This is a genomic window from Gordonia sp. SL306 (assembly GCF_026625785.1).
Lineage (GTDB): Bacteria > Actinomycetota > Actinomycetes > Mycobacteriales > Mycobacteriaceae > Gordonia.
In genome coordinates, this window is sequence record NZ_CP113063.1 from 742,908 (window position 1) to 973,593 (window position 230,686).

A 230,686-nucleotide genomic window follows, 5' to 3' on the forward strand; every position below is an offset into this window, starting at 1 on the left:
GCCGGTGGCCGCATTGGATGCCGTGCACATGGATCCCCCGGGCCCGATGCCCAGCATCGAACGTGGCAGCGCATTACGGGAACTCCCGGCCGAGGCCGTCGATGCGGTCCTCGAAGTGGCGGGACCAACGGTCGCGAGTCCACTCGCCATCGTCGAACTCCGCCTGCTGGGTGGGAAACTGACTGCACCACAGGGTGTTCCCAATTCCGTCACCGCGCGGTCGGCGGCTTACAGCATCCTCGCCATCGCGGTCCCGGCAGGCCCTGCCGCGGAACTGGCCGGCCCGCATGTCGGCGCGGTGAACGATGCGGTCGCACCGTGGGCCGACGGAGCGCTCCCCAACTTCGCCGGCCGGACACCGGTCGCGGACTTGCCCGCACTGTGGTCACCGGACGATCGTGACCGTCTGTCGGCCATCCGCGAGCGCCACGATCCGAACGGGATGTTCCGCCGGGCCGTGTGACCCCCGAATGTCTGCTCCACAAATCTGGGATGGACATCTGACCTGCGACGACGGAAACTGATGACCATGGCCACAGCAGCCTTGACCGCCGAGCGCGTACGCCGCGACATCGACGTGCTGGCCCATGCGGGTCTCGGGGTGAGCGACTTCATCGGCGAGGCCATCGAGTCGCTCACCCGTGCGGTCCCGCACGCCGCGGCGTGCGCGGCCACCGTCGACCCGAACTCGTTGATCCTGACGAGCGTTCGCAAGTACGGATCGTTGGTCGGTCGCAACACCCACGACGACGAGTTCGGGCTGATGGAGTACGGCCAGGCCGAGGACTCGTCGTTCCGCGAGCTTGCACTCGCCCATGTCGACGCGGTCGGTGTGGACGAACTCACCGGCGGTGACAACCGACGTTCGCCCCGGATGGCCGAATTCATGACGCCGCACTTCGACTTCCGGGATGAGGCGCGGCTGATCCTGCGCGACGGCGCGCAGGTCTGGGGCGCCATCGCATTCTTCCGGGAGGCCGGCGAGTCGCCGTTCGACACCGGCGAGATCGACTATCTCGACACCTTGTCGCAGACCATGGCACGCGGCGTCCGGACCGGGCTGCTCACCACGATCGTCGCCGAACCCCAGGTCACCTCGACCGGACCGTGTGTCCTCATCGTCGACAGCACCAACCAGATGATCCAGATGAGTGCGGGTGCCGAAGAGCGCCTCGACGACCTGCTGACCGGAAAGAACAGCGGCGCAGCGAGTTCGGTGATCACCTCGCTGGTGGGCGCGGCCCGGCGTTACGGTCGCGGCGAGACCGACGTCCCGCCCCGATTACGCGTCCGGGCGGCTTCCGGCATGTGGCTGGTGGTGCACGCGTCGCCGCTCTCGAACGCCGAGGGACGAGTCGGCGAGGTGGTGGTGACGATCGAGGAGGCGCGGCCCCCGGAGATCGTGCCGATGGTGGTCGCCGCCTTCGGGCTGACCGCCCGTGAACGCGACGTCACCCAGATGGTGCTCCAGGGCGTGGCGACCAAGGACATCGCGACCACGCTGCACGTGTCCGCCTACACGGTCCAGGACCACCTCAAGTCGATCTTCGACAAGGCCGGTGTCCGGAGTCGGCGCGAACTCATCGCACGTGTCTACTTCGACCAATATGCCCCGCGGATGAACGACCCGTTACTGCCGTCGGGGTCGTTCGACGTCGCCGGCGGGTAGCGTCTACCTGACCATCCGTACCGCAAGGTCGCCGTAGGCGTGGCCCAGGGCCTCGGGGTCACGATGCGTCCGCGATGGAAACCAGCGACAGACATCGACGCACAGGGAGGACAGAGCCAACACCGCATCGTCGGCCGCGGCGACGGTGAACTCCCCCGACGCCACGCCCCTGCTCACGATGGCGCCGATCACGTCGGACGTGTCACGACGGATCGCGGTGATCTCGCGATAGTGCTCGTGGGTCAATCCGTGCAATTCGTACTGCACGACTTTCGCGAGCTGATGGTGCTCCGCCTGCCACCGCGCGAATTCCCGCACGACCGCACGTAACCGCTGGTCGTCTGGCGCCGACTCGTCGTCGACGGCGCGCAGTGCCGCCAGCACGCCGCGGTGGCCCTGGACCGCGATCGCGTAGAGCAATTCCTCTTTCGATCGATAGTGCGGATACATCGCCGCGGCGCTCATGTTCAACCGCTTCGCGATCTGCCGCGTGGAGGTCCCGCCGTATCCGACCTCGGCGAAGGACGCGATCGCCGCCTGGCGGATCCGTTCCGCAGCCACCGAGTCGCCGGCACGCGTCACGGCCATCTCCCACCTCGCTCCCGACCACAGCCTTGTTGACCAGATCGCACTGTACGGTGCATCATAAGCGAGCGCTTAGAAATGAGCGAGCGCTTAGTTGCCGAAGGAGTCCCATGGCCGCCCCGATCTCCCGTCGCGATCTCGAGTTCCTGCTCTACGAGTGGCTCGACGTCGAGAAGCTGACCAGCCGCGATCACTTCCGGGAACACTCCCGGGAGACCTTCGACGCGGTACTCGAACTCAGCGAGGACCTGGCGACCAAGCGTTTCGCCCCGGCCAACAAGCTCGGCGACCAGAACGAGCCGTACGTCGGCGACGACGGCAAGGTCGTGTTGCCCGACGAGATCTCCTCGGGCATCGCCGAGTTCGTCAAGGCCGGCCTGATGGCGAGTTCGTACGACGAATCGCTGGGCGGCATGCAGCTCCCCACCGTGATCAGTCGGGCCTCGAGCGCATGGTTCCAGGCCGCCAACGCGGCGATGTCGTCGTACACATTCCTCACCGTCGGCAACGCGAATCTGCTCGCCGAGTACGGCACCCCCGAGCAGCTCGACACCTGGGTCCGCCCCATGGTCGAGGGCCGGTTCTTCGGCACGATGTGCCTCTCGGAACCGCAGGCAGGTTCGTCGCTGGCCGACATCACCACCAAGGCCGAGCCGATGTCCGACGGCACGTACCGGATCACCGGCACCAAGATGTGGATCTCGGCCGGCGACCACGAACTCTCCGAGAACATCGTGCACCTCGTGCTCGCGAAGGCACCAGGAGGCGGGCCCGGCGTCAAGGGCATCTCCTTGTTCATCGTGCCCAAATACCTGGCGGACGGCACCCGCAACGACGTTGCCCTCGTCGGCCTCAACCACAAGATGGGCAACCGGGCTACCACCAACACCCTGCTGAACTTCGGTGACGGCACGCACTCGCCGACGTCGGAGACAGGTGCTGTCGGCTACCTCGTCGGCGAGGAACACCGTGGCCTGAGCTACATGTTCCACATGATGAACGAGGCACGGATCGGGGTCGGATTCCTGGCCACGTCATTGGGATACGCGGGGTATCTCGCATCGCTCGAGTACGCGAAGGTCCGCACGCAGGGCCGTCTGGTCGACCAGAAGGACCTGTCGAGCAAACCCGTGCCGATCATCGAACACGCCGACGTCAAGCGGATGCTGCTTGCCCAGAAGTCCTATGTGGAGGGCGCTCTCGCGCTCGGCCTGTACTGCAGCAAACTGGTCGACGAGCAGTCCACCAGCAGTGGCGACGAGCAGGCTCGGGCGGGTCTGCTCCTCGACGTGCTCACCCCGATCGCGAAGAGCTGGCCGTCGCAGTGGTGCCTGGAGGCCAACAGCCTGGCCATCCAGGTGCACGGCGGCTACGGCTACACAAAGGAATTCGACGTCGAGCAGTACTACCGCGACAACCGGTTGAACCCGATTCACGAGGGCACCCACGGCATTCACGGGCTCGACCTGCTCGGCCGGAAGGTGGTCATGCAGGGCGGCGCGGGCCTCACCCTGCTCGCCGAGACGATCGGCGCGACCATCGATCGCGCAGCCTCCGGCGAAGCCACCGCGGAGTACGCCACCGACCTCCGGAAAGCTGTCGACCAGCTGGTCACCACCACGGCACAGGCGTGGTCGGCCGGCGATCCGGCGCTGTCGCTCGCCAATGCCACCGCGTATCTGGAGGCGGCCGGACACATCGTCGTGGCCTGGGTGTGGCTCGAGCAGCTCCTCGCGGCCGCTGACCGGACGGGCGACTTCTACGACGGCAAACGTGCTGCCGCCCAGTACTTCTTCCGTTACGAGCTGCCGAAGACGGCTGCGCAGCTGTCGCTGGTCGCCGCGCTCGACCGCACCACCCTGGACACCGACCCGGTCTGGTTCTGACCGGCCGCCGCACCGACCCTAGGAGTCACCAGATGTCACTGTTGGACATGTTCGACCTGACCGACAAGGTCGTCGTCGTCACGGGCGCGTCGTCGGGTCTCGGGGTGTCGTTCGCCACCGGGTTCGCCGAGGCAGGAGCCGACATCGTGCTCGCCGCCCGGCGGGCCGAGCGCCTCGCCGACACCGCCGCCAAAGTGGAGGCCCTGGGCCGCAGAGCGCTGTGCGTGCCAGCCGACGTCGCCGATCCCGACCAGTGCCAGGCCGTCATCGATGCGGCGATGGAAACCTTCGGCCGGGTGGACGTCCTGATCAACAACGCCGGTGTGGGTACCGCCGTCCCGGCAACCCGCGAGACCCCCGATCAGTTCCGCTCTGTTGTCGATGTCAACCTCAACGGTTCGTACTGGATGGCCCAGGCATGCGGTCGGGTCATGCAACCCGGCAGCGCGGTCGTCAACATCTCCAGTGTCCTGGGCATCACCACCGCCGGACTGCCGCAGGCCGCATACGCGGCCAGCAAGGCAGGCGTCATCGGACTCACGCGCGATCTGGCCCAGCAATGGGCGTCGCGCAAGGGAATCCGGGTCAACGCGATCGCGCCGGGATTCTTCGAGAGCGAGATGACCGACACCTACCACGACGGCTATCTGGAGTCCCAGTTGCCGCGCGTTCTCCTCGGCCGGATGGGACGGGGCGAGGAACTCGCGGCCACGGCCGTGTGGCTGGCCTCGCCTGCTTCGGGTTACGTGACCGGGCAGACCATCGCGGTCGACGGTGGCGTCACCATCACCTAGAGACCGGAATATACGGGGGCACAATGCGTTACGTTGCTGTCGGGGACAGTTTCACCGAAGGCGTCGGCGACGAGCCGGACGGCGTCCATCCTCGTGGGTGGGCCGACCTGGTCGCGGAAGGCCTCGCGGCCGAGCACGGCGGAGTCGAGTACGCCAACCTCGCGATCCGTGGACGCCTCCTGGGACCCATCGCCACCGAGCAGATCGATGCGGCACTCGCATTGGATCCGCTGCCCACGCTGCTCACCTTCAACGGCGGCGGCAACGACATGCTGCGCCCCGGCAGCGATCTCGCCGGGCTGATCGAACTCACGCGCGCAGCAGTGCGCCGGTGCACCGCGGCCGGAATCGAGGTCGTCTTGCTCGCCGGTGCGGATCCGTCGTCGGGACTGCCGTTCGGGGAGAAGATCCGTGGCCGCGGCGAATACCTGACCACCGAGATCGCCACCCTGGCGACCGACGAGGATCTGACCTTCGTCGACATGTTCCACGACAGCGAGATCCGGCGTCCGGCCTATTGGTCCGACGATCGACTCCACCTCAATCCGATCGGACACCAGCGGGTTGCGGCACACGTCCTGCGTGCCCTCGGCGTACACACCATTGCGACACCCGACCGGCCGAACGCACCGATCAGCGGCTACCGATGGACCGAGGATCTGCGTTTCACGCGTAGCCATCTGGCCCCGTGGGTCATCCGGCGACTCCGGGGCCGGTCGTCGGGCGACGATCGGGAGGCGAAGCACCCGATGTGGACGTCCGTCGAACCACGAGGCGCATCGCGGTAGTCGCGGCAACTCCGACGCCGACGTCGTCACTGTCACCGGGGGGCGGAAACGATCTGCAGTACATCGGTTTCATGCTCGCCGCCGCGTGGCGAGAGCATGCGCCGGCATCACCGATCGCGACCTTGGTCGCCGGAATGGTCAGCGACCCCGTTCCGGCTCCGACGAGCGCAGACGTCGAGCGCACCGCCGATGGCCTCGTCCTGGTGGTCGACGAGGTGCGCACACGCGCCCCACGAGCACGGATCGTTCTCGTCGACTATCTGACCGCCATCAGTGACCGCACCGTCGCGGGACGCGACGTCCCTTTTCCCGCAGCGGATCTGACACAGGCCCGGCGCATTCAGGCAGCCTTGCGCGAAGCGCACCTGGTAGCCGCAGACCGATCTGGCGCCGAACTGCTTTCCGCGTCTTCGTTGAGCGAAACCCATGCGCTCGGCGACCCTGCGCCCTGGGTCTTCGGGTTCTTCACCGATCTCGACCGGATCGGCGCTTCCTTCCATCCCAACGCCGAGGGAATGGCGGCGGTCGCGGAGGGCCTGCGCGAGTTGCTCGGCTGATCCCTCGAGCCCGGCCGATATTGTCGGTGCGCCGCGATATCGTGGAGGGTTTGCGTGAGGCCAGAATCAACGAGTTTCTTTGCGGCACTGAAGAATCCCTTGACTCGAACACATGTTCGAGTCATACTGGATTACATGGGGGACATCAGCTCGGCCATCCAGTTCACGCGTGAGGTCACCGTCGCCGATGCGGTGACGGGGCGGCAGGTGTTCGACGCCACGAAGGCGTTGATGGAACTGCGCAATATCGTCGATCACCTGTTGGCGGTGCATGCCGCTGCGTTGGATCGATTGGGGGTGGCACGGCAGTCCGGCGGCAAGACGCGGACTCTGTTGATCGAGATGGGTGCCGCGCCCGGGGTCGCCGCGCGCTGGATGCGGATCGGAGCCGCGCTGGAGTCGTTGCAGCGCCTACCCGGCTACGCCGCGGATGGCGTGTTCTCTGGTGAGCATGTCGATGCGATCGTGCAGGGTCTTGTCCACATCGCCAGTCGGGCGGCCGACGGGCTCTGCGATGAAGAGCGCCTCGAGCATGAACGCGCATTGATTGCCCAAGCCCTCTCCGGAGCCACGCCGAAAGAAATCGAGAAGATCGCACGTGGGCTCGGTAACCAGGTCGCCGCCGAAACCGGCGGACTCCCCGCGGGCGAGGATCGACGGATCAACGAGTTCGCAGTTGTCCCCACCTCCGACGGGCGAGTCGCCGTGAAGGGCGATCTCGATGTCGTGATCGGTGAGAAGTTGACCGCCGCCATCGACTCACTCACCCAGGCGCGCCCCGAACCCGACGGCTCCCCCGACGCCCGCAGTCCGGGCGCGCAACGCGCCGATGCGCTCGAACAGATCCTCGACGCCGCCACGTCGGCGAACACCCCGTTCATGACCGCACCGAAGACACACATCAACCTGACCATCCCGGTCGGCACCCCCGACCTGGCGTCGCTGCCATGGCTCGGCCCGGTATCGCAGGCGACGGCAAAGATGTTGGCGTGCGATGCCGGCATCACCGAGATCATCATCGACGGCAACCGCGCACCCCTGGACATGGGCTACGAACAACGCCTGTTCACATCCCACCAACGCAAAGCCATCATCGCCCGCGACCAATGCTGCATCAAATGCGGGGCACCAGCCTCCTGGGCACACGTGCACCACATGGTCCATTGGCAGGACGGCGGCCCCACCGACCTCGACAACGGCTGCCTGCTCTGCCCGTCCTGCCACGCCCAGGTTCACGCCCACGGCTGGGACATCACCCTCGGCATCGACCGCCACCCCTGGCTCATCCCACCGAGCACCATTGACCCACACCGAAAACCATTGCCCGCCCACAACCGACGCACCATGCACCTCGACAACATCGCCGCCTGAGGACGCGAAACGCTTCCTCACCTCGTCCGTCGGCCACTCGACCAACGGACCGGGACAGATACGCACTCCAGCGCAGCACATTTCAGGTAAGCACCTTCACCGCGCACCCGACCACCCGACGGGACCGCGCACGACCATTGACAACTCCATAGCGTGGGGGGCCTCGCCCCGGCGGCCGCAGCCAGGGTCGTATCGAGATCGTCGCACCGACTGTCGAATAGACTCGGCCGAGATGGAACCGACACCGCCGTTGCTGCTTCGCGAACCCGTCCACCAGGTGGATCCACGCGCTGTCACCATGTGGCGGATGACGCCACTGCTGACGGGTATCCCGGTCCTTGCCGCGGCCGTCGTCGTCGCAGCACTCGCCGATCCGGCGCGCTGGGCAGCACTGGCCGTCGCGGTGGTCGCCGTGGTGGTCACGGCGTTCTTCGTGATGGTGGTGCCGGGATGGCGGTATCGCTTTCACCGGTGGGAGATCAGCGACGACGCCGTCTACACCCAGTCCGGCTGGTTCGTGCGCAGCCGCGTGATCATCCCGATCGCTCGCATCCAGGTTGTCGACACCGCGGCCGGGCCCATCGAACAATTGCTGAACCTGGCGACTCTCACGGTCACCACCGCGTCGTCGGCAGGAACGATCCGGATCGTCGGGCTCGATGCCTCCGCCGCGCGGAACGCCGCCGCAGATCTCACCGCTCGCACCCAGGCCCACACCGATGACGCGACCTGACAATCCACCCGCCGAGATCTTCCGCGACGACGGCCCGGCGGTCTGGCATCGACTGTCCCCGTGGATGATCGCGGTCAGGCCGATCGAGCAGCTGCCGCAGCTCATCCCGCTGGTCATAGCGATCATCTTCGCCGGCCGCGGCGCGCTGGACATCAGCATCATCCTCACCCTGATCGCGGTCCCGCTGATCACGATCGTGCCCTGGCTGATGACCCGCTACCAGGTGACCGACGAGCATGTGCGGGTTCGGAGCGGCCTGATCACGCGCAAGGTCGCGACTGCGCGACGAGATCGCATACGCAGCGTCGACCTCACCGCGTCGGTACCGCATCGGGTGCTGGGCCTCAAGAAGGTCCGGATCGGCACGGGGGGCGACAAGGAGTCGTCGGTGGTGGAACTCAACGCCATCCCTGCCACGGAGGCCGACACGTTGTACCGCCACCTGATGGCGACCGTGGCGCGGACCGCACGCCCGTCGGGTCTCACCGAAGACGGACCGTCACAACGGTCCGTGCCACCGGAACAACTGTCCCGACTCCAACTCTCGTGGTTGCGTTTCGCGCCGTTCTCGTTGACGGGTTTCGCCGCGGCCGCCGCCGCGGGTGGTCTGGCGGCACAGTTCGCCAACGAAGCGGGCCTGTTCGAGCAAGGTGCCACCGCCGCCGAAGACGCCATCAACCGCATCCGTGACATCCCCGTCCCTCTCGTGGTGACCGTGTCGGTGATCGTCGTGATCGCTGTGGGGGCGCTGCTGTCCTTCGGCGGCTACGTACTCGCGTACTGGAACTTCTCGCTGGTCCGAAACCACCGGGACGGGACACTCCTCATCCGCCGTGGCCTCCTCACCACCAATGCAAGCAGCCTCGACGAGAACCGTGTACGCGGCGTGCACCTGCACGAGCCGGTACTCATGCGCGCGGTCCGCGGTGCCCGGCTCAACGCGATCGCCACCGGGTCGTCCAAGAACCCATTGCTTCTGCCACCTGCGCCGTTCGACGAGGCCGTCCGGGTGGGTCAGCTCGTCGCACACGACGGCGACGAGCTCACCTCGCCCTTGAACCGGCATGGGCGCGGCGCGCTGACCCGGCGCCTGACCCGCGGATTCTGGGGTGGCCTGCTGTTCGCAATCGTCGTGGTGGTCGCGGTGATCGGACCGCTGACCTGGCCATGGCTGATTCTTGCCGCGGTCGTTGCCGTGGCGTCGTCGGCGCTCGGCGTCCTTCGGTACCGAAATCTTGGCGTCCGCGTCACCCCGACTGCGGTCGTGATCGCCCCGCCGCGTGTCGCACGGCACCGCTACGTCGTCAGCCGCGAGGGAGTTGTCGGGTGGGCGTCCTCGGCATCGTTCTTCCAGCGACGTCGAGGCGTGGAAACAACGGTCGTCGCCACCGCTGCCGGGGCCGAAGCCTATGCCGCTGTGGATCTCGACCCTGCCGCCGCAGCCGAGCTGATGACGACGGTCTCACCACACCTGTTGGCGCCCTTCGTCGTGTCCCGATGACGAACCACGTCGGGTGATCACCCGGGTCGACGTCGTCGCATAGTGAGACGATTGACCAACTTTTCTGAGACTTTTCGTCGAATCAGTCCCAACCCCGGGCAAAAGAGTGGTAAACCTCACAATCAGTCAGTGCTGACTGATTTGAAGGGACGGGGACATGGACGACGACCACTACGACTGCTCCCGACGGTCGGTGCTGAAGGGCGCGGCCGCCGCGGCCGTGCTGGCCGGGACCGCCGTCGCGCTTCCGAACGTGAAAGTACCTTCGGCGCAGTCAGTTCCACGAACCGCGACCAGACGGCCGCGCGAGGTCGCGATCTTCGGCGGCGGAATGTCTGGGCTGGCCACCGCCCACGAACTCGTCGAACGAGGCTTTCGGGTCACCGTCTACGAGCCCGCCTTCCTCGGCGGCAAGGCGCGCAGCCACGACGTCCCGGGCACCGCTCGCGGCGGTCGCCTCCCACTCCCGGGAGAGCATGGCTTCCGGTTCTTCCCGGGGTGCTACCAACACGTCACCGAGTCGATGGAGCGCATCCCGCTCGCCGGCGGCGGCAACGTCAAGGACCGGCACCTCATCAACGTCGAGACCGCGGTCATCGCGTTCGACGAAGCCGGGTACGCACCCACCACCGCTCCGGCCTCGATCATGGGCTTCGTCGACCACGCATCCTCGATCGTCGAACTGGACAACCTCCGCAACGCGCTGACCACCGGCCTGAAGTTCGTCGTCGACGTGCCGCCGCAGGAACTCGCCTACTTCGTCACACGCGAGCTCATCATCGCGACGAGTTGCCAGGAACGACGACTCGGTCAGTGGGAGAAGCAATCCTGGATTCAGTTCGTCAAGGCGAAGGGGAAATCGCCCGCCTACCAACGCTATCTGGCCGGGGCCCTCACCCGTGCCCTCGTGGCGGCCAAATCGCAGACCGCGTCGGCGCGGACGATCGGGCAGATCGGCCTGGCGCTGGCCACCTCCGCGACCGGCCTGCTCAGCCAGTACGACGCCGGCCTCGTCCATGGGGGCGTTGATCGAATCCTCAACGCCCCCACCACCCATGCGTGGATCGACCCCTGGGTCGCGCACCTCCGACGACTCGGGGTGAATTTCGTGATGGGCGAGGGCGTTTCCGACTTCCAGATCTCCCGTAGGCACATCACGGGTGCGCGCCTGCGGTCCGGTGCCTCGGTCTCCGCCGACTGGTACGTCGCCGCGATGCCGCTCGACCGCCTCCGGACGCTGCTCACGCCGGCGCTGCTGAATGCCGACCCCTCCCTCGCCGGAGTCCCCCACCTCGAGGACGACTGGATGGTCGGCATACAGTACTTTCTCTCCCGGCGCTCGGACCTGCCGCCCAGCCACATCGCCGCGCTCGGCACCCCATGGGCCCTGACCGGGCTGTTCCAGGCACGCCCCTGGGGGGTCGACTTCGCCAAGACCTACGGGGACGGGCGGATCCGCGACTGTCTCTCCATCGACATCTCCGACTGGGAGAAGCCGGGAATCGTGTACGGCAAACCCGCCAAGCAGTGCACGAAACGCGAGATCGCCCGCGAGGTGTGGGCGCAGATGAGCCGGGCGATGAACTCCGGCGGCAGACGAATCCTCCGCGGCGAGGAGATCGTCACCTGGTCGCTCGATCCCGGTGTCACGTGGTCGCCCCAGATCGCCAACGCGACACCCTTGATGGTCAACACCGCCGGGTCCTATCAACACCGGCCCAACGCGTACACGACGATCCCGAACCTCTTCATCGGTGGCGATCATGTCCGCACCAACATCGACCTCGCCACGATGGAAGGCGCCAACGAGTCGGGCCGCCGGGCCGCCAACGCCATCCTGGCAGCGGCGAACAGTCCGGCTCGGCCCGCGCCGGTCCTCCCCCTGTGGGAGCTGCCGATGCTCGACCCGATCAAGGCCGAGGACCGCAAACGGTATCGAGCTGGCCTACCCCACTTCCTCGACGTCTGATCAGTCTCCTGCAGGGCGGATAGGATCAGCGAGTGGACCGATCGGAGTTCGACGCGACACCGCAGGGTGCGGGACCAGCGACACCGGGAACGGGCACACAGCAGCGCGGCGACCGCACGCGCACCCGCATTCTCGATGCCGCGATCCGAGTTCTCGTCGACCGCGGATACGCCGGGGCGAGCACGCTGGCGATCCAGGCGGAGGCCGGAGTGAGCCGCGGCCGCCTCCTTCATCACTACCCGTCGCGTGACAAACTGCTGATGGCTGCGGTCGACCATCTGGCCCGAACACGCATCGAGGCGATGCCCGCGCAGGTCGACTGGCCGCAGGATCCGGTCCAGCGGATCGGTCCGGCGATCGACCTGGGTTGGACCACATTTCACCAGCCGTACTTCGTCGCCTCGATGGAACTGTGGACCGCGGCCCGCACCAACGTGGTGCTGCGCGATGCGCTGTTGCCCACCGAACGCCGGCTCGGCCCCACCGTCCGGCAGGCCGTCGCAGGGTTTCTCGGACCCGAATTGACCTCGCGCCCACGATATCCCGAGTTGTACCCACTCTTGCTCTCCAGCATGCGTGGGGTTGCCGCGACTTACCTGATCGATCGGCGCGATCCGACCACCGATCCACACCTGGACCTGTGGAAGGCGATGACAGCCACTTACCTGCTGTGAGTCCTGCTGTGAGTCCTGCCGTCGGTCAGGCGCCCCGCACCTCGAGATGGTCCCGCAGTCGGTCGACGAACTCGGCTTGGGCCGGATTGAGCTTGCTCCGGGCGGTGTCGGGGGTGACCCACTCGGCGCGGTCGATCTCCGGGAAACTCTGGATATGCCCCGACCGCGGCGGCCACTGCATCTCGAAGGTGTTGCTCACGACCGTGGTCGTGTCCAGGTCACCCTCGACGGCGAACCCGGTCACCACCTTCCCGCTCGCCAGCGTGACGTCTCCGAGGTCGAGGACCGGTCCGTCGGGTGCCGGTGTGCCGATCTCCTCGGCGAACTCGCGTCGTGCCGCGTCGAGAGGTGACTCGTCCGGTTCGTAGAGTCCCTTCGGAAGTGACCAGGCGCCGTTGTCCTTCTTCGCCCACAGAGGACCACCCGGATGGGCGATCAGCACCTCGAGCGAGGGCCCGGCTCCCCGATACAGCAGCAATCCCGCACTCCGTCGTCTCGACTCCTTCGCCATGACCCCATTGTGTCGTCTGTGGTCACTGTTCCGGACCGGCGAGGCCGACGGCCGGTTCTCGACGCGTGGGACCTGACGTCATACGAGCTGTTCACTCACCCTTTCGCCCAGTTGCTGGCGCCGTAGAAGTCGACGATGACAGCAGGTTCGTCACCGACCACCCAGGCGTCGTGTCCGGACGGCAGCGAGGTGAGCTGGCCGGCCGTCGCGTCGAACTCGGTGCCGTCGGCCATCACGATGTGGAGGGTGCCCGACACGTGATATTGGAAGTGCGGTGCCTCGCAGAGGTCGGTCCCGGCAATCGGTTTGACGTCGTTCGACCAGCGCCAGCCGGGCTGCAGCGTCATTCGGCCGATGTCGTCTCCACCGACCGTGAGCACTTCCATGGCTCCGTGCTCGAATGTGCGGACCTCGTCGGCGTCGGCGAAGTCCCGGTGTTCGGTCTTCTGATGTGTCGTGGTCATGATTCCTCCGGTGTGGTCACGCCGTCGTCGGCTCAGACCGACATGGTGGGCTCCCGCAGGTGTGGGAACGTATTCGACGCTAGGTCTGCGACCTTGCGGTTTCCTTGCGACGAGCGAAGGATCAGTTCATGACCGGCGGCGAGTCTGCCGAGGTGGCTGTCGAGTTCCGGCTCTTCGGTCGTTTCGTGGCGCTCACCCACGGCCGCGAGGTGCCACCGGCGGATTTCGGTGGCCGTAAGGTGCGTCAACTCGTCCGCATCCTGCTGACCCGTCGCGGGGGCCATGTCAGCACCGATGCGCTCGCCGAGATGCTCTGGCCTGCACGTATGCCCCGTGACCCGGCGGCCAACCTGGCTGTTCTGGTGACCCGCGCCCGGCGGGCGGTCGGTGCGCGTGACCTCATCGTTTCGGGTGACGCCGGATATCGGAGCGGCCTGACCGAACAGCGTTGCCGGGTCGACACCCACGACTTCGTGTCGTTGGTGACGGCTTCACGGACGGCCGACAACGCCCCCGCACTCGGCGCCTGTCGCAGTGCGCTGGCCCTCTGGACCGGCGACCCGCTGTGCGAGGACCAATGCGCCATGTGGGCGATCGAGTATCGAGACCTGTTGTCGCAGTATCGTATCGAGGCCCTGGAGCGCGGCATCGGACTGTGTCTCGAACGGTTCGACACCACGCAGGCGATCGAGTGGGCATCGTCGGCGATGAGCGTCGCGCCACTGCGGGAACGGTCGGTGGTCCTTGCGATGAGATCGTTCGCCGCTCACGGCGACCGCTGCCGGGCGCTCGACCTCTACGACCATTTCCGGCATGAACTCTCCGCAGAACTGGGCGTCGACCCCTCACCCTCGGCCGTCGAGACCTTCGATGGGCTGCTGAGATCGGCGGGGCCCGAGGAACCGCAGTGGGGCTACTTGCGGCGGCCACAGGACACCACGCGGGCACCGTTCTCACGCAGCACGCCGTGAAGTCCGCCTTGTCGGCTTATCGTGGATGTATGTCCGACAGCCCACGTCACGACCACGACCCGGCCGACGCCCTGACCGACGACGATCCCGACATGCCGCACGAATACGAGCACGACTCGGCCTTCGCATTCGGCGACGCGACACCGATCGGTGAGACCGACCGGATCGCACGGGAGAAAGCCATCTACGAGGCGGCGCGGCACGGCAACGACCTCAATCGCGGACATGCCCTCGGCGGCTCCGACGGGACCACCGAGGGCCAGTAGACGTGGAGGTTCTCAGCAGCCGGGTCCTGCTGCGCACGCCGGACCCGCAACGATTGCAGCACTTCTACCGGCACCGCCTGAAGCTCGCCGTCGCGCGCGAGTACCCGGGTGGTGTGGTGTTCCACGCCGGCAATGGACTCATCGAGGTGCCCGGACACATGAGTGATGACGTCGGCGACGGCGGTGGGGCCGATGCCGCACTGTGGCTGCAGGTCCGCGATGTCGAGGCGGCCGAGCGCGAATTACGCGCCGCGGATGTGACCATCGTCCGGGAAGCACGTACCGAGCCGTGGGGCCTGATCGAGATGCACATCGCCGATCCCGACGAGCGGACCATCATCGTCGTCGAGATCCCGGAGGACCACCCTCTGCGGCGTGATACCCGGTGACCGGCCGACGCCCCGCCGCTCGAGGGCCCGCGACGTGCGGCCGCGGCCGTCATCGGTCATGACAAACTGGAGCGCATGAGTATCTGGAGCGCACCCGTCGTGACCTCGCCGGTGGTCGCAACCGTCGAGTTGCCCGGCTCCAAGTCGATCACCAATCGGGCCTTCGTCCTTGCGGCGTTGGCCGACGGCCCGTCGACCGTTCGCGGCGCGCTGCGTAGTCGGGACACCAACCTGATGCTGAACGGACTCAGCGGGCTCGGGGTCGGGGTGCAGGTCGACCACGACGACGAGACCACGGTCGCCATCGAGCCCCGGCCCATGCACGGCGCCGACGTCTACTGCGGTCTCGCCGGGACCGTGATGCGGTTCCTGCCACCGGTCGCGGCGTTCGCCGACGGCGTCGTCTCCTTCGACGGAGACGAGCAGGCACGCACTCGTCCACTCGCCACGATCCTCGACGGGCTACGCGGTCTCGGTGTCGAGATCGTCGGCGACCGCCTGCCGTTCACGGTCACCGCCGGAGGTGCGGCACGCGGAGGCGAGATCACCATCGACGCATCCGCGTCGTCGCAGTTCGTGTCGGGTCTCCTGTTGTCGGCGGCGCGTTTCGACGACGGCGTCACGATCCGGCACGTCGGTCCGCCGGTGCCGTCGATGCCGCACATCGACATGACCCTCGAGATGCTGAGCACGGCCGGCGTCGGCGTCGAACGCCCCGGCCCAGACGAATGGCGGGTGGCACCGGGGTCCATCCGCGCGGTCGACTGGGAGATCGAGCCGGACCTCTCGAACGCGGCGGCGTTCCTGGCCGCAGCAGCCGTCACCCATGGCGCCGTCACCGTGCCGAGATGGCCCGCGACCACCACGCAGCCGGGTGTGCAGATCGTCGATATCCTGGCCGAGATGGGTTGTGCCATCGAATGTTCCGAGGGATCACTCACCGTCCGGGGCCCGGAGAAGCTCACCGGGGTCAGCATCGACCTGCGCGACGTCGGCGAACTGACGCCCACGGTCGCCGCTCTGTGCGCCCTGGCCGATGGAGAGTCGGTGCTGTCGGGGATCGGCCACTTGCGCGGCCACGAAACCGACCGCCTCGCCGCGTTGTCGACCGAGATCAATCGGCTCGGCGGTGACTGCACCGAGACCGACGACGGTCTGCGGATCAGTCCGACGACGATGCACGGCGCGGTCTGGAAGTCCTATGCCGACCACCGCATGGCCACCGCCGGTGCGCTCATCGGGCTCGTGGTGCAGGGGGTCACCGTCGACGACGTGGAGACCACCGCCAAGACCTTGCCCGACTTTCCGGGTATGTGGCAGAACATGATCGGGCACGTGTGACGTGACGCGCCGCGCCTCGAGCTACGACGAATCCGACGTCCGGATTCGTCCTGGCAAGGGCACCCGGCCCCGCACCAAGACGCGGCCGAGTCACGATGACGCCGAAGACGCGATGGTGGTGTCGGTGGACCGGGGCCGGTGGGGTTGCGTGATCGGCGGTGATCCGGACCGCCACGTGGTGGCGATGCGGGCACGCGAGCTCGGTCGCACACCCGTCGTCGTCGGCGATCAGGTGGCGATCGTCGGTGACCTCACCGGACGCGCGGATACGTTGGCGCGCATCGTGAAGGTCGCCGAGCGGAGCACTGTGCTGCGGCGGACCGCCGACGACACCGACCCCTATGAGCGCATCGTCGTGGCGAACGCGGATCAACTTCTGATCGTGACCGCACTGGCCGATCCGCCACCGCGCACCGGGTTCGTCGAGCGCGCGCTCGCCGCGGCATTCGTCGGCGGACTGATGCCGATCCTGTGTCTGACCAAATCCGATCTCGCCGACCCCGCCGAGTTCACCCGCGCATTCGCCGATCTCGACCTTCCCATCGTCCTCGCCGGGCAGGCCGATCCACTCGATGCGGTGTCGGACATCCTCGCCGGACGCATCACCGCACTCATCGGACACTCCGGGGTTGGCAAGTCGACTTTGGTCAATCGGCTTGTACCCCATGCAGATCGGGCAACCGGAGTGGTCTCCGGTGTCGGCAAGGGCCGGCACACGTCCACCCAGTCGGTGGCGCTGCCGCTGCCCGCCCGGACCGACCCGCAGGGTTGGGTGGTCGACACCCCGGGTATCCGGTCGTTCGGGCTCGCCCACGTGACCCCCGACGACATCGTCGCTGCCTTCGACGACCTGCGCGACGCGATCGAAGACTGCCCGCGGGGCTGCACGCACCTCGGCCCGCCGGCCGATCCGGAATGCGCGCTCGACCAATTGGAGGGCAACTCCCATCGGCGCGCGATGGCGGTGCGAGCACTACTCGTCGCGGTCACCGACGCCCCCGCACCCGACGCCGTTCGGATGCACGACCCATCCTGACCTCCCGATCCCGTCGATCGTGCGCAGAATTTCATCGATCGTGCACGTCCGCGCACGATCGGCGAAGGGAAGCGCACGATCGACGCAGAACAGGGCACGATCGGCGCGAAAGTGTGCCCGATCGGCAGGTGGGTCAGCGGTCGACGACGGTGGTCTCGAAGAAATAGCGATCAGCGCGGTAGGCGTGGCGCCCGACCTCGACGACCCGCCCGGCATCGTCGAATGCCGTGCGCTGCATGGTCAGCAACGGCGCACCGACCTCGTCGCCGAGGAGAGCGGCCTCGTCCGCATCGGCCGCCTTGGCCCCGATCCGCTGCCGGGCGAGGCGGATGTGCACGCCACGTCCGCGCAGCCCCTTGTAGAGGCCGCTTTTCTCGAGCTCACCGGCAGGCGGGCAGATGTCGGCCGGCAGGTGATTGGTCATCAGCGCCAACGGGTCTCCCCCGGCACTGCGCAACCTCTTGACCGTGACCGCCTCCGCGCCAACCGCCATCCCGAGTTCGGTACGCAGGTCGTCGTCGGGCACCCCGATCCGGTACTCAAGCAGTTGTGTCGTGGGATGCATTCCCGCCGTGGTCAGGTCGTCGTACAGACTGGTCAACTCCACCGACCGGTGGACCGGGTTCTGCACCACCTGGGTTCCGACACCACGCTTGCGGACGACCACGCCCTTGTCGACCAATTCCTGGATCGCCTGCCGGATCGTGGGGCGGGACAATTTGAGTCGACTCGCCATGTCGAGTTCGTTCTCCAGCCGATCACCGGGCGTGAGGTCACCTCCCACGATCGCGGCCTCGATGGCCTGCGCGAGCTGATGGTAGAGCGGAACCGGGGTCGACCGATCGAGTTCCACCGGGATGGGCGTGATCACCTCGACACATTAACACCAGTGACATGGACATTAATATGTCTTGACAAGAATCGGTCGGTGAAGGTCAGTCGGGCAGATTGTGCGGGGTGATGACCTGGATACCGGACACCCGCGGCGGTTGATCGCCGGGCAGTGCACCGTGGAACCGCATCACCGACTGCGCCACCTGGCGCATATCCGCGCGTAGGTCGTGGTGCAAGACCGCGGTCAGATGCCCGCTGCGCAGCAATGCCCGATTGGCGTCACCGAGGTCGTGTCCGATGAACGCCTCGCAGGTCCGGTCGGCAGCACCGAACGCCGCGACGATGCCCCGGTTGCCGCCGCCGATCGAGTAGACCGCTCCTATGTCCGGGAAGTCGCGCAGGGTGCGGGCGGTGAGCGTCCCGCAGGTCGCGTCGAGACCGTCGGAATCCGACACCTCGACGACCCGACGCCCGGGATCATAGGCACGCATGGCCGACCGGAATCCCATCTCGCGTTCCTCCTCCCCGCGGAACATCGCACTGCTGGTGATCACCAGCACGTCTGCGTGGACATGACGCAGCCATTGACACATCAGATATCCCGCAGTGGCACCGGCGGCGCGGTTGTCCATCCCGACATAGGCGATCCGCGTGCTCATGGGCACATCGGTCACCAGCGTGATCACCGGTACACGGGCGGCGGTGAGCCTACCGATCGCCGCCGCGACCTCGGGGGTGTCCGGCGCCTTCAGCACCACCGCATGACTACCCTGCCGGCCGATCGCGTCGAGCTGAGCGATGAGGTCGTCGGTCGCCCAGGTCTCCCGGAGGTGATAGCGCGCCCGCATCACCGCCGGCCGCAGACCCGGGAACTCCTGTTCCATCGCCTCCCGGACCAATCCGGAGAACTGGCGCGGGGTCTCCATCACGAGGTCGATCAGGAACCTGCGTCCGGACAGTCGCAGCTGGGTGCGCTGACGATCGAGGTCGGTGATGGCCTGCTCCACCTGCAGCACCGTTCCCTCACGCACGCCGGACCGCCCGTGCAGGACGCGGTCGACGGTGGCCTCGCTGACCCCCGCCTGCCTGGCGATCTCCCGGATCGGATAACGATGTGGCACGGAACACTCCTGAGGGATTCTTGATGGAAATCTGCCCTTGTCCGGACAATAAGATCTTGCCATTCTGGTCAAGTGATCACGGCGGAATCGCCGAGGGCCCGATCTCGCACCACCGACCTTCATCCCGAGAGGAGCGCACGCACATGACACTGCGCAGCGCCGACCCCATCACTGCGGTACCCCGCGCCGACCGCATCACCGAATCCGGATGCAACCTCGACGACTTCGTCGCGCTCACCCGACGCACCACCACTCTCGCCGACTATCCGCATGCCACCAGCACCGAACGCGGCGTGCTGTTCTACGACTCGGCAACGGTGACCGCGGCCACCGGTGAAGCCCGCGAGGTACTCGCCGACGAACTGGCCGACGCACTGCTCAACGGCCCCGGCATCGTGGTGTTCGCCGGCGCCTTCGACGACCGGCACGGTCTGGCCGAGACCACCGCACTCTTTCAGGACATCATCGCCGACCAGAACGACGCCGGAGTGTCCAACGGCGACCACTTCGCCAAACCCGGCGCCAACGATCGCGTCTGGAATGCCCTACAGAAATTCGCCGAGCGCGACCCCGAACTGTTCACCCGCTACTACAGCAACAGTGTCCTCGCCCTGATCAGCGAGGCCTGGCTGGGCCCGTGGTATCAGGTGACCTCCTCGGTCAACGTGGTCAACCCAGGTGGCGCGGCGCAGAACCCGCACCGCGACTATCACCTGGGTTTCATGTCGACCGACACTGCCGCCAGCTTCCGCGCGCACGTCCATCGGCTGTCCCCAGCCCTCACACTGCAGGGCGCTATCGCGCATGTCGACATGCCGATCGAATCGGGGCCGACGATGTACCTCCCGTACTCGCAGACCTACGCGGCCGGCTATCTCGCGTTCAACCTGCCCGAGTTCCGCGAGTACTTCGCCAACAACTACGTCCAGCTGCCGTTGTCCGCCGGTGATGCGGTGTTCTTCAACCCGGCATTGTTCCACGCCGCCGGGCACAACACCTCGGCCGACATCAAGCGCATGGCCAACTTGCTGCAGGTGTCCTCGGCGTTCGGTCGGGCAATGGATGCCGTCGACCGCTCGGCGATGCTCCGGTGGATCTATCCCGCGCTGCAGCAGCGCGCCGCCGCCGGTGACGCCCGCGGCGTGGCGAACGCAATCGCGGCCAGCGCCGAGGGTTACGCATTCCCCAGCAACCTCGACCTCGACCAGCCACTCACCGGACTGACCGGAGAATCGCAGGCGCAGTTGGTCGCTCGCGCTCTCGCCGACGGTTTCGACGCCGCTCGATTCGACCAGGAACTGTCCGCGCTCGACGCGCGGCACATTCCGTGACCCGCACCCGCCACGAGAAGGAACCCATCGATGACCGAACATGAACCGCTCGCCGACAGAGTGCTGTTGGTCAGCGGCGGAACACAGGGCATCGGCGCGGCGATCGTCCGTGCTGCCGCCGAGGCGGGCGCCCGGGTCGCGTTCAGCGGGCGCAACGCGGAGAAGGGCAAACAACTGGCTGCCGAATTCGACGGACGCCCGGTCGTCTTCGTCCAGGCCGACCTGTCCGATCCAGCGGCGGCGACCGAGAGCGTGGCCGCGACGATCGCCGAGTTCGGCCGCATCGACTGCCTGGTGAACGCGGCGGGTACCACCACCCGGGGCAGTCTGCTCGACACCACCCCGGAGCTGTTCGACAGCCACATCGCCACCAACATGCGCGCTCCGTTCTTCACCATGCAGGCCGCGGTGAAGGACATGATCAGTCGTGGTGCACGGGGCAGCATCGTCAACATCATCACCATGTCGTCGTACGGTGGGCAGGCGTACCTCGCCCCGTATTCGGCGTCCAAGGCGGGCCTGGTCGGATTGACCAAGAACGCCGCGCACGCACACCGCTGGGATCGCATCCGGATCAACGGCCTCAACATCGGGTGGAGCGAGACCGAGGGTGAGACCGATGTCCAGAAGCGATTCCACGGCGCCGACGACACCTGGATCGACCAGGCCAACGCCTCGGTGCCGATGGGCAGACTCGGCCAGCCCGACGAGATCGCCGACTTCGTCGTGTTCCTGCTGTCCGACCGGAGCGGGGTGGTGACCGGCTCGGTCATCGACTGGGACCAGATAGTGATGGGTGGATTGGACTGATGGGACTGACAATCGGGGTCATCGGCCTCGGGCGGATCGGCGGATTCCATGCCGACACGCTCGCCGCCCTACCCACCGTCGACCACCTCGTCGTCACCGACGCCCACCCGGCCGCCATCGACGCGACCACTGCCCGGCTGAGCACGGCCCGAGCGGTTTCCGACGCCGACGCGCTGTTGAGCGCCGGAGTCGACGCGGTGGTCATCGCCAGCGCCACGCCGACGCACGCCGAGCTGATCGAGAAGGCCGTCACCGCCGGGGTTCCGACGCTGTGCGAGAAACCGATCGCATTGTCGGTCACGGATTCTGCCGAAGTGGTCCGCCGGGTCGCCGACTCCGGGGTACCGGTGCACATCGGGTACAACCGACGGTTCGATCCGGCAATGGCCGCGGCACGTGCGGCGGTGGCCGCCGGCGACCTCGGGTTCATCACCACCGTGCGATCGACCACCCTCGACCCGGCGCCACCGCCACGCGACTACATCGAGGCCTCGGGCGGCATCTTCCGGGACTGCGCAGTGCACGATTTCGACACGCTGCGTTGGCTTCTCGACGACGAGGTGGTCGAGGTGTACGCCGCGGGCGCCAACCAGGGCGACCCGCATTTCGCGGAGGTCGGCGACGTCGACTCCGCGTCGGTCCTGCTGACCTTCGCATCCGGCACCATCGGTGTGGTGTCGGTGACCCGCTACAACGGCCGCGGTTACGACTGCCGGCTCGAGGTGCACGGCAGCACCGATTCCGTCGTCGCAGGCTGGGATGACGGCACCCCCGTCCGGAACCTGCAGCCGGGCTGCGACTTTCCCGGCGGTACCCCGCACGCGTTCTTCATGGACCGATTCGCCGCCGCGTACCGCGCCGAGCTGACCGCATTCTGTGACACCGTCACCGGTGACGGATCGCCCGCGCTCTGCACTGCCCACGACGCTCTCGAGGTCGCGGTGATCGCCGAGGCGGCCACGCGATCGGCCGCCACCCACCGACCCGTCCGCACCGATGAGCTACGGGCGCAACACGTTACCGCACAACGACAGTGAGGACCCCCGACATGACCAGCGCCGACACGACCACCGGCAGACTGCGTATCGCCGCCGCGCCCATCTCCTGGGGAGTCTGCGAGGTCCCCGGATGGGGATACCAGCTCAGCCCGGAGCGGGTTCTCGGCGAGATGCGCGAACTCGGTGTCACCGCCGCCGAGACCGGCCCCGAGGGGTTCCTACCCACATCGCCCGCGGAGTTGCGCGACACCCTGGCCTCCTACGACCTCCGCTGCGTCGGATCGTTCGTGCCGGTCGTCCTGCACAAGTCCGACCACGATCCGGCCCCGGCGGTGAACGAGGTCCTCGACCGGCTCGAGACCTCTGGCGGCGACGTCCTCGTCCTCGCCGCGGCGACCGGCGTCGACGGCTACGACGACCGGCCGGATCTGACCGAGGAGGACTGGACGACGTTGCTCGCCAACCTCGATCGCCTCGGCGACCTGGCGACGGAGCGCGGTGTCACCGCCGCGCTGCATCCGCACGTGGGCACGATGATCGAGAAGCGCGACGAGGTCTACCGCGTGCTCGAGAACTCGACGATCGGCCTGTGCCTCGACACCGGCCATCTGTTGATCGGGGGTACCGACCCTCTCGAGGTCACCCAGGCGTTCACTGACCGCATCACGCACGCACACCTCAAGGATGTCAAGGTCGAGCTCGCCGAACAGGTGCAGCGCGGTGAGATCACCTACACCGACGCGGTGGCCCAGGGTATGTACGTGCCACTCGGCGCCGGTGAAGCCCATATCGCACGTGTTGTCGGAACCCTCGTCGATGCCGGCTTCAACGGATGGTACGTCCTCGAGCAGGACACGATTCTCGCCGACGAGTCCGACGGCGACGCCGCCGCAGGCAACGTCGCGGTGTCGATGTCGTTCCTGCGCAAAGCTGCTCAGCGGCCGGTGCGGGTGTGACCGCCGCATCGGCCCGCCCGCTGCGCATCGGGGTGCTCGGCGCGTCCCGTATCGCCGAGTCGGCGATCGTCGGCCCGGCGCAGGCGTTGGGCCACCGCCTGGTCGCGGTGGCCGCGCGTGACCGCGGCAGGGCCGAGGCGTTCGCGGGCAAGTACGGCGTGGAGCGAGTCCTCGACACGTACCAGGATGTGATCGACGACCCCGAGGTCGACGTCGTCTACAACCCGCTGGCAAACGCTTTGCACGGACCGTGGAACCTCGCCGCGGTGCGTGCAGGCAAGCCCGTTCTCAGCGAGAAGCCGTTCGCACGCAACGAGTCCGAGGCGCGGCAGGTCGCCGCGGCCGCCCAGGCCGCAGGCGTTCCGATCCTCGAGGGATTCCACTACCTCTTCCATCCGCTCATGGCGCGAACCTTCGAGCTGCTCGACAGCGGGTCGATCGGCGCGGTGCGTCACGTGGAGGTGGTGATGGCGATGCCCTCCCCCGGCGACGAGGATCCGCGGTGGTCCTACGATCTCGCGGGCGGCGCGCTGATGGACCTCGGCTGCTACTCACTGCACGTCTCGCGAGTCTTGGGCCCCTGGTGCGGTGGCGCGCCGGAGATCGCGGGCGGACGAGCCGTGCTCCGCGGACCGCAGATCGACCAATCCGCGGTTCTCGACATCCGATATCCCAACGGCGCGACCGGAACCCATGCGATCTCCATGGTCGCAGGCGAGTACGTATTCAGCCTCCGGATCGTCGGCGACGACGGGAGTCTGTACCTCCACGACTACCTCGCTCCCAGCCGCGACGACCGCCTGACCGTGGTGTCGTCGTCGGGTGGGGCGGTCGCCGTCGAACATCTCGGCACCCGATCGACCTACACCTACCAGCTCGAGGCGTTGGCGATCGCGATCACGCACGGCACCGCGCTACTCATCGGTCTCGACGACGCCGTCGAGAACATGCGGTACCTCGACGACGCCTATCGCGCGATCGGTCTCGATCCGCGGTGACGTCGAGGCCGAAGCGCTAGTCGACGGACAAACCCCGCACCAGCTTGCCGGCCTCCCGCGCCTTGATCGTCCAAACCTCCTGAGCCTCGGCGGGTAGCGCGATGTAGATCGCATCGACCTCCGGGTCGTCGATGAGGTCTTCGTAGAGTCCGTAGCTGACCAGGATGCCCAGCCGGTCGGCGATCTCCCATGCGACCGCGGTGGATGCGCTCGCGACCACCTCGATCGGACCCGAGACCACCCCGGGTGTACCCAGCTCACGAACCAGTGTGTCGTCGCAGGTGTCCGCCAACAGCCCCCAACGGACGCGTTCGCGGCCGGCATCGACGAGATCGGGATCCGTTCCGGCGGGCGGTGCCGTGGTCCCGCGCACCATCAACTCCGGCTCCAGCGCGATCGCCCCGTAGAAGCCGAGTCCGCCCGTGTTCGGGGGGCGCTCGGAATCTCCGACGAGCGACGCGACCGCGTCCAAGGCGGCGTTGCCCAGGCCCGCCACGTCCTGGCGGATCGTCGTGAGGTTCACATGTCCGAGTACCATGTGCGGGCCGTCGTCGTAGCCGACCACGGACAGGTCGTCGGGGACACGAATACCGTTGTGTCGCATGACTTCGATGAATCCGACGGCCATCCGGTCGTTGGCCAGGAAGACCGCGGTCGGCAGGTTCCCCTCGGCGAGCAGCCGCTCCGCCGCCAGTGCTCCCGCCTCCTCGGTGTAGTCGCCGACCAGGGTCCGGCATTCGTCGCGGAACCCGGCCGCGGTCATCGCGCCGAGGTATCCGCGCAGGCGCTCGGCAGCGCAGGGATGATCGCCGCCCTCGATGTGGGCAATCGCGGTGTGCCCGAGATCGATCAGATGCTGAACCGCCATCTGCGCGCCGCGCCATTCGTCGGTTCCGACGGTCACGGCGACGAGATCCGGGATCCGCTCACCGACCACGACGATCGGCACGTCGCACACGAATCGATCGCCGTGCTCGGCGCCCACGACGATGATCGCCGCACACCCCTGATCCGCGAGATCCGCCACCGCACGTACCCGCGTCCGTTTCGCGCCGTGCAGTGCGAGCGACAACCGGTAGCCGACCAGGTCTGCCGCCGCATACAGTTCGGCGACCAGATCCGCCTCGAACGGGCTCGACGCACCGAACACCACCCCGACCAGACGTCCGCCCGACTTGTCCCCCTGAACCATGACCGGTCCTTTCTCCTGCCTCACAACGTATCCCGCCCGTTCACCGGAATGTGGTGGAAACGCGATCCCGCCCGGTCCACGGATGGGCCGGGCGGGATCACATCGGACTCGGTTTCAGCGACGCAGTTCGTGACTCAACGTGTCGAGTTCGTCGCCGCCTGCCATCTGCTGGGTGAGCTCGTCGAGGGTGATCTCGTCGTAGGTGCAGTCCAGCTTCTGGCGCCCGCGGTTGAGCAGCACGAAGTGGTCGCCGACCATGTGCGCGTGGTGCGGATTGTGCGTGATGAAGACGACGCCGAAACCCTGATCGCGCGCTGCCGAGATGTACCGCAGCACCGTGCCCGACTGCTTGACGCCCAGGGCGGCGGTCGGCTCGTCGAGGATGAGCACGCGGGCGCCGAAGTAGATCGCTCGCGAGATCGCCACGCACTGACGCTGACCGCCCGAGAGTGAACCGATCGGTGCGTCCACGTCGGGCAGGTCGATGCCCATCTTGAACAGCTCTTCCTTGGTGGTCGCCCGCATCGACTGGATGTCGAGCATCCGGAACGGCCCCTTGCGCAGCTCCTGACCGAGGAAGAAATTGCGCCACACCGGCATCAGGCCGACGACCGCGAGGTCCTGGTACACAGTGGCGATGCCGGTCTCGAGGGCGTGCTTGGGAGATTCGAGCCTCGTCTCCTCGCCGTCGATGAGCAGTTCACCCTCGGTCTGCTGATGCAGGCCGGCCATGATCTTGATCAGGGTGGACTTGCCTGCGCCGTTGTCGCCGAGCACGCAGGTCACCTCGCCCGCGTTGACCCGCAGACTGATGTCCTTGAGCGCGATGATCGCGCCGTAGGACTTGCCGACGTTGCGGAGCTCGATCAGTGGCACCTTGCCCCCGCTGGATTCCGATTCGGGTCGCGTCTCGATTGCTGAACTCATTGTCGTGTCACCTCTTGGCCGCGTAGTTGCGGAAACTGTTGTTGGCGATCACCGCGAAGAGCAGCATCGCGCCCATGAAGAACTTGAACCAGTCGGGATTCCACCCGGCGTAGACGATGCCCTGGTTCACCATGCCGAAGATGAAGGCACCGATCGCCGCGCCGACCGCGGTTCCGTACCCGCCGGTGAGCAGGCACCCGCCCACCACCGCGGCGATGATGTAGAAGAACTCGTTGCCCACACCCTGCCCGGACTGCACGGTGTCGAAGGCGAACAGCAGGTGCATACCGACGAACCAGGCGCAGAACCCGACGAACATGAACATGCCGATCTTCACCTTGGTGACCGGCACACCGACCGCACGTGCCGACTCCTGGCCGCCGCCGACGGCGAAGATCCAGTTGCCGACGCGGGTTCGCATCAGCACCCAGGTGGCCACCAGCGTGAACAGAATCCACCAGACGACGGTGATGCGCACCGACACCCCGAAGAGATCGAACGAGGAGGCGAACACCTTCTGCGCGGAATCGTAGCCCTGCATGTCCGAGATGGACGGCGTCGCGACCTGCCCCGTGACCAGCTTGGTCACCGCCAGGTTGATACCCGTCAACATCAGGAACGTCGACAAAGTGATCAGGAACGACGGGATCTTCGTCTTCATCACCAGATAGCCGTTGAAGAATCCGACGGCGAGCGCCAGCACGAGGGCGAGGACTGCTCCGAGCCAGACGTTGAGGTGCAGGTTGTAGGCGAGCATCGAGGCCGCAAGAGACGAGAACGTCACGGCGACACCGGTCGAGAGGTCAAACTCTCCACCGATCATCAGGACCGCGACACCGCAGGCCATGATGCCGATCGTCGAGCTCGCGTACAGGATGGTGGCCAACGCCTCCGGGGTCCGGAACGGCGCGGCGACGATGCAGAAGAAGATGAAGATCGCGATCGCGCCGAACAGGGCGCCGATCTCCGGCCTAACCAGCAAACGCTGCCACGGCTTCTGCCGCTTCACCCGTTCATCGGTGACGACCTTGTGCGTGGACAGGTCGAGATCAGTGTGTGTACTCATCGGATTCCTCGTGGTTCCTGTGGCGGGACCCGCGTCAGCGAGTGCCGCCCTTGGCGTACTCGGCGACCTTGTCGATGTTCGACTTGTCGATGAAGGCAGGACCGGTGAGCACAGCTTCACCGCCGCCGATGGTGTTCCCGTTGGTCAGATAGAGCCACAGGGAGTCGACCGCTTCGTAGCCCTGCAGATACGGCTGCTGGTCGACGGCCCACTGCACGTCACCGTTCTGGATGAGCGGTACCAGGGCGGCATTGGTGTCGAAGGTGACGATCTGGGCGTCGGAGCCGGCGTTGCCCTTGGACTGGACGGCCGTCTGCGCGATCGGCGCGCCGAGGGTCACGACCGTGTCGATGGACGGATCCTGCTGCAACTTCGCGGTCATGGTCGCCTCGACGGACGGCATGTCCTTGCTGTTGACGTTGAGGATCTCGAAGCCGCCGCCGGTGAAGCCCTGCTTGACACCCGCACAGCGGGATTCGAGGGCCACCTGCCCCTGCTCCTGGATGACGCACAGGACCTTCTTGCGCCCCTCCTTCGCGAGGCGCTCGCCCGCCGTCTTGCCTGCGAGGGTCTCGTCCTGGCCGAAGTACTGCTGGACGCCCATCGCCTTCCAGTCGTCGTAGCCGGAGTTGAACGCGACCACCGGGATGCCTGCGTCGATTGCCTTCTTCACGGCCGGGGCCATCGCGTCCGGCTTGGCCAGCGTCAGAGCGATGCCGTCGACCTTGCTGTCGATCGCCGTCTGCACCAGGTTCGCCTGGTTCGGCGCCTCGGGATCAGCGGAGTACTGGAGATTGATGTTGTCCTTCTTGGCGGCCATCTCGGCGCCCTTGCGGATCAGATCCCAGAACGAGTCACCCGGGACCTCATGGGTGATCATCGCGATGGTCTTGGTCGGCGTGCCGGCGTTGCCCGCGCCGCCGCCCCCGTCGTCGTTGTCGTCCGGGGCACCGCCGGTGCTGGAACAACCCGCGACAATCAGCACCGCGGACGACAGGGCGGCGGCGATTCCGATCAGCCGACGCGGCCGGCCTGTCCGGCGACCTTCCGTGGAATCCATCGTTGTCTCTTCCCTTCGCTATACAGAGTGTTCGAAGGAGCACTCTCCTGGTCATGATGTAATACCCGTCACATGGCTGCTGTCAAGACTTTGTAAGGACATTCTGATCTGAAGAGAAGAATTCATCGCGGCCCGACGGCCCGTGCGCCCGCCCCGGAGGGCAGCCGCAGGACGCCGAGCACGCACACCACCATCACGATGGCGAGCAACAGGAAGGCGGCCGAGTACGCGCCCGCCGGGAGCCCCTCGACGACCGCGAACGCGGACACCGCAACGGCCCCGAGAGCGACCCCGAACGCGGCGCCCAACTCCTGGACCGCCGCGTGCACGGCGTTGGCGTCACTGAGCTCACCCGCGTCGACGTCGGCGAAGGCCAGAGTGTTGTACGCCGAGAAGCCGACCGAGCGCAGCGCACCCGAAACCACCAGCACCGCCGCGATCAGCACCGCTGACGTCGCCTCCCCCAGCACCGCGAGACCGACGAACGCGACGACCGACATCAGCAGGTCGATCAACAGGACCCGCCGGATGCCCCACCGCCGCATGATCGGTGTCGTGAGCGGTTTGATGACGACATTCCCGGCGAACAGGGCTGTCACCATGGCTCCCGCGGCGACCGGCGTCCACCCGAACTGCAGCTGGAACATCAGCGGCAACAGGAAGGGAACGGCGCTGATCGCCACCCGGTAAACGGTTCCGAAGCCCACCACGAACGCGAACGACGACACATGCAGCACCCGGAGATCGAGCAGCGGATGGGGCGAGGTCCGCATCCGCCGCACCGCGGCCGTGCCGAGGATCGCGGCACCGCCGACACCCGCCGCCACCACCGTCCACCGCGGAGAGTCGGCCGAGACCTCTTGTGCGGCCAGCATCGCGGCGCCGACCGCGAGCGTCGTCAATGCGACCCCGAGCAGATCGAGAGGTCGACGACCGACGTCGGTCTCCGACGGCCGGCACCAGACGGCCGCGGCCACCAGTCCGGCCGCGCCGATCGGGATGTTGATGGCAAAGATGAGCCGCCAGTCCGCGTGCGTCACGATCAACCCACCGATCAGTGGCGCCACCACCGGCGCGATCAGGGCCGGCCACGTCAGGTAGGCGATGGCCCGGACCAGCTGGGCGCGCTCGACGGTGCGCAGCACGGCGAGCCTGCCGACCGGCACCATCATGGCGCCACCAGCCGCTTGCAGGACGCGCATCGCGACCAGGCTCGAGAGATCGGGCGCGAGCGCGCATCCCGCGGATGCGAGGGTGAACACCGCACCCGCGACGAGGAACACCCGACGTACGCCGAACCGGTCGGCGACCCACCCCGACAACGGGATCAGCACGGCCAGGGTGATCAGGTAGGCGGTCACCACGATGCTCGCGTCGAGCGGCCGGACCCCGAGATCCGCGGCGATCGCCGGGAGCGCGGTGGCGACGATCGTCGCGTCGAGAATCTCCATGAAGAGCGCGCCGGCGCCCAACAAGGCGAGCGCGTAGGGGAAGGCCACGGGTGGAGACGCCCGTGGCCGGCGACCGGACCGGTCGATCACCCGTGCGTATCGGGCGAGACCCAGGTGCCCTCACGGACCGATGTCGTCATCGCGTCGAGCACCTGGGCGCTGCGGACCGCGTCGTCGATGGTCGCGCCGTGACTTGTCTTGTCGCGTACCGAGGCACAGAAGCGGGCCGCTTCGATGACCTTGAGGTCGTCGTAGCTCATCGGATTGGCGGCGCCGGGCTGGAACGCGGCGTAGTCACCCGCACCCGGACCCACGAACCTCGTGGCCACCGCAAGGTCCTGATAATCGTGACCGTTGCCGACCTCGAGTTCACCCATGCGTCGATAGTCCCACCGCACGACGCCCTCGGTGCCGTGGATCTCGAAGCCGTAGGAGTTCTGCGCCCCCACCGACACTCGACTCGCCTCCAGCACGCACCGCGCACCCGAGGCCAGCCGCATCTGCGCGGAGACGTAGTCCTCGTTCTCCACCGGGCCGCGTTCACCGCCGGACGCGAGTTGGTGGCCCGACGTCGAACCGGTCGGCCGTGGTCGTTCGGAGACGAAGATCGCGGTGTCGGCCACCACCGATTCGATGTCGCCCAGCAGGAACCACACCAGGTCCGCACCATGCGACGCCAGGTCGCCGAGGACTCCGTTGCCACCGCGTGCACGCTGGAAACGCCAGCTCAGCGCACCGTCGGGATGGGCGGCGTAATCGCTGAACAACCGGAAACGGGCATGGGTCACCTCGCCGATCCCGCCGGCCGCGATCATCTCGCGTGCCGCCGCGACGGCAGGCACGTTGCGGTAGTTGAAACCGACCGCGGTCTGTACTCCGGCGGCCCGCGCCGCGGTGGCCACGGCTCGCGCGTCGTCGGCGGACAGACCCACCGGCTTCTCGATCCAGAGGTGTTTGCCCGCGCCGACCACGGCACAGCCGATCTCCCGGTGTAAGAAGTTGGGGGCGGTGACGCTGACGGCACCGATCGCCGGGTCGTCGACCACGTCGTGCCAGTCCGCGACGGTGGACGGCACGTCGAATTGAGCAGCGGCCTCGTCGGCCCGCTCGGCGACCTCGTCGGCGATCACCATCAGCTTCGGCACCGGCGTCAGCTGCGGATAATGGTGACGAACCCGTGCGTAGGCCTGCGCATGGGCGCGACCCATCCAGCCGAAGCCGACGATGCCGACAGGCAGGATCACGCCTGCGTCCCCGCGTTCGGTGGCGGTGGCGTCGGTAGCGGTGTCCACTGTCATCTCCAGTTCCCTTCGACAAAGCCCGATCGGGCCGTGTGATCTCGGACACCACTATGCCAGGTAAGAATGTCAGGACAAAGTCTTGACTTTGCCTTGTGAACTGACGCACAGTGGATGGCAATGGACGTCCCGGCCCGCATGTCCCATCGAGGGCCCTCACCCGACCGACCACGAGCAGGGAGCAGTACGTGACCGCACAGCAACAATCCCGTCTGGGCGAGACAACTCATTTCGATGTGCTGGCCATCGGCCGCAGTGGTGTCGACATCTACCCCCAGCAGATCGGGGTCGGCCTCGAAGAGGTCACCAGCTTCGGCAAGTTCCTCGGTGGCAGTGCGGCGAACGTGACCGTCGCCGCAGCGCGACTCGGCGAGCGCAGCGCACTCATCTCGGGTGTCGGCGACGACCCGTTCGGGCGGTTCGTGCGCTCGGAGCTGGTTCGCTTGGGGGTCGACAATCGGTTCGTCGGGATCGACGACGAGTACGCCACCCCCGTCACCTTCTGCGAGATCTTCCCGCCGGACGACTTCCCGCTGTACTTCTATCGCAAGCCGACCGCCCCGGATCTGCAGGTCGCGGTCGGAGATATCGACATCTCCGCGGTCCACGACGCGCGTCTGTACTGGTCGACGGTCACCGGCCTGTCCGAAGAGCCGTCACGCAGCGCTCACTTCGCCGCGTGGGAAGCGCGCGGGCGCCAGTCGCTCACGGTTCTGGATCTCGACTACCGGCCGATGTTCTGGTCCACGCCACAGGCGGCCACCGAGCAGGTCCGTCGCGCACTGTCACATGTCACGGTCGCCGTCGGGAATCGCGAGGAGTGTGAGATCGCGGTCGGCGAGACCGATCCCCACGCCGCGGCCGATGCGTTGCTCGACCTCGGTGTCGAGCTGGCGATCGTCAAGCAGGGCCCCAAGGGAGTGCTGGGCAAGACCCGCACGGAGACCGTCGAGGTCGCACCCATGCCGGTCGACGTCGTGAACGGACTCGGCGCGGGCGACAGCTTCGGCGGCAGCCTCTGTCACGGATTGCTCGAGGGCTGGCCATTGGAGAAGATCTTGCGCCACGCCAATGCGGCCGGCGCCATCGTGGCCGGCCGACTCGAGTGTTCGACCGCCATGCCCACCGCCGACGAGGTCGCCGAGCTCGCCACCACCACTGAGGAGAAGATCAATGTCTGAGGTCGCGACGCCCGCAGGCCCACCCGGAGCCGTGGTCGACCGCAATGGCGTCGCGGCCGCGCCGTGCTCGACCTATGCCGAGGTGACCGCCGTCCGGGCGACCCACCCGCAGGCCATCGCCGAGGCATGGGCCCGGCGGCGCCGCCGCGCGACGGTGACCGGTGCCGACCGCCTCATGATCGTCGCGGCCGATCACCCGGCTCGCGGCGCACTCGCCGTCGGGTCGAATCCGACCGCGATGAACAGCCGTTCCGATCTGCTCGACCGCCTGCGCACCGCCCTGGCGAACCCCGGCGTCGACGGCGTGCTGGCCACCTCCGACATCCTGGAGGACCTGCTGCTGCTCGGCGCGCTCGAGGACAAGGTCGTGTTCTCCTCGATGAACCGCGGTGGCCTCGCGGGTGCGTCTTTCGAGCTCGACGATCGCATGACCTCGGCGACCGCGGCCTGGACCATCGACGCAGGTCTCAACGGCGCGAAGATGCTGTGCCGGGTGGACCTGGCCGACGAGGGCACGCTGAACATGATGACCGCGTGCGCCGCTGCCGTCGACGAGCTCGCCGCCGGTGGATCGATCGCCATGCTCGAGCCGTTCTTGTCGTCACGCATCGACGGCAAGGTGCGCAACGACCTGACCGCCGACGCGGTGATCAAGTCGATGCACATCGTGCAGGGCCTCGGCTCGACGTCGGCCTACACCTGGCTCAAGTTGCCGGTGGTCGACGAGATGGAACGCGTGATGGACGCCACGACGCTGCCGACCCTGCTGCTCGGCGGCGACCCGCAGACCGCACCGGACGAGACATTCGCGAGTTGGGAACGCGCCCTGCGTATCCCATCGGTGCGCGGTCTGATCGTGGGCCGCACGCTGCTCTACCCGAGCGACGACGACGTGGCCACCGCGGTCGACACCGCGGTCAACCTGGTGAGGTGAGTCGATGAACAGCAAGTACTACATCCCGACGCGGTCTGCCACCGCACCGCTGACGGTCGACGTGACACCGGAATCGGCGGGCTGGACAGAATCCTCGCTGTTCGTCGTCGAACTCGGTGCCGGCGAGACGATCACGCGGCGGTCCGGTGAAGACGAGATCATCGTCGTGCCGCTGTCCGGCTCGGCAACCGTGACCTCCGGCGACCGCTCCTTCGAGTTGGCCGGGCGCGCAAGCGTGTTCGATGGTCCGAGCGACTTCGTCTACGTCGGTCGGGATTCCGAGTTCACCGTGACGAGCGAGGCGGGCGGGCGCTTCGCCCTCTGCGGCGCCAGGGCCGCGACGTCACTGCCGTTCCGGTACGTGCCGGCCGCCGACGTCCCGGTGGAACTGCGCGGTGCAGGCAATTGCAGCAGGCAGGTGCACAACTTCGGTACCGCAGACGCATTCGAGGCCGACTCGATCATCGCCTGCGAGGTCATCACCCCCGGCGGCAACTGGTCGAGTTACCCGGCTCACAAGCATGACGAGAACAGCGAGAACGAGTCCCAACTCGAAGAGATCTACTACTTCGAGATCGCCAACGGTCCCGACGGTTCGCCGGGGTTCGGCTATCACCGCGTTTACGGCACGCCGCAACGCCCGATCGAGGTGCTCGAAGAGGTACGCAGCGGCGACGTGGTCCTGGTCCCGCACGGCTACCACGGGCCGTCCATCGCCGCGCCCGGCTACCACATGTACTACCTGAACGTGATGGCCGGATCGGGCGAACGCACCTGGAAGATCTGCGACGACCCCGACCACACCTGGTTGCGCGAGAGTTGGGAACACCAGGACATCGATCCGCGACTCCCGCTGCACGAGAAACCATCCCGCTGATGATCTCGATCACCCACCATCCACACCGACGAGAAAGAAGCAATCGTGGCACCGATCAATCAGGGACGAGACGGCGGCGTGACCGGCGTGCGGACTCCTCACGGTGAACCGACCGTCCGGCTGACCGTCGCCCAGGCGACGGTGCGATTCCTCGCCAATCAGTACGTGGAGCGCGACGGCGAGCGGACCAAGTTCTTCGCCGGCTGTTTCGGCATCTTCGGTCACGGCAACGTCGCCGGTCTCGGTCAGGCATTGCTGCAGAACGAGATCGACGATGTGGACAATGGTCGTGACCTGTCACTCAAATATGTGCTCGGACGCAACGAGCAGGCGATGGTCCACTCCGCGGTCGGCTACGCCCGGATGAAGGACCGCCTGCAGGCATGGGCCGTCACCGCCTCGGTCGGCCCCGGCGCGACCAACATGCTCACCGGTGCGGCATTGGCCACCATCAACCGCATACCCGTCCTTCTCCTGCCTGCGGACACCTTCGCCACCCGGGCCACCTCTCCGGTACTGCAGGAGCTCGAACTCCCGTCGTCGGGCGACGTCACGGTGAACGACGCATTCAAACCCGTCTCCCGCTACTTCGACCGCGTGTGGCGACCCGAGCAGCTGCCCGGCGCACTCCTCGGCGCGATGCGGGTGTTGACCGACCCGGTGGAGACCGGCGCCGCCACCGTCGCCATCCCGCAGGACGTCCAGGCCGAGGCCTTCGACTGGCCGGAATCGCTGTTCGCCGAACGCACCTGGCATGTCGCCCGGCCATTGCCCGAACGCCATGTGATCGCCGAGGCCGCCGAGATCATCCGATCGGCCAAGCGTCCGCTCATCGTCGCCGGCGGCGGCGTCATCTACAGCGGCGCCACCGAGTCGCTCGCGGCGTTCTGCGCACGCACCGGCATCCCGGTCGGACAGAGTCAGGCCGGCAAGGGATCACTCCCCTACGATCACCCGCAATCGGTCGGCGCCATCGGCTCGACGGGCACCACCGCGGCCAACACCCTGGCGGCGGAGTCGGATGTGGTGATCGGCATCGGCACCCGCTACAGCGACTTCACCACCGCCTCCCGCACCGCTTTCACCGGCGACGGTGTGCGATTCGTGAACATCAATGTGGCATCGCTGGATTCGGTCAAGCACAGCGGGTACAGCGTGGTCGCCGACGCCCGCGAATCACTGGACGCGCTCGACGAACTGCTCGCCGACCACACCGTCGACGACGCCTACCGCGAACAGGTCGCGGCGCTCGCGGCCGAGTGGGACGCCATCGTCGAGGAGGCATACTCCCCGACCGCGGTCGGCACCAACATCGCCACCGGAGAGGAGGCACTGACCCAGGGAGCGGTGATCGGACTGGTCAACGAGACCTCGGACCCGCGCGACGTGGTGGTCTGCGCGGCCGGCTCCATGCCCGGCGATCTCCACAAGCTCTGGCGCACGCGCGATTCCAAGGGATACCACGTCGAGTACGGCTACTCGTGCATGGGCTACGAGGTCGCGGGCGGACTCGGCGTGAAGATGGCCTGCCCGGACCGCGACGTCTTCGTCATGGTCGGCGACGGTTCCTACCTGATGATGGCCACCGAACTGGTCACCGCCGTCCAGGAGAATCTCAAGGTGATCGTCGTCCTGGTGCAGAACCACGGTTTCGCGTCGATCGGCTCGCTGTCGGAATCGCTGGGCTCCCAACGCTTCGGCACCAACTACCGCTACCGCGGCGACAACGGCCGGCTCGAGGGTTCGACACTGCCGATCGACCTGGCCGCCAATGCCGCCTCGCTCGGTGCCGACGTCATCCGCGCGACCACGGCAGCCGAGTTCACCGACGCGGTCAAGGCGGCCAAGGCCGCCGAGCGCACCACCGTGATCCACGTCGAGACCGATCCCCTGATCGGCGCCCCGGACAGCGAATCATGGTGGGACGTACCAGTGTCGGAGACCTCGACCCTCGAATCCACACAACAGGCCCACGACGTCTACACGAAGTGGAAATCCGTCCAACGTCCATATCTGAACCCAACAAACGGAGAGTAGAAATGACCGACCCTTCGAGACGCTCGCAAGCTCACTCCTCAGGGCGAGGCTTGCGCATCGCCGTCCTCGGCGTCGGCATGATGGGTGCCGACCACGTCGCCCGCATCACCGAGCGCACCAAGGGTGCCACCGTCACCGTGCTCAACGACTACTTCCCGGAGAAGGCCGAGGATCTGGCAGCGAGCATCCCGGGTTGTCGGGTGATCAACGACCCCCTCGACGCGATCGCCGATCCCGAGGTCGATGCGGTCATCCTGGCCACCCCCGGACCGACGCACGAGAAGCAACTGTTGGCATGTCTGGAGAACGGCAAGCCGGTCATGTGCGAGAAGCCACTGACCACTGATGTCGCCACTTCGCTGGAGATCGTCAAGCGGGAGGCGGAATTGGGCCGCAAGCTGATCCAGGTCGGTTTCATGCGGCGGTTCGACCACGAGTACGAACAGCTCAAGGGCCTGATCGACGACGGTACATTCGGCCAGGTGCTGCTCGCCCACTGCGTGCACCGCAATCCGGCCGTCCCACCCAGCTTCGACAGCTCGATGATCGTCAAGGACTCGCTCGTCCACGAGGTCGACGTGACGCGATTCCTGTTCGACGAGGAGATCACCTCGGTCCAGATCATCGCCCCGGGCGCGAACCCCAATGCTCCCGAGGGACTGAAGGATCCGCAGATCGCGATCTTCACCACCGAGTCGGGTCGCCACGTGGATGTCGAATGCTTCGTCACCACTGGCGTCGCCTACGAGGTGCGCACCGAACTGGTCGGCGAACTCGGTTCGGCGTTCATCGGTCTCGATCAGGGCCTGATCCGCAAGCAGCGCAACCCGGTCCAGTCCGACACGGGCGACGGTCGCAAGATCGCCGGTCTCGTCGGCGGAGACATCACACCGTCCTTCGTCGAGCGATTCGGTCAGGCCTACGACAACGAGATCCAGCGGTGGGTCAACGCGGTGCGGGCCGGGACCAATGTCGACGGTCCGGGCGCGTGGGACGGGTACGCCGCCGCGGCCGTGTGTGCCGCAGGTGTCAAGGCGCTGGAGACCGGCGAGCGTCAGGCGGTCGATATGGTTTCCCGCGCTTCGATTCCGGGAGCCTGAGCTCGACAGCCGATCGAGTGGTCTGCGATACGCACGCTCGTTCCGCGCGCGCCACTGCGCCCCGCCGATCGAGTGGCCACCGAGCGCCCGGCGCGCGGCGGCGTATCGAGATCACGCACCCCGCCCACGACCACTCTCACCACCACAGGAGAACACCATGTCCGTGAACACCATCGGCCACTGGGTCAACAACAAGGCCTATCCCGGCACGAGCAGCAACACCGCACCGGTCACCAATCCGGCCACCGGCGAGGTCACCGGAGAGGTCGCGCTGGCCAACACCGAGGACGCCCGTGCGGTGATCGACGCCGCCGCCGCGGCCTTCCCTGCCTGGCGCGACACGTCGTTGGCCAAGCGCACCGCGGTCCTGTTCAAATTCCGCGAATTGCTCGAGGCGCGCAAGCCCGAGTTGGCCGAGATCATCACCGCCGAACACGGCAAGGTCCTCTCCGACGCCCTCGGCGAGATCAGCCGCGGCCAGGAGGTCGCCGAGTTCGCCTGCGGCATACCACATCTGCTCAAGGGCGGATTTACCGAGAACGCCTCCACCAAGGTCGACGTCTTCTCCATCCGCCAGCCGCTGGGCCCGATCGGCATCATCAGCCCGTTCAACTTCCCCGCCATGGTGCCGATGTGGTTCTTCCCCATCGCCATCGCCGCCGGCAACACCGTCGTGCTCAAGCCGTCGGAGAAGGACCCGTCGGCATCGCTGTGGCTGGCCGAGCTCTGGAAAGAAGCCGGACTGCCCGAGGGCGTGTTCAACGTCCTGCAGGGCGACAAACTCGCCGTCGACGAGCTGCTCACCAACAAAGCCATCAAGTCGATCAGCTTCGTCGGGTCCACGCCGATCGCCCAGTACGTCTACGCCACCGGCACTGCCGCGGGCAAACGCGTCCAGGCATTGGGCGGCGCCAAGAACCACGCCATCGTGCTGCCCGACGCCGACCTCGACCTGGCCGCCGACGCCATGGTCAACGCCGGCTTCGGCTCCGCAGGCGAACGCTGCATGGCCATCTCCGCCTGCGTCGCGGTCGGACCGATCGCCGACGACCTCGTCGCCAAGATCACCGAACGCGCCACCACCATCACAACCGGTGACGGCACCAAGAACTCCGACATGGGACCACTGGTCACCAAAGCCCACCGCGACAAGGTCAAGTCCTACGTCGACGCCGGCGAAAAAGACGGTGCCACCATCGTTCTCGACGGTCGCGATGTCGACGCCGACGGCGGAGCCAATGGCTTCTGGCTCGGCCCGACACTCATCGACAACGTCACCACCGACATGAGCATCTACACCGATGAGATCTTCGGCCCCGTCCTGTCCGTCGTACGCGTCGACACCTACGACGAAGCCCTCGAACTGATCAACTCCAACGAATACGGCAACGGCACTGCCATCTTCACCAACGACGGTGGCGCAGCGCGCCGTTTCCAGAACGAGGTCGAGGTCGGCATGGTCGGCATCAACGTACCCATCCCGGTCCCCATGGCCTACTACAGCTTCGGCGGCTGGAAGAACTCGCTGTTCGGCGACACCCACGCCCACGGCATGGAAGGCGTCAACTTCTTCACCCGCGGCAAAGCCATCACCAGCCGCTGGCTCGACCCCAGCCACGGCGGCCTCAACCTCGGCTTCCCGCAGAACGCCTGAGACACAGCATCGACCACAGGAGTTGCCGTTTGGCTCGCCCACCGAGCCAAACGGCAACTCCTTGTCTGAAACACCCTTGACAGATTGTAAGGACATTACGACAGTGTCGGTAGGTCGAGCGTGACCAGGGTCACGAGCACGACGACGATGTAACGCACCAACCAAGGGAGTCTCCATGTCGACAGCCGAGAAGTCGGGACTGGTCCGAGAACGCATCGCCATCGCGTTCATCTACACCCAGGCACCCGAAACCCGCGGCCGCACGCTCGAAGAGGTCGAGGACGATGTCACCACAGGTGCGATCTCCACACACCACCTCCGAGAGGAGGCTGAGGCCTGACCCTTCGAGACGCTTCGCTCCTCAGGGGTCGGGTTGCGACGCTTCGCCAGCGCAGAATCACGAAGGGCCGGGTCCTCGCAGGACAGGGTGAACAGAGGCGGTCGTGCCGCGCACCACGAGATATGGTCGACGGATGATCGCCGGTGTCGCACCGCCGCCGATCATCGCGAGCGCTCCGGACACCGCGTCGGACGCCAGTTCACGGGCGTCCTGGGAGATCGTCGTCAACGGCACCTGGGCGCTGGACGCGAGTCGCGCATCGTCGTACCCGACAACCGAGACATCCTCGGGCACACGCAGACCCGATCGGATGATGGTGTCGATGACCCCCGTTGCACAGTCGTCGTTGAAGGCGACCACCGCCGTCGGCCGGGTGCCGTGATCCAGTACGTCGCGCATGGCGCGGGCGCCGTCGATCTGCCCGAGGCCGCCCTGCACGATGCGCGGCACCCCGATACGACCGCCACTGGTCATCGCGTCGCGGAAGCCGGCGCGCCGCTCTGCCGCACCGGGTGCGTCACCCCCGTCGACATGCAGAATCTCGCGATGTCCCAGATCGACGAGATGATTCACCGCTAAACCGATTCCGGCCGTATCGTCGCTGCGAACCACGCCCACCGAGTCCACCCCGGTGCCGCGCGCGACGACGATCACCGGCAGCCGCGCGGAGAATGCGGCGAGCGCGGTGTCGTCGAGCCGGGACCCCAGCATGATCACCGCCTCGCACCGTTCGCGGACCACGGTGTCGAGCGCAGTCTTCTCCGACCGACTCGGCGCGACCGCACTGATCACGACGTCGTACCCGGCCTCGGCCGCCTCGCGATAGATCTCCTCGACGAGGTCACCGTGAAAAGGTTCGCGCAGCTCGAAGGTGACCCCGAGCAGTCGCGACGACGACTGACGGAGCTTCCGGGCCCGCTGATCCGGTACGTAGCCCATCTCGTCGGCGATCCTCAGCACCCGCTCGCGGGTTTCGTCGCTGGCACCCGGCACACCACGCATCACTATCGAGACAAGAGCCTTCGACACACCCGCCGCTTGTGCGACGTCGACGAGCGTCAGTCTTCTACCGGGCCTCTCGACCATCCATCCCTCTCTTGACCAGATGTGAATGCCGGCACTACTCTAACCTAGAACGTTCTACTAGAACGATCTAGTCACTCCTTTTCGACCATCTCTCGTCCGGAGACCCACATGACGACCATCACCTCACCTGCCTCGATCCCGGCGCCGTCGCATGGCGCGACGGACCCCATCCGCATTGCGACCATCGGCGCCGGCCGCATCGGCAGCAGCCATACCGAACTGATCGCCCGACACGTGCCGGGTGCCGTTGTCGCAGCCGTGGCCGACCCGGTCGACGGTGCGGCCGAGCGGCTCGCGGGGGCGGTCGGCGCCGGGTTCGCCACAACCGACATCGACGTGGTGCTCGCATCACCCGACGTCGATGCCGTGCTGATCACCGCACCGGCGCGCAGTCACAGCGAATTGATCTGTCGCGCAGCGGCGGCCGGCAAGCACATCTTCTGCGAGAAGCCGATGGCGGTGACCCTCGACGAGGCCGATCGGGCGATCGCCGCGGCATCGGTCGCCGATGTGGTGCTGCAGATCGGTTTCAACCGGCGATTCGCATCCGGTTTCGCGGCCGCCCGCCAGGCGGTCGACGACGGGCGGGTCGGCACCCCGCAGCTGCTGCGCTCGTTGACCCGCGATCCCGGCCCGTGGGAAGTGAATCCGGCTCGGGTTCCGCAGTGGACGATCTTCCTGGAGACGCTGATCCACGATTTCGACACGCTGTGCTTCCTCAACCCGGGTGCCCGCCCGGTGTCCGTGCACGCGTTCGCCGATGCCCTGATCCGGCCTGATGCGGCACAGTCCGGACATCTCGACACCGCGGTCGTGACCATCACCTTCGACAACGGCGCGATCGCGACCGCCGAGGCCAGCTTCTCGGCGCTGTACGGATATGACGTGCGTGGTGAGGTCTTCGGTTCGGCGGGTATGGCGACCGCCGGTGACGGACGCACCAGCGACATGACGTTCTACGGAGCCGCCGGGATCGCGATCGACACCGCCCGGCGCGACACCGTGCTCCTGCACAGTGCCTACGTCGGCGAGCTCACGGCGTTCGTCGAGGCGGTGCGCAGCGGATCGCCCGCCGTGGTCGGCGGGGCGGACGCACGGACTGCACTGCAGATCGCATTGGCCGCGATCCGCAGCGTCGAGACCGGTGGCACCGTCTCGATCGACGAGGCCAGCTGATGACCTACCGACTGGCTGCCAGCGCCGAGATGCTCTATCTCGACCGGCCTTTCGTGGACCGGGTCCGCACCATCCACGACCGAGGCCTCCTGGTAGAGATCTGGGACTGGTCCACCAAGGACATCGATGCCCTGGTCGCCACCGGCGCCGAATTCGCCTCGATGACCGGGTACCTGACCGGCAATCTCACCGATCCCGGCGGCATCTCCGCCTTCCTCCAATCGGCCGAGGAATCGATCACGGTGGCTGCTCGTCTCGACTGCCCGAGCCTCAACGTGCACGGCACCGGCCTGGGCCCAGATGGCCTGCCGGTGGTTCCGGTCGATGTGGTGACGCCCGAGATGTGGCTCACCGCGGCCGACACCCTGCGTCGACTCGCGGACATCGGCGAACGCCACGACCGGGTCTTCACCCTCGAGAACCTCAATCTCGCCGTCGACCACCCGGGGACCCCGTTTGCCACCGCGTCGGACACCATGACGCTCGTGAGGGCCGTCGACTCCCCGCACCTGCGGATGAACCTCGATCTCTATCACGCCCAGATCGGCGAGGGCAACCTCATCGAATTGGTCCGGGCGGCAATGCCTCTCGTCGGCGAGATCCAAGTTGCCGACGTTCCTGGCCGGTGTGAGCCGGGCACCGGGGAGATCAACTACCCCGCCATCGCCAGCGCGCTGAAAGAGATCGGCTTCGCCGGCGTCGTCGGCCTCGAGGGCTGGGCGAGGTCCGACCCGGACGGCGCCCTTGACGCATTCATGACAGCGTTCGGCTGACCCGTACCGGCCGGGCCAGCTCGAGCACGATGTCGAGGACGGCCCGGGCCGCGCGGGATGGCGTGCGGGTGGACGAGTGCGCGATCGCGATGTCCCACATCAGCGGGGTGTCCGAACACGGCACGACGGCCGCGCCTGCTTGCATGTGCGCCACGCCCAGGGGGACAAGTGTCACCCCGAACCCCTTGACCGCCAAGCTCATCCCGAAGAACTGATCGGCCACCTCGATCACCGTCCGCCTGTTCGGGATGTCGCGGTCGACGACCGCGCGCGTCCCCCAACCCGGCGGATAGTCGATGACGCGCTCCTCGGCCAGGTCGGCGGTCGCGAAGGAACCGGCCTGCGCCAGTCGGTGATCGGGCGAACACACCAGTACCAGCGGTTCCTGCGCGAGCCGATGAACCGCGATGCCGGGGATCAGTTCCGGATACGCACCCAGGAAAGCGAGGTCGAGGGTGCCTGCGCGCACTCCGACGATGTTGCCCGAGCTGCCGCGCGGATTCTGGCGCATGGCGATCGTGATCCCGGGATGGCGCCGATGGATCTCGGCAAATGCCTCGGCCAGGTCGATGGAGACGACGTTGACGAGCGCACCGACGGCGACCTCTCCGCGGATGTCGCCGCGAACTCCGTCGACCGCGTCGAAGACGTCCGCACGCGCACGCAGGGCCGCGCGCGCCGGACCGACGATAGCGCGACCGGTGTCGGTCAGCACGAGCACTGTGGGTGTGCGATCGAAGACGCGCTCCCCCAGTTCGCGCTCCATCTTGGCCACACCCGTGGACACCGCCGACTGCACGACGTTGAGCGACCGCGCGGCAGCAGTGAACGTGCCCTGATCGCAGCAGGCAAGAAAATACTCCAGGTGACGCAACTCCATCTCGGCCTCCATCGCGATCGGAGATGTCTATATCGAAATCTATCGCTTTTCCTGAAGACTAGGCGGCCCGACAATGTATGCATGGCCACCACCCTCTCTGTCCCCGTCCGAGCACAGACCCGCCTCAGTCGCGTCGTGGTCTTCTTGTTCGCGGTGACGGCGGGCTCGTCGGCCGGCTGCCTCTACTACCTGCAGCCGCTCTTGCACGAGATCAGCGTCGACTTCTCGATCTCGACCGCGACGGCCGGTGTGCTGATCGCGGTGACCCAGATCGGCTATCTGCTCGGCCTTGCCTTCGTCGTCCCGCTCGGCGACTTCGTCAACCGCCGCCGACTGGTGACCGGCCTCCTCGCCGTCTCGTGCGTCGCCCTGGTGGCCGCCGGCCTGATGCCCGCGTACGGCGGGCTGCTGACGATGGTGTTCGCGGTCGGGGTCTCGGCGTCGGCCGCACAGGTCGTGGTCCCGTGGGCGGCCGCGATCGCCGCACCGAACGAGCGCGGCACGGTGGTCGGCAATGTGATGAGCGGACTGCTCATCGGCATCCTGTTCTCCCGAGTCCTCAGTGGACTGGTCGCCGAGGTCGGTGGCTGGCGGGCGATCCTGTTCGTCGCCGCGGGACTGCAGGTGGCGATGGCCGTGGCGGTCTGGTTCCGCGCTCCCGAAGCGCCGCCCGAGGCAGCCGGATCGGGTCAGAGCTACCCGCAGGTCCTACGGTCGATCCTGACCCTCGTGCGCACCCACGACGTGTTGCGGCACCGCATGTTCCTCGGTGGGCTCAGCATGGCGGCCTTCAGTTGCATGTGGACCGCGATCGCCTTCCTGCTGGCCGGCGCCGGTGACTCGACCTACTCGTACTCGGAAGCGGAGATCGGCCTGTTCGGACTTGCCGGAGTGGCGGGTGCGCTGGTCGCGCCCGTTGTCGGCAAGCTGGCCGACCGGGGCTACCTGCGCCACACCCAGTACGGCGTGTGGGGCGCGCAGATCCTCGGGTGGCTCCTGCTGTGGGCCGGTGCACATCAGGTCGTGGTGCTGGTGATCGCCCTCCTCGTCTTCGACTTCGGCGTCCAGGGCGTCCAGCTGGCCAACCAGACCGGCGTGTATTCGCTTGACGGCCAAGCTCGTTCACGGCTGACGACGGCGTACATGGTGGCCTACTTCGCCGGGGGCGTGATCGGCTCGACGGTGGGCGGCTGGGCGTACCAGGCGGGCGGCTGGCCCCTCGTGTGCACGATCGGGACGGGCTCGGCGATCGTCGGGCTCACGACCTGGGCGGTCTTCTCGTGGACCGAACGCGGGCATCCGGTGCAGGGCCGGGCGGCGCATGCCGAGTTGCGAGCGGCGGCTCGGGGCTGAGGGTTCGCGAGGCGGCGGGTTTCGATACGCCGACTCGCTGCCGCTCGCCGGCTACTCAACCAGCAGAGGGCTCGCCGGTACTCAACCAGCAGGGGGCGCATCGGTACTCGATCAGCAGGGGGGCGCCCAGCCGATCGGCAGCGAAATCACCTACGCGACAACTTCTTTCGCCGAAGATCGGCAATGGCGGTCTTGAGCCCGCGGGTCCTCGGCACGCCGGCGAAGCGTCGCTCCGACGCGGTCTCCGGCGCGTCGTCGGCGGTGTCGCGCAGGAACCGATCGGGCAAGGCGAGTTTGTTGATGGTGCGCAGGGTCTGCATGTACTGCACGAAGAGTGAGCCGGTGGTGTACGGCAGGTCGTACTTCTCGCAGAGCTCGCGGATGCGCACGGACATGTCGGCGTAGCGATTGCTGGGCAGATCCGGATAGAGGTGATGCTCGATCTGATAGCAGAGATTGCCACTCAGGAAGGCCGTCGCCGGGCCCGCGTCGAAATTGGCGGTACCGAGCATCTGGCGAAGATACCACTGTCCGGGAGTCTCGTCGGTGAGTGACTCGACGGTGAACTTCTCTGCGCCATCCGGGAAATGCCCACAGAAGATCACCACGTATGCCCAGAGGTTGCGGATCAGATTCGCACTGAGATTCGCGGTCAAGGTATGCACATAGTTCGGACCGGTCAATGCCGGGAACAGCACGTAATCCTTACCGACCTGCTTGCCGATCTTACGCAGGAACACCTTGATCTGAGGTACCGCAACATCTTTCGGCTTCGTGCCGTTGATGACCTCCTTGAGTTCGAGGTCGTGCAGTCCGATTCCCCACTCGAAGGTGGCCGCGAGGACGAGGTTGAAGAACGGCTGGAGAATGCGCCGCGGCTCCCACGGCTCGTCGCGGGTCACGCGCAGGATCTTGTAACCGACGTCGTGATCCATCCCGACCACGTTGGTGTATTTGTGGTGGATGTAGTTGTGCGAGTGCTTCCAATGCGGCGACGCGCACACCATGTCCCACTCCCACGTCGTGGAGTGGACCTCGGGATCGTTCATCCAATCCCATTGCCCGTGCATCACATTGTGCCCGAGCTCCATGTTCTCGATGATCTTGGAGAGCGCGAGCGCACCGGTCCCCAGCAACCACAGCGAACGCTTGTGGCTGCCGAACAGCGCAAGCCGTCCGGCCACCTCGAGCGCCCGGTGGGCGAAGATCGTCCGACGCAGGTAGCGGACATCACGAACACCCCGATCGGCTTCGATCTCACGTCGAAGTGCGTCGAGTTCTGCGCCCAATGCCTCGACGTCCGCATCGCTCAGATGGGCGTAGGCATTGATGTCGGTTATGGCCATCGGCACCCATTATGCCCGCCCCGCGGACGGACGGTCCACGGACCTCGGCCGCCACACATCACCGAGGGTCAGGCCGCCGGACGCTGCTGGACGGGCACCTCGGTTCGTGCGGCGGACACGTCTGCGCGCCGTCCACGACGACGCAAGGTCCGGATGGCCGAACGCAGACCACGTCGGCGACCGGTCTCGGGATCGACCGAGGCCATCAGCCGCGCGCCCTCGGGGAGTCCCTGCTTGAACCGGCGCTCGGAGGCGGTCTCCGGCGCATCGTCGACGGTCGCCTTGAGGTATTTGTTCGGCAGCGACAGCTTCGCGATGGTGCGCCACGATTTCGCGTACTGCACCGGGAACGAGCCCGTGGTGTACGGGAGATCGTACTTCTCGCACAATGCCCGCACCCGCACCGAGATCTCGGCGAGCCGGTTGCTGGGCAGGTCGGGAAAGATGTGGTGCTCGATCTGGTAGGACAGATTTCCGCTCATGAACGCCAGCACCGGGCCGCTGCGGAAGTTCGCGCTGCCCAGCATCTGCCGCAGATACCACTCGCCCCGCGTCTCACTGTCGACGTCCTGCTTGGTGAACTTCTCGGCGCCGTCGGGGAAATGGCCGCAGAAGATGACCGCGTTGGTCCACACGTTGCGGATGAAGTTGCCCATCAGGTTCGCCGTCAGAGCCTTCCGGAAGGCGTGTCCGACGCCGACGCTCCGGCCGGTCGCCCCGGCCACCAGTGCCGGGTAGACCGCGTAGTCCTTGACGACCTGCTTGCCGACCTTCTTGCCGACGTCGGCGAGATCTTGGCGGAACTGCTCCTTGGCCTCGGGCGTCTTGCGCTTCTTGCCCAGCTCGAGATGCTGTGCGGCGACACCGTATTCGAAGCCGGCGGCCAGGACCGTGTTGAAGAAGAGGTTGCCGAGATAGAACGGCCGCCAGCGCTGGTCGCGCGTGACACGCAGCAGGCCGTAGCCCACGTCGTCGTCCATCCCGAGGACGTTCGTGTACTTGTGATGGATGTAGTTGTGGGTGTGCTTCCAGTGCGCCGACGGGCCGGTGTTGTCCCACTCCCAGGTCGTCGAATGCACCTCGGGATCGTTCATCCAATCCCACTGCCCGTGCATCACGTTGTGCCCGAGTTCCATGTTCTCGACGATCTTGGCGATGCCGAGCGCTCCCGCACCCGTCCACCACATCGATCGCTTCGACGATCCGAAGATCAGCGCCCGGCCGGCCAGCTCCAGACCGCGCTGGAAGCGGATGGTGTTGCGGAGATAACGCGCGTCGCGTTCACCGCGATCGGCCTCGATGTCGGCACGGATCGCGTCGAGCTCCACGCCGAGCGCCTCGATCTCCACCTCGGTGAGGTGCGCGTACTCTGGGATGTCGGTAATCGCCATGGTGCTCCCGTTCGTATCGACCTACCAAACCGTAACTTACGCAAGCGTAGGTTGGCTGCCCCGTCATGTCCACCCCTCTGCGCGAGATCACCAGAGGAATGTGACCCAACCCACCCTCGGGGTCAGTCGCGGAGCAGTTCGAACCCGATGAGGTCCTCGAAGACGCCTGCCGAACTCGCCGCGAGTTGCTGTGTGCCGAACTCGCGGAATCCGGCCGATTGCGCCAACGACTTCGAGCCCGTGTTGCTCACCGCGGCGAACATCGTCAACCGGCGCAGGCCCATCACGCCGAATGCGTGATCCACCACGGCCGGGAACGCCTCGGCCAGGACACCGCTGCCCCGTGCATCCGGGTGTGTGTAGAAACCCGCCTCGGCACCGGTCACCTCGTCGATGTCGAGCAGGGTGATGTCGCCGAGATAGGTGTCGGTCGCGAGATCGGCGACCACCCACGTACACGTCTCACCACGCGCCGCCGTCCACCATTTGCGCAGGCGTTCGGCAGCGGCGTGCTCGAGGGTGAGCGGAACCGGACGCTCGAAGAGGTACTTCCGGGACACCGGGTCGTCGAGGGTATCCCGTATCCGCTCGTCGTCCTTCTCGGCAAGCGGCCGGAGGCGGAATCGTTCGGTCTCGAAAGTCGATGCGTGCCAAGTGGTTTTCGGGTCAGGCGAATCACCCGCACGCAGGGTCCCCACCCATACGTCACAGATCGCGTCACCGATCTCGAGCCCGTCGCGGACGACGGCGTCGAGAGTGAACCCGCATGTGTGGGCGACGCGGAGACTCGGGAGATTGCCGACCGCCGCCTGCCACCGCACCGCTCGCTTGCCCACACCGAATGCGTGATCGACCGCCAACCGGACCGAACGCTGCATCACGCCGAGCCCCCGGGCATCGGGATGGAGCGCGAAACCGATGTCGACGATCGCACCCGCGCCGCGGATGTCGACATTGCCGACGTACCGACCGCCATGCTCGATGGCCCAGCCCATCCCGGTTCCCTCGTCCCATCCGCGCGGGATGTCGTCGAACGCGAACTGCTCGGCATCGCCCCGTCCGTACGGGGTGGGCACCCGGGTCCAGCGGATCATCTCGGGGTCGGTCGCCATCTCGACGATCCGGCCGAGGTCGGAGGATCGATGACCACGCAGCGTCACGACTCCGTCGGTCAGGACCGGGACGTCGGGCGACCACGTCAGTTCAGCGGGCACCCGACTCACTCCGCACAGCAGTGTTCACGCGGTCAGCCTAATCGCTCAGACCGGTCACACGCCGAGTGTGCAGTCCCCTGCCGCTGCGCTGATGCACGTCTGGATCCGCTCACCCTCGACGTGCTCGGCCCCCGACCGCAGATCGCGCACACACCCTTTGTCCAGCATCACGACGCAGCTCTGACAGATCCCCATCCGACAGCCGAACGGCATCATCACGCCGGCGGATTCGCCCGCCTCGAGCAGTGTTGTCGCGCCGTCGATCTCGGCGGTCCGTCCCGACCAGCCGAAGGTGACGGTCCCGCCCTCGGCACCGACCGCTCCTCGTTCGAGGGCGAACCGCTCGATGTGCAGGTGGTCGTCGGCCCCGGCATCGGCATACATCCGGTGCACGGCGTCGAGGAACGAACTCGGTCCGCACGCCCATGTCTCGCGCTCGAGCCAGTCCGGCACCAGATCCGCGAGTCGGTCGGGCGTCACCTTGCCGTCGGTGCGCGTGTATTGGATGTGCAGATCCACCACACCGTCGGCGGCCATCGTCGCCAGTTCGTCCCCGAACAGCAGGTCGGCGGCGGTCGGCGTGGAGTGGATCACCCGGATGTCGGCGCGCTGCCCGCGGTGGCGGACCATCCGCAGCATCGACATGATGGGCGTGATGCCGCTCCCGGCGGTCACGAACAGGGTCTTCGACGGCAACGGCTCCGGCAGCACGAACTCGCCGGCCGGCGCTGCCAAACGGACCACGGTGCCCGGTTGCAGGCCGCTCACGAGGTGCGACGACAGGAAACCCTCGGGCATCGCCTTCACCGTGATCGTGATCGTCTTGCCGTCGACGCCGTCGCCCGAACCGACCGGCGCGGAGGTCAGCGAGTACGACCGCCAGGTCCATCGCCCCTCCATCAGGACGCCGATCCCGACGTACTGGCCGGGCCGGTAGTCGAGCGAGAATCCCCAGCCCGGACGGATGCGGATGGTCGCCGAGTCCTCGGTCTCCGGCGTCACCGAGACGACCTTTCCGCGCAGTTCGCGGGCCGACCAGAGCGGATTGGCGAGATGCAGGTAGTCGTCGGGCAACAGCGGCGTGGTGATCCGGGCGAATGCCGCCCGCGCCCACTGCGCACCACGGCTGCGAGCCGCGACACCGGCCACCGGTTCCTCGAATCGTTCGAGCCAACCCACCTGAGCACCACCTCACTCGCGTGCCCAGGGGCCGCGCGTCGACAACCTACGCTTCCGTAGGTTACGCGACCGAGGCCGCGCTCGCGCAGATGGCCAGAGCGACGCGAGCAGGATCAGAGCAACTCGAGCAGGAACGGGAGTTCCTGCGTGGCATACCAGGCGAGGTCGAAGTCCTCCACGTCGCCGACGGCCAGCTCCGCGTCCTGATCACCGAGGTCGGCGGCGTCGATCACCACCACGGCGGCCCGGACCTTGTCCTGCGCCTCGGCGACGTCGACGTGGACGGACGCGATGTCGCGCAGCGGCACCGGCCCACTGATCTTGACCACCGCGTCGTCGAGGTCCGGACGCAGATCCACATCGTCGACGTCCGCGGCGACCACCGCGCGGCGGGGCGGGAGTCTGGGGGTGTCTCCGGGTTTCGCGGTGCGCTCATCCTCGGCGAGGTCCGCGTCGCCGTCGACGTCACCGGGTTCGGACGTCTCACCGGCGAGCAGGCGCAGCGATGCTCGCGCCGCCTCGCGCATCGCCACCTCGGCCAGCTCTTCGTCGTCGCCGGCGAGGAACGATTCACGCAACGCCGGGGTGAGGGCGAAGCCCGTTCCACCGATGGCCCGGAACTCCCCGCTCTCACTGAGCTCCATCAGCATGGTCAGTGTCGCCGGCAGATAGACCCGCATCGCAACCGTCCCCTCACCCGTTCACCACAACTCGTTCGCACAACTGCGCCAACCCTATCCGCCGAGGCCGGCGTCCGGCGTCCGTGCCGGTCACCGACCCGCGCCGACGCCGGCGTCCATCACTTGGCCGCCTCGAGTTCCTCATAGGCCTCGGTCACGTAATCGGTCATCGCCGGCAGATCGCTCAGCACTCCTCGATCCGCGATGAAGGCGAACTGGAGGCTGTTGCGATAGTCGACGACACTGATCGCGAGGGCCCGTTGGGCCATGAGTGCCGGGATCGCGTACACCTGCACCACCGGGCATCCGGCGACATAGCGCGCGGCGACCGGCAGGGTCCCCATCCCCACCGGCACGTTGTAGTTACGCCGGTTCAGACTGCGGAACGCCCGTGAGCTGAACTCGGGGAAAGGCACCACACCGAGCTCGGGAAGCAGCGGCCGCGGACCCAGCGAGAGGCGCCGCGACGACTGCGAATACCGATTTGCCAGGCCGGCGACCTGGGCGAGCCGAACTGCCGGATTATCTTCTCCCACAGGCAGATCCGTGACAAAACTCGCCTTGCCGACGGTGATCCACCGCCCATCGGCATCGACCCGACGCTCCACCGCCGGGTCGCGCGCCGACAGGGGCAGGACGACGCGCACGGTGTCGCCCGCCTCCACCGACTCGTCGTAGGAGAGCATCCACCTGCGCATCGCGCCAGAGATGATGGCGAGCTCGACGTCGTTGACGGTGCAGTCGTAGCGGTCGGCGATCTTGGCACACCCACGCCGGGGTACCGAGGCCACCGCGAAGGTCCGGGTGGACGTGGTCGAGCTGTTCAACCGGCTCGCAGGAGCCGAGTCGGTCATCTGCTGGACCACACTCCCCACCCGGCGGAGAGCGCCTTCGGCCGTCGATCGGAGGTCCCCGACGATGGAGTTGTTGTGCACCAGCGAATCGACCAGATCACCGGGCCGCGACAGCGCCTCGGCGATGGCACCGAGCGCGAGACTGGTGCTGCCCGGGGGCGAGCCGGGCATCCAGAGATCTTCGAGCAACGGCTCGACCGTACGGGTGTCGTCGCAGATCACCTCGCTGATCTCCAGGGCGTCATGGGCGTCGACCATGCACCGGTGGGTTTTCGTGAGGATCGCGAGCTTGCCGTCGGGCAGACCTTCGATGAGGTACATCTCCCAGAGCGGCCGCGTGCGATCAAGAGGACGCGACATGACCCTGGCGATGAGGTCCTGCAACTGGACCGTGTCGCCCGGTCGAGGGAGACCGGAGCGGCGGATGTGGAAGTTGATGTCGAAGTCGCGGTCGTCGACCCACACCGGCCTGGCCAGGCCGAGCGTGACCTCGCGGATGATCTGGCGGTAGCGCGGGACCAGCTGAAGACGATTCTCCACCAGGGCGACCAGGCGTGAGTAGTCCAGTACCGGGGCAGGCGGCTTGCCTGCCGGCCCCGGTACACCCTCAGCGCCCGGGCTGGTCGTCGGCGCCTTCCTGGTTCGGGAAGCACCTGTGCCGGCACGTTTGTCCGTGTGGCTCGGGTCGATCACCAGGAGAGCTCCCAGATGCGTCGTGGAACCCGACTCGTCGAGGAAGTAGAACATCGCGTCATGCGCGGAGAGCCGGTTCACCACGAGGACGATCCTAGTGGCCTCGGCGCGTCTCGCCCGTCGGATGCCGCGTCCGCGTGCGATCGCATGCAGCCCTCGACCCGGCCGCGGCCCCCGAGGTCGGCTCGGCATGGTCGGTATCGCCGTCGGGCGCCGGTGTTCGACGGCCGACCTCCTGCGCCACGCAGCGGCGATCAGACGAGGGTGAAATCAACCAGTTGCCAACGATATTCGACGTTGCGCGGCAGCCCTGGACGGTAGTGTCCCGGGGCACCACGGACCCGGCACGGCAACTGTTCGATGCGCGCCGCAAACGCGCGGACCCGCTCGCCACGACGACAGCTGCCGAACACCTCGGCGGTGCCCGGACCACGCATCTGTACGTGGACCCGGCGCAGGGTCGCCGCGTTCTCCACGACCTGCGGCAGTGCACCCGAGGACGGCCGCACCGGGCCGTGGACACGGGCGAGAGCCGTCAGCTCCGCGAGCAACTGCTGCGTGACAACGCCGTCGAGCTGATTGACACCGCGCCGACGATCGAGCACCTCGAGGACCAGCGTGACGGTGCCGACCGCGAATCTTCTCGCCTCGACTGCCTGCGCCGACGACCGGTCAGGTGCATTCCGCCTGCGCGCACCGGCCGGGGACGGGGTCGGCCGATCGGGGGACCCGTCGACCTCCACGGACCGGATCGGCGGTTCGTACGGCGGAGCCGGGCGGATCAGGACTCGAGGCGTCTCCATGAGTATCGGACGCACCGGAGCGCCGACCGGTTCCCCTCACGTCGGACAGATCCGACGACGTCGTGTCAGCGACGCTTCTTCTTGGACTTCGGCGGCTTGGCGCGGCTGGCGCCCTTCGAGTTCTCACGTGCAGCGGCCCGACGTTCACGACGGCTCGCCGACACCAGCGCCGGGTCCTCGTGTTCCTCTTCCTCGGAATGGGTCTCGGTCCCGCCACCCTCTGATGGGCCCGAATACGTCATCGGGACCTCGGGCTGCTCGACGCCCACCGCACGCAGCGCGGCGGGAGCCTCCTGCTCACCACCGACGGGTGCGGGCGCAGCACCGTTTCCGGCACCCGCGAATGCGGGCGCCACGGGCGCGGCGGCCGGTGCCGGAGTCGGCACGGCGGCCGGCGCCGCCTGTTCGGTCTGCACCTGGACGTTGTAGAGGAACTGCAGCGTCTCCTCCTTGAGCCCCTCGAGCATTCCGCTGAACATGTCGAAGCCCTCGCGCTGGTACTCCACGACCGGATCGCGCTGCGCCATCGACCGGAGGTGGATGCCCTCACGGAGGTAGTCCATCTCGTAGAGGTGGTCCTGCCATTTGCGGTCGAGGACCGTCAGCAGGATGGTGCGCTCGAGCTGGCGCATGGCACCGTCGCCCGCGATCTCCTCGATCTCGGTCTCGCGCGCCTCGTAGGCCTTGTGCGCATCGGCCACCAGGACCTCTTTGAGCTCATCGGCGTCGACGTCGTCGCGCTCGCCGAACTCGTTCTCACCGACGACCTTCTTGGGATCGAGGTCGATCGGATAGAGCGTGCTCAGGGCCTTCCAGAGCTCGTCGAGGTCCCAGTCCTCGGCATAGCCCTCGGCGGTGGCACCCTCCACGTAGGCGCCGACCACATCGTCGATCATGGTCTGCACCTCGGCCCGGTGATCCTCACCCTCGAGGATGGTGCGGCGCTCGCCGTAGATGACCTTGCGCTGCTCGTTCATCACCTCGTCGTACTTGAGGACGTTCTTGCGGACCTCGAAGTTCTGCTGCTCGACCTGGGTCTGCGCGCTCCGGATGGCCTTGGTGACCATCTTCGCCTCGATCGGCACGTCGTCGGGCAGGTTCACGCGGTTCATGATCGACTCGAGCGCCGCACCGTTGAACCGCCGCATGAGCTCGTCACCGAGCGAGAGGTAGAACCGGGATTCGCCCGGGTCGCCCTGGCGACCCGAACGTCCACGCAACTGGTTGTCGATACGGCGCGATTCGTGACGCTCGGTCCCCAGTACGTAGAGACCGCCGGCTGCCTTGACCTCCTCGGCCTCTTCGGCTGCGGCAGCACGGGCGACCTCGATCGCCTCCGGCCACGCCGCCTCGTACTGGTCCGGGGTGTTGACCGGGTCGAGTCCCGCCTTGCGCAGCCGGGCATCGGCGATGATGTCGGGGTTGCCGCCGAGCACGACGTCGGTACCACGACCGGCCATGTTGGTGGCCACTGTCACCGCACCGGTACGGCCGGCCTCGGCGATGATCTGGGCCTCTTGCTCGTGGAACTTCGCGTTCAGGACGTTGTGCGGGATGCCACGCTTGGTGAGCTGGCGCGACAGGTATTCCGACCGCTCGACGCTGGTGGTACCGATGAGGACCGGCTGGCCCTTCTCGTGACTCTCGGTGATGTCGTCGACGACGGCGTCGAACTTCGCCTCTTCGGTCTTGTAGATGAGGTCGACCTGGTCCTTGCGGACCATCGGCTTGTTCGTCGGGATCGGCAGCACACCCAGCTTGTAGATCTGGTCGAACTCCGCGGCCTCGGTCTCGGCCGTACCCGTCATGCCGGCGAGCTTGTCGTACATGCGGAAGTAGTTCTGGAGCGTGATCGTGGCCAGGGTCTGGTTTTCGGCCTTGATCTCGACGTGTTCTTTCGCCTCGATCGCCTGGTGCAGACCCTCGTTGAACCGACGTCCGTCCAGCACGCGACCGGTGAACTCGTCGACGATGAGGACTTCGCCGTTGCGGACGATGTAGTCCTTGTCCTTGTAGAAGAGTTCCTTGACCTTGATCGAGTTGTTGAGGTAGCTCACCAGCGGCGAATTGGCGGCCTCGTACAGGTTGTCGATACCGAGTTGGTCCTCGACGAACTCGACGCCTGCCTCGTGCACACCGATCGTCTTCTTCTTGATGTCGACCTCGTAGTGCACGTCCTTCTCGAGCAGCGGCGCGATCCTGGCGAACTCGGTGTACCACTTGCTCGACCCCTCGGCGGGCCCCGAGATGATCAGCGGCGTGCGCGCCTCGTCGATGAGGATCGAGTCGACCTCGTCCACGATTGCGTAGTTGTGGCCGCGCTGGACCAGGTCGGGCAACGAATGCGCCATGTTGTCGCGCAGGTAGTCGAAGCCGAACTCGTTGTTGGTGCCGTAGGTGATGTCGGCGCCATAGGCCTCGCGACGCTGGTCGGAGGTCATCCCGGTGAGGATCACCGCGGTGTCGAGTCCGAGGAAGCGGTGCACGCGACCCATCCACTCGGAGTCACGTTTGGCCAGGTAGTCGTTGACGGTGACGACGTGGACGCCGTCGCCCGAGAGCGCGTTGAGATAGGCAGGCAGCACACAGGTCAGAGTCTTGCCCTCACCGGTCTTCATCTCGGCGATGTTGCCGTAATGCAGCGCCGCGCCACCCATGATCTGCACATGGAAGTGCTTCTGCTCGAGCACCCGCCAGGCCGCCTCGCGGGCGACCGCGAAGGCCTCGGGGAGCAGTTCGTCCAGGGACGCGCCGTCGGCGTGCCGCTCCTTGAACTCGTCGGTCTTGGCGCGCAGCTCGGCGTCCGTCAGTGCCTCGACCTCGTCGGACAGGCTCTCGACATGCGATGCGATCGCACCGAGTCGCTTGACCATCCGGCCTTCGCCGACGCGTAGCAGCTTGTTCAGCACCGTGGATCGAGTCCCTAACTCTTGTCGACTACACACGAAATCCGGCCCGCAACCTGCACAGGCCGGATTCCATGGTACTCAGCTTGTCTTAGTGCAACCTGATCGGTGCCCCGATCACCTGCACGTCGTCATCTTCCCGAGGGGCCCATGCCCTCGGGTGTCGGGCTCAGGCCAGACGGATCAATCCGTAGTCGAAGGCGTGGCGCCGATAGACCACCGACGGCTTGTCGCTCTCCTTGTCGTGGAACAGGAAGAAATCGTGACCGACGAGTTCCATCTCGTAGAGGGCGTCGTCGACCGACATCGGGATCGCCTCGTGTTCCTTGACGCGCACCACCTGGCCCGGGTCGTGATACTCCACGCCGTCGTCCCAGGAGTCCGCAGCGTCGCCGGATTCGGCGTCGGGTTGCACACTGAGCTGGTTGTCGCGCAGCAGCGGCGCACCGACCTCGGTGGCCTCGGCGACCGAGAGCGGTCGCCGGTTGCCATAGGAGACACGACGACGGTCCTTCACCCGCCGCAGGCGCGACTCGAGCTTGTCGAGTGCGCCCTCGAGCGCGGCGTAGAAGTTCTCGCCGCACGCCTGCGCGCGGGCCTTGGGGCCCTTTCCGATAGCCGTGATCTCGACTTGTTGACACACCTTGGACTGCCTGCGGTTGCGTTCGTGATTCAACTCGACGTCGAAACGGAAGATGGAGGGGTCGAACCGCTCGAGTCGGGCGAGTTTGTCGCCGACATAGACACGGTAATGATCGGGGATGTCGACGTTGCGGCCGCTGATGGCGACCTTGGCATTGGGTTCGGCAGGTTCGTCGGCATCGACGGTGCCGGGTGGTCGGACGAAGGCGAAACTGGGATCGAATGCCTGGTCGTCGAGGGATGAGGAATCGGGCGAGGCGTCGTTTTCGGAGTCGTTCTCGGGCGGCCGGGCGTCACCGATCTTCGATTCGCGATGGCCTTTGCGGTGGATGACTGTTGACATATACAACTTCCTCCTCTTGATGGTTCCCGGCCGACCACGCGGAAGCTCATCGACGCCAACCCGATCTCGACCACCCGTGGTAGTGGCGGCAAGGTGCCGCTGGTGGGACCGTCACGCCCGTCGACCGCCAGTTCTCGAGCGTGCCTGCGGGATGGCCGCGGCGTCCCGGGGCGCAAGAACTGTCTGGGCCGACAGCGCGCACGTCGAATCTGTTGTCGCGCTGAGACTTTGTAGTCGGATAGGAATCGTGGCCATGCCAGCCGACGGCTGGCACTCAGGAGCAGGGGCCTCACCTCCTCGCGAAAAGCGGCGGCTACCTTTTGTGCCTTCGACCGTAGCCCGAAGTTCGCCTACTGGCCACGTTTCGACGCAACATGAGCGATGTCCGTCGAGGTCGGGCCGGAAGTCCCCCTCGGCGTGTGCGGCATGTCGGTGGCCCCGGAACCATTGTGCACAGACGCGGGGGTGTCCACAGGAGGCCAGACCAGGCCGCCGGTGGCGCGTTCGACGGCCATGTCCGTGGCACCCTCGAGCGGTGTCCGTTCGCCGCCGCAGCCCAACCGCGGTGACCGTCGCCGAGATCGTCAGGTCCGGCTCCGATCTCGTCGTCCCCGTGGAATGCGGAGGCTGCTCGGCTCCCGGTGTCCGATGGTGTTCCGACTGTGCCACCGCACTCACCGACGACCCGATCGCGCTGAGCCCGCGCGTGGACGTTGGCGTGGACACGTGGGCGCTGGGTCGCTACCGCGGCCCCTATCGTGCGGCGCTGATCGCGATGAAGGAACAGGGCAGGCGTGATCTCACGGTGCCGGTGGGCACCGCGTTGGCACGCGGTATCGCGACTCTCGCGCGCTGGGGCGAGTTCCCGGATGCCCGCGACCTCACCCTGGTCCCGGCGCCCACACGGCGTTCCTCGGCACGACGTCGCGGTGGCGACCCGGTCACGGCGTTGGCACGTGTGGCGGCGACACGGCTCGGCGCCCGTGTACGCGTCTCGGAGCTTCTCGTCACCACGGCGCGGGCACGCGATTCGGCCGGGCTCGACGCCCGCCGCCGAGTCCGCAACCTGTCCGGTTCGATCACGCTGCGGAGGACGCGGACCGCACCGCGCGGCACGATCCTGCTCGTCGACGATGTTCTCACCACGGGTGCGACGGCATCGGAATCGGTACGCGTCCTGGCACGCCACGGTTGGGCATTGCACGCGGTGATCGTCGTGGCAGGCGCCTGACGCACTCGGCGGCCACGCCACACCACCACGCCCGGCCCGATCGGCGCCGCGATCAGGGCAGGACCGGGATGACGTCGCGCGCCATGGCCGGCTCGACCTCCGTCCAGTACTGGTCGGGCTGACCGTTCGCGCTGCCGAACCGCAGCACCCCGCGGGTGTCGCCGGCGTAGACCGTCGATTGATCGGCAACGACCGCTCGCACCGGAGGCGAGAGATTGCCGCTGAGCAGGCCGACCGCGGGCGTGCCGTTGATCGAGAGCTGCACGACCGGCGACTCCACCGCATCGCGGGCGACCATCAGTGTCGTCGGCGACGCCCAGTCCAGCGAGACCGCGCGATTTCCGACGTTGTAGGCCGCGATCCGCGGACTGGTCAGTGAGACCGCCCCCTCGGCGTTTGTCGAGACCACCGCGAACACGACCTGCCCGCCGACGAGCAGCGCCGCACGAACACCGTCGGGCGACACCTGCAGTTCGGTGATCGGCCCGCGCGCGACCGTGGCGATCGATGTCGCGTCCACGGTGGTCAGCCGGTCGCTGTCGCCGGACTCCTCACGCACCCACTGGACCGGACGACCGTCGATCACCGCCCAGATCGTGTTCTCGTCTGGTCCGAAGGACGGACGGGTGATCGAGTTCCCGGACACCACCGTGCCCATCGCCCCGCCGTACGGACCGATGGCCAAGTCGAGCTGTGGACCTGCGCCGCTGTGGGCCAGCGCGGCGGCGACCCGCTGCCCGTCCGCCGAGATGGTCGCCGATCGGACCGCCTGCCCGGTCCCCAACGGACCTCCCACCGGAACGGTGCCGGTGTCGGTGACCTTGAGCAGGGCGCCGGAGCGGATGATGTTGAGTCCGACGTCGGTGGACGGCACCGCGGTCGGATCAAAGGCCTGCACGTCGGCGGTCTGCCATCCCGAGGCACGCTCCGGGATCAGCGGGCCGCCGTCGGCGTTGATCACGTACGGGCCACCGATGTCGGCGCCGTCGAGCGTCCAGATGATCTGGGCGGCAAGGACTGTCCGATCGCGAACGGATGCCGAACCGATGCCGGTGAGCTCGACGCGAACCCCGCCACCGGACAACGGTGAGACCGGCCCGCGCAACGCGGAACCGTTCGGGAACCCGCTGTCGACGGAGCCGTCGAGGTCGGCGGCCTGCCCCGCGATGAGGTGATTGATCAGTTCGGTCGGCTCCGACGCCTTGCCGCCGTAGAGCCAGCGCGGGTCCGCCACCAGCCTCCCGAGGCTCCGATCGGTGAAGTAGAGGCTCACCGAGCGGTAGGTGGCATCGAACTGACTGCGATCGATCATCGTGCCGTTCGGCAGCGGGCCGTCGATCCGCCACTGATCGCCGGATCGTACGAGCGTCAGTGCGGTCTCCACCCGGCCGGTCGCGGGCAGCAGCTGGCCGTTGGACTTGAGCGTCCCGACGTTGTCGCCGATCAGACGAAGTCGTACCGCGTCCTCGTTGCGCTGGTCGACGAAGACGTTGACCTCGTCGACGACCAGCATGTCGCCCCGGTCGTCCCACTGCTCGGAGGCGGCCGGGGTCAAGAACTTCCGGGCAGCGCGATGACCTTCTTCGGGATCGGCGGTCGCCTTGAGGTACGCGCGTACCAGTGATTCCGGATCCATGTCCGCCTGCGGGACCGGGACCGCATTGGTCGGCCCCTCGCGCTGGAACGCGGTGATCGGTTGCGGCGACGAACTGTTCGGGATCGAGCCGCAGGCGCTCAGGATGCACGTCGTCAGCAGTGCGACCACCAGCGGCCACCGTCGACAACGCCGCGACCTTCGTAAGACGGAGTTCAGATCAGGACGTGGCACCGCCACCTCCCCCGGAATCGTGCTCGGCGGGCGGCGACGACGGGTTGTCGTACTCCACTTCGGCTTCGTTGCGGACCGCAGTGCTCTTCGGTGCGCTTCGGGTGAGCGCCGCCGACCTGCCCGCGCCTCCGACCGGTTTGAGCGGCAACGGACTGCCGAGCAGCTTGTGCCCACGCACCAGCGGAAGGGTCAGGCGGAAGCTGGCGCCGTTGCCGGGCTCACCCCAGGCCTCGAGGCGTCCCTGGTGCAACCGGGCGTCCTCGATGCTGATCGCCAGTCCCAGACCGGTGCCGCCCGAGCGTCGGAAGCGCGACGGATCGGATCGCCAGAATCGGTTGAACACGAGCTTCTCTTCACCCGGGCGGAGGCCGATCCCGTGATCGCGCACGGTGACCGCGACCGCGTCGCCGTCCGACCGCATGGTCAGCGTGACCGGGTTGCGCTCGCCGTGGTCGATCGCGTTCGCCAGCAGGTTGCGCAAGATCCTCTCCACGCGCCGCGGGTCGATCTCGGCGATCACCGGCTCGGCAGGCAGATCGAGGACGAGCTCGGTGCCGGTCTCCTCGGCGAGATGGCTGACGGTGGCGAGGGCACCGTCGATCGGAATCGCCATGTCCATCCGTTCGGCAGCCAGCTCGGCCATGCCTGCATCGTGTCGGGAGATCTCCAGGAGCTCGTTCAGCAACGTCTCGAAGCGATCGAGCTCTTTGTCGAGCAGTTCGACCGAGCGTTTGCGCACCGGGTCCAGTTCGTCGCGACCCTCGTACAGCACGTCCGAGGCCATCCGGACCGTCGTGAGCGGCGTCCGCAGCTCGTGACTCACGTCGGAGGTGAACTGCCGCTGCAGTCCGCCGAACTCCTCGAGATGCGTGATCTGTTTGGACAGACTCTCGGCCATGTCGTTGAACGACATGGCGAGTCGTGCCATGTCGTCCTCACCCCGCACCGGCATTCGTTCCTTGAGCCGGCCGTCGGCGAAGCGCACCGCGATCCGCGACGCGGACCGCACGGGCTGCACCACCTGCCGCGAGACCAGCCAGGCGATGGCGGCCAGCAGCCCGAGCAGGACCACGCCGCCGGTCAGCAGCGTGCCGCGGACGAGGTCCACCGTGTTCTGCTCGCTGGTGAGCGGGAACACGAGGTACAGCTCCAGGCCGGGTACGGACGCATTGGTCGGCGTGCCCACGACGAGGGCGGGCTCGGTGCCGCCCGACGACGTCGGGATCGAGGTGTACTGATAGGCGACCTGGCCGCCCTGGACCATGTCACGCAGGTTGTCCGGGATCTCCGTGGCCGGTCCGACCCCGCTGTCGCCGCCGTCGTCGTCGGTGCCGGGCACCAGCAGCACGGTGTCGAAAGTACCGACGCTGCCGGAGCTGTCGGTGGCGTCCACATCGCGGTCGGTGAGCAGGGACCTGGTCTGCCGGAGCCGGTTCTGGACCGAGGTGTTGCCGTTGCTGCCGCCGAGGTCCCGTTCGACCGAGACGCGCGCCCGTTCCACCTCCTCGGTGGCCGCGGTCAGCTTGACGTCCAGCAGGCGATCGGTGATCTGGCTGATCAACACGAAGACGAGGATCAGGATCACGACAAAAGACAGCACCAACGTCGACACCACCACGCGGAGCTGCAGTGATCGTCGCCAGATTCTGCCGAAGGCTCGACCGGCACTGCTCGCGATGCGGGTGATGCGCCCGAAGGTGCTGTTGACGCGGCGGCGGGGCCTCCCGATCACGGCGGGCCGGCCTTGTAGCCGACCCCCCTCACCGTCAGGACCACTTCGGGATTCTCCGGGTCGGTCTCGACCTTCGCTCGCAGACGCTGGACATGCACGTTGACGAGTCTAGTGTCCGCCGGGTGGCGATAACCCCACACCTGTTCCAGCAGCACGTCACGGGTGAAGACCTGCCGTGGCTTGCGGGCCAGGGCGACCAGCAGATCGAACTCCAGCGGGGTCAACGAGATGGGCACCCCGTCGCGGGTGACCTTGTGCGCGGGCACGTCGATCTCCACCGGACCGATCGACAGCAGCTCGGCGGGCTCCTCGTCGGTGCGACGCAGGCGTGCCCGGACCCGGGCGACGAGCTCCTTCGGCTTGAACGGCTTGACCATGTAGTCGTCGGCGCCCGACTCCAGGCCGAGGACCACATCGACGGTGTCGGATTTCGCCGTGAGCATCACGATGGGCACCCCGGAATCGGCGCGCAGCACGCGGCACACGTCGATGCCGTTCATGCCAGGGAGCATGAGGTCGAGGAGGACGAGGTCCGGCCGGATCTCACGCACCGCGGTCAGCGCCTGCGTCCCGTCGCCGACCACGAACGGTTCGAAACCTTCACCCCGAAGCACGATGGTCAGCATCTCGGCGAGAGCGGCGTCGTCGTCGACGACGAGGATGCGAGGCTTCATGTTCACAATGGTGACACTTTCGTGACCCAACCGCGGAGATGACGCGCCGAACCCGCCGCGACGTCCTGGCGGGAGACCGCGGCGCCCGGTCGATACCATCGCCATCGTGGGCCAACTGATTGCGGTCGAGGGACTCGACGGCGCGGGCAAGAACACACTGGTGACCGCGCTGGTCGACCGGTGGCGCGACAACGGATTGCGCGTCGCGACGTTGACGTTTCCCCGATACGGTGCGTCCGTCACCGCCGATCTGGCCGCCGAGGCCTTGCACGGACGCCACGGTGATCTACGCGACAGCGTCTATGCCATGGCCCTGATGTTCGCGCTCGACCGCGCGGGCGCCGCCGACGAGATCCGGAGGGCCGTCGGCGAGCACGACATCGTGGTGCTCGACCGGTACGTGGCATCGAACGCCGCCTACAACGCGGCTCGACTCGATCAGGACGCCGACGGGGAGATGGTCGGCTGGGTGACCGATCTCGAGTTCGGTCGTTTCGGGCTCCCGGTACCCGATCGCCATGTACTGCTCGGGGTGCCGCCCGAGGTCGCGATGGATCGCGCGGCCCATCGGGCGGCCACCGATTCCACTCGGCCGCAAGATCTCTACGAACGCGACCGCGACCTGCAGGTCCGCGTCGATTCGGTGTACCGGCAACTGGCGCATGCGCAATGGATGTCACCCTGGGTGGCGACGACCGACGGTGACGTCGAGGAGCTCGCCCGCCGTCTGTCGGCCGAATGAGGATCCGTGCCGATCACCGGGGTTTTCGCTAGCCTGAAATGACCCCGCCCGTATGGAGGACGCCGTATTAAGGACGCCGCATGACCCACCAGCCAGCGCAAGGCGGAGGGGCTCACCAAGGTCCCGACCCGGGGGCGAACCGTCCACCGTGGCCCGAGGTCGGCGCGGCTGAGCAGAACGGTTCGGCCACCGGCGATCCCCATGCACCCAGGCACGGACAGCCTCCGCCCGGTACGTTGCAACCGGGCCCGTACATGCCACCCCCGCAGCCGCCGTCAGGGATGCCCACCGGCGGCCACCCGATGCACGCGGCCGTTCCCGGTCCCCCGGCGGGAGTGCCCCTTCCACCGCCATCCGGCCCGTCCGGATATCCACAGTTCACCCCTGGCGGCTTTCCGCTCGGCGGATATCCACCGGGCCCTTATGCACCCGGACCGATGCCGGGGATGCCGCTCCCACCACGACGTCGACAGCACACCGGCGCGATCATCGCGACGGCCGTCGTGGGCATGCTCGTGGTGGTCGCCGCGGCCGCGTTGTTCGTCACCGCCGCAGTCCGTTCCGTCGACTCGAACGACAGCGACGTCGCCGTCAACACACCACCGACAGCGACCGACGGCCAGCCGAGAACGGGCTCGCCGGGCTCCGGCGGGACCGCCGCGAACCAGGCCGAGATCACCGCCATCCGGTCGGCGATGCAGAACTTTGTCGACGCGGTCAACTCACGCGACGTCGGACGGATTCAGGCGTCGGTGTGCAGCGTGGTCCGCCCGCAGGTCACGCGCCCCCTCGACCTCACCGGCAACGTCGTCCTCGACGAGTTGTCCGCAGTCACCGTGACCGGCGACTCCGCCGAGTCGACGGTGAGCACCCATCTCGAACTCGGTAACCAGCGGTCGACACCCAAGCAGAATGCCGAGAGCTTCACCCGCGAGAACGGCACCTGGTTCGTGTGCCCGGGCGCCGAACCCGACATCGGGACGTAGCCTCCTCCGCCGAGAGCAACCGATTTCGCGCCGACGGCAACATGTTTCGCGCCGAGGGCAACGCGTTTCGCGCCGAGGGCAACCGCAGATACGCCGACAGCACCCGGGTTCCGAAGGGAACCTGGGTGCTGTCGGGTGTGTGTGCTGTCAGTAGCGGTAGTGCTCAGGCTTGTACGGCCCCTCGACATCGACGTTGATGTACTCGGCCTGTTCCTTCGTCAACTTGGTGAGAGTGCCACCGAGCGCCTCGACATGGATGCGCGCGACCTTCTCGTCCAGATGCTTGGGCAGCCGGTAGACCTCGTTGTCGTACTCGTCCTTCTTCGTCCACAGTTCGATCTGGGCGATCACCTGATTCGAGAAGCTGTTGCTCATCACGAACGACGGATGCCCGGTTGCGTTGCCCAGGTTCAGCAGTCGCCCCTCGGACAGCACGATGATCGACTTGCCGTTCTCGAAGATCCACTGATCGACCTGCGGCTTGACGATGATCCGCTTGGCTCCGGAGCCTTCCAGCCCGGCCATGTCGATCTCGTTGTCGAAGTGGCCGATGTTGCCGAGGATCGCCTGGTTCTTCATCGCCCGCATGTGCTCGAGAGTGATGATGCCGAGGTTGCCGGTGGACGTGATGACGATGTCCGCGTTGCCGATCGCCTCCTCGACGGTGACCACGTCGAATCCGTCCATCAGCGCCTGCAGCGCGTTGATCGGGTCGATCTCGGTGACCTGGACCCGGGCACCCTGTCCGGCCAGCGACTCCGCGCAGCCCTTGCCGACGTCGCCGTATCCACAGATGAGGACCTTCTTGCCACCGATGAGAACGTCGGTGCCGCGGTTGATCCCGTCGATCAGGGAGTGCCGGGTGCCGTACTTGTTGTCGAACTTCGACTTGGTGACCGAATCGTTGACGTTGATGGCCGGGAAGGTGAGCTCACCGGCCGCCGCGAACTGGTACAGCCGCAGGACACCGGTGGTGGTCTCCTCGGTGACGCCCTGGACCGAATCGGCGATGGTCGACCACTTGGTCTTGTCGGCCTCGAAGCTCGCGCGCAGCAGCTCCAGGAAGACCTTGTACTCGGCCGAATGATCGTCATCGGCGGGCGGCACGAGGCCGGCCTTCTCGAACTCAGCGCCGCGCAGCACGAGCATGGTGGCGTCGCCGCCGTCGTCGAGGATCATGTTCGCCGGCTGATCGGGCCAGGTGAGCATCTGCTCGGCTGCCCACCAGTACTCCTCGAGGGTCTCGCCCTTCCACGCGAAGACCGGCACGCCCTTCGGCTCGTCCGGTGTGCCGTGGGGCCCGACGACGATCGCGGCCGCCGCGTGATCCTGCGTCGAGAAGATGTTGCAGGACGCCCAGCGCACCTCTGCGCCGAGGGCGACCAGTGTCTCGATGAGCACGGCGGTCTGGACCGTCATGTGCAGCGAGCCCGAGATGCGGGCGCCCTTGAGCGGCAGCACGTCTGCATTCTCACGTCGCAGCGACATCAGGCCCGGCATCTCGTGTTCGGCGAGCTCGATCTCCTTGCGGCCGAAGTCCGCGAGGGACAGGTCGGCCACCTTGAAGTCGATCCCGTTGCGGCTGTCGGCGTGCAATGCCTGCGCAGTCGTCATGTGATCCCCTTGTCGTTCGCTGTCGGGCACTGCTCGTGCAGTGCGGAAGGCGTTCGACTCAGGCTATCGGACCCGGTCCGGCGGGCTGCCACCCTACCGCCGTGACCGGTCGGACGAGGAGTGTCGGGGGTCGCTATCGCCCTTCTTCCGATCCCACCGGATCGGCGATCTCACCGCGCTCCCGTTTGCCGACCATCGAATGGCGCTGGCCGTAGAGGAAGTAGACGGCCACACCGATCACCATCCAGACGACGAACCGGATCCAGGTGAGGGCCGAGAGGTTCAGCATCAGCCACAGACACGCGAGGATCGCCAGTACGGGGATCACCGGACCGCCCGGCACGGTGAAGCCCCGGTCGAGGTCTGGCCGGGTCCGGCGCAGCACCATCACGCCGCCGGCCACCACGATGAAGGCGAACAGAGTACCGACGTTCACCATCTCCTCGAGCTTGTCGATCGGGAAGAACCCAGCGACTACGGCGACCACGACACCGATGAGGATCGTCAGGCGGGCGGGTGTCCCGAACCGAGGATGGGTCTTGGACATCGCACGCGGCAGCAGGCCGTCGCGGCACATCGCGAACAGAATGCGCGACTGACCGAGCATCAGCACCATCACGACCGTCGTCAGGCCCGCGAGCGCTCCGATGGCGATGACCTTCTCCGCCCAGGTCACCCCGTTCAGCGCAAAGGCGTCCGCAAGATTCGCCGCGTCACCGTCCTCGGTGGTGGCGAGCTGCTTGTAGCTGACCATGCCGGTCACCACGATCGTGACGAGAACGTAGAGCACCGTCACGATGGCCAGCGAGCCGAGGATGCCGCGCGGGACATCCTTTCTCGGGTTCTTGGTCTCCTCCGCGGTGGTCGCGACGACGTCGAAACCGATGAATGCGAAGAACACGATCGACGCGGCGGCCAGCACGCCGTACCAGCCGTAGGAACTGTCGCCGCCACCGGTGAGGAGCGAGAACAGGGTGGAGTCCACGGACTTCTCGGTGCCGGCGCCGTGCTCTGCCGGGGGCACGAACGGCGTGTAGTTGTCGGCCTTGACGTAGAAGAAGCCCACGATGATCACCATCAGGACGACGGCTACCTTGATCGCGGTGATGATCGCCGACACCTGCGACGACAACCGGGTCCCGAGGACCAACAACGTCGTCACGATGGCGATGATGGCCATCGCGCCCCAGTCGACGTCGTGTCCCCCGATGTCGACGGTGCCGCCGGCGAACCCGAACACGCTGCCGAGGTAGCTGGACCACCCCTTGGCCACCACCGCGGCGCCGACCGCGAATTCGAGGATGAGATCCCACCCGAGGATCCACGCCAAGAACTCGCCGAACGTCGCGTAGCCGAAGGTGTAGGCCGAACCGGCGACCGGGACCGTCGAGGCGAACTCGGCGTAGCAGAGCGCGGCGAGCGCGCAGGCGATCGCCGCCATCACGAACGACACCGAGATGGCCGGACCGGCTTTGTCGCCGGCGATCGAGGCGGTGATGGTGAAGATGCCTGCACCAATCACCACCGACACACCGAAGACGACCAGGTTCCAGGCGGAGAGATCCTTCCGGAGCCTGTGCTCCGGTTCATCCGTGTCGGCCATCGACTGCTCGATGGACTTCCTGCGGGTGAGCGGATTGGCCATCCGATGGACCTCCCGTTACCCGAGCCGGGACAGGGTCGCTGCCCGACTCGATCGTCGCGAACGTCTGGTGAAGCGATTGCCTACGCTAGCCCACAGTCATGGGACGCGCGGCACGAATGCCGGTTCGCGTGTCACGTGCGGGGGTGGCCGTAGTTCTCAGTTTCCGGCGCCGCGGTCGATGTCAGGTTCGAGATAGATGACCCGCGCCTGCGGCACCGCCGAACGCACCCGGACCTCCGCCGCATCGATCGTGTGCGCGACCGTGACGGCGTCGGCGCCCGCCGGAATGGCGATCTTCGCGGCGACGAGAAGTTCCTCGGGCCCGAGGTATTGGGTCTTCATGTGGATGACTCGGTCGACGCCGTCGGCGGCCAGTGCCGTCAGCAATGCCTGTTCCTCGTCCTCGGTCGCCCCTTCGCCGATCAGCAGGCTTTTCATCTCCACGATCAGGATGATGGCGATGACACCGAGGAGAACACCGATGCCCAGGGTGCCGACGCCGTCCCACACCGCGTCTCCGGTCAGCATCGTGAGTCCGACACCGGCTAGCGCGAGCACCAGGCCGATCAGTGCGCCGGAGTCTTCGAGCAGCACCACCGGCAACTCGGGAGAACGTGAATTCCGAATGAAGCGCCACCAGCTCGCCTTGCCCTTCAACGGCTTTGATTCACGGTAGGCGGTGGTGAAACTGTATCCCTCGAGGCAGATCGCCAACAGCAGGATGATGACCGCCACGAGTGGCGATTCGAGGTCGTGGTCGTGGGCGTGCTGGATCTTGTGGATGCCCTCGTAGATCGCGAACAGCGACCCCAGGCTGAACAACACCAGGGCGACGACGAAGGAGTAGAAGTAGCGGCTGCGCCCATACCCGAAGGGGTGCAGCCGGTCTGCCTTCTTCGCGGCGCGCTGCTGGCCCAGCAGGAGGAGCCCCTGGTTCGACGTGTCCGCGACCGAGTGCACCGCCTCCGCGAGCATCGACGACGACCCGGTGATCAGGAATCCGACGAACTTCGCCAAGGCGATACCGGCATTGGCCAGCAGCGCGGCGATGATCGCCCGCTTGGAGCCCTCGACTGACACGTTGTTCTCCTTGGTCCGCGCGGCCGACCACCCAACTGTCGACGCTCAGACGGCCCGGACGGACTCTACCGACTTGTCGGGCTCGGCGAGAACTGAACCCAGCGAGAAATGAACCCTTCGAGAATGACCAAGGGGCCACCGAGCGCCGGTGGCCCCTTGTACGTGATCCGCCGGTCAGAAGGTGCCCTTGAAGGTGTTGCCGATCGACCTGTCGGTCTCGCCCATGCGCTCCGAGGCGTTCTGCACACCTCGGCCCAGTCCGCTGAGCTGCTCGCGCGCCTGACCGAACAGGGTGTCCCACCGGGCCTGGGCGTCCTGGTAGTGAGCGGCGGCGTCGGGTGATGTCCAGTTGCCCTGCAGCTGGTGGACCTGTCGCTTGAGCTGGCCGGCGAGCTGCTCGAGGGCATTGAACTGCTGGTGGATGTTGCCCGACAGATCACCGAGATTGCCGTGGTCGTAACTGATCGCGCCTGTCATGATGTCTCCTTGAGAATGGTTTGGATGGGTGGCCGACGGTGTGCGCTGCCCGGATCAGATCCGCAGGCCACCGTCGATGCTCGCGGTGATCGCCTGTCCCACACTGTGATCGAGATCCTCGTAGCCGCTGAAGCCGCTGGTCAGATTGTTCTCGATCTCCTGGAGGATGGCCTGCAGTTTGGTCGCCGATCCCTGCCAGTCACTGCTGGTGTTGCCGAATGCGACCTGCGCGGTGCCCTTCCATCCGACCTGGCCGTTCTCGGTGTGGCCCTGGATCGATCGCAGGATTCCCTGCATCTCGTTCACGATCTGGCTGATCGCCTTCGCGGATGCGTGCGCGTCGCCGAGATCGACTTTGACCACACCGTGGCCGCCTGCTTCGGTCATGTTGTGTCTCCTTCTGTGTTACGGCACCGCACGGCGATGCCCCGTTGGTATCCGAATAGAGCGGCCCGCTCGCGGTGCTCCCGGCGCCGGTGACACAGATACCCTGACAATTCCCCCGCCCGGTTCATGGCATCCACCGTCCCTCGGGCAAGGTCTCGATCAGCAGGCCGACGGCCTGACCGATGCGATGCCCACTGCCCGGGGAGAGGGTGGTCCACACCCGCCCGTCCGGAGACTTGCTGGGACTGGCGACGATCCGACCCCGATCGGTGTCGAAAATCGCCAGTGCACCAGAAGATTGAGCGCCGGCACCCCCGGACCAGGAGACCGCGACGATCTCCGATCGGGCGTGACAGCTCATGAGCGCCGATGCCATCGCAATGGCATCGGAACTCGGAGCGCCGAGCGCGTGCAGCGCGTCGGCGGTGTCATTCGAGTTCCGACAGTCGACGAGGCGCGCCGCCAGTTCGTCTGCGGGAGCGCTGAATCCGGCGATGCCGACGCCGTCCGCCTCGCCGAACTCCCGAGCCACGACGGCCCCCAGCTCGGATTCGTGGGACACCGCCAGCTGCCTGAGCTCGATGCGTGATCCCTCACGACGAGCGAGTACATGGTCGTGCCCGTTGCGCGCCACGCACATCCGCCGAATCCCGTCGGCCTGCCCCGGCCTGCCCGTCATGGTCCGGATCTCGAGCTGACGCTCGGGCGCCGACAGCGCTCGCAGTGCGGCGGCGAGCCAACCCGTCGGTTCACCGCCGTCGAGGAGCCCGAGTTCACCTATCGTCCGGTCGGCACCCACGGTGGCGGCCGCATGATCGTCGGAATCCGAGTGGGCAGCCCACAGGTCCAAGATGACGGGCCAGGTCTGTACACCCGCACGTTCGCCGAGTCGCCTGAGGACGTCCACGTCGAGCGCGACCCGCTCCTGGGATGTCACACCGTGCATGTCAGCCTCCCCGATGCTGGTCGAGGGAGAGGGTCTCGGTGAGATATCGCGGGTCGAGTGGTCTCAGTCCGGTATCCGAGACATGGTGCGCAACAGGTTGTTCGGCGACCGCGAGCTCTGCCCATGTGGACGACGACCGCTCGTCGGCCGCCGACGCCGACGGACCATGCGTCTCGTCGGTCTGCTCCGGGCCCATCCGGCCGCGCGCGACGGCACGTTCCGTCGCGGCCGGTGCCGTGTGCGGGGCCATCGGCCCCATCGGGGTGTTCGACGCCGGCGCCGCGGACGGTGAGTTCGTCGCCGGAACGGGCGTGCCAGCACCGGCTCCACCGGCGAGGATCGTCGGCGCATAGCCGGTCTTCTCCGGCGGCGGCGGCGCGACGCCGCCCATCGGTATGCCGCCCATCGAGACAGGCGCCGACACCGTCGGTGGCGCCGGGTGAGCGGCCGCTCGCGCCGCCGCCTGCCGCGCGGCGCGCTCAGCCCCCAGCGGACCCGCGGACACGAGATCAGGAGCAGGCCGGGAGTCGGTCCACGGGCGCGCCACAGATTCGGTGGCGGCCTCGTAGGTCTCCATCACGCGCGCGGCCCGCAATTTCTGGTCGTGCAGCGCACGCTCGGCGTGTGCAGCAGCACCCAGGAGGGCCGGTGCGAGCGCACTGACGACCGTGGCCGCGTGCATCGCCTTCTCGGCGACGTCGACCTCGACGATGTTCGGCATGGTCAGGCGGGCCACCGTCACTGCCGCCGCCTGACCTTCCGCACGCCCGGCATTCCGACCGGCCGCGGCGGCCGTCTCGGCGAACCAGGGTGCGAGTCGCGTCAGCTTCTCGAATGCCGCACTGGTGTGCGGTGATCGCCAGTTCAGCCCGAGCGCGGCCAGGATCGAGCCGTACTCCGTGGCCGCGGACGCCAACTCGGCGGACACCGTGGCCCAGGCGAGGCCGGCATCCGTCAGGGGCCCGGGGCCGGGGCCGTCGCCGAGGTCGAAGGCGAGCTTCTCGGTGGGACGTGCGTCCCAGATGACTCCGGTGAAGCCGGTCAACTCACTCTCCTCTCGTCGATCGGCGGATCGGATGGCCAGATCTGCATCGGCCCTGGCGTCAGGCGTTCGCGCTCCGGATCGCGGATGCGGCGTCGTCGTCGCCCGCCCGGTACCCGGTCGCCTGAGCGCGCAGCACCGCAGCGATCTTGCGGAGTTCCTCGACCCCGCGGGCGGAGTCCGTGGCGAAGGTCTCGGCCACCGCGTTGAAGCTCCTGGCCGAGGTCTCGGACACCTCGTCCCGGCCGGCGGCGTGCACGGTCAGCGCAGGCGCGGACGCTCCCAGTGACTGCTCGAGCCGGTCGGCGAGCCCGTCGAGACGCCCGGCCGCCGAGATGAGTTCTGCCGGGTCCACATCGAGCTGCGCGTCAGTCATCTCGCCGGTCATGTCTCCTCGTTCCGGTCGGTGTGCTGGTCAATGGTCGGGTTGTGGTGCCCGGGACTCACGTCCCGGTGGTCGGACCGCCCGGCGGCGGTCCGAGCCGGAGCTCGATGTCGGGCGACGGCGGGCTCTCCGGCTCCTCCTCGTGCCCGAGGACGGCGGGAACCACGTCGGGTACCTCGCCGACCACCTGTTGTCCGTTGTCCTCGGTCACCAGGTAGTCGGGCACCTGGTGTTGTTCATTGGACGCACCGGCGCCGCGAGCGGTTCCCGCCGCCCCCATCGGCGCCATGGACGCAGGCATCGCGTTGGTCGATGTCACGGTCCCGCGGGTGGCCTGCTGCGGGCTGTAGCCGGCCGGTTCGGTCATCCCGAGGCCGGGGCTGGTGAACGGACGCGGCGCCAGAGGTGCCGCTGCGGCACCGACAGCGCCGATTCCGCCACCGCCGCCTGCATGCCCCTCGCCACCGCCGCCACCGGCGCCCCCACCGCCGGGACCGCCGCCCTTGCCCGCGGCCGGCTCCCCCTTCGCGGACGTGAGCGGGTCGACCTTGGCGCTCGACAACATGCTGCTCACCGGTGACGCGATCATCGACGGCAGCTCGGACGCCGACGACACGGCCGGGGATGCGCCGTCGAGGACCGCGCTGGCGACTGCGAACGGCGACTGCGCCGAGCTCGCGGGTGCGGGTGCGTTGGTGATCGGCACCGGTGCGCCGTTCGTCGTCATCTTCGCGGTGGGTCCCAACAGCTGCGCACGGGTGAGGGCGACTTGCGCAGTCGCCTCGGCGAGCCCCTCGGTGGCGAATCCGACCGCTGCCCCCTGCCCGAACGGCGTCATGATCAGCGGAATGGTCGCGGAGATCTTGCCGATCGTCGCCGCGATGATCGCCTGCACCGCAGCGAGACCCGCCCCGACGATCCCCGCCGCGGCCTGGATGTCGAACGACATCCCGGTGCCCTGCGTCGTCACGTTTGCGGTGTCACCGGTCGCGATCGCCGATTTGCCGACGGCTGCGGTCGACGCGGTCCCGGTCCAGAGTTTGTCGAGCGCCTTGACCGCCCCGGAAGTCATGGACATCGTCGTCTCGAGCACTTTCGACAGGCTCTGGAAGATCGCCGACGGATCGAAATCCCCGGCCCCGAGGTCGCCGGTGCCGAATCCGCCGAGCAGATCGGTCAACGGTTTGATGAGGATGTCGAGGTTGATCGGCGGCAACGACGGCAGTCCCGGGAGCGGAGCCGACGGTGGCGGCATCGCCGGCAACGTGGGCAGGCCGTGACCGGCCAGGACGTCGGCGACCGACTTGTCCAGGATCGGCCCCAGCGGCGACGCGTTGATCATCTCCTGCACCGTCATGTGCGACATGGCAGGTACGTCGGGAATCCCGGCCGGCAACGGGCCGGGAAATGGCGTGCCCGTCACAGGACCGATCGGATCGCGGAACCGGCTGCCGCATCCTCGGATTGGAACTCGGCGAGACCAGCGAAGCTCGCTGCGGCGGTTCCGGCATGGACGGCTGCGAGGTTGCCGACCGACATCAGGTGATTGGCCTGCGCCACGATGAACGACGCCAGGAATTCCTGGCCGATGAGTCCGAACACCGGGACCATCACGGCGGTGTTCGCCGCGGCGTTGATCGACCCGGCGGCGCCGACCGCGGTGGCCATGGCAGCACTCGTGGCACCGAAGGCCTCGACCACCTCCGGCACAACCGTCACATCGCTCATCGCTGTTCCCTCCCGTTCACGTCCATGGACGTTCCGATCATCTCGTTGCTTCCTCGATCAGACGCATCCGCGACCGATCTGGTTCCCCACCACGTGCCATCGGCACGGGTCATCCGCTCCCCGGTCGGGAGTCGAGCAGTTCCGCGAACGATTCGTTGAACTCCTCGGTGATCAGCGCGCGCTTCGCGAAAGCGCGCTGTGCCGCAAGTGCGGCGGTCCCGACGATCAGTTCACCCAGGCGCGCCCCGCCGACCTCGTTGGCTCCCGGCGCCAGCCACAGACCGGTCAGGGCGCCGACGCCGTCGACCTCGACGGTCACCAGATCGTCGGCCGACGTCTCCCGCACGCTGATCGCCGCGAACTTCTCGTTCAGCTCGTACATGCTGTTCAACTGCGCGTTGGCCCGGGCCTCGAGCTCGTCCATCGCCCAACTCATGTCGCTCCCCTCAGACCGATCGCAGCCAAGAGGCCGGCGCATCGTGGTCACGGTCGTCGAGCTGTTCGGCTCGAGCGAGGTCGTCGGGCCTGGGCAGTTTCATCGCGTCCACGACGTCACGGGCGACCCCGGAGGCGACGAGCTGCTCGCGCAGGCGGATGCCGGCGGCCATCGCCGATTGCTGACAGAGCCGGAGAATCTCGCCGGCGAGGACCGCAGGCTCCTTCGACAGGGCCGAGTTGTCGATCCGCACCGACACCGGCAGTCCCTGCGGCGTGGTGACCACCGAGACAGTGCCGGAGCGCGAGCGTGCCGACGACAGCGCGTGCGCCGCATCGACATCGTTCCCGTCCGCCGATCGTCCCGTCATGGACGCCCCCGCGTGAGCGGACCCGGCGCCGCCATCAAAAGATCTCATGGCGATGTACCCCCCTTCATGACACTTGGACGCGACCCGGCCTCGATCGGTTCCCCGAGCCGACGAACTTTTCCGGATCCCCCGATCGACCGCGCACACGCCATGTGGGTGTCTGCACCACGACGACCGGAGCGCACAGATGTGTTCCGGTCGTCGTCGGACGATCCTGCCATAGCAGTCGCCGACCATCCACACAACATCCGGGTTTCCCTCTGTTCGAACGACCGTGGGGCGCCGGGTTTTGCCAGGCGCGCCATCCGACGGGGATCAACCGTCCCCCGCACGCCCTCCTCGCATCGCGATCGGCGATGCTGTCAGGGTGACGAACACCGACGTTCCTCCCCTGGGTGCACTCGACGGTCTCCGCGTCCTCGAACTGGGCACTCTCATCGCGGGCCCGTTTGCCGGACGCCTCCTCGGCGACATGGGCGCCGAGGTGATCAAGATCGAGGCCCCGGGCTCCCCCGATCCGATCCGGACCTGGGGACAGGCCGAGCAGGACGGCGAGCGGGTCTATTGGACGGTCCACGCGCGCAACAAGAAAGTCATCACCCTCGACCTCAGGGCGGCAGCGGGCCGCGAGGTCTTCCTCGACCTCATCGACCATGCCGACATCGTGGTGGAGAACTTCCGCCCCGGCACCCTCGAGCGATGGGACCTCGGCTACGACGTGCTCTCAGACCGCAACCCCGGGATCATCCTGGTCCGGGTGTCCGGGTACGGACAGACCGGACCGGCGGCGAGCCGAGCCGGGTACGCATCGGTCGCGGAGGCCGAGAGCGGTCTGCGCTACCTGAACGGTTACCCGGGCGAGGCCCCGCCACGGCTGGCCTTGTCGCTCGGCGACACGCTCGCAGGCATGTTCGCCGCGCAGGGTGCGCTGGCCGCCGTCTACCGGCGGACGGTGACCGGCAGAGGGCAGGTCGTGGACACCGCTCTCACCGAGGCCTGTCTCGCCGTGCAGGAGTCGACGATCGCCGACTACGACCTCGCAGGCGTCGTTCGAGGCCCGTCCGGGACTCGTCTCGACGGCATCGCACCGTCCAACCTCTATCAGGCCGCCGACGGGCTGCGCGTCGTGATCGCGGCGAATCAGGACACCGTCTTCCGCAGGCTCTGCGACGCCATGGGCCGGACCGACCTCGCGACGGATCCGCGATTCGCCGACCACCGGGCTCGCGGAGTCAACCAGGACGAACTCGACGCGATCATCGCCGACTGGGCCGGCGCGCACACCAGCGCCGAGCTGATCGAGATCCTCGGAACGGCGGGTGTCGTCGTCGGCCCCGTGAACACGATCGCCGAGGTGGTGCGTGACCCACAGATGCTGGCCCGCGACATGCTGGTGCCGCATCACGACGAGCGTCTGGGACGTGACGTGCTGGGCCCCGGCATCGTGCCGAGACTCTCCGAGAGTCCCGGTCGAGTGCGTTCTGCCGGTCCGCCGAGGCCGGGCGCGCACAACGACGAGATCTATCGCGGACTCCTCGGTCTCGATGACGACGCGATGTCCGAACTCACCGAGCACGGAGTCATCTGAACGGTTGCGTCTGAGCGGTTGTGATCGCAACGCACCGACGAATGTGGCTGGTCAGGGCCCCGTCACGGGTCCCCGGGAGTTCGGTGGCGAATTCGATCTTCGGTAGACTCCTGCAACGATGGCGTGCACTCCATCAAACGATCTACAGGGGGACCATTCCGCATGACGTACGACGACTCCGGGAGTGTGGACAATTCCGGCGTGCCGGCGCCCCCGCCGTGGCTCCAGTTCGCCGAACCCGAGCCACCCGCGGCGCCCGGACCCGCACCTCACGAACAGTCGGCGTATCCGTCTCCGGCGGAGCCGATCCGCCGGGAAGTGCCCGCAGGCCCGACACAAGCGGATCATCGGGATCCGCGGTCCGGTCATCAGGCGGCCGCCGATCCCGGTGTCGGACAACCGGAGCAGTCCACCGGGCGCGCGACCCTCGAGGGCGGCTCACCACAAGCCGACGGTGCCGGACAGCAGCGACCGGCCGGTGGGATGCCGACACCCGGGCTGCCACCCCGGGGCGTGCCGCCGCAGCAGGCCGCGCAGTACCCGCCGCCGGCACCCCCTCAGCAGAACCATCCACCGCAGATGCCCCCGGGCGGGCCCGGCCCCGTGCCCGCACCCCCGTTCGGACCGGGCGCGCCGTACGGCGGCCCGTTCGGCGGTCCGCCGATGGGTGCTCCCGGATACGGCGACCCGCAGGCCGGCCCCGGACTCGACGAGGTCGCCCTGATCCGCAAGGCCCGCCGGGCGCCGAGCCGCGGGTGGCGCCGTGCCGTGCACACGATGTCGGCAGGCGCGATCAACCCCGGCGAGTCACCTGCGGACATCGAATACAAACACCTTCTCGACCGGGTCAATCGGCCCGTTCGCGGTGACTATCGGATCGCCGTGCTGTCGCTCAAGGGAGGCGTCGGCAAGACCACCACCACGGTGGGATTGGGTTCGACGTTCGCGTCGTTGCGTGGCGACCGTGTCATCGCCGTCGACGCCAACCCCGACCTCGGGACGCTGGCCCAGCGGATCCCGCAGCAGACCCGCTCCACGGTCCGCGATCTGCTCGCAGACCCCAACGTCTACCGGTACTCCGACGTCCGCGCACACACGTCCCAGTCGCCGAGTCGCCTGGAAGTCCTTGCTTCCGAACGTGATCCGGCGATGGCGGAAGCGTTCAGCGATGAGGAGTATCGCGGCGTCATGCGAATCCTCCAGCGCTTCTACAACATCATCATCACCGATTGCGGCACCGGCCTGAGCCATTCGGCGATGAACGGTGTGCTGGACATGGCCAACTCGATCATCCTGGTCAGTTCACCGGCGATGGACGGCGCGCGCAGCGCGGGCGCCACCCTCGACTGGCTCGAGGCGCACGGCTACGGCCACCTGGCCTCACGCGCCGTCGTGGTGCTGAGTTCGTCGCGCCCGGGCGCATCCACGATCGACACCGACCAACTGGGTCAGCACTTCCTGACCCGGTGCCGCGCTGTGCATCAGGTCCCGTTCGACGACCATCTGTCCGAGGGCGCCGACGTGGACCTCGATCTGGTGAGCAAACAGACGCGACGCGCCTTCGCAGAACTGGCGGCCACCATCGCCGACGACTTCGCATCGGTGTCGTCGGAGCGCGACGAGCCCTTCTACCCGTAGGACCCCCGAGCCTCAGGTCGGCGGGTCCTCACCGACCGCACCTCGGGACCGATGCCAGCGGCGACCGAGGTGGATCGCGGTGGGGATCACCACGGTCAGCACCGAGGCGATGATGAACAGCTCGATGTTGTCCCGGATGATCGCCACCTGTCCGAGGAAGTAGCCGAGGAGGATGATCCCGGCCGCCCACACGACGCTGCCGAGGACGCTGAAAACGGTGAAGATCCGATAGGGCATCCCGGTGAAGCCCGCGACCACCGGCGTGAGGGTGCGGATGATCCCGACGAAGCGCGCGAAGAACACCGTCAGAGCTCCGAACCGGTCGAAGTAGCGATGGGTTCGCTCCAGCGGCTCCGGACCGATCCAGCGCATCAGGCGGCCCTCGACGACACCCGAGCCGAGACGCCGACCGATCAGGTAACCGAGTTGGTCGCCGAGGATCGCCGCCAGCGGCACGGCGACGCACAGCAACCACAGCGGCGCGAACGGATCGGGTTGCGCCGCAAACACCCCCGCCGTGAACAGCACCGAGTCGCCCGGAAACACGAATCCGATCAGCAGGCCGGTCTCGACGAAGATCAGGATGCACAGACCGATCAGTCCGCCGGTCGCGAGGAAGGTGTCGATGTCGAACGGGTTCATCGCCTTCAGCCTACGGAGAACCGCCGCCCCGCCGCGCGATCCGGGCCGTCGGATCCGGTGTTCGACGGCCCGAGGTTAACTCGATGCAACATCCCGCGCAGATTGTGCCAACGTGGGGTTTACTCATGGGTAACGACGCCCGGCGGTCGTTGTCGATTCACTCCCACCGCCGGACGGAACAAGCGATCACACCGATGTGAAGACGAGGAGGCCCCGTGTCCGGTTCCACGCACCAGCCCGCCACGGGCTCGCGGACCCGCACCCGCACCAACACCGGAAAAGGGCCCGCGCTCCGGCCGGTGAGTGACACCCAGATCCGCGTCGAGTACCACACGATTCACGGATATCGCCGCGCCTACCGCATCGCAGGCAGTGGACCGGCGCTGTTGCTGATCCACGGCATCGGCGACAACTCGTCGACCTGGGACGACGTGATACCGACCCTGGCGCAGCACTACACGGTGATCGCGCCCGACCTCCTCGGACACGGCAAGTCGGAGAAGCCGCGCGCCGACTACTCGGTGCCTGCCTTCGCCAACGGGATGCGCGACCTGCTCGTGGTCCTCGGCCACCCCAAGGTCACCGTCGTGGGCCACTCCCTCGGCGGCGGCGTGGCCATGCAGTTCTGCTACCAGTTCCCGCGTTTCGTCGAGCGACTGGTGCTGGTGGCCGCCGGCGGCGTGACGCGTGACGTCAATCCCGCGCTACGCCTCGTCTCGATGCCCGTGGCACACGAGATCCTCACCGTGCTCCGGGTACCCGGCGTGCTCCCCACGCTACGCACGGCGGCACGGACCCTCGCTGCCGCGCCCGCGGTGCCGGGCGTCCCGTCGATGTCGTTGCGGCGGCTCCTCAACGACCATGAGGATCTGGTGCGGGTACTGGGCGACCTCGCCGATCCGACGGCGTCGGCGGCGTTCCTCCGTACCCTGCGCGCAGTGGTGGACTGGCGTGGCCAGGTGGTCACGATGATGGACCGGAGCTATCTCACCGAACGTCTTCCGGTGCTGCTCATCTGGGGCGACGAGGACCCGGTCATCCCCTACCACCACGCACAGCTCGCGCACTCGGCTATTCCGCACTCCGAGCTCGAGACCTTTTCCGGCTGCGGGCATTTCCCGTTCCACACCGATCCGGAACGGTTCACCAAGGTCGTCATCGATTTCATCGAGCAGAACGAGGCGGTGGTGTTCGATCCCGCCAACTGGCGTCAACTGCTCTCCGAGGGACAACAACGGGGCGCGTTCGCCGGCGACGACGAGACGGTCGAGGCCGTACTCGAAGCGATCGAGGACGAGCGCAGCGCCACCTGACGACCGGTCACACGAATGATTCACGGGTCGCGGTCCTCATGCGATGATGTGCCGATGACCTACCCGGGACAACCCCCGAACGATCCCCGTCGCGACCAGGACCGCTGGTCGCACGCCGCCTACGGCCGTCCGTATGACCCCTATTCCCAGGGAACCCCGCATCCCGGCGATCCGTACCCGCAGGGGAACCCGTACGCCTCCCTACCGGGCGCGCAACCCTATGGCGCCTACGGCGCCGGGTACCCGGGCATGGATCCATGGGCGCCCTACGGGCGTGATCCCGTCACCGGACTGCCGTTCTCGGACAAGTCCAAGGTGGTCGCGGGACTGTTGCAGATCTTTCTCGGCAGCTTCGGCGTGGGGCGGTTCTATCTCGGCGACAATCAGACCGGTGGAATCCAGCTCGGGCTCACTGTCATCGGTTGGATCACCGCGATCTTCTTCATCGGGTTCCTCGTTCTCCTGGGCGTTGGCATCTGGGCCCTGGTCGACGGGATCATGATGCTCACCGGGAGCGTGCGCGACAAGAACGGTCTGCCGCTACGACCCTGATCCGGACGCCGCCACCGTGGGATCGATGGCTCGGCGGTGCAGCTCGGCGGCGACCCGGGCCGGCGAGTTCACCTCACCGTATCCGCGGTAACCGCTGCGGCGGCAGACGATCTCGAAGAACAGGTCCTCGCCGATCGTCGGCGTGAAGAAATGAAAGAACTCGCCGCCGTCGCCATCGGCGTCGTAGAGGACATCGAAGGTACGCATCTGTTCGATCATCGCGTCGGACAAGTCGAATCGCGCGATCAGATCGTCATAGTAGTTGTCGGGGATGGGTAATGCGCGTAGCCCGCGGGCGCGACATCGTCGCGCAGTGTCGAAGATGTCGTCGCAGGCGAACGCAGCATGCGTGAGACCGCCGGGACGACGCAGGGGGCCGTGGCCATCGAGCTGGGTTGGCACCATCGACGCGACGATGCGGACCGCCGAGCCCGTCGAGGTGGGCAGCGTCAATGCCTGACTCCGCATGGTGCCCACGGCATCCGGGATGTCGAGACCGTCATCCACTCGCATGCCGAACACCGAACGCAGCAGCAGCATCGCCCCTTCCCAGTCGGCGGTGGGGATCCCCAGTCCGACATGGTCGACCCCGGTGAAGAGTTTCGAGGGCGGCTCGGCACGACGCGGCACGAGGTCGAACCGCTCCTGCCATTCCGAGGCGGAGGCGACGGCACGCAAGTCGATGGCCAGGGTCTCCGTCACATCGAGTCGCACCACCTCGTCGCCGGACACCGGGGTCACCGTGCCCGGTGCGGGAACCGGCGCGACGGCGACATCGAAATCGGCGGCACGTTGCTCCCACGCGGCCGGATTGTCACTGCGAAGGCCGATCTGCGCGATCGTCGGCATGTCGGCGGGCACCCCCGGAGCCGTCCACACGGTGCCGGCGGTCGCATCGACGACGACCGCGATGTCGGCGTCACGATACAGCCGTAGTCCGGTGACGCTGTCGACGCCCTGAAGATCGAATCCGATGTGCGACAAGCACTCCGCGATCCGCGACGCCAGCACAGGACCGGCTGCCACCCGAACCGAGACGATGTCGCCGGCTGCGGCGGGGCCGAGCGGCGGCTCGCCGACGACTCCGACGGCTGGTACGGCATCGACACCTGCCCCGGCAATCGGGCCCGCACCTGTCTCGTCAGCGATCTCCGCCAGATACCGCAACGAACGATGGGCGTCGCGCGCGGTTCGGCCGGCATCCGCGTGCCGGAAGAGATCGCTGAACACCTCCAGCGACCACGGCCCGCGATAACCGCTCGACTGCACGGCCCGGATGAAGGCGGCGAGGTCGAAGTTGCCCTGACCGGGCAGGCATCGGTGATGGCGGCTCCACTGCAGAAGGTCCATCCGCATCGCCGGGGCATCCGCGAGCTGTAAGAAGAAGATCGAATCCGCGTCCATCTCCGCGATCCCGGCGGGATCGTCGCCCCGGGACAGGATGTGGAAGCTGTCGAGACAGTTCCCGAGAACCGGGTCGTCCACCGCGGCGACCAACCGTGCGGCGTGGCGGTAGTCGTTCACATGGGTCCCCCAGGCCAGCGCTTCGTACGCCAGCCGCTTGCCCCGACGTCGGGCGACCTCGGCGGCCGTGCCGAGTTGCGCAACGAGTCGGGCGTCGTCGGCGACGGCCCCCGGCAACGGCGAGGAACAGACCAGCAGCAGATCGCATCCCAACTCGTCCATCAGGTCGAACTTTCGCTCGAGCCGGATCAGATTTCGCGCGAATCGTCCGTCGTCGGCGCTGTCGAGGTCGCGGAACGGCTGGTAGAGGTCGATGGAGAGCCCGCGGTCGGCGGCGGCGGAGGCGATCCGGCGCGGCGACAGGGGCGACGCGACGAGGTCGGGCTCGAAGATCTCCACGCCGTCGAACCCGGCGGCCGCCGCGGCGTCGAGCTTCTCGTCGAGGGTGCCCGACAAGCACACCGTGGCAATGGACGTGCGCGGCAGCAGATCCCCCCGATCGGGAACTGCCTGCTGGGTCGGCCTGGTGGCTGTGGTCATCGTCAACCTCCGTGAGTGACGTGGGACACTACGCATCTGAATGTACCAAACAGTTCATTAGACCGTCCATCGGCAATCATCTTCCTCAGATGATCTAGCGTCTTCACCTGTGCAAATGGAGTTTTTATGAACTATCTGGTTAGTTGTCTTGACGTCGTCGAACTAGCTTTGTAGTCTCAGTCACACGCCGCCTGCGTGGTGGCGCCCACCACACCTGGAGGACCGATGACCACCACCCATCACGACCTGCCGGCGCCCGCGCCGCGTAAGGCCGCGCTGGCCAGCTTCATGGGCAGCCTGGTCGAGTACTACGACTTCTTCATCTTCGGCACCGCATCAGCATTGGTGTTCAACAAGATCTTCTTCCCCGAGTTCAGCTCCGGCGCAGGAACCCTCGCAGCCTTCGCCACCTTCGGTGTCGCCTACGTCGCCCGTCCTGTCGGCGCGGTGATCCTCGGCCACTTCGGTGACCGGATCGGCCGGCAGCGGGTCTTGGTGTTCACCCTTCTGCTGATGGGCTCGGCCACATTCCTGATCGGCTGCCTTCCCGACTACGACACCATCGGCATGGCCGCCCCGATCGCCCTCGTCACCCTCCGCCTCCTTCAGGGCCTATCGGCCGCAGGCGAGCAGTCCGGCGCGAGTTCGCTGACCGTGGAGCACTCCGACTCGGGCAAGCGCGCGTTCTACGCGAGCTGGACGCTGAACGGCACGCAGGCCGGGCTCCTGGTCGGCACCCTCGCATTCATCCCGGTGGCCGCCCTGCCCGAAGACGCCCTCCTGAGCTGGGGCTGGCGCATTCCCTTCCTGTTCAGCGCAGTCGTGATGATCGTCGCCTACCTGATCCGTCGCACGATGCCCGAGACCCCCGTGTTCGAGGCCCTCGAGGATGCCGACGGCGTCTCCCAGATCCCGCTGTTCAACCTGCTGCACAACCACTGGCGTCCACTGCTCCGCGTCATCGCCTGTGCGCTGATCTCGACCATGAGCACACTGTTCTCGACGTTCGCCCTCAAGTACGCCACCGACGACTTCGAGGTCTCCAAGAGCTCGATGCTGATCGTCAGCGTCGTCGCGAACCTGACGATGCTGTTCACGCAGCCCCTGTGGGGGCTGGCCTCCGACCGCATCGGCCGCAAGCCGATCTTCATCGGCGGCTCGGTCGGCTGCGCGCTCCTGGCCTTCCCGTATCTGTTCCTGCTCACCACCGGTTCGTTCTGGGTGATCCTGTTTTCCACCCTCGTCATCCAGTCCCTGGTCTACGCCGCCGCCAACGCGATCTGGCCGTCCTTCTACGCGGAGATGTTCCCCGCACAGGTCCGCTACTCCGGCGTCGCGATCGGCACTCAGATCGGGTTCATGAGCAGCGGCTTCCTCCCGTTGATCGCCGCCGCCATCCTCGGCGACGGACGTATGGGCTGGGTACCGGTCGCGATCGTCGTGGCCGCCTGCGCCCTGATCGCCGCTGCGGCGGCATCGACGGCGGTGGAGACGCACAAGACCGACACGATGAAGCTCGGCGAGAAGGTCTCCCGTCCGGGGGCATCGACCGACGAGCGCCGCGTCCTCAACGGCGCCTCGGCCTGAGCAGCCACCCGGAACGAGTGGCCCCGAACGTCGCGACACCACCCACCCGCCGATCGAGTAGCCCGGAGCGTAGCGAGGGGCGTATCGAGATCCCCACCCGACCACGAGAGAGACCCATGTTCCAGTCTGAATTCGACACCGCCGCAAGGCGAATCAATGATGGGGCGATGGTCTGCGCTCTGGTCGGGCAGGGGATCTCGCGGTCACTGACCCCGCCGATGCACGAACGTGAGGCGGCCATGGCCGGCCTGGATTACACCTATCTCGTGCTCGACGTCCCGACCTCGGAGTCGGCGACGACGGACCTCGGTCGGCTGCTGGACCGGGCCCAGGAGGTGGGACTGCGGGGACTCAACGTCACCCACCCGTTCAAGCAGCGTGTCCTTGCACATCTCGATGCGCTGTCCCCGGGCGCCGAGCGACTGGGTGCGGTGAACACGGTGGTGTTCGACGACGGCCGACGCATTGGGCACAACACGGATTGGTCGGGATTCGCGCGGAACTTCGACCTCGGCTTCGGCGACGACAGCGAGGCCCCGGTGCCGCGATCGACCGTCGTGCAACTCGGTGCAGGCGGCGCCGGTGCGGCGGTGGCCTACGCGATGCTGACGCGTTCGGTGCGGCGATTCCACCTCGTCGACGCCGATCCGCAGCGCGCGCGGTCCCTCGCCGCCTCGCTGCAGCCATTGTTCCCGGCCACCGACCTCACCGCGGGCGGCACCGAGGACGCCGAGGTCTGGATCGCCGCGGCCGATGGGCTGGTGCATGCCACACCGATCGGCATGGCGGATCACCCCGGCACAGCGGTTCCCGCCGGGCTGCTCCGTCCCGACCTCTGGGTCGCCGAAGTGGTGTACCGCCCGGTGGTCACCGAGCTGATCGCGAACGCTCGGGCCGCCGGTGCCCGCACGCTGACAGGCGACGGCATGGCCGTCCATCAGGCGGTCGATGCCCTGCGTCTGTTCACCGGACTCGAGCCCGACGCAGGCCGGATGACCCGGCACATCGGCGATCTCATCGCCGCGGAGAGCGCCGCGGTCCTGCGGAGTGCGTGATCACAGACGTCGCGAGCAATGAACGAACGATAGAGTTCATGAGGTGACCACCGAGACCGTACGCCGCCGCGACAGCGAACGCACGAGGGCGAACATCGTCGCCGTGGCCACCAAGGAGTTCGCCAACAAGGGTTACGCGGGTGCACGTGTGGACGAGATCGCCGCCAAGACCCACACCACCAAGCGGATGATCTACTACTACTACGGCGACAAGGATGGCCTCTATGAGGCCGTCCTCGAGACGTCGTACGGGAAGATCCGTCGACTCGAACAACGCGTCACGCACATCGAGGACGATCCGGTCACCGCCATCCGGCAGCTCGCGGAGATCACCTTCGACCACCACGACCGCAATCCGGACTTCATCCGCATCGTCGCCGGCGAGAACATCCTCAAGGGTGCGCACATCAAGAACTCCGCGGCGGTGCAGGAACTCGGCAGTCCCGCCGTCGACATCCTCGGACGCATCCTCGAGGTCGGCCGGGATCGTGGGATCTTCCGGACCGACGTCGACGCACTCGACGTGCACCTCGCGATCAGCAGCTTCTGCTTCTTCCGGGTTGCCAACCGCTACACCTTCAAGACGCTCTTCGACCGCGACCTCACCGCCCCCGACCAACGTACGACTCAGCGAAAGATGCTGGGCGACATGATCGTCGCTTATCTCACGGATACCGGGATCATCGTCGACGCCGTCATCGAGGCCACCCCTCCCCCGTCGACAGCAACCTGAAACCCGCCGACGGCAACCTGTATCGCGTCGAGAGCAACGCAAGCCCGGCAACCGCGGCCCGACATCGGGTTCTCTCGGCGAGATTCCGGTTGCTGTCGGCGACATTCCGGTTGCTGTCGGCGAGATGGGCGGGATGGGCGGGAGGTCAGCCCCCGCAGCACCCTCCCGACGCCGAGTCCCGGACATCACGGGTGATCACATTGCGGGCGGCGAGCTCGTCGTCGCCCGGGTAGTCGACGCCGACCAGGCACAGGCCACGCGCGTCGGCCACCGGTATCCGGCTGTTGCGCGACGTCTCCGAGAGGAGTCCGCGGCACCACTCCAGGTCGCGCCGACCGTCGCCGACGCTCGCAACAGCCCCGACCAGTGAGCGGACCATGGACCAGCAGAAGGCGTCGGCGCTGACCCGGCCCACGAGCACACCGTCGGCGTCGGCCGCCCAGTCGAAGCGCTGGAGATCGCGGATTGTCGTCGCGCCCTCCCGACGACGACAGAACGCCGCGAAGTCGTTGAGTCCCAGCAACGAGCGCGACGCGACGTTCATCGCGTCGATGTCGAGCGACCGGGACCAGGCCGCGGTGGTCCGCGCCGCGACCGGTTCCGCACCCCACCGCGCATCGGTGAGCCGGTAGACGTAGTGCCGGCGCAAGGCCGAGAACCGCGCATCGAAGTCTTTGCTGACCGGTCCGATCGCGCGCACGCGGACGTCGTCGGGCAGCATCTTCGCCAGCCGGCCGACCAGGCGCGACGGGTCACCACCGATCGACCTGGTCTCCAGCGCGGACTGCGGGATGTCGGCGTGTGCGACCTGTCCAGTGGCGTGTACCCCCGCGTCGGTGCGCCCGGCGACGGTCAGCCGTACCGGCACCCGCAGGACGGTGGCCAGGGTGTCCTCGAGCAGTCCGCAGACGGTGCGCTGGCCGATCTGCCGTGCCCACCCGGCGAAGTCGGTGCCGTCGTAGGAGACGTCGAGACGCAGTCGCACGGACAGGCTCGGCACAGGACGAGAGAACCCGCCGTCACCAGATGCGGTGACGGCGGGTTCTGACAACTGCTCTGGACTCAGTCGTCCGACTTCTTCTCGTCGGCTGCGGCGTCATCTGCCGTGGCCGCACTCGACTGGTCGTCGACGGCCTCGGCGACAGCGTCGGCGTTCTCGACCTCGGCGTCGGTGGCGTCGGCCTCGACGGCCTCCACCACGTTGTCGGCGTCGGCTGCGTCATTCTCGGCGACGACCTCTTCGGTCGCCTCGAGCTTGTCCTCGGCCGCCTTCTTGGAGGCCGCGACGCGGGTCGCACGGCTGGCCTCGCTGCTCGCGGTGGACTCGCGCACCAGCTCGATCACGGCCATGGGGGCGTTGTCGCCCTTGCGCGGCAGCGTCTTGATGATGCGGGTGTAACCACCGGGACGGTCCGCGAAGAACGGGCCGATCTCGGCGAACAGGGTGTGCACGACATCCTTGTCCCGGATGTCCTTCATGACCTCGCGACGGTGGGCAAGCGACCCGGCCTTCGCGTGGGTGATCAGCTTCTCGGCGTAGGGGCGCAGCCGCTTCGCCTTCGCTTCGGTGGTGGTGATGCGGCCGTGCTCGAAGAGCGAGGTGGCGAGGTTCGCCAGCATCGCTTTCTGGTGGCTGGCCGACCCGCCGAGGCGGGCACCCTTGGTGGGCTTGGGCATTGTCTTCTCCTAGAAGAAACTCACGATCTCACGACCGGAAGTCAGGGTTTGGCGACAGCCTTACAGCTGCTCGGTTTCAGCGAAATCCTCACCGGAGTCGGCGTCGAACGACGCGTCATCCGACCACGTTCCGGTAGCCGGGTCGTAACCGGCGACCTGCGACGGGTCGAAGCTGGCCGGGCTGTCCTTGAGGGACAGTCCGAGTGCGTGCAGCTTGACCTTGACCTCATCGATCGACTTCTGGCCGAAGTTGCGGATGTCCAGCAGATCCGACTCGGTCCGCGCCACCAGCTCGCCGACGGTGTGCACACCCTCGCGCTTGAGGCAGTTGTAGGACCGGACGGTCAGCTCGAGATCCTCGATCGGGAGGCTGAACGACGCGATGTGGTCGGCCTCGGCCGGCGATGGTCCGATCTCGATGCCCTCGGCCTCGACGTTGAGCTCCCGGGCGAGCCCGAACAGCTCCACCAGGGTCTTGCCCGCCGAAGCGAGCGCGTCCCGAGCGGTGATCGAGTTCTTGGTCTCCACATCGAGCACGAGCCGATCGAAGTCGGTGCGCTGCTCGACACGGGTGGCCTCGACCTTGTAGGTCACCTTGAGCACCGGCGAGTAGATGGAGTCGACCGGGATCCGGCCGATCTCCGCACCCGATGCCTTGTTCTGCACGGCCGGGACGTATCCGCGGCCCCGCTCGACGACGAGCTCGATCTCGAGCTTGCCCTTGTCGTTCAGGGTGGCGATGTGCAGATCGGGATTGTGCACGGTGACACCGGCAGGCGGCACGATGTCGGCGCCGGTGACGGTTCCCGGACCCTGCTTACGGACGTACATGGTGACCGGCTCGTCCTCTTCGGAGCTGACCACGAGGCCCTTGAGGTTCAGGATGACGTCGGTGACGTCTTCCTTCACCCCGGGGACGGTGGTGAACTCGTGCAGGACACCGTCGATACGGATGCTGGTGATCGCAGCGCCCGGGATCGACGAGAGCAGGGTACGACGCAGCGAGTTTCCGAGGGTGTAGCCGAATCCCGGCTCGAGGGGCTCGATGACGAACTTCGAGCGGTCCTCGGCGATGATCTCCTCGGTCAGAGTGGGTCGCTGTGAGATGAGCATTTCGTTGATTCTCCTTGTGGCCGACCGCTATTTGACGGCCTAGAAGGTGGACCGAACAGCTGTTGCTGTCTGGCGTGTCTGTCGTTGTGTAGTCGCGGTGACGATTACTTCGAGTAGAACTCGACGATGAGCTGTTCCGTGAGCGGCACGTCGATCTGGGCGCGCTCGGGCACCTGGTGCACGAGGATGCGCAGCGTCGACGGGACCACCTGCAGCCAACCCGGGACCGTACGGTCGCCCTGGATCTCCTTGGCGATCTGGAACGGCACGGTCTGCAGCGACTTCGGACGGACGTCGATGATGTCGTACTGGCTTACCCGGTAGCTGGGCACGTCGACATTCACACCGTTGACGGTGAGATGTCCGTGGGTGACCATCTGACGGGCCTGACGACGGGTACGGGCCAGGCCGGCCCGGTAGACGACGTTGTCGAGGCGGGTCTCGAGGATCTTCAGCAGCTCGTCGCCGGTCTTGCCGTTGCGACGGTTGGCCTCTTCGTAGTAGCGACGGAACTGCTTCTCCATCACTCCGTAGGTGAAGCGGGCCTTCTGCTTCTCCTGCAGCTGCTGCAGGTATTCGCTCTCCTTGATCCGCGAGCGGCCGTGCTGGCCGGGCGGGTAGGGGCGACGCTCGAACGCCTGATCGCCGCCGATCAGATCGACGCGAAGACGACGGGACTTCTTTGTTGCGGGGCCGGTATAACGAGCCATGGTTTTCTAGTCCTCCCTTTCCCGCTAGACCCGGCGCCGCTTGGGCGGACGGCAGCCGTTGTGCGGCTGCGGGGTGACATCGGAGATGGTGCCGACCTCGAGGCCGGCGGCCTGCAGCGACCGGATGGCGGTCTCGCGACCCGAGCCCGGTCCCTTGACGAACACGTCGACCTTCTTGACGCCGTGTTCCTGGGCCTTGCGCGCAGCGTTCTCCGCAGCGAGCTGTGCCGCGAACGGGGTGCTCTTGCGCGAGCCCTTGAAACCGACGTGTCCCGAGGACGCCCAGCTGATGACGTTTCCGCTGGGGTCGCTGATCGACACGATGGTGTTGTTGAACGTCGACTTGATGTGTGCGCTGCCGTGCGGGACGTTCTTCTTATCGCGACGGCGGGTGCCCTTCTTGGGGCCTGCGCTACGTGACTTAGGAGGCATTACTTCTTCTTCCCGGCGATGGTCTTCTTCGGGCCCTTGCGAGTGCGGGCATTCGTCTTGGTGCGCTGGCCATGGACGGGCAGGCCACGACGGTGGCGCAGACCCTGGTAGCAGCCGATCTCGATCTTGCGACGGATATCGGCCTGCACCTCGCGACGCAGGTCACCCTCGACCTTCACCGAGGCCTCGATGTACTCACGCAGCTTCGCGACGTCTGCGTCGGTGAGATCCTTTGCACGAAGGTCGGGGCTGAGCCCGGTGCCCTCGAGGATCTCCTGGGAGGTGGTACGCCCAACTCCGTAGATGTAGGTCAGTGCGATCTCCAGCCGCTTCTCGCGGGGGAGATCCACACCAGCAACACGTGCCATGTGGCGGATTTCCTTTTCTTGTCAGAGGTCTGCTCCCAGTCCGTCCCGAATCTGTTGCCGGACCGTTGTGTCCGGCCATTCGGGCTCCGGCCTCTGAACCGGAGGTGGGCGTCGACCCGTTTGTCGACACTGGTGTTGGGAGTGCTTCGTCGATATTCAGTTGTCCTTCAAGCGACCCGGAGGGTTGCCGTGATCAGCCCTGACGCTGCTTGTGACGCAGGTTCTCGCAGATCACCATGACCCGACCGTTACGACGGATCACCTTGCACTTCTCGCAGATCGGCTTGACGCTCGGCTGAACCTTCACGTCCGCTTCTCCTTGAATGGTCGGGTACGGCAGTGCCGCGCCCGTCGGTGTTTTCCTTCAGCGGCGACTGCGCCGCCGCTGTGGTTCTTACCCGTGTTCCGGGGAAGTCTTACTTGTACCGATAAACGATGCGCCCACGACCGAGGTCGTACGGCGAGAGTTCCACGACGACCCGGTCCTCGGGCAGGATGCGGATGTAGTGCTGCCGCATCTTGCCGCTGATGTGGGCGAGAACCTTGTGACCGTTCTCCAGCTCAATACGAAACATCGCATTGGGCAGGGGTTCGATGACTCGTCCCTCGACCTCGATGGCCCCGTCTTTTTTCGCCATGTCCTCCGCGATCCTGGCTGCTCACCCGGGGCTTCCTCGATCAGACCCGTAGGTCGGAAGCCCGGTTGAAACCGTGTTTATCCGTTAGTGTGATGACACCGAATCGGGTGACCGGTCTCATCGGCGGTGAAGCGCGTCGGACCCTCGACGTCACTCGGCGAACTGCCGGATGACACGCAAGGACCGGCGTGCGATGCACACCGACGTTCTATGTTACGCGAACTGGCGGAACAGTCCAAACCGCCAGCAGCGGCGAGACCACCGACAGCGGTCAGGGCCACACCCGGCCGGCCGGATCCAGCCGCACCCGATGGTCGAAGATCCACGCTTGCGAACGTTCGGTCACCAGGTAGCGGAAGACCAGTGTCATCACGGCGTCGTTGAGCATCCGGGTCAGTCCCGTCGGCGTCTTGGTGCTACTCGACCGGGCACCGAGCGCCACGATCCTCTCCACCCGCGCCCGGCGGGCACTCTCGAACACCACGAAGCCTGCCTCGACATCGCGCGATCCGGCCAGCGAGGCGGCCATCACCACCGCGTCTTCGAGTGCCATCGACGCACCCTGCCCGGAACTGGGCGCCGGCGCGTGGATGGCATCGCCCACCAGCCCGACGCGCCCGCGGTGCCACACCGGCACGGACGGCAGGTCGTAAGTGTTGTCGGCGGCGAGTTCGAGTTGGCCATCGCGGATGAGCCCGGCGAACGGACCGTCGTCCGCCTCGGCCAGCTCGACCAGGATCTCGCGCCACCGCTCGTCGGAGGTGGCGGCCCGTTCCGTCTGCGAGATCGCGCCGCGCGGAACGTTGGCGAACCACACGACGTCGCCGTCGGGGGTCGGCAGGGCACCGAAGAATGCCCGCCGCCCGAACACGAAGTACCAGGATTCGACCGGCAGCGAGTGCGCGGCGTCCGGCCCGCGGGTGACACCGCCGAAATTGGCGAGCCCCACGTACCGACCGCGCGGGGCGCCCGGGTCGATCGCCGCGCGGACGACCGAATGGATTCCGTCGGCCCCGATCACGAGATCGCCGGCCAGCCGCCGTCCGTCGGCGAGGGTGACCGACGCGTTCTCGTCGGCCGCGACGACCCGAGCGTCGTCGTGGACCTCGATGCCGCGGTCGCGCGCCCCTTCGCGGAGCGCCGCGGCGAGTTCGGATCGTTTGAAGGAGAGGGCGGGCGTGCCGTCCGCCAACGGGGATCCCAGCGGGAGCACGCCGAGCCGCCTGCCCGTCGCACCGGCCATCACGTTGTGGCGGGTGGGTACGCCGAGCTCGCGAACCGGACCGAGCGCCCCGATCGCGTCGAGCGCCGCCAGTCCGTTCGGCGAGATCGTGAACCACGACCCGGCGCCGTCCCCTCCTGCCGGGCGCGCCTCGAGGATCACCGCATCCACACCGATCGCCTGCAACGCCATCGCCGTGGCCGGACCGGCGATTCCACCACCCACCACCAGTGCCCGCATGACATGATCCTTTCGTACGAAACTCGTACGATTCGAAGTTCGAATCTTTCGTATTTCGAAAGGGAAGCACGATGTCACGGTCTCGTCAAGCGGCGCTCGACGATGTCGGGCGGGCGCTGCAGGGCTATCAGCGGACCGTCCAGGCGTTCGACGACGTGGTGGCCCGCCGGCTCGGTGTCGGACCGGCCGACCTGCGGTGTCTCGATTGGCTGAGCGAGAGCGCGCGCTCCGCGGGCGAGCTGGCCGTCGCGACAGGTCTGCGTCCTGCCGCGACGACGGCGTTGATCGATCGGCTCACGGAGAAGGGATTCGTCCGCCGTAACGCGTCGCCTGCCGACCGGCGGCGAGTCCTCGTCGAACTCACCGACGATGGTCGTGAGCGCGTCTGGGCGGCCTACGGTCCCATGGTCACCGAGGGACAACACCTGTTCGACGGCCACTCAACCGCCGAATTGGATGCGTTGCGGGACCTTCTCGAGTCGATGTCGGAACTCACCGAACGCCACCGGACCCGCCTCGAAACGGAAGAATAGGCGGCATGGGCACCGTCGACGACTACCTTGCCGGACTCGACCCCGACGATCGCGACGCCATCGAGCGCGTCTATTCGATCGCCCGTGAGCTGGTCCCCGACACCGAGCAGGGCACCGGCTACGGCATGCCGGCGCTCACGTACCGCGGCAAGCCGCTCCTCTCTGTCATGCGGACGAAGAAGCACATCGGTGTCTATCCGTTCAGCCAGGACGCGGTGGCGGCGGCCGCCCCGAGACTCGACGGCTTCGACCTCGAGAAGGGCACGATCCGTTTCCAGCCCGACACGCCCATGCCCGACGAGGCCGTCCGGGCGATGGTCAGCGCCCGCCGAGATCAGATCACCGCCGGCTGACGATCCTCGGGACCGACGAATCGTCGGACCAGGCGGCCATCACCGATTCAGCATCATCGCCTGGCACACTGTTGGCCATGTCCGCGTTCTTGATTCGTTCCGCATTCACCGGATTCGCCCTGTGGATCGCAACCCTGATCGTCCCGGGTCTCGACTTCGTCGGCGGCTCGACGAACTGGGAGAAGTTCGGGATCGTCGTCGTGGTGGCGCTGATCTTCGGCGTCGTCAACGCGATCATCAAGCCGATCGTCCAGATCCTCTCGATCCCCCTCTACATCCTCACGCTCGGCCTCATCCACGTGGTGATCAACGCGTTCATGCTGGAGATCACCGCGTGGATCACACGCAACACCACCCATTGGGGTCTGGCTGTGGACGACTTCTTCTGGTCGGCGATCTTCGGCGCGATCGTGATCTCGCTTGTCGGCTGGGCCGTCGGCCTCGTTCTGAAGGAGCCGGTGTGAGCACCCGCGGCGCGTCGTTCGCGCGTGTGGTGGCCGTCGCCGCCGTCGTGGTCGCCGTACTCGGCGTATCCGCCTGCGGCAGTGACGACAACGGCGACAAGCCACGCACGGTGACGGTCGTGGGCAGCGGGAAAGTCACCGGCACACCGGACACCCTGCGTGCCGATATCGGCGTCGAGGCGACGGCCGCAGACGTCTCCAGCGCACTGAACGAAGCGAGCGCGAAGGTCAAACAGGTGACCGACGCCGTGGTCGCGGCAGGCGTGGAGCGCAAGGACATCCAGACCCAGCAGGTGAACCTGAGCCCGCAGTACTCCAGCCCGGTGCCCGGCGGCACCAGCGGGATCTCCGGCTATCAGGCCACCAACACGGTCCGCGTCACGATCCGCGACATCGGCAAGGCGTCCGACGTCTTGGCCGCTGCCGCCACCGCGGGCGGCAACAACACCCGGATCAGCAATGTCAGCTTCGCCATCGACGACGACTCGGACCTGATGAAGAAGGCGCGTGAGGCGGCATTCGACGACGCGCGCAGCCGTGCCGATCAATACGCGCAACTGGCCGGCGACTCGCTCGGCAAGGTGCAGACCATCTCCGAATCGACCAGCGGCCAGGACCAGCCGACGCCACTCCAGCGGGACTCGTCGGTGGGTGGCACCCGGGTCCCGGTAGAGCCCGGCGAGCAGACGCTGACATTCAACGTCAACGTCACCTACGCGCTTACCTAGGTTTTCGCGCCCGCTGATCGAGTAGCCCGGAGCGCACGCGGATGGCGTATCGAGAGCACCGTATCCATCTGTCGCGGAGATGGTCTCGATACGCCGACTCGCAAGCTCGCCGGCTACTCGACTTGCGGATGGGGACTTCGCCGGCTACTCGACCTGCGGATGGGGACTTCGCCGGCGGCGGCGGTCCACCGAGGTGTCAGCCGGCGCGCAGGATCGCGGCCAGCGGCGGGACGGGGTCACCGTCGCCGAGCACCTGGACCGCCACATGATCGGCCCCCGACGACAGGTGCGCGTCGACCTGGGCGCGCACCGACGCCGCATCACCATGCGCCACAAGGGTGTCGATGAGCGCATCGCTTCCACCGCCGGAGATGTCGTCGTCGGTCCAGCCGAGCCTCTTCAGGTTCGCCACGTAGTTGCGCAAGTGTAGGTAGGGCTTGTCGACCGGCGGGCGCCCGACCGCACGGGCGGCCTCCGGATCGGTGTCGAGCACCACCTTGTGCTCGGGCGCCAACAACACACCGGGGCCGAGGATCTCGCGTGCCTGTGCAGTGTGGGCAGGCGGCGTCAGATACGGATGCGCACCAAGTGCGCGATCGGCGGAGAGCCTCAACATCTTCGGGCCCAGTGCGGCGAGCAGGCGACGCTCGGCGGGCACGTCCTTGCTGTCGAGCACGTCGAGGTAGTCGACGACCGCTTCGTACGGTTTCTTGTACTCTGCGGTCGCCTCGGGGTGGCCCGCGCCGATGCCGAGGTAGAAACGGCCCGGGAAGTCGGACTCGAGCTCGAGGTACTCGTCGGCGATCGTCGCGGCGTCGGTGTTCCAGATGTTCACGATGCCGGTGGCAACGGTGATGTCCTCCGTGGCCTCGAGCACCTTGCGGATCGGCCGGAGATTCTCGGGCGATCCACCGAGCCAGATCGTGCCGTATCCGAGTTCCTCGATGGCCCGTGCCTGGTCTGGTGTGTACTTCCCCCACCCGCTCCAGGCCCCGTGGGTGCCGAATCGTGCGACATGGGCTGCTCTGTCCGAAGTCATGCACCTCGCAACGTCCCCCTCCCGCGCACTATTCCGTCCACCGATCCGACCGGATGAGACAACCGTCCAACAAAAGCCCACCGGGAACTTAACGGTTGGCCGAAACCGGCAACCCGGTCAATGTGATCAGTCGACACACCCACACTCATGATTTCCGAGAAAGCAGCACCGTGAGAATTCGAAGAACTGCGAAAATACTTGCGGCCGTGCTCCTGTCGAGTGCCATCGCGGCGGGCGTGACATCCTGCACACCGCCGGAGACCACCGCGCTCGACACCAGCACGCCACTGCCGACCAACATCCCAGACGGCACGCGGATCGTGGTCGCCGACCAGCAGAATCTCGTCCAGACGCTGCTCCGGGCAAGCGGACTGGACAAGAATCTCCCCTTTTCGATCGAGTATGCGAACTTCACCGGCGGACCAGCCGTGCTCGAGGCGTTTCGGGCGGGGACCGCGGATGTCGCGCCGGTCGGCGACGTCCCGCCCATCCACGCGGCGCTGACGGGTCAGCAGGTTCCGATCATCCTGGCTCGCGAGGTGAAGCCGACCAACGTCGTGCTCGCCACCAAACCGCACGCGGGCATCACGTCCCCATCCGATCTGCGTGGCAAGAAGATCGCCTACGCCGAGGGCACAGCGCAGCAGGTCAACGTCCTGCGGGCGCTGGCGAACGCCGGGCTGACCACCGAAGATGTGACCCTGGTCCGTCTGCAGCTGTCGGAGTTCTCCGAGGCGCTCGGCGCAGGCGAGGTCGACGTCGCACCCCTCAACGAACCCCGGTTGACCCGCTACCTCCGCGACTACGGTTCCGACGGAGCAGGTTTCATCGACCAGCAACGCGCGGGCAAGATCTCCGAAGGGCTCAGTTACGTGTATGCGCGGGCCGAATCGTTGGCCGAGCCCGCGAAGGCCGCCGCGCTGCGGAGCCTCGTCACCACGCTCGTCAAGGCGTTCGCCTGGGTGAACTCTCATCCACAGCAGTGGATCCAGAGTTACTACGTCGACGATCAGAAGGTGTCCGCCGACGACGGCTGGCGCATTCTGCAGAGCACCGGCACCACCGCCATCCCGCCGCTCGACGACACTCTCATCGCGCGCCAACAGGGCACAATCGACGTGATCGACAAGGCGGGTGAACTCCCCGAGCCGGTGTCGGCGGGTGACCTGTTCGACCGTCGATTCGGCGAGGTGATCGACCAGGCGGCACAGTCGGCCGGCATCACCCGACAGCCGGAGGAGGTGTCGCGATGACCACCCTCGTACGCCCGCCGAGCCGCGTCGGGGAGCGCCCGGCATCCACTGTCACCACCGATGGGCTCGAACGCCGAACCGGGACAACGCGTCCCCGCCAACTCGGGCCGGGACGCCCCATCCCCGGCGGCTGGCTCATCGGTCCGACCCTGCTGCTGGCTGTCTGGATCATCGGCTCGGCCACCGGCTTCATCGACCCGCGGACGCTGCCGGCACCACTGACCATCGCCGACACCGCCGGTGAGCTGTGGGCCGACGGCCGTCTTCCGGAGAACATCCTGGCGTCGTTGCGCCTCGCGTCGGTCTCGCTCGTGATCGGAGTGGTGCTCGGCGTCGTGCTGGCGCTGATGTCGGGGCTCAGCCGCGTCGGCGAGGCAGTCATCGACGGCCCCATCCAGATCAAACGCGCGATACCCACACTCGCGATCATCCCGCTCGCGATCCTGTGGTTCGGGATCGGCGACTCCATGAAGATCACCATCATCGCCACCAGTGTGCTGATCCCGGTCTACATCAACACCCACGCACAGTTGCGGGGGGTCGACGTTCGCTACGCCGAACTGGCCCAGACGGTGAAACTCTCTCGGTGGCAGTTCATCCGACGTGTCGCGCTACCCGGTGCCGTACCGGGGTTCTTCACCGGCCTCCGCCTCGCGGTGACGATCTCCTGGCTCGCGCTGGTGGTGGTCGAGCAGGTCAACGCCACCCAGGGGGTCGGCTACCTGATGAACCAGGCGCGGGTCTACGGACAGCTCGACGTCGTCGTGGTCGGCCTGGTCGTCTACGCGGTCTTCGGCCTGATCGGCGACATCGCCGTGCGCACCGTCGAGAGGAGGGCATTGTCATGGCGACGTTCACTGGGCAGCTGAGCGATCGCGCCGGCCGAGACACCGACGCGACTCATCCGGACCTCCAGGACCCGATACCGGGAACCGTTCTCTCCACAAGGGATCTCACGCGTCGCTACGGTGACCGGACCGTTCTCGACAGCATCGACCTCACCATCGCCGCAGGTGAGTTCGTGGCGCTCCTCGGCCGCAGCGGCAGCGGGAAGAGCACGCTGCTGCGGGCGGTCGCGGGACTCGACGCAGGCGTCGACGGTACCGGTGTCCTCGACGTGGCGCGCGAGACATCGGTGGTCTTCCAGGACTCACGCCTGCTGCCCTGGGCACGCGTCCTGCCCAATGTGACCCTCGGACTCACCGGCCACGACGCCCGGCGGGCGGGCCTCGACGCGCTCACCGATGTCGGTCTCGCGGACCGCGAACGGGCCTGGCCCAACGAATTGTCCGGCGGCGAGCAACAACGGGCCGCCCTCGCACGTTCTCTCGTCCGCCGTCCCGCCCTGTTGCTGGCCGACGAACCCTTCGGCGCACTCGACGCCCTGACCCGTCTCCGGATGCACGAGTTGCTGCGACAGCTCTGCACGAAGTACCGCCCTGGCGTGCTCCTGGTGACCCACGACGTCGACGAGGCCGTCGCACTCGCCGATCGTGTTCTGGTCCTCGACGACGGCCGTTTCGTCGCCGACCGCAGTCTCGCCGCCTTGGGTTCGCAGCGCTCTCTGCGAGATCCCGAGTTCATCGCTCACCGGGAGGCTCTCCTCGCCGCCCTCGGTGTCGAAACCACCTCGAACGGATAGGAATCCATGAGTTCACAACTGACCCGCCAGCTGCATCTGAACGCCTTCATCTATCCGGCAGGCCACCACGAGGCAGCATGGCGCCATCCGTTGACCCAGCCCGAGCGCGTCTTCGATGCCGACTACTATCAGCAGATCGCGAAGACCGCGGAGGCGGCCAAGTTCGACGGCATCTTCTTCGCCGATGGGCCGGCGCTGCGCAGCGAGGCACGGTACAACGCGGCAGGCAGGCTCGAACCGATCGCCCTGCTGTCGAGCGTGGCTGCGGCGACCGAACGCATCGGCCTGATCGCCACCGCGTCCACGACCTACTACGAGCCCTACAATCTCGCACGTCTGTTCTCGACCCTCGATTTCCTCTCCAAGGGACGCGCCGGATGGAACATCGTCACCACGTCGAGCGAGGCCGCCGCGGAGAACTTCGGTCTACCAGCACATCCCGATCCCGCGATCCGCTACGAGCGTGCCCGCGAGTTCGTCGATGCCACCGTGCGTCTGTGGGACAGTTGGGAGGACGACGCCGTCGTCCTCGACCGCGACGCAGGCTTTTACGCCGATACCGACAAGATCCACCGAGCCGAGTTCGTCGGCAAGCATCTACAGGTCCGTGGCCCGTTCAACGCACCGCGCTCGCCGCAGGGGCATCCGGTCCTGGTCCAGGCGGGCGCCTCCAACGACGGCCGGGCGTTCGCGGCCCAGTACGCCGAGGCCATCTTCACCGCACACCAGACCCTCGACCACGCACAAGCCTTCTATACCGACATACGCTCTCGTGCAAAGGCATTGGGTCGAAATCCGGATCACGTCAAGATCCTGCCCGGCATCAGTCCGTTCATCGCCGACACCGAACGGGGCGCCCGGCAGCTCGAGCAGGAGTTCAACGAGCTGACGATGCCCGCCTACGGCCTCTTCCAGCTGCGTGGCATCACCCAGGTCGACCTCTCGCAGATCGATCTCGACGCCCCTGTCCCCGAGGACATCTTCGGCGACGCCGGCGACGTCACCGACAACAAACGCAGCCGCAAGCAGGTGGTGGCCGGCATCGTCGCCCGCGAGAAGCCTACTGTCCGGCAGCTTCTCCACCGACTCGCCGGCGCCCGCGGCCACCGCGTCGTGGCCGGTACCCCGGAGCAGATCGCCGATACCATCGAGGAGTGGTTCACCAGCGGTGCCGCAGACGGTTTCAACGTGATGCCGCCGTATTACCCGGGCGGACTCGAGGTGTTCACCGAGACCGTCGTCCCGCTGCTGTGCCAGCGCGGCATCTTCCGCACCGAGTACACCGGCACCACCCTGCGTGAGCACCTCGGTCTCCCCCGGCCGGCGAGCCAGTTCGCCGGTGACCGCGTCGGCTCGCACGCGAGTTGAGACAGGTCAAGAACACCAGCGCCACAACACATCCGGTCGCCGCGGGAAACGCGGGCCCGGCAGGCCTGCTGCTGCACGTCCACGTGCCCAGCGCCCTGCTCGGGGTCGGGATCGGAGCCACTGCGCCGATCATCCCGCTCGCGGCGCTCGACCACGGCGCCACGGTCGCGGTCGCCGGGCTGGTGACCGCGGCGGGCGGTCTCGGGACGGTCCTCGCCGATCTGCCCGCCGGACGTCTGGTGGTGGCGATCGGCGAGCGGGGTGCGATCACGGTCGCGGGCCTGATAGGAGTCGCCGGGGTGGCATTCTGCCTCGCCGACGTCACGCTCGCGGCGCTCGTCGCCGGTGTCCTGCTCGTGGGTCTCGCGCAGGCCGTATGGGGGCTGGCACGTCAGTCCTATCTCACGGTGGCGGTGCCGCCCTCACACCGCGGTCGGGCCATCTCGGCGATGGCGGGCATGCACCGGCTGGGCAACTTCGTCGGACCGTTCATCGGTGCAGCGGCGGTCAGCCAATGGCATTTCACCGGCGCGTTCGCCGTCCAGCTCGTCACCGTCGTCGTGGCCGGTGTGCTGATGGCCACCCTGCCCGACGATCCCGGGGCCGATCCCCCGTCGCTGCAGGAGCTCTCGTTGTCATCGGTCCTGATAGCGCAACGGCGTCCACTGTGCACTCTCGGCGCGGGTGCCTGCGCGCTCGGCGCGCTCCGGGCCTCTCGGCTCGTCGTCTTGCCACTGTGGGCCGATCACGTCGGGGTACCGGGCCCGGTCATCGCGCTGCTCTTCGGTGTGGCCGGTGCCGTGGACGTGGCGGTGTCGTACCCCGCCGGGATCGTGATGGACCGCTTCGGTCGACGCGCGACGGCACTCCCGGCGATGTCGTTGTTCGCCGGGTCGTTGATCGCGCTGCCCGCGGCAACGACCGTCGGATGGATCGGTGTTCTGGCCGTCACTCTCGGTCTGGCGAACGGGTTGACCAACGGACTGGTCATGACGATCGGTACCGATATCGCGCCAGCGGACGCGCGGGCGCAGTTCTTGTCGGCGTGGCGACTGATGCACGACGCCGGTGCCTGCGCCGGTCCGGCGGCGCTGGCGGGCGTTGCCGCGATCGCCGGCCTGGGCCCGGGCGCGGCAGTCCTCGGCGCAGTGGCCGCCGCCGGTGGTGGCGTCTTCGCGACGTACCTCCCTCGACGGTCCCGTCCCGCACCCGATCGCCCCGCCGAATCCGTTCGTCCCACCACGTCCGCGACAGGAGAATCGTGACCACACACGCGTCCGCGAGCACGGCAGCCGTCCACACCGACGACCTCATCCGAGCGCGTTATCGAGATCCGGAGGTGACGTCGCTGCGGATGCGGTCGCCGACCATCGATCTGCAGCTCGCCCATCGATCGGTACGCGCCTTCCTCGACGCCCCGGTGTCCGATGATCAGCTCACGTCGATCATCGCGGCCGCACAGTCGGCGTCCACATCGTCGAACCTGCAGGCGTGGAGTGTGATCGCCGTCCGGGATGCCGCACGCCGGAGCAGACTTGCCGATCTGGCGGGCGGACAGGAGTTCGTCCGCTGTGCACCCCTGATCCTGGTGTGGCTCGCCGACATCGGGCGGGCCACACGACTGGCGGCGGGACGCCGATCGGTTCTCGGGGCCTCCGAGTACCTCGAGACGACGATCCTCGGGTTCGTCGACGCGACGCTCGCGGCACAGAACGCCGTCGTGGCGGCCGAATCACTGGGTCTCGGCGCGACATTCGTCGGAGCGTTCCGCAACCACCCCGACCAGATCGCCGCCGAGCTGGCGCTGCCCGACCAGGTGTTCGCGACGTTCGGGCTCGCGGTCGGATCGCCCGATCCGACCGAGTCGGCCGGGATCAAGCCACGGCTGCCGCAGAGCGTCGTGGTCCACCACGAGACGTACGACGTGACACGGGACGCCGGCGTCGACGACTACGACGGGCGCCTGCGGTCCTACAACGAGGAACACAGCAGGAAGGCCGGGTGGATCGATGCGGTCCTCGCGCGCCTCGCGGACCGGCAGAGCCTGAAGGGACGAGACGAACTGCGGCGACACCTCGGCGGTCAGGGTCTGCCGTCGCGGTGATCGGGTACGCCATGGCACCCTGGTGCGCATGCGTGCTGTGGTCCAGCGAGTCACCGAGGCATCCGTGGCCGTCGACGGGCAGACGATCGGTGAGCTCGACCTCGCCGCCGGCCGACAGGGACTCGTCGCCCTCATCGGCGTCACCCACGACGACACCGCCGATCACGCCGCGAAACTCGCGGACAAGATCTGGCGGCTGCGCATTCTCGACGCCGACGATGAGGGCCGCGAGCGGTCAGCGGCGGACGTGAACGCGCCGATTCTCGTGATCAGCCAGTTCACCCTCTACGCGAACACCGCCAAGGGGCGCAGGCCGTCGTGGAGCGCCGCGGCTCCCGGGCCGGTCGCCGCACCTCTGGTCGACGCCGTCACGGCCGCCCTCCGAGATGCCGGCGCAACCGTCGCCACCGGTGAGTTCGGCGCGGACATGGACGTCCGGCTGGTCAACGACGGCCCGGTGACCCTCGTCCTGGAGGTCTGAGGCGCATCGCCCTCAGCGGTGTCGGTCGTCCCGGGAGTAGCCTGACCTTCGATGGGACGCATCACCGCTCGACGGCGGGTGACCAGAGTCCGCGCCGGCGCGGCGCCCACCACACGCGCCGACGTGCTGGCCGTCGAGGAACCGTTGGAGATCCGCGTGGGTGGTTCGTCGCTGGCCGTCACCATGCGTACCCCCGGCGACGACGTTGAACTCGCGGCGGGATTCCTGGTGTCCGAGGGGCTCCTCGCAGCCGTCGACGATCTCCGGACCGCGCGCTACTGTGCCGGCGCGACCGAGAACGGGACCAACACGTACAACGTTCTCGACCTCGCACTCGCCGACCACGTCGGGCCGCCGGATGCCGCCCTCACCCGGAACTTCCTGACCACGAGCGCCTGCGGATTGTGCGGGAAGTCGAGTATCGACTCGGTCGTGACGCGTTCGGCATTCGATCCGGCAGGAGACGACCTGACCGTCGACAGCGCCACCGTTCTCGCGCTCCCGGACCGTCTTCGCGACGGCCAAGCGGTGTTCGACAAGACGGGCGGACTCCATGCGGCGGCCATCGTCGACGGCCGGACCGGCGAGCTGCTCGTGCTGCGCGAAGACGTCGGACGCCACAACGCGGTCGACAAGGTCATCGGGTGGGCTCTGCTCCACGATCTGCTCCCCCTGACCGGCCACATCCTGCAGGTCTCCGGTCGCGCCAGCTTCGAGCTGGTGCAGAAGGCCTCGATGGCCGGGATCCCGATGCTCTCCGCGGTCTCGGCACCGTCATCGCTGGCCGCCGAGCTCGCCGAGGAACGCGGCATCACCCTCGTCGGCTTCGTGCGCGGCGAATCGCTGGTGATCTACACCCGCCCGGATCGCATCACCGTCGCCGAACCCGCGGCCGACGAAACACACTCCCGGCGGAGCGACAACCGCTCGGCCTGACAGAGCGATGCGACAGGGCAATCGGCGATAGCCCTGTCCGGCCGGTCGCGAACTGGGAGAATACGTCGATGGACGCCCAGGAGATCCGGACCGCCTACCTCCGATTGATGGCCGAGCGCGGTCACGTGATCATCGATCGTGCGTCCCTGGTGCCCCGCGACGATCCGACCACGCTGTTCACCGGCAGTGGGATGCAGCCCCTGCTGCCCTACCTGCTCGGCGAAACACATCCCGCAGGCACCCGCCTCGCCGACGTCCAGCCCTGCGTACGGGCGCAGGACATCGAGGAGGTCGGCGACAACCGACACACCACGTTCTTCGAGATGCTCGGCAACTGGAGTCTGGGCGACTACTTCAAATCCGAACAGATCCCGATGTTCTGGCACTTCCTCGTCGACGTCGTCGGCCTCGATCCGGAGCGCATCTACGTGAGCGTGTTCGCCGGGGATGACGAACACGGCATCCCGCGCGACGACGAGAGTGCCGACATCTGGACCGACCTCTTCGCGCAGGCCGGAATCTCCTGCGACAGAGTCGATCTCATCACCGAGGAGCACGGGAACGACGTCGGCAATCGCGGTGCGCGCATCGCGTTCTACCAGGACAAGAACTGGTGGTCGCGCGGCGGTGGGCCCGACGCCATGCTCGTCGGGGATCCCGGCGGACCCGATTCGGAGGTCTTCTACTTCTACCCCCAGGTGGCACACGACACCGCCCATGGGCGACACCCACATCAGAACTCCGACGGCGGGCAGTACCTCGAGATCGGGAATTCGGTGTTCATGCAATACCGCCGGAACCCGCTGCCTGGGTCTCTCGGCGACGGCGACGGTACGCACGACGCCTTCTCCGAGCTACCCCGACGCAACGTCGACTACGGGGGTGGGCTCGAGCGCATCGCGGCCGCCGCCCTGGATTCGCCGGACGTGTTCCGCATCAGCCTGCTCTGGCCGATCGTCGCCGAACTGGAGCGGTTGTCCGACAAGAGCTACGACGAGCACACCCACGCCATGCGGATCGTGACCGACCACGTACGTGGCGCGGTGTTCCTCGCCGCCGACGGAGTGACCCCGAGCAACAAGGAGGCCGGCTATGTGATGCGCCGTCTCCTGCGACGCGCGATCCGGTTCGCCGCCGAGCTGGGGATCGAGAACAATGTGCTCACCCCGATGGTCGACATCGTCGCCGATCTGTACGCCGACGCGTACCCCGAGGTCCCGAACCGTCGGGAGACCATCGCCAATGTCTTGCAGAAGGAGGAGCGCGCGTTCCGGCGCACCCTCAACAAGGGTCTTCGCGAGCTCCGTCACATCGCCAAGGAACAACGCACGATCACCGGCGACGACTTCTTCACACTCAACGACACCTTCGGCTTCCCGGTGGAGCTGAGCACCGAGGAAGCGCAGCGCCAAGGGCTCACGTTGTCGGTCGACTGGCGCGCCGAGTTCGACGACCGCCGCGACGAACAGCGTCGACGCTCACAGGCCGCGACGAAACTCGGGGTCCACGACTGACCGGTGCGCCCGTCAGTCGTGGCCGCCCGAGGCGGCGAGCCGTACCAACTGAGTTGGCGTGGCATCCGGCAGATAGGCCCGTGAGATGGCCAATCCGATACGGGGCAGGTCACTCTCGTCGCGGAACGACAAGAACACCGGCTCGTGACGGGGATTGAACTTCTTCTTGAACGCGTGCAACGACCGGAACCCGTAGAACGGCTCCATCGCCGCACCAAGGCTGTCGAGCAGGCGGTCCATCCGTTCCGCCTCGGCGGCGTCGTCGCTGCGCGCCAGCGGAGCCCCGGACAGCGAGATGAACTGTGCGCCCTCTTCTTTGAATGCCATCGCCGACGACGCGATCAAGTACTCGATCACCGGCCCGAACCCGTCGGTGCGCCGTCGCATGACGTCGAGCGTCCACCCTCGCGGAGTGCCGGTCGCGTCGGCGCCCGGCCCGTAGACCGGCAGCCACGACAGCACGCCGTGGACGCTGCCGGTGTCGTCGAGGGCGAGGGCCACCCGGACCGCCGGATCCATCGCCTCGTCGACGCTGCCCAGCGTGAAGCCCATCTCCGGAAGTCCCTTGTCGCCCACCCATTCCTCGGAGATCGCACGGACCTGGGACTTGATGGAGAACGTTTCGTCGGCCAGCACCACCAGCCGGAACGAGATGCTCTCCTTCTTCGCCTTGTTCATCGCCGATCGGACGTGCTGCCAAGGTTTCCCCTTGAACGCGAGGTCCGGCAGGTCGACGATGGTGTCCTCGGCGATCTGCAGGCTGCGCCAACCCAATTCGTCGGCGGTGCGTGCGGTCTCGGTGCCAACCGAGAACCAGCATGGCGTCTTGCCGCTCTTCTCGGCGTGATCGATGAAGCCGGCGACCGTGTCGTGGAGATCGGCCGCGCGACAGACCGGATCGGCCAGCGCCAGCAGGGTTCCCATGTGCCGCTGATAGGCGACCACGCTGTCGCCCGTGTCCGAGAACAGGTACTCGTTGCCCGGCCAGGTGATCATCCACGACATCGTGCCGCCACCGTGGGTGCGCAGCAGCTCCTTGACCCGGTGGACCGGATCGCCGTCGACCGCGCCGCTGCGCTTGCGCCGCCACCGGACCGCGAACGCGAATCGGCCCGGGATCAGGATGGCCAGCACCACCGCCCACAGCAGGCTGGTGCCGACGGTGACCCCGCCCTCGCTGTCGAAGTCGGTGAACGCGACGAGGCCGACGACCAGCACGGTCAGCAGCACGTTGGCCAGGCCGAGAACGACCGCGACCCACCACGCCCACCGTCTGCCACGGCGCAGCTGGTCGGCGATCAGGAGGTTGACGACCAGGATCACCAGCATCGAGACGGTCGACTCGTCGTTCGCGTCGGTCGGTCCGAGAGGGCCACTCGCGGGAAAGAAGAAGACCAACAGGTTTGCTCCCGCGATGACCAGAATTCCGACACATCCGAGCAACCGGACCTCACGCCGGGTGCGCGGGAGATAGCCGCGTTCGGCCGTGCTGAACCAGCGTTCGCCGATCGGCATCATGACGATCGTCGCGAGTACGTACTGGACGGTGCCGAACGTGCCCTCGAACAGGAACGTGATGGCGACCACCGCACCGATCAGGGATCGAACCCTCAGGCGCCACGGCGAGCGCAACGTCGCCGAGGCCACCGCCACCGCGGCCACCACCATCGTGATCACACCGGTCCCCCGGGCCTGCGCCATGGAGTCCATCCATCGCCAGGATGTGAAGTCCTGACTGAAGATCCAGACCAACAGAACCGCGAGCAGCTCCGCCCCCACCTTTCCGCCGATGGCGACGATGGCCACGCGTGCGGTGCCCAGACGCCATTCCGCCCAACCCATCGCCACCGCGATCAGGACGAGGGCGATCACGTACTTCCCCGGGCTCGGCTCGACGACCGTCGACGTGACGATCGTCCACCATTTGTTCTCCTCCAAGGCGGGCAGCCCGAACGCGACGTCCACATACCAACTCTGGTGGGAGGCATGATTCCAGAGCGACCCGGTGAACAGGCCGATGCCGAACACCACCAACCAGATGACGACGGTGAACGGGACGCGACGCACTGTGAACACGACGGCCTGCAGCCGACGGCGCGCGCCTCCTGGCTCGGTCTCGACGGAACCGGTTGCGGACGGATCGGCTACTGGTGCGCTCATCGTGGTATCCCCAATCGTTCTGCGAGCCAAGGCAACTGCTGTCGGAATCCCGCAGACCACACGGCGAAGGTGTGGCCGCCGGGGACCTCGGAATAGTGCGCGTCCATTCCGGCGCGTCGAGCGGCTCGGTAGGTGGTGCGTAGTCCGGCGCGGTACTCGACGTCCTCGGACCCCACCACGAACGCCCCCGCCGAGTCCGGATACCGGCGCGTGGCCATCAGGTCCATCGGGTTGACCGCTCGAAAGGCGGCGGCGTCGCCACCGAATGCGACGTCGATGGTGCGTTGCCGGTCACCCAGCGTCGGCTCCAACTGGCCCGAGATGTCCAGGAAGGTCGGGTAGAGGCCCGGATGGTTGGTGGCGAGTTGCAACGCGCACGTACCCCCGTACGACAGGCCGGCCGCGGCCCAATGTCGCCGGTCGGTATCGGCCGCCGACAGGTTCTGGCGCACCCAGGCGGCCACATCGACGGTCAGATACCTCGCCGCGTTGCCGAGCTTCGAGTCCATGCAGAGCGGATTGCCGAGCTCGGTCCCGGTGGCATCGGCGACCACCACGATCGGTGAGAGCCCATCGTGGCTGCGCGCGAACGCGTTCATGGTGGTCCCGAGTTGCCCTCCGAGGAACCAGTCGTCGGGAGCCCCGGGCTGACCGGCCATCAGCACCACAACGGGCAGCCGCGGTGTCGGGCTGGTGAAAACTGCTGGCGGCAGGTAGATCTCGGCAGGTCTAGCCTCGAATCCCGACCGCGTCCCGGGGATGGTCGCAGTCAGGATCCGCCCCTCGTCGGACATCTCCGCGGGGTTGTGCCACCGACCGATCGGGACGACCGTGGCATCGGCTTCACCCACCTCGGCGAGCGAGACCTCTTCGGCGCCAACGTCTCCCAACAACGCATCCACCGTCGGATACGCGTCGTAGCTCATGTTGATGTGCGCCAGTCCCAGGGTGATCGCCAGCACCCCCGCGATCACGGTGGTGACCTTCTGGATGACACCGCGGCCGACGACGAAACGCGCGACCAACAGGATGGATCCCAGCAGGGCGACGCCGCCCCAGGCGTAGACAGACGTGGAGATGGGTTCGGGGAACGGACGCCACACCTTTTCCACGAGGTACTGGGCAACGACCGTGGCGAGCACGGTCACGACGACGGCCGCCGGCACGACGATCAACAGATATCGCACGCGCGGGTAGATGATCAGCCATCCGAAACCGAACAGACCGAGGACCAGCACGCCCAGCGGAACCCACCCGTCGACGATGGACAGTTCACCCACACCGCCCATCGCACGGCCTCTCGCCACGAGGTATCAGGAGGTCAGAGTAGCAACTGGATTCGTCCGCACGACCGATTTGCGTGTGGATGGACACACCACCTGACCGGCTCGGCAGTGGAGGACATACGGATCGAACGTATCAAGGGCACCCCAACCGGCGCATCCCCCTCGCACTCGTGAGAGTTATGAGGAGCGTAATCGACCCGACATCGTCTCGCAGGGAATTCGCCGATTTCCGTTCATCCGCGACGATCGCGAACGAGATGTCGGCACTGACTCAGGCCGGACGGGGCGTGAGGATCCTCGGCCCGTCCGCGGTGACGGCGACGGTGTGCTCCCAGTGCGCCGACCGCGAACCGTCATCGGTGACTACGGTCCAATCATCTTCCAGCACAGAGGTTTCGGTGGTGCCGAGCGTCAGCATCGGCTCGATGGCCAGTGTCGATCCGATGACCAGGACCGGTCCGCGATTCGGTTTGCCCTCGTTGGCCAGGAAGGGCTCCATATGCATCTCGCGACCGATACCGTGTCCGCCGTAGCCCGAGACGATTCCGAAGGACCGGCCGAACTTCTGTTCCGCCGCAACCGTTCCCGACTCGATCGCGTGGGAGACGTCGGTCAGCCGGGCACCCTCGACCATGGCCGCGATCCCCGCTTCCATGGAAAGTCTGGTGGCCTCCGAGAGTTCCGAGTCGGCCTCGGAGAGTGCACCCACCCCGAAGGTCCAGGCGGAGTCGCCGTGCCAGCCGTCGAGTATCGCACCGCAGTCGATCGACACCAGATCGCCGTCCGAGAGGATGACGTCGGAGGACGGAATCCCATGCACCACGACGTCGTTGACGGAGCTGCAGATCGATCCGGGAAATCCGTGATAGCCCTTGAACGACGGCACTGCGCCTGCCTCGCGGATCACCGACTCGGCGACCTCGTCGAGGTCCTGGGTGCTCACGCCGGATCCGGCGGCCGCACGCACCGCGACCAGGGCAGCCCCCACGACGGCACCGGCCGCGGCCATGGCGTCGACCTCACCGGAGGTCCGGAACGGAACCGGCTTGGGTTTGCGAAAAGCCATGGGCGCGACCGATCTCTGTCGTCAGTTGGGCGAGATCAGGACACGCCTGCGCCCAGCGCGCTGAGCACGCGCTGATGCACGTCCTGCACGTCGCCGACCGCGTCGATGGTCTTGACCTGCTCGCCGTAGTACTCGAGCAACGGCGCGGTCTCCTTGGTGTAGACCGCCATCCGGTTACGGATCACGTCCTCGGTGTCGTCGGCGCGGCCGCGTGAGAGCATCCGGTCGACGACGACATCCGCATCGACCTGGAACGAGAGCACGGCGTCGAGCGAGGTGTCCAGATTGGCCAGGATGTCCTTGAGCGCGTCGGCCTGCTCGGTCGACCGCGGGAACCCGTCGAGGATGAACCCCTTCGCCGCATCGGGCTCGCCGACGCGGGCACGGACCATGTCGACCGTGATCTCGGACGGCACCAGGTCACCGGCGTCGAGGTACCGCTTCGCCTCGATGCCGACCGCGGTTCCCTGGGAGATGTTGGCACGGAAGAGGTCTCCGGTGGAGATGTGCGGGATGCCCAGTGCCTCGGACAGCAGTTCCGCCTGAGTGCCCTTGCCAGCGCCGGGGGGGCCGAGAATCACGAGTCTCACTTGAGGAACCCTTCGTACTTGCGTTGCATCAGTTGACTGTTGACTTGCTTCATCGTGTCCAGACCCACGCCGACCATGATCAACACGGCCGTGCCCCCGAATGGCAGGTTCTGGGCACCGCCGCTGTTCCCGATCTCCAGGAACAGGTTCGGCAGTACCGCGATGATACCGAGGTAGATCGAACCCGGCAGCGTGATGCGGCTCAGCACGTAGCCGAGATAGTCCGCGGTCGGCGATCCCGGACGGATGCCGGGGATGAACCCGCCGTACTTCTTCATGTCATCGGCGCGTTCCTCCGGATTGAAGGTGACCGCCACGTAGAAGTACGTGAAGAAGATGATCATCAGGAAGTACACGAGGATGTAGACCCAGCTGCTGGGGTCGGTCAGGTACTGATTGATGTAGCGCTGCCAGGTCGACTGCTCGCCTTCCGAGTTCTGCGTCAACTGCAGGATCAGCTGCGGCAGGTACAGCAGAGAGGACGCGAAGATCACCGGGATGACGCCGGCCTGGTTGACCTTCAGCGGTAGATAGGTCGACGAGCCGCCGTACATCTTGCGGCCGACCATCCGCTTCGCGTACTGCACCGGGATACGCCGCTGGCCCTGCTCGATGAACACGACACCGGCGACGATGACCAATGCCGCCACACAGACGAGGCCGAAGACCAGGCCGCCGCGGGTGTCGAGGATCATCTTGCCCTCGGACGGGATGCGTGCCGCGATACCGGCGAAGATCAGCAGCGACATACCGTTGCCGATGCCCCGCTCGGTGATCAGCTCGCCGAACCACATCACCACACAGGCACCGGCGGTCATCACGAGCACGATGATCGCGAGGCCGAAGATGGACTGGTCGTTGAGGATCTGATCGGCCTGTGAACAGTCCTGGAGGAGCTGTCCACGATCGGCGAGCGCGACGATGCCGGTCGACTGCAGCAATGCGAGCGCAACCGTCAGGTAGCGCGTGTACTGCGTCATCTTGGCCTGGCCGGACTGGCCCTCCTTGCGCAACTGCTCGAAGCGCGGGATGACGACGGTCAGCAACTGCACGATGATGCTGGCGGTGATGTACGGCATGATGCCGATCGCGAACACCGACAGCTGCAGCAACGCACCGCCGGAGAACATGCTGATCAACGAATAGATATCGGCGGAGCTGCCGTGAGACACCTCATCGAGGCACGCATGGACGGCTTTGTAGTCGACACCGGGGGAAGGAATGGTCGCACCCAGTCGATACAGCACGATGATGCCGACGACGAAGAGGATCTTCTTCCTCAGATCGGGCGTCCGGAAGGCCGCGACGAGGGGGGAAAACACTAACTCCTCCTAGGAACGACCACGCGGATGGACTCGGACGTCCCCCCACGTGCTCGGCAATCGACGTTGATCGAAGCGTCAAGACAACGCTTGAACTCTAACAGTCACGCCATCGGCCCTCGTCAGCGCGACGGGGTGATGTCCGCCTTGCGCGATTGGCCTCATGACGCCGAAACCGTCGGCGGGCGGGCAGCGCCGTTTCCGTGCTGCCTGCCGCCGACGGTATGTGGCTCAGAGTTCGGTGACGCTGCCTCCGGCAGCGGCGATCTTCTCTTTGGCCGAGGCCGTGAACTTGTTGGCGGTGACGTTGACCGCGACACCGAGGTCGCCGTCGCCGAGCACCTTGACCAACTGGTTCTTGCGAACCGCACCGGCCGCGACGAGCTCGTCGACCCCGATGGTGCCGCCCTGCGGGAACAGCTTGGCGATGTCACCCACGTTGACGACCTGGTACTCGACCCGGTTGCGGTTGGTGAAGCCCTTCAGCTTCGGCAACCGCATGTGGATCGGCATCTGGCCACCCTCGAACGCGGCGGGCACGTTCTTGCGTGCCTTGGTGCCCTTGGTGCCGCGGCCTGCGGTCTTACCCTTGGACCCCTCACCGCGACCCACACGGGTCTTGTCTGTCTTCGCGCCCGGAGCGGGGCGAAGATGATGGAGCTTGATTGTCATTACTTGACCTCTTCGACTGTCACGAGGTGCCGAACCACGTTGATGAGGCCGCGGTTGATCGGGGTGTCCTCGCGGGTGACCGACTTGCGGATGCCCTTCAGGCCGAGGGTCCGCAGGCTGTCACGCTGGTTGCTCTTGGTACCGATGGTGCCCTTGATCTGGGTGATCTTCAGCTCTGCCATCACTTAGCTCCCTGACTCAGCGCACGTGCACGCAGCATGCCTGCAGGCGCAACATCTTCGATCGACAGCCCGCGACGTGCCGCGACCTCTTCGGGACGCTGCAGCATCTTCAGCGCGGCAACGGTGGCGTGAACCACGTTGATCGCATTGTCACTGCCGAGACTCTTGGCGAGGACGTCGTGCACACCCGCACACTCGAGCACGGCACGCACCGCGCCACCGGCGATCACACCGGTACCCGGGCTGGCCGGGCGGAGCATCACGACGCCTGCCGCGGCCTCACCCTGCACGGGGTGGGTCACGGTGCCGCCGATCAGGGGCACGCGGAAGAAGTTCTTGCGAGCCTCTTCGACGCCCTTCTGGATGGCCGCAGGAACTTCCTTGGCCTTGCCGTAGCCGACTCCGACCATGCCCTGGCCGTCGCCGACGACCACGAGGGCGGTGAAGGAGAACCGACGTCCACCCTTGACCACCTTGGAGACACGGTTGATGGCGACGACACGCTCGAGCTGGTTGCGGTCCTCGCGATCGCGACCACCACGGTCGTCGCGGCGGCCGCGACCGCCGCCACCGCGACGGTCGTTGCCGCCGCCTGCTGCGTTCGAGTTGTTGTCGTTTCCGGCGGGTCCGTTTCCGCCGTCACGCTGACGTCCGGGCATCAGAGGTCCCCTCCGGTCATGTCGGTAGTGCTGGTGTAGATGGTCATCAGAAGCTCAACCCTCCCTCGCGGGCGGCGTCGGCGAGCGCGGCGATCCGGCCGTGGTAGTCCTTACCACCACGGTCGAACACGACGGCCTCGACACCGGCGGCCTTGGCGCGGGCAGCGATCAGCTCGCCGACCTTGCGGGCCTGCGCGGACTTGTCGCCGCCGGCCGCACGCACGTCTGCCTCGATCGACGATGCCGCGGCCAGGGTCTTGCCTGCCAGATCGTCGATGAGCTGCACGTGGATGTGGCGCGAGCTGCGCTTGACCGCGAGACGCGGACGCTCCGGGGTGCCGCTGACCTTCTTGCGCAGGCGGAAATGACGATTCGTGGTCGCGGTGCGACGACGAGTCGAGATGTCCCGGCCGAGCGGCTTGCGGGTGCTCTTGGTTGCTGTGTCAGTCATGGCTTACTTACCCGTCTTTCCGACCTTGCGACGGATCTGCTCACCCTCGTAGCGAATGCCCTTGCCCTTGTAGGGGTCCGGACGACGCAGGCGGCGGATGTTCGCCGAGATCTGGCCGACTTGCTGCTTGTCGATACCCGAGACCGAGAACTTGGTGGGCGACTCGACGGCGAAGCTGATGCCGTCGGGTGCCTCGATCGGCACGGGGTGGCTGTAGCCGAGGGCGAACTCGAGGTCACTGCCCTTGGCCTGCACGCGGTAGCCGACACCGAAGATCTCCATCTTCGTGGTGTAGCCCTGCGTGACGCCGACGACGAGGTTGTTCACCAGCGACCGGCTCAAACCGTGCAGTGCACGGCTGCGGCGCTCGTCATTCGGCCGGCTGACAACGACCGCGTTGTCTTCCTTGGCGATGGTGATCGGCTCCGACACGGTCAGGCTCAATTCACCCTTGGGGCCCTTGACCTTCACGTTCTGGCCGTCGATCGTGACGTCGACACCAGCGGGGATCTCGATGGGGTTCTTACCGATACGCGACATGTTGAGACCTCCCCCTTACCAGACGTAAGCGAGGACTTCGCCGCCCACGCGCTGATTGGCTGCCTGACGGTCGGTGAGCAGACCCGATGACGTGGAGATGATGGCCACGCCGAGGCCGCCCAGAACCTTGGGCATGTTGGTGGACTTTGCGTACACCCGAAGACCCGGCTTCGAGACGCGGCGCAGACCAGCAATGCTGCGCTCACGGCTGGGGCCGTACTTCAGGGAGACGACGAGGTTCTTGCCGACCTCCGCATCTTCGGTGCGGTAGTCGGTGATGTAGCCCTCGCGCTTCAGGATCTCGGCGATGTTCACCTTGATCTTCGACGACGGGAGGGTCACCTCGTCGTGGAACGCCGAATTGGCGTTACGCAGACGTGTCAAGAAGTCTGCGATCGGGTCAGTCATGGTCATGGTTGACCGTCAACCTTTCTCGTAGCGGTTCCCATACAGCGCCTGCCCGGGTTTTGATCCCCTGACCTGCGGTGGGCCTTCCACGAAGCGGATAGTTGTGAAAAGGTTCTCGCCGCCGATGCCCTCGGTTTTTCACCGGCACCGGAGACTATTCGGTTGTGGCGTGCGCGCCCCGGGGAAGACCGCAGAGCGCAGGCAACCGCTCTAGTGTAGAGAATTCGCTGGCCAGACCCAAATCGCTGCGATCGAGGCCTCCTCGCGTGATCTCGATACGCCGTCTCGCAAGCTCGACGGCTACTCGATCGGCGGCGGAATCCGTCGCCCAGTCACCATCTGTCGGTTGAGTGGGCACCCGCCGCACGACGGCCCGGCGCCACCCATTGTCGGTTGAGTAGGCACGAGCGAGCGAAGCGAGCCCGAGCCGTATCGAAACCCCCGCGTATCCCCGACCCATCGACCATCACCCCAGCACGAAGTCGAACCTCGAGGTCGGCACCACGTCGAGGTTGCGGTCCGCACCGAATCGGCCGACGCTCTCGAGCATCCGCGTCATGCGGCGCTCGAGTTCCTGCTGGTCACCGCCGCTTCCATAGAAGGCGTGGACGTCGGAGACGGCAGCCATCGGGAACAGCTCCTCGACGATGGCGTCGACCGCCGGGGCGTCGGCGGTCAGTGGTCGGCCGACGATGTTCTGGTAGTAGCCGAAGGTCGCCTGGGTCTCGATGGCCACCTGCGTGTGCTCGTCCAGCCACCGGTGCAGCCAGTCGGCGCGCGCGAGGTCGCCGGGTCTCCGAAGGAACGCGACGTTGCTCAACGCCTCTATCCGGGTGCCGTCGGCGGGGAGTACCGGATCCAGCGGTGCGCGCTCATCGACCTCCCACGCGGCCAGTCGCGCGACCCGTCCGGCGAGCACATCGAGTACCGGGGCCAGATCCGCGGCCCAGACACTCACGACGCCACCGATCGGCGGATCGAGCTCGTCGATGCGCATCGCGCCTGCGACCGAGTCGTCGCCGACATTCACCTGCAACCGTCGCGCGCCCGCTGCCGCGCACTCCTCGACCAGATCCGCCGCACGCAGCGTCGCACTCAGATCCTCCCCCCACACCACCGCAATCGCCTTCGAGTCCATGACGCGCCACGGTAGCCGCCCGACGCGGCGCGGCTCCGCAGAACCGGGTGACCGAGCCGTCTGCACGGACCGGGCATTTCCGGCACCATCGGGTGATGAACCGGCGACAGTTCCTCACCGTAGGGGCCGTCGCGGGCCTGTCGGTGGCGGCGAGCGCATGCACCGGGGGCGCGGACACGCCGCCGGCGTCGTCGGCGACATCGACAGGACCGAATCCCGACGCTCCCCGGGTGTCGACCGTTGCCGACGGCCTGAACGTCCCGTGGGCGATCGCCTTCCTAAGCGACGGAAGTGCCCTGGTCACCCAGCGTGACGACGCCACCATCGCCCGCGTCTCACCCGACGGAACCGTCGCGACCGTCGGTGACGTGTCGGGCGTTGCCCCGCGCGGCGAAGGCGGCTTGCAGGGCATCGCCATCGCACCGGGTGATGAGTCGGCCGTGTTCGTCTACTACACCTCCGAGGACGACAACCGATTGGTGCGGATGGATTTCGACGGGCGCCGCGTCACCTCTCCCCGCCCGTTGCTGACCGGTCTCGACGCCGCCTACAACCATCACGGCGGAGCGATCGGGTTCGGACCCGACGGGCGCCTCTACGTCGCCGTCGGCGATGCGGCACAGCGCGACGTGGCGCAAGACCTGAGTGAGCTCAACGGCAAGATCCTCCGCCTGGAGCCCGACGGACGCCCGCCCTCCGACAACCCGTTCGGGAACGAGATCTGGTCGTACGGGCACCGCAACGTGGAAGGACTCGCCTTCGACGGCGCAGGCCGTCTCTGGGCGAGCGAGTTCGGTCAGGACGACCAGGACGAGCTCAACCTCATCCGACGAGGCGGCAACTACGGGTGGCCGGAGGTCGAGGGGCGCGCGGGCGACGCCGGCGACCCGGGTTTCATCGCGCCGGCATTGACCTGGACGACGGACGAGGCGTCGCCTGCCGGGCTCGCGATCGTCGGGACCACGGCCTACGTGGCTGCGCTGCGGGGCCGCCGACTGTGGCGGGTGCCGCTCGACGGCGATACCGCAGGGGAACCCACGGCCATGTTGACGGATCGTCACGGCCGTCTTCGTGCGGTCGCCGCCGCGCCCGATGGCTCGGTGTGGATCAGCACCAGCAACACCGACGGCCGCGGACGACCCGACGAGCGGGACGATCGGATTCTGCAACTGACGGTGTGACCCGTCGTCGGGCTGCCACAGTTGATGTCATGGACGCCACCCGCCTTCCCGAACTCGTCGACCGACTCCTGACAACCGCCCATGCCGCCCGCAGCGGCCGCGCGGCACACACGCTCTACGGCAGCGCCGATCACCGCTTGCGACAGACGGTCATCGCGTTGGTGGCCGGCCACGGCCTCACCGATCACGAGAGCCCCGGCGAGTCCAGCCTGCAGGTACTGCGGGGCCACGTGACCCTTTCGACGTCCGATGCACAGTGGCAGGGGGTCGACGGAGATCTCCTCGCCATTCCGCCGGAACGACACGGACTTACGGCTCAGCAGGACTCCGCCGTCCTGTTGACCGTGATCACGGGTTGATCGCGCCCGCAGCCGTTTCGACATCAACCTCACAACCCGGCGACGCCAGTTGTGAAGTGGCGCCTCGCCAGAACTGAGAAGCGACCTTTTGTCACCGTCCGATTTCCGGCATTTCACTTCCCGGAGGCCGAAGGGCCGTATGGTTTTCGAGTGTGAGCCGATCATCCGGGGTTGACGGCGAAGCGGCGAAGGCTCTGCTGGACGTCGGCAGATTCTTCACCCGGTGGGATGAGAGCGACGACGGCCGTGCGGTGTTCCGTCGCGACGGGCGGTCGGGTGATGTCTTCTATCGTGACCGGTGGAGCCACGACAAGATCGTGCGGTCGACCCATGGGGTCAACTGCACCGGATCGTGTTCCTGGAAGGTGTACGTCAAGGACGGCATCATCACCTGGGAAACCCAGGAAACCGACTATCCGTCAGTCGGACCCGATCGACCCGAGTACGAGCCCCGCGGATGCCCGCGCGGCGCGGCGTTCTCGTGGTACACGTATTCCCCCACCCGCGTGCGCTATCCATACGCACGTGGCGTGCTGGTGGAGATGTTCCGCGAGGCGCGAGCCCGACTGGGGGACCCGGTCCTCGCGTGGGCCGACGTGGTCGGGGATCCAATGCGCCGTAGGTCCTATCAACAGGCGCGCGGCAAGGGCGGACTGGTGCGAGTCACCTGGGACGAGGCGATCGAGATCGCGGCGGCCGCCCACGTGCACACCATCAAGACCTACGGCCCCGACCGATGTGCGGGTTTCTCCCCGATCCCGGCGATGTCGATGGTCTCCCATTGCGTGGGAACACGATTCATCCAGCTGATCGGCGGCGTGATGACGTCGTTCTACGACTGGTATGCCGACCTCCCGGTGGCCAGCCCGCAGGTGTTCGGCGATCAGACCGACGTCCCGGAATCGGGTGACTGGTGGGATGCAACGTATCTGATGATGTGGGGCTCGAACGTGCCCGTCACCCGGACGCCGGACGCCCACTGGATGGCAGAGGTCCGCTACCGGGGTACCAAGATCGTCACGGTCAGCCCGGATTACGCCGACAACACCAAGTTCGCCGACGAGTGGCTGCCTGCCCAGGCGGGCACCGATGCCGCACTCGCCATGGCGATGGGACACGTGATCCTGACGGAATTCTTTGTGCGCAAACGCACCCCGTTCTTCGACGAGTACGTCCGCACCTACACCGACCTGCCCTTCCTGATCCACCTCGAGGAACGAGACGGTGACCGCGCACAGGGGTACGTACCGGGCAAGTTCCTGACGGCCGACGAGATAGGCGACGCGACCAGCGCGCCGGACGAGGACGTCTGGAAGACGGTGGTCCTCGACGAGGCGACCGGACAACCGGTGGCGCCCAACGGTTCCATGGGTTTCCGCTATGCCGACTCCGGTGTCGGACAGTGGAATCTCGACCTCGACGGGGTCGTACCGACGCTCACGCTGCACGGCGATTCCGCCGAGGCCGTGCCGGTGAGCTTCCCTGCGTTCGACGCCCCGGACGGCAGTGGCTCGGTCCTGCATCGTGGCGTGCCCGCGGTGCGTGTCGGTGGCCACCTCGTCACCACGGTGTTCGACCTCATGCTGGCGCAATACGGCGTGGGCCGCGACGGCCTGCCCGGCGACTGGCCCAGCGGCTACGACGACGTCGAGACCCCGTACACACCCGCATGGCAGGCCGAGATCACCAGCGTCCCCGCCGAGGCGGCCATCCGGATCGCGCGCGAATTCGCAGCCAACGCCGATGAATCCGAAGGCCGGTCGATGATCATCATGGGCGCGGGCATCTGTCAGTGGTTCCATGGTGACGCCACCTATCGGTCGATCCTGTCGTTGTTGATCCTCACCGGCTGCATGGGCCGCAACGGCGGGGGCTGGGCGCACTACGTCGGGCAGGAGAAATGCCGTCCCATCACCGGCTGGATCTCCCTCGCCAACGGGCTCGACTGGACCCGACCGCCCCGCACGATGACGGGCACGTCGTACTGGTACATGCACACCGACCAGTGGCGCAACGACGGCTATTCGGCCGCCTCGCTGACGTCCCCGCTGTCCCGCGGGGTTCTCGACCACCAGCACACCGCCGACGCGATCGCACAATCGGCTCGGCTCGGGTGGATGCCCTTCTACCCGCAGTTCTCCAGCAACCCCCTCGACATCGCCGAGTCGGCCGAGGCCGCGGTCGAGCGCGGCGATGCCGAGAACGTCGGCAGCTATGTGGCGCGCGAACTCACGTCGGGCGCCCTGACCCCGGCGATCTCCGACATCGACGCAGCCGAGAACTGGCCGCGCACCCTGGTGCTGTGGCGCTCGAACCTGATGGGATCGTCGGCGAAGGGCAACGAGTACTTCCTCCGCCACCTGCTCGGTACCCATCACAACGTGCTCGGCACCGAGAATCCCGATGCTCCGCGTCCGCGCGACGTGGTGTGGCGCGACGAGGCCCCGGAGGGCAAGCTCGACCTGCTGATGTCGGCCGATTTCCGTATGACGTCGACCACCCTGCTCTCCGATGTCGTGTTCCCGGCGGCGACCTGGTACGAGAAGCACGACCTCTCGTCCACGGACATGCATCCGTTCGTGCATGCCTTCTCGCCTGCGATCGATCCGCCGTGGGAGGCGAAGACCGACTTCGACATGTTCCATCTGCTCGCCACGAAGTTCTCGGATCTGGCGCGTACCCATCTCGGCGTGCGTCGCGATCTGGCGAGTGTGCCGCTCCAGCACGACACCCCCGGTGAGATCGCCCAACCGCATGGCCGGGTGGCCGACTGGTGGGGTTCCGACGGGACGGTGCCCGCCCGTCCGGGACGCAACATGCCGAACTTCAGTGTGGTGGAGCGTGACTACACGGCCATCGCGGACAAGCTTCGTACCGTCGGCCCGCTCGCCGATTCGCTGGGATTCACCGTGAAGAACGTGACCTACGCGCTCACCGATCAGACCCGGAAGCTCGCCGAGTCCAACGGGGTCATGCTCGGCGGCGCAGGTGACGGACGTCCGGCGATCGATACGGATGCCAAACTCGCCGAGGCGATCCTGACGCTGTCCGGGACCACCAACGGCGAACTCGCCGTGCAGGGGTTCCGCACCCTTGCACAACGGGTCGGTTTCCCGCTCGACGATCTGGCCCGCGGGTCCGAGGAGAAACGCATCCGGTTCGCCGACACACAGCAGGCCCCCGTGCCGGTGATCACCTCACCGGAGTGGTCCGGATCGGAGACCGGTGGGCGACGCTATGCGCCGTTCACGGTGAACATCGAGCGGCTCAAGCCCTTTCACACCCTCACCGGTCGGATGCATTTCTACCTCGATCACGATTGGATGATCGACATCGGTGAGTCCCTGCCGATCTATCGGCCGCCGCTGGACATGCACCGGCTCTTCGGCGAGCCGAAACTCGGACCCGACGGCCACCGGCAGATCACCGTTCGCTATCTGACCCCGCACTCCAAGTGGTCGATCCACTCGGAGTACCAGGACAACCTGTTCATGCTCTCGCTCTCGCGCGGCGGTCCGACGGCGTGGCTCAGTCCCGACGACGCCGCCTCCATCGATGTGCGCGACAACGACTGGATCGAATGCACCAACGCCAACGGCGTGGTGGTGTGCCGCGCGATCGTCAGTCATCGCATGCCGAACGGCGTCTGCTACGTCCATCACGCGCAGGAGCGCACCATCGACGTGCCGAAGTCCGAGGCGACCGGACGGCGCGGCGGTATTCACAATTCGGTCACGCGGCTCCTCGTCAAGCCGACGCACATGATCGGCGGCTACGCGCAATTGTCCTACGCCTTCAACTATCTGGGACCGGCAGGCAATCAGCGCGACATGGTCTCCACCATTCGCAAACGAAGCCAGGAGGTGACCTACTGATGCGGGTCATGGCCCAGATGGGCATGGTGATGAACCTCGACAAGTGCATCGGGTGCCACACGTGTTCGGTCACCTGCAAGCAGGCGTGGACGAACCGTGCGGGCACCGAGTACGTCTGGTTCAACAACGTCGAGACACGTCCCGGGCAGGGTTATCCGCGACGACACGAGGATCAGGAGAAGTGGCGCGGCGGGTGGCACCTCGACAAGAAGGGTCGCCTGCGGCTCCGCACCGGTGGTCGACTCCAGAAGCTGTTGACACTCTTCGCCAGCCCGGTGCAACCGACCCTCGACGACTACTACGAACCGTGGACCTACGACTACCAGACCCTGGTCGATGCACCCCTCGGCGACGACTTCCCGGTGGCCCGGCCCAAGTCGCTCATCACCGGTGCGGACACCAAGGTCTCGTGGTCGGCCAATTGGGACGACAACCTCGGCGGTGCACCGGAGATGGGCGGCCTCGACCCGATCGTCGAGAAGCTGCGCCGCGAGTCCGAGGATGCGATCAAATTCAGCTTCGAGCAGACGTTCATGTTCTATCTGCCGCGGATCTGCGAGCACTGCCTCAACCCGTCGTGTATGGCGTCATGCCCGTCCGGTGCGATCTACAAGCGGTCCGAGGACGGGATCGTCCTCGTCGACCAGGATCGTTGCCGCGGCTGGCGTCAGTGCATCACCGGATGTCCTTACAAGAAGATCTATTTCAACCACAAATCCGGCAAAGCCGAGAAATGCACGCTCTGCTATCCGCGTATCGAGGTGGGACTGCCCACCGTCTGCTCCGAGACCTGCGTGGGGCGCCTACGGTACCTCGGGCTGTTCCTCTACGATGCCGATGCGGTGACCGCCGCAGCGTCGGTGCCGGACGACAAGGACCTCTACCAGGCGCAGTTGGATCTGATGCTGGATCCCGACGACCCCGACGTGATCGCGGCGGCACGAGCGGAAGGAATCCCGGACGACTGGCTCGACGCGGCCCGACGTTCGCCCGTCTACGCCCTCGCCAAGAAGTACCGCGTCGCATTGCCCCTGCATCCGGAATATCGCACCATGCCGATGGTCTGGTACGTCCCGCCGCTCTCCCCCATCGTCGACCTGTTGTCCGAACAGGGACATGACGCGGAGGATCACCGAAACCTGTTCGGCGCCATCGAGTCCCTGCGCATCCCGCTCGACTATCTGGCCGAACTGTTCACCGCCGGCGACACAACGGTGATCGGTGACGTCCTGCGGAAGCTGGCCGCGATGCGTTCGTACATGCGCGACGTCACCCTCGGCCGCGAACTCGATGCGTCCATACCCGCGCGTGTCGGCATGTCCGAGGAGCAGGTCTACCAGATGTACCGGTTGATGGCGATCGCGAAATACGAAGAACGCTACGTCATCCCGACGGCTCACCTCGAACAGGCCCACGAACTCGAGGAGATCGGTTGCTCGCTCGACTACGACGAGGGCCCCGGCATGTTCGATTCGTCCGCGTTCGGCGAGGCGAGCGGCCGGCCTGCACCGGTCTCGGTCGAGACCTTCCATGCCCTGCGGCAACGCCAGACCAGTGACACCGCAGCGGGGTCGGAGAGCATGGCAGGCCGAACCAACCTGCTCAACTGGGACGGCAACGGGGTCCCCGACGGCATGTTCCCGCACAGATCGGAGGGGCGATGAGATTCGCACGTCACCGCACGTCCGATCCGGCGATCATCCACCAATGCGCGTCCATCTGTCTCGGGTACCCAGACGACGAGATGATGGCGATGGTGCCGCTCCTCGACGCCGCGCTCGGCGAGCAGCCCGCAGACGTCGCGATCACCGCACTCCGGTCCTTTGTCGGCCACCTGCGGGAGTCGGAGCCGAAGATCTTGCGGCAGCAGTACATCGACATCTTCGACCTGTCCCGCAAACACACTCTGTACCTGTCGTATTGGACTGCAGGCGATACGCGCCGGCGCGGGGAAGAGCTCGGTGCGTTCAAACGGCACTACCGCGACAGCGGCTTCCTGGTCGACCTGCGCGGCGAACTCCCCGACCACCTTCCGATCGTCCTGGAGTTCGCGGCCCGGGTCGACCGGCAGGCGGGAGTCCGCCTGCTGCAGGAGCATCGGCCTGCCCTCGAGCTCCTGCGTCTGTCGCTCGTCGATCTGCAGACCCCCTACGCGGACGTCGTCGCTGCCGTGTGCGCAACCCTCCCCGGCGAGTCGCCTGCGGATCGTCGCGCCGTGATGGCCATGCAAGGGGCACCACCGCCCACCGAGTCGGTTGGGCTCGAACCGTTCGACCCGAGGCTGCTCCCGATCGCCGGAACGAGGTGACGAGGTCATGGACGTGGTGCTGTGGGGTGTGCTGCCGTACGTGACGCTGCTCCTGCTCATCGGCGGCACCATCTGGCGGTACCGCTACGACAAGTTCGGCTGGACGACACGCTCCTCGGAGCTCTACGAGTCGCGCCTGTTGCGCATCGGGTCGCCGCTCTTCCACTTCGGAATCCTGGTGGTGATCATCGGGCACGCAATGGGTTTGGTGATCCCCGAGTCGTGGACCGACGCGATCGGTGTGTCCGAGGACATGTACCACGTCACCGCGGCGCTGTTCGGGTTGATAGCCGGGATCGCCACCCTCGGGGGCTTGGCCATCCTGATCTACCGGCGGCGACGCTCCGGTCCGGTCTTCATGGCCACGACCACCAACGACAAGGTGATGTACGTCGTTCTGACGGCCGCGCTGGTCCTCGGCCTCTTCATCACGCTGATCGGCACTGTTCCGGGCGCCGAGGGCGTGAACTACCGCGAAACGGTGTCACCGTGGTTCCGCTCGATCTTCTACCTGCAACCCGACGTCCACGCGATGAGCGAGGCGCCCCTGCGCTTCCACATCCACGTCCTCGTCGGGATGCTCGTGTTCGCGATGGTGCCGTTCACGCGCCTCGTCCACGCCTTCACCGCGCCGGTGCACTACCTCTTCCGGCCCTACATCGTCTATCGGAGCCGAGACGCTGCGCGGGCTCCCGGTAGCCGCACGTCCCGGCCCGGTTGGGCGCCCGTCGGAACAAAGGATCGCCAGCGATGACCACCGCAACATCGACCCCGGCCGCACTTCGCGCCGGACAGACGCTGAACCTCGCACTCGCGACCCTCGCCTTCTGCATCAGCTTCTGGGCCTGGAACCTGATCGCGCCGCTCGGCGTCCGATATGCCCAGGAACTCGATCTGTCGTCCACGCAGAAGTCGGTGCTGGTGGCGATCCCGATCGTCGTCGGCTCACTCGGGCGCATCCTCACCGGGGCCCTCACCGACCGATTCGGTGGGCGTCTGATGTTCCCCGTCCTCCTCGTCGCGACCGCACCCTTCGTCGTACTCGTCGCGGTGGCAGGCGAACTCGGTTCGTACCCGATGATGCTCATCGTCGGGTTCTTCCTCGGCATCGCCGGCACCACGTTCGCCGTCGGCATCCCGTTCGTGAACGCCTGGTACGAGCCGTCGAAACGCGGTTTCGCGACCGGCATCTTCGGGGCAGGCATGGGCGGAACAGCGCTGTCGGCGTTCTTCACGCCCCGTTTCGTGAGCTGGTTCGGGTACGTCACCACCCACGTCATCATCGCGATTGCGCTCGTGGTGGTTGCCGTCCTCGTCTGGATGTTCATGCACGACTCCCCCGGATGGCAGCCGAACCGTGCGGCGGTGACACCCAAGCTCGTCGCCGCCGCGAAACTGCCGATCACCTGGCAGATGTCGTTGCTGTACGCGGCCACCTTCGGTGGTTTCGTCGCCTTCTCCACCTATCTGCCGACGTACCTCAAGGACATCTACGACTTCGACTTACAGGCTGCGGGAACCCGTACCGCCGGATTCGCCGTCGCCGCCGTCATCGCCCGTCCGATCGGCGGTGTGCTCTCCGATCGTTTCGGACCCCGCGTGATCACGTTCATCTCGTGCGCCGGCGCTGCGGTGCTGGCGATCTGGATGATCACCGAGCCGCCGCTGGAGATCCCCGCCGGCATCAACTTCGTGTTGATGGCGGCCTGTATGGGCCTCGGGTCGGGCTCGGTGTTCGCCTGGGTGGCGCAGGCCGCGCCTCCCGAACGCGTCGGATCGGTGACCGGCATCGTCGGCGCCGCCGGCGGGATGGGCGGTTTCTTCCCGCCGATGGTGATGGGCGCGACCTACAACGCTGCCGAGCACAGTTACACCATCGGACTGACGCTGCTCGTCGTGTTCGCGACCGGCGCCGCGTTGTTCACGCTGTTCGGGATCAAGCGCAAGCCGGTCCCGCAGTCCACCGTGTGACGCGCGCGTTCATTTTCCCTCGATCTCATCTGGTTCGCGCGACATCCATCGAGGTCGCGGGAACGAGATGACGTCGCGATGCGGCTGCGGGACATCGTCGAGCCCCTCGACCCGAGCCGTGGTCGGCGCGTACCGATATATTCCTCAACGATGACCGCCGCACCCATGCCGCCGGCCGCCTCGAGGAGCCACTGACGTTGGAACACCACCCGCTGACGCCGTCGCAGAGCGCTGTGCTGTTCGTGCTGATGTCGCAGGCACGAGATGTCCCGAATCCGGAACTCCGGACCCTCGCGCCCGAACTGACCCGGCCGAGTCGGCAGAAACTCAACGACCTCGGCCTCATCGAATCGGCGAAGGGACCGCGCAACAGCTACGTGCACAGCCTGACCGATCGTGGGTGGGCTTGGTGTGCAAGAGAACTCGACGAGACACCGCCCAAGGGCGCGCAGCCGCCGATTCGTGCGCTGTATGCGGTCATGGCGGGCATCGGGCGATACCTCGTCGCCGACGACCTGCGCCTGCACGAGGTGTTCCGACCTCCCGCATCTCCTCCGGCAGCGGCACCGGTACCCGTCACGCCACCGGCACCACCCACCGCGCCCGACGACGACGTCGACCGCCGGATTCGTGCCGCCTATGCGCAATCGGCGCGCGGCCCCGGCGCCTGGGTGGCGATGACCACGCTGCGTGCCCGTCTCCCCGATGTCGAGGCGGGCGAGCTCGACGACGCCCTCGTCCGCCTGCAGAGACGACCAGGGGTGAGTCTCATCCCGCAGGAGGATCAGATGCTGCTGACCGACGCCGACCGGTCGGCCGCGGTCCGGGTCGGCACCCAGCTGTGTCACCTCTTCGCGATCGAGGACCTGTGATGGACGAACCCACCAGGCAAGCGCTCGAATCGATCCGACTCGACTGGGCCGCCACCCCAGACGACGTCTGGGGATCACAGGCGCCACTGCATGTCCGGGGATTGCACGAGCCCACCGTGGACGAGGTCATCCGTGCCTTCGACGACGCCAGGCGCAGCACCGGCGCGAGTCCGCTCGGTGTGGCCGTGCGGGGACCGGCAGGCGCGGGCAAGACCCACCTGCTCGGCCAGGTCCGCGAACGCGTACACGCGGCAGGCGGATACTTCTTTCTCGTCAAACTCCTGGACGGCGAGGACTTCTGGCGTTCGGTGCTGGTCGCCATACTCGAGGACCTGAGTCGGCCCACCCCGACCCACCGATCCCAACTCGCCCAGCTCCTCGATCAACTCGGCCGCGACACCGGGGTCGCGGCCGCCGATCTGGACGCCGTGACGGGCACCACCGAGGTGACGCCCGAGATCCTCGACCGGTTCATCACGTCGGTGTACACCAAGCACTCGCGACACCGTCGCAGATCTCAACACATCCTGCGCGCGCTCGTGCTGACCGAGGCGGACGACTTCGCCACCAAGGATCTCGGCGAGGCGTTTCTGCACCTCGACGTCGACGACGGGCAGGAGTTGGCCGTCTGGGGTATCCGCAACGCCCGGCTCGGCTACCACGAGATCGTCGAGAACATCTCCCGGATCATCGCCTTCGACAATGCGTCGGTACTCGCCATCGACCAGATCGACACGCTCATCGAGGCCGCGAAGTCGGAGAACCGCCACGACGAGAACGCGGTCGAGAAGGTCGCCCACGGCCTCATGTCCATCCGCGAGACGATGAGCCGTACGGCGGCGGTGGTCTCGTGTATCACAGCCGCCTGGGACTACCTCGAGAACCGGGTCATGGCGTCGGCGACGGACCGGTTCCGTCAGCCACCCCACCTGCAACGGCCGTCGACCGCCGACTTCGGACGCGCGTTGCTCGCCAAACGTTTTGCACCATGCTTCGCCGAGGTCGGCTTCCGCCCTCCCTACCCCACCTGGCCGGTCACCGACCGGGCGCTCGCGGCATCGGTGGACTTCACACCACGCGAACTGATGCGCACAGCCGACCGTCACATCGGCGCCTGCCTGCGCGCCGACACGTTCGCAGAGATGACGTCGCTGACCGCCGATCAACAGCCTGAGAACACCTCGCAGTCGGACGAGAATCCCGCACTCACACAGCTCGATCGGCGTTTCGACGAGCTGCTCGACGCGGCCGACCCGACACCGGCCGTGGCCCCGGAGAGCGAGGACCGCGTCGTCCCGCCGTTGCTCCAGGCGGGACTGGCCTCGTGGATCGAGGCACTCGGAGACGCCGGCACGGCCTTCAAACAGGATCCGAAGCCCAGCCCCAAAGCCGTTCTGCACGGGCGTATCCGGCGCATCCTCGACCCGGAGGCCGATACCGAGCAGTCGTGGGCGTTTCGTGGCCTCTGCGCCTCACATCACCGCGCAGTGCAGGCCCGCCTCGCGAACGCGACGACGGCGGCGGGACTCTCCCGCGGGAGCGCGGCCCGTGCACTCGTCCTCCTCCGACGCGGACCCTGGCCGTCGGGTGCCAGGACCCAGGAGATGGTGGCCGAGTTCGAACAACGCGGCGGCCGGGTGATCGCCTGGACCGATGAGGACATCCGAGTACTCTCCGCGTTGGCGCGGTTACGTTCGGAGCGTTCGGAATTCCTCACCGAGTGGATCGCGCGACGCAATCCCGCGGCCCGCGTCGGTTTCATCAAGGAGATCCTCGAGCCGGCCGTCGACGCAGCACCGCCCACCCTGGAGCCCATCCCGACCCCCACCGCTGCCGTGCGGACCGACGGCCCTCGCGGCTGGACCGCGCCGGAATCGACCCGCCCCGTCGACCGCTATGCCGTCCCCGCGCTCAGCGAGATCGCCCAGAACGTCGTCCTCGGCACATTCTCTGCCGTAAAGAGCTCGCCTCCAAGGGTTTCAGGGGCACCGGGTGCGGCAGCATCGCAGCGGAACCGCGCGACGTCACCGGACGGCACCGCCATCCCGCTCGGGACCGTGGTCGGTGACGGCCGTCCCGTGCACATCGGCCTCGAGGCCCTCCGCAAGCACATCGCTATCTTCGCCGGTTCGGGTTCGGGGAAGACCGTGCTGATCCGGCGGATCGTCGAAGAGGCTGCCCTGCAAGGTGTCTCCTCGATCGTGCTCGATGTGAACAACGACCTCGCGCGGCTGGGAACGGCGTGGCCGCAGGGGTCCCGCGACTGGCACACCGACGACGAGCGCAAGGCTGCCGACTTCCTCGCCGGCACCGAGGTCGTCGTGTTCACCCCCGGCCGCAGCAACGGCAGACCGCTGAGCTTTCGTCCGCTGCCGGATTTCGCGGGTGTCCTCGATGACCCGGACGAGTTCACCGCCGCGGTCGAATCCGCAGCGGCCGGTCTCATCCCCAGGGCCATGGTGGCAGGCAAGACCGCCAAGTCGGTGCAGTCGCGCGCGGTCCTGCACGATGCGCTCCGGTACTTCGGCAGACAGGGCGGCGGTGCGATCGCCGACTTCATCGACGTGCTCTCCGATCTGCCGGACGAGGTGAGCGGACTGATGAACGCGCACAAGTTCGCCGGTGAGATCGCCGAGAACCTGAAGGCGGCACGCGCCAACGACCCGTTGTTCGGCGGGCGCGGCGTCCCGGCGGACCCCGGCCTGCTGCTCACCCCCTCGCCGGGCTTCCGGGCCCGGGTGTCGGTGATCAACCTCGCGGCACTGAGCAGCGACGACAAGCGGAACAACTTCGTCAACGAGTTGCAGATGGCCCTGTTCGCATGGATCAAGAAGAACCCGGCGGCACAGCGACCGCTCGGCGGTCTCTTCGTGATGGACGAGGCGCAGAACTATGCGCCGTCGGACCGGACGACGCCGTGCACCCAGAGCACCCTCGCCCTGGTCTCCCAGGCCCGCAAGTACGGTCTTGGCCTGGTCTTCGCCACCCAGGCGCCGAAGGGGCTGGACAACAAGATCCCCGGCAACGCCTCGACGCAGTTCTTCGGCCTCCTCAACTCCCCCGCCCAGATCTCCGCGGCCCAGGCGATCGCGAAGACCAAGGGCAGTGTCATCCCGGATGTCGGACGACTGTCGACGGGCGTGTTCTACACGGCACTCGACGGCGGAGTGTTCGCGAAAACGCAGACTCCCTTGTGCCTCTCGTACCATCCGAAGAGCCCGCCGACGGAGGACGAAGTCGTCGCCATCGCCCGAGGAGACCGCTGACCTGCTGCGCGCGGTTCTGTCGGACCCGTTTGCTCTACTCGAGGGCATCTTCGAACAAAGGAGCGAATCATGTCCGACCATGCCGCCGCCATCCGGGGACTGCGCCGCTGGCATCCGAACCCGTTGGTTCAGGACACGATCAACCGAATCCGAGCACACGGATGGGCGGTGACCGCCATCAGTGAGCAATGCTCGTGCCCGTCCGACGAGTGCCATCCGCCGGATTGCTCCTTTGCCTACACCTCGGGGATGGGTCTGCACAGCATCCCGGAACTCGCCGTCTACGGGCTCGACGCCTGGACGAGCCGGGAGTTGCTCAACGAGCTCGGCGACATCTTCCACACCTACGACTGGCGGGACGCGGTCGATCGCGGTGTCGACATCATGGTGAGCTCGCTCGATGTCCCGGTCCGCGTCATCGAGATGATCGACAAGGACGATCTGATCGTGACGGGCGAGTTGTTCCCGGACGCGCCGGCGCTGCAGGCGGTCTGGGCGGATGACTTCGGGAAATACCCGTGGGACGAGGGCTATTCGCTCGCCGAGCTCGATCAGAAGCTGAAAGGCGTCGCCGGGACGGGCGCAGATCGGGTCCGGGTACAGCGGGTGATCAGCCGCGGGCCCGGCCCCAACCGGGCGCAGCGTAGAGCTGCGCTGCGGCGACGCTGAACGCACGAACGGCCCCACCTCTCGCCCGAGAGGTGGGGCCGTTCGAACTGCGTTGTGCCGCTGGTGGTCTCGATACGCCCTGCGCTAGCGCTCCGGGCTACTCGACCAGCGGCGAAAAGTCACCAGCTCGACTTCTGCACGCCCGGGAGCTCACCGGCGTGTGCCATCTCGCGCAGGCACACACGGCAGAGGCCGAACTTGCGGAACACCGAGTGCGGACGGCCGCAACGGTTGCACCGGGTGTAGCCCCGCACGGCGAACTTGGGCTTTTTGTTGGCCTTGTTGACCAGAGCCTTCTTTGCCATGTCAGTTGTCCTTCACGGAGTTGTCTTTGAACGGGAAGCCCAGCGCGCGAAGCAGTGCGCGGCCTTCGTCGTCGGTGGTGGCCGAGGTGACGACAGTGATGTCCATACCCCGCGGCCGATCGATGTTGTCGATGTTGATCTCGTGGAACATCGACTGCTCGTTCAGGCCGAACGTGTAGTTGCCGTTGCCGTCGAACTGACGATCCGACAGTCCGCGGAAGTCGCGGATACGCGGGAGAGCGATGGACACGAGTCGGTCCAGGAACTCCCACATCCGGTCACCGCGCAGCGTGGCACGGGCACCGATCGGCATGCCCTCACGCAGCTTGAACTGCGCGATGGACTTGCGGGCGCGACGGATCTCCGGCCGCTGACCCGTGATCAGAGCGAGGTCCGAGACCGCGCCGTTGATCAGCTTGGCGTCGCGGGCGGCGTCGCCCACACCCATGTTCACCACGACCTTGACCACGCCGGGGATCTGCATGACGTTGTCGTAGGTGAATTCCTTGTTGAGCGCGTCCTTGATTTCCTCGCGGTAGCGCGTCTTCAGCCGAGGCTGGACATTCTCAGTAGTGGTCATGTCAGATGTCCTTCCCGTTCTTGCGGGAAATCCGGACCTTCTTGCCGGTCTCCGCATCCTCGCGGTAGCCCACGCGGGTCGGAGTTCCGTCGGAGTCGACGACCATCACGTTCGAGACGTGGATCGAGGCCTCCTGGGTCACGATGCCGCCGGAGGCTGCACCACGCTCGTTCGCCGAGGCGGCGGTGTGCTTCTTGATTCGGTTCACGCCCTCGACCAGGACCCGCTGCTCCTTCGGGAAGGCCTGGATGACCTTGCCCTTGGCGCCCTTGTCCTTGCCCGAGATGACGATCACGGTGTCACCCTTGTGCACCTTCATGTCAGATCACCTCCGGTGCCAGCGACACGATCTTCATGAACTTCTTCTCACGCAGCTCACGGCCGACCGGGCCGAAGATGCGGGTACCACGGGGATCGCTCTCACCCTTGAGGATGACGGCGGCGTTCTCGTCGAAGCGGATGTAGCTTCCGTCCGCACGACGGCGCTCCTTGGAGGTGCGCACGATGACCGCCTTGACGACCTCACCCTTTTTGACGTTGCCGCCCGGGATGGCGTCTTTGACAGTGGCGACGATCACGTCACCAATGCCGGCGTAGCGCCGCGAGGAACCGCCCAACACGCGGATGCAAAGGATTTCCTTCGCACCGGTGTTGTCGGCGACCCGCAGGCGAGATTCCTGCTGAATCACTCGTCAATCTCCTTGACCTGGATGTTTATGTCCGCCGGATTGCCGACCCGACGCACACGGTCTGTCACCACCGGACACGCGCCTGCCTGGGGTTTTGCGTCCGACATCGCGTCAGAGCGGCCATCCCAGTGGGTTCACGAGCCGATTCGCGACACATCTGTGCCGCAGGCAACCCCACAAGTGTAGGGGAAACCGCAGGTCGGAACCAAATCCCGGCCGATGCGGTCGTTCACTCCACGATATCGCGGTTGCTGTCGGCGAGATTCCGGTTGCTGTCGGCGCAGTTCCCGTTGCTGTCGGCGAGATATCGGTTGCTGTCGGCGAAATGTCCGCTTCTCGTCGACGCGATGCCGCGTCGATTCGCGCTGCCGTCGATCCGGACCAATCTGCGGCGCCCCCTCACGCGAAGCACCGATAGACGGCCGACGCACCGGCAACCCGCCGAGCCAACAGCCGACCAGAGGGAGGACCGCGTGACCACCGACAACGCCATCCGGACCGACATCGGTCACATCGCCCCCCAGGGCGCGATCCCGATGACCGCCGCACAGCGCGGCATCTTCTACGCCCAGCAACTCGATCCCGAGGTGCCCATGTCGGTGGCGGCGTTCGCGGAGTTCCGCGACGATGTCGACGCCGACGTCATGGAGAGCGCGGTCGCCGCCACGGCGCACGAGACCGAGTCGGGACGCCTGCGGCTGATCGCCACCGACGACGGCGAGCCCGTGACTCTCGTCGACGACGACCGGACGATCATCCTCGGCCGCCGGGACTTCTCCGACGCCGACGACCCGCGGGCCGCGGCGATGGCCTGGATCGACGATCACCGGTCACATGCCACCGACCTCTACAACGACGAGCTGCTGCAGACCTACCTGCTGCGCCTCGGCGACAAACACCACATCTGGTACTGCTGGGGCCACCACCTCGCCTTCGACGGCTATGCCGCGATGTACATGATGATGCGCGTCGCCCAGCACTACACCGCGATCGTCGGCGACGGTGAGGTGCCGCCCGCCCAGATCGCGTCGATGGCACAGATCGCCGACTTCGACCGGGAGTACCGCTCGTCCGAGGCCTTCGCCGATGACCGGCGCTACTGGGCCGACCACCTCCTCGACGACACAGGCGCCCTCCCCGAGATCACCTCCCTCTCGACGGCGACCGCGGCGGCGGCTCCCACCGCCACCGTGCGGGCGCACACCCTCCCCCAGCCCCTCGTCGAGCGCATCCGTGAGATCGCCCGCGATCACACCGTCCGGCCCGCCTCGGTGATCACCGCGGCGGTGGCCGTCTACCTCGCGCGTTTCGCCGATCGCGACGAGGCGATGCTGAGCCTGCCGGTCGCCGCCCGCGACCGCGACATCCTGCGGACGTCGGCCGGCCTGACGTCGAACGTCGTGCCGGTGCGCGCCCGCATCGACGCACCCGGTGAGCAAGAGGTCACGCTCGGCGAGTTCCTCCGCACGGTGAATGCCGACGTCAAACAGGCTGTGCGCCACCAGAAGTTCCGCCACGAGGACATCACCGGCGACGTACTCGGGTCGCCCGGCGGACGTCGTGGCTTCTTCGGGCCGATGGTCAACGTGATGCTGTTCTTCGAGCACATCGACTTCGGCACGCTGCGCGGCGAGCTCAACGTGCTCTCCACCGGACCGGTCGAGGACGCGTCGATCAACGTCTACGACGGTTTCACCGGCGGCATGCGCCTCGACCTCGAGGCCAATCCGAATGTCTATTCGCCCGAGGAGATCGAGCGCCATCACGACCGGATCGTCTCCTTCGTCGAGCGGTTCGTGCTGGCCGATCCCGGCCGACCGGTCACCTCGATCCCGTTGATCGCCGACGACGAGGGACCCGTCGCCCGCCGATTCGCGACCGGCGACGCCGTCGATCTCGGCGACACCACTCTGGTGGACCTCCTCACCGACTCGTTCGGGAGCCACGCCACGCAGACCGCGATCATCGACGTCGACGGCGAATCCCTCGACCACTCGGAGTTCGCCGCCCGCGCCCGGTCGGTGGCCGAGGGCCTGCGTGCCCGCGGCATCGGACCCGAATCGGTGGTGGGCGTCGGCCTCCCGCGCAGCGTCGAACAAATCGTCGCGTTGCACGGGGTGACCCTGGCCGGCGGGGCATTCCTGCCGGTCGACCCTGCCGAACCCGCGGCCCGTCTACAGCACATCCTCGACACCGCGCGGCCCGCCGTCGTGATCACCCCGGACGGCGCCGCCCTGCCCGACCACGATGTCGACACCGTCGGTCTCGATGAACTCCGGACCGATGCCCATCCCGGCCGCGGTCGCCACGCGGTGCACACACCCCGCGCCACGCAACTGCACGCCGATCATCCCGCGTACGTGCTGTTCACCTCGGGTTCCACCGGAAAACCCAAGGGCGTCATGATCAGTCACCGGTCGATCGTCAACCGGTTGTCGTGGATGCAATCCCGGTACGGCCTCGACAGCACCGATCGCGTGCTGCAGAAGACACCGGCCACTTTCGACGTATCCGTCTGGGAGTTCTACTGGCCCATGATCACCGGGGCGACGATGGTGATACCGAGCCCGGACGGCCATCGCGACCCGTGGTATCTGCGCGACGTGATCGCCCGGCACGCGGTCACCACCACCCACTTCGTCCCGTCCATGCTCTCGGCCTTCGCCGCCGCACACGGCGGGGACGACGGAGTGGTCGACGATCTGCGGTCACTGCGCCGGATCGTCACGAGCGGCGAGGCACTCACCCCGGAAGCCGTCGCGGCCCTCGGACGTCTCACCGACGCACCGGTCCACAATCTGTACGGCCCCACCGAGGCGGCCGTCGACGTCACCTTCCACGACCACTGCGCATCCGATGCCGGCGCGGTGCCCATCGGCGCGCCCGTCTGGAACACGACGGTCCAGGTCCTCGACCACCGACTGGCGCCCCAGCCGATCGGCGCGATCGGTGAGCTCTATCTGGGCGGCGTCCAGCTCGCGCGCGGCTACCGCAATCGTCCCGATCTGACGGCCGGCCGGTTCGTGGCCGATCCGTACGGCACCGGCACTCGTCTCTATCGCACCGGCGATCTGGTCCGCCGCCGCGCCGACGGCGAGCTGGAGTACCTGGGCCGCAGTGACTCTCAGGTGAAGATCCGCGGACAGCGAGTGGAACTCGGCGAGATCGAGGCCGCGTTGAGCAGCCTCGACGGCGTCCGCGCCGCCGGCGTGGTCGTCCGGGACGACGTGGTCGCCGACTCAGCCGCCGTCGTCGGCTATGTCAGCGGCGACGATCTGTCCGACCGCACCCTGCGGACCGAACTCGCCGACCGTCTCCCCGAGCACATGGTCCCGACGACGATCGTCGTGCTCGACGATCTGCCCACGACCGCCAACGGCAAGCTCGACCGGCGCGCGCTGCCCGCACCGCCGCGGCCCGACTCCGCCGAACATGTGACACCGCAGGAGCCGATCGGCGAACTCGTCGCCGACACGGTCGCCGCGGTGCTCGGCACCGACGGTGTCTCGATGTCGGACAACTTCTTCACGCTCGGCGGCAACTCGCTGTCGGCGACCCGTGTGGCGGCCCGACTCTCCCGCGCGATCGGACGACGGATCGACCTGCGCACCGTGTTCGACAGCACCGATCTCACCGGCATCGCCGACGCCATCGCCGCGCTCGGGGTCGACGAGCAGACCCTGCGCTCCGGCGCTGTCCCCCACGATTCGGCCCCCGAGCGCGTCGACGGCCCCATCCCGCTCTCACCCGCCCAGTACCGCCTGTGGCTCGCCGCCCGCCTCGACCCGGAAGCCGCTGCCACCTACAACATCCCGTTCACGGTACGACTGGTCGGCGAGCTCGACGTCGATGCGCTCCGGGCGGCATTGAACGATGTCGTCGGACGCCACGAGCCGTTGCGGACGACGGTGTCCGAGCGGGAGGGCATCGCCTGTGCCGAGGTCGCCGACGCATCGGAAGCCCATGTCACACTGGACGTCTTCGACGCCACCGCAGGCGACCGGGCCGAGATCACGAGTGCACGCGAGTATGCCGCCGCGCCGTTCGAGCTCGTCCGGTCCCTGCCCATCCGGGCCCGCCTGGTCCGGACCGGCGACGACGACCACCGGCTGACCGTCGTCATCCACCACATCGCCGCGGACGGATGGTCCCTCGCGCCGCTCGCCGCCGACCTTGCCGCCGCCTACCGCGCACGTCGCGACGGGTCCGAGCCCGACTGGCCCGCCCTGCCGCTGACCTACTCACAGGTGAGCGCGGCACGCCATGCATGGCTGACGGATTCGGGCCCCGACTCGCCCGTCGAGGCGGATCTCGAGTACTGGACCGAGCGCCTGGCCCACTCCCCGCGCGAGACCGAGCTCCCGTTCGATCGTCCCCGTCCGCGCACTCCCGATTCCGCCGGTGCCACCCTGCACGCCGGGATCTCGGCGCCCCGCCATCGCGGATTGCGAACGCTGGCCGCCGAGAACGACGCCACCACCTTCATGGTGCTGCACGCCGCGGTCGCCGCCCTGTTGCGCACACTGTCCACCTCGTCCGACATCGCGGTCGGCACCCCGGTCTCCGGTCGTGGCGACGCCGAGATCGACGGTCTGGTGGGCATGTTCGTCAACACGGTTGTTCTGCGCACCGAGGTGAACAAGGGAGCCGGCTTCACCGACCTCCTCGCCGACGTCCGCGGTCGCGACCTGGAAGCCTTCGCGCATGCGGACCTTCCGTTCGACCGCCTGGTCACCGACCTGAACCCGGATCGGTCGGGCAACATCCATCCCTTCTTCCAGGTCTCGGTCGCCGTCGAGGACAGCTCGGCGATCGAGCTGGAGTTCGCCGGACTGAGCGCGACCGCGTCGCGTGTGGAGATCGGGCAGACGAAGTTCGATCTGCAGTTCACCTTCACCGAACACACCGACGCCGACGGCCATCCCGGCGGACTGGGCATCGACATCGATTACGCGACGGCACTGTTCGACCGCGAGACGATCGCCGGCCTGTCGGCACGACTCGTCCGGCTCATCGACGCCGTCACCGCCCGCCCCGAGATCTCCATCGGTGACATCTCCCTCCTCGACCCGCACGAGCAGCTCGACCTCGTGCCGGCGGTCGGTGCGGGCAGGCGGCCGGTGGAGCACCTGAGCCGCATCCTCGCCCGCGCGGTCGACGCCGAACCCGACCGGGTGGCCGTGAACGACGGCACGTCGGTCTTGACCTACCGCGAGCTCGACGCGGCGGCCAACCGTCTGGCGCGGCTGCTCATCGCGCACGGCGCCGGTCCGGAACGCTATGTGGCCGTGTCGTTGCCGCGTAGCGCCGACTGGATGATCACCCTGTGGGCCATCACCCGCACCGGTGCCGCGTGGGTGCCGGTCGACCCGAACTACCCGCCGGAGCGCATCGCGTTCATGGTCGGCGATTCCGGCGCCCGACTGCTCGTCACCGACACGGAATCCGCCCCGTCGGACGAGGTCGCCGACGATGGCGATCCGGGCCACGACCTCCACACCGTGATCCTCGACGATCCGGCCACCGACGCCGCGCGAAAGGCTCTGCCCCACGGTCCGATCCGCGCAGGCGAACTCGACGGACCCACGTCCGTCGACCATCCCGCCTACCTGATCTACACCTCGGGCACCACCGGCACCCCGAAGGGCGTGGTGGTCAGCCACCGCGGTCTCGCGGACTTCGCCGCGCAGCAGGTCGTCCACTTCGGCCTCACCCCGCGCTGCCGCACCCTGCATCTCGCGTCCCCGAGCTTCGACGCCTCGGTCCTCGAGGTGCTGATGGCGGTGTCCGCCGCGGCGACGATGCATGTCGCGCCGCCGACCATCGTGGGTGGCGCAGAACTCGCCCACCTGATGCGCTCGGAGCGGATCACCCACGCGTTCCTCACCCCTTCGCTGCTGACCACCATGTCGCCCGAGGAACTCCCCGATCTGGCCGCACTGGTCATCGGCGGCGAACATCCCAATCCAGAGGTGGTGCGGCGCTGGTCGGCCGGGCGGGCGTTGTTCAACGCCTACGGCCCGACCGAGACCACGGTGGTGGCGACGATCTCCGAGGACATCACCCCGGACGCCCGTGCCCTCACCATCGGCCGCCCGATCCGAGGGATCGCCGCCATGGTGCTCGACGAACGGCTCCAGCCCGTCGCGCCCGGTGCCGTCGGCGAGCTGTACATCGCGGGCCCCCACCTGGCCCGGGGCTACCACGGTGTGCGACCGCTGACCTCCAAGAGTTTCGTCGCCAATCCGTACGGCGACCCGGGCGACCGGATGTACCGCACCGGCGATCTGGTGCGATGGAACACCGACCGCGAGTTGGAGTTCCGCGGTCGTGCCGACCATCAGACCAAGATCCGCGGCCATCGCATCGAGCTCGGTGAGATCGATGCCGCGCTGGTCACCGACGACGCGGTGCGGGCGGCGGTCACCACCACCACCGGTGAGGGCGCACAGGCCCGACTGGTGTCATACGTGACCATCGAACCGGCCCGGACCGACGGTGCCGCCGCGCCGGCGCCCGGGGACACCGCCCGGGCGATCCGCGAACGGCTCGCCCGCCGCCTCCCCCGGCACATGATCCCGCACACGATCATCGAACTCGACGAGATCCCGACCACGCCGATCGGCAAGGTCGACATGCGGGCACTGCCGGATCCCGCGACCGCGGACGGCTCGACCGTCGGCGGCGTGGACCATGTCGCGCCACGTACCGATACCGAACGCACGGTCGCCGCCATCGTCGCCGACCAGCTCGGCCTCGACACCGCCGACGTCGGGCGCAATCACGACTTCTTCGATCTCGGCGGGAACTCGTTGTCCGCCACGCAGATCGTCGGGCAGCTGGAACAGATCGGCGGGCGCCGTATCGCGGTCCGCGACATCTTCGACCACTCGACCATCGAGGAGCTGGCCCGGCTGGCGGCGCCGGCCGACACCGACGCCGACTACGCCGACCATCGGCCACTGGCCACCCTGCATCACGACGCCGACCTCGTCATCGCTCCCGGACCGGCACAGCAACAGCTCTGGTTCCTCAACCAGCTGGCCCAGGACCCGACGGGCACCGACGCCGAATCGGGGACGGCAGGCCAGTACAACATCGCCTTCGCGCTCGACCTGCGCGGCGACCTCGACGTCGCGGCCCTCGATGGCGCACTACGCCACGCGATCGACCGGCACGAGCCGTTGCGCACCATCTTCCCGGCCCACGACGGTCACCCGGTCATCGACATCCTGCCCGCCGACGCGATGTCCTTGGCTCTGACGCCGACGGAGATCGGCGGCGGCGAATGGGTCACTGCGTCGGAGCAGTTGGCCCGCACGGCCTTCGACCTCACGACCCAGGCACCGATCCGGGTGATGCTGCACCGCATCACCGATCGAGTGGCCGGGGACCGGGAGGCGGAGTGCCTACACCACAAGCTGACCATCGTCGTGCATCACATAGCTGCCGACGGATGGTCTATGGCGCCGCTCGCGCGTGACATCGCCGGCGCCTACGCGGACCTGCGAGACGGTCGATCACCGTCGCAGGCCGCCCTTCCGGTCGGCTACCGCGACTATCTCCGGTGGCAGGCCGAGAATCTGGAAGGCCGGCTCGACGAGCTGGCCGGGTGGTGGGGTCGAGAACTCGACGGTCTCGACTCCACCCCCATCCTGATCCCCGAGCCCGCATCGGACGCGGAGTCCGCGGACGCCGACCTCACCACTGCGGCGGCGGACGTCGTCGAGGTGGAACTCGACGGTGCGCTGCGCTCGGCGCTCGGCGCCATCTCCGACGGCCGGACAACGGAGTTCATGACGATCCACGCCGTCTTCGCCGCGCTCCTGCACCGGCTGCACGCCGATCCCGACGCACATATCGGCGGAACCCCGTCGGATGTCGTCATCGGCACCCCGGTGGCCGGTCGCACCGACCCGCGGCTGTCCGATCTGGTCGGCATGTTCGTGAACTCCGTCGTGCTCCGCACCCCGGTGGACGGTTCGGCCGGGTTCACCCACCTCCTCGACGAGATCCGACCTCGCGATCTCGAGGCGCTCTCGCAGGCCGACATGCCGTTCGAGAACGTGGTGGCGACGGTCAATCCGCCTCGTACGGGCCGGCATCCGATCTTCTCGATCGCACTCGCGTTCGACGCGGTGCCCGGAGTCTCGAATTCGACGCTCGGCGTCGACGTGCACCTCGACGGACTCGAGGTGACCGCGGAAGAGGTCGAGACCGGTGCTGCCCGCTTCGATCTCGAACTGCGCCTGCGTGGCGACAAGGCCCGGTTCACCTACGCCACCGACGTCTTCAGCCGCCCCCGTGTCGAGGCGATCGCCCGCGGCCTGGTGGAGATCACCCAGCAGATCGTCGCCGACCCCGAGCGACCGATCGACGATCTCCCACTGTCGGTCGACGGACCGGAACCCGTTGCGGCGCTGGCAGAGCCATGCCATCTGGCCGACATCCTGCGATCCACCGTCGCCGAGCATCCCGACGCGATCGCACTGCGCGACGGCGATACGTCGTTCACGTATGCAGAACTCGACCGACGCGCCGCACGCTGGGCCAATCGCCTGAGCGTCCTGGGAGTCGGCGCCGAGGACGTGATCGCGGTGGCATTGGACCGGTCCGCGGAATCGGTGGTCGCCACCTGGGCGGTCACCCGCACCGGTGCGGCCGTGCTCCCGCTCGATCCTCGCTACCCGTCCGATCGCGTCCGGCACATGCTCGACGACGCCCGGGCCGTCGTCGGGATCACCGGTCCGGACCGGTTCGGTGAACTGCCGCATCATCTCTGGTGGCTGACCACCGACGAGCTCGACCTGCTGACCGCCCCGACCGACAGCGCAGACGTCTGTGCCGACGACGTCCGGCGGAACCCGGACACCGTGGCCTACATCGTCTACACCAGCGGCTCGACGGGGAAGCCCAAGGGCGTCACCGTGACCCACCGCGGTCTCGCGGCCTACGCCGCCGCGCAACAGCAGAACGGCGAGATCGCCGAGGGCGACCGCACCCTGCATTTCGCCTCACCGGGCTTCGACGCGTCCATGCTCGAGTTCTTGATGGCGTTCGCCACCGGCGCGACCATGGTCGTCGCCCCGCCGTCGATCTACGGTGGCGACGAGCTCGTGGAGTTCATGGCGAGCGAGCAGGTGACCCACGCGTTCATCACCCCGGCCGCACTTTCCGCCGCGACCACGTCCGACCTCCCCGCACTGCGGGTTCTCGGCGTCGGTGGCGAGGCGTCGAGCCCGGCCCTGGTGGCGCAGTGGGGCGCCGACCGGCGCTATCTGAACCAGTACGGGCCCACCGAGACCACGATCGTCTCGACTATCTCCCGGCCACTGCGTCCCGGCGACCCGATCACCATCGGGACCCCGATTCCCGGCTGCAACGCCCTCGTCCTCGACCATCGGCTGCATCCGGTGCCGTCGATGGTGCCCGGCGAGCTCTACCTGTCCGGACCTGGGGTCGCACGCGGCTACCTCGGACGCCCGGACATCACCGCATCCCGATTCGTCGCGGCGCCGGACGGCTCCGGCACGGTGATGTACCGAACCGGCGACATCGTGCACCGCGCCCCCTCCGGATCGCTCGTCTATCGCGGCCGCACCGACAATCAGGTGAAGGTGCGGGGCTTCCGCATCGAGCTCGACGAGGTGTCCGGCGCACTCGCCGAGCACCCCGACGTCGACTTCGCGACCACGCTCGTCCGCGGCACCGGGGCCGACGCCGTGCTGGCGTCATATGTGACGTTGCACGAGCACACCGATCCGGCGTCGGCACCCAGCGGTACCGATCTCCGGAACACGGTGCGCGGGCGGCTCCCCCGCCAGATGGTGCCGTCGTCGGTCACGGTGCTCGACCGGATCCCGTTGACCACCAACGGGAAGTTGGACCGGTCGGCGCTGCCCGAGGCGGTGACCGTCGCCGATCCGGGTGGCCGCGCACCGTCCACCGCGGCGGAGACCTCGATCATCGAGATCCTCGCCGACGTGCTCGGCGTCGACGCCGGAGCCGTCTCCGCAGACGACGACTTCTTCGGCCTCGGGGGCACCTCGCTCCAGGCGACCACCGTGGTCGGTCGGCTGAACAACGTCTACCCGTCGGTGGACTGGCGGGTGCGGGACATCTTCGACACCCCGACGATCGCCGGGCTGGCCGGGATGATCCCGCCCGATGCGGTGGCCGCTGCGATGCCCGCACCTGCGGCGCCGGCTGCCGATCGGCCTCGACCGACCCGGGTACCGCTGGCACCGGTCCAGCGCCGCCTGTGGTCGCTGGCACGCACAGCTCCGGACGCCACCGACTACCTGATGCCCTTCGCGGTCCGCCTCACCGGCACTCTCGATCCGGAGATCCTCCGCGACACCCTGATCGACCTCGTGAATCGGCATGCGTCCCTGCGCACCATCTACCCGGTGGTCGACGACACACCCGTCGGTGTGGTGCTCGACGACGCGTCCGACATCGTCGGCGATCTCATCCCGATCGCGGCCGACGACGCCATGCGCGATCGCCTGCTCGCACCGATGGATGTCACCACCGATGCGCCGATGCGCGTCGCGGTCATCGAACACGCCCGCGACGACCACACCCTGGTGCTCGTGATCCACCACATCGCCGCCGACGGCGCCTCGCTGCCGGTACTGATGGGCGACCTCGTGACCGCCTACACCGAGCGCTTCGACGGACGCACACAGATCTGGCCCCCGGCGATCGTCGACTACCGGGATTACGCATCCGAGGTCGCAGGCGACGGAGGCGTCTCGGATTCCTCCGACGCGGATCGGCGCTACTGGGCCGACGTCCTCGCCGGCGCACCGGCCGAGACGACGGTCCCCGTGTCGTCCCCGGCCGACCGACCCGACGGCGGCGAAGGAGCGTCGGTGGTGACCGCGGTGGACGACGACCTCCGCGTCGCGCTCGCCGAGTTCGCCCGTGAACGCTCGACGACACCGTTCGCCGTGCTGCACACCGCACTCGCTGTTCTGCTGCATCGCCTCGGGCTCGGAGACGACCTGGTCATCGGCACCCCGGTGGCCAACCGCGCACCGCGTGGCTCCTCGGCCGGCTACGAGCATGTGGTCGGGATGTTCGTGAACACCCTGGCGCTGCGCACCCGCCTGACACCCGAGGAATCGGTGACGCATCTGCTCGACGCGACGCGAGCCGCCGACCTCGAGGCGCTCGACCATCTCGACGCGCCCTTCGACGACGTCGTCACCGACGTCAACCCCACCCGCGAGATCGGCAGGCATCCCCTGTTCCAGATCGCGTTGTCGGTGCACGACTTCGCCGAGTCCTCGCTCGCGGGTGGCGGGTCGATGCCGATGACCGACGGGCTCACGCTCGGGCTGTCCGAGATCGGCACGCGCACCGCGAAGTTCGACATGCAGTTCACCGTGACCGGGATGGCCCCGTCGGCATCCGAGGCGGCGGTCGAGCTGACCTACGCGACTGCGCGGTACTCGAAGGCGGATGCCGAGCAGATCGTCACGCGACTGCTGCGCGTCGTCCGCGCATTCATCTGCGACCCGGGCCGTGCGGTCGGGGACATCCGGATCACCGACCCGCTCGAGGTCGCCGCGGTCAGTCCCGCCACCGGCCCGGACGCGGCGCCGCAGGCCTCCTTCGGCGAACTGCTCGCCGACGCCGTCCGGCGCAATCCGGAGGGCTGGGCCGCGGTCACCGACGGCGATGCGATCACCTACGCCGACCTGGACGCACGGTCGAACCGCCTGGCCCGGGTCCTGCTCGGACGCGGGGTCGGTGACCGGCCGGAAACGGTTGTCGCGATGGCCATCCCCCGATCGATCCAGGCCATCGTGACGATCTGGGCGATCATCAAGTCCGGCGCCGCGTATGTACCGGTCGACCCGACCTACCCGCCCGATCGAATCCGCCACATGCTCGACGACAGCGGAGCATCCATGGTGGTCACCACGTCGTCGAGCCGCGCGGGCTTCGGCGACGACCTCCACGTCCCCCTCCTGGTCCTCGACGACCTGTCGACCCGGACCCGGTTGGGCCATTCCTCGCCAACCCCCATCCGGGAGAGCGAGCTGGCCGCGCCGGTGCGCCCGGATCAGTTGGCGTACATCATCTACACCTCGGGTTCCACCGGCAGGCCGAAGGGCGTACTGGTCCCGCACAGCGGACTCGCGGCCGTCCACGCGGAACTCCGGACCCGGATGCACCCGGACAACGAATCACGCGTCCTGCACTTCGCCTCGCCCAGTTTCGACGCGTCGGTGCTGGAGTTCCTCATGGCCGCCGCCGGCGGTGCGGCCCTGGCCATCGTGCCGCCGGGGATCTACGGGGGCACCGAACTCGAACGCTTCATCGAGCGCCATCAGGTCAGCCACGCATTCATCACCCCTGCCGCGGTGGCCACCATGGACCCGGCCGCGGTGCCGCGCCTGCGCGAGCTCGCCGTCGGCGGCGAGGCCTTCGGCTCCGAACTGGTCCGCCGCTGGGCGCCCGGCCGCATGATGTTCAACGTCTACGGTCCCACCGAGACCACCGTGATCATCACCGGTAGTACGGCATTGGACCCGGGCGGGCCGCTGACCATCGGAACCCCGAACAACGGGGTCGGTGCCCTGGTGCTCGACCGGCGACTGCACCCCGTTCCCACCGGTGTGGTCGGTGAGCTCTACCTCATCGGCGACCAGGTCACCCGCGGCTATCACCGGCGGCCACAGCTCACCGCGTCCAGGTTCGTCCCGGCGCCGATGGTCACCGGGGACGCATATGCCGGTCAGCGGATGTACCGCACGGGCGACCTGGTGCGGTGGACCCCGGACGGCCGCATCGAGTACGTCGGCCGCGCCGACAACCAGGTGCAGGTCCGCGGGTTCCGGATCGAGCTCGGGGAGATCGACGATGCCCTCGCCGCACATCCCGCAGTCGATTTCGCCGTCACCGTGGTGGACGAGTCCTCCGGCGCCCCGACGTTGCGCAGTTACCTGACCACCTATCCCGGCGCGACGATGGACATCGACGACATCCGCGCCCATCTCGGATCACGGCTGCCGCGGCACATGCTGCCGTCGTCGATCACCCGGCTGGACGAGGTACCGCTCACGCCGACCGGCAAACTCGATCACTCCGCGCTGCCGGCCGCCTCCGGGGCGTCACCGTCACGCACGCCGCGTCCGGGCATCGAACAGCAGATCGCCGCGGTCTTCACCGATGTACTGGCGCTCGACGAGAACTCGGTCGGCGCCGACGACGGCTTCTTCGATCTGGGCGGCAACTCGCTGATGGCCACCACCGTCGCCGCCCGACTGGGCGACCTGCTCGGCTGCGAGGTGCCCGTTCAGACGCTGTTCGCGGCGCCGACCGTCGCGGAGCTGGCCGCGGTGACCGAGAGCGCGGGCCGCCGGGCCGGTGCCGATCCCGATGGCGCGCCGTCGATCACCGGCATCGGGTTCGATCCGCTGCTGACGCTGCGGCGGGCACCGGCGACCGCGGAGCCGACTCAGCCACCACTGTTCGTGATCCACCCGGCGATCGGTCTCTCGTGGAGCTTCGCGTCGCTGCTACCGCACGTGGCATCGGACCGAGCGGTCTACGGACTGCAGAATCCAATGCTCACCGGTGGGCCTGCGGCACAGACCATCTCCGAGCTGGCGGCCGACTATGTGGCCCGAATCCGCACGGTCGCCCCGCACGGGCCCTATCACCTGGTGGGCTGGTCACTCGGCGGACTGATCGCCCACGAGGTGGCGATCGCGCTGCAGGCGGCAGGCGACGAGGTGGCGCAACTGGTGCTGCTGGACTCGTTCGTGCTCGCCGACCGCCCGGACCTCACGACCGAACCGTCGGTGGCGGAACTGCTGGCCGAGTTCGGCATCGCCGCCGCCGACGACGGGCGCGAGCCGTCGGTCACCGAGGCATGGCAGGCCGTACGCGCCGCGGGCGGCCCCCTGGCCGGACTCTCCGAAGCCGACTTCGAGGCCGTCCACCGGACGTTCCGGCACGCGACACCACTCGCCGCCCACTGGCGCCCCGGCACGTTCCGAGGCGACATGACGTTCGTGACGGCGGCCGGTGACCCACCGCCGGGGCGACCCGCGGTGGACGACTGGCGCGATCACGTGAGCGGCGAGATCGCCGAGACCGTGGTGCATTGCACGCACGCGCGGATGCTGCTGCCCGAGAACGTGACCGGATTCGCGGCTGCGATCGAGGGTACGGCAGCACCCGCCACCACAGATCTGAACACCGATGACGGAATCGCCACCGAGGAGGAAGCATGACTAATCCGTTCGACGACACCGAAGGGGTGTTCTTCGTGCTGGTCAATGACGAAGGGCAACACTCGCTCTGGCCCGAGTTCGCACCGGTACCGGAGGGTTGGCGCACCATGCACGGCCCCGCCGGGCACGACGACTGCCTCGCCTACGTCGAGGAGCATTGGCGAGACATGCGGCCGGCCAGCCTGATCCGGGCGATGGAGTCGGCCGCGGCAGCAAAGGAGAGCGAGGACCGCATTGGGACGGCACAGCATGATTGACGCCACCGATCACACCGACGACATCGACGGCACGGACACCGAGGGCACCGGCGACACGCGCGCCCTCCGGCTGACGGGCGTCCGGAAGACCTACCGTTCCGGACTCTTCGGGCGCGGGCCGCGGGTCCATGCACTCGACGGTCTGGACCTGACGGTTCCCACCGGAACCGTCCACGCGCTCCTCGGACCCAACGGCGCAGGCAAGACCACCACGGTCCGGACCGTCGCGACCCTGCTCCGGCCGGATGAGGGAGAGGTGGAGGTCTGCGGACTCGATGCGGTGGCCGAACCGGACGCCGTCCGTGCCCGGATCGGCGTCTCCGGCCAATATGCCGCCGTGGACGGCACTCTCACCGGTTTCGAGAATCTCCGCCTGGTCGGCCAGCTGTACAAGCAGTCGCGCGGCGAGGCCTCCGATCGTGCCCGCGAACTGATCGCGGACCTCTCGCTCGAGGACGCCGCCGACCGGCCGATGCGTACCTACTCGGGTGGCATGCGCCGCAGGCTCGACCTCGCGGGCGCGCTCATCAACCGACCCGAACTGATCATCCTGGACGAGCCGACCACCGGTCTCGATCCCCGTGGTCGGCGTCAGATCTGGGAGGTGATCGAGACCCAGGTGGCGGCCGGTACGACCGTGTTGCTGACCACCCAGTACCTCGAAGAGGCCGATGCGCTTGCCGATGCCATCACCGTCATCGACCACGGGCGCGTGCGGGCACAGGGCACCGCCGACGAGCTGAAATCGACCACGGCACAGTCACTCCTGACCATCGAGGTTCGCGAGACCGACAATTCCGACGAGCGATCCGGCCTGGTGGCCACCACCCTCGCCGAGGTCGGACTCGGGATGCCGAGCCGGCTCGGACCCAACCGCTGGTCGGTGCCGGTCGCCGACGGCACCCGAAGCGGCGTGGATGCCGTGAAGATCTGCGACCGCGCCGGGATCGACGTGGTCGACGCCGAGGTGACCACGCCGACCCTCGACGACGTGTTCCTGCGTCTCACCGGCAGACCCGAGGACGACGATCCTGACGCAGGCCCGGCCGCGGCCCGCACCGAACGATTGGAGCGAGTGTGATGTTTGCCGACACCGCCGTCATCGTCGAACGCAATCTCCTGACCGTCCGACGTATCCCGACCCTGCTGGTGAGCGCCACGATCCAGCCGCTGATGTTCGTGTTCCTCTTCGCCTACGTGTTCGGCGCCACCTTCGGCGGCGGATCGTATCGAGAGTTCCTGATGGCCGGGATCTTCACCCAGACCGTCGTCTTCAATGCCGCATTCACCACGGTCGGCCTGGCAAACGACATGTCCGACGGCATCATCGACCGGCTCCGGTCCCTGCCGATGTCCCGGCTCGGCGTCATCGCGGGCCGAGTCACCTCGGACATGCTGCTCGGGATACTCGGACTCGCGGTGATGGTGGCCTGCGGGCTGGCCATCGGCTGGCGCGTCCGCGGCAGTCCGCTCGACGCGGCCATCGCGTTCGGGGTCCTGTTGCTGTTCGCCCTCGCGATGGCCTGGATCGGTGCGGTGACCGGATTGGCTGCACCCAATGTCGAAGTGGCCCAGAGCATCGGGTTCCTGTGGATGTTCCCGGTGACCTTCCTGTCCAGCGCGTTCATCTCGGCGCAGAGCCTGCCGGGATTCCTCCGGCCGATCGCGGAGTGGAATCCGGTCACCGCCGTCGCCACCGCCTGCCGCCAGAAATTCGGCAATGCCTCGCCGCCCGATTTCCCGGCACCAACCGGCTGGGTCGCCGAACACGCGGTGAGCTACTCGATCGGCTGCAGTGTCGCCATCCTGGCGATCTGTATCCCGTTGTCGCTCATCCTCTACCGCAAGTCCACCGCGTAGGCGTTCAACCCGGCGTCCCACATGGGCGTCCCCGCGTCGGCTCACGCCGGCGCGGGGACGTTTCGGTCTCACACCCGGGAGCCGCTAGATCGGGATCTGGGTGAGGATCGGTGTGGTCGGCTGAGCCGACCCGCCCCGGGGTTCGATGGTCACCGCCAACACCTTCGAGTTGTCGAGTGCGTCGACGAGCGTCGGTGCGTTCGCGCCGCCGGGCGGGATGAGTCCGGCGGAGACGGGATTGTCGGCCTTGCCGACGAGCCAGAGTTGGTATTCGCGGTCGTCGGGGATCGGATTGCGCAGGTCACGCAGGAGGGCGACCGCCTGGTTGCGTTCGCGCGAGGTCACCACGGACATCGTGCCGAGGTCATCCCGCAGGTCACCGACGGCGAGTTGGGCGTCTGGCGCCTTGAGGACGTCGAGCACCTGCTGATCCGATTCCGCCACCGTGGAGACGGGGGGCGTCTCGGGAGCGGTTGTCCGGCCGACGATCACACCGGCACCGAGCGCGACGACGACCGCTGCGGCGGCCGCCGCGACGCCGACTGCCCATCGTCGGCGGCGGCGATGGGAGTCCAACGACACGACATTGCCGACTGTCGGCGCATCCGGCTGATCGGTCTGATCGATTTGCGACGGAACGGGTTCGTCCGGCCCGCCGACCGCGGCGCCACCTGCGTCCGCCGCCTCGCTGTCGACGGTGGCGGCGAAAACGGTCTCGAGAACGCGGCCGCGCAACGTGTTCGGCGGATCGAGCGCATACGAGCTCGCGAGATCGGCCATCGCCGAGCGGGTGTCGGCGATGCGTCCGTCGTAGATCCGACGCTCCACCGGCGACAGCCCGTCCAATTCGCGCTGTACCCGGGCGTTCTCGGCTGCGGTGAGGATGTCCACGGCGAAGAGTTCGACGTGGTCGTCGAGCCAATCGGTGTCAGGCATCGTTCTGGCTCCTCAGGCAGTGGCGCAGCTTACGCAATCCGTCCCGGATACGGGACTTGATGGTGGGCAACGGCGTCGAGGTCTGCTCCGCGACCTCGGGATAGCTCATTCCACTGAAATAGGACATCTCGATGCTGTCCCGTTGCAGATCGGTGAGCCGGTTCAGACACGTCCGGAGCTCGTCGTTCTCCTCACGATCGACCACGATCTCCAGCGGCGCAGGCGTTCCCGCGGGCGCCTGATTGGTGGCGCCGTACTCGGCGATCTTGCGGTGTTGCAACTCTTCGGTCCGTACGCGGTCGACGGCCCGTCGGTGCGCGATCGTCATCATCCAGCTGATCACGGTGCCTTTCGCGGGGTGATAGTCGGCGGCCTTCTGCCAGAACACAAGATAGGCCTCCTGAACCACCTCCTCGGCGTAATTGCGATCGCGCACGACACGGAGGGCCAAACCATAGATTCGGGCGCTCGTGAGGTCATACAGACGCGCGAATGATCCTCGGTCGCCGCGCGCCGAATCGGCCAGCAGCGTTCGGAGGAGTTCGGTGTCGTTACCCGCACCTGTGGAAGTCACTCCTCCACGGTAGCCAAAGAGTCCGGCACCATGCGCGCGTTCACCGGGTCCCGAGCGGCTCACCGCACGGCCAGGTTCATCACCTAGACTGAGCAGCCACGCTCTCGGATCAGAACGGATGTACATGGTGGGTAGATCTCAGCGCCTCCTCGTCGGGGCGATCCTGACGGTGGTCGCAACCGTCGCGGCGCTGGTCGCAGCCGTTCCCGGGATGTCGGCCGCGGCCACGACGTCACATGTCGTGAGCCGCTACGACGACGATCCCCAGCAGGTCACGCTGATGGTCTACTCGGCATCCATGGGACGCAACATCCCGGTCACCGTGCTGACGCCGCGCAACCGATCCATCCCGCGTCCCACCCTCTATCTCCTCAACGGCGCCGGTGGTGGCGAGGACTCGGCGACCTGGGACGCCCGGACCGATTACAAGAAGTACTTCGCCGACCAGAACGCCTACGTGGTGACGCCGATCGGCGGCGCGTTCTCGTACTACACGGACTGGCAGCGCGACGACCCCGCACTCGGGCGCAACAAGTGGCAGACCTTCCTCACCAAGGAACTACCGCCGCTCATCGACACCGAGTTCGACACCACCAAGCGCAACGGCCTCGCCGGGATCTCCATGGCGGGTACCTCGGTGCTCAACCTGGCCATCGCCGCACCCGGACTGTACAAGTCGGTCGCGGCCTTCAGCGGCTGCGCGCGGACCAGCGATCCGGTCGGGCAGGAGTACATCCGCCTCGTCGTGCAGGATCGCGGCGGCGCGAACATGACCAACATGTGGGGACCACTGAACGGTCCCGGATGGCGCGCGAACGATCCATACCTCAACGCCCAGAAGTTGCGCGGCACCAAGCTGTACATGACCGCAGGCACGGGGCTGTCCGGACCGCACGAACAGCTCAGCGATCCTGGTGTGAAGGGCGATCCGCTGTTCCTCGCGAACCAAGCCGTTCTCGGCGGTGTGATCGAGGCCGCGATCGACCAGTGCACGCGACAGATGGCGACCCGACTGGCAGATCTCCACATCCCGGCCAGCGTCAAACTGCGACCGACCGGCACTCATTCATGGGGTTACTGGCAGGACGACCTTTACCAGACCTGGCCGCGGATGGCCGCCGACCTGCGCTGATGACCGGCCCGCGACCGCAGGCCGGTCACCAGCGATCGAGGCTGGTGTAACCGTCCTGCAGCGCCCGGGCCAGCAGATGCGTCTTGGTCGGGGCGTCCCGCCCGACCGCGGAGTACTTCGCCCGGATGCGTGCGAGATGCGTGCTCACCGTCGATGCCGAGATGAACAGGGTCGTGGCCGCGTCCTCTTTCGACTCGGCCGCCAACCAGCCGAGCAACACCTCGACCTCACGCGACGAGAGCACCGGTCGTCGGTGCGGCGTCACCGTGCCGTCGTAGTTCCGATGGTCGGAGATCCGGGCCACATTGCGGTCCGGCCTGTCCTCACCGGACGTGAGGTTCTGCGGCGCTGGTACGCCGATCTCGCCGCGGCGGGCTTCGGCGCCCCGCGTCAAGTGAATGGGCACTCGTGAACTGGCGGTCACTGGTTTTCCTTCGCTCTGGACGACCGCATGCGTAATACGGTCTGTTATCCCACGGAGCGCCCGAGTCCCCCCGACAAGACCGCACCACAGATAATGAACATTAGGCATTTTTCGCCGTGATCGTTAGACCCAGAACTGGGGACATCGCGGGTAGACGAGGTGTGGTACGGCGCGGGTGACGGGCGTGACCTGGCCGATTCGGTCTCGCCGGGTCACTCGTCGGATCGACCGGGCCCGTCGCGGCGCGATTGCCGGTCCGCCGCGGGCCCCCAGCCGGGAACCGGCAACCAGCCGTCCTCGACCGCTCGCTTGAACAGATCGAGCTTCGTCCGGGTCGGCCTGCCCGCGGCCGCGTACTTCTGACGGATACGTTTGAGGTACTCGTTGACCGTCTCCGCGGTCACCCCGAGTGCCGCGCCGACGCCTGCGGATGTCTCACCAGACGCATACAGGGTGAGTACCCGCTGCAGCTGCGGACTCAGGTCGACGGCCTCGAGCTCCGGATCGGCATCGATCGCGGCGGCCCACTCGGTGGTCAACACCTCGTAACCCGACCCTGCCGACCTGACGGCTGCCACGATCTCATCTTCGGATGCCGACTTCAGGACGACCCCGAGCGTGCCGGCCCGGGCCGCCGAGCGCAGCAGCGAAGGGTGTTCCCCCGACGTGTAGACCACCGTGCCGATCCCCGCCTCCGTGAGACGGGTGACGTTCTGGCCCGGAGTGGTCCCGTCGTCGAGGCGTAGGTCCAGGATCACGATGTCGGTCTGGATTCCTTGTTCGAGAAGACCGCTGACCGTGGACGCCGAGCACACGAGATCCATGTCGGGTTGCCGATCGAGGATGCGTTCGATGCCCCAGACCGGCGAAGGGTGATCGTCGACCATTCCGACCCTCAGCACGGCAGGCGCATCCGGTGTCATCGCCATCCCTTCCGGTCCTTCCCTCCTCCGTCGAGGGTATCGGCATCGCCGCCCGCAGTCCTGCTCACCCGGCGACCTCGCGGCGTTGATCAACCCGCTGGCCCCGCGACGATCGACCTGGCACCATGAGAAAACGAGAACATGTTCTAGTAGCATTCCGATTTCCGGTCGACCCCGAGGAGAACCCGTCGATGGCTTCCGCCGCATCCACTCACGATGTACTGGGCACCACTGTCACCATGCCGGTCGAGATCCGGCATGCCCGGTGCTTCGTCGCAGGCTTCACCGCGGACAGCGACGCCGTCGAGCACGCGATCCGTGCCGGTGGCGATGCCGGCGACGCCTACCCGCGTCCGCTGCGCATCCGGCCCGGACGCACCATGTGCATGCTGGTGTTCGTCGACTACGTGGACGGCGACCTCGGACCGTACAACGAGTTCGGCGTCTGCTTCCTGGTCGAGGACCCGACCCGACCCCCAACCTCGCCGATCCGGGCACTTCGGTCGCTGATCGGCGGCGATGCCCGTGCGCTGATCCATCACCTGCCGGTGGACGGCGACTTCACCCTGGCCGCAGGCCGCGGCATCTGGGGTTTCCCCAAGACCCTCGCCGATTTCGAGGTCGATCATGATTCGTCGACCAAGCACGGCCGCATCGTCGCGGACGGACAGCTCGTCGCGGACCTGACGGTCCGCCCCGGGATACGGGTCCCCGACTCCTCCCAGGACACCGTGCTCAACGCCTACTCCCAGCTCGACGGCGTCCTGCGGATGACGCCGTGGCGGCTCACCTCGGCATCGGGCACCCGCACCCGGATCGGTGGCGCCGACCTCGTGCTCGGCACCCACCCCATCGCCGACGAGTTGCGATCCCTGAAGCTGGGCCGGCACGCGCTGATGGCGTCGTCGGTCTCCCGGATCACGATGGCCTTCGAGGACGCGACGGTCATCTCCGCCACACCGTGACCACCCTGTAACACATCGCCGTCGCGGACCGACTACTTTGTGAGTTCGTCCGCCCGCCACCAGTGGGCCGTCCTCGGCCGTGCCGCATCCCGCCACGGCCGAATCCCGACCAAAGGAGTGAATCGCACCGTGAGCCCGCTCAGGCGCTGGACAACGGTCCTGTTGATCGTCGTCGGCTCGGTGGCGTCACTCCTCGCCACCGTCGGCACCGCCCAGGCCGCGCCGACGAAGCCGTCGCGGATCGTGAAGGTCGTCCACGACGGACCCCAGCAGGACACCCTCACCGTCTACTCGGCCGCGATGGACAAGACCTTCCCCGTCGAGGTGCTCACCCCGCGCGACCGCAGCACCCCGTCTCCGGTCTTCTACCTACTCAACGGCGCCGGCGGCGGCGAGGACGGGGCGACGTGGGCGGCTCGCACCGACTACAAGAAGTACTTCGAGGACAAGAAGACCTTCGTCGTCACCCCTGTCGGCGGCGCTGCGTCGTACTACACCGACTGGATCCACGACGACCCCGAGCTCGGTCGGGTCAAGTGGCAGACCTTCCTCACAAAGGAACTCCCCCCACTGATCGACAGCCAGTTCTCGACCACCGGACGCAACGCCATCGGCGGCATCTCGATGTCGGGGACGTCGGTGCTGAATCTCGCGATCGCCGCACCGAAGCTCTACCGGGCCGTCGGGGCGTTCAGCGGTTGTGCGCGCACCACCGATCCCCTCGGTGAGGCCTACGTCCGGATCGTCGTCGAGAGTTTCAGCTCGCGCAAGGTCACCAGCATGTGGGGCCCGCCCGGCGGTCCGGTGTGGCGCGCGAACGACCCGTACCTCAATGCGGCGAAACTGCGTGGGACCAAGATCTACATGACGAGCGGCAACGGACTTCCGGGTCCGCATGAGACGCTCCAGGATCCGTCCGTCAAGGGCGACGCCGCGTGGCTGGCCAACCAGACCCTGGTCGGCGGTGTCCTGGAGAGCGCGGTCGGTCAGTGCACCAGCCAGATGGCCCGACGCCTCGCCGATCTCCACATCCCGGCCGACGTATCGGTGCGTCCCAACGGCACCCATTCCTGGGGGTACTGGCAGGACGACCTGCGCCGGACATGGCCGAAGATCGCTCGCGACCTGGCTTCCTGACCAACACCCGTCGTCGGGACATCACCCGACCGTGTCGGCGTCCCGACGACGCGGTGTCAGCGCCACTCGGCGGTCATCGGTGACGCCCGCTCGTCCTCGCGTGCGAAAAGCCGCCACGGTCGCCACGTCCGCGTCTGCGGATCGAACGGCTTCACCCGTAGCCACCAGATGAACAGGGACGTGTACAGCAACGGTGACTGCGCCATCATGAAGGCCGCCTGGCGACGGCGACCGTGAACCCGCGTCGTCTTCACCGCGGCAGCCCGATACTTGCGATTGGCCCACGGGCTCATCCGGAATCGGCGGGGCGACACCGCTGCCAACATCGCCGGCACCACCCACACGACCGCATCCTTCTCACGCAGCGTGAAGAACAGATCGATGTCCTCATGGGTACCCGGAAGATTCGGCACATCGGACCTGACCGAACTCCACGCAGTGCGACGAATCGCCATGTTGTTCCCCGACAATGTGAACGCCTCCCGGCCGTCTGCGAAGCGTTCGGCGTTGCGGCGCTGACGCTTCTCGAACCGATGCTCGAGAGGGACGTCGTAGAGGTAATCGAAACCGGTGACCGCGGCGACCTCCGGTCGCGCGGTCATGAACCCGACGAGGGCCGCACACCAGTTCGGGTCCAGCCGCGTATCCGCATCGATCCGGCCGATGACGTCGGTCGACGACGCGTCGAAACCGGCATCGCGTGCCCACACGACGCCTTGGCGCGGCGCGGTCACGGTGCGGATGGGGAGCCGATCGGAGAACGACTCGACGATGGCCATCGTCCGGTCGCTGCAGTTGTTGTCGACGACGATGCACTCGTCTACCGGATGGGTCTGGGCCACGAGGCACTCCAGACACGCGCCGATGACATCTTCTTCGTTGAAGACCGGGACCACCACACTGACGGTCACCATCTCGCTTCTCCCTCGCTCTCGGTGCTCGTCGCATGTTAACCAGAGCGGCCCCACGGCGCGGCGTCAGTACGGCGGATCGGGTGACGGATTCACCCGTCTGAACCCGTCATCCGAGCACCGACATCGACCGATCCGCACCAGGGCTTCTCTAGACTGAGACGGCCAGCCCATTCGTCGAAGGATGCCCATGAGCAATCTCGAGATCCAGCCCACCGAGCTCGACTGCCGGTCGGGTGCAACAGATTCCTCGCGGGACCAGGAGAAGCCGGCCGTGGAGGTGCTGACCGCACGTGATGTCCCGCTGGGCGGACCGCGGGCGATGACGGTGCATCGCACACTCCCCCAGCGCAGGCGATCGCTGATCGGCGCATGGTGCTTCGCCGATCATTACGGCCCGGACGACGTCTCCACGACCGGCGGGATGGACGTCCCGCCGCATCCCCATACCGGCCTGCAGACGGTGAGCTGGCTGTTCTCCGGCGAGATCGAGCACCGGGACACCATGGGCAATCACGCGATGGTCCGGCCCGGAGAGCTGAACCTGATGACTGCGGGTCACGGGATCGCGCACACGGAGGTCTCGACCCCGGACACGACGCTCCTGCACGGTGTTCAGCTCTGGATCGCGTTACCGGCGGCCGCGGCCGACACGACCCGGGATTTCGCGCACCACGTGCCGGACGTGATCGAGCGGCAGGGTGTCGCCGTGCGGGTGTTCCTCGGGGAATTGCTGGGCGAACGTTCGCCCGTCGAGACGTTCACTCCGCTGATGGGCGCCGAGATCACCATGGCACCGGGCGCCGAGATCGATCTACCGGTGTCGCCGTCGTTCGAACACGGGATTCTGGTGGACGCCGGACGCATCCGACTCGTCGACTCCGCAACCGAACCGCTCGCACGCACCGAACTGGGATACGTGGGCGTCGGAGCGACACATCTACAGGTGCGCAATGATGCCGAAGAGGATGCGCGCCTGGTGATCCTGGGCGGCACCCCCCTCGACGAGGAGATCATCATGTGGTGGAACTTCCTCGGCCGCAGTCACGACGACATCGTCCGGTACCGGCAGGAGTGGACCGATCACAGCGACCGATTCGGTCAAGTCGAGGGCTATCAGGGCGAGGTCCAACATCTACCGGCACCGGCCCTGCCCAGCACGCACCTGCGGCCCAGGCGCAACACTCCCGGCCGCGCCTGAAGCCGGCTCAGGCCTGCTCGCCCAACAGCTTTGCGAAGTTGGCGATGCCCGCTTGCTCCACCGCCGACTGGCGGTCCCCGCGGCGATCGAACCCATCCGGGTCCGATCCGTTCGCCGGCACCCGATCGACGGGGGTGACCTGCGCCGGCCGCAGTGCGGCGACGAGTTCGGTTGCCGCGCGACGGATTCGGTCCGAGAGCAACGCGGTGTCGCCCGACGTGCCTGCCCAGTCCTCGGCTGCCGCATAGACCGCGGTCGGCAGGACCACCGCACGGAGATACGCGAAGAGCGGGCGCATCGCGTGGTCGAGAACCATCGAGTGCCGCGGGCTGCCGCCGGTCGCGGCGATGACCACCGGGACGCCCTGCATCCGATCCACCTCGACGAGGTCGAAGAACGACTTGAACAGCCCACTGTAGGAAGCGTTGAAAACCGGTGTCGCGACGATCAATCCGTCGGCCGAGTGGACCGCATCCACCGCCGCACGCACCCCGCCGACCGGGAATCCGGTCGTGAGAGAACGGGCGACGTCGACAGCGAGATCCCGGAGGTCGATGACCTCGACGTCGACGGCCGCGCCGTCGACGTCGAGGACCGCGCGCTCGGTGACGGCGTCCACGAGCCGGTCGACGAGCAGACGGGTCGACGACGGGTCACCGAGTCCAGCATTGACCGCGACCACACGCATGCTCACGAGCGCACCGTTTCCGGCCGTGCCGGGTCGGCGTTCTCAGCGGTCGACGCGTCACGGGCGGCCACCAGCGAGGCGTGCGTCGGCGCGTCGGGGACATCGGCCGGGCGGCCCTGTGCGAATCCGGCCCGCAGATCCGGCAGGACCTCGCCGAGCAGGTCGAGTTGCTCGAGCACCGTCTTGAGCGGCAGACCGGCATGGTCCACCAGGAACAGCTGACGCTGGTAGTCACCGAAGGTCTCGCGGAAGGTGAGCGTCTTATCGACGAACTCCTGTGGGCTGCCGACGGTCAGCGGCGTCTCCGACGTGAATTCCTCCAGAGACGGACCGTGCCCGTACACGGGTGCGTTGTCGAAGTACGGACGGAACTCACGCACCGCGTCCTGCGAGTTCTTCCGGATGAAGAACTGCCCGCCGAGACCGACCACGGCCTGATTCGCCGCACCGTGCCCGTAGTGCTCGAACCGCTCGCGGTAGAAGCCGATCAGCTGCTGGAAATGTTCCTTCGGCCAGAAGATGTTGTTGGCGAAGAAGCCGTCACCGTAATAGGCGGCCTGCTCCGCGATCTCGGGGCTGCGGATCGATCCGTGCCAGACGAACGGGGCAACGCCGTCGAGCGGCCGCGGGGTGGAGGTGAAAGAGGTCAGCGGGGTGCGGAACTTGCCCTCCCAGTTCACCACGTCCTCGGTCCAGAGCCGGTGCAGCAGATGGTAGTTCTCGATGGCGAGCGGGATGCCCTGCCGGATGTCCTGACCGAACCAGGGATAGACCGGCCCGGTGTTCCCCCTGCCGAGCATCAGGTCGACCCGGCCGTCCGCGAGATGCTGGAGCATCGCGAAGTCCTCGGCGATCTTCACCGGATCATTGGTGGTGATCAGGGTGGTGGCCGTCGAGAGCTGGAGTGTGCTGGTCTGGGCGGCGATGTAGGCGAGCGTGGTGGTCGGCGACGACGAGAAGAACGGCGGGTTGTGATGCTCGCCGAGCGCGAACACGTCGAGACCGATCTCCTCGGCCTTCTTGGCGATCTCCACGACTGCCCTGATCCGCTCATGCTCGGTCGGCGCCACCCCCGTGGTGGGATCGACCGTGATGTCACTGACGCTGAAGAGTCCGAACTGCATGTCGCGCCTCCTGTGTCTGGTGCTGATGGGAATGTCACCCCATCTAACCGGACCACGGTCCGATTAATTCCACGATCGAGCCCCCCAGCTGCGTAGGTTAGTGTTGGCTCATCCAAGAGGAGGAGACGAAATGAAGGTTCGGAAGTCCGTGGCCGCAGCACTGATCGCCGGAGCGACGATGCTGGTCGTAGCCGGCTGTTCCGACGAGACGAACGACACCGTCAGCAGTGCGGCCAGCGGCGCGTCGGCAGCGGTGGCGTCGGCCGCCAGCGACGCCAAACAGGCCGTCGTCGGACTGAGCACCGACGATGCCCAGGTGATCCTGCGCAAGTCGGTCGACCCGGCAACCTCGTCGACGGAGCTCGACGCGGTGGTCGACACCACGAACCCCGTCACCAAGGCCGCGATTCAGGGTTACGCGAAGGCCTCCAACATGGCCGGCTACACCCCGGAGGTGTACACGGTGAAAGAGGTGAAGGCCGACGGTGACGACAAGGCGGTCGCGACCGTGTCGATCAAGAGCCCGCACGCACCCCAGCCGGTCGACGTCACACTCGCCTACGTGAAGGCCGACGGTGACTGGAAGCTCGCCGGAAGCGCGGTGACCCAACTGTCGTCCATGGGTGGCCAGCACGGGGGCTGATCCCGAGACATTCGACGAATCTCGCCGCATCCCGCTCGGGGTGCGGCGAGATTTCTGTCTGTCGGGCCATGCGCATTCGTGACCTGCCCGCACGCGCGGTCACCGGCGGACGCGAGGGGAATCAGGAACAATGGACCGGCGGCCCGGAATCTGCTCGCCGGGCGTCAGGAGGTTCGCCATGCGGGTGACCGATCACCCCACCCAGCCGATCGACGCGCCGGTCACCGACCGCCACCTGCGGTGGCCACCGCCCGAGGACGCCGACCTGCCGTCCGCGGAGGATCTGCCGATCGCAGACAACCCGGCCACCGGTGAGGTCATCGGACATGCGCCCGATCAGATCCTCGCCGCACCGCGGGTCCACGCACCATTGCCCAGGGTCGGCGAGATCTGGGATCTGCCGGTGCACACGGTCGACCCGGCCTGGGCGGATCCGGCATGGACCGCAGCAGCGGCCACGTATGCAACCGGCTACGGACAGAAGAAGCGGCCGGCGCCGGGCTCGGCGACGGCCGCTGTGGTGGCCTCATCGGTGTCCCTGCCACTGGCGCTCCTCGGAGTCGGCGCAGTGCTCGGATTCCTCGGCATCGTCCTGGGGATCGCGGCCCTCATCCAGATCGGGTCGGGCGCGCAGCGACGTCAGGGAACAGGTCGAGCGGTGGCCGCCATCGTCATGGGCACCGCGAGCGTGGTCGTGGGCACGCCGATCCTTCTGGTGATCCTGGCCGTCCTCGCCGTCATCTGAGAACAGTGACCGCCGCGGTGCCTCAGCCGACGGCGCGCAAGCCGTTGTCGGCGCCACCTTCGATGTCACGTCCCAGCCAGGCAACCACCTCGCCGACCACACGATTGCGCTCAGTGGTGCCGTCGATGCGCGTCAGAGACGGCATGCAGTGGAGCAGGCCGGCATGGAATGCAGCGTCGCGGGACAGGCCGTGGCGGTCCGTCACGGACTCGTACGACGAGATGCTCTCGTCGAGTGCGCCGTAGGTGACGACGTCGTCGCCGAAGCGCACGGCCGTCAGACGCGGCGTCACCTGCGCCCGCCTCTGAATGTCGTTCAGCACGTCAGTCATCGTCACAGCCACTCCCCCGACCTTGTGATGTCGACCCTGGCCACTCTGCCTCCCAGTTCGAGCTGGCACCGGATCCTTCTTATATAGCTTGCCTTGCTAACGGCAGTTTGGAAACCGGTGACGCGGTATCTGTCGGCGATTCCACAGAAACTCTGTGTTAATCGCCATGCTCAGATGTTACGTCCGTGATCAGAGTTATTGGAGTGACCAATGAGCTTGATGTGTAAGCGTTATCGCTGCGACATTTCGCTGCGATCTCACTCCGACGCTGAGCCGCCCTGCGCAGCCTTGTCCGCCTCCATGGCGTCGATCAGGCTCTTCGGCCGCAGATCGGTCCAGTTCTGCTCGACGTACTCCAGGCACGCCGCACGGCTGTCCTCGCCGAAGACCTTGGTCCAGCCGGCCGGGATGTCGGCAAACGTCGGCCACAGCGAATGCTGGTTCTCCTCGTTCACCAGCACGAAGAATCGGCCGTTCTCGTCATCGAAGGGATTCGTCATAGTCGGTCCTTTCCACTCTCACCGGTCACGTACTCGTGACCATCATCGATAGTCAACCATTGGTTCAGTTCGGGCCCGATCACCTCCAGCGCCGAAGCGTTCGCCAGACCGAGGTGGTCGGCGTCGACATCGACATTTGCGATCGAACCGTTGACGTAGGGTTCCCAGCCGCGGGCGACCGCGCTCGGGTCCTCTTTGTCCCTGGTAGCCGTGAACACCAGTAGCGAACCGTCGAACAGTGCTGGTCGGAACTGTTCCACGAGTGCCTCCCCGGTGGCAAAACTGTCCATGACCCACTGCACCTGATCGGCGCTCAACAGGCCCATCGACGATATCTGCTGCCGGATGATCTCCGCGACGTCCTCGGCGGACTCGGCACGGACGTCCTCGCCCAGGTCGAAGAGGTCCCGCCACCCGCCCAGGAAGTCACCGACGAAATCTCCACCGAGTCGGACGCCTGCGGAATCCTCGTCTGATCCCGGTACCGGTGAGGAGTCCATCACGCCGAGGAATGCCACCTCCTCGCCCTCGGACTGCAGGGCGGTGGCCATCGCGTAGGCGACGTAACCGCCCAGCGACCATCCGAGCAGGTGATACGGCCCCTCCGGAGAGATCCGGCGGATCTCGGCGAGGTAGCGCTCGGCCATCTCCTCGATCGATTCGGCACTCGGCTCCCCTGCCACCGCGTGCGGGTCCTGGACGCCGTAGACGGGACGATCCCGGAGATAGGGCACGAAGCCGCCGTAGAACCATGCCAGCCCACCCGCCGGATGGATGCAGAACAACGGCGACCGGGAGCCCTGGACGTTCAGCGAGATGACCACGTCTCCACCGGTGCCCGCCCCGCCCCCGATCCGGGCCCCGAGACCGCGCGGGGTCGGATCGTTGAACAACCAGGCGAGCTCGACCTCGGCGCCCCCCTCACGAAGCCGTCCGACGACCTGGGTCGCCGACAGCGAGTTGCCGCCCAGGTCGAAGAAGCTGTGGAGCGCCCCGACCGCGTCCACGCCGAGGACGTCGGCGAACACACCGGCCACCAACCTCTCGTCGTCGGTCGCGGGCTCCACATACTGTTCGGCGTCGGTCCCGATCACCGGTTCCGGCAGCGCGCGCTTGTCGAGTTTGCCGACCGGCGTCAGTGGCAGCGAGTCGAGTACCGCGATGCTCGCGGGCACCATGTGCGAGGGCAGGCGACCTCCGACAAACTCACGCAGTGCCTGCACGTCGACCGCGGAGTCCGCGACGACATAGCCCGCGAGCGCGGTCGTCACCGAACCGCCCACACCCAGTACCACCGCCGATTCGACCGCGGGATGCGATGCGAGGACCGCCTCGATCTCACCCAGCTCGATGCGCAGCCCGCGCAGCTTCACCTGATCGTCGGAACGACCCGCGTACTCGACCACGACGTCACCGGTGTCGTCCCGCCGCCACCGCACCACGTCGCCGGTCCGATACATCCGCTCGCCCGCAGCCCCGAATGGGTTCGCGACGAATCGCTCGGCGGACAGCCCCGGTCTGTCGAGGTAGCCACGCGACAATGCGCGACCCACGGCGTACAGCTCGCCGGGGACCCCGACGGGGACGGGATGCAGTCGACTGTCGAGGACGAGCAGTTCCACCCCCGCGAGCGGCGGGCCCAGACGGACCGGCCGGCCGGCCGGCATCGCGGTGCTGAGGGTGATGCCGATCGTCGTCTCGGTCGGTCCGTAGAGATTGTGGACCGGTACATGTGGCGACCACGCCTCGACCAGCGACGGCGGCACCGCCTCACCGCCGGCCATCAGGCCCTCGAGGTCCGGCAGCCCGGCCGGGTCGAGGGTCGACAGCACGGTTGGCGTGAGGAACGTGTGGGTCGTGCGGTGCTCGCGCATGAAGTCCTGCAGTACCGGACCACCGACGGCATCACCCGGCCGGTAGGCGACCGTACCGCCGTTGACGGTCGCGAGCAGATACTCGAGCACCGATGCGTCGAAGCTCGGCGAGGCGAATCCCAGCACAACCGGGGCATCACCCACCGACAGTCGCGCCGACTCCTGCGCAGCGAAGTTGGCCAGCCCGGTATGGGTCACCGCGACGCCCTTCGGACGTCCGGTGGAGCCCGACGTGTAGATGACGTACGCGACGTTCTCCGGCCGGACCGGTCCGCCCTTCTCGTCCGCTCCGAGCCGATCGTCGCGCAGGCTCCCGATCTCGGCGCCGACCGCGTCGTCGTCGAGACGCACCCAGGCGAACCCCTGGTCCGGCAGGTCGCCGGTGGCGATGGTCAGTCCCAGGATCGCGCCGGAGTCCTCGACCATGGTGGCCACCCGCTCGGCCGGATAGCCCGGGTCGATCGGCACATAGCCTCCGCCGGTCTTGGCGACCGCCCAGATCGCGGTGAGCAGTTCCGCCGAACGTCCGATCGCCAGCGCCACCAGGGACTCGACCCCGATCCCGCGCGAGATCAGCCATCGCGCAAACCGATTGGACCGACGATCGAGCTGGTCGTAGGTCAGAGACGTGCCGGAGCCGTCGACCACCGCGACCCGATCCGGATGCCGGGCGGCCACGTCGGCGAACATCTCGGCCAGCAGTCGTGGCTCGGTGCCGACGCCGCCGGCGACGGGCGCCAGGGCTCGTCCGTCGACGGCACCGACGAGCGGGATGTCGGCGGTGAGAGTGTCCGGTCGGGTCGCGACGGTACGCAAGATCTGCACGAGCGCATCGATGAAGACCTGGATCTGACTCTCGTCGAACGCCGCGGGCAGATACTTGAGGGTGAGCGAGATCCGTTCCCCGGGGACCGGTGACGTGGACATGTTCAGCGGATAGTGCGTCGCGTCGGTGCCCTCGAAGTCCTGGATCTCGAGGCCACCGGTCAGTGCCGCATCGGTGGTGGACAGTGAATCGGTGTCGACCGGATACGACTCGTGCACTGTCAACGTGTCGAACAGGGCCCCACCGACTCCGGACAGCGCCGTCAGCTCCGGCAGCACCAGATGCTGATGGTCGAGCACCGATACCTTCGCCTCCTGCAAACGGCCCAGCACGTCCGAGATGGGCGCAGCCGGGTCCACATCCACCACGGCGGGCAGCGTGTTGATGAAGAGCCCGACCATCGACTCCACCCCCTCGAGGTCGGCTGGCCGCCCCGAGACCGTCTCGGCAAAGGTCACCACCTGGTTGCCGGTCAGCCGCGACAGCAACACCGCCCACGCGAACTGCAGCACCGTCGCCACCGTGGCGCCCTCGGCCCGCCCCACCGCCTCGATGCCCGCGGTCAGTTCGGCATCCAGGATCGTCGAACGGTCCTGCGGCAACGATTCCGCCGTGGCCTCGACGCCCGGCGCGACCAGGGTCGGTCCCTCCAGCGGGGCCAGCACCGCACGCCAGGCGGTCAGCCCGGCAGTCCGGTCGACCTGGGCGAGCCGCCTCAGATGGTCCGCGAAATCTCCGCTTTCCCTGCCGATCTGGCCGGTGTAGGTGACACCGCCGGCGTAGAGCGCCAGCAGGTCGGCGAGCACCAACGGACCCGACCATCCATCGATCAGGATGTGGTGATTGGTGACCACCAGGTGTGCGGCGTCGCCACGGCGAACCAGAGCGAACCGCATCAGCGGGGGCGACTCGAGGTCGAACGGTACCGAGCGCTGCGTGTCCGCGATCTGTCTGATCGCCTCGTCGAGAGGTCCGTCGGCATCCACGTCGTCGAGGTCGATGACCTGCCAGGGCAGGTCGACCGACTCCGGGATCACCGCGACGACGGCTCCGCTGCCGGTGCGGACGAATCCGGACCGCAGCGCACGATGGTGCGCGAACAGGGCCTCGGCCGCACCCTGCAGGCGGGAGACGTCGATCGTGCCGCCCAGCTTCAGGATCGACTGCACCACATACACGTCCACCGACTTTTCGGTGCCGTCGTGTCCGGCGATCTCCGACTCGAAGTGGAGTCCGCGCTGCAGCGGCGCCAGTGGCCAGATGTCGGCGCGGGGGTACCGCAGGGCGATGGCGTCCAGGTCGTCCTGCGTGACCCCGGTACCCGGCACATCCGACGGCGACGGTCCCGGATCACCCTCGTGCACCGACTCGACCACGGCCGCCAGTTCGGTCGACCACCGCTGGGCGAGGTCGGCGGCGTCCTCGGCCGACACGATCCCCTGCACGAACAGGAAGTCCGCCACGAGTTCACGGCCCTCATCGGCGGTCCCGGCGCCGGGAGTGCGCGATCGGGCGGCCTGCGTGCCCACGTTCACGGTCAGCACGTTCATGGCCGTCATCGCCCCGCTGACCGACGCCGGCAGCGACGGCGCATCCGCATCGACCATGAACGGGAGGTCGATCCCGTCTCGGGCGCCGCGGGTGCCTGCGCCGAAGAAGTTGAAGCCGATCGACGGCAGGGCGCACCCGCTCAGTCGCGGATCGCCACCGAAGCGCAACAGCCCGAATCCGATCCCGCGGTCGGGTTGACTCAGCCTCTCCTCCTTGGCCGCCTTCACCGCGTGCACGATGCTGCCGGACGGGTCGACCGTCATCGGTGTGATCGCGGTGAACCAGCCCACCGTCCGCGACAGATCCGCGGTCCGCGGGTCCGAGCCCCGCTCCACGACCTCCTCGTAACGGCCGTGTCCCTCCATGAGCACCGACACCGCCGCGTCGTCCGCGATGTACCGCGACCGCTGCCAGGATCGGACCGCTCGCGCCAACGCCGCCACCAGGGCATCGTTCACATGGCCGCCGAACGCCTCCGGTACCGTCGTGAGCAACGCCTCCGTCACCGCCGAATCGATCCGCACACGTTCCGCGGCAACCGAATCGAAACGATCCCGGGTGCGGTCCAGCGGCGCCCCGAAGCTGGTCGGTTCCCGGTCCACCCGGGCCAGCCAATGCTCAATCTCGACCTCGCGGTCGGCGACCTGTGCACCGAGCGCCGCGTGCCACGCGCGGGCCGAGGTGACCTCGGCCCGAACCGACGGTTCCTGACCTGCCTGCAGCCGGCTCCAGACGGTCACCACGTCCTCGATGAGGATCGGCCACGACACCGCGTCGACGGCGAGATGGTGGATCGCCAACACCACGCGTGCGCCGCCGTCACCCTTGACCAGAATCGCGGACACCAACTGTCCGACAGCAGGATTCAACTGTTTCAGCGCGACCGCATGCGCCGCGTGCAGTGCCCGGTCGAACTCGGCCGAGGGTACCGCGACGTCGGCGCTCGTCTCGGCGACCACACATCCCCGACCGTCACCGGACGTGGCGACCCACCCAACGTCGTCGAGGACGAGACGTGCCGACATCGCCGGATGCGCCGCCACCACCGTCTGCAGCACCCGGCGCAGGCCGGTGACGTCGAGTCCATCCGGCGCCACCAGCACGACCGACTGCGAGAAGTCGGCGAAATCCTCTGCGGAGTCCGATAACTCGAGCATCCACGACGCGACCGGCCCGATCACCGTCTCGCGGCCGTCACCCGCAGGCTCCTCCAGGAGCGCCAGTTCCTCGCCGCCGGCGGCCACGGCGCGCGCCATCGCCCGTACCGACTTGTGTTCGAACACATCTCGCGGCGACACCACCACACCGGCCGCACGGGCCGCCGACGACACCTGGATCGCCAGGATCGAATCCCCGCCGAGCGCGAAGAACGATTCGACGACGCTCACCCGGTCGAGGCCGAGCACACCGGCCACGACCTGCGCGAGGGTCTCCTCCACCGACGACTCGGGCGCCACGTAGTCCTCACCGCCGCCGGCGATCTCCGGCATCGGCAGGGCGCGCCGGTCCAGCTTGCCGTTGGCTGTCAGCGGCAGATGACCGATCGGGACGATCAGCGCGGGCACCATGTACCCGGGAACCGCGCGTGCCACGGTGTCACGCACCGACTGCGGGTCCGGTGCCACATCGGGCTCGGCAACCACATAGCCGATGAGCTGTTCACCACGACCGGGCAGGTCGACGACGCCGGCGGCGGCCGCGGTCACACCGTCGACTCCGAGCAGGGCCGCCTCGATCTCGCCGAACTCGATCCGGAATCCGCGCAGCTGCACCTGCGCGTCGCCGCGTCCCAGGTACTCGATGTCGTCACCCACGCGGCGAGCCAGGTCGCCGGTCCGGTACATCCTGTCGCCGTCGTGACCGAACGGGCTCGCGACGAACCGCGTCGTTGACAGGCCGGGACGGCCCAGATACCCCTGCGCCAGCTGGCCGCCGGTGACATACATCTCGCCGACCACGCCGGGCGGTACGGGATGCAGGCGCTCGTCGAGGATGTGGATGGCGAGCGAATGCAGGGGGCGACCGATCAGCGAGGCGTCGCCCGCGGCGACCAGCGCACGGTCCAGTGGGCGGAAGCTGACATGCACGGTGGTCTCGGTGATCCCGTACATGTTCACCAGCTGCGGGGAGTCGCCGGGGTGGTCGTCGAACCATCGGCGCACCTGATCGAAACTCAGTGCCTCGCCGCCGAACACGAGATAACGCAGCGGGAGATCCACGGTGTTGCGGCGGCGCGCGTCGATCAGTTGATAGAAGGCCGACGGCGTCTGACTCAGGATCGTGACACCCTCGTCTGCCAGCAGCTCGACGAACGCGGCGGGATCTCGGGCGAGCTCGCGGTCGACGATGACCAGCCGACCACCCGACAGGAACGGCCCCCAGAGTTCCCAGACCGAGAAGTCGAACGCGTAGGAATGGAACATCGTCCACACGTCGGAGGGCTGGAATTCGAAATCGCCTGCCGCGGTGTCCATCAGGGTCACCACGTCCCGATGGGTGATCTCCACCCCCTTCGGCAGCCCCGTCGACCCGGAGGTGTAGATCACGTACGCCCGCGCCGACGGCGGGATCACGACCGGCGGAACGGCCTGTGCGGCACCCTCGGCGACGAGATCGGCCACATGCACCGTCGCCACGTCCGCAGGCAGCACCGTGAACAGGTCATGTCCCGCGGTGGCCGCATCCGTGATCACGGTGCCCACCGCGGCATCCGAGACGATGAACGCCAGGCGCTCGGCGGGATTCGTCGTGTCGAGCGGTAGGTACGCCGCCCCCACCTTGAGCACACCCAGCACGGCGGATACCAGATCCACCGTGCGCGCGGTGGCCACCCCGACCAGATCGCCGACCCCGACACCACGGGCACCGAGCGCGGCGGCGACCGCGTCCGAACGCGTCTGCAGCGCCTCGTACGAGAGGGTGACCCCGTTCGCCGTGACCGCCTGTCGCCCACCGTGTGCGTCCACGGTCGACCCGAACAGTTCGACGAGCGAGCGACGGGTGTTGACGGTGTCGACGACGGGTGCCGGCAGCGCCGACAACTCGGCGACCTCGGAGGCCGACACGATGGTGACGTCACCGACCGGCCGGTCGACCGAGTCGATGCACCCGGCGAGGACGCGCACGAACCGGTCAGCCATCGTCTCGATGGTCGATCGATCGAAGAGGTCGGTGGCGTAGACGATCTGGGCGGGCCAGGCCTGATCCGACGAGTCGGCTGCGATACCGAAGGTCAGGTCGACCTTGGCCGGGGTTTCGGGGGCCTCCACCGGCGAGATCGTGAGGCCTGCGACCGTGGTCGGGCCGACGCCGGCCGCGAGCTCCGGCAGGGACGCCTGGTGGAAGGTCAGGAGGATCTGAGTCAGCGGCGCGAACGCCTCCGACCGGACGGGGTCCAGATGGTCCACCAACGCCTCGAACGGGACATCCGCATGGGCGAAGGCGTCGAGATCGGTCACCCGGACCTGGTCCAGGATCTCGGCGAACGACATCGTCGCGTCGATCTGGGTGCGCAGCACGAGGGTGTTGACGAACATGCCGACCAACGCGTCGAGCTCACGCCGGCCGCGACCCGCGATCGGGGTGCCGACCGCGATGTCGTCGGTTGCCGACAGCCTCGCCAGCAACACCGACAACCCGGCGTGCACCACCATGAACGGGGTCACGCCGAACTCCGTGGCCACCGTTGCTATCCGTTCGACCACCTCGGCGGGAACACGGAACGGGACCTGGTCGCCCCGTTGGCTCGCGACCACCGGGCGTGGGCGATCCGACGGCAGCTCGAGGACGTCGGGCACCCCGGACAGCTGCTTGGACCAGTACGAGAGCTGTTGCGCCACCACGGAGTCGGCATCGCCCGCCGCGCCGAGTACCTCATGCTGCCAGATCGCGAAGTCCGCGAACTGCACCGCGAGCGGCGCGAATTCGGGCGCAACGCCTGCCGAGCGCGCCGCGTATGCCGCCATCACGTCGCCGATCAACGGCGCCATCGACTCGCCGTCGGCCGCGATGTGGTGGGCCACCAGCGCGAACAGCCACTCGTCGCCGCCCACGTGCCACAGCCGCGCACGCAGGGGCCAGTGCGCGGTCACGTCGAAGCCGGCGGTCACGTCCGCCTCGAGCGCCGCGGCGGAGTCGACGATCTCCCAGTCCAGCTGTTCGGCGATGTGGTCGACGGACGCGATCTCCTGGATCGGCGACCCGTCCACCGACGGGAACGTGGTGCGCAGCACCTCGTGTCGCGCCACCACGTCGACGAGCGCCGAGCGCAGCGCCGCGACGTCCAGCGCACCTGCCAGCCGCAAGACCACCGGCACGTTGTAGGTCGACGCCGAGGGATCGAACTGATTGATGAACCACATGCGCGACTGCGCGAACGACAACGGCACCCGTTCGGGACGCGGGACGGCTGCCGTGACCGGTGCCAGCCCCAGCCCCCGACCGTCCAGGGACCTGGCCAGTGCACGGACCGACGGCGCCTCGAAGACGTCGCGGACGGACACGTCGACTCCGGACACGTCCGAGACGCGAGCGGCCACCCGGGTTGCGGAGAGCGAGTTGCCGCCGAGCTCGAAGAAACTCTCCACGACGCTGACCGGCCCGATCCCCAGCACGTCGGCGAACACCCGCGCCACCGACTCCTCGGCCCCGGTGGCAGCAGCCACGAACTCACGCCCGCTGTCGGCCTCCGGCTCGGGCAGAGCACGTTTGTCCAGCTTGCCGACCGGCGTCAACGGCAGTGCATCGAGCACCGTCAGACTCGACGGCACCATGTGCGACGGCAGGCGCTGCCCCACAAAGGCCCGCAGCTCGCCGGCGTCGACGTGATCCCGGAGTACGACATAACCGGCCAGAGCGGTGGCCACCGACCCGCCGACGCCGATCACGACCGCCGATTCGACCGCGGGGTGGGAGGCGAGGACCGCCTCGATCTCTCCCAACTCGATGCGCAGACCGCGGAGCTTCACCTGATCATCGCTGCGGCCCAGATAGTCGAGCACGAGCGCATCGGAACCGTCGCGTCGCCAACGCACGACATCGCCGGTGCGGTACAACCGCTCACCCTCGACGCCGAAGGGGTTCGCGACGAACCGTTCCGAGGTCAGGCCGGACCGGCCAACGTACGCGCGGGCGAGTACCCCACCGGCGACGTACAACTCACCTGCGACACCCACCGGCACCGCGTGCAGCCGTGAATCCAGTACCAGGAGGGCGACTCCGGGGATGGGCCCACCGAGGGTCGTCGGCACGCCGGGGCGCATCGCGTCACTCATCGCGACGACGATGGTCGTCTCGGTGGGGCCGTACATGTCGTGGAACCCGACCAGCGATCCCCAGCGATCGACCATCCCCGGCGGTACCGCCTCGCCACCGGCCGCCAGCACCCGCAGATCCGGCAGCCCCTCGGGTTCCAGGGTGGCCAGCACCGTCGGTGTCAGGAACGCGTGCGTCACCCGCTGCGTACGCATGAAGTCGGCCAGCGGTTCCCCGCCGAGCGCCTCCTCGGGACGATAGACGAGCGTCGCACCCGCACCGACGGCCATCAGCCATTCCAGGACCGAGGCGTCGAAGCTCGGTGAGGCGAAACCCAGCACCCGTGACTGATCGGTGACGCCGAAGCGGTCGACCTCGGTCAGCGCGAAGTTCTCCAGTGTGCGGGCGGTGAGTTGCACACCCTTCGGTGTGCCGGTGGAACCCGACGTGTAGATCACGTAGGCGACGGCGTCCAGGTGTGGCGTGCCGATCAGTTCGTGCTCGGCCACCGGATCCGGACTCAGCTCATCGATCGCCGCCCGGGTCTCCGCGGAATCCATGGTGGCCCAGTCGACCATGGTTCCCAGGGCAGCCCGGTGACGCTCGGCGGTGAGGCCCACCCGGGCACCGGAGTCGGCCAGCATGTGCTCGATGCGCTCGATGGGATAGGCCGGGTCGATCGGCAGATGGCCGGCGCCGGTCTTGGCCACCGCCCAGATCGCGGTCAGCAGCTCGACCGACCGGCCAAGGGCCAGAGCCACCAGCGATTCGACGCCGACACCTTGCGAGATCAGCCATCGGGCAACCTGATTGGATCGGGCGTCGAGGGCGTCGTAGGTCAGCGCCGCCCCCGTCGCGTCGACCACCGCGACACGGTCGTGATGGTTCTCGACGACATCGGCGAACATCGCACCGAGCAGCCGGGGTGGCGCGGCGGGTCCACCGCTGACCGGCACCAAGTCGGCCACCTCACCCGCCGTGAGCAGATCGATGTCGCCGACCGCGATGCCGGGATCGTCCACCATCGACTCGACGATCCGCAGCAACGACGTCAGGAAGCCACGAACCGTCGACTCGTCGAAGAGCGAGCGCGCGTAGACGCCGTCGACGGTCATCGGCGCCCCCGCCGTCCGCCCGGTCACCGCCACCGACAACTCGAACTTGGCCACCTGACCCGCCGATTCGAGTGGTTCCGCGCGCAGTCCCGCCGTCTCGAGGGCCGCCGTTGCCGGATCGGCGTCGACGTGGGTGTACGCGATCTGCGCGAGGGGCGGGAAGGCCGTCGACCTGGTCGGCGCGATCTCGTCGATGAGCTCTTCGAACTGCACGTCGGCGTTGGCGAACGCGTCGAGATCGTCGCCGCGCACCTTCGCGACGAGGTCGGTGACCGTCTCGGCCGGAGCCACCGCGGTGCGCAGTACCAGCGTGTTCACGAACATGCCGACCAGATCATCGAGCGCCGCATCCGTACGGCCGGCGATCGGCGTACCGATCACCACGTCGTCGGTCGAGGCCAGTCGTGCGATCAGGATCGCCAGTGCCACATGCATTGCCATGAACGGGGTGACGCCCTCGGCACGTGCGAACTCTTCCACCCGGCGGGCCAGTTCGTCGTCGACGGGCATCGACACCACACCGGCCGCGGTCTGCATCACCGCCGGGCGCGGTCGATCCATCGGCAGATCGGTCACCGACGGCAAGGCCCTGAGGTGCTCACGCCAGTAGCCGAGCTGCTGTGCCATTCGGCTCGACTGGTCGTCGACATCGCCGAGCATCTTCCGTTGCCACAGTGCGTAATCGGCATACTGCACCGCAAGGGGAGGCGCGGCGGGGACGGATCCGTCGACCCGTACGAGATACGCGGACAGCAGGTCGCGGACGAACACTGCGGTCGACGATCCGTCGAAAGCGATGTGATGAGCGGTCAGCACCACGTCGTAGGTGTGGTCGCCGGAACGGCGCACGCACCCACGGATCGGCAGATCGACGGTCACGTCGAAGCCCTTCGCCGCCGAGGCCGCCACCTCCCCTTCGTCGTCCACCACACGCCAATCGAGCACATCGCGGGCTCGATCGGCGGCGAGGACGCGCTGGACGGGTCCGTCGCCGTCGAGCGGGTAGAGGGTGCGCAACACCTCGTGGCGTTCGATCACGTCGCCCAGCGCGCCCACCAGATCGTCGAGGTCGAGATCACCGGTCAGCCGCAGCGCCATCGGGATGTTGTACGCGGGCGACGCGGGGTCGAACCGGTTGATGAACCACATCCGCGACTGCGCCATCGACAGCGGCAGCCGATCCGGCCGCCGGGCCGCCACCAAGGGCGCCACGGTCTGTGCACGGCCGGCCACCCCCTCGATCAGCGCCCGCACCGACGGGAACTCGAAGAGGTCACGTACCGAGACGTCGACACCCAGGTCGTCGGCCACACGCGCGGCGACACGCATCGCCGACAGCGAGTTCCCGCCGACCTCGAAGAAGGATTCGGTCACACCGACCCGCTCCACGCCGAGCACCTCACCGAACACCTCGGCCACCATCACCTCGGCCTCGGTGTCCGGTGCCACGTACTCGCCGAGCTCGAACACCGGGGCTGGCAACGCCTTCCGGTTGAGTTTGCCGGAGCTGTTGAGTTCGATGTCATCGAGGAGCATCCACACCGTCGGCCGCATGTACTCCGGCAACGCCTCCGCGACAACCGTCTTCACCGCGGCCTCGTCCACCGACGCGGGCGCCACATACGCGACGAGATGGTGGCCGCCGATGGGTGCGTCGACCACCGCACACGCCGCGTGCACCACGCCGGGTGCCGAGGCGATCACCGACTCGATCTCGCCGAGTTCGATGCGCTGCCCACGCAGCTTCACCTGGAAATCGGTGCGGCCCAAATACTCGATCTCGCCGCGGGGATTCCAACGGACGAGGTCGCCGGTGCGGTACAACCGCTCACCGTGTCGGCCGAAGGGATCGGCCACGAACCGTTCTGCGGTGAGCGCGGGGCGTGAGGAGTAGCCGCGCGCCAGCTGCACGCCACCCAGATACAGTTCACCCGGCACGCCCTGCGGGACCGGACGCAGCCGCGAGTCCAGCACGTACGTCGACGTGTTCCACTCCGGCCTACCGATCGTGATCTCGTCGGCGCCGGTCACGTCGACGGCTGTCACGTCGACCGTGGCCTCCGTCGGACCGTAGAGGTTCACGATCTGCACACCCGGGAGTGCGCGGTGCGCGTGGCTCGCCACCGAGACGGGCAGCGCCTCTCCCGAGGTGAGCAGCCAGCGCAGTGTCCCGAGCACGTCCAACTTCTCGGCCGGGACGACGTCCAGGAAGACCGACAGCATCGACGGCACGAAATGGACCGACGTCACGCGTTCGTGCGCGATGAGATCGGCGATGTAGACCGGTTCCAGGTGGCCGCCGGCGCGTGCCACGATCGTCGTGGCCCCGGTCATCACGGGAGCGAACAACTCCGGCACCGACACGTCGAAGGTGACCGGCGTCTTCAGCATCACCCGCTCGGCAGCGGTCCATTCGAAGATGTCCAGGCACCACCGCATCCGGTTCATCAGCGCGCGGTGCGACACGGTCACGCCCTTCGGGCGGCCGGTCGATCCTGAGGTGAACAGAGTGTATGCGGCATCATCGGAACGCAAGGGCGCCAGCCGATCCGCGTCGGTCACGATCGGTACCGACCGGTCGACCTCATCCGACGCGTCCACCTCGATCGTCCGAACGCCGTCGACCGTCGCGGCGACGACGGCTCGTCCGGCACCGACGACGAGCACCCGGACGTGGGCGGTGTCGATCATGTACTCCACGCGGTCGACCGGGGTGTCGGGATCGATCGGGACGTACTGCGCGCCTGCGGCCAGGACGGCATTCACCGCGACGACCATCTCCACCGAACGATCCAGCGAGACCCCGACGGCCACACCCGGTCCTACGCCTGCGGCAATGAGCTCGCGGGCCAGCACCGCGATCCGCGCACCGAACTCGGCGTAGGACACTGTCCTGCTCCCGAACACCAGCGCGGCCGCGTCGGGTGTGCGGAGAGCCTGCGCGGCAACGGCATCCGGCACCAGGTCGGCGAGCACATCGACGACCGGCCCCAGCGACCAGCTCTCCACGACGGCGCGCTCGTCGGTGGACATCAAATCCACATCGCCGACCGAGGCGGCCGGGCTCGCGACCAGTTCCGTCAGCACCGACACGAACCGGTCGGCCATGATCTCGACGGTCGGGTGGTCGAACAGATCCGTCGCATAGACGATCGAGCATGCCCAGTCGCCGTCGGTCGCCGAACTCACCGTCACCGACATGTCGAGCTGTGCGGCAACCCACGACGGCTCTATCGACTGGACCGACAGACCACCGACCGACAACTCGGCCGACTCCGCCGACGCGGCCGGATCGAAGGACAGCATGACCTGTGCCAGCGGCGCGAATGCCTCCGAACGCGTTGGATTGAGCGCCTCGACGACGGTCTCGAACGGGACATCCGCATGTGCGAAGGCATCGAGATCTGTCTGTCGGACGTCGTCGAGCAGTGCAGCGAACGTCGTCGCGCTGTCGACCCGGCTCCGCAGGACCAGAGTGTTCACGAACATCCCGACGAGCGGGTCGAGCGCCGCCTGGCCACGCCCCGCGACAGGGGTCGCGATGGTGATGTCGTCGGTGGCCGAGAGCCGCGCCAGCAGGACCGCGAGACCGGCGTGCACCACCATGAACGGCGTGACCCCAAATGCCGTGGCCACGACGCGGATCTGCCGGCCGAGTTCGACGGGCAGACCGAACCGGACGCGTGCGCCACGATGCGACGCGACAGCCGGACGTTCCCGGTCCGCCGGGAGTTCGAGCACGTCAGGTGCGTCGACGAGTTGATCCCGCCAGTACGACAGTTGCCTGCCGATCACCGTGTCCGGGGCATCCGGCGACCCCAGCACGCTGTGCTGCCAGATCGCGAAGTCCGCGAATTGGACTGCCAGCGGCGCGAAGTCCGGTTCCCGGCCCGCTGCCCGTGCGACGTACGCGGATACGACATCGGTCACCAGCGGCAGCATCGACTCGCCGTCCGATGCGATGTGATGTGCGATCACGGCGAGCAGGTACTCATCGTCGGACACCATGAGCAGCCGTACCCGCAGCGGCCACTCGGCGGTCACGTCGAAGCCGGTCGTCATCGCCGTCTCCACGTCGGCCTGCCTGCCCACCACGGCCCAGTCCAGCCGTTCGGCCACCTGGTCGGCGGGATCGACCATCTGCACCGGCAGACCGTCGACGGCCGGGAAGGTCGTCCGGAGCACCTCGTGGCGCTCGACGGTGTCGACCACCGCGGCGCGCAGGGCATCCACGTCGAGGGCACCCGACAGGCGGAGAACCGCCGGGATGTTGTACGTCGCGGTGCCGGGCTCGTACCGGTTGATGAACCACATGCGGGTCTGCGCGAACGACAACGGGATCGGCGCCGGTCGCGGGGTGACCGCCACGAGGGGCGCCAGACCCGCGCCACGCGACGAGACCGCGGCCGCCAGGCCACGGACTGTCGGGGCGTCGAAGATGTCACGCACCGACACCGCGGCACCGAACTCGTCGGCCACCCGCGCCGCCACCCGCATCGCCGACAACGAGTTGCCGCCGACGGCGAAGAAGGACTCGGTCACGCTGACCTGCGCCACCCCGAGTACCGACGCGACGATCGCCGCGACGGATTCCTCGGCATCGGTGGCCGGGGCGACGTACTCCGCGGTCTCGAAGACCGGGGCGGGCAACGCCCGCCGGTCCAGCTTGCCCGCGCTGTTGAGGGCGATGTCGTCGAGCAGCATCCACACCGAGGGACGCATGTACTCGGGCAACGCCTCGGCGACCGCCGCCCTGACCGCACCCTCGTCGACCGTGGACGGCGCGACATATCCGACGAGATGCTGTCCACCGCCGTCGGTCTCGACGACCGTGCAAGCCACGTGCACCACTCCGGGCGCCGAGGCGATGACCGACTCGATCTCACCCAGCTCGATGCGCTGCCCACGCAACTTGACCTGAAAATCGGTGCGCCCCAGGTACTCGATCCCTCCAGTGTGGCTCCACCGGACGAGATCACCGGTCCGATACAACCGCGATCCCGCTGCCGCAGACCCGGCTGCACCGAAGGGGTCGGCCACGAAACGCTCGGCCGTCAGTCCCGGCCGCGACTCGTAACCGCGCGCCACCTGGACACCACCGAGGTAGAGCTCACCCGGGACGCCGGGCGGCACCATCCGCAGGCGGGCATCGAGGACCAGCGTCGACGTGTTCCATACCGGCACACCGATGGGCACCACGTCGGGCGCGTCGGTCACGTCCACGTACGCCACCTCCACGGCGGCCTCGGTCGGACCGAACAGGTTCACTATCGCGACCTGCCCGAGCAGCTGGTGGGCGTGCGCGACGACCGGCGGCGGCAGCGCCTCACCCGAGCAGAACAACCACCGCAACGAGTCCAGTGCGGTGATCTTCGTGGCGGGCACGACATCCAAGAACACCGAGAGCATCGACGGCACGAAATGTACCGACGTCGCGCGCTCTCGGGCGATGAGATCGGCGATGTACATCGGGTCCGCATGCCCGCCCGGACGCGCCACGATGATGGTCGCACCCGCCATCACCGGGGCGAACAACTCCGGCACCGACACGTCGAAGGTGAACGGCGTCTTCAACACCACCCGGTCGCCGGTCGACCACGGATACTGATCCAGGCCCCACCAAAGCCGATTCACCACCGAGCGGTGCGAGACCGTGACGCCCTTCGGACGGCCGGTCGACCCCGAGGTGAACAGCGTGTAGACCGCGTCGTCGGCGCGCAACGGGGCCAACCGATCCGCATCCGTCACCGGCGCGACCGACAGGTCGACGGCACCCGAGGCGTTCACCTCGATCACGGTGGTGCCCGTGCCCAGCGCGTCCACCGACGCGGGCGCACCATCGCCACCGACCAGGACCACCCCGACGCCCGCGGTGTCGACCATGTACTGCACGCGATCCGCCGGGATCGCGGGATCGATCGGCACGTAATGCCCGCCCGCCGCGACGACGGCATGGATCGCGACCACCAGCTCCACCGATCGGTCCAGCGAGACCCCCACGGCCACACCGGGAGCCACGCCTGCCGCGATCAGCTCGCGCGCCAGCACCGATACCCGCGCACCGAATTCCGTATACGTGAGTGCGCGGCCGTCGAAGACGAGTGCGGTCTCGTCGGGTGTCCGAAGGATCTGCGCGGCAACGGCATCGGCCACCGAACCAACCGGGACGCGGACGTCGGCGCCGACCGACCAACCGGCGATCACCGCCCGGTCCTCGTCGGTCAGCAGGGGCACGTCGGCGACGAGCGTCCCAGGCGCAGCGGCAGCGGCACGCAGGATCTCGACCACGGCGTCCGCGAACACGCGGATCTGGTCGTCGGCGAAGGCATCCGGCAGGTACTTGATGGTGATCGACAACCGGTCGCCCATCGGCGAGGTGATCATGTTCAACGGGTAATGCGTCGAATCGCTGACCACGGCCTCCCGGATGTCGAGGCCGCCGGTGAGAGCGGCGTCGCTGGTCGAGAGCGACTCGGTGTCGACCGGATACGACTCGTGCACGGTCAGTGTGTCGAAGGAGCCCGCAGCATCTGTCAGGGCCATCAGTTCCGGCAGCCCCAGGTGCTGATGGTCGAGAACCGACACCTTCGCCGCCTGCAGGCGCGCCAGCACCTCCGAGATCCGGGCCGACGGGTCGACGTCGACCACCGCAGGCAAGGTGTTGATGAACAGCCCGACCATCGACTCGACACCCTCGAGGTCGGCCGGACGGCCCGACACCGTCTCGCCGAAGGTGACCACCCGGTTGCCGGTCAGCCGGGACACCAGCACCGCCCACGCGAACTGCAGAACCGTCGCCACGGTCGCGCCCTGCGCCCGCGCGAGCGCCTCGACGGCAACGGTCAACTCGGCATCGACCACCACGACGTGGTTCCGCGGCAACGACTCCCGGGTCGCCACGCTGCCCGGTGCCACCAGCGTCGGGCCCTCGACCGGCGCCAGGACCGCACGCCACGCTGCAAGCCCGGCGTCGTCGTCAATGCCTGCGACGTGTTTCAGGTAATCCTCGAAGTCGCCGCCGCCCGTGCCGATCCGGCCGGTGTAGGTGGCGCCCGAGGCGTACAGCGCCAGCAGGTCGGCGAGCACCAGCGGACCGGACCAGCCGTCGAACAGGATGTGATGGTTCGTGATGACGACACTCACGCCGTCGGCATCGCGGGCGAGCACGACACGCAACAGCGGCGGCCTCGACAGATCGAACGGCTCGACCCGCTCCCCCGCGGTGATCTCGTCGACCCGGACCTTCCGCTCGGCATCGTCGATCGCACCCAGGTCGACCGTGCGCCAGGGCACCCGGACCTCGTCGGGTACCACCGCGACAACCGCACCACCATCGGTCTGCACGAAGCCCGACCGCAACACGCGATGATGGGCCACCAGGCTCTCCACCGCTGCCCGCAGACGTGACTCGTCGACATCGCCGCCCAGTCGCAGGACCGCCTGGCTCACGTACACGTCGACGTCGTCGGTGCCCGCACCCGAGGAGAGAGCGGACTGGAGGTAGAGCCCCTTCTGCAGGGCGGACAGGGGCCATACCGGTGCACCGGGGTGACGCTCGGCGAGGGTGTCCAGGTCGGCCTGTGTCACACCGGAACCCGAGACGTCCGACGGCGACAGCCCGGGATTCTCACCACGCGTGACCACATCGACGATGGCGGCCAGCTCGGCCGACCACCGGTCGGCGAGATCCTCGACATCCGCCGCGGACAAGATCCCACCGGCGAACAGGAAATCCGCCGACAGTTCACGGCCGCGAGGCGTGAGCTGCGTCCCGACGTTCACGGTGATGGTGTTCATCGCGGTCATGCCGCCGGCCACCGACGACGGCAGGGCCGGAGCATCGGTGTCGACCATGAACGGGACCGCCACCGTGCCGGCGTCCGCGCCGCGCCCGCCGGCACCGAAGAAATTGAATCCGATCGACGGCAGCGGTCGTCCGGCCAATCGCTCGTCCCCGCCGAATCGGAGCGACCCGAACCCGATTCCGTGATCGGGCTGGGCGAGCCGCTCCTCCTTGGCCGCCTTCACCGCGTGCACCACGTCGTCGGCCGGGTCCACGAGCATCGGGGCGATCGAGGTGAACCATCCCACCGTCCGTGACAGATCCGCGGTCCGCGGGTCGGCACCGTGCGCGAGCACGTCCTCGTACCGGCCGTGCCCTTCGACCAGCACGCCGACCGGCGCGGAGTCCGAGATCCCCCGCGCTCGTTGCCAGGAGCGCACCGCACGCGCCAGGCCCGCCAGCAGCGCATCGTTCACATGACCGGAGAACGCCTCCGGGACCACCGTCACCAACGCCTCGGTGACCGCCGCATCGACTCGGTGCGACACCGATCCCACCGTCGAGAATCGGTCGCGCGCAGGGTCGATGGCAGCGCCGAGGTCGGTCGGGTCACCCGACCGCGACAACCAGTGGCCGACCTCGGCGCGACGATCGGATCGCCGGTGCGCCAGCGCCGCGTGCCATGCACGCGCCGAGGTGACCTCCGGCCGCACCGTCAACTCGTCGCCGGACACCAGCTGTCCCCACACCGTGATCACGTCTTCGATCAGCACCGGCCACGACACCGCGTCCACGCCGAGATGGTGGATGGCCACCACCACCCGCGCACCGTCGGCGCCCGCCACCAGCACAGTCGAGACCAGCACGCCGTTCGACGGATCCATCCGCCCCAGGGCCTCCGCATGCGCCGAGCGCACCGCGTCGGCGAACTCCGGTGTCCCGGTCGCCGCGGGCGTCGTGACCTCGGCGACCACCGGAGGATGACCGACTCCCGCGGTCTGGCACCACCGGCCCCCGGTGAACACCAGGCGGGAGGACAACATCGGGTGCGCATCGACGACCGTGCCGAGCACCGCACTGAGCACGGCGGCGTCCAACGCATCCGGCGCCACCAGCACCACCGACTGCGAGAAGTCGGCGAAATCCTCAGGCGTGCCTGCCGACTCCAGCATCCAGGACACCACCGGCGACAGTTCCACCTCGCCGGTGGCGCCGCCGGCCGGTTCGTCGATCATGGGCACCCGGTCGCCACCGGCCGCGAGCGCGCGGGCCATCGCACGCACGGATTTGTGTTCGAACACCTCTCTCGGTGACACCGACAACCCGGCCGCGCGGGCCGCCGACGACAGCTGGATCGACAGGATCGAATCACCGCCGAGCGCGAAGAACGACTCGACGACGCTCACCCGATCGACGCCGAGAACCCCCGCCACGATCGCGGCCAGCGTCTCCTCCACCGACGACGACGGCGGGACGTGGTCGGCGGTGTCGGTGGCGACCACCGGTGCGGGCAGGGCGCGCTTGTCCAGCTTTCCTGCCGGGGTCAGCGGCAGGGCGTCGAGCACCGTGATGCTCGACGGCACCATGTGGGGCGGCAGGCGTTCGGCGACATGATCGCGCAGCGATGCGACGTCGACCGCCCGATGGGCGACCACATAGCCCGCCAGCGCCGTCGCCACCGAGCCGCCGAGACCGACCACCACAGCCGACGAGACGCCCGGATGAGACTCCAGGACAGCCTCGATCTCCCCCAGTTCGATGCGCAACCCGCGCAGCTTCACCTGGTCGTCGCTGCGCCCCACGTACTCGAGCACCAGCTCGTCCGCCTCGGTGCGGCGCCACCGGACGACATCGCCGGTGCGATACATCCGATCGCCCCGGTCGCCGAACGGATTCGCCACGAATCGTTCCGACGTCAACGACGGGCGCCGCAGATACCCGCGGGCGAGCGCCACACCGGTCACATACAGGTCACCGGGCACTCCGACGGGGACGGGGTGCAGCCTGCCGTCGAGCACCAGCAGCCCCACACCGTCGATCGGGCCACCGATGTGGACGGGCGAGCCGGGTGTGAGCGCGCGACTCATCGCCACGGCGATCGAGGCCTCGGTCGGACCGTAGGCGTTGAAGAAGGACGGCCCTGCCGACCACCGGTCGACCAGGGTCTGCGACACCGCCTCACCACCGGACATCAGGACGCGGAGGTCCGGCACCGACTCCGGCTCGAGGGTCGCGAGCACCGTGGGGGTCAGGAACACGTGGGACAGTCTCTGGTCGCGGATCAGCGCCGCCAGCATGTCGCCGCCGAGCACGCTGTCCGGCCGGTACACAAAGGTCGCGCCGGACGTCGACGCGAGCAGCCATTCCAGGATCGACGCATCGAAACTGGGAGAGGCGAATCCGAGAACCCGAGACGATGCGGCGACGCCGAACCGGGCGACCTCCGCGACCGCGAAGTTGTGGATTCCCCGATAGGTCACCGACACCCCCTTCGGGGTGCCCGTCGAACCCGACGTGTAGATCACATAGGCGATGGCGTCGAGCCGCGGTGCGGCAAGCAACTCGTCGACCCGCAGCGGCGCGTCGTCGAATGCGCCGATCTCCCCGGATCCGATGTCCTCCACCGGGCTCCACCGCACCTCCGTCGGCAACGCCGACCGCAGCCGCGTGGTCGTCAGTCCGGTCCGCACCTGCGAGTCGGCGAGCATGTGCTCGATCCGCTCGGCGGGATAGTCCGGATCGATCGGCAGGTAGCCCGCACCGGTCTTGGCCACCGCCCACATCGCCGTCAGAAGTTCGACCGATCTCCCGATTGCCAGCGCGACAAGGGATTCGGTGCCGATCCCCTGCGCGATCAGCCATCGCGCCAGCCGGTTGGAGCGGGCATCCAGCTCGGCATAGGTCAATTCGGCCCCGTGCCCGTCGGACACCGCGAGGTGATCCGGGTGCGCTCGGGCGATCTCGTCGAACACCTCGGCCAGCAGCCGCGGGGCCGCCACCGCGCCGCCGGTGACCGGAAGCAGCGCCGAGGCCTCGTCGTCGGCGAGCAGAGAGGTGTCACCGATGGGCAGAGCGGGATCGAGGGTCAGCTGGTCGAGCAGCCGGACCAGTTGTGCGGCCATGTGCTCGGCGGTCGGGGCGTCGAACAGGTCGACCGCATAGATCAGCGAGCCGTGCCACCTGTCACCGCCGTCCGTGATGCCGACGGTGAGATCGACCTTCGCCGGAACACCCTCGACAGCTATCGAACTCACTTCCAGGCCCGCGACGTCCTCGGTGAGGACGCCACCCTGGGCGAACTCCGCGAGCACCGACTGGTCGAAGGACAGCAGGACCTGTGTGAGGGGGGCGAACGCCTCCGACCGCACCGGTTGCAGATGCTCCACCACCGTCTCGAAGGGCACATCCGCGTTCGCGAACGCCTCGAGATCGGTGAGCCGCACCTGATCCAGCACGTCGACGAACGACATGGCCGCGCCGACGCGCGTCCGCAGCACCAGCGTGTTGACGAACATCCCCACCAGTGGGTCCAGCACCCGCTGACCGCGACCCGCGATCGGCGTGCCCACCGCGATGTCGTCGGTCGCCGACAACCGGCCCAGCAACACCGCCAGCCCTGCGTGCACCACCATGAACGGCGTCACGCCGCGCTCGCGTGCCAGCACCGAGATCCGGTCGACCACCCAGGTGGGCACCTCGAACGAGACCTCCGCGCCACGCTGCGACGCGACCACCGGACGAGGCCTGTCCACGGGGAGTTCGAGGACGTCGGGGACCCCGGCGAGTTGCGTCGACCAGTAGGCGAGCTGACGTCCGACCACCGAATCGGCATCGTCGGCAGAACCCAGCACCTTGTGCTGCCAGATCGCGAAGTCCGCGAATTGCACGTCGAGGGGCGCGAACTCGGGCTCGGCTCCCGACACCCGCGCCGAGTAGGCCGCGACCACATCGGCAACCAGTGGCCCCATCGACTCACCGTCGGCGGCGATGTGGTGAGCCACGAGGCCGAACACGTACTCGTCTGCCGAGGTGCGCCACAGCCGTGCCCGTAGCGGCCACTGCGACGTCACGTCGAAGCCGGCCGCTATCGCGGCCTGCAGTTCGTCGCCCGAATCGACCACTGCCCAGTCCAGTCGTTCGGCGACCGCCTCGGCCGGATCGACCACCTGCACCGGAACGCCCTGCCGAGCGGGGAACGTCGTGCGCAGCACCTCATGTCGGATCACCACGTCCGTCAGGGCGGCCCGCAGCGCATCCACGTTCAGAGCGCCCGCCAGACGCAGCAGCACCGGGATGTTGTACGTCGACGCCGACGGATCGAACTGGTTGATGAACCACATCCGCAGCTGCGCGAACGACACCGGCACGTCGTCCGGCCTCGGCTGCACGGGCGTGACGGGCGCGAGCGCGACGCCACGCCCGCCGACCACGTCGGCGAGGCCGCGCACCGACGGCATGTCGAACACATCGCGCACCGTCAGATCCACGTTGAAGGCCTCACCTGCGCGCCCGACGATGCGGGCCGCGGCCAGGGAGTTGCCGCCGAGGTCGAACACCGAGTCGGCGACGCTGACCCGTTCGAGTCCGAGCACGTCCCCGACGATCTCGGCGAGGATCTTCTCGGTCTCGGTGCCGGGTGCGACATACTCGGCCACCGTGAGGATCTCGGGTTCGGGCAATGCCCGGCGATCCAGTTTTCCGTTCACCGTGAGCGGCAGCTGATCGATCAGCATCACCACGTCGGGCACCATGTAACTCGGCAACGCGCCTGCCGCTGCGATGCGGATCTCGGATGCGGCCACGTCGGTGTCGGCCTCGAGCACCACGTAACCCACCAGGAGTTCGTCGCCGTTGTCACGCTGCCGGACCGCCACCGCGGCCGCGTCGACCCCGTGGGTGGCCAGCAGCGCCGACTCCACCTCGCCGAGCTCGATGCGGAAGCCGCGCAGTTTCACCTGCGCATCCGACCGACCGAGGTACTCCAGGGTCCCGTCTCGCCGGATCGCGAGGTCGCCGCTGCGATACATACGCGTTCCGTTGCCGGCGAACGGATCGGCGACGAATCGTCCCGACGTCAGCCCTGGCCGACCGAGGTAGCCCCGCGTCACCTGCGTGCCACTGACATAGATTTCGCCCGGGACTCCGTCGGGCACCGGACGGAGTCGGTCGTCGAGCACATGGATCGTCAACTCGGGCAGGCCTTCACCCACATCCGAGCCCTTGGCGGACGCGACGAAGCCGGGGTCCAGTGCCCGGAACGTGGAGTGCACCGTGGTCTCGGTGATCCCGTACATGTTCACCAATACGGGGCCAACGGCCCCCTGCGCCTCGAGCCGGTCCTCGTACCACCGGCGCACCTGCGTGAAATCCAGGGCCTCACCGGCGAACACCATGTACCGCACACTCGCGGGCAACCGGTTGCGCGACGACGGCCGTACGGCCGCGGCCAGCTGGTAGTACGCCGACGGCGTCTGCGAGACCACCGTGACCGACTCCGTGTCGAGCAGCTCCGCGAACTCGTCCGGACTACGGGTGGTCAGGAAGTCCACCACCACCAACCGTCCGCCGAACAGCAGCGGTCCCCACATCTCGAATACCGACACGTCGAACGCATACGAGTGGAACATCGTCCACACGTCGGCCTCGGTGAACCCGTAGTGCCGCTGAGCAGCCGACATCAACGCGATCACGCTACGGTGTTCCACCACCACCCCTTTGGGGCGACCGGTGGAGCCCGACGTGAAGATCAGGTATGCGGCTTGCCTAGGGTCGATCGACGCGGGGAGCGAGTCGGTCCCCGACGCGCCTGCCGCCATGAGTTCGTCGACGGTGCTGCGCTCGACGTCGAGGAAGCCGAGTGTGTCCCGTCCGTCGCGGTCGGTGATGATCAGCGACGGTGCGGCGTCCGCGACGACGAACGAAAGACGCTCGGCCGGATGTGACGTGTCCAGGGGCAGATAAGCCGCGCCGGACTTCAGAATGCCGAGGATCGCGACCATCACCTCGACGGTCCGTGGGGTGGCCAGTCCGACGACACCCCCTTCCTCGACCCCGGCGGCGAGCAGCCCGGCGGCGACGGCATCCGACCGCTGGTCGAGCTCGCGATAGGTCAGCGCAGCGCCGTCGAGATCCGTCACCGCCACGTGCTCGGGGAACCGGTGGACCGCCGAGCGGAAGATCCCCGGCAAGGATCCCCAGTCCGACGTCCCGGCCACCGCGCAGGCGCGCCCGCGGATCTCCTCGAGCGCAACCTGTGTCGCGGTGGCGATCCCCGCCGGGTCGAGACCGTCGCGAGGGATCAGTGCGGTCACGATTGCGCTCACCGCGGCCTCGGTGTCGAGGCCCCGGGCGGCGAACACCGCCGCGGTCGCACTCACACGCGTGTTCAGATCGGCGAAGGTGGTGCCCCCACCGGCATCCGACAACGCGACGGTCTCCGGCTCGATCTGCGCAGCAATGGTGATCAGGTCTCGCGTCGGCGGACGCCGTCCCCATCCCGTAGAAATGTCCACCGCGTCCACACCGCTCCCCGTCACGTCCGTTCGCTACCTTCCGCCTCGACCGAATCCGTAGGGTTTTCGCCGCCCGCGGCGCCACGATTCCGGCGGCCGCCGGCGATCACGCCATGGGCACGCTCACGGAGCTCGGCCAGGAGTCCGTCGAAACCTTCCGGGCCGGATTCCGCCAGCCCGGGAACAAGTGTCATGAGAGCCATCGTCAGCGCCGAATCCGCATCGGACGCTGCGGGATTCATCGCGCTGGTCATCATTTCGAGATCTCCGAAGCCGAGTGCTGCGCGACCACCGACCGCGGTGGCGGTGCGATCGATCGCGGCGGCCTCGAAGACCAGTGCGGCCAGACTCTCGTCCGCGTCGTCCACCGGCAATCCGGCCGCGGCCACCACCTCGTCGTCGAGACGGATGCTCACGTCACCGACCACACACTCCGGATTGTCCGCGACCCCCTCGAGCAGCTGGAGGTACCGTAGGGCCATCCGCTCGATCGTCGACCGATCGAAAAGATCCGTGGCATAGAGGAATTGCGCGCGCAGCGCACCCCCGTGCTCGTCCCGGTCCGGATCGTTCGGGAAGAGGGTGAGCTGCAGGTCGACCTTGGCCGATGCCAGCTCCTCGTGTATCGGTTCGACCGTGAGCCGGTCGAACTGCAGCGTCGGGAATTCCACGTCCTGGAACGCCAGCATCACCTGATAGACCGGGTTGTAGGAGGTGGGTGGTTTGGGCAGCGTCCGGGACACGATGTTCTCGAATGCGACGTCGGTGTGCGACATGTCGGCGAGATCGTCGTTGCGCACGCGCTCGAGCAGGTCGACGAACCGCTCGCCCGGGCGCACCCGGGTCCGCAGGGCCAACGTGTTGACGAACATCCCCACCACATCATCGAGGCTCTGCTCGCCGCGGCCGGCGAACGGCGTTCCGATCACCAGGTCGTCGCGGCCGGAGATCCGGTTCAACAGCATCGCGAACGCGGCGTGGATCACCATGAACGACGTGGTGTGATGTTGCCGCGCAACGATGTCCAGATTCGCCACCACAGACGCGGGGACCTCGAAGTTCACCGTGTCACCGCGGAAACTCGGCGTCTTCGGCCTGGCATGGTCGTGGGGCAGCTCCAACAGCTCGGGCGCCCCCGCCAACCGCTCGTCCCAGTAACCGAGTTGACGCTCCTCCTCGGTGATGCCGTCGCCGTCGGTGACCGCCAGACGTTCCGACAGCCAGAGGCTGAAGTCCGCGTACTGCACCGGAAGGGGTTTCCATGCCGGCTCGGCCCCGGCGCTGCGCGCCGCGTATGCCGTCATCAGATCCCGTGCCAGTGGCGCCATCGACGCCCCGTCCGCGCTGATGTGGTGGACCACGAAGACCAGGATGTGCTCGTGCGCAGAAGCCTTGAGCAGCACCGCTCGTACCGGCGGCCTGGTGGTGATGTCGAATCCCTCACCGGTGACCTGACCGATGGCCGACTCGATCGATGTCGTGACGGTGCGCTCCTCGATGGTCAGCTCGCTCTCGACCACGTCGGCAGGCATGATCACCTGGATCGGCTCGTCCTTGATCATCGGATAGGTCGTGCGCAGCGATTCGTGCCTGCGCACGATGTCCGCGGTCGCGAGTTGCAACGCGACGACATCGAGGTCGCCTGCCAGCCGCAGCGCCATGGCGACGTTGTAGGCCGCGGACCGGGGATCGGCACGGTTGACGAGCCACAGTCCACGCTGCATCCCGGACACCCGCACCAGCTCCGCCCGACTGCGCGCGAGCAACGGCGGGGCACCGTGCCCGGTCGGACCACCGGCGAGAGCCTGCCCCAGCGACGACACCGTCGGACGCTCGAACAGCAGCTTCACCGGTACCTGTCGATCCAGGAGCGCGGAGAGCCGGGAGGTCACCTTGGTCGCCGAGAGCGAACTGCCACCGAGGTCGAAGAAGTCGGCGTCGGCACCGACCCGGTCCTGGCCGAGTACCTGGCCGAAGATGCCCGCGACGACCGCCTCCATCTGCGAACTCGGCGCCCGGTACGGCGCGGACACGCTGAAATCCACCGGCGGAAGGGATTTCCGGTCGATCTTGCCGGCCGTGGTCAACCGGAACTCCTTCACGATCACCACCGCGTGCGGAACCATGTATCCGGGCAGTTGCGCGGCCGCGTGTTCGAGTATCCGCTTGGGCTCGGCCGTCGCGCCCTCGACCAGTCGCGCGTAGGCCACCAGCACGTCGTCGCCGCCCGGCCCGGGCACCCCTAAGCTCACCACCTCGGTCACCAAAGGGTGATGCAGGATCGCGGCGTCGACCTCGCCCGGCTCGATCCGCAGTCCGCGGATCTTGAGCTGGAAGTCGGTGCGGCCCACGTACCGGAGATTTCCCGACGCCGTTCGTACCGCCCGGTCGCCCGTGCGATACATCCGATCCCCGGCGGAGAACGGGTTCGCCACGAATCGGGTGGCGGTGAGATCGCTCCGGCGGTGATACGCACGGGCGAGCTGGGCCCCGGACAGATACAGTTCGCCGGGCACCCCGACGGGGACCGGGCGAAGAGTGTGATCGAGCACCAGGCCGCCGACTCCCGGCACCGCCTGCCCGATCGTGACCTCGTCGCCCTCGTGCAGGGGGCCCGCTGCGGTGGCCCAGATGGTCACCTCGGTCGGGCCGTACAGGTTGAAGAACGCCCGGCCGGCCCGCGCCCACTTCCGCATCAGGTCGGGGGGACATGCCTCGCCGACGCTGATCACGCGGCTCAGGCTGGGTACGGCGGCCGGTTCCAGCGTGCCGAGTGCAGACGGCGTCATGACCGCGTGGGTGACCCGATGCCGGTCGATGAGCTCGGCGAGCTCGTCGCCGCCGAACACCCCCGCCGGGCTGACGACGAGCTCGGCACCCGTGCACAGCGCCATCAGGATCTCGAAGATGGACGCGTCGAAACTCGGCGACGCTACGTGCAGCACCCGGGAGCGCTGGTCGAGGCGCAGGATCTTCTGCTGATTCGCCACCACGTTCGCGAGCCCGACATGACTGAGCGCGGCCGCCTTCGGGCGTCCGGTGGAACCGGAGGTGTAGATCAGGTATGCGAGGTCGTCCACGCGCGGGGCACGCCGGAGCTCGCCCGTGTGCAGGCGCGCACCGCTGTGACCGGCCAGTTGTAGCTCCACCGCTGCGTCGTCGACCTCCAGCCAGGAGACACCCTCGGGTGCCTTGCCCCGGACGGCGGTCGACGTCAGTCCGAGGGCAGCGCCGCTGTCCGAGAGGATCTCCGCGAGCCGTGACGGCGGATGGCCGGGGTCGATGCTCACGAACGCGGCTCCCGACTTGACCACCGCGACCATCGCGAGCACCGAGAGATGCGAACGCGGGATGCAGATGGCGACCAGGTCACCCGGGCCGAGACCACGGGCGACCAGTTCCCGCGCGAGTTGGTTCGACACCACTTCCATGGTCGACCACGTGATGGTGGACGTGCCGCTGATCGCGACCGCCGCCGGATTCGCGTGCACCACTCCGGCGACCAGCAGGTCGCGCAGCGTCTCCGGCATCACCCGCGATTCCGGAGGTGCGATCAGCGCCGCCCGCTCCTCACCTGCCACGAGATCGATCGTGCCGACGGGCCGGGCAGGCGATTCGATCATCGTCCACAGGACCGTGACGAGTTGCGTCGCGACCCGCTCGATCGTCCGGTGGTCGAAAATGTCGGCAGCATAGGCGAACTCCACGTCCAGACCCGTTCCGCCGACCTGATCGGTGACCGTGACGGAGAGATCGAACTTGGCGGCGGGCACCCGAGCGTCGAGCATCTCGGCCGACTCGACCCAGTCCCCGAGCGCCGTCGCCTGCCCCGGATGCATCGTCAGCGCCACCTGGAACAACGGGGTGTGGGCCGCCGATCGTTCGGGGGCAACGGCTTCCACGACCCGCTCGAACGGGATGGACGAGTGCCGCATCGCCCGCGTACGGGTGGTGTGCGCCCGGTCGAGCAGCTCGGCGGTCGTGTCCTCCGGGCGCATCGATGTCCGCAGCACCACGGTGTTGACGAACATGCCGACCAGGTCGGCGGTCGCGGGCTCGTCGCGACCGGCGACGGCCGTCCCGATCGCCACCTCGTCCACCTCGGCCCACCTCGCGAGCAACACCGCGAACGCGGTGTGCACCACGGAGAACGGGGTGACGTTGTGATCCCTGGCGAGTGAGCGGATACCGGCCGCGAGGTCGGCGTCGAACACCGTGTCGACGTATCCGCCGTTACCCGTCGCGACGTGTGGCCGCGGATGGTCGGTCGGCAATGGCAGGAAGCCCGGGAGTCCGGAGAGTTCCTCCTCCCAGAAGGCCAGACCCTCCCGGGCGAGGGGGGTCGGGTTCTCCGGGTCACCGAGGAGCCGGTGCTGCCAGATCGCGAAGTCGGCGTACTGCACCGTCAGCGGCGGCAATGCCGGCCTGCCGCCGGAGCGCCGCGCGCTGTAGGCCACGAAGAGATCGCGGATGAGCGGCACCAACGAGAATCCGTCGCCTGCGATGTGGTGGAGCACCACCACCACGACGTACCCGGTCTGATCGCGGAGAATCCTCGCGCGGAACGGGATGTCGTGCGCCAGGTCGAATCCTCGGGCCGCCTCCGCGGCGACCGTCTCGTCGACCCCCTCGTCGACGACCGCGACCTCGATGTCCAGAAAGCCCATCGCCTCGGCTCGCGACAAGATCTCCTGCACGGGCTCGCCGCCCACAGACGCAAACCTGGTGCGCAGGGTCTCATGGCGATCGACCAGGTCACCGAGTGCTCCTTGCAGAGCAGCGACGTCGACCTCGGTCCCGAGCCGGACAGCGCCGGGCATGTTGTAGGTGCTCGCCACCGGATCCATCCGGTTCACGAACCACAGCCGGGTCTGGGAGTGCGACAGCGGAATCGTGTCGGGACGCTGCTCGACCCGGGTCAGTTCGGGACGGCCATCGGCCCCGCCCCGCCGTGAACGCTCCGCGACCTCGCCGACGTCGACCGAGGTGAACACGTCGGTGAGATCGATCCGCACGTTGTGTTCGACCCGTGCCCTCGACACCAGGCGTGCGGCCATCAGCGAATCACCACCGAGCGCGAAGATGTTGTCGCGCAATCCGACACGTTCGACGCTCAGGAGTTCCCCGATCAGCGATGCCAGCGTGTGCTCCACCGGCGTGCGGGGCGCCTCGTAGGCGATCACCGGACGCAGGTCCGGCGCAGGCAGTTGCTTACGATCGAGTTTGCCGGTGGCGTTGATCGGGAACTGATCGAGCAGCACCGCCGCCGACGGGACCATGTGCGACGGCAGGTGACGACGGCACCAGGACAGTGCGGCGGCCTCGCTGACCGAATCGTCGTCGGACCGCAGATACGCCACCAGGACCGGCCCCGGCGCCAGGTCGGTGCGCGGCACCACCGCGGTGGCATCCACTCCCGGCATGCTGTCGAGCACCGACTCGATCTCACCGGGTTCGATCCGCTGCCCGCGGATCTTGACCTGGAAGTCGGTACGCCCGAGGTAATGCAGCTGGCCATCGGGGCTCCAGCGAACCAGGTCACCGGTGCGGTACATCCGGGAACCTCTCGGGCCCAGATGATTTGCGACGAAGCGGTCAGCGGTCAGGTCCGACCGACCGACGTAGCCGTCGGCGAGCTGACATCCCGCGAGATAGAGTTCCCCCGCGACACCGGCGGGAACGGGCCGCAGGCGGGTGTCGAGGACATAGACGTCGGTGTTCGCCACCGGCCTGCCGATCGGCACCGGGCCGTCGTCGGCGACCACCCGATACTCGGTGACGTCGATCGCGGCCTCGGTCGGACCATAGAGATTGACCAGTTCGGCCGACGAACCCTCCAGCACGCGGTCGGCGAGGAGTCGCGGCAGCGCCTCGCCGGAGGTGAAGACCCGCCGGACGGTTGGCGGCAGCAGGGTGAGATGCCCGTCGTTCTGCAGGACCTCGGTGTAGACGTCGAGCATCGACGGCACGAAGTGCAGGACGTTCACCTGCTCCTCGGTGATCAGGTCGAGAAGGTATTCCGGATCGCGGTGCCCGTCCGGCCGGGCGATGACCATCTGCGCTCCCTGGGCCAACGGCCACAGCAGCTCCCAGACGGAGACGTCGAAGGTGAACGGCGTCTTGTACAGCACCTTGTCGCCGGCGGCCAACGGGTAGTTGTCCTGCATCCAGGCGAGCCGGTTGTGCACCGCTGCGTGCGACACCTGCACGCCCTTGGGCGTTCCGGTCGACCCCGAGGTGAACAGGACGTAGGCGGCCTCGCTGCCGCCACCCGTCACACCGGCCGGGGCGAGCTCGGCGAGGGCCGCGGGATTGTTCGCGGCGGTGTCGAATCCGATGGAACCGAGCAGTGCGGCGTCGACGATCAGATGGGCGGCGACGGTCTCGGCGATGAGACGGCGTCGCTCCTGCGGCTGCGCGGGATCGACGGGGACATAGGCCGCGCCGACGGAGAGTGTCGCGTAGATGGCGGCGACCTGTGCGATACCGCGGTCGAGGGCCACCACCACGTGGTCGCCACGGCCGATACCCGAATTGACCAGGTGCGCTGCGATGAGAGTCCGGAGGCGATCGAACTGGGCGTAGGTCCAGCGTCGTCCTCCGGACTCGATGGCGACGTCGTCGCCCCGGTCACGAACCCGCTGCCCGAAAGCGGCGAGCAGGTGCGCATCGGGATCCGGTGGTGTGGCCTGCGGTCCGACGCCGAGACCGACCATCTCCTCGCGCTCACCGTCGAGCAGCAGATCGACGTCGCCGATCAGCAGGTCCATCTCGGAGAAGATGCGGTCGAGGAAGGCCAGGAAGCGCTGGAGGTGCCCCTCGAGTTCGACGGCCGAGTAGAGATTCGGATTGCCGTGGAAGTCGACCACCAGCCGGGCGCCAGGGCTGGCCTGATAGACGTTCAGCCGCAGATCCTCCAGGATCCCCGATGAGAGGATCTGGTAATCAACTGTGGCGCCGGTCAATTCGATCGGCTTGTCGAAGAACATCAGATTGATGATCGGGCCGAACGACGCGGTGTTCGCATCCTGCAGTCCTGCGTCGATGCGGATGTCCTCGAACCGGTAGCGCTGGTGGCGGAGGGCGCCGGTCAGCTCGAGTTGGACCTGTTCGATCAGCCCGCGCATCGTCAGCCGTGAGGCGTCGCGGACCCGGACCGGCAGCATGTTGGCGAGCATTCCGCTGGCGCGCTTGATCTTTGCCGTCGCCCGACCGGTCACGGGAAGGCTCAGCACCACGTCGTCGGTGCCGGCCATCCGGGCCAGGTAGGCGGAGAAGCCCGCGGTGAGGAGCACCGCCGCCGACGTGTTGGCCTCGGCTGCCACACGGTCGAGATCGGACTGCTGGGATGCGCTCAGCTGCGACCCGGCGACCAGGTTGCGTGGCGACAGCTCCGCGGCCACCGATCGATGGGCGAGGGTGACGCGCTCGGGCAGATCCCGGACCCGCTCGATCCAGTACTCGCGGTCGGCCTCCCGGCGGGTGCCGGCGATGTACTTCTTGTCGTCCTCGACGAGTTCGGCGAGTGACGCGCCCCGGTTCGACACGTAGTCCGAGCCCGAGACAGCCGCGTTGTACCTCGTCACCACCTCGAGCACGCCGGTCAGGCCGGCATAACCGTCCATCGCGATGTGGTGGGCCCGCACATACCAGAAAGAACGGTCGTCGGCGACCCTGATGAGCGTCGACACGACCAGATGGTCACGTCGCAGATCCATGTGTTGCTGATAGTCGTCATTCATCCATCGCAGCGCCGCACCGACGGGATCCGCATGGTCGCGGAAATCGAGGAAATCGAGATCGTTGTCGAGTCCTTGATCGACGATCTGCATCGGTACGCCGTTGACTTCCACGATCCGAGTGAAGGCAGACTCGCGTTCATGCGCATTTTCGACGACCGCCTCTCGGAAGAGATCGCGATCGAGTGGTCGGTCTTTGTCCCGGATATCGAGATACTGAGCAACGGTAACGGAATAGTCGGCCGAAAGATTTTCGGCAAACCACATCCCGCGCTGCGCTGCGGTCAGCGCGAAGGGGACCAGTTCTGCCCCGCTCTCGGTGTCTGTCTCAGTGGCATCATGGGTGTTCTCGACCGAACCCATAGCCCCTCTTTCCCAGGTCAGCGGCCAGCCCGGCCCGCCGACGGCTGACGATCAACCGACGCTCGGGTCGTTGTGGGCTGTCTGTTCGCGGGAACTCCGTTCCCAGGCAACAGTGTGCGTCATTATCCACCTTTCCCAACGAAATTCACCATGATTCGTTTGAATGCACGAGCCCTGGCCCGGGCACACGAATCTCTGGTAAACGGCTAGCTCACGATAGGAATTCGGCCGTGCGGCCGAGATCGTTACGCGACCGACTCCGAAGTCGTCCAAACGTACTAATGCGGTGCGCGGCGACGTAATGATTCGGCCTCCGAGAGCGAGAATCTTTCCAGACCGTTCAAACAATTTCGGTAGCATCGCCCACACCGGACGCTCGGAACCGCCCGCGGGGCACGCGCCCGGCGTCCCCACGATCCGCGCGGTGTCGCGTAGCCCGAGAAGGGTGGTGCACACCCGCCCCCGACTCGGGCGACCGAGATGCCCGAGAGGAGCAGTCGATGGCCGAGCAGTCCGGCGGGCCGGCGGGCGCCCGAACTGGCAGCACCGTCGGGGATATTGATTCGACCCCGGACACACCGGGGGCTCCCCGACATGCGGCGGTCGTCGCCGACGAGGCCCGGACGATGCCCCTACGCGCGGCGCCGACCGATGACGACGGCCTGCCGACCGACAACGGCCCTGCACGAGACGTGGCGTCCGGGTGGAACATCGTCGAATCCTCCTCGCAGCCACAAGCGCCGACCGTGATCCCGGATACCGGCACGCCGCGGAGACCATCGCCGGCACCGGCCACCGTCGATCCGACTGCAGGAGACGACTCCTCGGCGCGCCCCGCCATCGAAGTCATCAGCCTGCACAAGCGATTCGGGGACAACGTCGCCGTCGAGAGTGTCAGCTTCTCGGTCGCGAAGGGTTCCATCCTCGCGCTCCTCGGGCCCAACGGTGCGGGAAAGACGACGACCGTCAACATGCTGTGCACCCTCCTCAAGCCCGACGGCGGCAGCGCAATCGTCGCCGGTCACGATGTGGTCTCCGACCCCGCGGGAGTCCGCCGATCGATCATGCTGACCGGTCAGTTCGCCGCGCTCGACGAAGCGCTCAGCGGTCGGGACAATCTGGTCCTGTTCGGGCGGCTGATGGGTCTGTCCAAGGCGGTGGCCCGGTCGAGAGCCGACGAACTACTGGCATCGTTCGAGCTGACCGCGGCAGCCAAACGCAAGGTCGGCGAGTATTCGGGCGGTATGCGGCGCCGGATCGACATCGCGTGTGGCCTCGTCACGCAACCCGAGATCGTATTCCTCGACGAGCCGACCACCGGGCTCGATCCGCGGAGCCGCCAGGACGTGTGGAAGCTCGTCGAGTCGCTGCGCCGGCAAGGCGTGACCACGCTGCTGACCACGCAATACCTCGAAGAGGCCGACACCCTGTCCGATCACATCGTGGTGATCGACAAGGGCCGAGTGATCGCGTCGGGTACCGCCGACGAGCTCAAGACGGCGACCGGCGCGTCGCACTATCAGGTGACCCCCACCGATCCCGACGATCTGGACCGTCTGCTCGCGTGCCTGGATGGGATTGCAGTCGACGGGCAGGGCGCCGGGAGACCCACCGCCGACGAGCCCGACGGGGTCGCCACCTTTGTCACGGTGCCCGCCGCCGCCGGGGCAGACACACTGGTCGAGATCGTCCAACGGACCAAGGACGCCGGCATCCGGTTGTCGGACGTGGCGCTCTGCCGCCCGAGCCTCGACGAGGTCTTCCTCGCCCTGACGGATCCGGCCGACACCACGGCGGTGTCGACCTCCGACGACGAGCAGAGCCCGGCCGGATGACGCTCGAGGCGGCACACCTCCTCCGGCCGCGGACCCGGGCAGGCGCGCAATGGTGGACGCTGACCGGTCGGGGCATCTCCTCGATGGTGCGCAACGGGGAGATCATCTTCGCGTTCGTCGCGCCGGTGCTCCTCGCGATCTGCTTCTATGTCCCGCTGCGCTCGATCATGAACGCGGCCCCGGGCATGGACTACGCGGACTTCCTGATGCCGATCATCTCGTTGCAGTCGGTGAGTTTCGTCGCGTCGTCGGCGGCCATGAGATCCGCGGTGGACGCCACCAAGGGCATCAACACCCGATTCCGGACCCTCCCGATGCCGCCGGTGATCCCTCCCCTTGCCCGGATGGGCACCAACACGGTGCTGCTCGTCATCTCGATCATCTGCGCGACCGCGACCAGCCTGGTGATGGGCTGGCGACCGAACGGGGATGTGCTGGACACGATCGGTCTGTTCGCGGTCGTGCTGGTGGTGGGCATCCTCATCGCGGTCCTCGCCGATGCGGTCGGGTTGCTCTCCAACAGTCCGGAGGCCACCAGTCAGGCGCTCTCGCTGCCGATTCTCATCCTCGGCATGTTGTCGACCGGATTCGTGCCCGAAAGCCAGTTCCCGGAATGGATTCAGCCGTTCGTGCGGAACCAGCCGATCTCTCAGTTCGCGACCGCGATGCGCTCGCTCAGCGACGGCACCGCCACCCTCGACCTGCTCACGCCCACGATCTGGTGGTGTGTCGGCCTGGCCGTCGCCGGGGGCCTGCTCACCGTGCTCGGTGTGCGCCGGGTGGTGCGATGACCACCGTCACGCAGGCGCCTGCCGGGCGGCTCCCCGTCGAGCGGTCGGCGCGGGCGTTCGTCGAGCAGAGCGCGGTGCTCGCGTGGCGCCAGATCTCGGTCATGGTGCGCGACCGGGGCACCTTCCTCCAGCTGGTCCTCGTCCCGCTCCTCACCCTCGTCATGTTCAAGGTGGTACTCGGTGATGCAATCGGCAGTGCCACCGGGCAGGACAGCACCTACGGAACCGTGCCGCTGGTGATCCTGGTGAGTGCCATGTTCGGGTCGGTGGCCGCCGGCATCCGCCTGAACCAGGAGCGGGGTACCGGTCTGCTCGCGCGGCTGTACGTGCTGCCGATCAACCGGGCCGCCGACCTCACCTCGCGACTGTTGAGCGAGGTCTTCCGCATCGTGGTGGTGACGGCACTGCTGATCGCCGTCGGCTCCACCATCGGTTTCGACATCACCGGTGGGGTGGTCGCGGTCGTCGGGATCTTCGGGGTCTCGCTGATGTTCGGCGTCGCCTACGCGATGCTGGTGCTCGCCCTCGCGGTCAGCGCGCGCCCGTCGGCTCCTCTTGTCCCGCTGTTGTCGCTGGTGTCGAGCGTTCTCATGTTCTTCAATTCCGGATTCTCCCCCGTTGAGGCCTACCCGGGCTGGCTGCAGCCGATCGTCGAGAACCAGCCGATGAGTCCGGCCATCGAGGTGATGCGATCGCTGGCCGCGGGTGGCCCGATCGCGGAGAACATGATCAAGGTGGTCGCCTGGACGGTGCTCATCATCGCCGCCTGCCTCTACCCCGCCCTGCACGGGTATCGCAGAGCCGCCACCTCACGATGAGCGGAGCGGCATCAGCCGACCGAGCGCAACATCCCGTAGCCGTCCCCGACGTCCCGGGCGAGCCACTCCACCACCTGCCCCACCGCAGTGGAGACCGCCGACGGCTCGTCGAGCGACCCGATCCGCGGCAGGCAGTGCAGGATCGCCGCGACAAGTGACGAGCCGACGCCGAGCCCGTTGCTCTCGGCAACGAGGTCGTAGCGCGTGAGGGCGCCGGCCAGATCCTGGTAGGTGGCCGAGTCACCGCTGTGTCGGACCGCGGTCAGGCCAGGGGTGACCTCGGCGCGGCGATGGACTTCGTCGCACGTCGCCCTCAATCGCGGGAAGTCCCACGATCCCATGTCACCATCCATTCCTGACCTGCTCTCCGCCAGTCGAAAAAGCGTCCGACAATCCTCCGGATCTGGGTAATCGCTGTGTGCAAATGATGACAGATACTCCCTGCGATTGTCACCGGAGGACGATGAGAAAATTCACCGGTCGCGATGTCGGGTACACCAACGTGGCCATGTACCCGACCGCCCGCCGCGACCGGACCGACCCGTTCGGTCAGCCTGCCCGGTCCGCCTCCATCGCGTCGATCAGGCTCTTCGGCCGCAGATCGGTCCAGTTCTGCTCGACGTACTCCAGGCACGCCGCACGGTCGTCCTCGCCGAAGACCTTGGTCCAGCCGGCCGGGATGTCGGCGAACGTCGGCCACAGCGAATGCTGGTTCTCCTCGTTCACCAGCACGAAGAATCGGCCGTTCTCGTCATCGAAGGGATTGGTCATGATCGATCGTTCCTCTCGTTCGGGGACGGGCGGCCGTGCGGCCGGCCCGGGAGTGCGCTCTGGTGCAGTCGTCCACACCGTCGTCTGCCTATATCGTCATCGGTCCCCCAGGCGTTCCGCGAGCCAGGGCCCGATGATCTCGAGCGATGTGGCATCGGCGAGTCCCAGGTGATGTGCGTCGACATCGATGTTCGCGATGGTCCCGGTGACATATCGGCGCCACGACGCGCGAACCGCGGCGGGATCGGTCTTGTCGGCGGTCGCGGTGACCACCGCGAGCGGCCCGTCGAAGACGTCCGGATGATGGGTCGTCACGATGGTCTCGGCGGTCTCGAAGCTGTCCATCACCCACTCGACCTGCTCGGCGCGGAGCAGGCCCATGGCGGCGATCTGCTCGCGGACCACCGCGGCGACCTCCGCGGGCGTCCGCGCGTGGACGTCGTCGCCGAGATCGAACAGATCCCGCCATCCGCCGAGCATGTCGCCGACGACGTCGCCGCCCGCAGGGTCGGTCGGGTCGACCGGTGCACCGTCAGGTGACGGACTCTCCGGGGCGGGATCGGCGGGCGCGGCGGCATCCATGATGCCGAGGAACGCCACCTCGGCGCCGTCCGCCTGCAACATCGTCGCCATGGCATGGGCGACGTGGCCACCGAGCGACCAGCCGAGCAGGTGGTACGGACCGTCCGGCGACACCCGCCGCATCTCCTCGACGTACCGCGCGGCGAGTTCGTCGACGGTGGCCGCGCTCGGCTCCCCGGACACCACATGCGGGTCCTGCAGACCGTAGATCGGCCGATCGTGCAGATGAGGGGCGAGCCCGCCGTAGAACCACGCCAGCCCGCCGGCGGGGTGCACGCAGAACAGCGGTGCGCGGCTACCGCCACGGCGCAGCGGCAACACGATCTCGCCCATCGCGCCGCCATCGGCGTCACCCGTGATACGGCCGGCCACACCGCGCACCGTGGGATCGCTGAACAGCCACGAGAGTTCGACGTGCGGGGCGTGTTCGCGCAGTCGTGACACCACCCGGGTGGCAGACAGTGAGTTCCCGCCCAGATCGAAGAATCCGTCAGTGGCGCCAACCTGGTCGACATCGAGGACGTCCGCGAACACGGCGGCCACAAGGCGCTCCGTGTCCGTCGCGGGCTCGACGTAGACGGTCGGTTCCGTCGCCGGTTGCGGCAGAGCCTGCTTGTCGAGCTTGCCGACCGGAGTCATCGGCAGGGCGTCGAGGACGGTGAACGACGCTGGGATCATATGCCGCGGAAGATGATCCGCGAGATGGTCGCGTAGCTGCTCGACGTCGAGGTCTGCGTCGCCGACGACGTAGGCCGTCAGTGCGGTGACCGGTTGTCCGACACCGAGGACCACGGCCCGCCGGACATCGGGATGCCCACCGAGGACGGTCTCGATCTCACCGAGTTCGATCCGCAATCCGCGCAGCTTCACCTGGTCGTCGCTGCGGCCACCGAACTCGATCGTGTACCGGCCGTCGCGGTCGAGGACCCAGCGGACGATGTCACCGGTGCGATACATCAGTTCGCCGGGTTGGCCGTACGGAGTAGCCACGAAACTCGCCGACGTCTGCGCAGCCCGCGCGAGATAGCCTCGGGCCAGCGCCTTCCCGATGACGTAGAGCTCGCCGGACGTTCCCACGGGCACCGGGCGCAGGCGTTGGTCCAGCACCACCAGCCGCACACCGCGGAACGGACTACCGACGTAGACCGGCTCGCCTGCCGACATCGGCGGCGTGTAGGTGACGGCGATCGTCGCCTCGGTCGGTCCGTACGCGTTGTACAGGTCGACATGCGGGGCCCAGTCGTCGACGACGGTCTGCGGTACCGCTTCGCCACCGGTGGTCAGCGACTTCATGTGCGGCAGGCCGTCCGCCCGCACCGTCGCGGCGACACTGGTCGGCAACATCGCGTGGGTGATCTGCTGCTCGGCGAGATACCGGTGCAGATCATCGCCGCCCACCGTATCGGCCGGTCGATAGACCAGGGCGCCCCCACCGAACATGGTGACGATCAACTCGAAGATCGAGACGTCGAAACTCGGCGACACGTATCCGAGCGTGCGCGAACCCGGCTCGTACGGAATCGATTCGATGGACCCCATGGTGAAGTCGTAGAGGCCTCGGTGGGTCACCGCGACGCCCTTGGGCCGTCCGGTGGATCCCGACGTGTAGATCACGTACGCCAGGTTGTCCACACGCGGAACCCCGCGAAGTTCGACAGGCGACAGCGGGCCCGTCGACATCGCACCGTGGGGAATCCTGCCGGTCCGATCATCGCTGCCGTTGGTCTCACTGCCGTGGATCTCGTTGCCCACCAGAGTCAGCCAGCGCGGACCGGTGTCGGTGAGGTCGGTGATCCCCGGCACGGTCACGCCCAGCTCGGCGCCGCAGTCGTCGATCATGGCCACGACGCGATCGCGTGGGTAGTCGGGGTCGATCGGCACGAACGCACCACCAGCCCGGGTGACCGCCCAGATCGCGGTCATCAGCTCGACTGAGCGTGGGATCGCCAGGGCCACACGCGAATCCGGTCCGACACCGGCCGCGATCAGGACCCGCGACAACTTGTTCGCTCGTTCATCCAGCTCGGCATAGGTCAGCGTGTTGCCCGACGAATCGGCGACCGCCTCGCGGTCGGGCCACGCCCGTGCCGCCCGGTCGAACATCTCGCCGAGGAGCACCTGGCCGTCGGACGCCGGCCCCGACACCGGCACCAGCTGCGCGCGCTCGGTGTCGTCGAGCAGATCCGCGTCGCCGACGGCGAGTTCCGGCGACCCGGTCATCGCGTCCAGCAGCGCGACCAGGCGGCGTGCCAGTGCGGCAACCGTCGACTCGTCGAAGAGGTCGGTGGCGAAGACGATCGATCCGGTCCAGGGCAGACCGTCGGCCGCGGCCGACACGGCGACCGTGAGATCCACCTTCGCCGAGACCCCGGGGGCGGCGAGCGGGGTGATCTGCATGCCGTCGATGTCGCCTCCGGCCAGGGCCGCAGGCGCGAAATCCGCGACCACGGACTGGTCGAAGGTGAGCGACACCTGCGTCAGCGGCGCGAAGGCCTCCGATCGCACCGGGTTGAGGCGCTCGACCACCGCTTCGAACGGAACGTCCACGTGCTCGAAGGCGTTCACGTCGGCGCGCCGCACCTCGTCGACCAACTCCCCGAACGACATCGACGGATCGACCGGCGTGCGCAGCACCAGGGTGTTGACGAACATGCCGACCAGATCGTCGAGCACGCGCTGTCCGCGTCCGGCCGTCGGTGTGCCGATGGCGATGTCGCCGGAGGACGACAACCGCGCCAGGAGCACGGCCAGCGCACTCTGCACCACCATGAACGGGGTCGCCGCGTGGGCCTGCGCGAGCGCGGCGACCCTGCCGGCGACCGTGGCCGGGATCTCGAAGTGCGTCAGCGCTCCCCGATGGGTGGCCACCGGCGGCCGTGGACGATCGGTCGGCAGTTCGAGGACATCGGGCAGGCCCGCGAGCTCGTGACCCCAGAAATCGAGTTGCCTGCCGATGACCGACTGCGGGTCGTCAGGTGAGCCGAGTTCACGCTGCTGCCAGAGTGCGTAGTCGGCGAACTGCACGGCGAGGTCCGGCCGGTCCGGTGACGCGCCACGACGGCGGGCGTCGTAGGCGGTCATGAAGTCGGCGACCAGCGGGGCGATCGATTCGCCGTCGGCCGCGATGTGGTGCACCACCAGGGCGAACACGTGTTCATCTGTCGCGGCACGCCAGAGACGCACGCGGACGGGCGATTCCGTCGTGACGTCGAATCCGGTGGACAGCGCGGCCTCGAGGTCGGCGCGATCGTCGACGACTGCCCAGTCGAGTCGTGCGCCCACGTCGTCGGCGTCGTGGACCAACTGGCGCGGTATGCCGTCGGTCTCGGGGTACGTCGTCCGCAAGATCTCGTGGCGCGCCACCACGTCGGCCGCCGCCGACTGCAGGGCCGCGACGTCGAGAGCGCCCTTCAGGTGGAGGACTATCGGAATGTTGTAGGTCGCCGCGGCCGGGTCGAACCGGTTGATGAACCACATCCGTTGCTGCGCGAGGGACAGTGGCACCTCCGCCGGGCGCGGCGTCACCGCCACGATCGACGACGCCTGCTGACCCGAACCGGGCGCCACCCGTGCGACCAGTTCCCGCACCGATGGCGCGTCGAACAGCATCCGCACCGGGATCTCGGCATCGAGCGCCTCGGCGACCCGCGCCGCCACCCGGGTGGCCGACAGGGAGTTGCCGCCCACGTCGAAGAAGCTGTCGGTGACGCTGATCCGCTCCGCGCCGAGGACATCGGCGAACACCTGCGCCACGGTCTGTTCGAGCGGTCCGGACGGTGCGACGAACTCGCCTGCTCCGGCGAAGTCCGGTTCCGGCAGTGCGCGGCGATCGAGTTTGCCTGCGGTGTTCATCGGGATGTCGTCGAGCAGGGTCCAGATCGACGGACGCATGTACTCGGGCAGCGCCTGCGCGACATCACGTTTGACGACGTCGAGGTCGATCCCGTCGCCTGCCAGATAGGCCACGAGATGTTCACCCCCGCCCGGCGCGGTCGCCACGGTCGCGGCCGCGTGGACCACACCGGGCGAGCCGGCCAGGACCGACTCGATCTCGCCGAGCTCGATCCGCTGCCCGCGGAGCTTGACCTGGAAATCGGTGCGGCCCAGGTACTCGAGGTGGCCGTCGTTATCGACCCGCACGAGATCACCGGTGCGGTAGAGGCGCTCGCCGGGTTCGCCGAACGGATCGGCGACGAACCGCTCAGCGGTGAGATCCGGACGTGCGGCATACCCGCGCGCGAGTTGGACACCACCGACGTACAGTTCCCCCGCCACGCCTGCCGGTACCGGCCGTAGCCGGCCGTCGAGCACGTGGGTCGTCGAATTCCACACCGGCACACCGATCGGGGTCGTCGAGTCGTCCTCGTCGATCGTCTCGACACGCTGATAGGTGACCTCGACGGCAGCCTCGGTCGGGCCGTACAGGTTGAACAGGTCCGCGCCGGGTATCTGCGCACGCGTCTGAGCGGCCACCGCAGGCGGCAGCGCCTCACCGGTGGTCGACAGGATCCGGACGCTGTCGAGGGCGGCGAGCCGGTCGGGGCCGGCGAGTTCGAGGAACACCGACAACATCGACGGCACGAAATGGACCATGGTGGCCCGGTGCTCGACGATCTGGTCGGCGACATACACCGGGTCCAGGTGTCCGTCGGCCTTCAGGACCAGCGTCTGGGCTCCGATCATCAACGGCGCGAACAGTTCCGGTACCGAGCAGTCGAAGGTGTACGGCGTCTTGAACACGACGGTGTCGGCGGCGCCGATCGGCAGCTGATGCAGACCCCACCACAACCGGTTCAGGACCGCGTCGTGCGGAAGTGTCACGCCCTTCGGCCGGCCTGTGGAGCCGGACGTGAAGATGGTGTAGACGGCGTGCTCGGGTCGCGGCGGCGCGAGCCGGTCGGCGTCGGTGACCGGTGTGGTGTCGCCTGCGAGGCCGGTCCGTGCATCGACGGTGACGATCTCGACGCCGATCTCGGTCAGTGCGGGCGGCGTCGAACCGGGCGCGACGAGCACCGATGCGACCCCAGCGGTCTCCACCATGTAGCCGATGCGATCGGCGGGCGCGGAGGTGTCGATCGGGACGTACTGGCCGCCCGCGGTCACGACGGCATGAACGGCGACGACCATCTCGACCGAGCGCGGCATGCAGATCCCGACCGCGACGTCGGGACCGACCCCGCGCGAGATCAGTTCGCGGGCCAGCACATTGACCCGGCCGGCGAACTCGGCATAGCTGACCGAACGGTCGGCGAACCGCAGCGCGGTGGCCCACGGGGTGCGCTGCGCCTGCCGCGCGACCACATCGCCGATGAACTCGTCGCCGACGAGCACATCGGCTCCCTGTGCACGCTCGGCATCCTCGAGCAGTTCCGACCGATCGAGGATCTCCGCGTCGCCGACCTGTCGCCGTGGATCTGCGGTCAGCGTGTCGAGGAGACGGACGAACCGGTCGGCGACGGCCTGCACCGTCACGCGGTCGAACAGATCGGCCGCATAGACGATGTCACCGCGCCAGCCGCCGTCGGCGCCGTTGGTGGCGACCCCGACCGACAGATCGAGCCGGGCAGGCGGAACGCCCGGATCGGCGACCGGTGTCACCCGCAGGCCGGGTCCGTCGTCGACCGGGTGCTCGAACGCGGCGAGCGACTCCCCCGCACGCACCAGGCTCTGATCGTAGGAGAGCATCACCTGCGCCAGCGGCGCGAACGCTTCCGAGCGAACCGGATCGAGCTTCTCCACGAGATACTCGAACGGTACGTCGGCGTTCGCGAGGGCGTCGAGGTCGGTGCGGCGGACGAGGTCGAGAACCTCTCCGAAGGTCGCCGAGCCCTCGACGTCGGTGCGCAGCACCAGGGTGTTGACGAACATCCCGACGAGGTCGTCGAGAGAGGCCTGCCCCCGGCCGGCGGTCGGTGTGGCGATCGCGATGTCCGAGGTCGCCGACAGTCGGGCCAGCAGCACGGCGAGCGCGCCGTGCAGGACCATGAACTCGGTGACCCCGTGGTCGCGGGCCAGCGACTCGATGCGCTCGACGATGTGTCGCGGAATCGAATACTCGACGAGTCCACCACGCATCGACGCGACCTGCGGACGCGGACGGTCGGTCGGGAGTTCGAGCACATCCGGGAGCCCGGCGAGCTGATCTGTCCAGTATCCGAGTTGCCCACCCAACACCGACGACGGGTCGTCGGCGACGCCGAGCACCCGCTCCTGCCAGAGCGCGACATCGGCGAATTGCACGGTGAGCGGCACGAATTCGGGCCCGCGACCGGCGGCCCGTGCCTGGTAGGCGAGCACCAGGTCGCGCACGAGCGGGCCCATCGACTCACCGTCGGCGGAGATGTGGTGGGCGACCAACAGCAGGGTGTGGTCGGCGGGACCGGTGTCGAGCAGACGCGCTCGGATCGGGAGGTCGACGGTCACGTCGAACCCGACGGCCGCGGCGGCGAACAACTCTCGTTCGGTGTACGCGCTCTCCCAGTCGAGTCGGTCCGCGGCATCGGCGGGTGCCAGGATCTGCTGGACCGGGTCGCCTGCGACCTGCGGGTACACGGTCCTCAACACCTCGTGACGCGTCATCACGTCGACGAGTGCCACACGCAACGCGTCGCCGTCGAGCGGCCCCTCCAGGCGCATCGCCACCGGGATGTTGTAAGCCGGTGACCCACTGTCGAACTGGTTGATGAACCACATCCGCTGTTGCGCGTTGGACAGGCGGATGCGATCCGGACGCGGTCCGGCGGTGAGCGGTTCGATGGCCCAGGTCCCCGAGGTCAGCCGTCCGGCAAGGGCGCGCACCGTCGGCGCCTCGAACAGGTCGCGGACCGCGAGGTCCACACCGCACGCCTGCGCCACCCGGGCGACGACCCGGGTCGCCGACAGTGAGTTGCCGCCGAGCGCGAAGAAGTCGTCGGTCGCGCCGATCTCGTCGACGCCGAGGACCTCCGCGAACACCTGGGCGACGACTCGTTCGTCGTCGCCGTCGGGCGCCTGGAACACGGTGGTCTCGAGCACTGGTTCCGGAAGCGCTGCCTTGTCCAGTTTGCCCACCGGCGTCAGCGGCAGCGCATCGAGGAAGGTGAACGACGACGGCACCATGAAAGTCGGCAGCCGTTCGCCCAGAACAGTTCTCAGATCGTCGACGTCGACCGGCCGGTCGGTGACCAGGTAGGCGGCGAGCGCGGTGGCGACCGAGCCCCCGACGGCGAGGACGACCGCCGACTCGACGCCGGCGCAGGTCGTGAGGACCGACTCGATCTCACCGAGTTCGATACGCAGGCCGCGGAGTTTGACCTGGTCGTCGCTGCGGCCCGAGTATTCGACGACGAGGGCATCGGCGTCGTCGCGACGCCAGCGGACGATGTCACCGGTTCGGTACATCCGTTCACCGTCGCGGCTGAACGGGTCGGCGACGAACCGTTCCGCGGTGAGACCCGGCCGGTCGAGGTAACCGCGCGACAGCGCGAGCCCGGTGGCATACAGTTCGCCGGTCACTCCGACTGGGACGGGACGGAGACGGTCGTCGAGGATCATCAGACCGATGCCTGCGAGCGGTCCGCCCAGCCGGACCGGGGCGCCTGCCGCCATCGGTGCCGACAAGGTGAGACCGATGGTGGTCTCGGTCGGTCCGTAGAGGTTGTGGACGGCGACGTGCGGCGACCAGGTGTCCACGAGCGACTGCGGGACGGCCTCGCCACCGGCCATCAGGGCCGACAGATCCGGCAGCTCTTCGGGATGCAGGGTCGCCAGCACCGTGGGGGTCAGGAACGTGTGGGTGATCCGGTGCTCACGCATGAAGGCCTGCAGCACCTCACCTCCGACCGCGTCGCCCGGCCGGTAGACCACTGTTCCGCCCACCACGGTGGCGAGCAGGTATTCGAGCACGGACGCATCGAAACTCGGTGACGCGAAGCCGAGAACGCGGGGCGGCCTGCCGTCGTCGGTGACACCGAGTCGGGTCATCTCCTCGGCCGCGAAGTTCGCCAGCCCCGAGTGGGTCACCGAGACGCCCTTCGGACGTCCGGTGGAGCCCGAGGTGTAGATGACGTAGGCCACGTTGTCGGGGCGGGTCGCGTTGCGGTGCTCGGTCGGCAGGGGCGACGCGTCGAGCCCGTTGACCTGCGCGGCCACCTCGTCGCCGTCCAGCTGCAGCCAATCGAATCCCTCGTCGGGCAGCGGTCCGGTGCTCGACACCGTGAGACCGAGTTCCGCACGCGAATCCGCCACCATGGACGCGACACGCGCGGACGGGTAGTCGGGGTCGATGGGCACATAGCCGGCACCGGTCTTGGCGACCGCCCAGATCGCGGTGAGCAGATCCGCCGACCGGCCGATCGCCAGGGCGACCAGCGATTCGACGCCGATCCCCTGCCCGATCAGCCACCGCGCCAAACGGTTCGATCGTTCGTCGAGCTCGGCGTATGTGCGTCCCACACCCTGGGCATCGTGGACCGCCACGCGATCCGGCCACCTGCGGACCGCTCCGGAGAACAGATCGGCGAGGACCACGGGTTCGGTTCCCGGGCCGCCCGACACCGGTGTGAGATCGGCGGATTCACCGCCGTCGAGAAGTGGTGCATCACCGATGGCGCGACGCGGCTCGGCGGTGACGGCGGTGAGCATCCGAACCAGCCGGTCGGCCATCGATCGCGCGGTGCCGGCGTCGAACAGGTCGGTCGCGTAGATCATCGAGCCGCGCCACGGCCGGCCGGGGCCATCGGTGGCGAATCCGACGGTCAGGTCGACCTTCGCCGATTCGGCACCCGGGTCGATCGGTTCGATCGTCAGGCCGTCGGCGGTGACGGTGGCCATCGACTCGTCGGTCGTCCGGTCGGGTGGTGTCGCATCGACCGTCAGCAGGACCTGCGTGAGCGGCGCGAACGCTTCAGACCGCACCGGATTCAGGTGGTCGACGAGCTGTTCGAACGGAATGTCGGCGTGAGCGAAGGCATCGAGGTCGGTGGCGCGGACAGCGGCGACGAGGTCGGCGAACGGCATCCCCGGCTCCGCTGCCGCCCGCAGCACGAGGGTGTTGACGAACATGCCGACGAGATCGTCGAGTGCCGCCTCGCCGCGACCGGCGATGGGGGTTCCGATCGCGATGTCGGTGGTCGACGACAGGCGGGCCAGCAATGCCGTGAGACCCGCGTGCAGCACCATGAACTCGGTCGCCCCGTGCTGCCGTGCGATGTCACGCACCCGGTCGGCGACGTCCGCCGGGATCTCGAAGTCGACTGTCGCACCGCGCATCGACGCCACGGCCGGGCGCGGACGGTCGGTCGGCAGATCCAGCACGTCCGGGAGACCGGCGAGTCGGGTGGCCCAGTGGTCGAGTTGTCCGCGCACCGGCGACGACGGATCCTCGGGGTCACCGAGGACCCGGTGTTGCCAGAGCGCGAAGTCGGCGAACTGCACGGGCAGGGCAGGCAGCTGAGGTCGGTCACCGCGTGCCCGGGCGGTGTAAGCGGCGATCAGATCCCGAGCGAGCACCGGACCCGACTCGCCGTCGGCCGCGATGTGGTGGACGACGAGGACGACGAGATGGTCGGTGTCGGCGAGCGTGGCGACTCGTCCGCGAATCGGGAGTTCGGTGCTGACGTCGAATCCCTGCGCGACCACCGACAGGGCGTTCTCGGTGGTGTCGGTCACCGTCCAATCCAGTTGCGAGACAGCCGTCTCCACATCGATCACCCGCTGGTACGGCCGACCGGCCTCGGCCGGGAAGACCGTCCGCAGGACCTCATGGCGGGTCACCACGTCGTCGACCGCGGCCCGCAGCGCAGCGCGGTCCAGGCTTCCCGTCAACCTCATGGCGACCGGGATGTTGTAGGTGGGCGACGAGGTGTCGAACTGGTTGATGAACCACATCCGCTGCTGCGCAAACGACAGCGGCGGCCGCTCCGGGCATGCTCCGGCGACCAGCGGTGGCCTCGCCCGGCCGCTTCCGGGCACCAGCGCGGCCGCGAGTTCCCGCACCGTCGGCGCGTCGAACAGGCTGCGCACGGCGACGGCGGAATCGAGCGCGTCACCGATTCGCGCCGCCACCCGGGTCGCGGACAGCGAATTGCCACCCAGATCGAAGAAGCTGTCGGTCACCGACACCCGTGCCATACCGAGCACCTCGGCGAAGACATCGGCGATCGCGTGTTCGGCATCGGTGGCGGCCGGGACGAACTCACCCTCGGTGAAGACCGGTTCCGGTAGCGCGCGCCGGTCGAGCTTTCCGGCCGTGTTGAGCGGGATCTCGTCGAGCACCATCCACACGGTTGGCCGCATGTACTCCGGCAGCGCACCGGACACGGCGTGCCTGACCTCGTCGAGGTCGAGATCGTGACCCGGGACGGCCGCGACGTACGCGACCAGATGTTCCGCGCCACCCGGGGCGGCCGACACGGTGGCGGCGGCATGGACGACGCCCGGTGCCGCGGCGATCGCCGCCTCGATCTCGCCGAGTTCGATGCGCTGGCCGCGCAGTTTCACCTGGAAGTCGGTGCGCCCCAGGTAGACGATCGCGCCGGCACCGTCGACACACACCAGATCGCCGGTGCGGTAGAGGCGGCCGCCGGGCGCGCCGAAGGGATCGGCGATGAACCGCTCGGCGGTCAGGTCGCTGCGCGAGGCGTAACCACGCGCGAGCTGCACACCACCGAGGTAGAGCTCGCCGGGGATGCCCGGGGGCACCGGTCGCAGCCGCGAGTCCAGCACGTGGGCCGTCGAGTTCCAGAACGGCAGACCGATGGGCACCGACGTGGCGGACTCGTCGACGGTGTCCACCCGCTGATAGGTGATCTCGACCGCAGCCTCGGTGGGTCCGTAGAGGTTGTAGAACGCGGCGCCGGGCATCATGGCGCGGGCCTCGGCGGCGACCGCAGGCGGCAGCGCCTCACCGGTGGTGGAGAGGTACTTCACCGACGTCAGACGCGACAGGCGTTCGGGCCCGGCCACATCGACGAACACCGAGAGCATCGACGGCACGAAGTGCACCATGGTCGCCCGGTGTTCGGCGATCAGGTCGGCGAGATAGATCGGGTCGGCGTGTCCGCCTGGCCGGGCGACCAACACCTGCGCGCCTGCGACGAGCGGCGCGAAGAGTTCGGGCACCGAGCAGTCGAAGGTGTACGGGGTCTTCTGCACCACGACGTCGTCTGCGGTGAGCGGGAACCGGTCCAGACCCCACCACAGCCGGTTGAGCACCGCCGCGTGGGTCAGGGTGACGCCCTTCGGCTTGCCGGTCGAACCCGAGGTGAAGATGGTGTAGACCGCATTGTCACCGGTGATCGCGGCAGGCCGGTCGGCGTCGGTCACCGGTGCCACGATGTCATCGACCGGTGACGACGAATCGACGACGACGATCGGTGTCCCGGTGGTGCCTGCGGCGCTGCGCACCTCGCCCGCCACCGCATCGTCCGGACCGCTGAGGAGGACGGCGACGTCCGCGGTCGTGAGCATGTACTCGGCACGATCGGCGGGGGTGTCGACGTCGATCGGCACGTATTGCCCACCGGCCGCGACGATCGCATGGACGGCGACCATCATCTCCACCGAACGCGGGATGCTCACGGCCACCGCGACATCGGGCCCCACACCGAGGGCGAGCAGCTCACGTGCCAACACCGACACCCGGGCGCCGAACTCCCGGTAGTCGACGACACGATCCTCGAACACCAGCGCCGTGTGGTCGGGGGTTGCCGCGATCTGGGCGGCGATGAGCGCATCGACGGTCTGGGGTCGAACGGCGACCTCGTCTCCGGCGGCACGCACCAGGGCCGCGGCGCGCGCCGGTGCGCTCAGCAGATCGATGTCACCGATCACGGTTTCCGGGCCCTCGACGACGTGACTCAGGATCGCCACGACGGCCGCTGCGAAGCCTGCGATCTCGTCGGCGGTGAACGCGCTGGGCAGGTACTTGAGGTTCAACCCCAGATCGTCGCCGGTCGGCGTGCTGAACAGGTTCAGCGGGTAATGCGTTGCATCGGTGAAGTCGATGCCTGCGATGCGCAGCCCGGCCGCCCGGCTGCCATCGGCGACGGCGTCACCGTCGACCGGATACGACTCGAAGATGGTGAGGGTGTCGAAGCCGACCTCGCCAACCTCCGCGGCGATCTGCGGCAGTCCCAGATGCTGGTGGTCGAGCAGTCGGGTCTTGCTCTCCTGCAGGGCGCGAACCGCGTCGGTGATCGTCGTCTGCGGCTCGACGGACACCGCCACCGGCAGGGTGTTGATGAACAGGCCGATCATCGACTCGACGCCGTCGATCTCGGGGGGCCTGCCGGACACCGTCTCACCGAAGGTCACGGTCTCCTGGCCCGTCATCCGGGACAGCAGGACACCCCACGCGAACTGGACGACCGTCGACAACGTCACGTTGGAGGTGCGAGCGAACTCCTCCAACCGGCGGGTGGTGTCGGGGCCGACGAACACCGCGTGCTCGGCGGGCATCTCCTCGACGGTGGCGGCGGCGCCCGTCGAGACGAGGGTCGGACCGTCCACGATGGACAGTTCGTCACGCCACGCATCGACTGCGGCGGTGCGGTCCTGCCGGTACAACCAGTCCAGGAAGTCGGCGTAGTCGGTTGTCGACGAGCGGCTTTCGTCGTCGTCGATGACGTAGCCCTCGATAAGGTCGGCCAGGACGAGCGGTCCGGACCACCCGTCGAACAGCAAGTGGTGGTTGGTGACGATGAGCGCGGCACGTGGCCCGGACTCGCCCGGGAGAGTCGCCAGTACGAACCGGATCAGCGGAGGTGAGGCGAGGTCGAAGCGCTCGACACGCTCGGCGATCGCGATATCGTCGAGAAGCACATCGGCCGCAGCCACCGTCTTGCCACTCAGATCAACGGTACGCCAAGGAAGTTCGACGGACTCCGGCACCACCACGGCGAGCGCACCGCTCGACGGTTGCACAAAGCCGGACCGCAGCACCCGATGCCGTTGCAGGAGACGCGCAGCGGCGCGCCGCAGGCGGTCGGCGTCCTGATCGCCGTCCAGCCGGATGACGGACTGGGTGACATAGACGTCGACGGAGGCGTCGGTTCCGTCGTGCCGGGCCGCCTCGACGTACAGCCCTTGCTGAAGTGGCGACATCGGCCAGATGTCGGCGGCTCGATACCGCGCGGCGAGGTCGTCGAGGTCGTGCTGGGTCAGATCGGCGCCCGGTACGTCGGAGGGCGTGAGTCCCATGTCGCCGACCCTGTCGACCTCGTCGACGAGCACTGCGAGAGCTTCCTGGAATCCACCGGCGATCTCGGCGACCTCAGAGCCGGTCAATACGTCGGCGGGATAACCGAAGTCGGCGACGATCTGGCGTCCGCGTGCACCGCCACCCACGTGGACGTGCACGTTGAGCGCGGCGAGGGCCCGCATGTCGCCGGTGATCGTACCGGGCAGCGCGGGCGCGTCCGTCGCGAACGTGAATCCGGCAGCGTCGGCATCCGGGCTCGACTCGACACGACCTGTGCCTGCGACGCCCATGAAGTTGTAGAGGACTGGCGGCAACGGACGATTGCGGAGTTCGCTTCCGGCGGCGTAGCGCAGCGGTGCGAAACCGATGCCCTTGTCCGGGGTGTCGGCGAGGAGTTCCTTGACCGCCCGCACCGTGTCCGTCGGCACTCCATCGTCCGCCGACGGCGTCACCGTCACCGGAGTGAAGGCGGTGAACCAGCCGACGGTGCGCGACAGGTCGGCCCCGGGTTGAATCTGCTCCTCGCGCCCATGCCCTTCCAGGAGGATGGACACGCCCCTGTCGGCGTCGCCCGAGTCGGGCTGCGCCCGCTGCCAGCGCTCGATCGCATTGATGAGCGCGGCGACGAGGATCTCGTCGGTGCCGGTGTGGAAGGCCGCGGCCACCCGGGTCAGCACGGCTTCGGAGACCGTTGCGTCGACAGTCGACGTGATGGTGGTGACGGTGCGTTCGCGGTGACGGGCGCGATCCAGTCGCCGCCCGAGAACGGTGTCACGCTCCGGCAGTCGCTGCTCCCACGATTCCGCCTCGGCGGGCCGGGTCCGCGGGAGTTCCTCGAGCACACCCGCCCATCGCCGCGCAGAGGTGACCTCTCCGGGCAGCTCGATCGGCACACCCGTGGTCCGCTGCGTCCACGCCGTGGCGAGCTCGGTCGCGACGACGGGCCAGGAGATTATGTCGATGGCGATGTGGTGCACGGACACCATCAGGCGGCCGTCGCCACCGGACCGCGGGCGCAGACCGGTCACCTCGACGAGCCGTCCGGCGGCGGGGTCGAGCCGGCCCAGAGCGGCTCGGTGCTCGGTGTGCAGCAGGTCGTCGAACTCAGCGGTTCCGGGATCGGCGTCGACGTCGACGATGCGGACGGCGGCGGTCGGGTCGAACGCCGCCGCGCCTGCGGTGAGGACCCATCCGTCGTCCGGGGATTCGACGAGCGTCGCCGTCAGCATCGGATGGTTGGCCACCACGGCGTCGAGCACGGCCCGGAGGTCGTCGACCCCGATCGCCGCGGGCAGCGTCAGTGTGACGGTCTGCGAGAAGTCGGCAAAATCCTCCGCCCGATCGGAGAGCTCGAGCATCCAATGCACTCCGGGGGTGAGCGCGGTCGGTCCGACACCGCCTCCCTCGTACTCCGGCAGGACCGCGGCCTCCCGGCTCGTGGTCGCCCGGGCGATGGCGCGGATCGTCTTGTGTTCGAAGATGTCCCGCGGGCTCACGTCCAATCCGGCCGCCCGCAGCATCGACGAGAGCTGGATCGACATGATCGAATCGCCGCCGAGGCCGAAGAAGGATTCGGTCACCGAGACATCGTCGATCCCGAGAACACGGGCCACCACATCGACGATGGCACGCTCGGCGTCGGTCGCGGCAGGCACGTGACCGGTTTCAGGCGAACCGAACTCGGGTGCGGGCAAGGCCTTGCGATCGAGTTTCCCTGCGCTGTTGAGTGGCACCTCGTCGAGCACCGACCAGACCGTCGGCCGCATGTGCTCCGGCAGCGACCGCGCCACGACACCCTTGACGATGTCGAGATCAACCGACGAACCCGCCACGTAGGCCACGAGATGCTGGGCGCCGCCCGGCGCAGTGGCCACGGTCGCCGAAGCGTGTACGACGCCAGGCGAGGACGAGAGCACCGACTCGATCTCGCCGAGCTCGATCCGCTGACCACGCAACTTCACCTGGAAGTCGCTGCGCCCCAGATACTCCAGCTCACCGTGTACTGATCGACGCACCAGATCGCCGGTGCGGTACAACCGGGCCCCCGGCAGACCGTACGGATCCGCGACAAATCGCTCCGCAGTCAGCTCAGGCCGAGAAACGTACCCGCGCGCCAGCTGCACCCCGCCCAGGTACAACTCCCCCGGGATCCCAGGGCCGACCACATGCAGACGATCGTCCAGCACCAGGGCGCGGGTATTCCATACCGGCGTACCGATGAATACTGTCGGCTCGCCCGACTCCACCTCGTGGTGAGTGACATCGACAGCGGCCTCGGTCGGGCCGTACAGGTTGTGCAAGCGCGCACCGGGCAGCGAGCTGCCGGCTGCCTGCGCGACGGACGGGGCCAGCGCCTCACCCGAGGTGAACACCTGCCGCACCGAGGTCAGGGCACCGAGTCCGGCGGCACCGAGAACGTCGATGAACGCCGACAGCATCGACGGGACGAAATGCAGCGTGCTGACCCGTGCGCTGCGAATCAACTCGGCAAGGTACAGCGGATCCCGGTGACCGTCCGGCCGGGCGATCGCCAGTTGGGCGCCGACCATGAACGGCCAGAACAACTCCCACACCGACACATCGAAGGTGGTCGGGGTCTTCTGCAGCACCACATCGGAGGGCTCCAGGGCATAAGAGTCCTGCATCCACGTGAGTCGGTTGACGATGGCCGCGTGTGACACAGTCACGCCCTTGGGGCGACCCGTCGACCCGGAGGTGAACAACGTGTACGCCGGATGATCACCACGCAGTGCCATGATCCGGTCCGCATCGGTCACCGGCACCACGTCGGGCTCGATGGCAGTCGATGCGCCGACGATCATCGTGTCGACCGACAGCGCGGAGGTCAGCGAATCCCCACTCTCGGCGACGAGCACCAGTCGTGCACCAGAGGTCGTGAGCATGTATTCGACCCGAGCCACGGGAGCATCCGGATCGACGGGCACGTAATGTCCGCCGGCGGCGATGATCGCATGGACCGCGATGAGCAGCTCGACCGAACGTGGGATGGCCACGGCGACTGCTACTTCCGGTCCGACGCCACGGTCGATCAGAATCCGCGCGACAGCAGACACACGTGCGTCGAACTCACCACGGCCGACAACCCGGTCACCGAAGACCAGCGCCGTCGACGACGGCGACCCGGACGACGCGAGCAGTTCGGGCAGGGTCCGTGCCGGCACCTCGGCCGCCGGCCCATCGGAGAACGCGATCTGACGCTCGATCTCGTCGGCGCCGAGGATATCGATGTCACCGACCGCCAGGTTGTGGTCGGCGGCGAAGGCGGTTGCGATCGCGGTGAGAGCCGACGCGGCTCGCTGTACGGTCTCATGGTCGAAAAGCTCGGTGGCATAAACAATCTTGCCGATCATCTCGTCACCGGTGTCGACCAGACCGAACGTCAGATCGAACTTCGCGGAGTCCGTCTCGGGATCGACCGCCTCGATCTGCAGGTCACCGATCTGATTCAGGTGGGCTGCGCTACCACCACTGGACTGCTCGAACACCAACAGCACCTGGGCCAATGGTTCGAACGACTCCGAGCGCACCGGATCCAACGCCTCGACGACCTGCTCGAACGGCGCGTCGGCGTGGGCGAAGGCATCGAGATCGGTACGCCTGATCTGCTCGATCAGGTCCGCCGGCGTCGTCCCGGGGTCGACGGCGGCACGCAGGACGAGCGTGTTGACGAACAGACCCACCAGGTCGTCGAGAGCGGAGTGCCCGCGCCCGGCCACCGGCGTGGCGATGGCGATGTCGTCGGTCGCCGACAGTCGCGCCAGCAGGGTGGCAACGGCAGCGTGGATGACCATGAACAGCGTCGCTCCATGCGTCTGCGCGAGCGTCTGCAGGGCATCGCGGAGTTCGGCGGGAAGCCGGAACTCGACGGTGGCGGCGTCCGTGGACACGACCGCGGGTCGCGATCGGTCCACCGGGAGCTCCAGATGATCGGGCAGACCTGCGAGCTCATCCGACCAGTAAGCGATCTGACGACCCAGTAAGGACTCCGGATCGGCCGGATCGCCGAGTGCCCGACGTTGCCAGATCGCGTAGTCGGCATACTGCAGCGGCAGCTCGTCCCAGCTCGGGGCCTCGCCGGAGATCCTCGCCTGGTAGGCGAGGATCAGGTCCCGGGCCAGCGCGGGAGCTGATTCACCGTCAGAAGCGATGTGGTGCACGACGATCACCAACACATGCTCATCACGGCCGACCTCGGCGACGCGCACCCGGATCGGGGCATCGGTGGTGACGTCGAAGCCGCGCGCGAGAATCGAGCGAGCGCCCACATCGTCGGTACGGAACCAATCGATGTCCGCGACGCCGACGGGCGGCGCGACGCGCTGCGACGGGAGCCCGTCGACACCCCCCGGGTACACCGTGCGCAACACCTCGTGGCGGTTGATGACATCCGCGAGGGCTCGCCCCATCGCGGTGTCGTCCACCTCGCCACGCAGTCGCAGCACGACCGGGATGTTGTAGGCGGGCGAGTCGGGTTCGAGTTGATTGATGAACCACATCCGCTGCTGCGCAAACGACAGCGGGATCTGCTCGGGACGCGGGTGCGGTGAGCGCGCCGGGCCGACCGGGGTCTGCGCGCCGGACATCTCAGCGTCGACGAGGGCAGCGGCCAGATCACGTGGCGTCGGGGCATCGAAGAGCGCCCGTACCGGCACCTGGACCCCCAGCGCCTCGGCTACGCGGGCGGCGACCCGGGTGGCCGACAGCGAGTTGCCGCCGAGATCGAAGAAGCCGTCGACCACCGACACCCGGTCGACGCCGAGCACATCGGCGAACACACCTGCAACGGTCGACTCCGCATCGGTCTCCGGCGCCACGTACCGGCCCGCGGCGAACACCGGTTCGGGCAACGCCCGACGATCCAGTTTGCCCGCCGAGTTCAGCGCGATGTCGTCGAGAACCATCCACACCGACGGCCGCATGTATTCCGGCAATGCCTCTGCCGTCGCCGACTGCACCGCGGACAGGTCGATCGATCGGCCGGGCGCGCCGGCCAGATATGCGACGAGATGCTGCCCGCCGTCGGGCCCGTCGACGACGGTCGCCGCCACGTGGACAACGCCTTCGGCGTCGGCGATCGCCGCCTCGATCTCACCGAGCTCGATCCGCTGTCCGCGCAGCTTCACCTGGAAGTCGGTGCGGCCCAGGTACTCCAGTTCATCGCGCGAGTTCCACCGGACGAGGTCGCCGGTGCGGTACAAGCGGGTTCCCGGCTCACCGAAGGGGTCGGCGACGAATCGCTCCGCCGTCAGGTCCGGCCGCGCCGCATACCCGCGCGCCAACTGCACACCGCCGACGTAGAGTTCGCCTGCGACGCCAATCGGGACCGGATGCAACCGCGCATCCAACACATACGCCGTCGAATTCCACACCGGCGCACCGATGGCCACCGACGGGACATCCCGGTCGATCGCCTCGATCTCCTGATAGGTGATCTCGACGGCGGCCTCGGTCGGACCGTACAGGTTGTAGAACAACACGTCCGGGAGCAGCGCGCGCGTCTCGGCCGCCACCGCGGGCGGCAACGCCTCTCCGGTCGTCGACACGATCCGCACCGAATCGAGGGCCCGCACCCGTTCGGCGCCCGCCACCTCCAGGAACACCGACAGCATCGACGGCACGAAATGCACCATCGTGACGCGGTGTTCGGCGATCTGCTCGGCGACGTGCACGGGGTCGAGGTGTCCGTCGGCCCGCAGGATCACCATGCGCGCGCCGACCATCAGGGGCGCGAAGATCTCCGGTACGGAACAGTCGAACGTGTACGGGGTCTTGAGCATGACCGCATCGGTCGCGTCGATCGGCAGCTCGTCCAGGCCCCACCAGAGGCGGTTGACCACCGCGTCGTGCGGCAGGGTCACGCCCTTCGGGCGACCCGTCGAGCCGGACGTGAAAATGGTGTAGACCGCATGATCCGGTCCAAGCGGCACGCGGCGGTCGGCGTCGGTCACCTCTGCCGCGGCAGGATGGTCGGGATCGACCTCTGCGGCCGCATCGACCTCGACGATGCGCAGTTCTGCGGCGAGGTCGTCGATCGCCGCCGGGCGGTCGGTGTGCGCATCGACCAGCACCACCCCAACGCCTGCGGTGTCGACCATGTACCGGGCACGATCTGCCGGCACCCCGGGGTCGACCGGGACATACTGACCGCCTGCCGTGACCACGGCGTGGATGGCCAGCACCATCTCGACGGATCGCGGAATGCACACGGCCACCGACGTGTCCGGGGCGACACCGAGCGCGATGAGGTCACGGGCAAGGACGTTCACGCGGGCGGCGAACTCGCGATAGGTCAGGGTCCGGTCGCCGGACACCAGCGCCGTGGCGTCCGGTGTGGCCGCTGCCTGCCGGACCAATGCGGTGGGCACCGTGTCACGCGGCAGGTCCTTGTCGCGGCCTGCCGACAGGGCGCGTCGGCGCCTGCGGTCGCTCTCGGTGAGCAGCTCCACATCGCCGATCGGCGTGGCGGGGGCGGTGACGAGCTCGCGCAGGAGACGCTCGAAGCGGGCGGCGAACTCGACGATCGTCGCCTCGGTGAACAGGTCGGTGGCATAGATGATGTTGCCGCCGAGGGCCGCGGTCGGGTCGTCGGCGCGCTCGGGCGAGACCTCGATGGTGAGATCCACCTTGGCCGAGGGCGCGCCGGCGTCGACCGGGGTGACGCTCAGACCGGGCAGGGCGAGCGCGTCGGAGAGCGCCCGCTGGTAGGCCAGCATCACCTGGGTCAGTGGTGCGAACGCCTCGGAGCGCAGCGGATTCAGCTTCTCGACGAGGTGCTCGAACGGCACATCGGCGTTGGCGAAGGCGTCGAGGTCGGTGCTGCGCGTCGCCGCGACGACGTCGGCGAATCCGGCAGCGGGATCGATCTCGGTGCGCAACACCAGGGTGTTGACGAACATACCGACGATCTCGTCGAGTTCGGCGCGGCCGCGACCGGCGACCGGGGTGCCGATGGCGATGTCCGAGGTCCCGGACAGCCGCGCGAGAAGTACTGCCAGACCGGCGTGCAGCACCATGAACTCGGTGGCCCCGAGTTCGCGGGCGAGGTCGGTGATGCCGCGCCGGGTGTCACTCGGGATGGTGAAGCGGATGTTCGCCCCGCGCATGCTCGCCACCGGCGGCCGGATGTGGTCGGTCGGCAGGGCGAGCAGGTCGGGCAGCCCATCGAGGGTTCGAACCCAGTGCGCCATCTGTCGGCCCAGCACCGAGGTCGGATCGTCGGTGTCGCCGAGCACGCGCTGCTGCCAGAGCGCGAAGTCGGCGAACCCGACCGCGAGCGGAGCCAGGTCGGGGCGCTGTCCGTGGCGACGTGCCTCGTAGGCGGCCAGCAGGTCACGCACCAGCGGCCCGGTCGACTCCCCGTCGGCCGCGATGTGGTGCGTGACGACGAGAAAGACGTGATCGTCGGTTGCCAGTCGGGCGATTCGCGCACGGATCGGCATGTCGGTGGTGACGTCGAACCCGGTGGTGGCGACAGTGGCGATCGTGTCGAAGGCCGCCGCCGGATCGTCGATCTCGGCCCAGTCCAGCTGCTTGCGGGCCTCGTCGACACCGACGATGACCTGACGTGGGCGTCCGTCGGCGGCCGGGAACACCGTGCGCAGTGTCTCGTGCCGCTCGACGACGTCGCCGAGCGCGGCACGCAACGCCTCGACGTCGACCTGTCCACGCAGCCGGAGTGCCACCGGCAGGTTGTAGGCCGGGGAACCGGGTTCGAACCGGTTGATGAACCACATCCGCTGCTGTGCTGTGGACAACGGGATGACGTCGGGGCGCGGGCCCGCGACGAGGGGCTCGACCTCGGTGTCACCGGTGTGGATGCGGCGCGCGAGGTCTCGGACGGTCGGTGCCTCGAACAGATCCCGGACACCCACATCGGCTTTGAGAGCACCGCCGACGCGCGCGCTCACCCGGGTGGCCGAGAGCGAGTTGCCGCCGAGGTCGAAGAAGCTGTCGGTGACCGACACCCGATCCACGCCGAGCACCTCGGCGAAGACCTGTGCGATCGTCTCCTCGATCTCACCGTCCGGTGCCACGAGTTCCCCGGCGGCGAACTCCGGCTCGGGCAGCGCACGCCGATCGAGCTTGCCGGTGGTGCCGAGCGGAACGTCGTCGAGCGTCATCCACACGGTGGGACGCATGTATTCGGGCAGCGCACCGGCAACCCGGTCGCGCACCGCGTCGAGATCGAGGCGCTGGCCGGGTCCGGCCGCCACATACGCGACGAGATGCTCGCCGCCGCCGGGGGCCGTGGCGACGGTGGCAGCCGCGTGGACGACGCCCGGTGCGGAGGTCAGCACCGATTCGATCTCGCCGAGCTCGATGCGCTGGCCGCGCAGTTTCACCTGGAAGTCGGTGCGGCCCAGGTACTCGATCTCTCCCGACATGCTCCAGCGGACGAGGTCGCCGGTGCGGTAGAGCCGACCGCCGTTGCCGAACGGATCTGCCACGAAACGTTCGGCGGTGAGATCCGGACGCGCCGCGTAGCCGCGGGCGATCTGCACGCCGCCGAGGTACAACTCGCCTGCGATACCCGGCGGCACCGGACGCAGCCGGTCGTCGAGGACCCACACCGCCGTATTTCGGATCGGACCGCCGATCGGCACCACCGTGCTGTGCTCGCCCACGGTTCCGATGGTCTGCGCGGTCACCTCCACGGCGGCCTCGGTGGGGCCGTACAGGTTGTGCAGCGCCACGTGCGGGAGTCGTTCGCGGGCGGCCCGGGCGAGGGCGGGGGGCAACGCCTCCCCCGCGATGTAGAGGTGGCGCAGTCCGGTCATGGCGGCGAGTTGCTCGTCGTCGACGACATCGAGGAAGGCGGCGAGCATCGAGGGGACGAAGTCGACGGCCGCGATGCCGTGCCGGGCGACGAGTGCGGCCAGGTAGGCGGGATCGGCGTGTCCACCGGGGCGGGCGACGATCACCCGCGCACCGATCATGAACGGTGCGAACAGCTCCGGCACCGACACGTCGAAGGTGTACGGCGTCTTCAGGATGGTGGCCGACGTCGCATCGACCCCTTCGAAGGTCTCCAGTCCCCACCGGAGTCGGTTGACGACCGACCGATGGGAGACGGTGACGCCCTTGGGGCGGCCGGTCGATCCGGAGGTGAAGATCGTGTAGGCCGCGTGCTCCGGGCGCAACGGTGCACGGCGATCGTCATCGGTGATCGCCGCACCCGCATCGGCCGGAACACTCGCATCGACCACCATGGTGTCGACGCCCGCAGCGGCGATCGCCGCAGGCACTCCCCCGGGCCCGATGAGAATCGTTGTCACCGAGGCGGTGTCGGTCATGTAGCGCACCCGGTCGGCCGGCGCCTCGGTGTCGATCGGCACATACTGACCGCCGGCGACCGTGATCGCGTGCACCGCAACGAGCATCTCGATCGACCGTGGCAGACAAACTCCCACCGCGTCGTCGGGTCCGATGCCCGCCGCGATCAGCGACCGCCCGAGAGCGTTGACCTGCGCGCTGAACTCGCCGTACGTGATCTCGCGGTCGCCGTCGATCGCGGCGAGGGCATCCGGTGTGAGCGCGGCCTGTGCGGCCAGACCCGCGCCCACGAAGTCGGCCGGTTCATCGATCCGGTCGCCGTGACTCCACGTCTCGACGATGTCGCGGTCCGCGGGTGTCAGCAGGTCGACATCGCCGACACGGCCCGGATCCTTGGCGCTGAGCGCGATCAGGATCTGTGTGTAGGCGTTGCCGAGATGCTCGATCTGGGCTTCGGAGAACGCGTCCGGTAGGTATTTGAGCTGTAAGGACAAGCCCGAAGTGGCGGCATCGGCCGTGGCGCCCGAGCTCTCACGTGCCGGTGCGGCGATCAGGTTCAAGGGGTAGTGCGTTGCATCTCCGGTGCGGATCGCCGTGATCTGGAGGTCGTCGGACTGTCCGTTGTCGGCGATCGTATCGGCGTCGACCGGGTAGGACTCGTAGACGGTGAGGGTGTCGAACAGCGCGTGGTGGCCGGTGGTCGCGGCGATGTCGGCCAGGCCCATGTGCTGGTGATCGAGGAGTCGGGTCTTGGTGTCCTGCAAGGCACGTACCGCGTCGTCGATCTGCTGCTCGGGGTCGACCGTGACCGCGACGGGCAGCGTGTTGATGAACAGGCCGACCATCTGCTCGACGCCGTCGATGTCGGCCGGACGGCCCGATACCGTCTCGCCGAAGCCGACCGTCTGCTGCCCGGTGAGCCGCGACAACAGGACCGCCCAACCGAACTGGAGCAGGGTCGAGGTGGTGACGCCGAGTCGCCGAGCGGCGTGCCCGAGGGCGATCCCCAGATCGGCCCCGGTGTCGATGACGTGCTCGCGCGGCCGCGCATCCTCGGTGGCCACCCTTCCGGGGGCGACCACGGTCGGGCCGTCGAGGCGGGCCAACGCGTCCGACCAGACCGCACGCGCGGCCGCGTCGTCCCGCCGGGCGAGCCACTGCAGGAAGGTCGCGAAATCTCCACTGTCGGTGGAGGTCAACGGGTGACCGCCGAGATACGTGCCGAACAGGTCACCGACGATCAACGGTCCCGACCACCCGTCCACCACGAGGTGATGGCTGGTGACGACGAGTGCGGCGCGGGATCCGGGCAGCAGCACCAGCGCGAATCGGATGAGGCCGGGTTCGGAGAGGACGAACGGACGCCGCATCTGATCGACCGCGATCGATTCGAGGCGCTCGTCGGGCTCCCCCGTCTCGTCGCGGAGATCGATCGTGGCCCACTCCGGATCGATCCGGGGCGGCACGACCGCGACGACCGTCCCCTCGACGGTCCGCACGTAGCCCGAGCGCAGCACTCGATGGTGAGCCAGGAGACGTATTGCGGCAGATCGCATCCGCTCGACGTCGACATCGCCCGCGAGTTCGATCACGGCCTGCGTCACGTACACGTCGACCTCTGCGGTCGCGGACCTCTCGTCGCCCGGCGTGGCCCCGAGTTCGGCCTGGAAGTAGAGCCCCTGCTGCAGCGGGGTCAGTGGCCAGATCTCGGCACCGGGATAGCGGCGACCCAGATCATCGATCTCGTCCTGGCGCAGACGCGGTCCGATGAGATCTGACGGGGACGGCCCCGGGTCCGCGGCCTCGGTCGCCGCGACGATGGCGGCCAGCTCGGTGGACCAGCGGGCTCCGAGATCGGTGACCTCGTCGTCGGTGAGCGAACCCGGCCGATACGCGAATGATGCGCGGAGCCGTCGGTGCCCGTCGATGACGACGGTCTGCACGTCCACCGACAGCGCATGCGGCATCACCAGGGCGCCGCTGAGCGTCGACGGGAGCTCGACGGCGTCGCCGGACGGGACGAATGCCTCATCGGCGGCGTCGCTGTTCTGCTGGCCCGACGCAGCGACATTTCCGAAGTAGTTGAACCCGATCGAGGGCAGGCGCCTGCGCCCGAGCTCGGCCAGGTCGGCGAGGGTCGCGGCATCGGTGTCCGAGCCGGTGAGAACGCGCGGCGCGAGATAGCGCAGCAGGCCGAATCCGAGGCCGTGGTCTTCACGGCCCCGGAGCTCCTCCTTGGTCTCCTTGACCGTGCGCACGACGTCATGAGCGCGGCCGACCGGGATACGCACCGGGGATATCGTCGTGAACCACCCGACGGTTCGCGATAGGTCGACGGCGCGCGGATCGTCACCGCGGGCGGCGATCTCGGTTTCCCGGCCGTGGCCCTCGACGCCGAACACGACTGCATCGTCGACCGCCCCTGGGTCGTCGACACCCGCTGTGTGTTCGCCGGTCCACCCATGGACGGCCCTGGCCAGCGCGGCGAGCAGCGCATCCTGGGTACCGGCCCCGAAGGCTTCGGGCACGGTGGTGAGCAGCGCGCGTGTGGTGTCGGCGTCCACCAACAGCGGCACGGTCACCGGCTGCGCCGCACGGGTCTCGGCGCGGCCGAGTTCACGGCCGATGCGCGGTGGGTTCGCCGGCAACCGCTCCAGCCAGTACGGCAGTTCGGTCAACCGGTCGGCCGCGTGGTCGGCGAGCAACCGGGACCACCGACGAACCGACGTACCTTCGGGTTGCGGTGCCGGGGTGAGACCGGATTCCCGCTGCGACCACATGGTCGCCAGGTCGACCACGATCGTCGGCCACGACACCGCATCCACCGCGAGGTGATGGATGACGATCAGCAGCCGGGCGCCGGCACCGACCGCGGTACCGCCGTCGGGGATCTCGACCGCGTCGGGTACCACCACGACGCAGCGCAGGATGTCGCCCGTTGCGGGATCGAGTTCGGCGAGTGCCTCGGCGTGCAGATCGGTGATCGCGCCGGCGAACTCCGCGCTGCCGGGCGACGCCCCCACCGCTGCGATCCGCACCAGTCGCCCGGTGTCCACGGGGGCTCCGGTGTCGAGGTTCCACTCCCCCTCGACCCGGCGCAGTCGCACGGTCAGCATCGGGTGGGCGGCGACGAGCGCGGCGACCATGTGCCGCAGGTCATCTCCGGTCAGGCCGGCGGGCAGATGGAGGAGATTGGCCTGCGAGAAGTCGGCGAAGTCCGCGGGCGAATCGGCATGCTCGAGCATCCAGTCGACGATCGGGGTGATCACCATCTGTCCGGACGGCCCGTCGGGCAGTTCCGCGAGCGGTTCCACCGCCGCGCCGACGACACCCGCCGCCGCGGCCATCGCGCGGATCGTCTTGTGTTCGAAGATGTCCCGAGGGGTCAGGGCCAAACCCGCGGACTTGGCCGCGGATGCCAGCTGGATGGACATGATGCTGTCGCCGCCGAGGGTGAAGAACGAGTCGGTGGCGCCCACCCGTTCGGCACCCAGCAGGCCGGCGACGATGCCTGCCAGGGTGCGCTCGGAATCCGTCGCGGGTGGCACGAACTCGGTGTCGGCGACGAAGTCCGGGGCGGGCAGGGCGGCCCGGTCCAACTTGCCCGCGGGGGTCAACGGCAGCGCGTCGAGCACGATCAGCTGCGCAGGCACCATGTGAGCGGCCAGTCGCCTGCCTGCCTCGCGCGACACCGCGGCGGTGTCGAGGACCGTCCGGTCGTCGGCTACAAGGTAGCCGACCAGTCGGGTCCGTCCGGCGGGGTCCTCGGCACCCAGGGTGAGCGCATGGGCGACGCCCGGGGCGGCGGCGAGCACGGCGTCGATCTCGCCGAGTTCGACTCGCTGGCCGTTGATCTTCACCTGGTGGTCGGCACGCCCGGCGAACTCGATCTCGCCTGCGGGAGTTCGCCGGACCAGGTCGCCGGTGGCGTAGAGGCGTGACCCGGGCAGTCCCAGCGGATCGGCGACGAATCGCGCGGCGGTCAGGCCTGCCCTCGCGAGGTACCCGCGCGCCAGGCCGGGCGCCGAGAGATACAGCTCGCCGATGACGCCGTGCGGCACCGGGTTGAGGCGCTCGTCCAGGATGTAGGCGGTGAAACCGCGGATCGGCCGCCCGATGGTGACCGGTCGGCCCGGCAGCGATCGGCCGGCGGTCGCCCAGATCGTCGCCTCCGACGGTCCGTAGAAGTTGAACAGTGCCCGCCCCTCGACGGCCCACCGATCGATCAGGTCGGGTGGGCACGCCTCGCCACCCGTGGCGAGGTGCTTGAGCGTGGTCAGTCCCGCGGGATCGACGGTGGCGAGCACGGTCGGCGTGATCAGTGCATCGGTGATCCGGTGCCGCGCGATGAGGGCGGCGAGTTCGGCGCCACCGTAGATCTCGGCAGGCGAGACCACCAGCGTGTGCCCGGAGCCGATGGCCCAGATCATCTCCAGCATCGAGGCGTCGAAGCTCGGCGATGCCACGTGCAGGACGCGTGTGGCGGGGCCGGAGGACACTTCACGCAGCGCCTGGACGAGGTCGGAGATGCCGCGGTGGTTGACGGCGACCGCCTTGGGGCGACCGGTCGAGCCGGACGTGTAGATCAGGTAGGCGAGGTTGTCGAGGCGTACCGGTGCGAGCCTGTCGGCGTCGGTCACGGCGTCCGCCGACTCCCGCCCGGTCGCCTCGATCAGGTCGGTGTCGTCGAGGACCAGCCAGTGGGGCTGATCGCGGTCGCCGAGCGTGACGCGGTCGGCGGCCGTCGTGAGGCCCAGGGCCGCACCCGAATCCGACAGCATGTGGTCGATGCGCTCGTCAGGGTAGGTCGGGTCGATCGGCAGGTAGACGCCGCCTGCCTTGATCACCGCCCAGGTGGCGATGACCGACTCGATCGACCGCGCGATGCCGACCGCGACGACCACGTCCGGTCCCACACCGCGGCGGATCAGGGTGCGGGCGAGCCGGTTGGTCCGGGATTCGAACTCCTGGTAGTCGATCGTCTCCGCGTCACTGATGAGCGCGGCATGCTCCGGATCGAGGGCGCGGTCGCCGAGGACCTCGGGGAGAGTCTTCCCGCCACCGAAGGTCTCGTTCGCCCGGGCCGCCGCCGCGAGTTCGGCTCGGACGGCGTCCATCTCCCGCCGCTGGGCATCGTCGAGCAGATCGATGTCGCCGACGGCGGCGGTCCGGTCGCCGGTGACCGCGCCGAGGACCCGCAGCCACGTGTCGGCGAACCCCAGGATCGTCGCCTCGTCGAACAGTGCTCGCGCATAGAGGAACTCGGCCGTCAGGCCGGGGGCCCCGCCGCTTCCGGAGTGTTCGCGCACGCCGACGGTGAGGTCGAACTTGGCATCCTGTTCGGCGAGGTCGAGAGGTTCGATCTCGAGTCCGGCCCCGGTGAAGGCCGCGCGACCGCTCGTGTCGTCGGTCGCATAGGTGAACGCGATCTGGGTGAGCGGTGCGTGCGCTGTGGATCGTTCCGGTGCCAGCGCATCGACGAGTTGCTCGAAGGCGACGTCGCCGTGGGCGAAGGCGTCGAGGTCGACGGCGCGGACCTCGGCGAGGAAGTCCTCGACCGACACCGCCGGGTCGACGGCGGTCCGCAAGACCAACGTGTTGACGAACATGCCGATCAACTCGTCGAGGACGGCCTGTCCGCGGCCGGCGACGGGCGCCCCGATCACCACGTCACGTGTCGCGGCGAGCCGGGCCACGGTCAGGGCGAGTGCGGCGTGGCACACCATGAACGGCGTGAGGCCGGTGTCGGCTGCGGTGCGGTGCACGGCAGCGGCGAGATCCGCGGGTATGTCGATGCTCGCGCGTTCGCCGTCGGCTTCGAGCACCGACGGCCGCGGCCGGTCCATGGGCAGGTCGGTGACCGCCGGGATCTCGTCGAGGACCGACAGCCAGTGCGCGAACTGCCTCCCGACGGGTGAGGTCGCGTCGTCGGTGCGGCCGAGTGTCCGGTGTTGCCACAACGCGAAATCGGCGTACTGGACGGTCGGCGGCTCGGCGGCCGAACCGCCGCCGGTACGCGTCAGGTAGGCACGAACCAGATCTGTCGCGAGAACCTTGGCAGACTCCCCGTCGAAAGCGATGTGATGGCACACCACGATGACGTCGGTGGTCGCCGAATCCGCTGCCCGCCAGACTCGTCCGCGAATCGGGAGGTCGCGCGCGACGTCGAAGCCGCGGGCGGTGGCATCGCGCAGATCGCCGGATTCGCGGGCGAGCGACCAGTCGAGATGCTCGGCGGCGGCGTCGACGTCGAGGATGCGCTGTGCGGGTCGTCCGTCCACGGTGGGATATACGGTGCGCAGGATCTCGTGTCGTCCGATCACGTCCAGCAGCGCATCGAGCAGGGCGTCGTGATCGACATCTCCGGTCAGCCGCAGACCCAACGGGATGTTGTACGCCGAGGATGCGGTGTCGAACTGGTTGATGAACCACATCCGCTGCTGCGCGAACGACAACGGGATGACGTCGGGCCGGGGCTGCGCGACGATCGGAGCCGTCGCACCGGTTCCCGGACGGACCCGTTCGGCCAGCGAGCGCACCGTCGGTGCGTCGAACAGGTCCCGCACCGAGACGTCGGTGTCGAGGGCGCGGCCGACGCGAGCGGCCACCCGGGTGGCGGACAGCGAATTGCCGCCGAGGTCGAAGAAGCTCTCCGTTGCCGATGCGCGGTCGAGGCCGAGGACCTCGGCGAAGACACCCGCGATGGCCACCTCGGTGTCGGTGGTTGGCGCCACGTACTCGGCGCCGCCGCGCTCCGGCGCAGGCAGGGCACGTCGGTCGAGCTTGCCCGAGCCGGTGAGCTCGACGCGCTGCAGTGGCATCCACACCGTCGGCCGCATGTACTCCGGGAGCAGGCGGGCCGTGAGTGCCTTGACCTGGTCCAGATCGATCCCGGTCGCGCCGGATTCCTCGGTGCTGCCTGCGAGGTAGGCGACCAGATGTTCGGATCCGTCGGCGGTGGTCGCGACGGTGGCTGCGGCGTGCACGACACCTGGCGCGGACACGAGCACCGCCTCGATCTCGCCCAGCTCGATGCGCTGACCGCGCAGCTTCACCTGGAAGTCGGTGCGGCCCAGGTATTCCAGATCACCTTGGGGGTCGTGGCGGACCAGGTCGCCGGTGCGGTACATGCGGGCCCCGGCCGGCCCGGCCGGGTCCGCGACGAACCGGTCAGCGGTGAGGTCGGTGCGTGAGGCGTACCCGCGTGCGAGTTGCAGGCCACCGAGGTAGAGCTCGCCGGGCACCCCGATGGGGACCGGATGGAGTCGGGCGTCGAGGACGCGCGTGGTGGTGTTCCAGACCGGCCGGCCGATCGGCACGGTGGTGTCGCCGTAACGCACCTCGTGGTGGGTGACGTCGACGGCTGCCTCGGTGGGTCCGTACAGATTGTGCAGCCGCACGTTCGGCAGCGCGTCCAGCGCGGCCGCGGCGACCGAGGGTGCCAGCGCCTCACCGGAAGTGAACAGCTGCCGGATCGACGACAAGGCGGAGAGCCCTTCGGGGCCGAGGACGTCGATGAAGGCCGACAACATCGACGGCACGAAGTGCGTGGTGGTCACCCGTTGCTCGCGGATCAGCTGCGCCAGGTAGGCCGGGTCGCGGTGGCCATCGGGGCGCGCGATGACGAGGGTCGCGCCGACCATCAACGGCCAGAACAATTCCCACACCGACACGTCGAAGGTCACGGGAGTCTTCTGCAGCACGACGTCCGCGCCGCGCAGTCGGTAGGAGTCCTGCATCCAGGCCAGGCGGTTCGCAATGGCCGCGTGGGTGATGACGACGCCCTTGGGGCGGCCCGTCGAGCCGGAGGTGAACAGGGTGTAGGCCGCGTGGTCGGGGGTCAGCGGAGCACTGCGGTCGGCATCGGTGACCGGTGAGGAGTCCGCGGGGACTGGCGCAGACACGTCGGCGACCACGAGGCGACGCTCCGAGTCGGCGAGCACGTCCGGCACGCTGCCGGGGCCGACGATCACTGCCGCCACGCGTGCGGTGTCGAGCATGTAATCGATGCGGTCCGCAGGCGCATCGGGATCGATCGGCACGTAGTGACCGCCCGCGGTCACGACCGCATGGATCGCGACCAGCATCTCCGCGGAGCGTGGGACCGCGACGGCGACCGCGACATCCGGGCCCACGCCCGCCCTGATGAGCTCGCGCGCAAGGCTGTTCACCCGGGCGCCGAAATCGGCGTAGGAGATGCTCCGGTCGCCGTCGACGAGGGCGGGCGCGCCGCGGTGTGCACGGACCGCAGTCGCCATCGCGTCGGGCAGTACCGGAGCGTCGGTGTCGACGTCGAGGCCGAGCGACCAGGCTCGGAGCTTGCCACGCCCGGCCGAATCGACCAGCGGCACATCGCCGATCACCGTCGCCGGGTCGTCGACGACCGCGCGCAGGATCGCGACATACCAGTCGGCGATCCGGACCGCCGTGTCGTGGTCGAACAGGTCGGTCGCGTAGACGATCGAACCGTCGAGGGCGGTGAGGCGGCCATCGTCGGAACGCGTGGCGGACAGGCCGACGGTGAGGTCGAAACGTGCTGCGGGCTCACCGGGTTCGGCAGGCGCGATGCTCAGGTCCGGCAGGTCGACCCGTGATTGCGCATGCTGTTCCAGCGTGAACATCACCTGTGCGAGCGGGGCGAAGGCCTCCGATCGGGTCGGGGCGAGTCGTTCGACGAGGTACTCGAACGGGACGTCCGCGTGGCCGAAGGCATCGAGATCGGTTCCGCGGGTGGCAGTCAGCAGGTCGCCGAACGACATCCCGGGGTCGATCTCGCTGCGCAGCACGAGGGTGTTGACGAACATGCCGATCACGTCGTCGAGGGCGGACTGTCCACGGCCGGCCACCGGCGTCGCGATGGCGACGTCGGTGGTGGCGCCGATGCGGCCGAGCAACGCTGCGAGGGCGCCATGCAGCACCATGAACGGTGTCGCACCATGGCGCCGGGCGAGATCGTCGACGGCGTCGACGAGATCGGCGGGGAGGTCGAATGCGGCGAGGCCACCCCGCAGCGATGCCGCGTCGGGACGCGGGCGATCGGTCGGCAGTTCGATGACGTCGGGCAGGTCGGCGAGCTGTTCGGTCCAGTACGAGACCTGCTGTCCCACGATCGAGTCCGGATCGTCGGCGGAGCCGAGCACTCGTTGCTGCCACAGCGCGAAGTCGGCGTACTGGACGGACAGGTCCGGCCATCCCGGTGCGGTGCCCGCGGTCCGTGCGGTGTAGGCGGTGACGATGTCGCGCAGCAGCGGGGCGAGCGACTCACCGTCGGCGGCGATGTGGTGGATGATCACCACGAGCAGGTGGTCGTCGTCCCCGGTCGAGACCAGCGCAGTGCGGATCGGTAGGTCGCGGGTGACGTCGAATGGTTGCCGGGCGAGATCGCGCGCGGTGGCGATGTCGGCAGGTCGGCTCCACCAGGATGTGTCGGTCGCCAGGATCGCGGGATCGAGGATCTGTTGTGCCGCATCGCCGTTCTCATCCGCCGGGAAGACGGTGCGCATGCTCTCGTGGCGGGTGATCACGTCGGCGAGCGCGGCGCGCAGGGCGTCGGCGTCGAGGCGGCCGGAGAGCGTCAGCGCGAACGGGATGTTGTAGGCAGGCGACGACGGGTCGAACCGGTTGATGAACCACATCCGCTGTTGTGCGCTCGACAGCGGGATGCGGTCGGGGCGTGGGCCTGCGACCAACGCTTCCGTTGCCGGCCCGGTGACATCGGCGACCTGGGCGGCGAGCGCACGGACGGTCGGTGCGTCGAAGAGGTCGCGCACCCCGACCCGGGTACCGAGGGCCTCGGCGACGCGGGCTGCGACCCGGGTCGCCGACAGGGAGTTGCCGCCGAGGTCGAAGAAGCTGTCGGCGGCCGACACGGTGTCGAGGCCGAGGACATCGCCGAACACTGCGGCGACGGCGCGTTCGGCATCGGTTCGGGGCTCGGCGTACTCCCCGGCCGCGAACTCCGGCTCGGGCAGAGCGCGGCGGTCGATCTTGCCCGCGGTGTTGAACGGCATCACCTCGAGCAGAGACCAGACCGTGGGGCGCATGTACTCCGGCAGCGTCTGCGCGGTGGTCTCGCGCACGGCCTCGAGGTCGATCGAATCGCCCGCGACGTAACCGACGAGGTGTTCGTCGCCGCTGGGTGTGGCCGCGACCATGGCGACCGCGTGCACGACGCCCGGCACGGATGCGAGGACGGCCTCGATCTCACCGAGTTCGATGCGCTGGCCACGCAGCTTCACCTGGAAGTCGGTGCGGCCCAGATACTCCAGCTCGCCGTCGGAGGTGTGCCGCACCAGGTCCCCGGTGCGGTACAGGCGTGCGCCGGATTCGCCGAACGGGTCGGCGACGAAACGGTCGGCGGTCAGATCCGGCCGGGCCGCGTATCCGCGCGCGAGCTGCACACCACCGAGATACAGTTCGCCTGCCACACCGGGCGGAACCGGACGCAGCTGCGGATCCAGCACCCGGGTGGTGGTGTTCCAGACCGGACGGCCGATCGGCACAGCGGTGTCGCCGGGCCGCACCTCGTACGAGGTGACGTCGACGGCCGCCTCGGTGGGTCCGTACAGATTGTGCAGCCGCGCGTTCGGCAGCGCCTCGAGTGCCGCGGCGGCCACCGGCGGCGCAAGCTCCTCCCCCGAGGTGAACACCTGGCGGATCGATGTCAGCTCGGCGAGACCGGCAGTCCCGACGACGTCGATGAACGTCGACAGCATGGACGGCACGAAGTGTGTGGTGGTCACCCGCTGCTCGCGGATCAGTTCCGCCAGGTAGGCCGGATCGCGATGGCCGTCGGGACGGGCGATCACCAATTGCGCGCCGACCATCAACGGCCAGAACAACTCCCACACCGACACGTCGAACGTGGCAGGCGTCTTCTGGATCGCGGCGTCGCCGGCGTCGAGCGGGTACGACGCCTGCATCCACGCGAGTCGATTCGCGATCGCCTCGTGCGTCACCGTGACGCCCTTGGGGCGGCCGGTCGATCCGGACGTGAAGAGCGTGTACGCGGGGCTCTCGGCCTGC

At 67.8% G+C, this 230,686-nt stretch carries 157 protein-coding genes (2 of these 157 only partly in view); 77 read left to right on the forward strand and 80 right to left on the reverse strand.

The window, feature by feature from the left end:
* Nucleotides 1-463, forward strand: the 3' portion of a protein-coding gene (locus OVA31_RS03580) for an FAD-binding oxidoreductase (RefSeq protein ID WP_267629737.1). It extends 881 nt beyond the left edge of the window; 463 of the gene's 1,344 nt are visible here — the last part of the coding sequence; its start codon lies beyond the left edge, outside the window; its stop codon occupies nt 461-463.
* 66 nt (nt 464-529) lie between these two features.
* Entirely contained in the window at nt 530-1,669 is a 1,140-nt protein-coding gene (locus tag OVA31_RS03585; RefSeq protein ID WP_267629738.1) for a helix-turn-helix transcriptional regulator, read from the forward strand.
* Nucleotides 1,670-1,672: 3 nt separating this feature from the next.
* Here OVA31_RS03585 and OVA31_RS03590 read toward each other — a convergent pair whose 3' ends face one another.
* Nucleotides 1,673-2,257, reverse strand: coding sequence for a TetR/AcrR family transcriptional regulator (locus OVA31_RS03590; protein ID WP_267629739.1), 585 nt, complete (start codon nt 2,255-2,257; stop codon nt 1,673-1,675).
* 107 nt (nt 2,258-2,364) lie between these two features.
* Between OVA31_RS03590 and OVA31_RS03595 the strand changes: the two genes are divergently transcribed.
* The 9 genes from OVA31_RS03595 to OVA31_RS03635 all read left to right on the forward strand — a co-directional run bounded on the left by OVA31_RS03595 (nt 2,365) and on the right by OVA31_RS03635 (nt 12,527).
* Nucleotides 2,365-4,140: an acyl-CoA dehydrogenase gene (locus tag OVA31_RS03595; RefSeq protein ID WP_267629740.1), complete on the forward strand. Its 1,776-nt coding sequence runs from the start codon at nt 2,365-2,367 to the stop codon at nt 4,138-4,140.
* Nucleotides 4,141-4,172: 32 nt separating this feature from the next.
* Entirely contained in the window at nt 4,173-4,934 is a 762-nt protein-coding gene (locus OVA31_RS03600; protein ID WP_267629741.1) for an SDR family NAD(P)-dependent oxidoreductase, read from the forward strand.
* A 23-nt stretch (nt 4,935-4,957) separates the two neighbouring features.
* Nucleotides 4,958-5,722: an SGNH/GDSL hydrolase family protein gene (locus OVA31_RS03605; protein WP_267629742.1), complete on the forward strand. Its 765-nt coding sequence runs from the start codon at nt 4,958-4,960 to the stop codon at nt 5,720-5,722.
* A gap of 71 nt (nt 5,723-5,793) precedes the next feature.
* Nucleotides 5,794-6,279 carry a GDSL-type esterase/lipase family protein gene (locus OVA31_RS03610; RefSeq protein WP_324290179.1) on the forward strand — a complete coding sequence of 162 codons (486 nt, stop codon included), beginning with the start codon at nt 5,794-5,796 and terminating at the stop codon, nt 6,277-6,279.
* A 135-nt stretch (nt 6,280-6,414) separates the two neighbouring features.
* On the forward strand, nt 6,415-7,650 hold the full coding sequence (locus tag OVA31_RS03615) for an HNH endonuclease (protein ID WP_267629744.1): 1,236 nt from the start codon (nt 6,415-6,417) through the stop codon (nt 7,648-7,650).
* Nucleotides 7,651-7,882: 232 nt separating this feature from the next.
* The gene (locus tag OVA31_RS03620) at nt 7,883-8,383 is read left to right on the forward strand and encodes a PH domain-containing protein (protein WP_267629745.1); all 501 of its coding nucleotides are present in this window, start codon (nt 7,883-7,885) and stop codon (nt 8,381-8,383) included.
* Nucleotides 8,370-9,884: a PH domain-containing protein gene (locus tag OVA31_RS03625; protein ID WP_267629746.1), complete on the forward strand. Its 1,515-nt coding sequence runs from the start codon at nt 8,370-8,372 to the stop codon at nt 9,882-9,884. The genes OVA31_RS03620 and OVA31_RS03625 overlap by 14 nt, the downstream gene beginning before the upstream one ends.
* Before the next feature lie 157 nt (nt 9,885-10,041).
* Nucleotides 10,042-11,853 carry a hydroxysqualene dehydroxylase gene (locus tag OVA31_RS03630; RefSeq protein ID WP_267629747.1) on the forward strand — a complete coding sequence of 604 codons (1,812 nt, stop codon included), beginning with the start codon at nt 10,042-10,044 and terminating at the stop codon, nt 11,851-11,853.
* Between the two features lie 32 nt (nt 11,854-11,885).
* Nucleotides 11,886-12,527 (forward strand): TetR/AcrR family transcriptional regulator, encoded by a 642-nt coding sequence (locus OVA31_RS03635; protein WP_267629748.1) that lies wholly within the window; start codon nt 11,886-11,888, stop codon nt 12,525-12,527.
* A gap of 25 nt (nt 12,528-12,552) precedes the next feature.
* On the opposite strand, the gene OVA31_RS03640 is transcribed toward OVA31_RS03635, so the two are convergent.
* Together OVA31_RS03640 and OVA31_RS03645 are read right to left on the reverse strand one after the other, a co-directional pair.
* Nucleotides 12,553-13,038 carry an NUDIX domain-containing protein gene (locus OVA31_RS03640; protein ID WP_267629749.1) on the reverse strand — a complete coding sequence of 162 codons (486 nt, stop codon included), beginning with the start codon at nt 13,036-13,038 and terminating at the stop codon, nt 12,553-12,555.
* Between the two features lie 95 nt (nt 13,039-13,133).
* Complete coding sequence (locus OVA31_RS03645; protein ID WP_267629750.1) at nt 13,134-13,502, reverse strand: cupin domain-containing protein; 369 nt, start codon at nt 13,500-13,502, stop codon at nt 13,134-13,136.
* A 128-nt stretch (nt 13,503-13,630) separates the two neighbouring features.
* Here OVA31_RS03645 and OVA31_RS03650 point away from each other — a divergent pair, with 128 nt between their 5' ends.
* From OVA31_RS03650 to rsgA, 5 genes are all read left to right on the forward strand, one after another.
* Nucleotides 13,631-14,473, forward strand: coding sequence for an AfsR/SARP family transcriptional regulator (locus OVA31_RS03650; RefSeq protein ID WP_267629751.1), 843 nt, complete (start codon nt 13,631-13,633; stop codon nt 14,471-14,473).
* 29 nt (nt 14,474-14,502) lie between these two features.
* Nucleotides 14,503-14,739: a hypothetical protein gene (locus OVA31_RS03655; RefSeq protein WP_164308796.1), complete on the forward strand. Its 237-nt coding sequence runs from the start codon at nt 14,503-14,505 to the stop codon at nt 14,737-14,739.
* Nucleotides 14,740-14,741: 2 nt separating this feature from the next.
* Nucleotides 14,742-15,128: a VOC family protein gene (locus OVA31_RS03660; protein ID WP_267629752.1), complete on the forward strand. Its 387-nt coding sequence runs from the start codon at nt 14,742-14,744 to the stop codon at nt 15,126-15,128.
* Nucleotides 15,129-15,203: 75 nt separating this feature from the next.
* A complete protein-coding gene (aroA, locus tag OVA31_RS03665) occupies nt 15,204-16,469 on the forward strand; it encodes a 3-phosphoshikimate 1-carboxyvinyltransferase (RefSeq protein ID WP_267629753.1) in 1,266 nt (421 codons plus the stop codon).
* Between the two features lies 1 nt (nt 16,470).
* Complete coding sequence (gene rsgA / locus OVA31_RS03670) at nt 16,471-17,505, forward strand: ribosome small subunit-dependent GTPase A (RefSeq protein WP_267629754.1); 1,035 nt, start codon at nt 16,471-16,473, stop codon at nt 17,503-17,505.
* A gap of 133 nt (nt 17,506-17,638) precedes the next feature.
* Here the strand turns inward: rsgA and OVA31_RS03675 are convergent, their stop codons facing one another.
* Together OVA31_RS03675 and OVA31_RS03680 are read right to left on the reverse strand one after the other, a co-directional pair.
* Nucleotides 17,639-18,376 carry a GntR family transcriptional regulator gene (locus tag OVA31_RS03675; protein ID WP_267629755.1) on the reverse strand — a complete coding sequence of 246 codons (738 nt, stop codon included), beginning with the start codon at nt 18,374-18,376 and terminating at the stop codon, nt 17,639-17,641.
* Between the two features lie 64 nt (nt 18,377-18,440).
* The gene (locus OVA31_RS03680) at nt 18,441-19,460 is read right to left on the reverse strand and encodes a LacI family DNA-binding transcriptional regulator (RefSeq protein WP_267629756.1); all 1,020 of its coding nucleotides are present in this window, start codon (nt 19,458-19,460) and stop codon (nt 18,441-18,443) included.
* Nucleotides 19,461-19,603: 143 nt separating this feature from the next.
* On the opposite strand from OVA31_RS03680, the gene OVA31_RS03685 reads away from it, so the two are divergent.
* From OVA31_RS03685 to OVA31_RS03705, 5 genes are read left to right on the forward strand one after another with little or no spacing between them, the layout of a single operon-like run.
* Nucleotides 19,604-20,791 (forward strand): phytanoyl-CoA dioxygenase family protein, encoded by a 1,188-nt coding sequence (locus OVA31_RS03685; protein ID WP_267629757.1) that lies wholly within the window; start codon nt 19,604-19,606, stop codon nt 20,789-20,791.
* 30 nt (nt 20,792-20,821) lie between these two features.
* Nucleotides 20,822-21,601 (forward strand): SDR family oxidoreductase, encoded by a 780-nt coding sequence (locus OVA31_RS03690; RefSeq protein ID WP_267629758.1) that lies wholly within the window; start codon nt 20,822-20,824, stop codon nt 21,599-21,601.
* The gene (locus OVA31_RS03695) at nt 21,601-22,638 is read left to right on the forward strand and encodes a Gfo/Idh/MocA family oxidoreductase (RefSeq protein ID WP_267629759.1); all 1,038 of its coding nucleotides are present in this window, start codon (nt 21,601-21,603) and stop codon (nt 22,636-22,638) included. Before OVA31_RS03690 ends, OVA31_RS03695 begins: the two co-directional genes overlap by 1 nt.
* 11 nt (nt 22,639-22,649) lie before the next feature.
* The gene (locus tag OVA31_RS03700) at nt 22,650-23,555 is read left to right on the forward strand and encodes a sugar phosphate isomerase/epimerase family protein (protein WP_267629760.1); all 906 of its coding nucleotides are present in this window, start codon (nt 22,650-22,652) and stop codon (nt 23,553-23,555) included.
* Nucleotides 23,552-24,553: a Gfo/Idh/MocA family protein gene (locus OVA31_RS03705; RefSeq protein WP_267629761.1), complete on the forward strand. Its 1,002-nt coding sequence runs from the start codon at nt 23,552-23,554 to the stop codon at nt 24,551-24,553. The genes OVA31_RS03700 and OVA31_RS03705 overlap by 4 nt, the downstream gene beginning before the upstream one ends.
* Before the next feature lie 16 nt (nt 24,554-24,569).
* Here the strand turns inward: OVA31_RS03705 and OVA31_RS03710 are convergent, their stop codons facing one another.
* The 6 genes from OVA31_RS03710 to OVA31_RS03735 form a co-directional block, all read right to left on the reverse strand.
* The gene (locus tag OVA31_RS03710; protein WP_267629762.1) at nt 24,570-25,745 is read right to left on the reverse strand and encodes a LacI family DNA-binding transcriptional regulator; all 1,176 of its coding nucleotides are present in this window, start codon (nt 25,743-25,745) and stop codon (nt 24,570-24,572) included.
* A gap of 114 nt (nt 25,746-25,859) precedes the next feature.
* The gene (locus tag OVA31_RS03715) at nt 25,860-26,672 is read right to left on the reverse strand and encodes an ATP-binding cassette domain-containing protein (protein ID WP_267629763.1); all 813 of its coding nucleotides are present in this window, start codon (nt 26,670-26,672) and stop codon (nt 25,860-25,862) included.
* Nucleotides 26,673-26,679: 7 nt separating this feature from the next.
* Nucleotides 26,680-27,738 carry an ABC transporter permease gene (locus OVA31_RS03720; RefSeq protein ID WP_267629764.1) on the reverse strand — a complete coding sequence of 353 codons (1,059 nt, stop codon included), beginning with the start codon at nt 27,736-27,738 and terminating at the stop codon, nt 26,680-26,682.
* A 34-nt stretch (nt 27,739-27,772) separates the two neighbouring features.
* Nucleotides 27,773-28,798 (reverse strand): sugar ABC transporter substrate-binding protein, encoded by a 1,026-nt coding sequence (locus tag OVA31_RS03725; protein WP_267629765.1) that lies wholly within the window; start codon nt 28,796-28,798, stop codon nt 27,773-27,775.
* A gap of 122 nt (nt 28,799-28,920) precedes the next feature.
* The gene (locus OVA31_RS03730; RefSeq protein WP_420714191.1) at nt 28,921-30,363 is read right to left on the reverse strand and encodes an MFS transporter; all 1,443 of its coding nucleotides are present in this window, start codon (nt 30,361-30,363) and stop codon (nt 28,921-28,923) included.
* The gene (locus OVA31_RS03735; RefSeq protein WP_267629766.1) at nt 30,336-31,547 is read right to left on the reverse strand and encodes a Gfo/Idh/MocA family protein; all 1,212 of its coding nucleotides are present in this window, start codon (nt 31,545-31,547) and stop codon (nt 30,336-30,338) included. Before OVA31_RS03735 ends, OVA31_RS03730 begins: the two co-directional genes overlap by 28 nt.
* Before the next feature lie 188 nt (nt 31,548-31,735).
* Between OVA31_RS03735 and iolC the strand changes: the two genes are divergently transcribed.
* From iolC to OVA31_RS03770, 7 genes are all read left to right on the forward strand, one after another.
* Complete coding sequence (gene iolC, locus OVA31_RS03740; RefSeq protein ID WP_267629767.1) at nt 31,736-32,728, forward strand: 5-dehydro-2-deoxygluconokinase; 993 nt, start codon at nt 31,736-31,738, stop codon at nt 32,726-32,728.
* A complete protein-coding gene (locus OVA31_RS03745) occupies nt 32,721-33,662 on the forward strand; it encodes a Cgl0159 family (beta/alpha)8-fold protein (protein ID WP_267629768.1) in 942 nt (313 codons plus the stop codon). The genes iolC and OVA31_RS03745 overlap by 8 nt, the downstream gene beginning before the upstream one ends.
* 4 nt (nt 33,663-33,666) lie before the next feature.
* Entirely contained in the window at nt 33,667-34,539 is an 873-nt protein-coding gene (gene iolB / locus OVA31_RS03750) for a 5-deoxy-glucuronate isomerase (protein WP_267629769.1), read from the forward strand.
* A 45-nt stretch (nt 34,540-34,584) separates the two neighbouring features.
* Nucleotides 34,585-36,576, forward strand: a complete 1,992-nt coding sequence (iolD, locus tag OVA31_RS03755; protein WP_267629770.1) for a 3D-(3,5/4)-trihydroxycyclohexane-1,2-dione acylhydrolase (decyclizing) — start codon at nt 34,585-34,587, stop codon at nt 36,574-36,576.
* A 2-nt stretch (nt 36,577-36,578) separates the two neighbouring features.
* Nucleotides 36,579-37,676 (forward strand): Gfo/Idh/MocA family protein, encoded by a 1,098-nt coding sequence (locus OVA31_RS03760; protein WP_267629771.1) that lies wholly within the window; start codon nt 36,579-36,581, stop codon nt 37,674-37,676.
* 157 nt (nt 37,677-37,833) lie between these two features.
* A complete protein-coding gene (locus OVA31_RS03765; protein ID WP_267629772.1) occupies nt 37,834-39,330 on the forward strand; it encodes a CoA-acylating methylmalonate-semialdehyde dehydrogenase in 1,497 nt (498 codons plus the stop codon).
* Between the two features lie 175 nt (nt 39,331-39,505).
* Nucleotides 39,506-39,670 (forward strand): hypothetical protein, encoded by a 165-nt coding sequence (locus tag OVA31_RS03770; protein ID WP_267629773.1) that lies wholly within the window; start codon nt 39,506-39,508, stop codon nt 39,668-39,670.
* A gap of 57 nt (nt 39,671-39,727) precedes the next feature.
* On the opposite strand, the gene OVA31_RS03775 is transcribed toward OVA31_RS03770, so the two are convergent.
* A complete protein-coding gene (locus OVA31_RS03775) occupies nt 39,728-40,756 on the reverse strand; it encodes a LacI family DNA-binding transcriptional regulator (RefSeq protein WP_267629774.1) in 1,029 nt (342 codons plus the stop codon).
* A gap of 108 nt (nt 40,757-40,864) precedes the next feature.
* On the opposite strand from OVA31_RS03775, the gene OVA31_RS03780 reads away from it, so the two are divergent.
* Nucleotides 40,865-41,932, forward strand: coding sequence for a Gfo/Idh/MocA family oxidoreductase (locus OVA31_RS03780; protein ID WP_267629775.1), 1,068 nt, complete (start codon nt 40,865-40,867; stop codon nt 41,930-41,932).
* Nucleotides 41,932-42,705 (forward strand): TIM barrel protein, encoded by a 774-nt coding sequence (locus OVA31_RS03785; protein WP_267629776.1) that lies wholly within the window; start codon nt 41,932-41,934, stop codon nt 42,703-42,705. Before OVA31_RS03780 ends, OVA31_RS03785 begins: the two co-directional genes overlap by 1 nt.
* Here OVA31_RS03785 and OVA31_RS03790 read toward each other — a convergent pair.
* Complete coding sequence (locus OVA31_RS03790) at nt 42,686-43,585, reverse strand: LysR family transcriptional regulator (protein ID WP_267629777.1); 900 nt, start codon at nt 43,583-43,585, stop codon at nt 42,686-42,688. The genes OVA31_RS03785 and OVA31_RS03790 overlap by 20 nt on opposite strands.
* Before the next feature lie 81 nt (nt 43,586-43,666).
* Here OVA31_RS03790 and OVA31_RS03795 point away from each other — a divergent pair, with 81 nt between their 5' ends.
* Nucleotides 43,667-44,938: an MFS transporter gene (locus OVA31_RS03795; RefSeq protein WP_267629778.1), complete on the forward strand. Its 1,272-nt coding sequence runs from the start codon at nt 43,667-43,669 to the stop codon at nt 44,936-44,938.
* A 146-nt stretch (nt 44,939-45,084) separates the two neighbouring features.
* On the opposite strand, the gene OVA31_RS03800 is transcribed toward OVA31_RS03795, so the two are convergent.
* From OVA31_RS03800 to hpf, 9 genes are all read right to left on the reverse strand, one after another.
* Nucleotides 45,085-46,284 (reverse strand): fatty acid desaturase family protein, encoded by a 1,200-nt coding sequence (locus OVA31_RS03800; RefSeq protein WP_267629779.1) that lies wholly within the window; start codon nt 46,282-46,284, stop codon nt 45,085-45,087.
* A gap of 68 nt (nt 46,285-46,352) precedes the next feature.
* The gene (locus OVA31_RS03805; RefSeq protein WP_267629780.1) at nt 46,353-47,675 is read right to left on the reverse strand and encodes a fatty acid desaturase family protein; all 1,323 of its coding nucleotides are present in this window, start codon (nt 47,673-47,675) and stop codon (nt 46,353-46,355) included.
* Between the two features lie 122 nt (nt 47,676-47,797).
* Nucleotides 47,798-48,889 carry a GNAT family N-acetyltransferase gene (locus OVA31_RS03810; protein WP_267629781.1) on the reverse strand — a complete coding sequence of 364 codons (1,092 nt, stop codon included), beginning with the start codon at nt 48,887-48,889 and terminating at the stop codon, nt 47,798-47,800.
* 54 nt (nt 48,890-48,943) lie between these two features.
* A complete protein-coding gene (locus OVA31_RS03815; protein WP_324290181.1) occupies nt 48,944-50,068 on the reverse strand; it encodes a ferredoxin reductase in 1,125 nt (374 codons plus the stop codon).
* A gap of 113 nt (nt 50,069-50,181) precedes the next feature.
* Entirely contained in the window at nt 50,182-50,748 is a 567-nt protein-coding gene (locus tag OVA31_RS03820) for a DUF6912 family protein (RefSeq protein WP_267629782.1), read from the reverse strand.
* Between the two features lie 119 nt (nt 50,749-50,867).
* The gene (locus tag OVA31_RS03825) at nt 50,868-52,379 is read right to left on the reverse strand and encodes a wax ester/triacylglycerol synthase domain-containing protein (protein WP_267629783.1); all 1,512 of its coding nucleotides are present in this window, start codon (nt 52,377-52,379) and stop codon (nt 50,868-50,870) included.
* A gap of 170 nt (nt 52,380-52,549) precedes the next feature.
* Nucleotides 52,550-53,098 carry an Rv3235 family protein gene (locus OVA31_RS03830; RefSeq protein ID WP_267629784.1) on the reverse strand — a complete coding sequence of 183 codons (549 nt, stop codon included), beginning with the start codon at nt 53,096-53,098 and terminating at the stop codon, nt 52,550-52,552.
* Nucleotides 53,099-53,163: 65 nt separating this feature from the next.
* Nucleotides 53,164-56,007, reverse strand: a complete 2,844-nt coding sequence (gene secA, locus OVA31_RS03835) for a preprotein translocase subunit SecA (RefSeq protein ID WP_267629785.1) — start codon at nt 56,005-56,007, stop codon at nt 53,164-53,166.
* Nucleotides 56,008-56,173: 166 nt separating this feature from the next.
* Entirely contained in the window at nt 56,174-56,989 is an 816-nt protein-coding gene (gene hpf, locus OVA31_RS03840; protein WP_267629786.1) for a ribosome hibernation-promoting factor, HPF/YfiA family, read from the reverse strand.
* A 535-nt stretch (nt 56,990-57,524) separates the two neighbouring features.
* Between hpf and OVA31_RS03845 the strand changes: the two genes are divergently transcribed.
* The gene (locus OVA31_RS03845) at nt 57,525-58,220 is read left to right on the forward strand and encodes a ComF family protein (protein WP_267629787.1); all 696 of its coding nucleotides are present in this window, start codon (nt 57,525-57,527) and stop codon (nt 58,218-58,220) included.
* A gap of 52 nt (nt 58,221-58,272) precedes the next feature.
* On the opposite strand, the gene lpqB is transcribed toward OVA31_RS03845, so the two are convergent.
* From lpqB to mtrA, 3 genes are read right to left on the reverse strand one after another with little or no spacing between them, the layout of a single operon-like run.
* Nucleotides 58,273-59,985 carry an MtrAB system accessory lipoprotein LpqB gene (lpqB, locus tag OVA31_RS03850; RefSeq protein ID WP_267629788.1) on the reverse strand — a complete coding sequence of 571 codons (1,713 nt, stop codon included), beginning with the start codon at nt 59,983-59,985 and terminating at the stop codon, nt 58,273-58,275.
* A 49-nt stretch (nt 59,986-60,034) separates the two neighbouring features.
* Nucleotides 60,035-61,780 carry an MtrAB system histidine kinase MtrB gene (gene mtrB / locus OVA31_RS03855; RefSeq protein ID WP_420714135.1) on the reverse strand — a complete coding sequence of 582 codons (1,746 nt, stop codon included), beginning with the start codon at nt 61,778-61,780 and terminating at the stop codon, nt 60,035-60,037.
* Nucleotides 61,777-62,454: an MtrAB system response regulator MtrA gene (mtrA, locus tag OVA31_RS03860; RefSeq protein WP_004023513.1), complete on the reverse strand. Its 678-nt coding sequence runs from the start codon at nt 62,452-62,454 to the stop codon at nt 61,777-61,779. Before mtrA ends, mtrB begins: the two co-directional genes overlap by 4 nt.
* Before the next feature lie 106 nt (nt 62,455-62,560).
* Here mtrA and OVA31_RS03865 point away from each other — a divergent pair, with 106 nt between their 5' ends.
* Entirely contained in the window at nt 62,561-63,196 is a 636-nt protein-coding gene (locus OVA31_RS03865; RefSeq protein ID WP_267629789.1) for a dTMP kinase, read from the forward strand.
* 446 nt (nt 63,197-63,642) lie between these two features.
* Nucleotides 63,643-64,182 carry a hypothetical protein gene (locus tag OVA31_RS03870; RefSeq protein ID WP_267629790.1) on the forward strand — a complete coding sequence of 180 codons (540 nt, stop codon included), beginning with the start codon at nt 63,643-63,645 and terminating at the stop codon, nt 64,180-64,182.
* 147 nt (nt 64,183-64,329) lie between these two features.
* Here the strand turns inward: OVA31_RS03870 and ahcY are convergent, their stop codons facing one another.
* The 12 genes from ahcY to OVA31_RS03930 form a co-directional block, all read right to left on the reverse strand.
* Nucleotides 64,330-65,796, reverse strand: a complete 1,467-nt coding sequence (gene ahcY, locus OVA31_RS03875) for an adenosylhomocysteinase (protein WP_267629791.1) — start codon at nt 65,794-65,796, stop codon at nt 64,330-64,332.
* 133 nt (nt 65,797-65,929) lie between these two features.
* Nucleotides 65,930-67,441, reverse strand: coding sequence for an amino acid permease (locus tag OVA31_RS03880; protein ID WP_267629792.1), 1,512 nt, complete (start codon nt 67,439-67,441; stop codon nt 65,930-65,932).
* 156 nt (nt 67,442-67,597) lie between these two features.
* Complete coding sequence (locus tag OVA31_RS03885) at nt 67,598-68,521, reverse strand: cation diffusion facilitator family transporter (RefSeq protein ID WP_267629793.1); 924 nt, start codon at nt 68,519-68,521, stop codon at nt 67,598-67,600.
* A 174-nt stretch (nt 68,522-68,695) separates the two neighbouring features.
* On the reverse strand, nt 68,696-68,998 hold the full coding sequence (locus tag OVA31_RS03890; protein ID WP_267629794.1) for a WXG100 family type VII secretion target: 303 nt from the start codon (nt 68,996-68,998) through the stop codon (nt 68,696-68,698).
* 54 nt (nt 68,999-69,052) lie between these two features.
* Nucleotides 69,053-69,385, reverse strand: a complete 333-nt coding sequence (locus OVA31_RS03895; RefSeq protein WP_267629795.1) for a WXG100 family type VII secretion target — start codon at nt 69,383-69,385, stop codon at nt 69,053-69,055.
* A gap of 124 nt (nt 69,386-69,509) precedes the next feature.
* Nucleotides 69,510-70,331, reverse strand: coding sequence for an ESX secretion-associated protein EspG (locus OVA31_RS03900; RefSeq protein ID WP_267629796.1), 822 nt, complete (start codon nt 70,329-70,331; stop codon nt 69,510-69,512).
* Between the two features lies 1 nt (nt 70,332).
* The gene (locus tag OVA31_RS03905) at nt 70,333-71,376 is read right to left on the reverse strand and encodes a PPE domain-containing protein (protein ID WP_267629797.1); all 1,044 of its coding nucleotides are present in this window, start codon (nt 71,374-71,376) and stop codon (nt 70,333-70,335) included.
* A 58-nt stretch (nt 71,377-71,434) separates the two neighbouring features.
* Nucleotides 71,435-71,749: a PE family protein gene (locus tag OVA31_RS03910; protein ID WP_267629798.1), complete on the reverse strand. Its 315-nt coding sequence runs from the start codon at nt 71,747-71,749 to the stop codon at nt 71,435-71,437.
* A gap of 67 nt (nt 71,750-71,816) precedes the next feature.
* Nucleotides 71,817-73,124, reverse strand: a complete 1,308-nt coding sequence (locus tag OVA31_RS03915) for a hypothetical protein (RefSeq protein ID WP_267631396.1) — start codon at nt 73,122-73,124, stop codon at nt 71,817-71,819.
* Between the two features lie 53 nt (nt 73,125-73,177).
* Nucleotides 73,178-73,486, reverse strand: coding sequence for a type VII secretion target (locus OVA31_RS03920; RefSeq protein WP_267629799.1), 309 nt, complete (start codon nt 73,484-73,486; stop codon nt 73,178-73,180).
* 109 nt (nt 73,487-73,595) lie between these two features.
* Nucleotides 73,596-73,922 carry a YbaB/EbfC family nucleoid-associated protein gene (locus tag OVA31_RS03925; RefSeq protein WP_267629800.1) on the reverse strand — a complete coding sequence of 109 codons (327 nt, stop codon included), beginning with the start codon at nt 73,920-73,922 and terminating at the stop codon, nt 73,596-73,598.
* A gap of 10 nt (nt 73,923-73,932) precedes the next feature.
* The gene (locus OVA31_RS03930; protein WP_267629801.1) at nt 73,933-74,292 is read right to left on the reverse strand and encodes a hypothetical protein; all 360 of its coding nucleotides are present in this window, start codon (nt 74,290-74,292) and stop codon (nt 73,933-73,935) included.
* A 367-nt stretch (nt 74,293-74,659) separates the two neighbouring features.
* On the opposite strand from OVA31_RS03930, the gene OVA31_RS03935 reads away from it, so the two are divergent.
* Together OVA31_RS03935 and OVA31_RS03940 are read left to right on the forward strand one after the other, a co-directional pair.
* Nucleotides 74,660-75,880 carry a CaiB/BaiF CoA transferase family protein gene (locus tag OVA31_RS03935; RefSeq protein ID WP_267629802.1) on the forward strand — a complete coding sequence of 407 codons (1,221 nt, stop codon included), beginning with the start codon at nt 74,660-74,662 and terminating at the stop codon, nt 75,878-75,880.
* A 162-nt stretch (nt 75,881-76,042) separates the two neighbouring features.
* Nucleotides 76,043-77,518: a MinD/ParA family ATP-binding protein gene (locus OVA31_RS03940; protein WP_267629803.1), complete on the forward strand. Its 1,476-nt coding sequence runs from the start codon at nt 76,043-76,045 to the stop codon at nt 77,516-77,518.
* Nucleotides 77,519-77,530: 12 nt separating this feature from the next.
* Here OVA31_RS03940 and OVA31_RS03945 read toward each other — a convergent pair whose 3' ends face one another.
* A complete protein-coding gene (locus tag OVA31_RS03945) occupies nt 77,531-78,160 on the reverse strand; it encodes a DedA family protein (protein ID WP_267629804.1) in 630 nt (209 codons plus the stop codon).
* A 299-nt stretch (nt 78,161-78,459) separates the two neighbouring features.
* Between OVA31_RS03945 and OVA31_RS03950 the strand changes: the two genes are divergently transcribed.
* On the forward strand, nt 78,460-79,473 hold the full coding sequence (locus tag OVA31_RS03950; RefSeq protein ID WP_267631397.1) for an alpha/beta fold hydrolase: 1,014 nt from the start codon (nt 78,460-78,462) through the stop codon (nt 79,471-79,473).
* A gap of 54 nt (nt 79,474-79,527) precedes the next feature.
* The gene (locus tag OVA31_RS03955) at nt 79,528-80,025 is read left to right on the forward strand and encodes a TM2 domain-containing protein (RefSeq protein ID WP_267629805.1); all 498 of its coding nucleotides are present in this window, start codon (nt 79,528-79,530) and stop codon (nt 80,023-80,025) included.
* Here OVA31_RS03955 and OVA31_RS03960 read toward each other — a convergent pair.
* Nucleotides 80,014-82,029, reverse strand: a complete 2,016-nt coding sequence (locus tag OVA31_RS03960) for a sugar phosphate isomerase/epimerase and 4-hydroxyphenylpyruvate domain-containing protein (RefSeq protein WP_267629806.1) — start codon at nt 82,027-82,029, stop codon at nt 80,014-80,016. The two genes, OVA31_RS03955 and OVA31_RS03960, sit on opposite strands and share 12 nt — an antisense overlap.
* A 225-nt stretch (nt 82,030-82,254) precedes the next feature.
* Here OVA31_RS03960 and OVA31_RS03965 point away from each other — a divergent pair, with 225 nt between their 5' ends.
* The 3 genes from OVA31_RS03965 to OVA31_RS03975 all read left to right on the forward strand — a co-directional run bounded on the left by OVA31_RS03965 (nt 82,255) and on the right by OVA31_RS03975 (nt 85,404).
* A complete protein-coding gene (locus OVA31_RS03965) occupies nt 82,255-83,616 on the forward strand; it encodes an MFS transporter (RefSeq protein WP_267629807.1) in 1,362 nt (453 codons plus the stop codon).
* Nucleotides 83,617-83,732: 116 nt separating this feature from the next.
* Nucleotides 83,733-84,671: a shikimate dehydrogenase gene (locus OVA31_RS03970; protein WP_267629808.1), complete on the forward strand. Its 939-nt coding sequence runs from the start codon at nt 83,733-83,735 to the stop codon at nt 84,669-84,671.
* Nucleotides 84,672-84,714: 43 nt separating this feature from the next.
* On the forward strand, nt 84,715-85,404 hold the full coding sequence (locus OVA31_RS03975) for a TetR/AcrR family transcriptional regulator (RefSeq protein ID WP_267629809.1): 690 nt from the start codon (nt 84,715-84,717) through the stop codon (nt 85,402-85,404).
* 145 nt (nt 85,405-85,549) lie between these two features.
* Here OVA31_RS03975 and truA read toward each other — a convergent pair whose 3' ends face one another.
* From truA to OVA31_RS04020, 9 genes are all read right to left on the reverse strand, one after another.
* The gene (truA, locus tag OVA31_RS03980; protein WP_420714136.1) at nt 85,550-86,455 is read right to left on the reverse strand and encodes a tRNA pseudouridine(38-40) synthase TruA; all 906 of its coding nucleotides are present in this window, start codon (nt 86,453-86,455) and stop codon (nt 85,550-85,552) included.
* Nucleotides 86,456-86,466: 11 nt separating this feature from the next.
* Complete coding sequence (rplQ, locus tag OVA31_RS03985) at nt 86,467-87,081, reverse strand: 50S ribosomal protein L17 (protein WP_267629811.1); 615 nt, start codon at nt 87,079-87,081, stop codon at nt 86,467-86,469.
* Nucleotides 87,082-87,141: 60 nt separating this feature from the next.
* Nucleotides 87,142-88,194, reverse strand: a complete 1,053-nt coding sequence (locus OVA31_RS03990) for a DNA-directed RNA polymerase subunit alpha (protein ID WP_267629812.1) — start codon at nt 88,192-88,194, stop codon at nt 87,142-87,144.
* A 104-nt stretch (nt 88,195-88,298) separates the two neighbouring features.
* Nucleotides 88,299-88,904 carry a 30S ribosomal protein S4 gene (rpsD, locus tag OVA31_RS03995; RefSeq protein WP_267629813.1) on the reverse strand — a complete coding sequence of 202 codons (606 nt, stop codon included), beginning with the start codon at nt 88,902-88,904 and terminating at the stop codon, nt 88,299-88,301.
* Nucleotides 88,905-88,928: 24 nt separating this feature from the next.
* Complete coding sequence (rpsK, locus tag OVA31_RS04000; RefSeq protein WP_161062115.1) at nt 88,929-89,336, reverse strand: 30S ribosomal protein S11; 408 nt, start codon at nt 89,334-89,336, stop codon at nt 88,929-88,931.
* Entirely contained in the window at nt 89,336-89,704 is a 369-nt protein-coding gene (gene rpsM / locus OVA31_RS04005; protein ID WP_267629814.1) for a 30S ribosomal protein S13, read from the reverse strand. The genes rpsK and rpsM overlap by 1 nt, the downstream gene beginning before the upstream one ends.
* Nucleotides 89,705-89,897: 193 nt before the next feature.
* The gene (gene rpmJ, locus OVA31_RS04010; RefSeq protein ID WP_005207978.1) at nt 89,898-90,011 is read right to left on the reverse strand and encodes a 50S ribosomal protein L36; all 114 of its coding nucleotides are present in this window, start codon (nt 90,009-90,011) and stop codon (nt 89,898-89,900) included.
* Between the two features lie 109 nt (nt 90,012-90,120).
* Nucleotides 90,121-90,342 (reverse strand): translation initiation factor IF-1, encoded by a 222-nt coding sequence (infA, locus tag OVA31_RS04015; protein WP_005170487.1) that lies wholly within the window; start codon nt 90,340-90,342, stop codon nt 90,121-90,123.
* A gap of 271 nt (nt 90,343-90,613) precedes the next feature.
* A complete protein-coding gene (locus tag OVA31_RS04020; RefSeq protein ID WP_267629815.1) occupies nt 90,614-91,804 on the reverse strand; it encodes an NAD(P)/FAD-dependent oxidoreductase in 1,191 nt (396 codons plus the stop codon).
* A gap of 71 nt (nt 91,805-91,875) precedes the next feature.
* Between OVA31_RS04020 and OVA31_RS04025 the strand changes: the two genes are divergently transcribed.
* The 4 genes from OVA31_RS04025 to OVA31_RS04040 all read left to right on the forward strand — a co-directional run bounded on the left by OVA31_RS04025 (nt 91,876) and on the right by OVA31_RS04040 (nt 93,882).
* Complete coding sequence (locus OVA31_RS04025; protein WP_267629816.1) at nt 91,876-92,337, forward strand: MarR family winged helix-turn-helix transcriptional regulator; 462 nt, start codon at nt 91,876-91,878, stop codon at nt 92,335-92,337.
* Between the two features lie 5 nt (nt 92,338-92,342).
* Nucleotides 92,343-92,690 carry an iron chaperone gene (locus tag OVA31_RS04030; protein WP_267629817.1) on the forward strand — a complete coding sequence of 116 codons (348 nt, stop codon included), beginning with the start codon at nt 92,343-92,345 and terminating at the stop codon, nt 92,688-92,690.
* Between the two features lie 77 nt (nt 92,691-92,767).
* Complete coding sequence (locus tag OVA31_RS04035) at nt 92,768-93,154, forward strand: phage holin family protein (RefSeq protein ID WP_164308731.1); 387 nt, start codon at nt 92,768-92,770, stop codon at nt 93,152-93,154.
* Nucleotides 93,151-93,882, forward strand: coding sequence for an SIMPL domain-containing protein (locus OVA31_RS04040; RefSeq protein WP_267629818.1), 732 nt, complete (start codon nt 93,151-93,153; stop codon nt 93,880-93,882). The genes OVA31_RS04035 and OVA31_RS04040 overlap by 4 nt, the downstream gene beginning before the upstream one ends.
* Nucleotides 93,883-94,078: 196 nt before the next feature.
* Here OVA31_RS04040 and OVA31_RS04045 read toward each other — a convergent pair whose 3' ends face one another.
* Nucleotides 94,079-94,921, reverse strand: coding sequence for an LLM class F420-dependent oxidoreductase (locus OVA31_RS04045; protein WP_267629819.1), 843 nt, complete (start codon nt 94,919-94,921; stop codon nt 94,079-94,081).
* A gap of 206 nt (nt 94,922-95,127) precedes the next feature.
* Between OVA31_RS04045 and OVA31_RS04050 the strand changes: the two genes are divergently transcribed.
* From OVA31_RS04050 to OVA31_RS04090, 9 genes are all read left to right on the forward strand, one after another.
* The gene (locus tag OVA31_RS04050; protein WP_267629820.1) at nt 95,128-96,174 is read left to right on the forward strand and encodes an ABC transporter substrate-binding protein; all 1,047 of its coding nucleotides are present in this window, start codon (nt 95,128-95,130) and stop codon (nt 96,172-96,174) included.
* Nucleotides 96,171-97,043, forward strand: a complete 873-nt coding sequence (locus OVA31_RS04055; RefSeq protein WP_267629821.1) for an ABC transporter permease — start codon at nt 96,171-96,173, stop codon at nt 97,041-97,043. Before OVA31_RS04050 ends, OVA31_RS04055 begins: the two co-directional genes overlap by 4 nt.
* Nucleotides 97,019-97,816 (forward strand): ABC transporter ATP-binding protein, encoded by a 798-nt coding sequence (locus tag OVA31_RS04060; protein ID WP_267629822.1) that lies wholly within the window; start codon nt 97,019-97,021, stop codon nt 97,814-97,816. Before OVA31_RS04055 ends, OVA31_RS04060 begins: the two co-directional genes overlap by 25 nt.
* Nucleotides 97,817-97,822: 6 nt before the next feature.
* Nucleotides 97,823-99,184, forward strand: a complete 1,362-nt coding sequence (locus tag OVA31_RS04065) for an LLM class flavin-dependent oxidoreductase (RefSeq protein ID WP_267629823.1) — start codon at nt 97,823-97,825, stop codon at nt 99,182-99,184.
* Nucleotides 99,181-100,449, forward strand: coding sequence for an MFS transporter (locus OVA31_RS04070; RefSeq protein WP_267629824.1), 1,269 nt, complete (start codon nt 99,181-99,183; stop codon nt 100,447-100,449). Before OVA31_RS04065 ends, OVA31_RS04070 begins: the two co-directional genes overlap by 4 nt.
* Nucleotides 100,446-101,288 (forward strand): nitroreductase family protein, encoded by an 843-nt coding sequence (locus OVA31_RS04075; protein ID WP_420714137.1) that lies wholly within the window; start codon nt 100,446-100,448, stop codon nt 101,286-101,288. The genes OVA31_RS04070 and OVA31_RS04075 overlap by 4 nt, the downstream gene beginning before the upstream one ends.
* A 28-nt stretch (nt 101,289-101,316) precedes the next feature.
* Entirely contained in the window at nt 101,317-101,769 is a 453-nt protein-coding gene (gene dtd / locus OVA31_RS04080) for a D-aminoacyl-tRNA deacylase (RefSeq protein WP_267629825.1), read from the forward strand.
* Between the two features lie 51 nt (nt 101,770-101,820).
* Nucleotides 101,821-102,705, forward strand: a complete 885-nt coding sequence (gene fdhD / locus OVA31_RS04085; protein WP_267629826.1) for a formate dehydrogenase accessory sulfurtransferase FdhD — start codon at nt 101,821-101,823, stop codon at nt 102,703-102,705.
* A gap of 68 nt (nt 102,706-102,773) precedes the next feature.
* Nucleotides 102,774-104,219: an alanine--tRNA ligase-related protein gene (locus tag OVA31_RS04090; RefSeq protein ID WP_267629827.1), complete on the forward strand. Its 1,446-nt coding sequence runs from the start codon at nt 102,774-102,776 to the stop codon at nt 104,217-104,219.
* Nucleotides 104,220-104,231: 12 nt separating this feature from the next.
* On the opposite strand, the gene OVA31_RS04095 is transcribed toward OVA31_RS04090, so the two are convergent.
* The 12 genes from OVA31_RS04095 to OVA31_RS04150 all read right to left on the reverse strand — a co-directional run bounded on the left by OVA31_RS04095 (nt 104,232) and on the right by OVA31_RS04150 (nt 114,693).
* Nucleotides 104,232-106,379, reverse strand: a complete 2,148-nt coding sequence (locus tag OVA31_RS04095) for a bifunctional lysylphosphatidylglycerol flippase/synthetase MprF (protein ID WP_267629828.1) — start codon at nt 106,377-106,379, stop codon at nt 104,232-104,234.
* On the reverse strand, nt 106,376-107,668 hold the full coding sequence (locus OVA31_RS04100; protein WP_267629829.1) for an alpha/beta hydrolase: 1,293 nt from the start codon (nt 107,666-107,668) through the stop codon (nt 106,376-106,378). Before OVA31_RS04100 ends, OVA31_RS04095 begins: the two co-directional genes overlap by 4 nt.
* Nucleotides 107,669-107,936: 268 nt before the next feature.
* On the reverse strand, nt 107,937-108,731 hold the full coding sequence (gene map, locus OVA31_RS04105; protein ID WP_267629830.1) for a type I methionyl aminopeptidase: 795 nt from the start codon (nt 108,729-108,731) through the stop codon (nt 107,937-107,939).
* Between the two features lie 35 nt (nt 108,732-108,766).
* Entirely contained in the window at nt 108,767-109,321 is a 555-nt protein-coding gene (locus OVA31_RS04110; protein ID WP_267629831.1) for an adenylate kinase, read from the reverse strand.
* Nucleotides 109,318-110,643 (reverse strand): preprotein translocase subunit SecY, encoded by a 1,326-nt coding sequence (gene secY, locus OVA31_RS04115; RefSeq protein ID WP_267629832.1) that lies wholly within the window; start codon nt 110,641-110,643, stop codon nt 109,318-109,320. The genes OVA31_RS04110 and secY overlap by 4 nt, the downstream gene beginning before the upstream one ends.
* Before the next feature lie 231 nt (nt 110,644-110,874).
* On the reverse strand, nt 110,875-111,315 hold the full coding sequence (gene rplO / locus OVA31_RS04120; protein WP_267629833.1) for a 50S ribosomal protein L15: 441 nt from the start codon (nt 111,313-111,315) through the stop codon (nt 110,875-110,877).
* Nucleotides 111,315-111,497, reverse strand: coding sequence for a 50S ribosomal protein L30 (gene rpmD, locus OVA31_RS04125; RefSeq protein WP_164308718.1), 183 nt, complete (start codon nt 111,495-111,497; stop codon nt 111,315-111,317). Before rpmD ends, rplO begins: the two co-directional genes overlap by 1 nt.
* The gene (rpsE, locus tag OVA31_RS04130) at nt 111,497-112,156 is read right to left on the reverse strand and encodes a 30S ribosomal protein S5 (protein WP_164308717.1); all 660 of its coding nucleotides are present in this window, start codon (nt 112,154-112,156) and stop codon (nt 111,497-111,499) included. The genes rpmD and rpsE overlap by 1 nt, the downstream gene beginning before the upstream one ends.
* Nucleotides 112,157-112,202: 46 nt before the next feature.
* Nucleotides 112,203-112,607, reverse strand: coding sequence for a 50S ribosomal protein L18 (gene rplR, locus OVA31_RS04135; RefSeq protein ID WP_164308716.1), 405 nt, complete (start codon nt 112,605-112,607; stop codon nt 112,203-112,205).
* 3 nt (nt 112,608-112,610) lie between these two features.
* Nucleotides 112,611-113,147, reverse strand: coding sequence for a 50S ribosomal protein L6 (gene rplF, locus OVA31_RS04140; protein WP_267629834.1), 537 nt, complete (start codon nt 113,145-113,147; stop codon nt 112,611-112,613).
* A gap of 15 nt (nt 113,148-113,162) precedes the next feature.
* A complete protein-coding gene (gene rpsH / locus OVA31_RS04145) occupies nt 113,163-113,561 on the reverse strand; it encodes a 30S ribosomal protein S8 (protein WP_267629835.1) in 399 nt (132 codons plus the stop codon).
* A 460-nt stretch (nt 113,562-114,021) separates the two neighbouring features.
* A complete protein-coding gene (locus OVA31_RS04150) occupies nt 114,022-114,693 on the reverse strand; it encodes an EthD domain-containing protein (RefSeq protein ID WP_267629836.1) in 672 nt (223 codons plus the stop codon).
* A 95-nt stretch (nt 114,694-114,788) separates the two neighbouring features.
* Here OVA31_RS04150 and OVA31_RS04155 point away from each other — a divergent pair, with 95 nt between their 5' ends.
* The 10 genes from OVA31_RS04155 to OVA31_RS04200 all read left to right on the forward strand — a co-directional run bounded on the left by OVA31_RS04155 (nt 114,789) and on the right by OVA31_RS04200 (nt 129,194).
* The gene (locus OVA31_RS04155) at nt 114,789-115,874 is read left to right on the forward strand and encodes a PQQ-dependent sugar dehydrogenase (protein WP_267629837.1); all 1,086 of its coding nucleotides are present in this window, start codon (nt 114,789-114,791) and stop codon (nt 115,872-115,874) included.
* 29 nt (nt 115,875-115,903) lie between these two features.
* Nucleotides 115,904-116,233: a LuxR family transcriptional regulator gene (locus OVA31_RS04160; RefSeq protein WP_267629838.1), complete on the forward strand. Its 330-nt coding sequence runs from the start codon at nt 115,904-115,906 to the stop codon at nt 116,231-116,233.
* A 152-nt stretch (nt 116,234-116,385) separates the two neighbouring features.
* Complete coding sequence (locus tag OVA31_RS04165; RefSeq protein WP_267629839.1) at nt 116,386-120,108, forward strand: nitrate reductase subunit alpha; 3,723 nt, start codon at nt 116,386-116,388, stop codon at nt 120,106-120,108.
* On the forward strand, nt 120,108-121,772 hold the full coding sequence (gene narH / locus OVA31_RS04170) for a nitrate reductase subunit beta (RefSeq protein ID WP_267629840.1): 1,665 nt from the start codon (nt 120,108-120,110) through the stop codon (nt 121,770-121,772). The genes OVA31_RS04165 and narH overlap by 1 nt, the downstream gene beginning before the upstream one ends.
* On the forward strand, nt 121,769-122,416 hold the full coding sequence (gene narJ, locus OVA31_RS04175) for a nitrate reductase molybdenum cofactor assembly chaperone (RefSeq protein WP_267629841.1): 648 nt from the start codon (nt 121,769-121,771) through the stop codon (nt 122,414-122,416). The genes narH and narJ overlap by 4 nt, the downstream gene beginning before the upstream one ends.
* A gap of 7 nt (nt 122,417-122,423) precedes the next feature.
* Nucleotides 122,424-123,170 (forward strand): respiratory nitrate reductase subunit gamma, encoded by a 747-nt coding sequence (gene narI / locus OVA31_RS04180; protein WP_267629843.1) that lies wholly within the window; start codon nt 122,424-122,426, stop codon nt 123,168-123,170.
* Complete coding sequence (locus OVA31_RS04185) at nt 123,167-124,387, forward strand: nitrate/nitrite transporter (protein ID WP_267629844.1); 1,221 nt, start codon at nt 123,167-123,169, stop codon at nt 124,385-124,387. The genes narI and OVA31_RS04185 overlap by 4 nt, the downstream gene beginning before the upstream one ends.
* 197 nt (nt 124,388-124,584) lie before the next feature.
* Nucleotides 124,585-125,259: a MarR family transcriptional regulator gene (locus tag OVA31_RS04190; protein ID WP_267629846.1), complete on the forward strand. Its 675-nt coding sequence runs from the start codon at nt 124,585-124,587 to the stop codon at nt 125,257-125,259.
* On the forward strand, nt 125,259-128,525 hold the full coding sequence (locus OVA31_RS04195; RefSeq protein ID WP_267629847.1) for a helicase HerA domain-containing protein: 3,267 nt from the start codon (nt 125,259-125,261) through the stop codon (nt 128,523-128,525). Before OVA31_RS04190 ends, OVA31_RS04195 begins: the two co-directional genes overlap by 1 nt.
* 69 nt (nt 128,526-128,594) lie before the next feature.
* A complete protein-coding gene (locus OVA31_RS04200) occupies nt 128,595-129,194 on the forward strand; it encodes a DUF4262 domain-containing protein (RefSeq protein WP_267629848.1) in 600 nt (199 codons plus the stop codon).
* A 119-nt stretch (nt 129,195-129,313) separates the two neighbouring features.
* Here OVA31_RS04200 and OVA31_RS04205 read toward each other — a convergent pair whose 3' ends face one another.
* From OVA31_RS04205 to OVA31_RS04225, 5 genes are all read right to left on the reverse strand, one after another.
* The gene (locus OVA31_RS04205; RefSeq protein ID WP_161062092.1) at nt 129,314-129,499 is read right to left on the reverse strand and encodes a type Z 30S ribosomal protein S14; all 186 of its coding nucleotides are present in this window, start codon (nt 129,497-129,499) and stop codon (nt 129,314-129,316) included.
* Between the two features lies 1 nt (nt 129,500).
* Complete coding sequence (gene rplE, locus OVA31_RS04210) at nt 129,501-130,079, reverse strand: 50S ribosomal protein L5 (protein ID WP_164308705.1); 579 nt, start codon at nt 130,077-130,079, stop codon at nt 129,501-129,503.
* Nucleotide 130,080: 1 nt separating this feature from the next.
* The gene (gene rplX / locus OVA31_RS04215; protein WP_164308704.1) at nt 130,081-130,398 is read right to left on the reverse strand and encodes a 50S ribosomal protein L24; all 318 of its coding nucleotides are present in this window, start codon (nt 130,396-130,398) and stop codon (nt 130,081-130,083) included.
* Nucleotide 130,399: 1 nt separating this feature from the next.
* A complete protein-coding gene (gene rplN / locus OVA31_RS04220; protein WP_161062089.1) occupies nt 130,400-130,768 on the reverse strand; it encodes a 50S ribosomal protein L14 in 369 nt (122 codons plus the stop codon).
* Nucleotides 130,769-130,997: 229 nt separating this feature from the next.
* The gene (locus OVA31_RS04225; protein ID WP_267629850.1) at nt 130,998-131,171 is read right to left on the reverse strand and encodes a hypothetical protein; all 174 of its coding nucleotides are present in this window, start codon (nt 131,169-131,171) and stop codon (nt 130,998-131,000) included.
* Nucleotides 131,172-131,241: 70 nt separating this feature from the next.
* On the opposite strand from OVA31_RS04225, the gene OVA31_RS04230 reads away from it, so the two are divergent.
* Genes OVA31_RS04230 through OVA31_RS04245 form a run of 4 tightly spaced genes read left to right on the forward strand, consistent with a single transcriptional unit; the run spans nt 131,242 to nt 147,140 of the window.
* On the forward strand, nt 131,242-145,023 hold the full coding sequence (locus tag OVA31_RS04230; protein ID WP_267629851.1) for an amino acid adenylation domain-containing protein: 13,782 nt from the start codon (nt 131,242-131,244) through the stop codon (nt 145,021-145,023).
* Nucleotides 145,020-145,280 carry an MbtH family protein gene (locus OVA31_RS04235; RefSeq protein ID WP_267629852.1) on the forward strand — a complete coding sequence of 87 codons (261 nt, stop codon included), beginning with the start codon at nt 145,020-145,022 and terminating at the stop codon, nt 145,278-145,280. The genes OVA31_RS04230 and OVA31_RS04235 overlap by 4 nt, the downstream gene beginning before the upstream one ends.
* Nucleotides 145,273-146,361, forward strand: a complete 1,089-nt coding sequence (locus tag OVA31_RS04240) for an ATP-binding cassette domain-containing protein (protein WP_267629853.1) — start codon at nt 145,273-145,275, stop codon at nt 146,359-146,361. The genes OVA31_RS04235 and OVA31_RS04240 overlap by 8 nt, the downstream gene beginning before the upstream one ends.
* A complete protein-coding gene (locus tag OVA31_RS04245; protein WP_267629854.1) occupies nt 146,361-147,140 on the forward strand; it encodes an ABC transporter permease in 780 nt (259 codons plus the stop codon). Before OVA31_RS04240 ends, OVA31_RS04245 begins: the two co-directional genes overlap by 1 nt.
* 84 nt (nt 147,141-147,224) lie before the next feature.
* Here OVA31_RS04245 and OVA31_RS04250 read toward each other — a convergent pair whose 3' ends face one another.
* Together OVA31_RS04250 and OVA31_RS04255 are read right to left on the reverse strand one after the other, a co-directional pair.
* Nucleotides 147,225-148,076, reverse strand: a complete 852-nt coding sequence (locus tag OVA31_RS04250; RefSeq protein ID WP_267629855.1) for an anti-sigma factor — start codon at nt 148,074-148,076, stop codon at nt 147,225-147,227.
* Complete coding sequence (locus OVA31_RS04255) at nt 148,069-148,650, reverse strand: sigma-70 family RNA polymerase sigma factor (RefSeq protein WP_267629856.1); 582 nt, start codon at nt 148,648-148,650, stop codon at nt 148,069-148,071. The genes OVA31_RS04250 and OVA31_RS04255 overlap by 8 nt, the downstream gene beginning before the upstream one ends.
* Nucleotides 148,651-148,774: 124 nt before the next feature.
* Here OVA31_RS04255 and OVA31_RS04260 point away from each other — a divergent pair, with 124 nt between their 5' ends.
* Nucleotides 148,775-149,782: an alpha/beta hydrolase gene (locus OVA31_RS04260; protein WP_267629857.1), complete on the forward strand. Its 1,008-nt coding sequence runs from the start codon at nt 148,775-148,777 to the stop codon at nt 149,780-149,782.
* 25 nt (nt 149,783-149,807) lie between these two features.
* Here OVA31_RS04260 and OVA31_RS04265 read toward each other — a convergent pair whose 3' ends face one another.
* The gene (locus OVA31_RS04265) at nt 149,808-150,206 is read right to left on the reverse strand and encodes a LuxR C-terminal-related transcriptional regulator (protein ID WP_420714138.1); all 399 of its coding nucleotides are present in this window, start codon (nt 150,204-150,206) and stop codon (nt 149,808-149,810) included.
* 212 nt (nt 150,207-150,418) lie between these two features.
* Entirely contained in the window at nt 150,419-151,135 is a 717-nt protein-coding gene (locus tag OVA31_RS04270; protein ID WP_267629859.1) for a response regulator transcription factor, read from the reverse strand.
* Between the two features lie 185 nt (nt 151,136-151,320).
* On the opposite strand from OVA31_RS04270, the gene OVA31_RS04275 reads away from it, so the two are divergent.
* Together OVA31_RS04275 and OVA31_RS04280 are read left to right on the forward strand one after the other, a co-directional pair.
* Nucleotides 151,321-152,094 (forward strand): acetoacetate decarboxylase family protein, encoded by a 774-nt coding sequence (locus OVA31_RS04275; RefSeq protein WP_267629860.1) that lies wholly within the window; start codon nt 151,321-151,323, stop codon nt 152,092-152,094.
* Between the two features lie 129 nt (nt 152,095-152,223).
* Complete coding sequence (locus OVA31_RS04280) at nt 152,224-153,231, forward strand: alpha/beta hydrolase (RefSeq protein ID WP_267629862.1); 1,008 nt, start codon at nt 152,224-152,226, stop codon at nt 153,229-153,231.
* A gap of 56 nt (nt 153,232-153,287) precedes the next feature.
* Here the strand turns inward: OVA31_RS04280 and OVA31_RS04285 are convergent, their stop codons facing one another.
* Nucleotides 153,288-154,145, reverse strand: coding sequence for a glycosyltransferase (locus OVA31_RS04285; RefSeq protein WP_267629863.1), 858 nt, complete (start codon nt 154,143-154,145; stop codon nt 153,288-153,290).
* A gap of 187 nt (nt 154,146-154,332) precedes the next feature.
* Between OVA31_RS04285 and OVA31_RS04290 the strand changes: the two genes are divergently transcribed.
* Complete coding sequence (locus OVA31_RS04290; RefSeq protein WP_267629864.1) at nt 154,333-155,343, forward strand: pirin family protein; 1,011 nt, start codon at nt 154,333-154,335, stop codon at nt 155,341-155,343.
* A gap of 7 nt (nt 155,344-155,350) precedes the next feature.
* Here the strand turns inward: OVA31_RS04290 and OVA31_RS04295 are convergent, their stop codons facing one another.
* Nucleotides 155,351-156,031, reverse strand: coding sequence for a CE1759 family FMN reductase (locus tag OVA31_RS04295; protein WP_267631400.1), 681 nt, complete (start codon nt 156,029-156,031; stop codon nt 155,351-155,353).
* Between the two features lie 2 nt (nt 156,032-156,033).
* The gene (locus OVA31_RS04300; protein ID WP_267629865.1) at nt 156,034-157,155 is read right to left on the reverse strand and encodes an LLM class flavin-dependent oxidoreductase; all 1,122 of its coding nucleotides are present in this window, start codon (nt 157,153-157,155) and stop codon (nt 156,034-156,036) included.
* Between the two features lie 130 nt (nt 157,156-157,285).
* Between OVA31_RS04300 and OVA31_RS04305 the strand changes: the two genes are divergently transcribed.
* Both OVA31_RS04305 and OVA31_RS04310 read left to right on the forward strand, forming a co-directional pair.
* Nucleotides 157,286-157,798, forward strand: a complete 513-nt coding sequence (locus OVA31_RS04305; protein WP_267629866.1) for a DUF4878 domain-containing protein — start codon at nt 157,286-157,288, stop codon at nt 157,796-157,798.
* Nucleotides 157,799-157,976: 178 nt separating this feature from the next.
* Nucleotides 157,977-158,543, forward strand: a complete 567-nt coding sequence (locus OVA31_RS04310; protein WP_267629867.1) for a DUF4190 domain-containing protein — start codon at nt 157,977-157,979, stop codon at nt 158,541-158,543.
* Nucleotides 158,544-158,565: 22 nt separating this feature from the next.
* On the opposite strand, the gene OVA31_RS04315 is transcribed toward OVA31_RS04310, so the two are convergent.
* From OVA31_RS04315 to OVA31_RS04330, 4 genes are all read right to left on the reverse strand, one after another.
* Nucleotides 158,566-158,874, reverse strand: a complete 309-nt coding sequence (locus OVA31_RS04315; RefSeq protein ID WP_267629868.1) for a hypothetical protein — start codon at nt 158,872-158,874, stop codon at nt 158,566-158,568.
* 257 nt (nt 158,875-159,131) lie between these two features.
* Nucleotides 159,132-159,374, reverse strand: coding sequence for an MbtH family protein (locus OVA31_RS04320; RefSeq protein ID WP_164308689.1), 243 nt, complete (start codon nt 159,372-159,374; stop codon nt 159,132-159,134).
* Nucleotides 159,371-184,297, reverse strand: coding sequence for a non-ribosomal peptide synthase/polyketide synthase (locus tag OVA31_RS04325; protein WP_267629869.1), 24,927 nt, complete (start codon nt 184,295-184,297; stop codon nt 159,371-159,373). Before OVA31_RS04325 ends, OVA31_RS04320 begins: the two co-directional genes overlap by 4 nt.
* Nucleotides 184,298-184,308: 11 nt before the next feature.
* On the reverse strand, nt 184,309-192,390 hold the full coding sequence (locus tag OVA31_RS04330; RefSeq protein WP_324290183.1) for a non-ribosomal peptide synthetase: 8,082 nt from the start codon (nt 192,388-192,390) through the stop codon (nt 184,309-184,311).
* Between the two features lie 500 nt (nt 192,391-192,890).
* On the opposite strand from OVA31_RS04330, the gene OVA31_RS04335 reads away from it, so the two are divergent.
* Genes OVA31_RS04335 through OVA31_RS04345 form a run of 3 tightly spaced genes read left to right on the forward strand, consistent with a single transcriptional unit; the run spans nt 192,891 to nt 195,834 of the window.
* The gene (locus OVA31_RS04335) at nt 192,891-194,225 is read left to right on the forward strand and encodes an ATP-binding cassette domain-containing protein (RefSeq protein WP_267629870.1); all 1,335 of its coding nucleotides are present in this window, start codon (nt 192,891-192,893) and stop codon (nt 194,223-194,225) included.
* Nucleotides 194,222-195,016, forward strand: a complete 795-nt coding sequence (locus tag OVA31_RS04340) for an ABC transporter permease (protein ID WP_267629871.1) — start codon at nt 194,222-194,224, stop codon at nt 195,014-195,016. The genes OVA31_RS04335 and OVA31_RS04340 overlap by 4 nt, the downstream gene beginning before the upstream one ends.
* Complete coding sequence (locus OVA31_RS04345) at nt 195,013-195,834, forward strand: ABC transporter permease (RefSeq protein WP_267629872.1); 822 nt, start codon at nt 195,013-195,015, stop codon at nt 195,832-195,834. Before OVA31_RS04340 ends, OVA31_RS04345 begins: the two co-directional genes overlap by 4 nt.
* Before the next feature lie 11 nt (nt 195,835-195,845).
* On the opposite strand, the gene OVA31_RS04350 is transcribed toward OVA31_RS04345, so the two are convergent.
* The 3 genes from OVA31_RS04350 to OVA31_RS04360 form a co-directional block, all read right to left on the reverse strand.
* A complete protein-coding gene (locus OVA31_RS04350; protein ID WP_267629873.1) occupies nt 195,846-196,175 on the reverse strand; it encodes a hypothetical protein in 330 nt (109 codons plus the stop codon).
* 208 nt (nt 196,176-196,383) lie between these two features.
* Entirely contained in the window at nt 196,384-196,605 is a 222-nt protein-coding gene (locus OVA31_RS04355) for an MbtH family protein (protein ID WP_324290184.1), read from the reverse strand.
* Between the two features lie 96 nt (nt 196,606-196,701).
* Nucleotides 196,702-230,686, reverse strand: partial view of a non-ribosomal peptide synthetase gene (locus OVA31_RS04360; RefSeq protein ID WP_267629874.1) — the 3' portion only. It continues 15,017 nt past the right edge of the window; the window shows 33,985 of its 49,002 coding nt (coding positions 15,018-49,002); its start codon lies beyond the right edge, outside the window; its stop codon occupies nt 196,702-196,704.

Coding starts and splice junctions, on each gene's coding strand:
- rpsH (WP_267629835.1), bottom strand. CDS start 113,561: ATGACCATGACTGACCCGATCGCAGACTTCTTGACACGTCTGCGTAAC.
- OVA31_RS04020 (WP_267629815.1), bottom strand. CDS start 91,804: ATGCGGGCACTGGTGGTGGGTGGTGGAATCGCCGGTCCGGCCACGGCG.
- OVA31_RS03735 (WP_267629766.1), bottom strand. CDS start 31,547: ATGACAGTGGACACCGCTACCGACGCCACCGCCACCGAACGCGGGGAC.
- OVA31_RS03640 (WP_267629749.1), bottom strand. CDS start 13,038: ATGGCGAAGGAGTCGAGACGACGGAGTGCGGGATTGCTGCTGTATCGG.
- OVA31_RS03770 (WP_267629773.1), top strand. CDS start 39,506: ATGTCGACAGCCGAGAAGTCGGGACTGGTCCGAGAACGCATCGCCATC.
- OVA31_RS04150 (WP_267629836.1), bottom strand. CDS start 114,693: ATGGACTCGAAGGCGATTGCGGTGGTGTGGGGGGAGGATCTGAGTGCG.
- OVA31_RS04100 (WP_267629829.1), bottom strand. CDS start 107,668: ATGGGCGGTGTGGGTGAACTGTCCATCGTCGACGGGTGGGTTCCGCTG.
- OVA31_RS03690 (WP_267629758.1), top strand. CDS start 20,822: ATGACCGAACATGAACCGCTCGCCGACAGAGTGCTGTTGGTCAGCGGC.
- OVA31_RS03590 (WP_267629739.1), bottom strand. CDS start 2,257: ATGGCCGTGACGCGTGCCGGCGACTCGGTGGCTGCGGAACGGATCCGC.
- OVA31_RS03830 (WP_267629784.1), bottom strand. CDS start 53,098: ATGGAGACGCCTCGAGTCCTGATCCGCCCGGCTCCGCCGTACGAACCG.
- OVA31_RS03890 (WP_267629794.1), bottom strand. CDS start 68,998: ATGACAGGCGCGATCAGTTACGACCACGGCAATCTCGGTGATCTGTCG.
- OVA31_RS04245 (WP_267629854.1), top strand. CDS start 146,361: ATGTTTGCCGACACCGCCGTCATCGTCGAACGCAATCTCCTGACCGTC.
- OVA31_RS04195 (WP_267629847.1), top strand. CDS start 125,259: ATGGACGAACCCACCAGGCAAGCGCTCGAATCGATCCGACTCGACTGG.
- OVA31_RS03920 (WP_267629799.1), bottom strand. CDS start 73,486: ATGAGCGATGTGACGGTTGTGCCGGAGGTGGTCGAGGCCTTCGGTGCC.
- map (WP_267629830.1), bottom strand. CDS start 108,731: ATGGCTTTTCGCAAACCCAAGCCGGTTCCGTTCCGGACCTCCGGTGAG.
- OVA31_RS03700 (WP_267629760.1), top strand. CDS start 22,650: ATGACCAGCGCCGACACGACCACCGGCAGACTGCGTATCGCCGCCGCG.
- mtrA (WP_004023513.1), bottom strand. CDS start 62,454: ATGAAGCCTCGCATCCTCGTCGTCGACGACGACGCCGCTCTCGCCGAG.
- rpsM (WP_267629814.1), bottom strand. CDS start 89,704: ATGGCACGTGTTGCTGGTGTGGATCTCCCCCGCGAGAAGCGGCTGGAG.
- OVA31_RS03595 (WP_267629740.1), top strand. CDS start 2,365: ATGGCCGCCCCGATCTCCCGTCGCGATCTCGAGTTCCTGCTCTACGAG.
- OVA31_RS03605 (WP_267629742.1), top strand. CDS start 4,958: ATGCGTTACGTTGCTGTCGGGGACAGTTTCACCGAAGGCGTCGGCGAC.
- OVA31_RS03715 (WP_267629763.1), bottom strand. CDS start 26,672: ATGAGTTCAGCAATCGAGACGCGACCCGAATCGGAATCCAGCGGGGGC.
- aroA (WP_267629753.1), top strand. CDS start 15,204: ATGAGTATCTGGAGCGCACCCGTCGTGACCTCGCCGGTGGTCGCAACC.
- OVA31_RS03800 (WP_267629779.1), bottom strand. CDS start 46,284: ATGGCCATAACCGACATCAATGCCTACGCCCATCTGAGCGATGCGGAC.
- OVA31_RS03990 (WP_267629812.1), bottom strand. CDS start 88,194: ATGCTCATCTCACAGCGACCCACTCTGACCGAGGAGATCATCGCCGAG.
- OVA31_RS03900 (WP_267629796.1), bottom strand. CDS start 70,331: ATGCACGGTGTGACATCCCAGGAGCGGGTCGCGCTCGACGTGGACGTC.
- OVA31_RS03620 (WP_267629745.1), top strand. CDS start 7,883: ATGGAACCGACACCGCCGTTGCTGCTTCGCGAACCCGTCCACCAGGTG.
- OVA31_RS04290 (WP_267629864.1), top strand. CDS start 154,333: ATGAGCAATCTCGAGATCCAGCCCACCGAGCTCGACTGCCGGTCGGGT.
- OVA31_RS03925 (WP_267629800.1), bottom strand. CDS start 73,922: ATGAGTTGGGCGATGGACGAGCTCGAGGCCCGGGCCAACGCGCAGTTG.
- OVA31_RS03600 (WP_267629741.1), top strand. CDS start 4,173: ATGTCACTGTTGGACATGTTCGACCTGACCGACAAGGTCGTCGTCGTC.
- OVA31_RS04335 (WP_267629870.1), top strand. CDS start 192,891: ATGGCCGAGCAGTCCGGCGGGCCGGCGGGCGCCCGAACTGGCAGCACC.
- OVA31_RS03720 (WP_267629764.1), bottom strand. CDS start 27,738: ATGAGTACACACACTGATCTCGACCTGTCCACGCACAAGGTCGTCACC.
- OVA31_RS04270 (WP_267629859.1), bottom strand. CDS start 151,135: ATGGCGATGACACCGGATGCGCCTGCCGTGCTGAGGGTCGGAATGGTC.
- OVA31_RS03970 (WP_267629808.1), top strand. CDS start 83,733: ATGTTCCAGTCTGAATTCGACACCGCCGCAAGGCGAATCAATGATGGG.
- OVA31_RS04235 (WP_267629852.1), top strand. CDS start 145,020: ATGACTAATCCGTTCGACGACACCGAAGGGGTGTTCTTCGTGCTGGTC.
- OVA31_RS03775 (WP_267629774.1), bottom strand. CDS start 40,756: ATGGTCGAGAGGCCCGGTAGAAGACTGACGCTCGTCGACGTCGCACAA.
- OVA31_RS04315 (WP_267629868.1), bottom strand. CDS start 158,874: ATGACTGACGTGCTGAACGACATTCAGAGGCGGGCGCAGGTGACGCCG.
- OVA31_RS04305 (WP_267629866.1), top strand. CDS start 157,286: ATGAAGGTTCGGAAGTCCGTGGCCGCAGCACTGATCGCCGGAGCGACG.
- OVA31_RS03915 (WP_267631396.1), bottom strand. CDS start 73,124: ATGTCGCACATGACGGTGCAGGAGATGATCAACGCGTCGCCGCTGGGG.
- OVA31_RS04205 (WP_161062092.1), bottom strand. CDS start 129,499: ATGGCAAAGAAGGCTCTGGTCAACAAGGCCAACAAAAAGCCCAAGTTC.
- OVA31_RS03760 (WP_267629771.1), top strand. CDS start 36,579: ATGACCGACCCTTCGAGACGCTCGCAAGCTCACTCCTCAGGGCGAGGC.
- OVA31_RS04350 (WP_267629873.1), bottom strand. CDS start 196,175: ATGGGATCGTGGGACTTCCCGCGATTGAGGGCGACGTGCGACGAAGTC.
- OVA31_RS03960 (WP_267629806.1), bottom strand. CDS start 82,029: ATGACCACAGCCACCAGGCCGACCCAGCAGGCAGTTCCCGATCGGGGG.
- OVA31_RS03945 (WP_267629804.1), bottom strand. CDS start 78,160: ATGAACCCGTTCGACATCGACACCTTCCTCGCGACCGGCGGACTGATC.
- iolB (WP_267629769.1), top strand. CDS start 33,667: ATGAACAGCAAGTACTACATCCCGACGCGGTCTGCCACCGCACCGCTG.
- OVA31_RS04060 (WP_267629822.1), top strand. CDS start 97,019: ATGGCGACGTTCACTGGGCAGCTGAGCGATCGCGCCGGCCGAGACACC.
- OVA31_RS03780 (WP_267629775.1), top strand. CDS start 40,865: ATGACGACCATCACCTCACCTGCCTCGATCCCGGCGCCGTCGCATGGC.
- dtd (WP_267629825.1), top strand. CDS start 101,317: ATGCGTGCTGTGGTCCAGCGAGTCACCGAGGCATCCGTGGCCGTCGAC.
- OVA31_RS04160 (WP_267629838.1), top strand. CDS start 115,904: ATGGACGCCACCCGCCTTCCCGAACTCGTCGACCGACTCCTGACAACC.
- OVA31_RS03585 (WP_267629738.1), top strand. CDS start 530: ATGGCCACAGCAGCCTTGACCGCCGAGCGCGTACGCCGCGACATCGAC.
- rplQ (WP_267629811.1), bottom strand. CDS start 87,081: ATGCCCAAGCCCACCAAGGGTGCCCGCCTCGGCGGGTCGGCCAGCCAC.
- hpf (WP_267629786.1), bottom strand. CDS start 56,989: ATGTCAACAGTCATCCACCGCAAAGGCCATCGCGAATCGAAGATCGGT.
- OVA31_RS04320 (WP_164308689.1), bottom strand. CDS start 159,374: ATGACGAATCCCTTCGATGACGAGAACGGCCGATTCTTCGTGCTGGTG.
- OVA31_RS03955 (WP_267629805.1), top strand. CDS start 79,528: ATGACCTACCCGGGACAACCCCCGAACGATCCCCGTCGCGACCAGGAC.
- OVA31_RS03820 (WP_267629782.1), bottom strand. CDS start 50,748: ATGCGGGTCTATCTGCCGGCGACACTGACCATGCTGATGGAGCTCAGT.
- OVA31_RS04155 (WP_267629837.1), top strand. CDS start 114,789: ATGAACCGGCGACAGTTCCTCACCGTAGGGGCCGTCGCGGGCCTGTCG.
- rpsK (WP_161062115.1), bottom strand. CDS start 89,336: ATGCCTCCTAAGTCACGTAGCGCAGGCCCCAAGAAGGGCACCCGCCGT.
- rpsE (WP_164308717.1), bottom strand. CDS start 112,156: ATGCCCGGACGTCAGCGTGACGGCGGAAACGGACCCGCCGGAAACGAC.
- OVA31_RS03610 (WP_324290179.1), top strand. CDS start 5,794: ATGCTCGCCGCCGCGTGGCGAGAGCATGCGCCGGCATCACCGATCGCG.
- OVA31_RS03895 (WP_267629795.1), bottom strand. CDS start 69,385: ATGACCGAAGCAGGCGGCCACGGTGTGGTCAAAGTCGATCTCGGCGAC.
- OVA31_RS04095 (WP_267629828.1), bottom strand. CDS start 106,379: ATGAGCGCACCAGTAGCCGATCCGTCCGCAACCGGTTCCGTCGAGACC.
- OVA31_RS04295 (WP_267631400.1), bottom strand. CDS start 156,031: ATGCGTGTGGTCGCGGTCAATGCTGGACTCGGTGACCCGTCGTCGACC.
- OVA31_RS04300 (WP_267629865.1), bottom strand. CDS start 157,155: ATGCAGTTCGGACTCTTCAGCGTCAGTGACATCACGGTCGATCCCACC.
- OVA31_RS03695 (WP_267629759.1), top strand. CDS start 21,601: ATGGGACTGACAATCGGGGTCATCGGCCTCGGGCGGATCGGCGGATTC.
- rplX (WP_164308704.1), bottom strand. CDS start 130,398: ATGAAGGTGCACAAGGGTGACACCGTGATCGTCATCTCGGGCAAGGAC.
- rplE (WP_164308705.1), bottom strand. CDS start 130,079: ATGACCACTACTGAGAATGTCCAGCCTCGGCTGAAGACGCGCTACCGC.
- OVA31_RS03685 (WP_267629757.1), top strand. CDS start 19,604: ATGACACTGCGCAGCGCCGACCCCATCACTGCGGTACCCCGCGCCGAC.
- OVA31_RS03630 (WP_267629747.1), top strand. CDS start 10,042: ATGGACGACGACCACTACGACTGCTCCCGACGGTCGGTGCTGAAGGGC.
- OVA31_RS04035 (WP_164308731.1), top strand. CDS start 92,768: ATGTCCGCGTTCTTGATTCGTTCCGCATTCACCGGATTCGCCCTGTGG.
- OVA31_RS03710 (WP_267629762.1), bottom strand. CDS start 25,745: ATGGTTCAGGGGGACAAGTCGGGCGGACGTCTGGTCGGGGTGGTGTTC.
- infA (WP_005170487.1), bottom strand. CDS start 90,342: ATGGCGAAAAAAGACGGGGCCATCGAGGTCGAGGGACGAGTCATCGAA.
- OVA31_RS04345 (WP_267629872.1), top strand. CDS start 195,013: ATGACCACCGTCACGCAGGCGCCTGCCGGGCGGCTCCCCGTCGAGCGG.
- OVA31_RS04055 (WP_267629821.1), top strand. CDS start 96,171: ATGACCACCCTCGTACGCCCGCCGAGCCGCGTCGGGGAGCGCCCGGCA.
- rplR (WP_164308716.1), bottom strand. CDS start 112,607: ATGACTGACACAGCAACCAAGAGCACCCGCAAGCCGCTCGGCCGGGAC.
- rplO (WP_267629833.1), bottom strand. CDS start 111,315: ATGACAATCAAGCTCCATCATCTTCGCCCCGCTCCGGGCGCGAAGACA.
- OVA31_RS03805 (WP_267629780.1), bottom strand. CDS start 47,675: ATGGCGATTACCGACATCCCAGAGTACGCGCACCTCACCGAGGTGGAG.
- OVA31_RS04340 (WP_267629871.1), top strand. CDS start 194,222: ATGACGCTCGAGGCGGCACACCTCCTCCGGCCGCGGACCCGGGCAGGC.
- OVA31_RS03625 (WP_267629746.1), top strand. CDS start 8,370: ATGACGCGACCTGACAATCCACCCGCCGAGATCTTCCGCGACGACGGC.
- OVA31_RS04275 (WP_267629860.1), top strand. CDS start 151,321: ATGGCTTCCGCCGCATCCACTCACGATGTACTGGGCACCACTGTCACC.
- OVA31_RS03880 (WP_267629792.1), bottom strand. CDS start 67,441: ATGGCCAATCCGCTCACCCGCAGGAAGTCCATCGAGCAGTCGATGGCC.
- OVA31_RS04030 (WP_267629817.1), top strand. CDS start 92,343: ATGGGCACCGTCGACGACTACCTTGCCGGACTCGACCCCGACGATCGC.
- OVA31_RS03790 (WP_267629777.1), bottom strand. CDS start 43,585: ATGGAGTTGCGTCACCTGGAGTATTTTCTTGCCTGCTGCGATCAGGGC.
- OVA31_RS04065 (WP_267629823.1), top strand. CDS start 97,823: ATGAGTTCACAACTGACCCGCCAGCTGCATCTGAACGCCTTCATCTAT.
- OVA31_RS04025 (WP_267629816.1), top strand. CDS start 91,876: ATGTCACGGTCTCGTCAAGCGGCGCTCGACGATGTCGGGCGGGCGCTG.
- OVA31_RS03785 (WP_267629776.1), top strand. CDS start 41,932: ATGACCTACCGACTGGCTGCCAGCGCCGAGATGCTCTATCTCGACCGG.
- OVA31_RS03940 (WP_267629803.1), top strand. CDS start 76,043: ATGACGTACGACGACTCCGGGAGTGTGGACAATTCCGGCGTGCCGGCG.
- narJ (WP_267629841.1), top strand. CDS start 121,769: ATGAGATTCGCACGTCACCGCACGTCCGATCCGGCGATCATCCACCAA.
- rpsD (WP_267629813.1), bottom strand. CDS start 88,904: ATGGCTCGTTATACCGGCCCCGCAACAAAGAAGTCCCGTCGTCTTCGC.
- OVA31_RS03870 (WP_267629790.1), top strand. CDS start 63,643: ATGCCGCTCCCACCACGACGTCGACAGCACACCGGCGCGATCATCGCG.
- OVA31_RS04200 (WP_267629848.1), top strand. CDS start 128,595: ATGTCCGACCATGCCGCCGCCATCCGGGGACTGCGCCGCTGGCATCCG.
- rpmD (WP_164308718.1), bottom strand. CDS start 111,497: ATGGCAGAGCTGAAGATCACCCAGATCAAGGGCACCATCGGTACCAAG.
- OVA31_RS04285 (WP_267629863.1), bottom strand. CDS start 154,145: ATGGTGACCGTCAGTGTGGTGGTCCCGGTCTTCAACGAAGAAGATGTC.
- OVA31_RS04090 (WP_267629827.1), top strand. CDS start 102,774: ATGGACGCCCAGGAGATCCGGACCGCCTACCTCCGATTGATGGCCGAG.
- narI (WP_267629843.1), top strand. CDS start 122,424: ATGGACGTGGTGCTGTGGGGTGTGCTGCCGTACGTGACGCTGCTCCTG.
- ahcY (WP_267629791.1), bottom strand. CDS start 65,796: ATGACGACTGCGCAGGCATTGCACGCCGACAGCCGCAACGGGATCGAC.
- OVA31_RS04260 (WP_267629857.1), top strand. CDS start 148,775: ATGGTGGGTAGATCTCAGCGCCTCCTCGTCGGGGCGATCCTGACGGTG.
- OVA31_RS04355 (WP_324290184.1), bottom strand. CDS start 196,605: ATGACCAATCCCTTCGATGACGAGAACGGCCGATTCTTCGTGCTGGTG.
- OVA31_RS03615 (WP_267629744.1), top strand. CDS start 6,415: ATGGGGGACATCAGCTCGGCCATCCAGTTCACGCGTGAGGTCACCGTC.
- OVA31_RS04330 (WP_324290183.1), bottom strand. CDS start 192,390: ATGGGTTCGGTCGAGAACACCCATGATGCCACTGAGACAGACACCGAG.
- fdhD (WP_267629826.1), top strand. CDS start 101,821: ATGGGACGCATCACCGCTCGACGGCGGGTGACCAGAGTCCGCGCCGGC.
- OVA31_RS03725 (WP_267629765.1), bottom strand. CDS start 28,798: ATGGATTCCACGGAAGGTCGCCGGACAGGCCGGCCGCGTCGGCTGATC.
- OVA31_RS03650 (WP_267629751.1), top strand. CDS start 13,631: ATGACCGGCGGCGAGTCTGCCGAGGTGGCTGTCGAGTTCCGGCTCTTC.
- OVA31_RS04310 (WP_267629867.1), top strand. CDS start 157,977: ATGCGGGTGACCGATCACCCCACCCAGCCGATCGACGCGCCGGTCACC.
- OVA31_RS03655 (WP_164308796.1), top strand. CDS start 14,503: ATGTCCGACAGCCCACGTCACGACCACGACCCGGCCGACGCCCTGACC.
- OVA31_RS03765 (WP_267629772.1), top strand. CDS start 37,834: ATGTCCGTGAACACCATCGGCCACTGGGTCAACAACAAGGCCTATCCC.
- OVA31_RS03910 (WP_267629798.1), bottom strand. CDS start 71,749: ATGACTGACGCGCAGCTCGATGTGGACCCGGCAGAACTCATCTCGGCG.
- OVA31_RS04185 (WP_267629844.1), top strand. CDS start 123,167: ATGACCACCGCAACATCGACCCCGGCCGCACTTCGCGCCGGACAGACG.
- OVA31_RS03930 (WP_267629801.1), bottom strand. CDS start 74,292: ATGACGGGACGATCGGCGGACGGGAACGATGTCGATGCGGCGCACGCG.
- OVA31_RS03645 (WP_267629750.1), bottom strand. CDS start 13,502: ATGACCACGACACATCAGAAGACCGAACACCGGGACTTCGCCGACGCC.
- OVA31_RS04240 (WP_267629853.1), top strand. CDS start 145,273: ATGATTGACGCCACCGATCACACCGACGACATCGACGGCACGGACACC.
- rplF (WP_267629834.1), bottom strand. CDS start 113,147: ATGTCGCGTATCGGTAAGAACCCCATCGAGATCCCCGCTGGTGTCGAC.
- OVA31_RS04250 (WP_267629855.1), bottom strand. CDS start 148,076: ATGCCTGACACCGATTGGCTCGACGACCACGTCGAACTCTTCGCCGTG.
- OVA31_RS04045 (WP_267629819.1), bottom strand. CDS start 94,921: ATGACTTCGGACAGAGCAGCCCATGTCGCACGATTCGGCACCCACGGG.
- OVA31_RS03745 (WP_267629768.1), top strand. CDS start 32,721: ATGTCTGAGGTCGCGACGCCCGCAGGCCCACCCGGAGCCGTGGTCGAC.
- OVA31_RS03965 (WP_267629807.1), top strand. CDS start 82,255: ATGACCACCACCCATCACGACCTGCCGGCGCCCGCGCCGCGTAAGGCC.
- OVA31_RS03795 (WP_267629778.1), top strand. CDS start 43,667: ATGGCCACCACCCTCTCTGTCCCCGTCCGAGCACAGACCCGCCTCAGT.
- narH (WP_267629840.1), top strand. CDS start 120,108: ATGCGGGTCATGGCCCAGATGGGCATGGTGATGAACCTCGACAAGTGC.